Origin of the sequence: Streptomyces sp. cg40 (assembly GCF_050320165.1) — a bacterium.
GTDB lineage: Bacteria > Actinomycetota > Actinomycetes > Streptomycetales > Streptomycetaceae > Streptomyces > Streptomyces hokutonensis.
Window position 1 is genome coordinate 3267480 of record NZ_CP190128.1, and the last position, 227965, is coordinate 3495444.

General features: G+C 70.2%; 205 protein-coding genes, 5 tRNA genes and 1 pseudogene (2 of these 211 only partly in view). 69 read left to right on the top strand and 142 right to left on the bottom strand.

The window, feature by feature from the left end; translation table 11 throughout:
- From ACQHII_RS14140 to ACQHII_RS14160, 5 genes are all read left to right on the top strand, one after another.
- Positions 1 to 109, top strand: the 3' portion of a protein-coding gene (locus ACQHII_RS14140) for a hypothetical protein (RefSeq protein WP_427919645.1). It extends 101 nt beyond the left edge of the window; the window shows 109 of its 210 coding nt (coding positions 102-210); its start codon lies off the left edge, out of view; the stop codon is at positions 107 to 109.
- 118 nt (positions 110 to 227) lie between these two features.
- Positions 228 to 1088 (top strand): hypothetical protein, encoded by an 861-nt coding sequence (locus ACQHII_RS14145; protein WP_427919646.1) that lies wholly within the window; start codon positions 228 to 230, stop codon positions 1086 to 1088.
- Positions 1089 to 1171: 83 nt separating this feature from the next.
- A complete protein-coding gene (locus ACQHII_RS14150; RefSeq protein ID WP_427919647.1) occupies positions 1172 to 1645 on the top strand; it encodes a hypothetical protein in 474 nt (157 codons plus the stop codon).
- A gap of 11 nt (positions 1646 to 1656) precedes the next feature.
- The gene (locus ACQHII_RS14155; protein WP_427919648.1) at positions 1657 to 3957 is read left to right on the top strand and encodes a hypothetical protein; all 2301 of its coding nucleotides are present in this window, start codon (positions 1657 to 1659) and stop codon (positions 3955 to 3957) included.
- 110 nt (positions 3958 to 4067) lie between these two features.
- On the top strand, positions 4068 to 4484 hold the full coding sequence (locus ACQHII_RS14160) for a hypothetical protein (RefSeq protein WP_427919649.1): 417 nt from the start codon (positions 4068 to 4070) through the stop codon (positions 4482 to 4484).
- Between the two features lie 206 nt (positions 4485 to 4690).
- Here the strand turns inward: ACQHII_RS14160 and mycP are convergent, their stop codons facing one another.
- Together mycP and eccB are read right to left on the bottom strand one after the other, a co-directional pair.
- On the bottom strand, positions 4691 to 5941 hold the full coding sequence (mycP, locus tag ACQHII_RS14165; protein WP_427919650.1) for a type VII secretion-associated serine protease mycosin: 1251 nt from the start codon (positions 5939 to 5941) through the stop codon (positions 4691 to 4693).
- Positions 5942 to 5975: 34 nt separating this feature from the next.
- Positions 5976 to 7505 carry a type VII secretion protein EccB gene (gene eccB / locus ACQHII_RS14170; RefSeq protein ID WP_427919651.1) on the bottom strand — a complete coding sequence of 510 codons (1530 nt, stop codon included), beginning with the start codon at positions 7503 to 7505 and terminating at the stop codon, positions 5976 to 5978.
- Between the two features lie 205 nt (positions 7506 to 7710).
- On the opposite strand from eccB, the gene eccE reads away from it, so the two are divergent.
- The 3 genes from eccE (at position 7711) to ACQHII_RS14185 (ending at position 13232) form a co-directional block, all read left to right on the top strand.
- The gene (gene eccE / locus ACQHII_RS14175) at positions 7711 to 9024 is read left to right on the top strand and encodes a type VII secretion protein EccE (RefSeq protein ID WP_427919652.1); all 1314 of its coding nucleotides are present in this window, start codon (positions 7711 to 7713) and stop codon (positions 9022 to 9024) included.
- 5 nt (positions 9025 to 9029) lie between these two features.
- The gene (locus ACQHII_RS14180) at positions 9030 to 9779 is read left to right on the top strand and encodes a hypothetical protein (protein WP_427925306.1); all 750 of its coding nucleotides are present in this window, start codon (positions 9030 to 9032) and stop codon (positions 9777 to 9779) included.
- 333 nt (positions 9780 to 10112) lie between these two features.
- Positions 10113 to 13232, top strand: coding sequence for an SCO5717 family growth-regulating ATPase (locus ACQHII_RS14185; protein WP_427919653.1), 3120 nt, complete (start codon positions 10113 to 10115; stop codon positions 13230 to 13232).
- Positions 13233 to 13307: 75 nt separating this feature from the next.
- On the opposite strand, the gene ACQHII_RS14190 is transcribed toward ACQHII_RS14185, so the two are convergent.
- The 9 genes from ACQHII_RS14190 to rimP form a co-directional block, all read right to left on the bottom strand.
- Positions 13308 to 14291 (bottom strand): bifunctional riboflavin kinase/FAD synthetase, encoded by a 984-nt coding sequence (locus ACQHII_RS14190; RefSeq protein ID WP_427919654.1) that lies wholly within the window; start codon positions 14289 to 14291, stop codon positions 13308 to 13310.
- Positions 14292 to 14441: 150 nt separating this feature from the next.
- Positions 14442 to 17855: a trypsin-like peptidase domain-containing protein gene (locus ACQHII_RS14195; RefSeq protein ID WP_427919655.1), complete on the bottom strand. Its 3414-nt coding sequence runs from the start codon at positions 17853 to 17855 to the stop codon at positions 14442 to 14444.
- A 404-nt stretch (positions 17856 to 18259) separates the two neighbouring features.
- Positions 18260 to 19165, bottom strand: a complete 906-nt coding sequence (gene truB, locus ACQHII_RS14200; protein WP_427919656.1) for a tRNA pseudouridine(55) synthase TruB — start codon at positions 19163 to 19165, stop codon at positions 18260 to 18262.
- Positions 19162 to 19605: a 30S ribosome-binding factor RbfA gene (gene rbfA / locus ACQHII_RS14205; protein WP_019074818.1), complete on the bottom strand. Its 444-nt coding sequence runs from the start codon at positions 19603 to 19605 to the stop codon at positions 19162 to 19164. Before rbfA ends, truB begins: the two co-directional genes overlap by 4 nt.
- A 38-nt stretch (positions 19606 to 19643) precedes the next feature.
- Positions 19644 to 19937, bottom strand: coding sequence for a DUF503 domain-containing protein (locus tag ACQHII_RS14210; protein WP_019074817.1), 294 nt, complete (start codon positions 19935 to 19937; stop codon positions 19644 to 19646).
- A gap of 137 nt (positions 19938 to 20074) precedes the next feature.
- Positions 20075 to 23257 carry a translation initiation factor IF-2 gene (gene infB / locus ACQHII_RS14215; protein WP_427919657.1) on the bottom strand — a complete coding sequence of 1061 codons (3183 nt, stop codon included), beginning with the start codon at positions 23255 to 23257 and terminating at the stop codon, positions 20075 to 20077.
- A 146-nt stretch (positions 23258 to 23403) separates the two neighbouring features.
- The gene (locus ACQHII_RS14220; protein WP_200714795.1) at positions 23404 to 23682 is read right to left on the bottom strand and encodes a YlxR family protein; all 279 of its coding nucleotides are present in this window, start codon (positions 23680 to 23682) and stop codon (positions 23404 to 23406) included.
- Positions 23683 to 23772: 90 nt separating this feature from the next.
- Positions 23773 to 24771, bottom strand: coding sequence for a transcription termination factor NusA (gene nusA, locus ACQHII_RS14225; protein ID WP_019074814.1), 999 nt, complete (start codon positions 24769 to 24771; stop codon positions 23773 to 23775).
- Between the two features lie 2 nt (positions 24772 to 24773).
- Positions 24774 to 25298 carry a ribosome maturation factor RimP gene (gene rimP, locus ACQHII_RS14230; protein ID WP_427919658.1) on the bottom strand — a complete coding sequence of 175 codons (525 nt, stop codon included), beginning with the start codon at positions 25296 to 25298 and terminating at the stop codon, positions 24774 to 24776.
- A gap of 205 nt (positions 25299 to 25503) precedes the next feature.
- Between rimP and ACQHII_RS14235 the strand changes: the two genes are divergently transcribed.
- From ACQHII_RS14235 to ACQHII_RS14245, 3 genes are read left to right on the top strand one after another with little or no spacing between them, the layout of a single operon-like run.
- A complete protein-coding gene (locus ACQHII_RS14235; protein WP_427919659.1) occupies positions 25504 to 26028 on the top strand; it encodes a hypothetical protein in 525 nt (174 codons plus the stop codon).
- A complete protein-coding gene (locus tag ACQHII_RS14240) occupies positions 26025 to 26489 on the top strand; it encodes a ferritin-like domain-containing protein (protein WP_427919660.1) in 465 nt (154 codons plus the stop codon). Before ACQHII_RS14235 ends, ACQHII_RS14240 begins: the two co-directional genes overlap by 4 nt.
- Before the next feature lie 44 nt (positions 26490 to 26533).
- A complete protein-coding gene (locus tag ACQHII_RS14245; protein ID WP_427919661.1) occupies positions 26534 to 27433 on the top strand; it encodes an aminoglycoside phosphotransferase family protein in 900 nt (299 codons plus the stop codon).
- A 53-nt stretch (positions 27434 to 27486) separates the two neighbouring features.
- On the opposite strand, the gene ACQHII_RS14250 is transcribed toward ACQHII_RS14245, so the two are convergent.
- Genes ACQHII_RS14250 through ACQHII_RS14265 form a run of 4 tightly spaced genes read right to left on the bottom strand, consistent with a single transcriptional unit; the run spans position 27487 to position 30449 of the window.
- On the bottom strand, positions 27487 to 27693 hold the full coding sequence (locus ACQHII_RS14250; RefSeq protein ID WP_427919662.1) for a ferredoxin: 207 nt from the start codon (positions 27691 to 27693) through the stop codon (positions 27487 to 27489).
- Between the two features lies 1 nt (position 27694).
- Positions 27695 to 28915, bottom strand: coding sequence for an NADH-ubiquinone oxidoreductase-F iron-sulfur binding region domain-containing protein (locus tag ACQHII_RS14255; protein ID WP_427919663.1), 1221 nt, complete (start codon positions 28913 to 28915; stop codon positions 27695 to 27697).
- The gene (locus tag ACQHII_RS14260) at positions 28912 to 29493 is read right to left on the bottom strand and encodes a ferric reductase-like transmembrane domain-containing protein (protein WP_427919664.1); all 582 of its coding nucleotides are present in this window, start codon (positions 29491 to 29493) and stop codon (positions 28912 to 28914) included. The genes ACQHII_RS14255 and ACQHII_RS14260 overlap by 4 nt, the downstream gene beginning before the upstream one ends.
- On the bottom strand, positions 29490 to 30449 hold the full coding sequence (locus tag ACQHII_RS14265) for an FAD:protein FMN transferase (protein ID WP_427919665.1): 960 nt from the start codon (positions 30447 to 30449) through the stop codon (positions 29490 to 29492). Before ACQHII_RS14265 ends, ACQHII_RS14260 begins: the two co-directional genes overlap by 4 nt.
- Positions 30450 to 30464: 15 nt before the next feature.
- Here ACQHII_RS14265 and ACQHII_RS14270 point away from each other — a divergent pair, with 15 nt between their 5' ends.
- Positions 30465 to 30851, top strand: coding sequence for a hypothetical protein (locus ACQHII_RS14270; RefSeq protein WP_427919666.1), 387 nt, complete (start codon positions 30465 to 30467; stop codon positions 30849 to 30851).
- A gap of 39 nt (positions 30852 to 30890) precedes the next feature.
- Here the strand turns inward: ACQHII_RS14270 and ACQHII_RS14275 are convergent, their stop codons facing one another.
- The 6 genes from ACQHII_RS14275 to dxr all read right to left on the bottom strand — a co-directional run bounded on the left by ACQHII_RS14275 (position 30891) and on the right by dxr (position 38314).
- Positions 30891 to 32606, bottom strand: coding sequence for a proline--tRNA ligase (locus tag ACQHII_RS14275; RefSeq protein ID WP_427919667.1), 1716 nt, complete (start codon positions 32604 to 32606; stop codon positions 30891 to 30893).
- Between the two features lie 73 nt (positions 32607 to 32679).
- A complete protein-coding gene (locus ACQHII_RS14280; protein WP_427919668.1) occupies positions 32680 to 33243 on the bottom strand; it encodes a GNAT family N-acetyltransferase in 564 nt (187 codons plus the stop codon).
- A gap of 121 nt (positions 33244 to 33364) precedes the next feature.
- Complete coding sequence (locus tag ACQHII_RS14285) at positions 33365 to 34213, bottom strand: GNAT family N-acetyltransferase (RefSeq protein ID WP_427919669.1); 849 nt, start codon at positions 34211 to 34213, stop codon at positions 33365 to 33367.
- 205 nt (positions 34214 to 34418) lie between these two features.
- Complete coding sequence (gene ispG / locus ACQHII_RS14290) at positions 34419 to 35576, bottom strand: flavodoxin-dependent (E)-4-hydroxy-3-methylbut-2-enyl-diphosphate synthase (RefSeq protein WP_019074797.1); 1158 nt, start codon at positions 35574 to 35576, stop codon at positions 34419 to 34421.
- Between the two features lie 168 nt (positions 35577 to 35744).
- Positions 35745 to 37037 carry a M50 family metallopeptidase gene (locus ACQHII_RS14295; RefSeq protein ID WP_427925307.1) on the bottom strand — a complete coding sequence of 431 codons (1293 nt, stop codon included), beginning with the start codon at positions 37035 to 37037 and terminating at the stop codon, positions 35745 to 35747.
- 8 nt (positions 37038 to 37045) lie between these two features.
- The gene (gene dxr, locus ACQHII_RS14300) at positions 37046 to 38314 is read right to left on the bottom strand and encodes a 1-deoxy-D-xylulose-5-phosphate reductoisomerase (RefSeq protein ID WP_427919670.1); all 1269 of its coding nucleotides are present in this window, start codon (positions 38312 to 38314) and stop codon (positions 37046 to 37048) included.
- A gap of 188 nt (positions 38315 to 38502) precedes the next feature.
- On the opposite strand from dxr, the gene ACQHII_RS14305 reads away from it, so the two are divergent.
- Entirely contained in the window at positions 38503 to 38952 is a 450-nt protein-coding gene (locus ACQHII_RS14305; RefSeq protein WP_329258734.1) for a lamin tail domain-containing protein, read from the top strand.
- 7 nt (positions 38953 to 38959) lie between these two features.
- On the opposite strand, the gene ACQHII_RS14310 is transcribed toward ACQHII_RS14305, so the two are convergent.
- The gene (locus tag ACQHII_RS14310; protein ID WP_427919671.1) at positions 38960 to 40891 is read right to left on the bottom strand and encodes an acyl-CoA dehydrogenase family protein; all 1932 of its coding nucleotides are present in this window, start codon (positions 40889 to 40891) and stop codon (positions 38960 to 38962) included.
- A 111-nt stretch (positions 40892 to 41002) separates the two neighbouring features.
- Positions 41003 to 41812, bottom strand: coding sequence for a GH12 family glycosyl hydrolase domain-containing protein (locus ACQHII_RS14315; RefSeq protein WP_427919672.1), 810 nt, complete (start codon positions 41810 to 41812; stop codon positions 41003 to 41005).
- A 253-nt stretch (positions 41813 to 42065) separates the two neighbouring features.
- On the opposite strand from ACQHII_RS14315, the gene ACQHII_RS14320 reads away from it, so the two are divergent.
- From ACQHII_RS14320 to ACQHII_RS14330, 3 genes are all read left to right on the top strand, one after another.
- The gene (locus ACQHII_RS14320) at positions 42066 to 43079 is read left to right on the top strand and encodes a LacI family DNA-binding transcriptional regulator (protein ID WP_427919673.1); all 1014 of its coding nucleotides are present in this window, start codon (positions 42066 to 42068) and stop codon (positions 43077 to 43079) included.
- A gap of 62 nt (positions 43080 to 43141) precedes the next feature.
- Positions 43142 to 45184, top strand: coding sequence for a glycoside hydrolase family 31 protein (locus ACQHII_RS14325; RefSeq protein WP_427919674.1), 2043 nt, complete (start codon positions 43142 to 43144; stop codon positions 45182 to 45184).
- Positions 45185 to 45301: 117 nt separating this feature from the next.
- Positions 45302 to 45679: a hypothetical protein gene (locus tag ACQHII_RS14330; RefSeq protein ID WP_427919675.1), complete on the top strand. Its 378-nt coding sequence runs from the start codon at positions 45302 to 45304 to the stop codon at positions 45677 to 45679.
- An 18-nt stretch (positions 45680 to 45697) separates the two neighbouring features.
- Here ACQHII_RS14330 and ACQHII_RS14335 read toward each other — a convergent pair whose 3' ends face one another.
- The 7 genes from ACQHII_RS14335 to ACQHII_RS14365 all read right to left on the bottom strand — a co-directional run bounded on the left by ACQHII_RS14335 (position 45698) and on the right by ACQHII_RS14365 (position 56680).
- Entirely contained in the window at positions 45698 to 46411 is a 714-nt protein-coding gene (locus ACQHII_RS14335) for a glycoside hydrolase family 12 protein (protein WP_019074788.1), read from the bottom strand.
- A gap of 36 nt (positions 46412 to 46447) precedes the next feature.
- On the bottom strand, positions 46448 to 48688 hold the full coding sequence (locus ACQHII_RS14340) for a glycosyl hydrolase family 95 catalytic domain-containing protein (RefSeq protein ID WP_427919676.1): 2241 nt from the start codon (positions 48686 to 48688) through the stop codon (positions 46448 to 46450).
- Positions 48685 to 50655, bottom strand: coding sequence for a beta-galactosidase (locus ACQHII_RS14345; RefSeq protein WP_427919677.1), 1971 nt, complete (start codon positions 50653 to 50655; stop codon positions 48685 to 48687). Before ACQHII_RS14345 ends, ACQHII_RS14340 begins: the two co-directional genes overlap by 4 nt.
- Positions 50655 to 52847: a 1,4-beta-glucanase gene (locus tag ACQHII_RS14350; protein ID WP_427919678.1), complete on the bottom strand. Its 2193-nt coding sequence runs from the start codon at positions 52845 to 52847 to the stop codon at positions 50655 to 50657. The genes ACQHII_RS14345 and ACQHII_RS14350 overlap by 1 nt, the downstream gene beginning before the upstream one ends.
- Before the next feature lie 129 nt (positions 52848 to 52976).
- The gene (locus ACQHII_RS14355) at positions 52977 to 53930 is read right to left on the bottom strand and encodes a carbohydrate ABC transporter permease (protein ID WP_427919679.1); all 954 of its coding nucleotides are present in this window, start codon (positions 53928 to 53930) and stop codon (positions 52977 to 52979) included.
- Positions 53927 to 54961, bottom strand: a complete 1035-nt coding sequence (locus ACQHII_RS14360; protein WP_427919680.1) for an ABC transporter permease — start codon at positions 54959 to 54961, stop codon at positions 53927 to 53929. The genes ACQHII_RS14355 and ACQHII_RS14360 overlap by 4 nt, the downstream gene beginning before the upstream one ends.
- A gap of 27 nt (positions 54962 to 54988) precedes the next feature.
- On the bottom strand, positions 54989 to 56680 hold the full coding sequence (locus tag ACQHII_RS14365) for an extracellular solute-binding protein (RefSeq protein ID WP_427919681.1): 1692 nt from the start codon (positions 56678 to 56680) through the stop codon (positions 54989 to 54991).
- Positions 56681 to 56971: 291 nt separating this feature from the next.
- Here ACQHII_RS14365 and ACQHII_RS14370 point away from each other — a divergent pair, with 291 nt between their 5' ends.
- Positions 56972 to 59827 carry a glycoside hydrolase family 3 C-terminal domain-containing protein gene (locus ACQHII_RS14370; RefSeq protein ID WP_427919682.1) on the top strand — a complete coding sequence of 952 codons (2856 nt, stop codon included), beginning with the start codon at positions 56972 to 56974 and terminating at the stop codon, positions 59825 to 59827.
- Positions 59828 to 59951: 124 nt separating this feature from the next.
- Here the strand turns inward: ACQHII_RS14370 and ACQHII_RS14375 are convergent, their stop codons facing one another.
- The 3 genes from ACQHII_RS14375 to ACQHII_RS14385 all read right to left on the bottom strand — a co-directional run bounded on the left by ACQHII_RS14375 (position 59952) and on the right by ACQHII_RS14385 (position 65615).
- On the bottom strand, positions 59952 to 61397 hold the full coding sequence (locus ACQHII_RS14375; RefSeq protein WP_427919683.1) for an aldehyde dehydrogenase family protein: 1446 nt from the start codon (positions 61395 to 61397) through the stop codon (positions 59952 to 59954).
- A gap of 128 nt (positions 61398 to 61525) precedes the next feature.
- Positions 61526 to 63118, bottom strand: coding sequence for a PucR family transcriptional regulator (locus ACQHII_RS14380; RefSeq protein WP_427919684.1), 1593 nt, complete (start codon positions 63116 to 63118; stop codon positions 61526 to 61528).
- A 121-nt stretch (positions 63119 to 63239) separates the two neighbouring features.
- Positions 63240 to 65615: an ATP/GTP-binding protein gene (locus ACQHII_RS14385; protein ID WP_427919685.1), complete on the bottom strand. Its 2376-nt coding sequence runs from the start codon at positions 65613 to 65615 to the stop codon at positions 63240 to 63242.
- 270 nt (positions 65616 to 65885) lie between these two features.
- Here ACQHII_RS14385 and gabT point away from each other — a divergent pair, with 270 nt between their 5' ends.
- Both gabT and ACQHII_RS14395 read left to right on the top strand, forming a co-directional pair.
- Positions 65886 to 67220 carry a 4-aminobutyrate--2-oxoglutarate transaminase gene (gene gabT, locus ACQHII_RS14390; RefSeq protein ID WP_427919686.1) on the top strand — a complete coding sequence of 445 codons (1335 nt, stop codon included), beginning with the start codon at positions 65886 to 65888 and terminating at the stop codon, positions 67218 to 67220.
- A gap of 478 nt (positions 67221 to 67698) precedes the next feature.
- Complete coding sequence (locus tag ACQHII_RS14395) at positions 67699 to 68274, top strand: phosphatase PAP2 family protein (protein WP_427919687.1); 576 nt, start codon at positions 67699 to 67701, stop codon at positions 68272 to 68274.
- Here the strand turns inward: ACQHII_RS14395 and ACQHII_RS14400 are convergent.
- The 8 genes from ACQHII_RS14400 to ACQHII_RS14435 all read right to left on the bottom strand — a co-directional run bounded on the left by ACQHII_RS14400 (position 68262) and on the right by ACQHII_RS14435 (position 77911).
- Positions 68262 to 70034 carry a chitinase gene (locus ACQHII_RS14400; RefSeq protein WP_427925308.1) on the bottom strand — a complete coding sequence of 591 codons (1773 nt, stop codon included), beginning with the start codon at positions 70032 to 70034 and terminating at the stop codon, positions 68262 to 68264. The two genes, ACQHII_RS14395 and ACQHII_RS14400, sit on opposite strands and share 13 nt — an antisense overlap.
- Positions 70035 to 70146: 112 nt before the next feature.
- Positions 70147 to 70602: a hypothetical protein gene (locus tag ACQHII_RS14405; RefSeq protein WP_427919688.1), complete on the bottom strand. Its 456-nt coding sequence runs from the start codon at positions 70600 to 70602 to the stop codon at positions 70147 to 70149.
- Positions 70603 to 70727: 125 nt separating this feature from the next.
- Complete coding sequence (locus tag ACQHII_RS14410; RefSeq protein ID WP_427919689.1) at positions 70728 to 72155, bottom strand: NAD(P)/FAD-dependent oxidoreductase; 1428 nt, start codon at positions 72153 to 72155, stop codon at positions 70728 to 70730.
- A 29-nt stretch (positions 72156 to 72184) separates the two neighbouring features.
- On the bottom strand, positions 72185 to 72985 hold the full coding sequence (locus ACQHII_RS14415; RefSeq protein WP_200714890.1) for an ABC transporter permease: 801 nt from the start codon (positions 72983 to 72985) through the stop codon (positions 72185 to 72187).
- Positions 72986 to 73912 carry an ABC transporter permease gene (locus tag ACQHII_RS14420; RefSeq protein ID WP_427919690.1) on the bottom strand — a complete coding sequence of 309 codons (927 nt, stop codon included), beginning with the start codon at positions 73910 to 73912 and terminating at the stop codon, positions 72986 to 72988.
- Positions 73912 to 75066, bottom strand: coding sequence for an ABC transporter ATP-binding protein (locus tag ACQHII_RS14425; RefSeq protein WP_427919691.1), 1155 nt, complete (start codon positions 75064 to 75066; stop codon positions 73912 to 73914). The genes ACQHII_RS14420 and ACQHII_RS14425 overlap by 1 nt, the downstream gene beginning before the upstream one ends.
- 5 nt (positions 75067 to 75071) lie before the next feature.
- Positions 75072 to 76319: an ABC transporter substrate-binding protein gene (locus tag ACQHII_RS14430; RefSeq protein WP_427919692.1), complete on the bottom strand. Its 1248-nt coding sequence runs from the start codon at positions 76317 to 76319 to the stop codon at positions 75072 to 75074.
- Positions 76320 to 76375: 56 nt separating this feature from the next.
- A complete protein-coding gene (locus ACQHII_RS14435) occupies positions 76376 to 77911 on the bottom strand; it encodes a gamma-aminobutyraldehyde dehydrogenase (protein ID WP_427919693.1) in 1536 nt (511 codons plus the stop codon).
- A 211-nt stretch (positions 77912 to 78122) separates the two neighbouring features.
- On the opposite strand from ACQHII_RS14435, the gene ACQHII_RS14440 reads away from it, so the two are divergent.
- A complete protein-coding gene (locus ACQHII_RS14440) occupies positions 78123 to 78710 on the top strand; it encodes an NADAR family protein (RefSeq protein ID WP_427919694.1) in 588 nt (195 codons plus the stop codon).
- Between the two features lie 509 nt (positions 78711 to 79219).
- Here ACQHII_RS14440 and ACQHII_RS14445 read toward each other — a convergent pair.
- A complete protein-coding gene (locus ACQHII_RS14445; protein ID WP_427919695.1) occupies positions 79220 to 79993 on the bottom strand; it encodes a DUF4190 domain-containing protein in 774 nt (257 codons plus the stop codon).
- Between the two features lie 194 nt (positions 79994 to 80187).
- Between ACQHII_RS14445 and ACQHII_RS14450 the strand changes: the two are divergent.
- Both ACQHII_RS14450 and ACQHII_RS14455 read left to right on the top strand, forming a co-directional pair.
- A pseudogene (locus ACQHII_RS14450) lies at positions 80188 to 81342 on the top strand (adenosine deaminase); the annotation flags it as partial.
- A gap of 37 nt (positions 81343 to 81379) precedes the next feature.
- Positions 81380 to 82066, top strand: coding sequence for a glycerophosphodiester phosphodiesterase (locus tag ACQHII_RS14455; RefSeq protein WP_427919696.1), 687 nt, complete (start codon positions 81380 to 81382; stop codon positions 82064 to 82066).
- Here the strand turns inward: ACQHII_RS14455 and ACQHII_RS14460 are convergent.
- The gene (locus ACQHII_RS14460) at positions 82050 to 82724 is read right to left on the bottom strand and encodes an NADPH-dependent F420 reductase (RefSeq protein WP_427919697.1); all 675 of its coding nucleotides are present in this window, start codon (positions 82722 to 82724) and stop codon (positions 82050 to 82052) included. The genes ACQHII_RS14455 and ACQHII_RS14460 overlap by 17 nt on opposite strands.
- A 30-nt stretch (positions 82725 to 82754) precedes the next feature.
- Between ACQHII_RS14460 and ACQHII_RS14465 the strand changes: the two genes are divergently transcribed.
- Positions 82755 to 83138: a winged helix-turn-helix transcriptional regulator gene (locus ACQHII_RS14465; RefSeq protein WP_427919698.1), complete on the top strand. Its 384-nt coding sequence runs from the start codon at positions 82755 to 82757 to the stop codon at positions 83136 to 83138.
- Here ACQHII_RS14465 and ACQHII_RS14470 read toward each other — a convergent pair.
- The gene (locus ACQHII_RS14470; protein WP_427919699.1) at positions 83120 to 85561 is read right to left on the bottom strand and encodes an RNA polymerase sigma factor; all 2442 of its coding nucleotides are present in this window, start codon (positions 85559 to 85561) and stop codon (positions 83120 to 83122) included. The two genes, ACQHII_RS14465 and ACQHII_RS14470, sit on opposite strands and share 19 nt — an antisense overlap.
- A 16-nt stretch (positions 85562 to 85577) precedes the next feature.
- Positions 85578 to 86897 (bottom strand): alginate lyase family protein, encoded by a 1320-nt coding sequence (locus ACQHII_RS14475; protein ID WP_427919700.1) that lies wholly within the window; start codon positions 86895 to 86897, stop codon positions 85578 to 85580.
- A 246-nt stretch (positions 86898 to 87143) separates the two neighbouring features.
- Between ACQHII_RS14475 and ACQHII_RS14480 the strand changes: the two genes are divergently transcribed.
- The gene (locus ACQHII_RS14480) at positions 87144 to 88301 is read left to right on the top strand and encodes a serine hydrolase domain-containing protein (protein ID WP_427919701.1); all 1158 of its coding nucleotides are present in this window, start codon (positions 87144 to 87146) and stop codon (positions 88299 to 88301) included.
- Here the strand turns inward: ACQHII_RS14480 and ACQHII_RS14485 are convergent.
- The 8 genes from ACQHII_RS14485 to ACQHII_RS14520 all read right to left on the bottom strand — a co-directional run bounded on the left by ACQHII_RS14485 (position 88294) and on the right by ACQHII_RS14520 (position 94343).
- On the bottom strand, positions 88294 to 88818 hold the full coding sequence (locus ACQHII_RS14485) for a hypothetical protein (RefSeq protein WP_427919702.1): 525 nt from the start codon (positions 88816 to 88818) through the stop codon (positions 88294 to 88296). The two genes, ACQHII_RS14480 and ACQHII_RS14485, sit on opposite strands and share 8 nt — an antisense overlap.
- A 42-nt stretch (positions 88819 to 88860) precedes the next feature.
- Positions 88861 to 90534 (bottom strand): carboxylesterase/lipase family protein, encoded by a 1674-nt coding sequence (locus ACQHII_RS14490; RefSeq protein WP_427919703.1) that lies wholly within the window; start codon positions 90532 to 90534, stop codon positions 88861 to 88863.
- Positions 90535 to 90617: 83 nt separating this feature from the next.
- The gene (locus ACQHII_RS14495; protein WP_427919704.1) at positions 90618 to 91091 is read right to left on the bottom strand and encodes a hypothetical protein; all 474 of its coding nucleotides are present in this window, start codon (positions 91089 to 91091) and stop codon (positions 90618 to 90620) included.
- Positions 91075 to 91566, bottom strand: a complete 492-nt coding sequence (locus ACQHII_RS14500; RefSeq protein WP_427925309.1) for an RNA polymerase sigma factor — start codon at positions 91564 to 91566, stop codon at positions 91075 to 91077. Before ACQHII_RS14500 ends, ACQHII_RS14495 begins: the two co-directional genes overlap by 17 nt.
- A gap of 85 nt (positions 91567 to 91651) precedes the next feature.
- Complete coding sequence (locus tag ACQHII_RS14505) at positions 91652 to 92290, bottom strand: class F sortase (RefSeq protein WP_427919705.1); 639 nt, start codon at positions 92288 to 92290, stop codon at positions 91652 to 91654.
- Positions 92287 to 92661: a sortase-dependent protein gene (locus ACQHII_RS14510; RefSeq protein WP_427919706.1), complete on the bottom strand. Its 375-nt coding sequence runs from the start codon at positions 92659 to 92661 to the stop codon at positions 92287 to 92289. Before ACQHII_RS14510 ends, ACQHII_RS14505 begins: the two co-directional genes overlap by 4 nt.
- A gap of 163 nt (positions 92662 to 92824) precedes the next feature.
- Entirely contained in the window at positions 92825 to 93184 is a 360-nt protein-coding gene (locus tag ACQHII_RS14515; RefSeq protein WP_427919707.1) for a nuclear transport factor 2 family protein, read from the bottom strand.
- A gap of 118 nt (positions 93185 to 93302) precedes the next feature.
- Positions 93303 to 94343 (bottom strand): ABC transporter permease, encoded by a 1041-nt coding sequence (locus ACQHII_RS14520; RefSeq protein ID WP_427919708.1) that lies wholly within the window; start codon positions 94341 to 94343, stop codon positions 93303 to 93305.
- 78 nt (positions 94344 to 94421) lie between these two features.
- On the opposite strand from ACQHII_RS14520, the gene ACQHII_RS14525 reads away from it, so the two are divergent.
- Complete coding sequence (locus ACQHII_RS14525) at positions 94422 to 94874, top strand: MarR family winged helix-turn-helix transcriptional regulator (protein WP_427919709.1); 453 nt, start codon at positions 94422 to 94424, stop codon at positions 94872 to 94874.
- A gap of 80 nt (positions 94875 to 94954) precedes the next feature.
- Here ACQHII_RS14525 and ACQHII_RS14530 read toward each other — a convergent pair whose 3' ends face one another.
- The 8 genes from ACQHII_RS14530 to ACQHII_RS14565 form a co-directional block, all read right to left on the bottom strand.
- Positions 94955 to 95785: an LLM class F420-dependent oxidoreductase gene (locus ACQHII_RS14530; RefSeq protein ID WP_427919710.1), complete on the bottom strand. Its 831-nt coding sequence runs from the start codon at positions 95783 to 95785 to the stop codon at positions 94955 to 94957.
- Positions 95782 to 96795 (bottom strand): zinc-dependent alcohol dehydrogenase family protein, encoded by a 1014-nt coding sequence (locus tag ACQHII_RS14535; RefSeq protein ID WP_427919711.1) that lies wholly within the window; start codon positions 96793 to 96795, stop codon positions 95782 to 95784. Before ACQHII_RS14535 ends, ACQHII_RS14530 begins: the two co-directional genes overlap by 4 nt.
- A gap of 212 nt (positions 96796 to 97007) precedes the next feature.
- On the bottom strand, positions 97008 to 97262 hold the full coding sequence (locus tag ACQHII_RS14540) for a hypothetical protein (protein WP_427919712.1): 255 nt from the start codon (positions 97260 to 97262) through the stop codon (positions 97008 to 97010).
- Positions 97259 to 98266, bottom strand: coding sequence for a zinc-dependent alcohol dehydrogenase family protein (locus ACQHII_RS14545; protein WP_427919713.1), 1008 nt, complete (start codon positions 98264 to 98266; stop codon positions 97259 to 97261). Before ACQHII_RS14545 ends, ACQHII_RS14540 begins: the two co-directional genes overlap by 4 nt.
- Before the next feature lie 125 nt (positions 98267 to 98391).
- Entirely contained in the window at positions 98392 to 98751 is a 360-nt protein-coding gene (locus ACQHII_RS14550) for an ArsR/SmtB family transcription factor (RefSeq protein WP_427919714.1), read from the bottom strand.
- A 541-nt stretch (positions 98752 to 99292) separates the two neighbouring features.
- Entirely contained in the window at positions 99293 to 99505 is a 213-nt protein-coding gene (locus tag ACQHII_RS14555) for a hypothetical protein (RefSeq protein WP_427919715.1), read from the bottom strand.
- On the bottom strand, positions 99505 to 103818 hold the full coding sequence (locus ACQHII_RS14560) for a DUF6531 domain-containing protein (protein ID WP_427919716.1): 4314 nt from the start codon (positions 103816 to 103818) through the stop codon (positions 99505 to 99507). Before ACQHII_RS14560 ends, ACQHII_RS14555 begins: the two co-directional genes overlap by 1 nt.
- The gene (locus tag ACQHII_RS14565) at positions 103808 to 104170 is read right to left on the bottom strand and encodes a hypothetical protein (protein WP_427919717.1); all 363 of its coding nucleotides are present in this window, start codon (positions 104168 to 104170) and stop codon (positions 103808 to 103810) included. Before ACQHII_RS14565 ends, ACQHII_RS14560 begins: the two co-directional genes overlap by 11 nt.
- Before the next feature lie 426 nt (positions 104171 to 104596).
- Here ACQHII_RS14565 and ACQHII_RS14570 point away from each other — a divergent pair, with 426 nt between their 5' ends.
- Complete coding sequence (locus ACQHII_RS14570; RefSeq protein WP_427919718.1) at positions 104597 to 104824, top strand: hypothetical protein; 228 nt, start codon at positions 104597 to 104599, stop codon at positions 104822 to 104824.
- A gap of 77 nt (positions 104825 to 104901) precedes the next feature.
- On the opposite strand, the gene ACQHII_RS14575 is transcribed toward ACQHII_RS14570, so the two are convergent.
- From ACQHII_RS14575 to ACQHII_RS14585, 3 genes are all read right to left on the bottom strand, one after another.
- Positions 104902 to 106092: a polyamine ABC transporter substrate-binding protein gene (locus tag ACQHII_RS14575; protein WP_427919719.1), complete on the bottom strand. Its 1191-nt coding sequence runs from the start codon at positions 106090 to 106092 to the stop codon at positions 104902 to 104904.
- A gap of 109 nt (positions 106093 to 106201) precedes the next feature.
- Positions 106202 to 107434 (bottom strand): sensor histidine kinase, encoded by a 1233-nt coding sequence (locus ACQHII_RS14580; protein WP_427919720.1) that lies wholly within the window; start codon positions 107432 to 107434, stop codon positions 106202 to 106204.
- Complete coding sequence (locus ACQHII_RS14585; RefSeq protein WP_427919721.1) at positions 107431 to 108087, bottom strand: response regulator transcription factor; 657 nt, start codon at positions 108085 to 108087, stop codon at positions 107431 to 107433. Before ACQHII_RS14585 ends, ACQHII_RS14580 begins: the two co-directional genes overlap by 4 nt.
- 121 nt (positions 108088 to 108208) lie before the next feature.
- Here ACQHII_RS14585 and ACQHII_RS14590 point away from each other — a divergent pair, with 121 nt between their 5' ends.
- A complete protein-coding gene (locus ACQHII_RS14590; protein ID WP_427919722.1) occupies positions 108209 to 108829 on the top strand; it encodes a hypothetical protein in 621 nt (206 codons plus the stop codon).
- Positions 108830 to 108904: 75 nt separating this feature from the next.
- Here ACQHII_RS14590 and ACQHII_RS14595 read toward each other — a convergent pair whose 3' ends face one another.
- Complete coding sequence (locus ACQHII_RS14595) at positions 108905 to 110344, bottom strand: gamma-aminobutyraldehyde dehydrogenase (protein WP_427919723.1); 1440 nt, start codon at positions 110342 to 110344, stop codon at positions 108905 to 108907.
- A 165-nt stretch (positions 110345 to 110509) separates the two neighbouring features.
- Here ACQHII_RS14595 and ACQHII_RS14600 point away from each other — a divergent pair, with 165 nt between their 5' ends.
- From ACQHII_RS14600 to ACQHII_RS14630, 7 genes are all read left to right on the top strand, one after another.
- Positions 110510 to 111025: an Lrp/AsnC family transcriptional regulator gene (locus tag ACQHII_RS14600; protein WP_026178557.1), complete on the top strand. Its 516-nt coding sequence runs from the start codon at positions 110510 to 110512 to the stop codon at positions 111023 to 111025.
- Positions 111010 to 112389 carry an aspartate aminotransferase family protein gene (locus ACQHII_RS14605; RefSeq protein WP_366434037.1) on the top strand — a complete coding sequence of 460 codons (1380 nt, stop codon included), beginning with the start codon at positions 111010 to 111012 and terminating at the stop codon, positions 112387 to 112389. Before ACQHII_RS14600 ends, ACQHII_RS14605 begins: the two co-directional genes overlap by 16 nt.
- Positions 112390 to 112591: 202 nt before the next feature.
- Positions 112592 to 113332, top strand: coding sequence for an ABC transporter ATP-binding protein (locus ACQHII_RS14610; RefSeq protein ID WP_427919724.1), 741 nt, complete (start codon positions 112592 to 112594; stop codon positions 113330 to 113332).
- Positions 113314 to 114666, top strand: a complete 1353-nt coding sequence (locus ACQHII_RS14615) for a hypothetical protein (protein WP_427919725.1) — start codon at positions 113314 to 113316, stop codon at positions 114664 to 114666. Before ACQHII_RS14610 ends, ACQHII_RS14615 begins: the two co-directional genes overlap by 19 nt.
- A gap of 61 nt (positions 114667 to 114727) precedes the next feature.
- Positions 114728 to 115135 (top strand): VOC family protein, encoded by a 408-nt coding sequence (locus ACQHII_RS14620; protein WP_201054612.1) that lies wholly within the window; start codon positions 114728 to 114730, stop codon positions 115133 to 115135.
- 25 nt (positions 115136 to 115160) lie between these two features.
- Positions 115161 to 116282, top strand: coding sequence for an LOG family protein (locus ACQHII_RS14625; RefSeq protein ID WP_427919726.1), 1122 nt, complete (start codon positions 115161 to 115163; stop codon positions 116280 to 116282).
- 161 nt (positions 116283 to 116443) lie between these two features.
- Positions 116444 to 117127: an LAETG motif-containing sortase-dependent surface protein gene (locus ACQHII_RS14630; RefSeq protein ID WP_427919727.1), complete on the top strand. Its 684-nt coding sequence runs from the start codon at positions 116444 to 116446 to the stop codon at positions 117125 to 117127.
- Between the two features lie 52 nt (positions 117128 to 117179).
- On the opposite strand, the gene ACQHII_RS14635 is transcribed toward ACQHII_RS14630, so the two are convergent.
- The 9 genes from ACQHII_RS14635 to rpsB form a co-directional block, all read right to left on the bottom strand.
- The gene (locus ACQHII_RS14635; protein ID WP_427919728.1) at positions 117180 to 118205 is read right to left on the bottom strand and encodes an ABC transporter ATP-binding protein; all 1026 of its coding nucleotides are present in this window, start codon (positions 118203 to 118205) and stop codon (positions 117180 to 117182) included.
- The gene (locus tag ACQHII_RS14640) at positions 118205 to 119806 is read right to left on the bottom strand and encodes an ABC transporter permease (protein WP_427919729.1); all 1602 of its coding nucleotides are present in this window, start codon (positions 119804 to 119806) and stop codon (positions 118205 to 118207) included. Before ACQHII_RS14640 ends, ACQHII_RS14635 begins: the two co-directional genes overlap by 1 nt.
- A gap of 47 nt (positions 119807 to 119853) precedes the next feature.
- Positions 119854 to 120933, bottom strand: a complete 1080-nt coding sequence (locus tag ACQHII_RS14645) for a thiamine ABC transporter substrate-binding protein (RefSeq protein ID WP_427919730.1) — start codon at positions 120931 to 120933, stop codon at positions 119854 to 119856.
- 134 nt (positions 120934 to 121067) lie between these two features.
- Positions 121068 to 122174, bottom strand: coding sequence for a 23S rRNA (adenine(2503)-C(2))-methyltransferase RlmN (gene rlmN, locus ACQHII_RS14650; RefSeq protein WP_427919731.1), 1107 nt, complete (start codon positions 122172 to 122174; stop codon positions 121068 to 121070).
- 108 nt (positions 122175 to 122282) lie between these two features.
- Positions 122283 to 123488 (bottom strand): phosphatidate cytidylyltransferase, encoded by a 1206-nt coding sequence (locus tag ACQHII_RS14655; protein WP_427919732.1) that lies wholly within the window; start codon positions 123486 to 123488, stop codon positions 122283 to 122285.
- Complete coding sequence (gene frr / locus ACQHII_RS14660; RefSeq protein WP_200716139.1) at positions 123488 to 124045, bottom strand: ribosome recycling factor; 558 nt, start codon at positions 124043 to 124045, stop codon at positions 123488 to 123490. The genes ACQHII_RS14655 and frr overlap by 1 nt, the downstream gene beginning before the upstream one ends.
- Before the next feature lie 130 nt (positions 124046 to 124175).
- Entirely contained in the window at positions 124176 to 124934 is a 759-nt protein-coding gene (gene pyrH / locus ACQHII_RS14665; RefSeq protein ID WP_427919733.1) for a UMP kinase, read from the bottom strand.
- Between the two features lie 204 nt (positions 124935 to 125138).
- On the bottom strand, positions 125139 to 125975 hold the full coding sequence (gene tsf, locus ACQHII_RS14670; protein WP_427919734.1) for a translation elongation factor Ts: 837 nt from the start codon (positions 125973 to 125975) through the stop codon (positions 125139 to 125141).
- A gap of 195 nt (positions 125976 to 126170) precedes the next feature.
- Positions 126171 to 127097, bottom strand: coding sequence for a 30S ribosomal protein S2 (gene rpsB / locus ACQHII_RS14675; protein WP_427919735.1), 927 nt, complete (start codon positions 127095 to 127097; stop codon positions 126171 to 126173).
- Positions 127098 to 127377: 280 nt separating this feature from the next.
- On the opposite strand from rpsB, the gene ACQHII_RS14680 reads away from it, so the two are divergent.
- Positions 127378 to 127956 (top strand): murein hydrolase activator EnvC family protein, encoded by a 579-nt coding sequence (locus ACQHII_RS14680; RefSeq protein ID WP_427919736.1) that lies wholly within the window; start codon positions 127378 to 127380, stop codon positions 127954 to 127956.
- Positions 127957 to 128085: 129 nt separating this feature from the next.
- On the opposite strand, the gene ACQHII_RS14685 is transcribed toward ACQHII_RS14680, so the two are convergent.
- The 18 genes from ACQHII_RS14685 to proS form a co-directional block, all read right to left on the bottom strand.
- A complete protein-coding gene (locus ACQHII_RS14685; RefSeq protein ID WP_427925310.1) occupies positions 128086 to 128643 on the bottom strand; it encodes a TetR/AcrR family transcriptional regulator in 558 nt (185 codons plus the stop codon).
- 118 nt (positions 128644 to 128761) lie between these two features.
- Positions 128762 to 129604: an RNA polymerase sigma factor WhiG gene (gene whiG / locus ACQHII_RS14690; protein ID WP_019068776.1), complete on the bottom strand. Its 843-nt coding sequence runs from the start codon at positions 129602 to 129604 to the stop codon at positions 128762 to 128764.
- 283 nt (positions 129605 to 129887) lie between these two features.
- Entirely contained in the window at positions 129888 to 131051 is a 1164-nt protein-coding gene (gene dprA / locus ACQHII_RS14695) for a DNA-processing protein DprA (protein WP_427919737.1), read from the bottom strand.
- On the bottom strand, positions 131048 to 132676 hold the full coding sequence (locus ACQHII_RS14700; protein ID WP_427919738.1) for a YifB family Mg chelatase-like AAA ATPase: 1629 nt from the start codon (positions 132674 to 132676) through the stop codon (positions 131048 to 131050). The genes dprA and ACQHII_RS14700 overlap by 4 nt, the downstream gene beginning before the upstream one ends.
- A 1-nt stretch (position 132677) precedes the next feature.
- Positions 132678 to 133040 (bottom strand): YraN family protein, encoded by a 363-nt coding sequence (locus tag ACQHII_RS14705; protein ID WP_427919739.1) that lies wholly within the window; start codon positions 133038 to 133040, stop codon positions 132678 to 132680.
- 128 nt (positions 133041 to 133168) lie between these two features.
- Entirely contained in the window at positions 133169 to 133477 is a 309-nt protein-coding gene (locus ACQHII_RS14710) for a DUF2469 domain-containing protein (RefSeq protein ID WP_003965949.1), read from the bottom strand.
- A 56-nt stretch (positions 133478 to 133533) separates the two neighbouring features.
- A complete protein-coding gene (locus ACQHII_RS14715; RefSeq protein WP_427919740.1) occupies positions 133534 to 134073 on the bottom strand; it encodes an NUDIX hydrolase in 540 nt (179 codons plus the stop codon).
- Complete coding sequence (lepB, locus tag ACQHII_RS14720; RefSeq protein WP_427919741.1) at positions 134063 to 134842, bottom strand: signal peptidase I; 780 nt, start codon at positions 134840 to 134842, stop codon at positions 134063 to 134065. The genes ACQHII_RS14715 and lepB (ACQHII_RS14720) overlap by 11 nt, the downstream gene beginning before the upstream one ends.
- Positions 134843 to 134920: 78 nt before the next feature.
- On the bottom strand, positions 134921 to 135901 hold the full coding sequence (gene lepB / locus ACQHII_RS14725; protein ID WP_427919742.1) for a signal peptidase I: 981 nt from the start codon (positions 135899 to 135901) through the stop codon (positions 134921 to 134923).
- A complete protein-coding gene (gene lepB / locus ACQHII_RS14730) occupies positions 135789 to 136901 on the bottom strand; it encodes a signal peptidase I (protein WP_427919743.1) in 1113 nt (370 codons plus the stop codon). The genes lepB (ACQHII_RS14725) and lepB (ACQHII_RS14730) overlap by 113 nt, the downstream gene beginning before the upstream one ends.
- Entirely contained in the window at positions 136894 to 137610 is a 717-nt protein-coding gene (gene lepB, locus ACQHII_RS14735) for a signal peptidase I (protein ID WP_427919744.1), read from the bottom strand. The genes lepB (ACQHII_RS14730) and lepB (ACQHII_RS14735) overlap by 8 nt, the downstream gene beginning before the upstream one ends.
- A gap of 45 nt (positions 137611 to 137655) precedes the next feature.
- Positions 137656 to 138006, bottom strand: coding sequence for a 50S ribosomal protein L19 (gene rplS, locus ACQHII_RS14740; protein ID WP_019068767.1), 351 nt, complete (start codon positions 138004 to 138006; stop codon positions 137656 to 137658).
- 133 nt (positions 138007 to 138139) lie between these two features.
- Positions 138140 to 138973 carry a tRNA (guanosine(37)-N1)-methyltransferase TrmD gene (gene trmD / locus ACQHII_RS14745; protein WP_427919745.1) on the bottom strand — a complete coding sequence of 278 codons (834 nt, stop codon included), beginning with the start codon at positions 138971 to 138973 and terminating at the stop codon, positions 138140 to 138142.
- A complete protein-coding gene (gene rimM, locus ACQHII_RS14750; protein ID WP_427919746.1) occupies positions 138973 to 139530 on the bottom strand; it encodes a ribosome maturation factor RimM in 558 nt (185 codons plus the stop codon). The genes trmD and rimM overlap by 1 nt, the downstream gene beginning before the upstream one ends.
- A 128-nt stretch (positions 139531 to 139658) precedes the next feature.
- Positions 139659 to 139898 carry an RNA-binding protein gene (locus tag ACQHII_RS14755; RefSeq protein ID WP_005479813.1) on the bottom strand — a complete coding sequence of 80 codons (240 nt, stop codon included), beginning with the start codon at positions 139896 to 139898 and terminating at the stop codon, positions 139659 to 139661.
- A 2-nt stretch (positions 139899 to 139900) separates the two neighbouring features.
- The gene (gene rpsP, locus ACQHII_RS14760) at positions 139901 to 140320 is read right to left on the bottom strand and encodes a 30S ribosomal protein S16 (protein WP_200709732.1); all 420 of its coding nucleotides are present in this window, start codon (positions 140318 to 140320) and stop codon (positions 139901 to 139903) included.
- Positions 140321 to 140607: 287 nt separating this feature from the next.
- A complete protein-coding gene (locus tag ACQHII_RS14765) occupies positions 140608 to 141204 on the bottom strand; it encodes a hypothetical protein (RefSeq protein WP_019068763.1) in 597 nt (198 codons plus the stop codon).
- 260 nt (positions 141205 to 141464) lie between these two features.
- The gene (proS, locus tag ACQHII_RS14770; protein WP_427919747.1) at positions 141465 to 142880 is read right to left on the bottom strand and encodes a proline--tRNA ligase; all 1416 of its coding nucleotides are present in this window, start codon (positions 142878 to 142880) and stop codon (positions 141465 to 141467) included.
- 198 nt (positions 142881 to 143078) lie between these two features.
- Here proS and ACQHII_RS14775 point away from each other — a divergent pair, with 198 nt between their 5' ends.
- Positions 143079 to 143936 (top strand): SAM-dependent methyltransferase, encoded by an 858-nt coding sequence (locus tag ACQHII_RS14775; protein WP_427919748.1) that lies wholly within the window; start codon positions 143079 to 143081, stop codon positions 143934 to 143936.
- A gap of 6 nt (positions 143937 to 143942) precedes the next feature.
- Here the strand turns inward: ACQHII_RS14775 and ftsH are convergent, their stop codons facing one another.
- The 6 genes from ftsH to ACQHII_RS14805 form a co-directional block, all read right to left on the bottom strand.
- Entirely contained in the window at positions 143943 to 145880 is a 1938-nt protein-coding gene (gene ftsH / locus ACQHII_RS14780) for an ATP-dependent zinc metalloprotease FtsH (RefSeq protein WP_427919749.1), read from the bottom strand.
- A 74-nt stretch (positions 145881 to 145954) separates the two neighbouring features.
- The gene (ffh, locus tag ACQHII_RS14785; RefSeq protein WP_427919750.1) at positions 145955 to 147508 is read right to left on the bottom strand and encodes a signal recognition particle protein; all 1554 of its coding nucleotides are present in this window, start codon (positions 147506 to 147508) and stop codon (positions 145955 to 145957) included.
- Positions 147509 to 147589: 81 nt separating this feature from the next.
- Complete coding sequence (locus ACQHII_RS14790; protein ID WP_427919751.1) at positions 147590 to 150040, bottom strand: [protein-PII] uridylyltransferase; 2451 nt, start codon at positions 150038 to 150040, stop codon at positions 147590 to 147592.
- 24 nt (positions 150041 to 150064) lie between these two features.
- On the bottom strand, positions 150065 to 150403 hold the full coding sequence (locus ACQHII_RS14795) for a P-II family nitrogen regulator (protein WP_003997576.1): 339 nt from the start codon (positions 150401 to 150403) through the stop codon (positions 150065 to 150067).
- On the bottom strand, positions 150400 to 151734 hold the full coding sequence (locus ACQHII_RS14800; RefSeq protein ID WP_427919752.1) for an ammonium transporter: 1335 nt from the start codon (positions 151732 to 151734) through the stop codon (positions 150400 to 150402). The genes ACQHII_RS14795 and ACQHII_RS14800 overlap by 4 nt, the downstream gene beginning before the upstream one ends.
- 572 nt (positions 151735 to 152306) lie before the next feature.
- Positions 152307 to 153791 carry a hypothetical protein gene (locus ACQHII_RS14805; protein ID WP_427919753.1) on the bottom strand — a complete coding sequence of 495 codons (1485 nt, stop codon included), beginning with the start codon at positions 153789 to 153791 and terminating at the stop codon, positions 152307 to 152309.
- A gap of 446 nt (positions 153792 to 154237) precedes the next feature.
- On the opposite strand from ACQHII_RS14805, the gene ACQHII_RS14810 reads away from it, so the two are divergent.
- On the top strand, positions 154238 to 154903 hold the full coding sequence (locus ACQHII_RS14810) for a bifunctional DNA primase/polymerase (RefSeq protein WP_427919754.1): 666 nt from the start codon (positions 154238 to 154240) through the stop codon (positions 154901 to 154903).
- Positions 154904 to 155046: 143 nt separating this feature from the next.
- Here the strand turns inward: ACQHII_RS14810 and ftsY are convergent, their stop codons facing one another.
- Entirely contained in the window at positions 155047 to 156234 is a 1188-nt protein-coding gene (ftsY, locus tag ACQHII_RS14815) for a signal recognition particle-docking protein FtsY (RefSeq protein ID WP_427919755.1), read from the bottom strand.
- 176 nt (positions 156235 to 156410) lie between these two features.
- On the opposite strand from ftsY, the gene ACQHII_RS14820 reads away from it, so the two are divergent.
- Both ACQHII_RS14820 and ACQHII_RS14825 read left to right on the top strand, forming a co-directional pair.
- The gene (locus ACQHII_RS14820) at positions 156411 to 157382 is read left to right on the top strand and encodes an LLM class flavin-dependent oxidoreductase (protein ID WP_427919756.1); all 972 of its coding nucleotides are present in this window, start codon (positions 156411 to 156413) and stop codon (positions 157380 to 157382) included.
- Between the two features lie 63 nt (positions 157383 to 157445).
- Positions 157446 to 157805 carry a hypothetical protein gene (locus ACQHII_RS14825; RefSeq protein ID WP_427919757.1) on the top strand — a complete coding sequence of 120 codons (360 nt, stop codon included), beginning with the start codon at positions 157446 to 157448 and terminating at the stop codon, positions 157803 to 157805.
- A gap of 89 nt (positions 157806 to 157894) precedes the next feature.
- Here ACQHII_RS14825 and ACQHII_RS14830 read toward each other — a convergent pair whose 3' ends face one another.
- From ACQHII_RS14830 to ACQHII_RS14845, 4 genes are all read right to left on the bottom strand, one after another.
- Positions 157895 to 159316, bottom strand: coding sequence for a sugar porter family MFS transporter (locus tag ACQHII_RS14830; RefSeq protein WP_427919758.1), 1422 nt, complete (start codon positions 159314 to 159316; stop codon positions 157895 to 157897).
- 176 nt (positions 159317 to 159492) lie between these two features.
- The gene (smc, locus tag ACQHII_RS14835) at positions 159493 to 163089 is read right to left on the bottom strand and encodes a chromosome segregation protein SMC (RefSeq protein WP_427919759.1); all 3597 of its coding nucleotides are present in this window, start codon (positions 163087 to 163089) and stop codon (positions 159493 to 159495) included.
- Between the two features lie 216 nt (positions 163090 to 163305).
- Entirely contained in the window at positions 163306 to 163506 is a 201-nt protein-coding gene (locus ACQHII_RS14840) for a hypothetical protein (RefSeq protein WP_019068749.1), read from the bottom strand.
- Between the two features lie 392 nt (positions 163507 to 163898).
- Positions 163899 to 164180: an acylphosphatase gene (locus ACQHII_RS14845; RefSeq protein ID WP_381244567.1), complete on the bottom strand. Its 282-nt coding sequence runs from the start codon at positions 164178 to 164180 to the stop codon at positions 163899 to 163901.
- A gap of 155 nt (positions 164181 to 164335) precedes the next feature.
- Between ACQHII_RS14845 and ACQHII_RS14850 the strand changes: the two genes are divergently transcribed.
- Both ACQHII_RS14850 and ACQHII_RS14855 read left to right on the top strand, forming a co-directional pair.
- A complete protein-coding gene (locus ACQHII_RS14850) occupies positions 164336 to 165580 on the top strand; it encodes a CAP domain-containing protein (RefSeq protein ID WP_427919760.1) in 1245 nt (414 codons plus the stop codon).
- Positions 165581 to 165687: 107 nt separating this feature from the next.
- Positions 165688 to 166089: a winged helix-turn-helix transcriptional regulator gene (locus ACQHII_RS14855; RefSeq protein WP_427919761.1), complete on the top strand. Its 402-nt coding sequence runs from the start codon at positions 165688 to 165690 to the stop codon at positions 166087 to 166089.
- Here the strand turns inward: ACQHII_RS14855 and mutM are convergent.
- The 8 genes from mutM to recG form a co-directional block, all read right to left on the bottom strand.
- Positions 166086 to 166940, bottom strand: coding sequence for a bifunctional DNA-formamidopyrimidine glycosylase/DNA-(apurinic or apyrimidinic site) lyase (gene mutM, locus ACQHII_RS14860; protein ID WP_427919762.1), 855 nt, complete (start codon positions 166938 to 166940; stop codon positions 166086 to 166088). The genes ACQHII_RS14855 and mutM overlap by 4 nt on opposite strands.
- Before the next feature lie 79 nt (positions 166941 to 167019).
- Positions 167020 to 167862 (bottom strand): ribonuclease III, encoded by an 843-nt coding sequence (rnc, locus tag ACQHII_RS14865; RefSeq protein WP_427919763.1) that lies wholly within the window; start codon positions 167860 to 167862, stop codon positions 167020 to 167022.
- Between the two features lie 19 nt (positions 167863 to 167881).
- The gene (gene rpmF / locus ACQHII_RS14870) at positions 167882 to 168055 is read right to left on the bottom strand and encodes a 50S ribosomal protein L32 (protein ID WP_015657589.1); all 174 of its coding nucleotides are present in this window, start codon (positions 168053 to 168055) and stop codon (positions 167882 to 167884) included.
- Positions 168056 to 168057: 2 nt separating this feature from the next.
- Positions 168058 to 168711, bottom strand: coding sequence for a YceD family protein (locus tag ACQHII_RS14875; protein WP_427919764.1), 654 nt, complete (start codon positions 168709 to 168711; stop codon positions 168058 to 168060).
- A 133-nt stretch (positions 168712 to 168844) separates the two neighbouring features.
- Entirely contained in the window at positions 168845 to 169918 is a 1074-nt protein-coding gene (locus ACQHII_RS14880) for an ATP synthase F0 subunit B (protein ID WP_427919765.1), read from the bottom strand.
- Positions 169919 to 170017: 99 nt separating this feature from the next.
- Positions 170018 to 170497, bottom strand: coding sequence for a pantetheine-phosphate adenylyltransferase (coaD, locus tag ACQHII_RS14885; RefSeq protein ID WP_427919766.1), 480 nt, complete (start codon positions 170495 to 170497; stop codon positions 170018 to 170020).
- Positions 170498 to 170523: 26 nt separating this feature from the next.
- Positions 170524 to 171111, bottom strand: coding sequence for a 16S rRNA (guanine(966)-N(2))-methyltransferase RsmD (rsmD, locus tag ACQHII_RS14890; RefSeq protein ID WP_427919767.1), 588 nt, complete (start codon positions 171109 to 171111; stop codon positions 170524 to 170526).
- 79 nt (positions 171112 to 171190) lie between these two features.
- On the bottom strand, positions 171191 to 173398 hold the full coding sequence (gene recG / locus ACQHII_RS14895) for an ATP-dependent DNA helicase RecG (protein WP_427919768.1): 2208 nt from the start codon (positions 173396 to 173398) through the stop codon (positions 171191 to 171193).
- A 168-nt stretch (positions 173399 to 173566) separates the two neighbouring features.
- Between recG and ACQHII_RS14900 the strand changes: the two genes are divergently transcribed.
- Together ACQHII_RS14900 and ACQHII_RS14905 are read left to right on the top strand one after the other, a co-directional pair.
- Positions 173567 to 175393: an HSP90 family protein gene (locus tag ACQHII_RS14900; protein ID WP_427919769.1), complete on the top strand. Its 1827-nt coding sequence runs from the start codon at positions 173567 to 173569 to the stop codon at positions 175391 to 175393.
- Entirely contained in the window at positions 175393 to 178323 is a 2931-nt protein-coding gene (locus ACQHII_RS14905; RefSeq protein ID WP_427919770.1) for a tetratricopeptide repeat protein, read from the top strand. The genes ACQHII_RS14900 and ACQHII_RS14905 overlap by 1 nt, the downstream gene beginning before the upstream one ends.
- Positions 178324 to 178349: 26 nt before the next feature.
- Here the strand turns inward: ACQHII_RS14905 and ACQHII_RS14910 are convergent, their stop codons facing one another.
- Positions 178350 to 180029, bottom strand: coding sequence for a DAK2 domain-containing protein (locus tag ACQHII_RS14910; protein ID WP_427925311.1), 1680 nt, complete (start codon positions 180027 to 180029; stop codon positions 178350 to 178352).
- A 257-nt stretch (positions 180030 to 180286) separates the two neighbouring features.
- Here ACQHII_RS14910 and rpmB point away from each other — a divergent pair, with 257 nt between their 5' ends.
- Positions 180287 to 180472: a 50S ribosomal protein L28 gene (gene rpmB, locus ACQHII_RS14915; protein WP_004924906.1), complete on the top strand. Its 186-nt coding sequence runs from the start codon at positions 180287 to 180289 to the stop codon at positions 180470 to 180472.
- An 83-nt stretch (positions 180473 to 180555) separates the two neighbouring features.
- On the opposite strand, the gene thiD is transcribed toward rpmB, so the two are convergent.
- Together thiD and ACQHII_RS14925 are read right to left on the bottom strand one after the other, a co-directional pair.
- Positions 180556 to 181350 (bottom strand): bifunctional hydroxymethylpyrimidine kinase/phosphomethylpyrimidine kinase, encoded by a 795-nt coding sequence (gene thiD, locus ACQHII_RS14920; RefSeq protein ID WP_427919771.1) that lies wholly within the window; start codon positions 181348 to 181350, stop codon positions 180556 to 180558.
- Positions 181347 to 182312 carry a thiamine-phosphate kinase gene (locus ACQHII_RS14925; protein ID WP_019068733.1) on the bottom strand — a complete coding sequence of 322 codons (966 nt, stop codon included), beginning with the start codon at positions 182310 to 182312 and terminating at the stop codon, positions 181347 to 181349. Before ACQHII_RS14925 ends, thiD begins: the two co-directional genes overlap by 4 nt.
- Before the next feature lie 203 nt (positions 182313 to 182515).
- Between ACQHII_RS14925 and ACQHII_RS14930 the strand changes: the two genes are divergently transcribed.
- Both ACQHII_RS14930 and ACQHII_RS14935 read left to right on the top strand, forming a co-directional pair.
- A complete protein-coding gene (locus ACQHII_RS14930; RefSeq protein ID WP_019068732.1) occupies positions 182516 to 182749 on the top strand; it encodes an Lrp/AsnC family transcriptional regulator in 234 nt (77 codons plus the stop codon).
- A gap of 20 nt (positions 182750 to 182769) precedes the next feature.
- A complete protein-coding gene (locus ACQHII_RS14935) occupies positions 182770 to 183261 on the top strand; it encodes a DUF3515 domain-containing protein (RefSeq protein WP_427919772.1) in 492 nt (163 codons plus the stop codon).
- Between the two features lie 19 nt (positions 183262 to 183280).
- Here the strand turns inward: ACQHII_RS14935 and ACQHII_RS14940 are convergent, their stop codons facing one another.
- Genes ACQHII_RS14940 through ACQHII_RS14950 form a run of 3 tightly spaced genes read right to left on the bottom strand, consistent with a single transcriptional unit; the run spans position 183281 to position 186314 of the window.
- Positions 183281 to 184438 (bottom strand): D-alanine--D-alanine ligase family protein, encoded by a 1158-nt coding sequence (locus tag ACQHII_RS14940; RefSeq protein ID WP_427919773.1) that lies wholly within the window; start codon positions 184436 to 184438, stop codon positions 183281 to 183283.
- 59 nt (positions 184439 to 184497) lie between these two features.
- Positions 184498 to 185508, bottom strand: a complete 1011-nt coding sequence (locus ACQHII_RS14945) for an NAD(P)H-dependent glycerol-3-phosphate dehydrogenase (RefSeq protein WP_427919774.1) — start codon at positions 185506 to 185508, stop codon at positions 184498 to 184500.
- Positions 185505 to 186314, bottom strand: coding sequence for a lysophospholipid acyltransferase family protein (locus tag ACQHII_RS14950; RefSeq protein WP_427919775.1), 810 nt, complete (start codon positions 186312 to 186314; stop codon positions 185505 to 185507). Before ACQHII_RS14950 ends, ACQHII_RS14945 begins: the two co-directional genes overlap by 4 nt.
- A 144-nt stretch (positions 186315 to 186458) precedes the next feature.
- Between ACQHII_RS14950 and cofC the strand changes: the two genes are divergently transcribed.
- Positions 186459 to 187097 (top strand): 2-phospho-L-lactate guanylyltransferase, encoded by a 639-nt coding sequence (gene cofC / locus ACQHII_RS14955; RefSeq protein WP_427919776.1) that lies wholly within the window; start codon positions 186459 to 186461, stop codon positions 187095 to 187097.
- A gap of 19 nt (positions 187098 to 187116) precedes the next feature.
- Positions 187117 to 187320, top strand: coding sequence for a hypothetical protein (locus ACQHII_RS14960; RefSeq protein ID WP_427919777.1), 204 nt, complete (start codon positions 187117 to 187119; stop codon positions 187318 to 187320).
- Positions 187321 to 187407: 87 nt separating this feature from the next.
- Here the strand turns inward: ACQHII_RS14960 and ACQHII_RS14965 are convergent, their stop codons facing one another.
- The 4 genes from ACQHII_RS14965 to leuC form a co-directional block, all read right to left on the bottom strand.
- Positions 187408 to 188043 (bottom strand): HU family DNA-binding protein, encoded by a 636-nt coding sequence (locus ACQHII_RS14965; RefSeq protein WP_019068725.1) that lies wholly within the window; start codon positions 188041 to 188043, stop codon positions 187408 to 187410.
- 138 nt (positions 188044 to 188181) lie between these two features.
- On the bottom strand, positions 188182 to 188412 hold the full coding sequence (locus ACQHII_RS14970) for a hypothetical protein (RefSeq protein ID WP_019068724.1): 231 nt from the start codon (positions 188410 to 188412) through the stop codon (positions 188182 to 188184).
- A gap of 263 nt (positions 188413 to 188675) precedes the next feature.
- On the bottom strand, positions 188676 to 189269 hold the full coding sequence (gene leuD, locus ACQHII_RS14975; protein WP_019068723.1) for a 3-isopropylmalate dehydratase small subunit: 594 nt from the start codon (positions 189267 to 189269) through the stop codon (positions 188676 to 188678).
- A gap of 5 nt (positions 189270 to 189274) precedes the next feature.
- The gene (leuC, locus tag ACQHII_RS14980) at positions 189275 to 190699 is read right to left on the bottom strand and encodes a 3-isopropylmalate dehydratase large subunit (protein WP_427919778.1); all 1425 of its coding nucleotides are present in this window, start codon (positions 190697 to 190699) and stop codon (positions 189275 to 189277) included.
- A gap of 190 nt (positions 190700 to 190889) precedes the next feature.
- Here leuC and ndgR point away from each other — a divergent pair, with 190 nt between their 5' ends.
- Complete coding sequence (gene ndgR, locus ACQHII_RS14985) at positions 190890 to 191606, top strand: IclR family transcriptional regulator NdgR (protein ID WP_019068721.1); 717 nt, start codon at positions 190890 to 190892, stop codon at positions 191604 to 191606.
- A gap of 151 nt (positions 191607 to 191757) precedes the next feature.
- Here ndgR and ACQHII_RS14990 read toward each other — a convergent pair whose 3' ends face one another.
- Positions 191758 to 192270 (bottom strand): DUF4188 domain-containing protein, encoded by a 513-nt coding sequence (locus ACQHII_RS14990; RefSeq protein WP_427919779.1) that lies wholly within the window; start codon positions 192268 to 192270, stop codon positions 191758 to 191760.
- Between the two features lie 79 nt (positions 192271 to 192349).
- Here ACQHII_RS14990 and ACQHII_RS14995 point away from each other — a divergent pair, with 79 nt between their 5' ends.
- Positions 192350 to 192994, top strand: a complete 645-nt coding sequence (locus ACQHII_RS14995) for a MerR family transcriptional regulator (RefSeq protein WP_427919780.1) — start codon at positions 192350 to 192352, stop codon at positions 192992 to 192994.
- Between the two features lie 50 nt (positions 192995 to 193044).
- Here the strand turns inward: ACQHII_RS14995 and ACQHII_RS15000 are convergent.
- From ACQHII_RS15000 to ACQHII_RS15025, 6 genes are all read right to left on the bottom strand, one after another.
- Positions 193045 to 193117 (bottom strand) — tRNA-Glu (locus ACQHII_RS15000).
- Between the two features lie 44 nt (positions 193118 to 193161).
- Positions 193162 to 193233, bottom strand: a tRNA-Gln gene (locus tag ACQHII_RS15005).
- Between the two features lie 20 nt (positions 193234 to 193253).
- A tRNA-Glu gene (locus ACQHII_RS15010) sits at positions 193254 to 193326 on the bottom strand.
- Positions 193327 to 193388: 62 nt separating this feature from the next.
- Positions 193389 to 193461 (bottom strand) — tRNA-Glu (locus tag ACQHII_RS15015).
- 26 nt (positions 193462 to 193487) lie between these two features.
- Positions 193488 to 193559: transfer RNA gene (locus ACQHII_RS15020), tRNA-Gln, on the bottom strand.
- A 92-nt stretch (positions 193560 to 193651) separates the two neighbouring features.
- Positions 193652 to 194383, bottom strand: a complete 732-nt coding sequence (locus tag ACQHII_RS15025) for an HAD family hydrolase (RefSeq protein WP_427919781.1) — start codon at positions 194381 to 194383, stop codon at positions 193652 to 193654.
- Between the two features lie 154 nt (positions 194384 to 194537).
- Here ACQHII_RS15025 and ACQHII_RS15030 point away from each other — a divergent pair, with 154 nt between their 5' ends.
- Complete coding sequence (locus ACQHII_RS15030; protein WP_427919782.1) at positions 194538 to 194822, top strand: hypothetical protein; 285 nt, start codon at positions 194538 to 194540, stop codon at positions 194820 to 194822.
- A gap of 104 nt (positions 194823 to 194926) precedes the next feature.
- On the opposite strand, the gene gltX is transcribed toward ACQHII_RS15030, so the two are convergent.
- From gltX to ACQHII_RS15045, 3 genes are all read right to left on the bottom strand, one after another.
- Positions 194927 to 196411: a glutamate--tRNA ligase gene (gene gltX / locus ACQHII_RS15035; RefSeq protein ID WP_427919783.1), complete on the bottom strand. Its 1485-nt coding sequence runs from the start codon at positions 196409 to 196411 to the stop codon at positions 194927 to 194929.
- Positions 196404 to 197180 (bottom strand): fumarylacetoacetate hydrolase family protein, encoded by a 777-nt coding sequence (locus tag ACQHII_RS15040; RefSeq protein ID WP_427919784.1) that lies wholly within the window; start codon positions 197178 to 197180, stop codon positions 196404 to 196406. Before ACQHII_RS15040 ends, gltX begins: the two co-directional genes overlap by 8 nt.
- Positions 197181 to 197486: 306 nt before the next feature.
- Positions 197487 to 197672, bottom strand: a complete 186-nt coding sequence (locus ACQHII_RS15045) for a hypothetical protein (protein WP_427919785.1) — start codon at positions 197670 to 197672, stop codon at positions 197487 to 197489.
- Between the two features lie 570 nt (positions 197673 to 198242).
- On the opposite strand from ACQHII_RS15045, the gene ACQHII_RS15050 reads away from it, so the two are divergent.
- From ACQHII_RS15050 to ACQHII_RS15095, 10 genes are all read left to right on the top strand, one after another.
- A complete protein-coding gene (locus tag ACQHII_RS15050; RefSeq protein WP_427919786.1) occupies positions 198243 to 202160 on the top strand; it encodes a nitrate- and nitrite sensing domain-containing protein in 3918 nt (1305 codons plus the stop codon).
- A 9-nt stretch (positions 202161 to 202169) separates the two neighbouring features.
- On the top strand, positions 202170 to 202583 hold the full coding sequence (locus tag ACQHII_RS15055) for a roadblock/LC7 domain-containing protein (RefSeq protein WP_005479910.1): 414 nt from the start codon (positions 202170 to 202172) through the stop codon (positions 202581 to 202583).
- 112 nt (positions 202584 to 202695) lie between these two features.
- On the top strand, positions 202696 to 203094 hold the full coding sequence (locus tag ACQHII_RS15060) for a DUF742 domain-containing protein (protein WP_019058642.1): 399 nt from the start codon (positions 202696 to 202698) through the stop codon (positions 203092 to 203094).
- Positions 203075 to 203650, top strand: coding sequence for a GTP-binding protein (locus ACQHII_RS15065; protein ID WP_006375318.1), 576 nt, complete (start codon positions 203075 to 203077; stop codon positions 203648 to 203650). Before ACQHII_RS15060 ends, ACQHII_RS15065 begins: the two co-directional genes overlap by 20 nt.
- Positions 203651 to 204024: 374 nt before the next feature.
- Positions 204025 to 207339, top strand: coding sequence for a nitrate- and nitrite sensing domain-containing protein (locus ACQHII_RS15070; RefSeq protein ID WP_427919787.1), 3315 nt, complete (start codon positions 204025 to 204027; stop codon positions 207337 to 207339).
- 10 nt (positions 207340 to 207349) lie between these two features.
- Positions 207350 to 207763: a roadblock/LC7 domain-containing protein gene (locus ACQHII_RS15075; protein ID WP_005479603.1), complete on the top strand. Its 414-nt coding sequence runs from the start codon at positions 207350 to 207352 to the stop codon at positions 207761 to 207763.
- Positions 207764 to 207857: 94 nt separating this feature from the next.
- Positions 207858 to 208430 carry a DUF742 domain-containing protein gene (locus ACQHII_RS15080; RefSeq protein WP_427919788.1) on the top strand — a complete coding sequence of 191 codons (573 nt, stop codon included), beginning with the start codon at positions 207858 to 207860 and terminating at the stop codon, positions 208428 to 208430.
- Positions 208411 to 208992: a GTP-binding protein gene (locus tag ACQHII_RS15085; RefSeq protein WP_009314218.1), complete on the top strand. Its 582-nt coding sequence runs from the start codon at positions 208411 to 208413 to the stop codon at positions 208990 to 208992. The genes ACQHII_RS15080 and ACQHII_RS15085 overlap by 20 nt, the downstream gene beginning before the upstream one ends.
- 250 nt (positions 208993 to 209242) lie before the next feature.
- The gene (locus ACQHII_RS15090; protein WP_427919789.1) at positions 209243 to 209689 is read left to right on the top strand and encodes a hypothetical protein; all 447 of its coding nucleotides are present in this window, start codon (positions 209243 to 209245) and stop codon (positions 209687 to 209689) included.
- Complete coding sequence (locus ACQHII_RS15095) at positions 209686 to 210711, top strand: septum formation family protein (RefSeq protein ID WP_427919790.1); 1026 nt, start codon at positions 209686 to 209688, stop codon at positions 210709 to 210711. The genes ACQHII_RS15090 and ACQHII_RS15095 overlap by 4 nt, the downstream gene beginning before the upstream one ends.
- Positions 210712 to 210785: 74 nt before the next feature.
- On the opposite strand, the gene ACQHII_RS15100 is transcribed toward ACQHII_RS15095, so the two are convergent.
- On the bottom strand, positions 210786 to 210974 hold the full coding sequence (locus ACQHII_RS15100) for an acyl-CoA carboxylase subunit epsilon (RefSeq protein ID WP_427919791.1): 189 nt from the start codon (positions 210972 to 210974) through the stop codon (positions 210786 to 210788).
- A 57-nt stretch (positions 210975 to 211031) separates the two neighbouring features.
- Positions 211032 to 212615 (bottom strand): acyl-CoA carboxylase subunit beta, encoded by a 1584-nt coding sequence (locus tag ACQHII_RS15105; RefSeq protein WP_427919792.1) that lies wholly within the window; start codon positions 212613 to 212615, stop codon positions 211032 to 211034.
- Positions 212616 to 212992: 377 nt separating this feature from the next.
- On the opposite strand from ACQHII_RS15105, the gene ACQHII_RS15110 reads away from it, so the two are divergent.
- Positions 212993 to 213601: a YceI family protein gene (locus ACQHII_RS15110; RefSeq protein ID WP_427919793.1), complete on the top strand. Its 609-nt coding sequence runs from the start codon at positions 212993 to 212995 to the stop codon at positions 213599 to 213601.
- A 174-nt stretch (positions 213602 to 213775) separates the two neighbouring features.
- Here the strand turns inward: ACQHII_RS15110 and ACQHII_RS15115 are convergent, their stop codons facing one another.
- Together ACQHII_RS15115 and ACQHII_RS15120 are read right to left on the bottom strand one after the other, a co-directional pair.
- Positions 213776 to 214954 (bottom strand): hypothetical protein, encoded by a 1179-nt coding sequence (locus tag ACQHII_RS15115; RefSeq protein ID WP_427919794.1) that lies wholly within the window; start codon positions 214952 to 214954, stop codon positions 213776 to 213778.
- A 131-nt stretch (positions 214955 to 215085) separates the two neighbouring features.
- Entirely contained in the window at positions 215086 to 215664 is a 579-nt protein-coding gene (locus tag ACQHII_RS15120) for a TetR/AcrR family transcriptional regulator (RefSeq protein ID WP_427919795.1), read from the bottom strand.
- Positions 215665 to 215755: 91 nt separating this feature from the next.
- On the opposite strand from ACQHII_RS15120, the gene ACQHII_RS15125 reads away from it, so the two are divergent.
- The gene (locus tag ACQHII_RS15125) at positions 215756 to 216202 is read left to right on the top strand and encodes an anthrone oxygenase family protein (RefSeq protein ID WP_427919796.1); all 447 of its coding nucleotides are present in this window, start codon (positions 215756 to 215758) and stop codon (positions 216200 to 216202) included.
- Here the strand turns inward: ACQHII_RS15125 and ACQHII_RS15130 are convergent.
- On the bottom strand, positions 216195 to 216608 hold the full coding sequence (locus ACQHII_RS15130; protein ID WP_427919797.1) for an ATP-binding protein: 414 nt from the start codon (positions 216606 to 216608) through the stop codon (positions 216195 to 216197). The genes ACQHII_RS15125 and ACQHII_RS15130 overlap by 8 nt on opposite strands.
- A gap of 112 nt (positions 216609 to 216720) precedes the next feature.
- Between ACQHII_RS15130 and ACQHII_RS15135 the strand changes: the two genes are divergently transcribed.
- Genes ACQHII_RS15135 through ACQHII_RS15145 form a run of 3 tightly spaced genes read left to right on the top strand, consistent with a single transcriptional unit; the run spans position 216721 to position 217933 of the window.
- Entirely contained in the window at positions 216721 to 217539 is an 819-nt protein-coding gene (locus tag ACQHII_RS15135) for a helix-turn-helix domain-containing protein (protein ID WP_427919798.1), read from the top strand.
- A complete protein-coding gene (locus tag ACQHII_RS15140; RefSeq protein WP_427919799.1) occupies positions 217539 to 217745 on the top strand; it encodes a DUF397 domain-containing protein in 207 nt (68 codons plus the stop codon). The genes ACQHII_RS15135 and ACQHII_RS15140 overlap by 1 nt, the downstream gene beginning before the upstream one ends.
- On the top strand, positions 217742 to 217933 hold the full coding sequence (locus ACQHII_RS15145) for a DUF397 domain-containing protein (protein WP_427919800.1): 192 nt from the start codon (positions 217742 to 217744) through the stop codon (positions 217931 to 217933). The genes ACQHII_RS15140 and ACQHII_RS15145 overlap by 4 nt, the downstream gene beginning before the upstream one ends.
- Here ACQHII_RS15145 and ACQHII_RS15150 read toward each other — a convergent pair.
- The 3 genes from ACQHII_RS15150 to ACQHII_RS15160 are packed head-to-tail and all read right to left on the bottom strand — an operon-like array spanning position 217914 to position 221139.
- A complete protein-coding gene (locus ACQHII_RS15150; protein WP_427919801.1) occupies positions 217914 to 218663 on the bottom strand; it encodes an ABC transporter permease subunit in 750 nt (249 codons plus the stop codon). The genes ACQHII_RS15145 and ACQHII_RS15150 overlap by 20 nt on opposite strands.
- The gene (locus tag ACQHII_RS15155; protein ID WP_427919802.1) at positions 218660 to 220198 is read right to left on the bottom strand and encodes a hypothetical protein; all 1539 of its coding nucleotides are present in this window, start codon (positions 220196 to 220198) and stop codon (positions 218660 to 218662) included. The genes ACQHII_RS15150 and ACQHII_RS15155 overlap by 4 nt, the downstream gene beginning before the upstream one ends.
- Positions 220195 to 221139, bottom strand: coding sequence for an ABC transporter ATP-binding protein (locus ACQHII_RS15160; RefSeq protein WP_427919803.1), 945 nt, complete (start codon positions 221137 to 221139; stop codon positions 220195 to 220197). The genes ACQHII_RS15155 and ACQHII_RS15160 overlap by 4 nt, the downstream gene beginning before the upstream one ends.
- Positions 221140 to 221372: 233 nt before the next feature.
- Here ACQHII_RS15160 and ACQHII_RS15165 point away from each other — a divergent pair, with 233 nt between their 5' ends.
- Complete coding sequence (locus ACQHII_RS15165) at positions 221373 to 222530, top strand: sensor histidine kinase (protein WP_427925312.1); 1158 nt, start codon at positions 221373 to 221375, stop codon at positions 222528 to 222530.
- Entirely contained in the window at positions 222527 to 223189 is a 663-nt protein-coding gene (locus tag ACQHII_RS15170; RefSeq protein WP_427919804.1) for a response regulator, read from the top strand. The genes ACQHII_RS15165 and ACQHII_RS15170 overlap by 4 nt, the downstream gene beginning before the upstream one ends.
- On the opposite strand, the gene ACQHII_RS15175 is transcribed toward ACQHII_RS15170, so the two are convergent.
- On the bottom strand, positions 223153 to 224175 hold the full coding sequence (locus ACQHII_RS15175; protein ID WP_427925313.1) for an FUSC family protein: 1023 nt from the start codon (positions 224173 to 224175) through the stop codon (positions 223153 to 223155). The genes ACQHII_RS15170 and ACQHII_RS15175 overlap by 37 nt on opposite strands.
- 107 nt (positions 224176 to 224282) lie before the next feature.
- Between ACQHII_RS15175 and ACQHII_RS15180 the strand changes: the two genes are divergently transcribed.
- Entirely contained in the window at positions 224283 to 224702 is a 420-nt protein-coding gene (locus ACQHII_RS15180; protein WP_427919805.1) for a MarR family winged helix-turn-helix transcriptional regulator, read from the top strand.
- Positions 224703 to 224822: 120 nt separating this feature from the next.
- Here the strand turns inward: ACQHII_RS15180 and ACQHII_RS15185 are convergent, their stop codons facing one another.
- Both ACQHII_RS15185 and ACQHII_RS15190 read right to left on the bottom strand, forming a co-directional pair.
- The gene (locus tag ACQHII_RS15185; RefSeq protein WP_427919806.1) at positions 224823 to 226172 is read right to left on the bottom strand and encodes a hypothetical protein; all 1350 of its coding nucleotides are present in this window, start codon (positions 226170 to 226172) and stop codon (positions 224823 to 224825) included.
- Between the two features lie 104 nt (positions 226173 to 226276).
- A protein-coding gene (locus ACQHII_RS15190) for a glycoside hydrolase family 3 protein (RefSeq protein WP_427919807.1) crosses the window boundary here: on the bottom strand, positions 226277 to 227965 show its 3' portion. Its footprint extends 1323 nt past the window's final position; 1689 of the gene's 3012 nt are visible here — the last part of the coding sequence; the start codon falls outside the window, past its right edge; it ends in the stop codon at positions 226277 to 226279.

Below are 227965 nucleotides of genomic sequence, written 5' to 3' on the forward strand. Positions count from 1 at the left end.
CCAGTTCCTCAACGACTACGGCGACAAGCTCCTCGCCTACGACAAACAGGTCAACGGCGAGGGCATCAGCCTCTGGGTCAACAACGCCAACCAGGGAGACCTCAACTAGCTGGGGCTACAAGAACGATCGCGGCCGAGACCCGGTGACAGGCTTCCTGGAGGCTCTGCGACACAATCCGGGAGCGTCGGAGCAGTTCCTCGCGCGGCCCGATGTACCGGAGGGAGCCGTGGACAGGGACACCGTCGACGCGAACTCCGAGGTCAACGAGCACCTCAAGTACCTGACCCAGGAACGTGTCAGGGTGTCCGACGCCACCGTGGAAGGCGACCACGACTTCATCGCCGGGCGGGACTCCCTCGGCCATACTCTCGAAGCCGCCACGACCGGATACTCGTACGACGCGACCGCGGACGCGGTGAAGGCCGGGGGTAACCATCGCACGGCCTCCACCGCGGCCGTGATGGAGCAGGTGGCCTATCTCTACGGAGGCGAGGACGGCCCGAAGTTGCTGCACGACCAGCCCGATCTCGCCGACAGCCTGGGCAAGATGGGCGGCGCGTACATCGATGACATCGACTACGAGCTGTCCGGCATCGGCGACCACGGCAAGGACGCGAGCGACTTCCCCGCCCAGTACGCCGGACGCGCCCGGTTCGGGAACCAGGGAGCCATCGACTTCCTGAGCGTCCTCGGGCAGAACGAGGACTCGCACAAGGGCGTGACGGCCGCTCAGCACCTCTATACGTTGAGCATGCTGGACGCGAACCCGGCCACCAGCGAGGCCCGCATGAACCACGCCCGTGACGTCATGGCGGTCGGTGCCGAAACGCGAGGCATCCTCGACAACTCCCGTGTGCAGCAGGCGGAGACGACGTACGGCCAGGACTCGGAAGAGGCCGAGAGCGCCGTACCACTGATCAAGCGCCGTGGGGCCGGAAAACCGGCCGACAGTTCGCGGGCGCGGCCCACCGCCCGCTTGACGCCAGGTCCCGACGGAGCCGACCAGGGCATCTCCTTCGAAACTTCACGCGGGGACAATCGGGCCAATACGGATATGACCCGGACTTTGCCCGGGCCGGGTTGCTAACTTGACCGCGCGACAGTGCGGAGGCGGCCACGCTCGTCGAGCGGAGGCGCCTGCGGCAGAGCACACGGGGAAGGGGTCCACGCATGGCGTGGGAGGAGTGGGAGCAGCTCAAGTCCCGGGCGGCTGAGCGGCAGTCGACCCACATGCGTCTCAACCAGTTGGCGCCGGACGGCGGAGGCGGAGGTTCCGGGGACCTCGTCGCGCACCAGGACGACCTCGGTGCCGTAGGACATGAGGCGCGCATCCTCTACGACGACATCCGCTCCGGAGCGGACATCGCCGCCGCGGGGGCCGGCAAGGACGGCACCGGCTCGACCGCGCAGGCCGCCGGGGCGCTGAAGTCCCGCGGCTTCGAGACAGGCAGCGCCCTGGAGACGACCGTCGAGGTGTGGACCTCCCAGGTCAAGTCCGTGCTTCAGGCCTGTGCGCACATCTCGGACCACCTCGACTACAGCAAGAAGCGTCACGCCGAGGACGACGCGGAAATCGGAACCGTCCTTCGTGCCAGCGACGGCTCGGCCGTATCGGTGTCGAAACTCAACGAGTACTTCAAGTAGGGGAACCGGCTGTGGCTCTCACCTTCACGGACCTCGTCGAGGTCGATCTCGACAAGCTCGGTACGGCTGTGGCGGACTGGAAGAAGACCGTCGACAGTCTCAAGACGGCGGCGGAGAACGCCCGCACGGGCATGCAGGCGAAGTCGGACTCCGCGCAGTGGGCCGGTGTCAACGCGACTGTGACCCGTGGCTTCATCGCGAAGACCGCGAAGGAGGTCTCGGATCTCCACGCCGAGGCCAACAGCATCTACCAGGTGCTCGCCGACGGGCATCCGGAACTCGTCCAGCTCCAGAAGCAGGTCAAGGACGCCTCGGGGAAGGACGCGAGCGCTCTCGGCGTACGCGTCAACGACATCGGGGACGGAAAGGTCGTCTGCATCTTCCCCCACGTCCGCGGCGACACCGACGAGCGCACCCAGGAACAGCTCGACGCCAAACGGGAGTTGGAGAACCGGATCAACGGAATCCTCTCCCATGCCGCGGAGGTCGACGCCTCGGTCGCCCGGGCCCTTCGCAAGAGCCACGGCGGCGACGCCCACAACGCGGGCCACAGCACATACGAGTCCCTGAACGACGCCCAGGCCGAACGCGCCCTTGAACTCGCCCGCAAGGGCGACAAGATGAGCGACGCGGAACTTCAGGAGTTCAACCGGCTGATGCGCTTCAACGGCCGTGAGAAGGACGGGGAGTTCGCGACCGAGTTCTACCAGGGGCTGGGTGGGCCGGAGAAGACACTCGAGTTCTACGCCGAGATGTCCATCGACGGGACGAGCCCCGACGCGAGCAAGCTCCGGCTGAACGCGATGAAGGACCTTCAGCAGAACATGGGGTTCGCGCTGGCCAACGCCACGGACCCGGACACGCGGAACCATCTGCCCGCAAGCTGGGGAGCCGATTTCCGTCGCCTGGGCACCCAGCAGATCGGCTGGGAGCAAGGGCAGTGGAACAAGCCGTACGGCTATCAGGTCCTCGGCGGCCTGCTGCGCTACGGCAACTACGACCCCCGGTTCCTCGACCCGATCGCCGAGCACGTCACCCAACTCCACAAGAAGGACCCGTACTTCTTCCTCAACAACAAGGCCCCGGGCCAGGAGGACGTCTACGGCTTCAATCCCTCGGGCAAGCTGGGGTCGGGCAACGACCCGCTGAACAGCGTGCTGGAGGCGCTCGGGCACAGTCCGGAGGCCTCGGAGAAGTTCTTCACCGAATCGCCGACCGCGTACAACGAGGACGGCACGGTGAAGGGCGGCAGCCCGGGGTTCACTTCGTACCTCGATCTGTTCACCGACGAGAACTTCGACTGGACGGTCGACACCAACGACACGAACATCCTCGCCGACGAGGACAAGACGAAGAACGCACTGACCTTCGGCCCCGAAGCCCTCGGGCACGCACTGGAGTCGGCGACGACCGGGCGGCCGTACGACGACGATGCCGGTGACGCGATCAAGCACACTCAGGCGCGTGCCGACCTGGTTCGGGAGATCGTCGACAAATTCGGCGAGCACCCGGAACTCATCCGGCACAACGAGAACGGCGACATCGACGAGGAATCCGGGGCTCTCTACGGCATGCGGGCCAGTCTTGGAGACATCACCGCCGAGTACATGGGGGATTTCCAACGGGCCATGTACGAGGAAAACTCGTCCAGCGACATGTTCCCCACGTTCGGCCAGGCGGCCGGTCTCAACCCGGGGCACGCACAGCAGTTCCTGAGCGAGGTGGGGCAGGACCCCGACGCTTATGCGGCCATCACGACCGCGCAACAGGCTTATACGACAGACGTGGTGGACCATGTCATCAACGGAGACGGCAGGTCGGCCGCATCGTTGGACGGACAGATCCGAGACGCGGTCGCGCCCGGCTCGGCAATGGCCGGCATCATGAGCGACTCACGCGCCGACTCGATCTACAAGTACCACACGGCCTCGGACACTGAATTCAATGAGTCCGCGGCGGAGAAACAGAAGTGGGTGGACCGGATCCTCGGAATGGGCGTCGACACGGTCGGAGAGCGCGTGCCCATTGCAGGTACCGTTCTCGGTTGGGCTTCCGAGGATATCCAGGAATCCGTCATGAAGAGCATCGAACAGGACACGACGACCGAGGCCGACGCGGAAGCAGGCGCCGAGTACTCCGACGGACGGTCGGGGGCCATTCGGTCGGCGGACGAGGCGGTGTCACGCGCGCTCGTCGACAACAACGACATCGACTGGAAAACGGCGGAGGCCATCAAGCGGGCCGCTCGCACGGCAGCAGGCATCAGCCACTCGGACGGTGCGCAGTGGAATTCGGAGAGTGACGCAAATTGAGACCCAAGTTTTCTGGACTCCTCGTCTGCGCCGCAGTGGTCATGGCTACAGTTGTCGGCTGCTCCGAAGAACAGAAACGGGAATACACTCTCCCGACCTCTTTGTGCGGAGTGTCCGTTCCCGCTCCCGCGCTCTCACAACTGCTGCCGGTCGGCAAACGCCTGACAGTGGACGAGGCCACTCCGGTTCCCGATGCTCTCACCACCTGCAAGGCGAGCGTGGACGGTGACATGGTGCTCTCACTGGAGCAGGAGCACCGGGATGTCGGCGCCTCAGCCTATGACATCGCACGGGACCGGTTCGGCGTCAATCAACCGAAGTCCGCAGAGCAGCGCAGTGTCGCCTATTCGGACCGGGTCGGGATATCGGTGGTGAAGTGCCGCGGCGGAGAGAGCGGTGACGAAGACATCACCATTGTGGTCAGGGTCCTCAAGCCTGCGCATCAGAAAGAATCCGCCATGAAGGATCTGATATTGGGCTACACATCCGCGTTCAAGAAACAGCAGCCCTGCGGCAAGAGCTCGTGAGCCAACAATGACGCACCTTTTTATGGTCAGTAAGCCTTTTCAGCGTGGCCACTGATCCTGTGATTGCCCTGCCCCACTCGAACTGCCTCAGGCCCTGGTCGAGTGGGGCATCATGCTCATCGTCACCCGCGAGGGTGACCGCCATGGCAAGGCTGATGATGGTCGCGTCCGTCAGTCGGACCGGCTGACAAACGGACGCGCGCCCGTCAGTCGTCCACCGCGCCCGTAACCCGCCCCCGCCGCCGACGCGCATCCCGCACCGCCACCGCGGACCCCCCCAGCCCCGCCACCGCCAGCAACCCGCCCACGACCACATACGTCCCCAGCCGCGTGTTCCGTTCGTCCGCCGTTTCGCCGAAGTGGAGGGGGGTCACCGACGGGGCCTCGGCCTTGGAGACTCCGCCCTCGGGGGCGGGGGATTCGACGGGGTGTTCGGGGTCCACGTCTGTGAGGGCCTTGACCGGGTCGACGACGCCCCAGCCTACGAGGCGGTCGTGGCCGGGGATCGAGCGTTCCGCGGTCTGTTCGATCTGGGCGACGATCTGGCGGGCCGTCCAGTGCGGGTACTTGGCCTTCAACAGGGCGGCCACGCCCGCGACATAGGGCGCCGAGAAGCTCGTACCGTTGTCGGAGCAGTGGCCACCGCCCGGGACCGTGGAGATCATGTCGACGCCGGGTGCGGCCACGCCGACGAACTCGCCGGACTGGGAGAAGGAGGCGCGTTCGTTGTTGCGGTCGGAGGCCGCTACGGCGAGGACGCCGTCGTAGGAGGCCGGGTAGGTGATCTGGACGTTGCCGCCGAGGCCGTCGTTGCCGGCCGAGGCGACGACCACGACGCGCTGCGCGAGGGCGTAGTCGACGGCCTGGCGGAGGCGGTCGTCGGGGGCCACGGCGTTCGCCGTGTCCTGGGAGATGTTGATGACGCCGGCGCCCTTGGCCACCGCGTCGCGGATCGCCGTCGCGAGGGTGGCGGCCGTACCGTCGCCCTCCGCGTCGTTCTGCTTGATCGGGATGATCGTCGCGTCGGGGGCCAGGCCCACGAAGCCGGTGCCCTTGGCGGGGCGGGCCGCGATGATGCCTGCCACCCGGGTGCCGTGGCCGACCGTGTCGGTGGTGCCCTGGCTGTTGCCGCGGTCGATCGTCTCGCCCTTGGAGTTCTTGGAGGGCAGCAGGTTCTCGCCCTTGGACGCGTCGACCGCCGACTTGAGTTGCTTGTTCTTCACGTCGACGCCCGTGTCGATCACGGCCACCTTGACGCCCTTGCCGGTGGACTCCGCCCACAACTCGTCGAGATTGACGCGCTGGAGGGCCCACGGGCGGCCCGTGTAGTCCTTCGACGGGAACGTGCACTGGCCGTCGTCCGCCCACACCGGAGTCACCAGCAGAGGTGACATCGACAGGGGTACGGCCATCATCGAGGCCGTCACCGTCACCCTCAACATCCGCGCGATCAGCATGAGTTGAACCCCTCCCCGTCTCGCCTGCGAACCCTTACGAACCCTGCGGCTGCCGTGCCGCCGCCTCCGACAGGCGGGGGCCCGTCGGCAGGAACGTCGACCACTCCGCGGGGACGGGGGTGGGGGTGACCTTCTCGTAGCCGAGGCGGGTCTGGGCGATCCTGGCCTCGCTCAGTTCCTCCTTGCGCTGCTTGGCCGTCGTACCGATGCCGCTGTCGTCGGTGGCGCTGTCGCTGTTGGACTGCAGCGCGTACCGCAGGCCCGTGTCGGTGACCAGGAAGACCGGGCCCGCGTCGGCCTCGGTGCCCATGACCTGGCGGTAGAGCTGGCCGGAGCCGGCGGTGACGTAGGCGCTGGAGGAGCCGGTGGGGAGGGGGGCGGGGAAGTCCGTGCCCACCCAGGTGGAGAGGGTCGTGCGGTTGTTCTTGCCGACCGAACGCAGCACATTGCAGACCGTGTTGCGGCCGTTCGCGGCGCTGGTGCCGTCGTTGACCGTCGTCGGTGCGTACGTCGGCCAGTTCTTGTCGGCCTCGAAGGTCGCGCTGTCGGTCACCGCGCCAGGGCTGACCGGCTGTGCCTCGCCCGTCTGCCCGGCGTTGAGGAGGGCCGGGCTGTTGAGCAGCAGCGTGGCGACGAACTCCGAGATGCCGGCCACCTTGCCGGGCAGCACCACGTAGTACTTGCGCGCCTGGCCGTCGTTGGCGCTGATGACCATGCCGACCCTGTCGTACTTCTTCACCTCCGGCGCGGCGAGGGCGTTCGCCTGCGCGCCCGGGACGCCGTTGATCTTCGGGATCTCGATCGGGTCGCCCTTGTGGAGGGTGTCGAGCCACTCCTGGGAGACGCGCTGCGGCGCGCGGCTCTGGGTGTCGAGGGCCTTGAGAACCTGTTTGTCGGAGGGGTCGGCGATCGGGTAGGCGGTGCCCTTGGCGTCGACGACGTACTGGTGCTTGCCGTCCGGGCCCACGACGTACATCAGGTCGCCGCCGGAGAGCCTGCCGCTGCCGTCGGTCCTGGACCAGTCCTTCTTCGCGAGGACGAACGCCGCCTTCTGGATGGACCGGCCGCCGGCCGACGGGCTCTCGCAGACCGCCCAGCGCTTCGCCGCCTCGGCCTCGTCGGGGTCGGGCAGACGGTCGGGGGCGTACGGGATGCCCACCGTGGCACCGTGCGGGAGTTTCCCGTTGTCGAGGATGTCCTCCTTGACGGTGATGACGCTGTCCTTGCCGGGATCCAGGAGGAGTTTGGCGGAGGCCATGTTGAGAACGGGGTGGAGCTGGGCCTCCTTGCCCGTCTTCAGCACCACGTACCGGGTGGTCGACTTGCTCGCGACGATGACGTGCGACTCGACGTCGGCCCACCCCTGGGGCGCCGTCGGCTTGAACATGCCGATGCCGCCGAACACCGCGAGGATCACCACGCCGACGACGACGCCGGGCACCACTGCGCCCAGCGGTTTCGGCGCTCCCTCTTCCGAGCCCGTCGGGGACGGCTGCAGGAAGGACGCGAGCGTGCGGCGCTTCGCGAAGGTGTAGGCGTTGAGTTCGTCGCGCCGTGATGCCATCTGTGTCCGCTCTCTCCCCGTGCGGAGCCGTGGAGGACCTGTGGAGATACGTCCCCCGCCCCCGGTTGCCTCTGATACCTCTGGTGTCAGACCCGCCCCCTACTATGCCTGTTGCGTGGGTGTGCTTGTGTCACGGGTAGGGTGCTCTGGCCCTGAGGGGGCCGGCGCGCAGGGAATTTCGGGAGAGTTCGGGGGTTTTGGAGTGATGGCATCCGCAACGCGGAACCGGTCGCGATCGCAATCGGCGGCCGGCTCGGATCACCTGAGCGTTTCGGGTCCGCACCGCGGCTCCTTCACGCCTCATCTGAAGTCGCGTTCGGGGCGCGGGGGTTCGTTCACGACCCAGCGGCTGGTGCTGCTGGAGGTCGCGGCGGCGCTCGTGGTCTGCGGCTGGCTCATCGGCCCGGTCGCGCTCGTGCCCTCGGTCGTCGTCGCCGCGCTCCTGGTGGTCCTCGCTGTCGTACGACGCCGGGGGCGCTCCCTGCCGGAGTGGCTCGGCACCCTGCTGGCACTGCGGTCCCGGGTGCGGCGAGCCGCGAACACCCCGGTGCCGCAGGGGACGGACGCCGGTCTCGCGCCCGCCGTGGAGTGCGACCCGAGCCTGCGGACGTACAGCTACCACCGCGGTGACGACCGCGACCAGCGGCCGGTCGGGATGATCGGCGACGGCGACTTCCTCACCGCGGTGCTCCAAGTCGAGTCCGACGCGGGCGCGTTGCGTGCCGAGCGCGGACGCAGACCGCTGCCCGTGGGGCTGGTCCGCGACGCCCTCGAAGTCGACGGGATCCACCTCGAGTCGGCGCAGATCGTGGTGCACACCCAGCCCGCGCCCGCGCTGCATCTGCCGCAGCAGTCGGTCGTGGTGAGCAACTACGCGCCGCTGCAGGCCCAGACGGGCTCCCCCGCCGTCCGTATCACCTGGATCGCGCTGAAGCTCGACCCCGAGCTGTGCCCCGAGGCGGTCGCCGCGCGCGGGGGCGGACTGGTCGGGGCGCAGAAGTGCCTGGTGCGGTCGGCGGAGCATCTGTCGAGCCGCCTGTCCGGTGCGGGCCTGCGGGCCAACGTGCTCACGGAGGAGGAGCTGACGGCCGCGATCGCCACCTCCGCGTGCGCCAACCCGATGGTGACCGCGCAGGCCGGGCGGAGCGAGGCACCGCAGCGGCGGACCGAGGAATCCAGCCGCAGCTGGCGCTGCGACAACCGCCGGCACACCACCTACTGGGTGCGCCGCTGGCCCCAACTGGGCGAGTCCGGCACCTCGTTGGCACAACTCGTGGCCCAGCTCACGGCGGTGCCCGCGCTGGCGACGACCTTCAGTCTGACCCTGGCCCGCGGCGAGCGGCAGGACGTGGCCCTCACCGGACATCTGCGGATCACCGGCCGCAGCAACCAGGAACTGACCGACGCCCGGCGCGAGTTGGAGCAGGCGGCCCGGCAGACGCGCACCGGCCTGGCCCGCCTCGACCGCGAACAACTCCCCGGCGTCCTCGCCACGTTGCCCCTCGGAGGTGCCCGCTGATGACCATGACGTCCATGACGACCACGGAGCCCGGCACCACCGGTATCGCCTCGCGGCTGCGCACCGGCTTCGGCCTGCTCGGCCCCCGCCACCCCCGCCACGCCCTGCCCGTCGACCAGGTAGAGGCGCTGTCGCTGCCCATCGGCGACGACGGCGTGGTGGTCGGCATCGACCCCGACGGCCGGCCCGCCGTGCTCGGGGTCAACCGCCCGACGCCGTACGACATCCTGCTCATCAGCGGCCTGTGGACGGCCCAGGTGCTGGCGCTGCGCGCGGCGGCCACGGGCGCCCGCGTCGCCGTCGAGACGGGACGGCCGCAGGCCTGGATGCAGATGGTGCACGCGATGGGCGGCGGACAGAACGGCCTCGCGGTGTACGACGTCGGCCGCGTCCCCCCGCAGGGCGCCTCCGCCGGTACGCCCGTGCTGGTGGTGCGGGACTGCGGGATGCGGCCCCCGCGCGGGCGGGTGACGTCGGCGCCCTGGCAGTCGGTGCTGACCCTGCTGCCGTATCTCAGCCCGGTCGCACCGCGGTTGATGCGGCAGGCGCGGCTGGTGGGTGTGCAGCGGGTGTCGCCGGACGAGGCGGCCGAGATCGGGCGCGTGATCGGTCTGCCGCGCCCCGACCTGGAGTCACTGCCGACGCTGCCCGAAGGCGTCACCCTGTGGTGCACGGAGCGGGACCGGCAGTACGTGATGACCCAGCCGACGGACGCCGAGGTCGGGCTGCTGGGCGTCGCGCGCCGCATGGACTGACGGCGGGACGACGGCGGAGCGACGGACCGCCAGTGGGGTGGATCCGGTGGATTGAAGTGCCCGAGCTGTCGCGATTGGTCGAATTCCAGGGGGATTTGATCCGCTATCGCCGGTCTCGGTCGTGTGGGTGTGCACGAAGGGGTGGGCGGGCCTGCCGAGTCCACGGTTTTGGTGATTAGGCTGGGACAGGGCACGTCACGAGTATCCGCGCGCGGGTGGTGCGTCGCCCAGGGCCACGGGCTCAGGGGGACGACCCGGCGCATCGGACGTTCGGATGTCAAGAACGGTCGCCCCAGCACGGCATGAGGGTGCTCGACCACACCAGGAGGAATTGTGAGCAGCGATCGGGACGGGATCCGCGGGGGCTGGGCCACGCCCGGCGATGACCAGCCCGATGACGAGTCCGCCATCGAGATGACGGGCGAGTTCACGATCGACTACGCCCCGCCGGCCTGGTACACGCAGAACTCGTCGGGCACGCCCGCACAGGCCCCGCCGACGCCCGCACCGCCCACGGCACCTGCCGCGCCTACGGCACCTACGCCGCCTTCGGCGCCGACTCCGGCGAACGGTACGGCCACGCCGCCTCCGCCATCGCCGGTCGGCCTCCCGTTCTCGACACCGGCGTTGCCGAACAACCCCGGCTTCCCGTCCGCCTGGACGGCCTCGGCCCTGGTTTCCGACGAGGACGAGGAGGACGGCGAGCACGGCGACCTCGTGAGCGGCGCGACCATGCGGATCTCGGCCGCCGCGCTGAAGCGGGAGATCACGGAACGGGGTGGGGTGACCGGCCCCACGCCGGAACAGGCCGACGCGGAGGCTCCGGTTGCTCCGGCTCCGGCTCCGGCTCCGGCTCCGGCTCCGGCTCCGGTCGAGGGTTCTGCGGGGAATGCCGGTAGTGCCGAATCGGGCTCCGGGGAAGGGCAGTTCGAGGGTTCCGAGGACGAGCTGACGGAGACCCCGGAGCACGGCGACGACGCCGAGGCGAGCACTCAGGACGAGGACGGCACGGTCGCCGACCCGGAGAGCGCGGAGTCGGCCGAGGCCGAGGTTCAGACTCAGGCCGATGACGAGAGCGCCGACGACGACTCCGCGACCGCTGTGCCCGCCGCCGCAACCCCCGCCACGAGCGCCGATACGAACACCGATACGTCTCCCGCCACCGACCCGGCGGACGAACCGAGCGACACCGACGCCCCGACCTCCGCACCAGTAGCCGACGCCTCGCAGCCCGCTGCCGCCCCGGCCACCGATGCCACCGAGGCCACCGGCGACGTACCGCCCCTCCCGCCCGCCTGGACCCGCCCGCCAGCCCCGCAGAGCGACGTCCCGCCCCTGCCGCCCTCCTACCAGCCCGCCGCCCCGGCCCCGGCCGACCACTGGCCCGCACAGCCGCAACACCAGGCCCAGGCCCAGCCCCAGGTTCAGGCCCAGCAGCCTCCGGCCGCGGCTCCCGCGACGCCCCAACCGGCCGTACCGCAACAGCCCTTCGCGGCGCCGCCCCAGCCGTCGTCACCGCCCCAGCAGCAGCCCGCGTTCCAGCAGCCGCAGGCACCTCAGACCCCGCAGCCTGCCCAGGCCGCGTGGAACGCCCCCGCTCCACAAGCCCCGGCACCCATGCCCCCGGCCCCGCCGCAGAGCGGTTACGGCTTCCCCCAGCCCCCCGTTCCACCCGCGCAGCCGACCCCGAACGAGCAAGGCGGCTACGGCTTCCCGCAGCCCCCGGCCCAGCAGAACCACCCGGGTACCCCACCGAACCAACAGGGCAGCTACGGCTTCCCTCCCCCCGCACCGCAGGACCACCAGGGCGCCCCGCACACCGGGCCCGCCCCCACCCCGCCGGACCAACAGGGCGGCTACGGCTTCCCGCCGCCTCTCGCTCAGCACGACGGCTACGGCTTCCCCCACACCCCGGCCGCGCCCCCCGCCCCCGCCCAAGACGCCCCCCGCACCGGCTTCGCCCCGGAGTCCTGGTCCGACGCGCCGCCGCCCCCGCACGCGCCCCAGATCCCGCAGCAGGGCGGCGACCCACGGCACCCCGGTCAGCCCCCGCAGGCGCAGCCGCAACCGCTGCCGCCGCAGTCCCACCCCCAGGCTCCCTCCGCACCTCCGGTCGACCCCCGTACCGGTGCCGCCTGGCCGCAGCCCATGCAGCACGACCACCGGCAGCCGGTGAACCCCGGTGCCGCGCCGCTGGGTTACACCGCGGCCGTGGAGCTGTCGTCGGACCGGCTGCTCAACAACAAGAAGCAGAAGGCGAAGAGCGGCCGTCCGGGTGCCTCACCCTCGCGGTTCAAGCTGGGCGGCAAGAAGGAAGAGGCCGAGCGGCAGCGGAAGTTGGACCTGATCCGCACGCCCGTGCTGTCCTGCTACCGGATCGCGGTCATCAGCCTCAAGGGCGGTGTCGGCAAGACCACGACCACCACCGCGCTCGGCTCCACCCTCGCCACGGAGCGCCAGGACAAGATCCTCGCGATCGACGCCAACCCGGATGCCGGCACGCTCGGCCGCCGGGTGCGCCGCGAGACCGGGGCCACCATCCGCGACCTGGTCCAGGCGATCCCGTACCTCAACTCGTACATGGACATCCGCCGGTTCACGTCCCAGGCGCCCTCCGGTCTGGAGATCATCGCCAACGACGTCGACCCGGCCGTCTCGACGACCTTCAACGACGAGGACTACCGGCGCGCGATCGACGTGCTGGGCAAGCAGTACCCGATCATCCTCACCGACTCCGGTACGGGTCTCCTCTACAGCGCCATGCGCGGTGTGCTGGACCTCGCCGACCAGCTCATCATCATCTCGACGCCGTCCGTGGACGGTGCGAGCAGCGCGAGTACGACGCTGGACTGGCTGTCGGCGCACGGGTACGCGGACCTCGTCTCGCGCTCGCTCACCGTCATCTCGGGGGTGCGCGAGACCGGCAAGACCATCAAGGTGGAGGACATCGTCAGCCACTTCGAGACGCGCTGCCGGGGTGTCGTGGTGGTGCCGTTCGACGAGCATCTCGCCGCCGGTGCGGAGGTCGACCTCGACATGATGCGGCCGAAGGTCCGGGAGGCGTACTTCCACCTCGCGGCCCTGGTCGCCGAGGACTTCGTCCGCCACCAGCAGATGCACGGCCTGTGGACGAGCGACGGCAACCCCCCGCCGGTGCTGGCCCCGCCGATGCCGGGCCAGCAGGGATACCCGGGAGCGCAGGGCTACCCCGGTCAGCAGGGTTATCCGGCGCAACAGCAGCCGTACCCGGGCCCGCCCGCTCCCGGCCAGCAGGCTCCGTACCCCCCGCAGCAACCCCAACAGCAGCCGGGCCAGCAGCAGTTGTACGGCCAGCAGCCCTACCCCCAGCACCCGGGACAGCAGGCCCAGCCCTACCCGCAGCACCCCGGTTACGCCCAGCCTGAAGGTGGCCAGGCTCCGCCTCCCCCGCCGTCCGCACCCCCGCAGCAGTAACCCACCGCCGAACGCGAAGGGCGGCCGGTGCCCACAAGCACCGGCCGCCCTTCGGCGTCGTAGAAACGAAAACAGCTACTCGGCGTCGCCGGATTCGGAGTCGGAGTCCGCGTCCGCGTCCGCCGAGATCAGCTCCCGGCACCGCTTCACGTCCTGCGCGATCTGCTCCAGCAGGCCCTCCAGCGATTCGAACTTCGCCTGGCCGCGCACGAAGGCGAGGAAGTCGACGGCGACGTGCAGGCCGTAGAGGTCGAGGCCGACGCGGTCGATGGCGTAGGCCTCGACCGTGCGCTCGGTGCCGTCGAACTGCGGGTTCGTGCCGACGGAGATCGCGGCCGGCATGGCCTCTCCCTCGACGTGGAGGTAACCGGCGTAGACGCCGTCGGCCGGGATCGCCGTGTGGGGCAGGGTCTCGACGTTGGCCGTCGGGAAGCCCATTTCGCGACCGCGCTGGGCGCCGCGCACCACGACACCCTCGACGCGGTGCGGGCGGCCGAGAATCTCGCGGGCGCCCTCGACATCGCCCTCGGCGACCAGCCGCCTGGTCAGTGTGGAGGAGAAGGGCTCACCACCGCCCGCCGCACCGCTCACGTAAAGATCCACCACCTCTACCTCGAAGTCGTATGTCCTGCCCTGCTCGATCAGGAAGGCCACATTGCCCGCGGCCTTGTGGCCGAAGCGGAAGTTGGGGCCCTCGACGACCGCCTTCGCGTGCAGTTTGTCCACCAGGACCTTGACCACGAAGTCGGCCGGGGACAGCTTGGAGAACTCTTTGGTGAACGGGAGGATCAGCACCGCGTCGACACCCAGCTCGGCCATCAGTTCGGCACGGCGGTGGTGCGGGGCGAGCAGCGGGGGGTGGCTGCCGGGGCGCACGACCTCGCTGGGGTGCGGGTCGAAGGTGACGACGACGGAGGGAACGCCCAGCTCACGGGCGCGTTGCACGGCATGCCGGATGATCAGCTGGTGCCCGCGGTGGACCCCGTCATAGGAACCGATGGTGACGACGCTGCGCCCCCAGTCCTCGGGGATGTCCTCCAAGCCACGCCAGCGCTGCACTGTGACCGCTCCTCATCGAACCCGTGTCCGTATGTAGACCTGATGTAGACCTGTGTCGTTGACCTCTTACGCAGGTCTAAGGGTGCCATGCCGGGGGCTTTCGGCCCGCATCGGCATGGTGGCTGTGACCGGGCGCACGTACGAATCCCGCTAGGCGGGAACGCCCACTCCGGCCAGGTTCTCGATCATGCGACGGGCGCTGGGTCCGACCACCGCGGCCCAGTCCGCCGGGGTGTCCGCCAGCCAGCGGGCCATCAGGGCGGCGAAGCCCGGCACCTGGCGGCCGAGGTCGACGAGCCCGCGGTCGAAACGGGTCGCGCCGGCGGGGGTGCGGACGAGCAGCCGTCCGGTCCGGTGGACGAGGTCGCGGAGCTCGTCGTCGTCGCGCCGGGCCGCCGCGTGCAGGAGTGCGTCCAGGACGGCGGGGTCGTGCTCGTGCGCGAGCAGGAACTCCAGGAGTTCGCGGCGCAGCGGCCGGGAGGCGGGGGTGCCGGGCGCGGCGAGCACGGCGGCGAGGGCCGTCCGCACCGGTTCCGGGCCGCCGTCGAGGAGGCCGGTGACCAGGGGGAGGAGGTCGGCCCGCGCGGCGGGGCCGTGGTCGAGGCACCGGTCGACGTAGACCCCGAGGTGGGCGGCCGTCTCCGGCCACCGTACGACGGTCTCGCGCACCAGGGCGGCGGCCCGGCGGGCGAGGGCGGGGGTCGTGACGTCGGCGAGGGTGCGGACCGCCTCGCCCGCGTCCGGTCCGTGCAGCCGGGCCCGGAAGGCTTCGAGGACGGGGTCGGAGTGGGTGGTGAGGGCGGCGGCCAGCGCGCTCGGCGGGAACTGCGGGTCGCCGGACGCGAAGTGCCGCAGCGCCTGCGGGAGATGGCGGGCGCGGGTGTGCGGATCGCGGACGAGGAGGGCGAGCGCGCCACCGTGCAGGGAGCGGTCGGCGGGGCGGGCGAGCAGGAACTGGGCCGCGTAGCGCAGGAGTTCACGGTCGGCCTCGGTCCGTACGTGCGGCGCGGCCCGCAGTCCGTACGCCACCGCCGCCACCCGCCGCCCCGGCCGCTCGTCGTGCGCCCACCGGTCCACGGCCCGGCACACGGCGGACGGCTCCTCCTCGGCCAGTACGGCGAGGAGTTCGTCGGCCCGCCCGTGCGCACAGCCGACCAGCACCTCGGTCAGATCGTCCAGCGCCCGCCGCCGATGCGTGTGCAGCAGCGCCTGCGCGGCCGTCGCCACGGTCGCGTGCGGGGTCGCGGGCAACGGCCGCTCGTCGTCGAACCACCGGGTCAGCAGCGGCTGTACGGCGGCGGGGTCGGCGGCGAGCAACTCGGCGGCGGCGTCCAGGAATCGGGGCCCGCCGCCGTCCTGCGGGGCACCGTCGGCGAGCACCAGCCGCCGCAGCAACTCGAACCGCTCGGCCTCCGGCAGCGCCAGCGCGGTCCAGAACTCCGGCCCGAACTCCGCCGGTACGTCGTCCTGTTGCTGTCGTCGCGCCACCAACTGGTCGGCGAGCAGCCGCAGTACACCGCTGTACGGCGACGCGTCGGGCACCCTCACCAGCACCCCGGCGAGCAGCCGCGCGGCCCACCAGGAGTGCGGGTCGGCGTCGATGGCCTGCGCCAACTCCTTCAGCCGTAGCGCGAGTTGACCGGTGCCGTGCTCGCGGGCGAGGAGCAGCAGGGCCTGTACGACGGGGCCGATGCGGTGGTGCGGGACGGGGAGGAGATGCGCGGCCCGCTGGGTGCGCGGGCGGTGCACCAGGGCGTGCAGCGCCTCGTCGAGGTCGAGATGCGTGCCCTGGATCCAGTCGGCCAACTCCTCGTGGGCGAAGCGGTATCCACTGCCGGCCGGCACGAGCAGCCCCTCGGTGAGAACGGCGGACGCCCACCCGGTACCTCCGCCGAGCCGCGCCGGCGCGGGGCCCCACGGGAACACCGCCTCGAACGCCTCCCGGTCCAACTCCCCCTGCCCCGGCCCGAGACTGCGCCGTGCCGCTTCGTGCACCTGCCCGGACACCTTGGCGGCGAGCCGTCGTACGGCGGTGCCCCGCAGGCCGTTCTCGGCGGCGAGCCGGACGGCGATGCGAAGGCACATGAGGTCGAGGTAGGCCGAGAACACCTCGTCACGCTGGAGCCGGGCGGCGGGGGTCCCGGGCAGCGCGGCGAGCACCTCGGAGAGGAGACGAAGGGTGAGGGGGTGACGGGCGTCGGCGTCGGCGAGAAGGTCCTCCGGGACGCCGTAGGCCGCGCGGGCCCGGCGGGCTTCATCTGGACGCAGGTCGCCCAGGTGGACGCAGGCCGGAAGCGCCGTCCCGGGGGCTGAGAAATACGGACCGGCGTCATCAGGCCCAGGCACCTTGGAGGGAAGCCCTCCGTACAGCAACTCCCTTGGAAACCCCGCCCCTTCCCAGTACTCCGCCCTGCACCCCACCACCAGCCGCGCCCCGCTCCCCCGCAGCCACTCCCCCGTCCCCCGGGTCCACTCGGCCAGCCGGTGCGCCAGCACGGGCGGCATCTCCTCGGGGCCGTCGAGCAGGAGCAGCAAGGGCCTTCCGGCGTCGCCCGCGACCCGGGCCAGCCGCTCGGGGCCTACGTCGCCGAGGCCGCCGGGCAGGGCGACGGAGGCGGCCAGGATGCGGGACGCCCGCTCCACGGTCCGCCGTACCGCGTCCGCCACCGACGCGTCGCCGTCCCGCAGATCGGCGCCGCGCAGCCACAGCGTGGGCGCCGGTTCCGCACCGCCGCCGCGCCGGGCGGCGAACGCCGCGAGCTCCGTCGTACGGCCGCTGCCCGGAGGCCCGACGAGGCCGAGTACGGCGGCCGGGCTCGCGGTGAAGCGGGCGAACTCCCTTGCCACCGAAGGGCGTTCGACCGGCTCCGGCAGGCCTGCGCGACCGGCGCCGACGAAGCCCGCGAGCGTGCCGGGCGGGCCGTCCGAGCCCACCGAGGTGGCCGTCAGTTCCAGCACGCCTGCCAGGTTGAGGTCGGGGCCGTAGGCGGGCACGGTCGCCGCGTTGCGGGCGAGGAGGTCGGCGAGTGGGCCGTCGGGTGCGCGCAGGGGGACCGCGAAGCCCGTGTCCCGCTGCGCGGACTGGAGTGCTGTGCCGAGGACGGCGACCACCGCGCCGGTCACCGTGTCGAGGACGGGTCCGCCGGCCGCTCCGCCGCCCGGCCGCAGCGCGTCCCGGCCGGCGGTGCCGATCGCCAACTCCAGTGCGTCGTCGAGGAGATGGAAGCGGTCGGTGGCCGTGTACGTCACGGAGGTGGCGCCCAGGACGCGGGCCTCGCGCCAGCAGCCCGCGGCGATGCGTACGTAGGTGCCGGTCCCGATCCGGTCCCGGACGGTGACGGGGAGCGGGTCGACGCCGAGTCCCTCGGTGCGGACGAGGGCCAGGTCGAGGCCGGGCAGTGGGGTCACCGCGTCGGCGGTCACCAGGCAGCTGCGGTCGCCGGCTGCGTGCAGGACGAGCCGGGGCAGTCCGTCGACGGCCTCGTGGCTGGTGATCACCGTGCCGTGGTGGTCGGCGACGAAGCCGGTGCCGCGGGGGCGTCCGGCCAGATCGCGGATCCGCACGAGGCGCTCCGCCGGGGCCGCGATGTGCCGTCGTTCATCTGCGACGCCGTCGTGGCTGGTCGCGCAGTTCCCCGCGCCCCTTTGGGGCGCTGTCGCATCGCCCCCGGTGGATCGCCGCGGGCCCCGTCCCACCATGGTCGAACCTCCCCGCTGTACCGCTGCCCTGTGTTCGACGGTAAGCGTGGCGTGATCGGCGGGACAGATCGCGTGGTGAACGCGCCCCCTTCCGCTCCCTCGGTTCACTCCGAGCGCCTGCCCAGGTGGGTGAATAGACGAGGAGCGTTGGATACACCCTAGGGGTGGGGGAACCGAGGGGGGACCGTGGAGCGGCGGGAACGTGGACCCCGTGACCGCCGCTCCACGGGCGGGAGTTGAACCCCCGGAGAGGTCTCCGGGGGTGTCACTCAGGCGAAGACGGCGAGGCTCTTGGCCTTGCCCTTCTGTTCCTCGACGAGCGCCAGGAAGCGGCCCTCGGGGTCGAAGACGCCGACCGCGCCGACGCCCGCGTACTCCTCGGGGATGTCCAGGCGGACTCCGTTGAGCAGCAGCTTGGCCCGCCGCTCGTCCACCGACCAGCGCGGGAACGCGGCCTCGGCGGCCTCGGCGATCGGCATCACGGTCAGCTCCTGCTGGAGTTGGTCCAGGGTCCTGGCCGAGTCCAGCTTGTACGGGCCGACGCGGGTACGGCGGAGAGCGGTGAGGTGACCGCCCACGCCGAGGTCCGCGCCCAGGTCGCGGGCGAGCGCCCGGATGTAGGTGCCGGACGAGCAGACCACGGAGACCACCAGGTCCAGGACGGGGGTGCCGTCCTCGGCGACGGCGTCCCGGACGTCGTAGACCGCGAAGGAGGAGATGGTGACGGGGCGGGCGGGGATCTCGAAGTCCTCGCCGTCGCGGGCCCGTTTGTAGGAGCGCACGCCGTTGATCTTGATGGCGCTGACCTTGGACGGGACCTGCATGATCTCGCCGCTGAGCTTGGCGATCCCGGCGTCGACGGCCTCCCGGGTGACCTTCGAGGCGTCGACCGACCCCGTGATCTCGCCCTCGGCGTCGTCGGTCAGGGTGTTCTGGCCCAGGCGGATGGTGCCCAGGTACTCCTTCTCCGTCAGCGCGAGATGGCCGAGGAGCTTTGTCGCCTTCTCGACACCGAGGACGAGCACGCCCGTCGCCATGGGGTCGAGGGTGCCGGCGTGCCCGACGCGGCGGGTGCGGGCGATGCCGCGCATCTTGGCGACCACGTCGTGCGAGGTGAAGCCCGACGGCTTGTCCACGATGACAAGGCCGTCGGGCGTCTGGGTCTTCTGCGTCATTCGGCGGCGTCGTCCTCGTCGTCCGGCTTCTTGTACGGGTCGGCGTCGCCCGCGTAGGCGGCGCCCGCCGAGACCTCGCGCACCTTCTGGTCGGACTGCCGGGCCTTGTCGAGGAGGTCCTCGATGGTCTTGGCGGTGTCCGGCAGGGCGTCCGCGACGAAGGTGAGGGTCGGCGTGAACTTCACACCGGCCGCGGCACCCACGGCCGAGCGGAGCACGCCCTTGGCGCTCTCCAGACCGGCGGCGGCCGCCGCGCGCTCCTCGTCGTCCCCGTACACGGTGTAGAAGACGGTCGCCTCCCTCAGGTCCCCGGTGACCCGGGTGTCCGTGATGGTGACGTGAGTGCCGAGCCGCGGGTCCTTGATCCCGCGCTGCAGCTTCTGGGCCACCACCTCTCGGATGAGGTCCGCCAGCCTCTTGGCACGCGCGTTGTCGGCCACTGGTCCGTCTCCTTAGTAACTACGTCTTGCTGCTTGCTTCAGTCTTCGTCGCTGTGGAGCCTGCGTCGAACCGAGAGCAGTTCCACCTCGGGCCGCCCGGCGACCAGCCGTTCACAGCGGTCCAGTACGTCGGTGAGGTGTCCCGTGTCCCCGGAAACCACCGCGAGCCCGATCTCGGCCCTGCGGTGCAGGTCCTGACTGCCCGTCTCGGCCGCGCTCACCGCGTACTTGCGCTGGAGTTCGGCCACGATCGGACGGACGAGAGAGCGTTTCTCCTTCAGCGAGTGGACGTCGCCGAGGAGCAGATCGAAGGACAGAGTCCCCACATACATGTGTGTCCGGATGTCCCGCCGGTTCGGGGTATGGGCGCCGGTCTCGGACGCCGATACAGGAACCGTACACGCAACGGCCGGGGCCGATCGACGGAATTCTCTCCCCGCCGACCGGCCCCGATCGCGTGCTGTGACGATCAGCCGCGAGGCTTCTCGCGCATCTCGTACGTCGCGATGACGTCGTCGACCTTGATGTCGTTGAAGTTGCCGAGGTTGATACCGCCCTCGAACCCTTCGCGGATCTCGGTGACGTCGTCCTTGAAGCGACGCAGACCGGAGATGGTGAGGCTCTCCGCGATGACCTTGCCGTCGCGGACGAGGCGCGCCTTGGTGTTGCGCTTGACCTCTCCGGAGCGGACCAGGACACCGGCGATGTTGCCCAGCTTGGACGACTTGAAGACCTCGCGGATCTCCGCCGTACCGAGCTCGACCTCCTCGTACTCCGGCTTGAGCATGCCCTTCAGGGCCGCCTCGATCTCCTCGATGGCCTGGTAGATCACCGAGTAGTACCGGACGTCGACGCCCTCGCGCTCCGCCATCTGCGCCGCGCGGCCCGCTGCGCGGACGTTGAAGCCGATGACGATCGCGTCGGAGCCGGTCGCCAGGTCGATGTCCGACTCGGTGACCGCACCCACGCCGCGGTGCAGGACGCGGATGTCGACCTCGTCGCCGACGTCGAGCTGGAGCAGCGAGGACTCGAGGGCCTCCACCGAACCGGACGCGTCGCCCTTGATGATGAGGTTGAGTTCCTGCACCAGACCGGCCTTGAGGGCCTCGTCCAGGTTCTCCAGGGAGAACCGGACTCCGCGCCGGGCGAAGTTGGCGTTGCGCTCGCGCGCCGCGCGCTTCTCGGCGATCTGACGTGCCGTGCGGTCCTCGTCGACGACGAGGAAGTTGTCGCCGGCGCCCGGGACGTTGGTGAGTCCGAGGACGAGGACCGGGGTCGAGGGACCCGCCTCTTCCACGTTGTCGCCCTTGTCGTCGAGCATCGCGCGGACACGGCCGTAGGCGTCGCCGACCACCATGGTGTCGCCGACCCGCAGGGTGCCGCGCTGGACCAGGACGGTCGCGACGGCGCCGCGGCCACGGTCCAGGTGGGACTCGATCGCGATGCCCTGCGCGTCCTGCTCCGGGTTGGCCCGCAGGTCGAGCGAGGCGTCCGCGGTGAGGACCACGGCCTCCAGCAGCTGGTCGATGTTCAGACCCTGCTTGGCGGAGATGTCGACGAACATGGTGTCGCCGCCGTACTCCTCGGCCACCAGACCGAACTCGGTGAGCTGACCGCGCACCTTGGTCGGGTCGGCGCCCTCGACGTCGATCTTGTTGACCGCGACCACGATCGGCACGTCGGCCGCCTTGGCGTGGTTCAACGCCTCGATCGTCTGGGGCATCACACCGTCGTTGGCCGCCACCACGAGGATCGCGATGTCGGTCGACTTGGCACCACGGGCACGCATGGCGGTGAACGCCTCGTGACCCGGGGTGTCGATGAAGGTGATCTTGCGCTCTTCGTCGTTGACCTCGGTCGTGACCTGGTACGCGCCGATGTGCTGCGTGATACCGCCGGCCTCGCCCGCGACGACGTTCGTCTTGCGGATGGTGTCGAGGAGTCGGGTCTTGCCGTGGTCGACGTGACCCATGACGGTCACGACCGGCGGACGCGCGACGAGGAACTCCTCGCCGCCCTCGTCCTCGCCGAACTCGATGTCGAAGGACTCGAGCAGCTCGCGGTCCTCCTCCTCGGGGCTGACGATCTCGAGGACGAAGTTCATCTCGTCCGCGAGGAGCTTCAGCGTCTCGTCGGAGACGGACTGCGTGGCAGTGACCATCTCGCCGAGGTTCATCATCACGCCGACGAGCGACGCCGGGTTGGCGTTGATCTTCTCGGCGAAGTCGGTGAGCGAGGCACCGCGCGACAGACGGACGGACTGTCCGTTGCCACGAGGCAGCATCACACCGCCGACCGACGGGGCCTGCATGGCCTCGTACTCCTGGCGCCTCTGCCGCTTCGACTTGCGACCGCGACGCGCGGGACCACCGGGACGACCGAAGGCGCCCTGTGTGCCACCGCGGCCACCCGGACCACCGGGACGACCGCCGAAGCCGGGACGGCCACCGCCGCCACCCGCCGGAGCACCCGGACGGCCGGCGAAACCGCCGCCACCGCCACCGGGACCCGCGGGACGACCGGCGAAACCGCCACCGCCGCCACCGGGACGACCGGCGAAGCCGCCGCCGCCACCGGGACGACCGCCGCCGCCGGGACCGCCGGGACGACCGCCGCCGGCACCGGGACCACGGCCACCGGGGCCGCCACCGGGACGGGGGCTGCTACCCGCGGCGGGACGCTGCGGCATCATGCCGGGGTTCGGACGGTTGCCACCGGGGCCACCGCCCGGACGCGGAGCGCCGCCCTGCGGGCGGGGCATGCCGCCCGGGGTCGGACGCGCGCCACCCGGAGCACCGGGACGGGGACCGCCCGAAGCGCCCTGGGGACGGGGACCGCCCTGACCGGCACCCTGCGGACGCGGGGCGCCGCCGGGAGCACCGCCCGGGCGGTCCTGGCCGCCGGGGCGCGGGGCACCGCCGGGACGGGGCGCCGAGGGGCGCGCCATGCCGGTGGAGCCGCCGGAGGTGAACGGGTTGTTGCCCGGACGGGGACCGGCCGGACGGGCACCGGGGCGTGCGCCCTGGCCGCCGGCCGGACGCGGAGCGCCGGGACGGTCGCCGCCACGCTCGGGGCGGTCGCCACGACCCTGGCCGCCCTGGCCGGGACCGGCCGGACGGGCAGCGCCCGGACGGGGTGCCTGGCTCGCCGGACGCGGGGCGCCCGGACGGGGTGCGGAAACGCCGGTGGAGGCCGGGGCGGCGGGAGCCGCCGGGGCCGCCGGAGGCGCGGTGAACTCGGGCGCGGTGGGCGCCGGCGAGACCGGGGCGGGCCGCGGCGCGGGCCGCGGGCCCGGACGGGGGCCGCCGGTGGAGGCCGGGGCGGCGGGCGCGGCCGGAGCGGCGGCAGCCGCGGCGGGGCGCTCGGCGACGGCCGGCTTCGGGGCCGGCGGACGCGGCGCGGCGGGGCCCGGGCGGGCACCCTGCGCCGGAGAGGGGGCTCCCGGACGGGCCGGGGCAGCCTTGCGTGCGGGGGCGGGCTTGCCGCCTCCGCTGCCCTGCTGGAGGGCGTCTGTCAGCTTGCGTACAACGGGCGCCTCGATCGTCGAGGACGCCGAACGGACAAATTCACCGAGTTCTTGGAGCTTGGCCATGACGACCTTGCTCTCCACCCCGAACTCCTTGGCGAGTTCGTATACCCGGACCTTAGCCACTTCGCTCCTTTTAGGTCCGGGTGCGTCCGGACCGTCGCTACTTCATGGGCGTACTCATCGCGTGCTCATCGAGTGCTCATCGCAATCTCGACCTACTTCCAACTCGCGGAATACCGGGCCGCACGGAGGTTCCGTACGACTCGCTCTTACGGTGTTGCCTGCTCGACGGAGAGACGCAACGCCTTTGTGTCGAGCGTCCCCTGGGCACGCAGCGCCCGTGGGAACGCCCGGCGGCGTACCGCCAGGTCGAGACAGACCAGGGCGGGGTGCAGATATGCGCCCCGGCCGGGCAGCGTACCGCGATGATCGGGGACGCATTCGCCCTCGACCGCCACGATCCGCAGCAGTTCCTTCTTGGCCGCTCGCTCCCGACACCCCACACAGGTGCGTTCAGGGCATGCGCGGGCTCGCGTCCGGCCAGACACGTCTAAGTCTACCTCCCCGCACCGACCTCACCCCTTCGGGGCAAGAATCGAACGGCTGTTGTCGTGATCTAAGCCACTGGCGGCCGAGAACTATTCCCCTGGCTGGTCGGACGGCTGTTCGGTGTCCGGACGGATGTCGATCCGCCACCCCGTGAGGCGGGCCGCGAGCCGGGCATTCTGCCCTTCCTTGCCGATGGCGAGGGACAGCTGGTAGTCCGGCACGGTCACGCGCGCGGAGCGGGTCGCGAGGTCGACCACCTCGACCTTGGAGACCCGCGCCGGGGACAGCGCGTTGGCCACCATCTCGGCCGGGTCGTCCGACCAGTCGACGATGTCGATCTTCTCGCCGTGCAGCTCGCCCATCACCGCGCGCACCCGGCCGCCCATGGGGCCGATGCAGGCGCCCTTGGCGTTCAGACCGCTGCGGGTGGAGCGGACGGCGATCTTCGTGCGGTGGCCGGCCTCGCGCGCGATGGCGGCGATCTCCACCGACCCGTCGGCGACCTCCGGCACCTCCATGGCGAACAGCGCCTTCACCAGGTTGGGGTGCGTACGGGAGAGGGTCACGGACGGACCGCGCATGCCCTTCGCCACCCGGACGACGTACGACCGCAGGCGCAGCCCGTGCGGGTACTCCTCGCCCGGCACCTGCTCCTGCACCGGCAGGATGGCCTCCAGCTTGCCGATGTCGACGAGCACGTTCTTCGGGTCACGGCCCTGCTGGACCACACCGGCGACGATGTCGCCCTCACGGCCGGCGAACTCGCCGAACGTCACCTCGTCCTCGGCGTCCCGCAGCCGCTGGAGGATGACCTGCTTGGCGGTGGTGGCGGCGATCCGGCCGAAGTCGGACGGGGTGTCGTCGAACTCGCGCGGCTCCTCCCCCTCCTCCAGGTCCTCGGGGTCCTCTTTCGCCCACACCGTCACATGGCCGTTCTCACGGTCGAGCACCACGCGCGCGTGGCGGCGGCTTCCCTCGGTGCGGTGGTAGGCGATGAGGAGGGCCGACTCGATCGCTCCGACCAGCAGGTCGAAGGAGATCTCCTTCTCCCGTACCAGGCCCCGCAGGGCACTCATGTCGATGTCCACGGCTACGCCTCCTCTGCGTTCTCTGTGTTTTCTTCGTGCTCTTCGTTCTTGCTCTTACGGTTGAACTCGACCTGCACGCGGGCCTTGAGGACCTCCGCGAAGGCAAGCCGCTTGGCGGTGGGCCTACGCCCCTTCACACCGGGCACCTCCACATCGATCCCGTCGTCGTCCACGTCGAGGATCCGGGCGACCAGCTCACCGCTCTCGGCCAGCTGGAACTTCACCAGCCGGTCGGTGGCACGCACGTAGTGACGGTGCTCGGTGAGCTCGCGCTCGGCGCCGGGCGTCCCGACTTCCAGGGTGTATTCACCCGCGCCCATCGCGTCGGTCTCGTCGAGCTTCGCGGAGAGCGCGCGGCTCACATCCGCGATCTGGTCCAGATCGGCACCCGTGTCGGAATCGACGACCACGCGCAGCACCCGCTTGCGTCCGACCGAGTCCACTTCGACCTCTTCGAGATCGAGTCCCTGGGAGCTGACGAGCGGTTCCAGCAGTACTCGCAGCCTCTCGCTCTGGGTCGTGCTCATCCGGGTGACTCCTCGGCCGCGTGTGCTGTTGTGGGTAGGGCGCGTGTCTGCTCAAAGGGTATCCGGTCCCGGGGTGTGTTGCCGTCCACCTGCGGACAGACCGGTGCCGGTGACTGGCAGCCATCCGGTGCGCGGGTACCGTGATCACGGGCGCGCAGCCCTTCCCGTGTTTTCGTTCGTACGAGCCCCCCGAGGACGATTCGCCGTGCCGTTCCCCCCACCTCCGCGCACCCTCACGGGACCGCGCAGAAGGAGCCTGCTCGCCTCGGCCGCCGGAGCCGCGCTCCTGGTGGGCTGCTCCACCGACGGCGACGACACCGAGAACACCGCGGGCAGCCCCTCGGCCGCGGAACGCGCACGCGCGCGTGCGGCCGCCGACAGCGAGACCCTGGTCCAGCACTACGACTCGGTACTCGCCGCCCACCCGACGCTCGCGGAGCGGTTGGAGCCCCTGCGGGCCGAGGTCGTCCGGCACGCGACGGCCTTCGGGGGCAGCGGTTCCACGCCGTCTTCCACGGCCACTGCCGCGCCGTCGGCATCGGCGTCGGCGTCCGCCGTGCCCGCGACCGCGAGCGACGCCCTCGCCGGGCTGGCCGCCGCCGAGCGGACCCTCGCCGACCAGCGGGCGAAGGCCCTGCTCGACGTGCCGGGCGAGCTGGCCCGGCTGCTGGCCTCGGTCGCGGCGGCCGGGGCCGGGCACGCGTACCTGCTGACGGAGGATGCCAAGTGAGCGAGGAGAAGGTCGCGGAACTGACCGCACTGCAGGCGGCCCTGGCCGCCGAGCACGCGGCGGTCTACGGCTACGGAGTGGTCGGGGGCCGTATCCGCGAGGGCCGGCGCACCGAGGCCAAGGCGGCCTACGACGGACACCGGGCCCGGCGGGACGCCCTGGTCCGGGAGGTACGGGGCCTGGGCGGCAAGCCGGTCGCCGCGTCGGCCGCGTACGCGCTGCCGTTCCCGGTGCCCGACTCGGCCGCCGCCGTACGGCTCGCCGCCGAGCTGGAGGAACGGGTCGCCGGGGTCTACTCCGACCTGGTGCGGGCGTCGACCGGCGGAGTGCGCGGCATCGCCGCGGAGGCGCTGCGGGAAGCGGCGGTCCGGGCGGTGCGCTGGCGCGGCGGGAGCGTACCCTTCCCTGGTCTCGCCGAGCGGGCCGCGACCCCCACGGCCTCGGCGACACCCACGGCGTAACACCGCACCGGGCCGCAGGACCAGCTGAAGGGAACGACTCGCGCATGGCTTTCGAACCGCCGCAGCGTCTGGTGAGGGCGCTCGGTGAGACGGCACCGAGCGGTGACGACTGGTTGGAGAAGCTGCCCGAGGTGGCCCAACAGGCCGTTGATCTACGCGAGTTGACCGCGGAACGGGTGCAGGTGCCCGGTGGGCGCAGCAGCCTGGTCGTACTGGTCCGGCGGGCCGACGGGACCCCTGCGGTCCTGAAGCTGGCCCCGCGCCGGGCCCGGCCGGAGAGCGAGCGGGCCGCGCTGTCCCACTGGGGTGGGCGGGGGGCCGTTCAGCTGGTCGAGTCGGCTGCCGGTGAGGGTGTGCTTCTGCTGGAGCGGTTGCATCCGGATGTGTCGGTGCGGTCGCTGCCGGAGGCGAAGGCGTTGCTGGAGGCGGCGGGGGCGTTGCGGCGGCTGTGGGTGGAGCCGCCCGCGGATCATGTTTTCGAGACCGTGGGCGAGCGGACCGGTCGGCAGGCGGCGGCGATGCGGGCGACTGCGTCCGGCTTGGCGGAGGTTTCGGCGCTGGTGGACGCCGCGTTGGCCATGCGGGACGAGTTGGTGGCCGCGCCGCCGGAGCAGCGGTTGCTGCACGGGACGTTTCGGCAGAGCAAGGTGCTGGCCGGGGATCGGGTGCCGTGGCTGGCCGTGGGGCCGGATCCGGTGGTGGGTGAGTGTGCGTTCGATCTGGCTCGGCTGGTGCGGGACCGGGTGGAGGATCTGATCGCCACGCCTTCGGGGGCGTCTACAACTCGGCGGCGGGTCAAGCGACTTGCCGAGTCGTTGGATGTGGATCAGGAGCGGTTGCGGGGGTGGACGTTGTTCCGGGCCGTGGAGTCGGGGGTGCGGGCGCTTCGGGTGGGGCGGCCTCGGGATGCGGAGTTGTTGCTGGAATTCGCTGGGTGGCTTTAGGTCGTATTTTGGGTGCGGGTGCGTGGGGGCTGGTCGCGCAGTTCCCCGCGCCCCTAGATGGCTGGCGTGAGTTTCAAGGCCAGGGCCGGACAGTCCGCAGCTGCCTTGCGGGCCCTCTTCACCGTGCGGGCCGGGACTGGGGAGCCGTCCACCAAGGGGTAGCCCCACTCGTCCAGCGTGATGTGGTCGGGTAGCAGCTCCGCGCACAGGCCGTGGCCCTGGCACGCCGTCCAGTCGACATCGATCTGTTGGTGCTCCATGTCAGCGGGCCTCGTTCGGGATCGGGAGCAGGGGGGTGGGGTCGGTCGCCGTGCACAAGCCCCTTGCGTGGGCGTCGAGTTCGGTCGCGAACGTGGTCAGCGCGCTGCGGACCAGGCGGACCGTGCCGTCGGGGTGGTGGCAGGCGCCTCGGCCCTCGACCAGGCCGGACCAACGGGCCACGTCCTGGCGGGTGTTGGACTGCGGGCCGGGGGTGGCCAGCGTGCGGAACGCGGAGGCGATGCGCGGGAGGCCGTTGAGGCAGGGGCCGCACTGGCCGGCCGACTGGAGGGCCAAGTAGCGCAGGACGCGGGCGGTTTCGGCCACTCCGCAGCGGGTGGTGGGGAGGGCTGCCAGGACGCCCGCCCCCAAGTCCCCGGCGTCCAGCGTGCGTTGGGCTGCCTGGGTGGCCGACATCCACGTGCCGTGGTAGCCGCCGACGAGGACCGCCGACATGCCCTGGAGCGGGAGCAGGCGGTCCAGCGGGAGGCCGAACGGGGCCTCCACGACCCGGACTTCGCGGCCCGGCACATGCAGGGTGCACAGCGTGCTGCCGGGCTGGGCGGGGGTGCCCGCGCTGCGGAACCAGTCGGCGCCGTAGCGGGCGACCAGGGCGAGGTGGGCCAGGGTCTCGACGTTCTGGACGAGTGTGGGGGCCTTGCGCACCCCGCGTTCGCGGACCGGCGGGTGCTGGTGGCGGGGCAGCGGGGCGTTCCCGGAGACGTACTGCGCGAGGGCCGAGGCCTGGCCGGAGAGGAAGCGTTTGGGGAGGCGGATCACCTTCACGTTCAGCGGGTCGTTTCGCTGGGACAGGGCCGACTCCAGGTAGGACGCGCCGTCCTCCACCGCCAGGTGGGCCTCCCCGGCGCCGACCGCCCTGGCCGCCAACTGAAGCCCGTCCAGGACCAGATGGGGTGACAGGCGCAGCAGGGTCTTGTCCTTGCGGCTGGCCGGTTCGCCCTCCGCGCCGTTCGCCACGACCACGGGAGCGCGGCCCGTACGGCGGCTCGCGTCGGCGACCGCGACCAGCTTGCGGTAGGTCGGGAACGCGGCGCCTCCGCGTCCGGTGAGGCCGGATTCGGCGACCGTTCTCAGGACGGCGTCCGGATCGCCGTACGACAGTGGGCCGTAGCGCTGTTCGTGGGTGGCGAGGTCGGCCGCCGTGCCGCCGGGGGCGAGGAGGCGGGGGGACATGTAGACGTCGGTGAAGGTCGTGGTGGTCATGAGCGGGCTCCTTCGGCTGTGCGGAGCAGGGCCGCCGGGGTGCGGCGGGCGGCTCGGGCGGAGTGGGCCGTACGGATGGCGAAGGCGGCGACCACCGCGGCCACGCAGGAGACGGTCAGCCAGGTCATCCAGTCGGTGCCGGTGTCCGTGCCGATGCCGATGCCGTGGATCAGGGCGACGGGCCAGGAGGCGTAGGCCAGCCAGTGGACCGCTCGCCAGGTGCGGTGGCCGATGCGTTCGCGGAGGAGGCTGGTGATCAGGACCGCGAGGAGGAGGTCGAGGGCTACCGTGCCGAGGCCCAGCCAGAGCGGCTGGTAGTCGGAGACGAAGGGGATCACCGCGTCGAGGACGGTGATGTTCACGTAGCCGTCGATCACCGCCACCGCGATGTGCAGGGCCAGGAAGGCGGTCGCGGAGAGGGAGAGGCTGCGGTGGAGGGTGACCGTGCCGAAGCGGGGCAGGCCGGGGAGCCGGGTGCGCAGGCGGACCGCGATGCCGAGCAGGACGACGACCGTGAACAGGACCAGGCAGACGGCTCCGGTGGCGCGGTTGGCGTACCAGAGGGTTTCGGAGCTCATGCGGCGGCCGCCAGAGAGGTGGGCCAGCCCGGAGTCGTGACGACCGTGCCGTCCTGGGCGACCAGGCGGGCCGGCAGGCCGAGGCGCGTCAGCCAGCGTTCGGCGCCCGCGCCCTTCACCATGGCCGCCGTGCTCGCCGCGTTGGCGTCGGCGCTCGTCGCCGCGGCGACCGAGACCGTGCACCAGGGGCTGCGGACGGGGAGGCCGGTGCGCGGGTCGACGATGTGGTGCAGTTCGTGGCCGCCGCGGCGCCAGTTGCGGGCGGCGGTGCCCGAGGTGGCGAGGCCGCCGGAGCGCAGGCCGATCGTGGCGTACGTGCCGTCCGTGGGCGTCTCGTCGACGGAACCGGTGACGTCCTGGACGCGGATGTTCCAGCCGCCGGCCGGGGGCTCCCCCGCGACGGCAGTGTCGCCGCCGAGGCTCACCAGGACTCCGCAGCCCGCCACTTCGGCGAGCATCGCGGCGGCCTTGTCGGCGGCCCAGGCCTTCGCCGTGGCGCCGAGGTCGAGGCGGACGCCGGCCGGGACGGTGACCGTGCCCGTCGTACGGTCGAGGTCGATCAGGCGCCAGCCCGGGGCGCGCTTGACGGTGAGCCGGACCGGGCGGTCGTCCTCGCGGACGAGGGTGAAGTCGCGGTCGTAGCCGATGGCGTTCATCGCCGAGCCGACGGTCGGGTCGACCGCGCCGTCCGTCGCCTCGGCGGCGCGCAGGGCGACCGCGAGGGCTTCGGCGAGGAGCGGGCTGACGGTGACCGGGCGGCCGAACGAGGCGTCCAGGGCGGCCAGTTCGGAGTCGGGGCGGAAGCGGCTGCAGGCCGCGTCGACCTCGGCGAGGTGCCGGGCGAGGAGCAGGTTGCAGGAGTCCAGGAGGGCCGGGTCGGTGACGACCAGCCGCACTGTGGTCCCCAGGGCGCGCCAGTCCGCGGCGGCCGTCCTGCGCAGGGTCGTTGTGGTCATCACGACGCTCCCGACGTGGAGTCGGTGGAGCCGCCGGAGGACGACGTCACGCCGGACGACGACTGGAGGTCCGACGAGGAGGATGAAGACGATGAGGACGAGCTGTCCGACGTGGACGAGCTGGAGGAGGAGGCGGACGGCGAGGGCGACGACGAACTGGTCGTCGTGCCGGTGTTGCTCGCCGTCGTGTCCGCTTCCGTGTCCGACTGCAATGTGCCGACCAGGGCGAACACCCCGGCGGCCGCCGCCAGCGTGACCGCTGCCGTGGCCGCCGCGATGCGCCGCTTGCCTCTGCGGACCGCCGCAGCGGCCCCACGCTCCTTGACTGTCATGACCGTTCCCCTCCGCAGTGACGCTCTGTCACGTACTACGGTCGGGGACCAGCCTGAGAGAAGTCTGTGAGGCGGCCATACGCCTCCGCAGAACTCCCTGAGAGATCTCTTACAGGGCGGGCTGCGCGGTCAGACGGGCGATCGCCTCGTCGACGGTCAGTTCCTCGCGCTCGCCGGTCCGGCGGTCCTTGAGCTCCAGGACGCCCTCGGCGGAGCGGCGGCCCGCGACGAGGATCTTCGGTACGCCGATCAGCTCGGAGTCGGTGAACTTCACGCCCGGGGAGACCCCGGCGCGGTCGTCGACCAGGACGCGCAGGCCGGCCGCGCGCAGCTTCTCCGAGACGTCCAGGGCGAGTTCGGTCTGGAGGGCCTTGCCGGCGGCGACCACGTGCACGTCGGCCGGGGCGACCTCGGCGGGCCAGCACAGGCCCTTGTCGTCGGCGGTCTGCTCGGCGAGGGCGGCGACCGCGCGGGAGACACCGATGCCGTAGGAGCCCATGGTCACGCGGACCGGCTTGCCGTGCTGGCCGAGGACGTCGAGCTTGAGGGCGTCGGCGTACTTGCGGCCGAGCTGGAAGATGTGGCCGATCTCGATGGCGCGGTCGAGCTTGAGGCCGGTGCCGCACTTGGGGCAGGGGTCGCCCTCCTGCACGACCACGACGTCGACGTACTCGCCGACCTCGAAGTCACGGCCCGCGACGACGTTCTTCGCGTGCGTGCCCTCCTTGTTGGCGCCCGTGATCCAGCTCGTGCCGGGGGCCACGCGCGGGTCGGCGATGTACGTGACCTTGTCGCCGAGGCCCTGCGGGCCGACGTAGCCGCGCACCAGGTCGGGGCGGCCGGTGAAGTCCTCCGCCGTCACCAACTCCACGGCGGCGGGGGCGAAATGGGCCTCGACCTTGTCCAGGTCGACCTCGCGGTCACCGGGCACTCCTACGGCCACGATCTCGCCGTCGACCTTCACGAGAAGGTTCTTGAGGGTCGCGGAGGCCTCGACGCCGAGGTGGGCGGCGAGGGTCTCGATGGTGGGGGTGTCGGGGGTGGGGATCTCTTCGAGCGCGGGCACGCCGGTGGCGTCCACGGACGTCAACTCGTACGTGATCGCCTCGGTGTTGGCGGCGAAGTCGCAGTTCGGGCAGTCGGCGAAGGTGTCCTCGCCGGCCTCGGCCGGGGCGAGGAACTCCTCCGACTTGGAGCCGCCCATCGCGCCCGCGGTGGCGGCGCAGATGCGGTAGTCGAGGCCCAGGCGCGCGAAGACCTTCTGGTACGCCTGGCGGTGCAGGGCGTAGGAGTGGGCCAGGCCCTCGTCCTCGGTGTCGAAGGAGTACGAGTCCTTCATCAGGAACTCGCGGCCACGGAGGATGCCGGCCCGGGGGCGGGCCTCGTCACGGTACTTGTGCTGGATCTGGTAGAGGATGACCGGCAGGTCCTTGTAGGAGGACGCCTGGTCCTTCACGATCAGCGTGAAGATCTCCTCGTGGGTCGGGCCGAGGAGGTAGTCGCCGCCCTTGCGGTCCTGGAGACGGAACAGCTCGGGGCCGTACTCGTCCCAGCGACCGGTCGCCTCGTACGGCTCGCGGGGCAGGATCGCGGGGAGCAGCACCTCCTGGGCGCCGATCGCGTCCATCTCCTCACGCACGATCCGCTCGACGTTGGACAGCACCTTCTTGCCCAGCGGCAGCCAGGACCAGATGCCGGCGGCGGTACGCCGGACGTAACCGGCCCGCACGAGCAGCTTGTGACTGAGGACCTCGGCGTCCGCCGGGTCGTCGCGCAGCGTCTTCGCCATCAACTGGGACATGCGCTGGACCGGTGCGTTCGCCATGGTTCCTGTACTCCTGCCGGGAAAGGGTGATGGCTAGGAGGTTAGCCGGGCTCGCTGTGCCGGTGGAAATCGGTTAGCGGCGGCGGAGGGGCAGCGGGGCGCCCATGACCGCGTACGGCTTCGGGGCGCTCGGGAACAGGACCTGGCGGGCGAGGTCCTCGTAGCCGAGGGAGCGGTAGAGGCCGCGGGCCGGGCTGTCGGTGTCGATCGCGGAGAGGATCGAGCGGGGTTCGGCGGCGGTGTCCGTGATCGTGGTGATCAGGGAACGGCCGACGCCCCGGTTCTGGAAGTGCGGGTGGACGTGCAGCTCGGTGATCACGAAGGAGTCGTCGAGCCAGGCGTCGTGGCCGCCGGTGCGGAGGTACGGCTCCACGACCGTGGACCACCAGTGGGTGCGGTTGTTGGGCATGCCGTAGACGAAACCGACCAGTCGGCCCTGGGTGGTGGCGCCAAAGGCGTTGGCGCCCGGGTAGGTCATGTGGCGCAGGACGATCTGCCTGCGTACGGCCACCTCGTCCGCGCCCAGGCCGAAGGCGATGGCTTGTACGGCGAGGGCTTCGTCGACGTGGGCCGAGAGGTTCAGGGGGGCGATCACGACGTCTTCGGGGTGGCGGTGGCCGTGACCGGGAAATCGCATGTGGGGAGAGTACAGGGGAGTTTCGGTTGTGGATGGGGTGCGGGTGTGTCGTGGTTGCTCGCGCCCACGCGGCGGAGCCTCATATCGATACGGCCCCGCGCCCCTAAAGACCTGAAGACCTCTAGAACAGGACGCTCATGAAGGCACCGATCTCCTGGAAGCCCACCCTCAAGTACGCCCTTCTCGCTGGGGTGTTGAAGTCGTTGACGTAGAGGCTGACGATCGGGGCCACGTCCGCGAGGGCGTAGCGCAGTACCGATGCCATCGCCGGGGCCGCCACGCCCGTCCCCCGGCACTCGGGGGCCACCCACACGCCCTGGATCTGGCAGGCCTGCGGGGTCGCCGCGCCGATCTCGGCCTTGAAGACGACCTTGCCGTACTCGTCGAGGCGGGCGAACGAGCGGCCGGAGCCGACGAGTTCGGCCACTCGGGCCTGGTAGAGGAGGCCGCCGTCGCCTGCCAGCGGGGAGACGCCCACCTCCTCGGTGAACATCGCCACGCACGCCGGCATGATCGTCTCCATCTCGTCCTTGCGGATGCGACGGACGTAGGGATCGGGAGCGATGTCGGTGGGCATGCGGTCGGCGACCATCAGGGGCTGGTGGGCGCGGACCTCCCGGGCCGGGCCCCAGCTCGGTTCGAGAAGGCGCCACAGCTGGGCCGTCGCCTCCGCGGGGCCGACGATCGAGGAGCAGCGGCGGCCGGCCCTGCGCGCCCGGTCGGCGAACGCGCGGATCGCCCGGGGTGTGGCGCAGATCGGGACGAGGTTGGCGCCCGCGTAGCAGAGGGACGTCAGCATGCCGTCCTCGTACCAGCCCCACATCTCGCCGCCGAGCCGCCACGGGTCGAGGCCGGCGACCTGGACCCGCGAGGTCACGAAGGCGTTCGTGACCGGCTCGCGGTCGAGTACGGCGAGCGCGGCTTCCAGGTCGCTCGGTTCGAGCACCCGAGAGGTGGTCTGGGTCAACACGTACGGGGCCTCACCCTGAGGGTCTGCTGATCTCCGCACTGTACCTGCGGAAGCTGAGCGGTGCCGCCTTGTGTTGGGGCTCGCTTCTCAGTTGGGGTGGGGTAGGTGGGCGTCTCTGGGGGCTGCCGCCCCCAGACCCCCGCTTCGGCCTGGACGGCCTTGTCCTCAAACGCCGGACGGGCTGGCAATCACGCAGCCACGCCTGTCAGCCGGCTACCGCCACCGTCGGCTCCCCCGAAGCCACCCCGTCCGCCTCCATCTGCTCGGCGATCTTCATGGCTTCCTCGATGAGCGTCTCGACGATCTTCGACTCGGGCACGGTCTTGATGACCTCGCCCTTGACGAAGATCTGGCCCTTTCCGTTGCCGGAGGCGACGCCGAGGTCGGCCTCGCGGGCTTCGCCGGGGCCGTTGACGACACAGCCCATGACGGCCACGCGGAGCGGGACCTCCATGCCCTCAAGGCCCGCCGTGACCTCCTCGGCCAGCTTGTAGACGTCGACCTGGGCGCGACCGCAGGAGGGGCAGGAGACGATCTCCAGGCGGCGGGGCTTGAGGTTCAGGGACTCCAGGATCTGGAGGCCGACCTTGATCTCCTCCACCGGCGGGGCGGAGAGCGAGACGCGGATCGTGTCGCCGATGCCCTGGCTGAGCAGCGCGCCGAAGGCGACCGCCGACTTGATCGTGCCCTGGAACGCCGGGCCCGCCTCCGTCACGCCGAGGTGCAGCGGGTAGTCGCACTGAGCCGCGAGCTGGCGGTACGCCTCGACCATCACGACCGGGTCGTTGTGCTTCACCGAGATCTTGATGTCCTGGAAGCCGTGCTCCTCGAAGAGGGACGCCTCCCAGAGGGCGGACTCGGCCAGCGCCTCCGGGGTCGCCTTGCCGTACTTCTTCAGCAGTCGGGCGTCCAGCGAGCCCGCGTTCACGCCGATGCGGATCGGGGTGCCGTGGTCCTTCGCGGCCCGCGCGATCTCCTTGACCTTGTCGTCGAACTGCTTGATGTTGCCCGGGTTCACCCGGACCGCCGCGCAGCCGGCCTCGATCGCGGCGAAGACGTACTTCGGCTGGAAATGGATGTCCGCGATCACCGGGATCTGCGACTTGCGCGCGATGGTCGCCAGCGCGTCCGCGTCGTCCTGCGTGGGGCAGGCGACCCGGACGATCTGGCAGCCGGACGCGGTCAGCTCGGCGATCTGCTGGAGCGTGGCTCCGATGTCCGACGTACGGGTGGTCGTCATGGACTGCACGGACACCGGCGCGTCGCCGCCGACCGCCACGGATCCGACCTGGATCTGCCGGCTCTTGCGACGCTCGGCGAGCCGGGTCGGAACGGACGGAATGCCGAGAGAAATCGCAGTCATCTGCTGTGCAACCCCAAGTCGTGGATCAAGGCCCCGGTCCCGGAACAGCGGGCTCCAGGCTTCGAGATTACGTCAACCGTGCGGGCCCGAGCACATCCCGGCCGTAAACCCACTCAATGGAGGGCGGCCCCACACCAAGGATGTGAGGCCGCCACAAACTACGAATGACTAGGAGATTTTCACCGGGTTAACCACGTCCGCCACGAGGACGAGCAAGGTGAAGCAGACGAAGATCCCTGCCACCACGTACGCGACCGGCATCAGCTTCGCCACGTCGAACGGGCCCGGGTCCGGGCGCTTGAGCACCTTGGCCAGGTTGCGGCGCAGGGCCTCCCACAGGGCGCCCGCGACATGCCCGCCGTCGAGCGGGAGCAGCGGGAGCATGTTGAAGAGGAACAGGGAGAGGTTGAAGCCGGCGACCAGCATCAGGGCCATGGCCAGCTGCTGGGTGGGCGGGATGTCCAGGGTGAAGATCTCGCCGCCGACGCGGGCCGCGCCGACCACGCCCATCGGGGAGTCGGCCTGGCGGGGGGCGCCGTCGAAGGCCGCGTTCCACAGGGCCGGGATCTTGCCGGGCAGGGCGGCGATGGAGTCGACGGCCTCACCGAGGCGGTCGGTCATCCAGGTGACCGAGTCGCCGAAGTCCTGGCGGACGATGCCGGTGGCCGCGCTGAAGCCGAGGAAGCCGGCGGTGACGTACTGGCCCTGGACGATCTGGCCGCTGGAGTCCTTCTTGGCGACCTGGTTGCTCGCGATCTTCGCGTGCAGGGTGACGTCCTGGCCCTTGCGCTCGACGACGATCGCGACCGTCTTGCCCGGGTCGGCGCGGATCAGGTCGGACAGCTTGTTCCAGTCGGTGGTCTTCACGCCGTCGAAGCTGACGATCTTGTCGCCGGCCTTGAGGCCCGCTGCCGCCGCCGGGGAGGCAGGGTCGGTCTTCTTGCACGTGTCGCGGTTCTGGCTCTGCGCGATGACGCACTGGGAGACCGAGCTGACCGTGTTGGTCTGCTGCGAGATGCCGAAGCCCATCAGGACGGTGAGGAAGAGCGCCACCGCCAGGATCAGGTTCATGAAGGGGCCCGCGAACATCACGATGACCCGCTTCCAGGGCTTGCGGGTGTAGAAGAGGCGGGTCTCGTCGCCGGGCTGGAGTTCCTCGAAGGCCGCCGAGCGGGCGTCCTCGATCATGCTGCGCCAGGGCGAGGTGGAGCGGGCGGTGATCCGGCCGTCGTCGCCGGGCGGGAACATGCCGATCATGCGGATGTAGCCGCCGAACGGGATGGCCTTGAACCCGTACTCGGTGTCGCCCTTCTTCCGGGACCAGATGGTCGGGCCGAAGCCGACCATGTACTGGGGCACCCGGATGCCGAAGAGCTTCGCCGTCGAGAGATGCCCCAGCTCGTGCCAGGCGATCGAGACCAGCAGGCCGACCGCGAAGACGACTATGCCGAGGATCATCATCAGGGCTGTCATGCACGCGCCTCCGCGTTCGCCGTGGTCGTCTGCGCTGTCAGTTCACGGGCCCGGGCACGCGCCCAGGTCTCCGCTTCGAGGACGTCCGGCACGGTGAGCGAGGTTCCCGTGGCCGGTGTCCCGTGTTCCTCGACCACCCGTGTCACCGTCTCCATGATTCCGTTGAACGGCAGCGCGCCCGCGCGGAACGCCTCCACGCACTCCTCGTTCGCCGCATTGAACACCGCCGGGGCCGTGCCCGCGAGCTGTCCCACGTGCCGGGCGAGGCCCACGGAGGGGAACGCCTCGGTGTCGAGCGGGAAGAACTCCCACGTCGAGGCCTTGCTCCAGTCGAACGCGGGCGCCGCGTCCGGGACCCGCTCGGGCCAGCCGAGCCCGATGGCGATCGGCCCCCGCATGTCGGGGGGCGTCGCCTGGGCGATCGTCGATCCGTCCGTGAATTCCACCATCGAGTGGACATACGACTGCGGGTGCACGACCACCTCAATGCGATCGAAGGGAATGTCGTACAGCAGGTGCGCCTCGATCACTTCGAGCCCCTTGTTCACCAGGGTCGCCGAGTTGATCGTGATCACCGGGCCCATCGCCCAGGTGGGGTGCGCGAGGGCGTCGGCGACGGTCACGTTCGCCAGTTCCGCCTTCGTACGGCCGCGGAAGGGGCCGCCGGAGGCGGTGACGACGAGCTTGCGGACATCGGCGCGGGTGCCGGACGCGAGGGCCTGGAAGAGGGCCGCGTGCTCGGAGTCCACCGGGATGATCTGGCCCGGCTTGGCGAGGGCCTTCACCAGCGGGCCGCCGACGATGAGCGACTCCTTGTTGGCGAGCGCGAGGACACGGCCCGCCTCCAGGGCGGCGAGGGTGGGCGCGAGACCGATGGAGCCGGTGATGCCGTTCAGCACGGTGTGGCAGTCGGAGGCGGCGACCTGCGTGGCCGCGTCCGGTCCGGCGAGGATCTCGGGGAGCGGCTCCCCGGTGCCGTACTGCGCGGTGAGCGCTTCGCGCAGTGCCGGTACGGCGTCCTCGCGGGCGACCGCGACCGTCCGCACCCCGAGCCGGTACGCCTGCTCGGCGAGGAGCCCGACCCGGCCGCCGTTGGCGGAGAGTGCCGTGACCCGGAAGCGGTCCGGGTTGCGCAGCACGAGGTCGATGGCCTGGGTGCCGATGGACCCGGTGGAGCCGAGGATCACCAGGGCCTTGGGACCGTCGCCCACGACGGGGTCGTAGACGAGATGTGGGTCGGCGAGGGGTGCTGGACTGTCGCTCATCCCTCCATTGTTGCCGCAACGGGTGGCCAGGTGGACAGCGGTTCCCTCGGGCGGGTGGCTTATCGGCTCTCGTCGGTGATTGAAGGGAAATCCCCCTTTGTGAATACGGCGTGAAGGTCTTGTGATAACACTTCTTTCCTGCGCCGGTGGACGACCGGCCAGTGGACGACATCCTGGGGGGATTCTCCATGCGGATACGCGCTGCCCTGCCCGCGCTCGCGGGCGCCGCGATACTCACCGGCACACTGCTGAGCACCCCGGCCGAGGCCGCCGGCGGGGTCACGATCTACCACGTCTGGTTCGACAGCCCGGGCTCGGACAACCGGTCCAACACGAGCCTGAACGGCGAGTGGGTGCAGATCAAGAACACCAGCCGGTCGGCGATCTCGCTCAAGGGGTGGGTCCTCAAGGACGTCTCGAACCACCGGTACGTCTTCAAGAACATCAAGATCGGCGCCGGCAAGTACATCAAGGTGCACACCGGCAAGGGCACGGACACCGCGTCGAACACGTACCAGGGGCGGGCCGCGTACGTCTGGAACAACACCAGCGACACGGCGACGCTGACCAGAGCGACCGGCAGCAAGGTCGACACCTGCTCCTGGACGACGCGGGATCCGAGCGACAAGTACTGCTGATCCGCGGTCAGTTGACGGGTCGGTGCACATTGTCCGCCTTGGACGGGCCCGGGGTCGTGTCGGCGATCCAGGGTCCGTCGCCCGACGGGTCGACGATGCCCTCCTCCAGCCACGTGTACGCGCCGCCCATGACTCCCTTGACCACCTTGCGGTCGAGGTCGTCGGTGTTGGTCCACAGCCGGCCGAAGAGTTCCTCGATCCGGATGCGGGACTGCCGGCAGAAGGCGTCGGCGAGTTGGTAGGCCTCGCGGCCGTGTTCGCCCTGGGTGCGCAGGAGTTCGGCCCGTACGCAGACCGCGCTCATCGCGAAGAGCTCAGCGCCGATGTCGACGATCCGGCCCAGGAAGCCCTGCTTGGTCTCCATCCGGCCCTGCCAGCGGGACATGGCGTAGAAGGTGGAGCGGGCGAGCTTGCGGGCGCCCCGCTCGACGTAGCGCAGGTGCTTGGAGAGGTCGATGCCGTGGCGGAACTCGCCGTAGGTGCGCGGGAGTTGGCCGCTTCCAGCGACCAGTTTCGGGAGCCACTTGGCGTAGAAGACACCCGCGTTGGCGCCCGCTTTCGCCTTGTCGGAAAGGGACTTGTCCGGGTCGATGAGGTCGCCGGCGACCGTGAGGTGGGCGTCGACGGCCTCGCGGGCGATGAGGAGGTGCATGATCTCCGTCGAGCCCTCGAAGATGCGGTTGATGCGCAGGTCGCGCAGGACCTGTTCGGCGGGGACCGCCTTCTCGCCGCGGGCCGCGAGGGATTCGGCTGTCTCGAAGCCCCGGCCGCCGCGGATCTGGACCAGTTCGTCGGCCATCAGCCAGCCCATCTCGGAGGCGAAGAGCTTGGCGAGCGCGCCCTCGATGCGGATGTCGTTGCGGTCCTCGTCGGCCATCTGGGAGGAGAGGTCGAGTACGGCCTCCAGGGCGAAGGTGGTCGCCGCGATGAAGGAGATCTTCTTGCCCACGGCCTCGTGCTCGGCGATCGGCCTGCCCCACTGCTCACGGGCCGCCGACCACTCGCGGGCGATCTTCAGACTCCACTTGCCGGCCGCGACGCAGGACGCGGGCAGCGAGAGGCGGCCGGTGTTGAGGGTGGTGAGGGCGATCTTGAGGCCCGCGCCCTCGGGGCCGATGCGGTTGGCCGCGGGGACCCGGACCTGGTGGAAGCGGGTGACGCCGTTCTCGATGCCGCGCAGGCCCATGAAGGCGTTGCGGTTCTCGACGGTGATGCCGGGCGAGTCGGCCTCCACGACGAACGCCGTGATGCCGCCCTTGTTGTCCTCGGTCTTCGGCACCCGGGCCATCACGACCAGCAGATCGGCGATCACGCCGTTGGTGGTCCAGAGCTTCACGCCGTCGAGGACGTACGCGTCCCCGTCCCGCACCGCACTCGTCGCCAGGCGTGCCGGGTCGGAGCCGACGTCCGGTTCGGTGAGCAGGAAGGCGCTGATGTCGGTGCGGGCGCAGCGGGGCAGGAACTCGGCCTTCTGCTCGTCGGTGCCGAACAGCTTCAGCGGCTGCGGTACGCCGATCGACTGGTGCGCCGAGAGCAGCACGCCGACCGCCGGGCAGGCCGAGCCCGCCAGGGCCAGCGCCTTGTTGTAGTACACCTGGGTGAGGCCGAGGCCGCCGTACTTGGTGTCGATCTTCATGCCGAGGGCGCCGAGTTCCTTGAGGCCGGCGATGACCTCGTCGGGGATGCGGGCCTCGCGCTCGATGCGGGCGGCGTCGATCCCCGTCTCGCAGAAGACGCGCAGCTTGTCGAGGAACTCCTCGCCGCGCCGCACGTCCTCGTCGGGCGGCAGCGGGTGGGGGTGGATGAGGTCGAGCCGGAAGCGGCCGAGGAACAGTTCCTTGGCGAAGCTGGGCTTGCGCCAGTCCTGTTCCCGGGCGGCCTCCGCCACCTGGCGGGCTTCTCGCTCGGTGACGGTGGGTTTGCTGGGTGGAGCGGACATGAGGCTCACCTCGCCGCGAATCGGACCCTCGGCGCTCTGTGGTTACCGATGGGTGCTACCCGTTCGTATCTACCCGATCCGCCGCGAAGCAGCCACCCTTCGCGCGTCCGTTCAGCCGATGTCGACGGAGTACGCCTTTGTGTCAAGGCGCCCCGAGCCCTTGAAGACCTCGGTGCCGGACTCGATGCCGGAGAGGTACTTGTCGTTGCTCAGCAGCTTGCGCCGGACCAGGGCCTGGGTGAAGTCGTCGATGTTCAGGGTGGCCTTGGTGGTGTTGGTCCGACGCACGAAGGAGTAGACGTTCCAGCCGATGTCGCCCTGGTAGATGTCCCACATGGCGCCGTCGAGGCTGACGCTGCCGTACTTGGTGCCGAGCGGGCCCGCGCCGCCCTGCCGGTTGAGCCAGATCATGATCTCGTCGGTGGGCTGGTCGGCCCAGTCGGCGGTGTTCCTGGCGTGCAGCCACAGGTCGTAGGCGACGTCGAGCGTGCCGGGGTTGCTGCTGAGCGAGAAGTCCCAGCTCGTCTTCACCGGCTTGCGGTCGCCGACGCGGATCGGCAGTCCGGTGGTCGCCTTGTCGACCTTCCAGCCCCAGTGCCAGCCGAGGACGGTACTGGCGTACGACTTCACGTCCGCGTCCGTGCCCTTGCTGTTGTTGGCCCAGCTGAAGGACGTACCCCACGAAATGGTGGACCCCGACTGGGAGTTGTCCCACACGCACTGGCTGCCGGTGGCCTTGTCCTGGCCCCAGAGGTTGTTGTTCACGTAGTACTTGCCGAGCGTGACGGTGTCGAAGGCCCCGCACTTCTTGCTCGTCTCGCCCGCCTGGGCGACGGTCACACCGGCGAGCGCGGTGAGCGCGACCGAGGCGGCGGCCAGCACCTTCGCCTTCTTCGAGAGGCGGGGTCTGCGGTGTTGCATCGGGGGTCCTTCCGGGGGACGGTTCGTCTACGGCCCGTCAGCGGCCGTTACGACCTTCCAGTGGCCGCCGAGCCGCCCGGAGGTTGCCTTCCCTCGCGGAGAATCTCGCTGGACCGCCCCGAACGAGAAAGTGTCGAAGCGCTTCGACAACCTATGGACACCCACACCGCCTGAAGCTAATGTCGAACCACCCTCACTCGCCCTTGTCAGCAACGCGCACTGTCGAAGCGCTTCACAAAGCTTGGAGAGCTGGATGGTCACCCTCGCCGAGGTCGCCCAGCACGCCGGAGTCTCGGCGAGCACGGTGAGCTATGTCCTCAGCGGCAAGCGGTCCATCTCCGGAGCCACCCGGCAGCGGGTCGAGCAGAGCATCCGCGAGCTGGGCTACCACCCGAACGCGGGCGCCCGCGCCCTGGCCAGCAGCCGGTCGAACATCATCGCGCTGATGGTGCCGCTGCGCACGGACATGTACGTCCCGGTGATGATGGAGATCGCCATCGCCGTGGCGACCACCGCCCGGCTGCACGGCTACGACGTGCTGCTGCTCACCGGCGAGGAGGGCCCCGACGCGGTCCGCCGGGTCACCGGCAGCGGGCTGGCCGACGCGATGATCCTGATGGACGTCGAACTCGCCGACGAGCGCCTGCCGTTGCTGCGCGGCACCGACCAGCCGTCCGTGCTCATCGGCCTCCCCGCCGACACCACCGGACTGACCTGTGTCGACCTCGACTTCGGGGCGACCGGCGCGCTGTGCGTCGAGCACCTCGCGAAGCTCGGTCACCACGACATCGCTGTCATCGGCGAGGCGCCCGCGGTCTACGAGCGGCACACCGGTTTCGCCGAGCGCACCCTCGACGGACTGCGGTCCCGGGCACGGGAGTTGGACCTGCGGGTACTGCACCGGCCGTGCGAGGGCGGGTACGACGCGATGACGGTGACGCTGGCCCGGATCTTCGACGAGCGCCCCGGCACCACGGGCTTCGTCGTGCAGAACGAGTCGGCGGTCGAGCCGCTGCTCGCGCTGCTGCGCCAGCAGGGCCGGGCCGTGCCGGAGGACGTGTCGGTGGTCGCGGTCTGCCCCGACCAGGTCGCCACCCAGGCCTCGGTACGGCTGACGTCGGTCGCCATCCCCGCGCAGGAGATGGGGCGTTACGCCGTGGAGCATCTGGTGGCCAAGCTGGACGGTCGGGGCAGTGACGAAGTCGTGCTGATCGCACCGGAGTTGACGGTGCGGGCGAGTACGGGGCCGGCGCCGTCGGCTTCTTGACCGGCCACGCTCCACGTGTTTGTGCGGTTCCCCCTGTCTGCTTTCCTCCAGGAGCACTCCTCGTGAATCTGCCTGCCGCAATCCAGTCCGAGGTCAGTCTCGCGCAGTCCTCCCCCACCATCGGCACGTTCCGTGAGCGGGACGGCGCGCTGGAGTGGAGCGGCCGTCAGGAGACCGTACGGATCGAACCCTGGGGTCCGGACGCGGTCCGGGTCAGGGCCCGGCTCGGCGGTCCGCTGCTCGACGGGCTCCCCGGTGCCCTTCTCGACGAACCTCCCGCCGCGGACGGCTCGATCAAGATCGGCGACGGTGAAGCACAGCTGACCGTGGGCGAGTTGGCCGTTCATGTCGACGCCGAGGGCCTGATCCGCTTCCTGCGCACCGAGGACTCCGCCGAGCTCCTCGCGGAGGCCCGCGCCCACTTCTGGTGGCCCGGCTCACGGCTCTACACGGCGGTCGGCAACGGCCACCACCGCCTGGAGCAGCGCTTCGCCGCCTACGAGGACGAGAAGCTGTACGGCCTCGGGCAGCACCAGCACGGGCGGTTGGACCAGAAGGGGCTGGTCCTCGACCTGGTCCAGCGCAACGCCGAGGTCGGCATCCCGGTGCTGGTCTCCAGCCGCGGCTACACCCTGCTGTGGAACAACCCGGCGATCGGCCGGGTGGAGCTGGCCGGCAACGGCACGCGCTGGGTGGCCGATTCGGCCCGGCAGATCGACTACTGGATCACCGCGGGCACCCCGGCCGACGGCCAGCGCCGCTACAGCGCGGTGACGGGCCGTACGCCGATGCTGCCGAAGTGGGCGGCGGGCTTCTGGCAGTGCAAGCTGCGCTACCGCACCCAGAACGAACTCCTCGCCGTGGCAAGGGAGTACAAGCGCCGAGAGCTGCCGTTGTCGGCAATCGTCTGCGACTTCTTCCACTGGACGCACCTGGGCGACTGGAAGTTCGACCCGGCGGAGTGGCCCGACCCGGCGGCGATGGTCCGCGAACTCGACGAGCTGGGCGTGAAGTTGGTGGTGAGCGTCTGGCCGTCGGTGTCGCCGCTGAGCGAGAACCACTCGGTGCTGGAGCAGCGCGGGTTCCTGATCGGCACGCAGTACGGCCCGATGGCCCACGCCGACTGGCCGGACAAGGGGGTCGCGTCGACCGTCCAGGTCGCCTTCTACGACGCGACCAATCCCGGGGCCCGCGAGTTCCTGTGGTCGAAGATCCGCGACAACTACCTTGTGCCGTACGGCATCACGGCCTTCTGGCTGGACGCCTGTGAGCCCGAGCTGAAGCCGGGTTTCCAGGAGAACCTGCGCTACTGGGCGGGCCCGGGCCTGGAGGTCGGCAACATCTATCCGGCCGAGAACTCCCGCACGTTCCACGAAGGACTCCTGTCCGAGGGCGAGTCGGAGATCATCACCCTCAACCGCTCGGCGTGGGCGGGCAGTCAGCGCTACGGCGCCGCGCTGTGGTCGGGTGACATCGGCACCGACTTCCCGACCCTGCGCCGCCAGATAGCCGCAGGGCTCAACACCGCGCTGTCCGGCATCCCTTGGTGGAACACGGACATCGGCGGCTTCCACGGCGGCGACCCGGACGACCCGGCGTACCAGGAAGTCATGGTCCGCTGGTTCCAGTTCGGCGCGCTGTCGCCGCTGATGCGCCTGCACGGCTTCCGCGACCCGGGCATGCCGCTGGGCCCCGACATGACGGGCGGCCCCAACGAGGTCTGGTCGTACGGCGATCAAGCCCTGCCGATCCTGGAGAAGTACCTGCGGCTGCGCGAGCGCCTGAAGCCCTACGTCCTCGATGTGATGCGGGCCGCGCACGAGGAGGGGCTGCCGGTGATGCGGCCGCTGTTCCTGGAGTTCCCCGGGGACCCGGCGAGTTGGTCGGTCGACGACGCGTATCTCTTCGGCCCCGACCTGCTGGTGGCCCCGGTGCTGACGGCGGGCGCCACGGTCCGTACGGCCCATCTCCCGGCGGGCGCCTGGTGGACGGACGCGTGGACGGGCGAGACGTACGAGGGCGGCACGGCCGTCACGGTCGACGCCCCGCTGGACCGGATTCCGCTGTTCCTGCGGGACGGGGCGACGCTGCCGATCGCGGAGTAGCGAAGTGGCCTCGTACGGAGGGGAGTTGGACCTCCCCTCCGGGCCGTGACGCTTCCGTTGCGCGGAACTGTGGGCTCCGTCACAGCCGTGCCGATCTTGTTCTGGTGGACTCCTGCGATGGTCTTACGCAAGCTCGCCGGCGCGGCGGGCCTGGCCGCGTTCGCCCTGTATCTCTGGGGTCTGCTCCACATCATGGGCGCGCTGCTGGAGGTCGGGGACGGCGGCACCGGCTCGGCGCCGCTGCCACCCTGCCGCACGGTCAACGGGCAGTACGACGAGCGGACTTCGAACGTCATCAGCTACTCGGTGGACTACGTACCGCTGCGCTTCGTCTGCGAGACGAAGGACGGCGGCGGCTTCACGTCCGACACCGTTCCCGGCTACGTCAACCCGGTGGTCGGCGCCCTCGTGCTCGCCGCGCTCGGCTGCTGGGTCGCGGGGCTCGTCGTCGCGGAGCCGCCCGGCCCCCGCGGAATGCGGGGACCGGGCGGCTGAGCGCGGTGCCGAAGTGGGTCAACTGCTGGTGACGCTCTCGCTGTTGGTGGTGAAGGCGAGCCCGCCGGACGAGGACGTGATCTCGAAGCCGAACTGCAGGTCCCCGATGGTCACGTTGCCGAACCAGCCCTTGGTGTCCTTGATCCACTTGAGGATCGGCAGGATGTCGATCGTGCCGGACGAGGAGTTGGAGCTGCGCACGAACGAGAACACGTCGTTGCTGCCGTTGTTGCCCTTGTAGACGGTCCAGGTGGAGCCGCCCAGCGTCAGGCTGCCCTGCGAGGTGCCGAGCGGGCCGACCGCGCCGGTCTTGTTGACCCAGAGCATGATCTCGTACGCGTAGTTGGTGTCCCAGATGTCGTACGACGTGTTGTACGCGCCGGACGACGGCACCGTGACGTTGTAGCTGCTCTTGAGCGAACCGAGCGAGGTGATCGACTTGCCGATCACCTTCTTGGCGTTGGGGTAGGCCTTGATCCCGCCGGTGTTGGGGTGGTTGGCGGTAACTCCCCAGTTGGTACCGGAGTTGGCCCAGATGCACTGGGTGCCGGCGCCGGAGCCCCAGATGTCGTTGTAGAGCGTGTAGCCGTTCAGGGTCGTGCTGCCCCACTGGTCGCAGGAGCTCCAGACGGCGGCGGAGGCGGGGGCCGAGGCGAGGCCGACGGTGGCGCCGAGCGCGAGTGCGGGGGCCAGCAGGGCCATGACGAGCCTGCTGCGGGTGCGTGTTGCCATGGTGTCCCTTCCATGGGTGGGGGGAGTTGCGTGTGGCTACCGCGCCCCCAGGGTGAGGACGCGGTCTTCTCCGGCGACGAGTTCGAGCGGCCGAGTGCCGGAGGAAGTCCGCAGTTCGACGCGGTGGGTGCGGGAGGGGCGCAGGACCGCGACGGCCGTGTCCGGCGTCCAGCTCAGATCGAGCTCCGCCCCGAACCTCGTGCGCACGCCAGTGAGTTGGCCCATCGGGTACGCCGCCGGCAGCGCGGGCAGCAGGACCAGCCGGTCCGGCGTCGACTGCACCAGCGTCTCGATCAGCACACCAGGCAGGGTGTGCGCGGCGTCCGCGTTGTAGACGTCGCGGTTCGGGTAGTGCGCGCTCATCAGCGAGTCGTGGAAGAAGTCGCCGCCGAGGACCTGGCCGAGAGCGTGCGCGACCCGTTCGCCGTCGCGGAGGCGGGCGGCGACGAGCGCGTGGTGGAGGTGTCCGTGCGCCGAGTCGTTCTCGGCGCCCCGGAGTTGGAGCGCGCGATGGGCGGCTCTCGCGAGTTCCGGGGTGTCGTAGGGGTTGATCTCGTCGAGGGGCCAGACACCGTAGAGGTGGCTGAGGTGGCGGTGGTCGTAGCTGTCGTCGAGGCCCGGCCAGGCCCATTCGGCCAGCGCGCCTTTGGAGTTGACCCGGTGCGGCGGCAGCCGGTCGGCGAGGGCGCGCCAGCGGTCGGCCTCCGGGGTGCCCGGGTGGTAGTCGGCTGCGGTGCGCAGCGCGTGCCGGGCGGCGGAGAGGTCCATCGCCGCGTTGATCGCGCCCCAACTGCCGTTCGAGGGACGGTTCTCGGGCGAGTAGGAGGGGAGGACGACCAGGTGCCCGTCCGGGTCGGTACGGGTCAGGAAGTCCTCGTAGAACAGGGCGACTTCGGCGAGTGCGGCGGCGGTGCGGGAGTCGCGTGCGCCGCGGGTCTCGTCGTGGTCGACGAGCGGCTTGAGCAGCCAGTCGGCGCCGGCGGTCCACAGATGCAGCGGGTACTCCCGGCTGAAGTGGTACGACAGCCCCGACTCGCCGTCGGTGTGCGCGGGCGCGACGACGCCTCGGGCGCCGAAGACGGCTCGGGCGTTCTCCCGCCAGTCGTCGAGCTGACGATGGATCAGGGAGGCGAGGGCGTACGTGACTTCGGGGAGGGCGGCGCTCACGGCGGAGGCGGTCTGGAGGTTGAGGTTCGCGTCGTTGGTGAACGCCCCGGACCACGCCGTGTCCCAGTCGCCGGTCCACAGGCCGGTGAGGCGGGGCGGGAGCAGACCGCTGGCGGAGAGGAGGTGGTACCGCCCCGCGGCGAAGAGCCGCTCCAGGAGCGCGGGGCTGGTGGGCCGCTTGAGCAACTCGGAGCCGGGAAGGGCCCGTTCGGTCGCTTCGCCCCGGAGATCGAGGGTGACGCGGTGGTAGGCCGTGCGGTGGAGGGCGAGGTGGCGGTCGAGGAGCGTGTCGTAGGACTGCCCTTCGCCGGTCTGCCGCTCGTCGGGCAGCAGGGCACGCAGGGCGCGGGTCTCCGCCGGGACGTCCAGTTCGCCGGTGTGGCGTCGTACCCGGGTGAGGAGCAGGACCTCGGTGGCGCCGACGATGCGAACTCCGGTTGGCGCGAGTCGAGTTGTGCCACCGGTGACCACGGCCAGGGTCACCCCGGTGTAGGCGCGGTCGCTGTCGGGGTAGCGGACGCGGAGGTTGAGCAGCGCGCCGTCGGAGGTGAGGAGCGTGCCGTGGCCGACGGTCAACCTGGGCGGTGTCCCAGGGAGTTGGTGCTCCTGGGTGAGATCGAGGGTGAGGTCGGCGGCCGTGACGTGCTGGACGACCACGTCGTCGGCGCGGGAGACGAAGACGCGGCTGCGCCATGCACCGCGATGGGCCGTGACCTCACCGGTGGCGAAGTCGACGGAGCGGCGGTAGTCGCGTTCCGCGCCGGCGGCCGACCGGCTGCGCAGCCGTGTCTGAAAGGCGGGATGGAAGGGCTGAACCCACTGGAGCGGACGCCCGTCCGTGAAGTCCTCGGCGGCGGTGAGGTCACCGGCGAGCAACCGCTCCTGGAGCGCGAAGAGTTCGGCGGCGAGGCGCGGCGGCCGGGCGTGCTCGGCACCGTTCGGGCGGACGAGGGTGTGGTGAGTGACGATGACACGGTCGTCGTCCGGATCACCGAATATGAGGGCTCCGTGATGGCCGTTGCCACTGAGGTAGGCGTCCTCCCAGCGGGCGGCGGGGAGGGGTTCCCACGTCCCGTGGACGGGACTCTCAAGTGCGGGCCCACCAGTCATGGCCGTAGCACCGCCACGCCGTAGCGGCTGAGGGTGAGTTCGCCCTCGACGGTCGCGCCTGTGAGCAAGTCGTCGTAGCTGCCCGGGACTTCGACGGTCACCGGTTCGCGTCCGTGGTTGAGGAGGAACAGGAGTTCGCCGCGTCGTACGGCCTCGACGCCCGCCGGAAGTCCTTCGAGTACTGGGCGGACGCCCGCCTCGGCGGCGGCACGGGCGAGCAGGGCGCGGAGCGCGTACGGCTCGGGGAGGGTGGAGACGTACCAGGCCCGGCCCTTGCGCAGTACGGCCGGCAGGCCGTCCAACTCCCCGCCCTTGTAGGGGATCGCCTCGTCGGCGGCGCCGTCCTCGGGCTCGATCTCCTCCGACCAGAGCGTCCCTCGGAAGCCCTCGCACTCGACGGTCTCCCCCGGGTCCAGCGGCCACCACTCGTGCAGGGTGCGGATGCCGAAGAGGTCGCGGAGGCGGGCGTCCATGCCGCCGGGGCGGACGCGGTCGTCCTCGTCGGCGATCCCCGTCAGGAAGCCGCAGACGAGGGTGCCGCCGCCGCGGACGTGGGCGAGGAGGTTGTCGATCGCGGTGCCGGTGAGGAGGTAGAGCTGCGGGACGACGACCAGCTCGTAGGTGGACAGGTCGTGTTCGGGGTGGGCGAAGTCGGTGGTGAGGTGGGATTCCCAGAGGGCACGGTGCCAGGCGCGGACGATCTCGGGGTGGTCGACCTCGGTGGAGAGGCGGCCGTCCTGGGCGCCGGCCCACCAGGCGTGCCAGTCGTGCAGGATCGCGATGCGGGAGGTGATGTGACGGTCCGTCACTCCCTCGCCTATGCGGGCGAGTTCGGCGCCGAGCTGCTTGACCTCCTGGAAGGTGCGGCCCCGCTCTCCCGCGTGGCCGAGCATCCCGGAGTGGAACTTCTCGGCGCCCTGCCGGGATTGGCGCCACTGGAAGTAGCAGACGGCGTCGGCGCCTCGGGCCACGGCCTGGAGAGACCAGAGGCGGTTGAGGCCGCGCGGCTTCGGGTGGTTCACCCCACGCCAGTTGACCGGTCCCGCCGCCTGCTCCATGAGCATCCACGGGCCGCGCGCCTGCGAGCGGGTCAAGTCCTGCACGAGGGCGGCACTTTGGGCGCCGAGCGGATCGCGCGGGTCGGGATAGAGGTCGACCGAGACGACGTCCTCCTCCTCGGCCCAGCGCCAGGCGTCCTGGCCGACCCACAGCGGCATGAAGTTGGTGGTGACCGGGAGGTGCGGGGTGTGCCGGCGGACGATGTCCCGCTCGGCGGTGTAGCACTCCAGGAGCATGTCGGAGGTGAAGCGCCGGAAGTCGAGCACGTGCGTGGGGTTGTTGAGGTAGTGGGCGTGGCGCGGGGGCAGGACGCCGTCCCAGGTGTCGTAGCCCTGGCTCCAGAAGGCCGTGCCCCAGGCGGAGTTGAGGGCGTCGAGCGTGCCGTATCGGGCGCGCAGCCAGCGGCGGAAGGCGGCGGCGGCCTCGTCGCCGTAGTCGAAGGTGCAGTACTCGTTGTTGATGTGCCACATCGTGAGGGCGGGGTGGCCGGCGTAACGGGCGGCCAGGGCCTCGGTGATGGCGGCGGCGTGGTGGCGGTAGACCGCGCTGGAGTGCGAGAAGTGCTGCCGTCCGCCCCACCACTCGATCCGGCCGTCGGCGTCGCGGGGCAGGGTCTCCGGGTGGAGGCGGCCGAGCCACGGCGGCGGGGAGGAGGTGGGCGTGGCGAGTACGACCCCGATTCCGTTGTCGTGCATCAGGTCCATCAGCCGGTCGAGCCAGCCGAACTTCCGTGCGCCGGGCTCGGGTTCGAGCTTGGCCCAGGAGAAGACGCCGAGGGTGACGGAGTTGACTCCGGCGTCCTTCATCAGCCGGACGTCCTCGGTCCAGGTCTCCTCGGGCCACTGTTCGGGGTTGTAGTCGCCGCCGAAGAGGACACGGCCACGGGTGGCGTCACCGAGCTGGGGCATCAGATCCGCTCCCCGTACTGGATGCCGCGCCCGTTGGTGGCGAGGTAGACCCGGCCGTACACACGCGGGTCACCGGTGATGCACTGCCCGGTCCAACCCCACTGGTGCCGGTCGTCGTTGATCCGCGCCCAGGTCTTCGCCTCGTCGTCGGAGCGGTAGACGGCGGTGATGGTCTCGGTGGAGCCGACCTGGTAGATCGCCGGGTAGTCGGCGCCGGGGGCGGGTCTGCCGAAGCCGAGGGTGTAGGAGGCCCAGCAGCTGGCGACTTTGCCGAAGCTCGCGCCGCCGTCCTCCGACCGGTAGAGCCCGTTCCACTTCACGCTCAGCCACAGGTCACCGGACCTGCCCGGCGCCGCGACCAGCTGGAACTGGCTGTCCCCGGCGGGCAGCCCGCCCGCACGCGCAGTGAACGAAAGGCCACTGTCAGTGCTGGCGTATAGCGTTCCTGTGTCGGTGTCGTATGCGTAGAAGAGCGTCGGGTCGGCCGGGTCGGCGACCGGCGTGGCGCCCTTCGGGAAGGAGGAGATCTCGGTCCAGGTCGCGCCGTTGTCCGCCGAGCGGTGAGCCGGGTACTTCGTGCCGTCCCAGTGCACGAAGGACCACAGCAGCGTGCCGCCGTCGGCGCCGGTGGCGATCGGCCCCGGTGCGTCGTGGGCGATGGAGGGCTGGGCAGCGAAGGGCGCCCAGGTCCGGCCGCCGTCGTCCGAGTAGGCACCGTTGCCGTTGTCGCCCCAGCCCGTGCGGACGACATACGCCGGCCTGCCCGCGGCCTGCGCGATTCCCGTCGCCGACCCGAACACGGGGTTCGTCGCCATGCCGCGCGACGGAGACGCCGTGAGCCGCTCGTGGTACATCACGCCGATGTCCCTCGATGCGCTGATCAGGTGCGCCTCCCCGACCGGGGGCGAGATCAGCTGGATCACGGACGTCTCCTCCAGGCCACGGATCCGCGGCGCCCAGTGCGTGAGGTCACGGGTGCCGTAGAGAGTGGCGCCGGTGCCGTAGACGACGTGCTTCGAGTCGTACGGGTCGACGGCGACGGCCTGGATCCACCAGCCGAACTTCGGCTCATCCGCACCCCACTTGAGGAAAGGAGTCTCGGACACGTCGAGGACAGCGGAGTCCTTGAGGGACGTCCAGGTGAGGCCACCGTCGGTGGTCCGGTACAGGGTGTCGACGGCCGCCCAGCGGTTGTTGGTGGAGACGACGACGGTCCCCGCACGACGGGCGTCGACGGCGACCCCGCCATAGCCGAAGGTGTCGCTGCCACCGGGCTGGACGGGGGTGACGTCCGTCCAGCGCCCGGTGGCAGGCGCGAGCCTGTGCACACTGCCGGCGGCCTGCCCGTTGGGCCCGGGTGCGTCGGCGTACGTCACGTACAGCTCGCGGGCGTGGCGGTCGTAGGCGGCGCGGATCGGGACCTTGGCGGAGGTGCCGGTGGGCTGCCCGGGGACGGTCTCCCAGGTGGAACCGTCGGTGGTGCGGTAGAGGTTGACGGCGGTCGCGCTCCCGTCGCCGTCACCCCACCCGGCGTAGACGGCACGACCGACGGCGACGAGGAAGGTGACGCCCTGGCCGGACGCGCTCGCGACAGCGGGGAAGTCGCTGACGGCTGCCCAAGTGGCCCCCCGATCGGCCGATTTGAGCAGCCCGTCGTGCCGGGTGCCGAGCCACAGGGTGTCACTGTCACGCGGGTCGACGAGCAGCCGCTCCCCGGCACCGCGCCCGTCCTCGTTGCCACCGAGCTTCACGGCGAGGTCGGTACGGGTCCAGGTGGCGCCCCGGTCCTCGGAGCGCAGGATCGCTCCGTTGCTCGCCCAGGACTGGGCGTAGGTGCCGACGGCGAGGTAGAGCCGGTTCGGGTGTGCCGGATCGACGGCGAGGGCCTCCACCCCGAGGAGATTCCAGTCGTCCCAGCCGAGTTGATCGGTGAGCGGGGTCCAGCGCGCGGTCCGGTCGTCCCAGCGGTAGGCACCACCGATGTCGGTACGGGCGTAGGCGAGACCGCGGACGGAAGGGTGGAAGAGGACGCCGGTGACGAATCCGGTGCCTCCGATGGTGGCGTTGCGCCAGCGGTAGGAGGGCGCTTCGGCTGCATGTGCCTTCGCGGTGATACCAGGCACGGCGGTGAGCGCGGCGGCAGCCGCGGTCCCGGCAAGAACGGCCCGGCGGCTCAGTCGGGACGCAAGCATGCGCATACCTCGCTGTATGAGATGGGGTGAGGAGACTTGCTTTTAAGGGGCGCGGGGCTGTATCGATTTGCGGCTCCGCCGCGTGGGCGCGACCAGCCCCAACGCGCCCGCAGCCAAAACACAACCGATTCAGCCCTTAACGGCGCCTGTCAGCATCCCCTTCTTGAAATGCCGCTGCACGAACGGCGAAAGCACAGCCACCGGCAGCAAAGCCATCACCATGACCGCCATCTGCACGGCCAGCCCCGACAACTCCCCCGTCTTGATCGCCTGCCCCAGCCCCACCGGAGCCTCCTGCTTCTGCACCAGCTGGATCATGACGTTCTGCAACGGCATCATGTCCTGGTCATTGAGATACAGAGACGCGTTGAACCAGGCGCTCCAATACCCCACGGCGTAGAACAGCGTGATAACGGCCAGCACCGCACGCGACAAGGGCATCACGATCTGCCACAGAATCCGGAAATCACCGGCACCATCAATCCGCGCGCTGTCGATGAGTTCCTGCGAGATGCCCATGAAGAACCCGCGCAGCACAAGGATGTTGAACACGCTGAGCGCACTCGGCAGGATCAGCGCGAGATAGCTGTCGGTGAGACCGAGCGACTGCACCAGCAGGTAGGTCGGAATGAGCCCGGCGCTGAAGAACATCGTGGCGAGCAGCAGCATCAGGATCCACCGGTGCCCGAGCGAGCCGATACGGGAGAGGCCGTAGGCGCACAGGACGGACACCGTCATGGAGAACGCCGTGCCGACGACGGTGATGAGGACGCTGATGACCGCCGCGCGGGTGACCTGGCCGCCGCTGAGGAGTTCCTGGTAGGCGACGAAGGTGATGCCCTTGGGCACCATGACCAGACCGCCCGCCTGGTCGATGGTCTTGCGCGAGGAGAGGCTGGTGACGAGGACGATCCAGAGCGGGAAGAGGATGCCGAGGCAGGCGAGGGTGAGGACGAGGCCTTTGCCGGCCAGCCCGGCCCTGCTGGGTTCCTCCTCCCAGGTCGGGCGAGGCGGCGCGGCCCAACGACCGGGCTGTCGTACGGACTTGACGGGATCGACGGGCTTGTCGATGACGGCGGTCACTTCTTGTACACCCCCTGCTCGCCCATGAGGTGGGCCACTTTGTTCGCGGCGAGGACCAGGCCGAGGCTGATCACGCCCTTGACGAGTCCGGCGGCGGCCGCGTAGCCGAAGTCCTGGTTGCGGACGCCGTTCCACCAGACGAAGGTGTCGAGGACCTCCGCCGCTCCGGGTCCCACGGCGTCGCGTTGGAGCAGGATCTGTTCGAAGCCGACGGTCAGCGCATCGCCCACGCGGAGGACCAGAAGCAGTGCGATCACCGGTCGGAGTGCGGGCAGCGTGACGTGCCACATGCGGCGCCAGCGGCCGGCGCCGTCCATCGCGGCGGCCTCGTAGAGGTCGGGGCTGACGGAGGACAGCGCGGCGAGGAAGACGATGATCCCCCAGCCCGCGTCCTTCCACACGCTCTGCGCGGTGACCAGGAACTTGAACGTGTTGGGGTCGGTCATCACGTCGAGGCCGTCGAAGCCGTGTTGCCGCAGGAGCTGCGAGAACAGCCCTGCCCCGCCCAGGAGTTGCTGGAAGACGGCGATGACCAGCACCCAGGAGAAGAAGTGCGGGAGGTAGAGGATGGCCTGGGAGAGCGCCCGGACCCGGGGCCTGACCACGCTGTTGATGAGCAGCGCGAGCAGGATCGGGATCGGGAAGAACAGGATCAGCTGGAGGAAGAACAGGACGAGCGTGTTCTGTACGGCGCTCCAGAACGCGGAGTCCGCGAAGATCTGCTGGAAGTTCTCCAGGCCGACCCAGGGGCTGTGCAGCATCGAGACGATGCCGTTGTCGCTGACGTAGGGGTCGTAGTCCTCGAAGGCGACGATGTTGCCCAGGATCGGCAGGTAGTTGAAGACCAGGATGAGCAGGACGGCCGGCAGGGTCATCAGGAGCAGGACGCGGTCGCGTCTGAACCTGAGGCGCCAACTCAGCTTTCCCTTGGGGCGGTTGGGCCGGGTGCCGGTGGCACCGCCGGACGCCACCGGGGACTTGCCCGTCGTGTCGGCCTCGGTCCTGCTCCGAGGCACCGTGCTGTGGGACACGGCCGTTCTCCTTGCCTCGGTACCCGGTCAGCTCGTCGCGGTGCCGTTGTCGTCGAGCAACTTCTGGTACCAGGCGCGGAGTTGGTCGCCGCCCTTGCTCTTCCAGTCCGACACGGCCTGCTGCATGTCGCTGATCTTCTTGCGGCCCCGGGTGATGTCGTCCTCCAACTGCTCGAAGTCGTTGGAAAGGTTGGTGTAGCGGCTCGGCTCGGTGATCTGCTGACCGTAGAAGCTCGACTTCTTCGTGAAGGCGCCCATCCGCTGCTGCCACTCGACCTGTGCCTTGGCGACCTCGGGGAAGTCGGGGTGAGCGATGGTCGAGGCGGGGCTGGCGACCATGACGTAGGCGTTGATGACCTCGTTGTTGCCCTGGTCGGTCTTGGTCGGCACACCGTTCTTGACGGTGTAATGGGTGCCCTCCACGCCGTAGTTGGTGAGCATGTACTCCTTGGTGCCGTACGGCGCGGCGGTGACGTTGGCGACGGCCAGCGCGTCATGGATGACGGACTCGGAGGCCTTCTTGCTGATGAAGGCGAAGATGCCGGCCGGTTCGCCGGCCCAGAAGGTCGGGTCGCCGCCGTCGTGGGCGAAGATGTCCATGCCCCAGATCTTGTAGTCCGGGTTCTGGGTGGCCTGTTCGGCGGTGCGGCTCCACCACTGCGAGATGTCCTGGTTGTAGATGAGGAACTCGCCGGCGGCGAACTTGGGCCCGGGGTCGGTGGCCTGGCTCTTGCCGAGCTTGGCGTCGGGGTGGACGACTCCGGCGGCGAACAGCTTGCGGGTCCACTCCAGCGCTTCGAGGTACTCCGGGGTCTCGATGCGGTTGACCAGCTTGCCGTCGACGAGGTTCCAGCCGAGCGACTTCTCGCTGCCGGAGAGCACGCCCCAGGCGTTGAAGGCCGTCCACTTCATGTCCATGCAGGCCCAGCGCTTGGCCTTGGCGTTGGTGATCTCCTTGGCCAGCGCCATGAACTCGTCGGCGGAGGTGGGGACTTGGTACCCCTCCTTGTCGAAGATGTCCTTGCGGTAGAGCGGCACGATGTTGGGCACGTACGAGGACGGCATCGGCAGTCCGCGCAACTTGCCGCCGAAGATGCAGCGCTGCCAGGCGTCGGACGGGATCGCCGCGAGGTTCGGGTAGTCCTTGACCTTGTCCCCGGAGAGGTAGGGGCCGAGGTCGGCGAACTTGCCGATGATGGCGCTGGGTATCTTGCCGCCCATGTTCCAGCCGGGGACGACCACGACGTCCGGGATGTCGCTGGAGGCGAGGACCGCGCCGAGCTTCTGGTCGTAGGTGTTGCCGTCCTGGTTCTGCCAGGCCACGTCGACGCCGATCAGCGCGTTCATCGCCTTGTAGTAGGCGTTGTCGCTCTTCGGCGGGGAGCCCCAGAACGGCGACATGATGGAGACCTTGCCGCCCTTGCCGAGCTTCTTCGGCACCGACGTCTTCAGCGTGGCGAGGTCGAGCTTGCTGGTGAAGCCGACCGAGGAGCCGTTCTTGGAGGCGATGTCCGGGGTCACCACATTGCCGGCGACGAACGCCGGCAGCAGCTTCTTGACGCCCTTGCCCTGCGAACTCCCCCCGCCCGAGCCGCTGTCCGAGGCGCCGCAGGCGGAGAGCAGCGGTACCCCTCCCGCCACCGCTGCGGCGACGACCGCCGTGGAGGCGAGGAAGCTTCTCCGGCTGGGAGCGGAGGCGGCGGAGGCGTTCGGCGTCATTGCGTCAACCCTTCATGGCGCACCAGGACACCCGGCGGTGGAGCCGTCGGCTGCGGTGTCTTGAGTGGAACAGAGCACTTAGTCGAAGCGCTTCGATGTTGCTGCGAGGTTAAGTGAACGCCCGAGGGTGCACAAGGGTCGCTTCCAAGATTCCTCCGAGGTGTAGGGGGTGACCTGTCCGTATGCGCTGCTTGAAATAACGGTGAAGGTCTCTTGACACCCGCTCCTCGTCGAATCAGCATCGAAGCGCTTCGAAAGAGCCGCGCCGCTCCATCGCAAGGGGAACCCCACGTGACCGCACAAACGCCGCCTACGCCGCCTTTCCGCGACCCGCAGCTGCCGTTCGCGAAGCGCATCGACGATCTGCTGGCACGGCTCACCCCCGACGAGAAGATCGGATTTCTGCACCAGTACGCGCCCGCCGTGGAGCGTCTGGGCGTCGCCGCGTTCCGCACCGGCCAGGAGGCCCTGCACGGGGTGGCGTGGATGGGCCCGGCGACGGTCTTCCCGCAGGCGGTGGGCCTGGGCGCGACCTGGAACGAGGAGCTCGTACGCCGGGTCGGCGACGCGGTGTCCAAGGAGGTCCGCGCGATGCGCGCCCGCGACGACCGCGTGGGCCTCAACGTCTGGGCCCCCACGGTGAACCTGCTGCGCCACCCGCTGTGGGGCCGTAACGAGGAGGGCTACTCGGAGGACCCGAGGCTGACCTCGGCGATCGCCACCGCGTACACGCGCGGCCTGCGCGGCGACCACCCGACGTACTGGCGCACCGCCCCCGTCCTCAAGCACTGGCTGGCGCACAACAACGAGACGGGCCGCGACATCACCTCGTCCTCCGTCCGCCCGCGCGTGCTGCACGAGTACGACCTGCGCGCGTTCCGCGAGACGGTCGAGGCGGGCGCGGTGGCCGGGGTGATGCCCGCGTACAACCTGGTCAACGGCCGCCCCAACCACGTCTCGCCGTACCTGCGCGAGCAACTGCGCACCTGGACCGACGAGGACCTGCTGGTCTGCTCGGACGCGGGAGCGCCCTCCAACCTGGTGGACTCCGAGCACTACTTCGACACCCACGAGGAGGCGACTGCGGCCTCGCTGCTCGCCGGCGTGGACAGCTTCACCGACCACGGCACGGACGGCTCGACGATCGTGGCGCGGGTCCAAGGGGCCGTGGAACAGGGCCTGTTGACGGAGGCGGACATCGACGTGGCGGTCCGCCGCCAGCTGTCGGTCCGGTTCCGGCTCGGCGAGTTCGACCCGGCGCACGACCCGCACGCGGGCATCGAGGACTTCGACACCCCGGCGCACCGGGCCCTCGCCCAAGAGGCCGCCGAGCAGGCGGTCGTCCTCCTCAAGAACACCGGCGACCTGCTGCCCCTCGCCCACGACACCCGTCTCGCCGTGGTCGGGCTGCTCGCGGACGAGTGCAAACTCGACTGGTACAGCGGCACGTTGATGCACCGCTCCACCCCGCTGGAGGGCGTGTACGAGCGATTCGGCGCCGAGCGCGTCGAGTTCGCGGAGGGCGTGGACCGGGTCCGGCTGAAGACCTCCCAAGGCGCCTACCTGCACGTTCCGTTGGCGGACGTGCCCGACGAAGTGCGCGGCGCCGAGGGCGCGTTGGACCCCGCCCTCCTCGCGGGCCGTACCGACCTCCCGCCGCTCACCACCGACACCACCGGCACCGAATTCGCGCTCGTCGACTGGGGCGAGGGCGTCCTCACCCTCCGCGCCCCCGACGGCCGTTACCTCTCGGTCGCCGAGGACGGATACGTGCGCGCCTCCGCCGACCAGCCCGGCGGCTGGGTCGTCCAGGAGACATTCCGCCTGGAACCCCACGAGAACGGTCACCTCCTGCTGCACATCGGTACGGGTCGCCACGTCTCTGTCGCCGCCGACGGCGTGAAGGTTGCCGACGACGGCGGAGAAGTCTTCGAACCGGTGGTCGCCGAGCGCGGCGAGGAGGCGGTGGCCCGGGTAGCCGAGGCGGCCGACGTGGTGCTCGTCGTCGCGGGCAACGACCCGCACATCAACGGCCGCGAGACCGAGGACCGTACGACGCTCCAACTCCCGCCCCAGCAGCGGCGTTTGCTGCGCGCGGCCCGCACCGCGAACCCGAACACGGTGCTGGCCCTGGTCTCCGCGTATCCGTACACGGTCGACCCCTCCGAACTCCCCGGCCTCCCCGGCCTCCCCGCGATGCTGTGGACCGCCCACGGCGGCCAGGCGGCGGGCACCGCCCTGGCCCGCGTCCTCGCCGGCGACGTCTCCCCCGCCGGCCGCCTCCCCCAGACCTGGTACGCGGCCGACACCGACCTGCCCGGCCTCCTCGACTACGACGTGATCGGCAGCGGTCAGACGTACCTCTACTTCGAGGGCACGCCCCTGTTCCCGTTCGGCCACGGCCTGTCGTACGCGTCCTTCTCGTACGGCGACCTGAGCACCCGGGCCGAACTCGGCGCGGTGCACGTGGAGTTCACGGTCACCAACACCGGGGACGTGACGGCCGACGAGGTCGCGCAGGTGTACAGCAGCGCGGTGGACCCGTCGGCCACCCGCCCTCTCAGTGAACTGGTCGCGCACCGCCGCGTGCGTCTCACTCCGGGCGAGACGGCGCGGCTCTCCTTCGAAGTCCCCTTGTCCGCCTTCGAGTTCTGGGACGTGAAGCGCGGCGGCCGACGTCTCGAATCCGGTCTGTACGACCTCTTCGTCGGCGCCTCCAGCGAGGACGTCCGGTTGCGGACGACGGTGACGCTCACCGGTGAGCCCGCCGCACCCCGCGATCTCCTCCAACGGGGCCTGCCCGCGGCCGACTTCGACGAGCAGTCGGGCGGCGAGCTCGTCGACCGGACAAAGGCGGCGGGCGACGCGGTGACCGCGGTGGGCGGCGGTACGGCCGAACTGACGTACCGGCACTGCGACTTCGGCACCGGGGTCACGGAGGTGACCGTGGAGGTGGCGGGCGAAGGGGCCGTAGAACTGTCCTTCGACGGCGGCCCGACACTGGCCCGACTCGCCCTGCCCGCCCCGACGTCGGGCCCGTACGACTACACCACTCTCGGCGCCGGGATCGTCGCCGAGGGCGTGCACGACGTGCACATCAGGCTGCGCGGCCCGTTGCGGCTCGCGCACGTCGGCTTCTCCGGCTGAGGGTCCGGAAGCAGGCCGGCGGAAAGCAGGGGCCCGGCACCGGAAGGCATCGGTGCCGGGCCCGCTGCGGCGAGACTATATGAAAATGGTTCCCATTAGCTAGGGCTGTCGGGTGAGAGAACGGTCAGAGCGCGAGGCCCGTCAGCACCAGCACCCGCTCGTAGGTGTAGTCGTCCATCGCGAACTTCACGCCCTCGCGGCCGACACCGGACTGCTTGGCGCCGCCGTAGGGCATCTGGTCCGCGCGGTAGGACGGGACGTCGCCGATCACGACACCGCCGACCTCAAGCGCGCGGTGGGCGCGGAAGGCGACCTGCACGTCGTGGGTGAACACCCCTGCCTGGAGGCCGTACTTGGAGTCGTTGGCGGCGGCGAAGGCGGCGGCCTCGCCGTCCACCTTCGTCACGGTGAGCACCGGTCCGAAGACCTCCTCGCAGGAGATCGTCACATCGGCGGGTACGTCCGTCAGCACGGTCGGCGCGTACGAGGCGCCGTCGCGCTTGCCGCCGGTGAGGAGGGTGGCGCCGGCGTCGACGGCCTCCTGGACCCACGACTCGACGCGCTGCGCGGCGGCCTCGCTGACCAGCGGTCCGACGTCCGTCTTGGCATCGCCCGGGTCACCGGTGACCTGGGCCTCGACGGCTGCGACGATGCGCGGGAGGAGACGGTCGTAGACGGCCGTGTCCGCGATGACCCGCTGCACGGAGATGCAGGACTGGCCGCCCTGGTAGTTGGAGAAGGTGGCGATACGGGTCGCGGCCCAGTCGAGGTCGGCGTCGGAGGAGTAGTCCCCGAGGACCACGGCCGCGCCGTTGCCGCCCAGTTCCAGGGTGCAGTGCTTGCGCGGCACCGAGTCCATGATCGCGTAGCCGACCTTCTCCGAACCGGTGAAGGAGATCACCGGGAGCCGCTCGTCCTGGACGAGGGCGGGCATGTGGTCGTTGGCGACCGGCAGGATGCTCCACGCGCCGGCGGGCAGTTCGGACTCGGCGAGCAGGTCGCCGATGATCAGGCCGGAGAGCGGGGTGGCCGGGGCCGGCTTGAGGATGATCGGCACGCCGGCCGCGATCGCGGGGGCGATCTTGTGGGCGCACAGGTTCAGCGGGAAGTTGAAGGGCGCGATGCCGAGGACGACGCCCTTCGGGAAGCGGCGGGTCAGGGCGAGACGGCCCTGGCCGCCGGCGTCGGTGTCGAGGCGCTGGGCCTCGCCGCCGTTGAAACGCCGGGCCTCCTCGGCGGCGAACCGGAACACGGACACGGCCCGGCCGACCTCGCCGCGCGCCCACTTGATGGGCTTGCCGTTCTCGGCGGAGATGAGCTGCGCGATCTCCTCGGTGCGCTCGGCCAGCCGCCGGCTGACGTGGTCGAGGGCGGCGGCGCGGACGTGGGCGGGGGTCGCGGCGAACTCGTCCCGTACGGCGTACGCGGCGGCCACCGCCTCCTCGACCTGGGCGTCGGTCGGCACGCTGACCTTGCCGACGAGGCGTCCGTCCCACGGGGAGGTGACGTCGAAGGTGTCCTCGCCGTTGGCCTGACGGCCGGCGAGCCAGAAGGCGTGGGTGGAAGTCATGTCCCGGCCCTTCCGCGTTGGGGGTGGTCTTGGGGCTTCTCGGTCAACCGTAGGTGCGGGGAGGCCGCGGTGCGTTTAGCCGAGTCGTAGTGGTGCCGGACGGGAACAGTACAGTTCGGCAGGGCCCGTCACTCCGTGGCGGCTGTCGCCTTCAAGGCAAGCCACAGCTCCATCCGTACGTCCGGATCGTCGAGGGACCGGCCGAGGATCTCCTCCACCCGCCGCATCCGGTACCGCAGGGTGTGCCGGTGCACCCCGAGGTCGGCCGCCGCCGCGTCCCACTGGCCGTGCCGGGACAGCCATGCCCGCAGCGAGGCGACCAGGTCCCCGCGCCCGGTCGCGTCGTGCTCGGAGAGCGGCCGTAGCAACCCGTCCGCGAAGGCCCGTACCGCGTCGTCGGCGAGCAGCGGCAGCACCGACCCGGCGGCCAGTTCCTCGTGCTCGACGAAGACCCGCCCGCGCCGCCGGGCCACCGACAGCGCCTGCTCGGCCTGCTTGTAGGCGGCAGCGGCGGCGATGGGGCCGGCCGGTGCGGAGAGTCCCACGACCGGGCCGTCGTCCTCGGCCTGCTCCCGCACCTCCGAGGAGGCGCGCTCGGCCTCCAGCGCCGCCGTGTACTCGCGGCAGGCCTCGACGGCCGCGCCGCCGTCGACGGCGAGCACGACCAGCCGCTCCGATTCGTGCGGCCCTTCCGGTACGACGAGCACGGCCTCCCCGGCACGTGCCGCCGCCGACTCCACGACCTCGGCGAGCCCGCCCAGCGGGTCGCGGTCCGTACCGGTGCCCTCCCCCACGATCACCCGGAACGGCGCGTCGAGGAGCGGTCCGAACAGGTCCCCGGCGACCGCCCGGGCATGGTCCGGCTGTCCGGCGAGCAGCATCCGCAGCACCGCCGCGCCGATCCGCTGCTCGGCGGCCTGGAGGGACCGTGAGCGTTCGGTGGTGAGGGTCAGGAGCGCGATCGCCGAGTGGACGGCGTACCGTTCCGCCGTCCCGAGCGCGGCGGCCGTGCCCACCGCGAGGGCGGCTTTCGGCCGGCGTCCGGTGCCCAGGGAGTGCAGTTCGACGCGGTCCTCGTTGTCCGGGAGGCCCACCACGGAGGAGGCCGGCGCGGGGCGCTCCCGCAGCCGTTCCACGTCCGCCGTGAGCCGGGCGGCCCGGCGGCCGGCCCACTCCGGTGCGGTGGCGACGACGGCGCCGGACGTGTCGTAGAGCGCGGCCCACCCGTCGACCTGCGCGGCGAGCACGGTGAGCAGCCCCTGCGGACCGTCCGCGAGAGCCTGCCTGGTCAGCTCGCGCTGAGCGGCGAATCCGGCGGTCACGGCCCGGTACTGGTCGGCGGCGATGGCGGCGGAGACGGCCTTGCTGATCGCGATGAACGGGGTCCGCCGGGGCACTTCGAGCAGCGGCAGCCCCTCTTCCTCCGCCGTGTCGACCAACGCCTTCGGGATCTCGTCGTAGTTGACCCCAACGGCGAACCCGAGCCCCACGACCCCCGCCCCCACCAGCCGCCTCACATACCGCCGCATGGCCTTGGGGTCCTCCGCGTCCAGCTTCAACGCGGTGATCAGCAGCAGTTCCCCGCCCTCCATGTACGGCACCGGGTCGGCCAGTTCACTGACATGCGCCCAGCGCACGGGCACGTCCAGGCGGTCCTCGCCGGCGCGCACGGTGAGCTTGAGCGCGGAGTGGTGGACGAGGGAGGCGAGGGTGGGGGGCATGGGGCCTTCAGTCGAGGAAGATCAGGCGTGGGCGATCAGTGCGATCTTTTGGCCGTCGCGTACGAACGGCCTGCCGCAATTCTGCCTCACCGTACGGTCGTGACGCCCCCGTATGTCCGGTTCAGTGCCCCTGCCCGCGCAGATCCACCAGCAGCGGAGGCGCGTGTTCCCCCTTCACGCTGGTCAGCGACAGCACCGCGTGCCCGGCCGGCACACCGTGCGCCAGTTCGGACGCGGACCAGCGTTCCCGCTCGACCTGGCGGACGGTGACGGCCTCCGTGGTCACGGCCTTGCCGGTGATCAGTTTGCGGAGGGCGTGGATGGCGCGGGTCATGGGCTGGTCGGCGAAGACGGTGTGCTTGGCGACGTCCGTGGTCTCCACCCACTCGGTGCCCCAGGCCTGCGCGAAGCGGCTGCCGTCCCAGGTGGTGACGCCGGCCAGTGCCATCCGGCAGCCGACCGCGCCGTACAGCGGGCCGTGCAGGGCCTCGGGCACGTCGCCGACGGTGCGCAGGGCGAGGACGACACCCGCGTCCTCGGAGCGCAGCCGCTGGATCCGGCGCAGTGACTCGGTGGTCACGGTGCCGGTGGCGTCGTCGAGCACGAGGCAGGCGAAGTGCCCGCGCTCACGGCCGCGCACCAGCGCGGTGAACTGCGCGAGGACCAGCCGGGTGAGTACCTTGGCCGCCTCGTCGTGCCCGTGCTCGGGCAGGTCGATACGGACCCGCAGCGGATGGTGGGCGACGGCCCGCAGCGAGAACGGCCGCGCGGTCCCGCCACCCGCTCCGAAGAACTCGGCGAACACCGGGCGGTCGAGCAGCGCGAGCCGGTCGGCGAGGTCTTGGCCGGGGTCGTTGCCACCGCCGGAATGGCGCATGCGGGAGTCGAGTTCGCGCCGCATCATGGCGTGTCCGTCGTCGGTGAGCGCCCCGCTCAGTTCCGCCAGGGCCCTCGGCTCGCCCTCCAGGAGTTCGCGCAGCACGGGCAGTGCGGGGAACCTTCCGTACGCGGCCCGGTAGGGCCCGAGGAGCTGGGCCAGGGCGCCGGCGGCACGCTGTGTGTCCACGGTGTCGAGGTCTCCGACCAGGGCCTCCGCGAGCAGGGCGGCGGCCTCGTCGGGGTCGCCCGACTCGGCGTACGGGTCGAGGTCGTGGACGGACGCCGGGTCCCCGACGCGGACGATCACGTCGAAGGCGTCGTCCGGGCCGAGCGGCGCACCGGCCGCGCACACCGCGACGACGGCGCACCGGCCGGTGAGGGCCTGAAGGGTGAGGTTCTCGACCAACGGCCGCACCACGTGCCGTGTCTTGCCGGAGCCCGAGGGTCCGACGACGAGCAGCGAGGTGCCCAGCGTGTCCGGGCCGAGCGCGGTGCCGACGCCGCGGTAGGCGAGCGCGGTGCGCTCACCGGCCGCCCAGGTCCCGATCCGCACCTGTCCGGCGAGCAGGTCGTGCCGGGCGATACGGCCGGGCAGGTCACGGGAGCCGGAGGGGTGGGTCCAGGCACCGCCGGCGGCCCGCAGCACGGTGCGGGTGAAGGAGGAGAGGTCGCCGGTCCGCCGGGCCCGCTTCCAGGCGTGGTCGACGCGCGCGCAGTCCACGTCGTTCATCCGGCCCGCCAGCACCTCGTGGGTGAGGACGTCCGCGGCCTCGAACTGCCCCGCCTCCCGCAGCTCGGGCCAGTGGGCTCGTGACCCGTCGGTCGGTGCCGGCTCGGCGGCCGGCTCGCTCGGTGCGTGCCGCTCCCGGAGAAGTGGCAGCCAGCCGCCGATCCGGGCGAACGGCCACAGGAGCAGTACGCCGATGACGACGTAGAGCAGGTTGCCCGTCAGCGGTGTGGAGATGAAGTCGTAGCCGCCCGGGAAGAGGTTGATGAGGTGGTAGACGGGACCGGCCACCGGAAGCGCGTTCCAGCCGACGTCGTAGACGCTCGGGATCACGACCAGGTTCTCCGCGACCACGGCGCCCAGCAGCGCGAGCAGTGCCCGGGCCGGCTGCGGGCGGCGCGTGACGAGGTGCCGGACGATCTCCGGCCAGCTCCCCAGGCGCCCCATGCCGTAGACCAGGATGCCGAAGAACACGCCGTCGGCCACGGCCACGGCGTCGAAGCCCTTGCCCTTGGGTGCCGTGGTGCCGGCCCACCACCAGTCGCCCGGGGTGAACACCTTCAGCAGCGCCCATTGGTACGGGATGCTGCCGTGCTTCCACAGCGACCACAGCACCATGCCGACGACGAGCGGGACGAGGACGCCGACGATGGTGATCGGGGACAGCCGCTCGGTGTTCTTCTCCGGCTTGGGCACGCGGTACCCGAACCGCCAGATTCCGGGGCCGGCGGCGGGCCGGGGCTCGTTGAGCCAGTCGGCCACGGCGGTGCCGGCCGCGCCCGGGGCGTGTGTCGGCCTCGGCGGGACTCCGGGCGCCTCCGTGGGCCGTGCCGGACGCGGCACAGGATTCGCATGCGTACCCCGCGCGTCCCGCGCCCCGTCGCTGTCCATCGTCCTCGCCCTCGCCCTCGCCCCTTGACCAGCCGTTCCGTACACCGTCAGCGAGTCAATCTAACGCGCCCAGAAGGGGAGTTCACCGTTTACGCGCCCGGGCCCACCGCAAGCTCCGCGAACCCGGCACTGTCCACCACGGACAACCCGCGGCGCCGACACCGCCCACATGGAGCATGCCCACCCCTCGCCCCCGGTCCTAGCCTGCGAGAAAGGAAGAAAACGAAACAGGACAGCGCGTAAGCGTCCGCACCACCCCAGGAGCCCCTCATGACCGCACTTCCGCAGGAGCGCCGCGTCGTCACCGCGATCCCCGGCCCGAAGTCCCAGGAGCTGCAGGCCCGCCGTATCGCGGCGGTCGCGGCCGGTGTGGGTTCCGTGCTGCCCGTGTTCACCGCGCGCGCGGGCGGCGGGATCATCGAGGACGTCGACGGGAACCGCCTCATCGACTTCGGTTCCGGTATCGCGGTGACGAGCGTCGGCGCCTCCGCCGAGGCCGTCGTACGCCGTGCCACCGCGCAGCTCGCCGACTTCACCCACACCTGTTTCATGGTCACGCCCTACGAGGGGTACGTCGAGGTCGCCGAGGCACTCGCCGAGCTGACGCCCGGCGACCACGCCAAGAAGTCCGCGCTGTTCAACTCCGGCGCCGAGGCCGTCGAGAACGCGGTCAAGATCGCGCGGGCCTACACCAAGCGGCAGGCCGTCGTCGTGTTCGACCACGGGTACCACGGGCGCACCAACCTCACCATGGCGCTGACCTCGAAGAACATGCCGTACAAGAACGGGTTCGGCCCGTTCGCACCCGAGGTGTACCGCGTTCCCGTCGCCTACGGCTACCGCTGGCCGACCGGTCCCGACAACGCCGGTGCCGAGGCCTCCGCGCAGGCCATCGACATGATCAACAAGCAGATCGGGGCCGACAACGTCGCCGCGATCATCATCGAGCCGGTCCTCGGCGAGGGCGGCTTCATCGAGCCGGCGAAGGGCTTCCTGCCCGCGCTGAGCGCATTCGCCAAGGCCAACGGGATCGTCTTCGTCGCCGACGAGATCCAGTCCGGGTTCTGCCGTACGGGTCAGTGGTTCGCGTGCGAGGACGAGGGTGTCGTCCCGGATCTCATCACGACCGCGAAGGGGATCGCGGGCGGGCTGCCGCTCGCCGCCGTCACCGGTCGCTCCGAGATCATGGACGCCGCGCACGCCGGTGGGCTCGGCGGTACGTACGGCGGCAACCCGGTCGCCTGCGCCGGCGCGCTCGGCGCGATCGAGACCATGAAGGAGCTCGACCTCAACGCCAAGGCCAAGAACATCGAGGCCGTGATGAAGGCCCGGCTCGGCGCCATGGCCGAGAAGTTCGACATCATCGGCGATGTGCGCGGACGCGGCGCGATGATCGCCATCGAGCTGGTCAAGGACCGCACGACCAAGGAGCCGAACCCGGAGGCGACGGCCGCGCTCGCCAAGGCCTGCCACCAGGAGGGGCTGCTGGTCCTGACCTGTGGCACCTACGGCAACGTCCTCCGCTTCCTGCCCCCGCTGGTCATCGGGGACGACCTGCTGTCCGAGGGCCTCGACATCATCGAGCAGGCGTTCGCACGCATCTGAGCCACCCCCTCCCGTACTTCCCGGCCACACGGAACTCTCGGCTCCCGCACAGGAGCCGCGCCCCATGCGTCCCACCCGCCCCAGCCCTTTCATCGTTGATGATTCACAGGCTGGGGCGGCGGGCGTCAGGCCGTGTGAAGAAGGTGTGCGGGGTACATGACGGGACGCGAATCCGCCTGACTTCCCTCCAGTCACTGCCGTAGGTTCTACCCAGATGAGAGATACACCCCGCCCACAGGGGACTGTGGGCGACTTCAGGACGAGGCCTCCCCAGCTTCGCCCTGGTCGTGCCCTCGCGCACACAACAGGAGCCTCCGGCTCCGAATCTCCTCACCGATCGGACAGTCGCCCGCCCCAAACCCCCCGGGGCGGCCGACGATCCGATCCGGACGGCCGGCTCGGAACTACCCCCCCTGTTCCGGGCCGGCCGACCTCCTTTTTCTGGCTTCTTCTCGCCCTTCCCGCGCTGCTCTTCGCGGTGATCACCTGGCAGGTGGCCTCCGACGGCCCGCTCCTCCGCCTGGACGAGCGCCTGAGCCGCGCACTCGTCCACCCGGACCGCTTCTCCGAACTCCTCGCCGACCTCGGCAACGTCCAGGTCGCGGTTCCCGTTCTCGTCGTGGTCCTCGCCTACGTCGCATGGCGCGGCCGTGCCAGTGGTACGGACCGCTGGTGGCCGGCACCCCTCGCGGCGGCCGTCCTGATGGCCCTGGTCCCGGCACTGATCGTCCCCGTCAAGGAACTGATCGCCCGCGGCGGAACCCCTGCGGTCCCACCCGGCACCGGCTACTACCCCTCAGGCCACACCGCCACCGCGATGATCGCGTACGGCGCCTCGACGCTCGTCCTCCTTCCCTGGCTCCGGACGTCGTACGCCCGTCGCGGAGCCGTCGCGATCTGCGTCCTCCTCGTCGCCGCCGTCAGTTTCGGGCTGGTCCGGCGGGGCTACCACTGGCCACTGGACGTGGTGGCCAGTTGGTGCCTCGGGACCGTGCTGCTCGCCTCGCTGCGGCTGTTCCTCGGCCGCATTTCGAGCGGGCCTCAGCCGAAGTAGCCGTCGAACGTCCTCTGGAACTCCCAGTTCGAGTAGCGGTCCCAGTTGATCGACCAGGTCATCAGGCCGCGCAGCGTCGGCCAGGTGCCGTGGGTCGTGTACGAGCCGCAACTCACCTTCTTCGTCAGGCAGTCCAGGGTTTTCGTGACCTCGGCGGGAGCCACGTAACCGTTGCCCGCGTTGACCGACGCGGGCATGCCGATGGCGATCTGGTCGGGGCGCAGGGCCGGGAACATGTTGTTCGTGTCGCCCGCGACCGGGAAGCCGGTGAGCAGCATGTCGGTCATCGCGATGTGGAAATCGGCGCCGCCCATGGTGTGGTACTGGTTGTCGAGACCCATGATCGGGCCCGAGTTGTAGTCCTGGACGTGCAGCAGGGTGAGGTCGTCGCGCAGAGCGTAGATGACGGGCAGATACGCCCCGCACCTCGGGTCCTGGCCGCCGAACTTGCCGGTGCCGTAGAACTGGTAGCCCATCTGCACGAAGAACGTCTCGGGCGCCATACTCAGCACGAACTTCGAGCCGTACTTGGCCTTCAGGGTCTTCAGGGCCGAGATCAGGTTGACCACCACGGGAGTTGTGGGGCTCTTGAAGTTGGTGTCGCTCGCGTCGAGGGAGAGCGAGTGGCCCTCGAAGTCGATGTCCAGGCCGTCCAGGCCGTAGGTGTCGATGATGTTCGAGACCGAGGAGACGAAGGTGTCGCGGGCTGCGGTCGTGGTGAGTTGGACCTGGCCGTTGGCGCCGCCTATCGAGATCAACACCTTCTTCCCCGCCGCCTGTTTGGCCTTGATGGCCGCCTTGAAGTCGGCGTCGCTCTCGACGTTCGCGCACTCGCTGACTTGGCAGCGAGTGAAGCGGATGTCGCCCGAGGTGGCGGAGGTGGGTTCGCCGAAGGCCAGGTCGATGACGTCCCAGCTGTCGGGGACGTCGGCCAGGCGGGTGTAGCCGGATCCGTTGGCGAAGCTCGCGTGGAGGTAGCCGACGAGGGCGTGGGTGGGGAGGCCGGTGGTGGGGCCCGAGCCGGTGGACGTGGTCGCGGTGACCGCCGTCGACTTCGGTGACTCGCCCGCGTCGTTGACCGCGGTGACCTGGAAGCTGTACACCGTCGCGGCCGTCAGACCGCTCACGGTGGCCGAAGTCCCGCTCGCCGTCTGGACTTTCACCCCGTCGCGGTAGATCGCGTAGCTCGTCGCGCCGGTGACGGCGGACCAGGATAGGGCGACGGAGGAAGAGGTGACTGAGCCGACGGTGAGGCCTGTGGGGGTGGTTGGCGGCTGGCCCGGGTCGACCGCGGGGCCGGTGAGGGAGATGTCGTCGGCGTAGTAGGCGCCGGTGGCGTACCAGCCGTGGGTGTAGATCGTGACCTTGGTGGTGGACGCGCCGGTGGTGAAGGTCGTCGTCAACCGCTGCCAGTCCGGGGCCGATTGGGTCCAGGTGGAGACGTCGGTGGTGCCGGTGCCGCTCGCGCCGAGGTAGACGTAGCTGCCGCGGACGTAACCGGCAAGCGAGTACTGCGAGTTGGGTTTCACGGTCACCGTCTGCGCGCACTGGGCGTAGTCGTTGCCGGCCGGGGTCGCCTGCAACGCCGAACTGCCGCCGTGCACGGGCGACTTGACGGTCGTACCGCTGCTCGCGGAACAGGACCAGTTGTCGAGGCCGGACTCGAAGCCTCCGTTCTTCGCCATGTCCGCGTCGGCCGCACGGGCGGCCGACGAGAGTGCGGTGATGCCGGGTACGGCCAGCAGGGCGGCCGTGAGCATGGCGAGGACGGGTCTGGGGCGATCCACAAGTGCCTCCGGGCATGGGGGATTTGGAGGGGTGGAGCGCGCCCAATTTGGTCCAGACCAATTAGCTTGTCAAGACCTCAGTCGATTACCCGCCCTCCCCTTCCGTCGCCAGCCCCGCCGCCGCCTCGTGCATGGCGAGTTCGAGGAGTGCGGGATCGGTGAGGGTGCCGGAGCCGTCCGGCGGTACCAGCCAGCGGACTCCGCCGGTCGACCGGCCGGGGTACGGCACGACGATCCAGGTGCCGGGTCCCGCCGTACGGATCCCGGTGCCGAGCCAGCGGGCCGCGGTGCCGGGCGGTACCAGGAAACCCATGCGTGCGTCGCCGAAGTCGACGAGTACCGGGCCCAGTTGATCGATGACCCGGGTGAGCACATCGAGCGTGGGATAACCGAGCTCACCCGGCAGGATGAGTACGTCCCAGGCCTTGCCGGCGGGCAGCAGCGCGATCCCCTGGGGATTGCGCTCCCATTCCCAGCGGCAGGCCTCCGGATCCGGAGCCACGGATGCCAGCCACTCGACGGCCGTCTTCGCCCCAGTCATGAGAAGACCTCCCTTTCTCGTGTCGACGCTGGTCGCGTCACAGGAGAGAGGGAGGTCGGCCGTCGGCATTACGCGGGTTCCGGCACCTCGAAGGAGTGAACCGGGTCACACCCTGCGAGCCGGGCTCAACTGTCGAAGCCCAGGCCCAGCTTGTCCATCGTCTTCAGCCACAGGTTGCGCCGGCCGCCGTGGTCGTCGGCGCGGGCCAGCGACCACTTGGTGAGCGCGATGCCCGTCCAGGCGAAGGGCTCGGGCGGGAAGGGCAGCGGCTTCTTGCGGACCATCTCGAGTTCCGTGCGCTCGGTGCGCTCCCCCGCGAGCAGGTCCAGCATCACGTCCGCGCCGAAGCGGGTGGCGCCGACGCCGAGTCCGGTGAAGCCCGCCGCGTACGCCACCTTGCCCTGGTGGGCGGTGCCGAAGAACGCCGAGAAGCGCGAGCAGGTGTCGATCGCGCCGCCCCATGCGTGGCTGAAGCCCAGCCCCTCCAGCTGCGGGAAGCAGGTGAAGAAGTGCTCGGCGAGCTTGGCGTAGGTCTCCGGCCGGTCGTCGTACTCGGCGCGCACCCGGCCGCCGTACGGATAGATCGCGTCGTAACCGCCCCACAGGATGCGGTTGTCGGCGGAGAGGCGGAAGTAGTGGAACTGGTTCGCCGAATCGCCCAGCCCCTGGCGGTTCTTCCAGCCGATCGACGCCAACTGGTCGGCGGAGAGCGGCTCGGTCATCAGGGCGTAGTCGTAGACCGGGACGGTGTACGAGCGGACGCGCTTGATCAGGTTCGGGAAGATGTTGGTGCCGAGCGCTACCCGGCGGGCGCGGACCGAGCCGTAGGGGGTGCGTACGGCCATGCCCGCGCCGTACGGCTTGAGTGCCAGGGCGGGCGTGTGTTCGTAGATCCGGACGCCGAGCCCGAGGCAGGCGCGCTTCAACCCCCAGGCCAGTTTGGCCGGGTTGAGCATCGCGACGCCCCGGCTGTCGTACAGGCCGGCCAGGAAGGTCGGGGAGTCGACCTGTTCGCGGACCGCTTTCGCGTCGAGGAACTCGGTGCCGTCGGCGAGGCCCTTGCTCTTCAACTCGGCGTGCCAGTCGTGGAGTTCCTCGGCCTGGTGGGGTTCGGTGGCGACGTCGATCTCGCCGGTGCGCTCGAACTCGCAGTCCAGGGAGTAGCGGGCGACCGCGTTCTCGATCTCGTCGAGGTTGCGGGCGCCCAGTTCCTCCAGCTTGTGGATCTCGTCGGGCCAGCGGGCGAGGCCGTTGGACAGGCCGTGGGTGAGGGAGGCGGCGCAGAAGCCGCCGTTGCGGCCCGAGGCGGCCCAGCCCGCCTCGCGGCCTTCCAGCAGGACGACATCCCGCTGCGGGTCGCGCTCTTTCGCGATGAGCGCGGTCCACAGTCCGCTGTAGCCGCCGCCGACGACCAGCAGGTCGCAGGTCTCGGCGCCGGTGAGCGCGGGCTCGGGGTGGGGCTTGCCGGGGTCGTCCAGCCAGTACGGGACCGGCCGGGCTTCGGAGAGAGACTTCGTCCAATTGGTGTTACGGCTCATGGCGCTTGGGGCCATGATTTCAACTCCCTACAGGGCGCTAGCGGTTATGCCTTTACCTTGTTGCGGCGGTTGGTGATCGCCATCGAGACGAGCACCAACAATACGGCGACGAGGAACATGGCCGTACCGATGACATTGATCTGAACGGGTGTCCCGCGCTGTGCCGAACCCCAGACGAACATGGGGAAGGTGACGGTCGAACCCGCGTTGAAATTGGTGATGATGAAATCGTCGAAGGAGAGCGCGAAGGAGAGCAGCGCGCCCGCCGCGATTCCGGGGGCCGCGATGGGCAGGGTGACACGCAGGAAGGTCTGCGCCGGGCCGGCGTAGAGGTCCTGGGCGGCCTGTTCCAGGCGCGGGTCCATCGACATCACGCGGGCCTTGACGGCGGTGACGACGAAGCTGAGGCAGAACATGATGTGGGCGATCAGGATGGTGTAGAAGCCCAGTTGGGCACCCATGTTGAGGAACAGGGTGAGCAGCGAGGCCGCCATGACGACCTCGGGCATCGCCATCGGCAGGAAGATCAGCGAGTTGACGGCGCCGCGGGCGCGGAAGCGGTAGCGGACCAGCGCGAAGGCGATCATCGTGCCGAGGACGGTGGCGCCGATGGTCGCCCAGACGGCGATCTGGAGGCTGATGCTCAGCGAGCCGCACATGTCGGCGACACCGCACGGCTGCTTCCAGGCGTCCAGCGAGAACTGCTGCCACTCGTAATTGAAGCGCCCCTTCGGCTTGTTGAAGGAGAACACCGTGACGATGACGTTCGGGAGCAGGAGATAGCCGAGGGTCAACAGGCCCGCGATGACCACGAAATGGCGCTTGAACCAGCGTACGACTGCCATTTAGACCAGATCCTCCGTCCCGGACTTGCGAATGTAGATGGTCACCATGGCGAGAATGGCGGCCATGAGGACGAAGGAGAGAGCCGCCGCCGTCGGGTAGTCCAGGATGCGCAGGAACTGCGTCTGGATGACGTTGCCGATCATGCGGGTGTCGGTGGAGCCGAGGAGTTCGGCGTTGACGTAGTCACCGGCCGCCGGGATGAAGGTCAGCAGGGTGCCGGAGACGACGCCGGGCATCGACAGCGGGAAGGTCACCTTGCGGAAGGTGGTGAACGGCTTGGCGTACAGGTCGCCGGCCGCCTCGTGCAACCGTCCGTCGATGCGCTCCAACGAGGTGTAGAGCGGCAGCACCATGAACGGCAGGAAGTTGTACGTCAGTCCGCAGACGACCGCGAGCGGCGTGGCGAGGACGCGGTCGCCGGAGGTCCAGCCGAGCCAGTTGGTGACGTCCAGGACGTGCAGCGTGTTGAGGGCGCCGACGACCGGGCCGCTGTCCGCGAGGATCGTCTTCCAGGCCAGCGTGCGGATCAGGAAGCTGGTGAAGAACGGCGCGATCACCAGGATCATGATCAGGTTCCGCCAGCGTCCCGCGCGGAAGGCGATGAGGTACGCGAGCGGGTAGCCGAGCAGCAGACAGAGGATGGTCGCGGCGGCGGCGTAGAGGCCCGAGCGCACGAACTGCGGCCAGTACTCGGACACCGCGTCCCAGTAGGTCGAGAAGTGCCAGGTGACCTTGTAGCCGTCCTCCAGGGAGCCCGTCTGGATCGACGTGGAGCCCTGGTAGATCATCGGCAGCGCGAAGAAGACGATCAGCCAGAGAATGCCGGGCAGCAGCAGCCAGTACGGCGTCCAGCGGCCCCGCCTCTTGCGCGGCGCCTTCTCCTCCGGCGCCGGCGCCAGGGGCGGCGCCTCGGTGACAGCGGCCATCAGGCGGCCTCCTCCTCGGTGTCGACGCCCGCGTCGATGTCCTGCGCCGCGTCGAGGCCGAAGGTGTGCGCCGGGTTCCAGTGCAGGACGACGTCGGCACCGGGCCGCAGCCGGCCGTCGCGGTCGATGTTCTGGGCGTAGACCTCGAACTCGGGGCAGACCGGGCTGTCGATGACGTACTGGGTGGAGACGCCGATGAAGCTGGAGTCGACGATCTTGCCGGTGATGCGGTTGCGGCCGGCCGGGATCTCGCCCGCGTCGTCGGCGTGCGTGAGGGTGATCTTCTCCGGACGTACGCCGACCAGGACCTTGCCGCCGGTCGTCGTGGGCGCGGAACATCGCGCCTCGGGCAGGACGAGCTTGCCGCCGCCCGCCCTGAGGACGATGTCGTCGCCGGACTTGGAGTCGACCTCGGCCTCGATGAGGTTGGAGGTGCCGAGGAAGTTGGCGACGAAGGTGGTGTTCGGGTTCTCGTAGAGGTCGCTGGGCGAGCCGAGCTGCTCGACGCGGCCCGCGTTCATCACGGCGACCGTGTCGGCCATGGTCATGGCCTCCTCCTGGTCGTGCGTGACGTGGACGAAGGTGATGCCGACCTCGGTCTGGATACGCTTGAGCTCCAGCTGCATCTGGCGGCGCAGCTTGAGGTCGAGGGCGCCGAGGGGCTCGTCGAGGAGGAGCACCTTGGGGTGGTTGATCAGCGCGCGGGCCACGGCGACACGCTGCTGCTGGCCGCCGGAGAGCTGGTGCGGCTTCTTGCGGGCCTGCTCGCCGAGCTGGACGAGGTCGAGCATGTCGACGACCTGCTGCTTCACCGACTTGATGCCGCGCCGGCGCAGACCGAAGGCGACGTTCTCGAAGATGTCGAGGTGCGGGAAGAGGGCGTACGACTGGAAGACGGTGTTCACCGGCCGCTTGTACGGCGGGAGGTTGGTGACCTCCTGGTCGCCGAGGTGGACGGTGCCGGAGGAAGGTTCCTCCAGGCCGGCGATCATGCGCAGGGTGGTGGTCTTGCCGCAGCCGGACGCGCCGAGCAGGGCGAAGAACGAGCCCTGGGGCACGGTCAGGTCCAGCGGTTGCACGGCGGTGAAGCCGTTGTCGTAGGTCTTGCTGATACCGGAGAGGCGGACGTCGCCGCTGTTGTCCTTGGTGTTCATCCTCGTCACGCCCCTGTGAGCTTTGCGAACTTCTGCTGGTAGGCCGTCTCTTCCTTCGAGCTCAGGGAGCGGAAGGCGTGGGACTTGGCCGCCATGGCCTTGTCGGGAAGGATCAGCGGGTTGTCGGCCGCCGTCTTGTCGATCTTGGCGAGATACGGCTTCACGTCCCCGACCGGGCTGACGTAGTTGACGTAGGCGGCGAGTTCGGCGGCCGGTTCGGGCTCGTAGTAGTAGTCGATCAGCCGCTCGGCGTTCGTCTTGTGGCGCGCCTTGTTGGGGATCAGCAGGTTGTCGGTCGACGTCATGTAGCCGGCCTCGGGGATGACATAGCCGACGTCCGGGTTGTCCGACTGGAGCTGGACGATGTCGCCGCCCCAGGCGACACAGGCCGCGAAGTCGCCCTTGGTGAGGTCCGACGTGTAGTCGTTGCCCGTGAAGCGGCGGATCTGGCCCTTGTCGACGGCCTTCTGGAGGCGGGCGATGACCGCGTCGTAGTCGTCGGTGGTGAACTTCGCCGGGTCCTTGCCCATGTCGAGCATGGTCATGCCGACACTGTCGCGCATCTCGGTGAGGAAGCCGACGCGGCCCTTGAGCTTGGGGTTGTCGAGCAGGTCCGAGATCGACTTCACCTCGACGCCGTCGAGCGCCTTCTTGTTGTAGGCGATGACGGTCGAGATGCCCTGCCACACGTACGAGTAGGCCCGGCCGGGGTCCCAGTCGGGGCTGCGGAACTGGTCCGACAGGTTGGCGTAGGCGTGCGGCAGGTTGGACGCGTCCAGCTTCTGGACGTAGCCCAGGCGGATCATGCGGGCGGCCAGCCAGTCGGTGAGGACGATCAGGTCACGGCCGGTGGCCTGGCCCGCGGCGAGCTGCGGCTGGATCTTGCCGAAGAACTCGTCGTTGTCGTTGATGTCCTCGGTGTACTTGACCTTGATGCCGGTCCGCTTGGTGAACGCGTCCAGGGTGGGCCGGTGCTTGCCGCTGTCGTCCGTGTCGATGTACTCGGGCCAGTTCGAGAAGTCGATCTCCTTCTCGGCGGCCGAGTGGTCGTCGGCGGACACACCGCCCTGCGTCTTGCCTGCCGCGGGGATCCCGCAGCCGCTCAGGGCGCCGAGACCGCCGACCGCGAGCGCGCCGCCGGCGGAGGCGCGCAGCACCGAACGGCGGGTCCACGCGGACCTGCTCTTGGTGAAGCTGCGCCGGACGGCGGCCACTTCGGCCGGGGTCAGGCGGTCGGGCTCGTACTGCTTCATGCGCGTGCTGCCCTTTCGGGAGGAGACGGCGGCGCCTTGGGCGGCCGTCAGTTCTGCTATCGGTCCCCGAAGATCGTGCGGTGCCAGTCCTTCCTGACGACCGCGGTGTTGTCGAACATGACGTGCTTGATCTGGGTGTACTCCTCGAAGGAGTAGGCGGACATGTCCTTGCCGAAGCCGGACGCCTTGTAGCCGCCGTGGGGCATCTCGCTGATGATCGGGATGTGGTCGTTGATCCACACGCAGCCGGCCTTGATCTCGCGGGTCGCGCGGCCTGCCCGGTAGACGCCCTGGGTCCACGCGGAGGCGGCGAGCCCGTACGGGGTGTCGTTGGCGAGCGCGATGCCCTCGTCGTCGCTGTCGAAGGGCAGCACCACGAGCACCGGGCCGAACAGCTCCGACTGCACGATCTCGCTGTCCTGGGCGGCGTCCGCGACCAGGGTGGGGCGATAGTACGCGCCGTTCTTGAGATCTCCCTGAGGAGCCTCACCGCCGGTCACCACGCGCGCGTAGCCACGCGCCCGGTCGACGAAAGCGGCGACGCGGTCGCGCTGGACGTGCGAGATCAGCGGCCCGAGGTCGGTGCCCGGGGCGAAGGGATCGCCGACCCGGACGCCCGCCATGAGGGCGGCGGTCTTCTGGACGAACGCTTCGTAGAGGGGCCTTTGCACGTACGCGCGCGTGGCGGCCGTGCAGTCCTGCCCGGTGTTGATGAGCGAACCGGCGACGGCTCCGTTGACGGCGGCTTCGAGGTCGGCGTCGTCGAAGACCACGAAGGGCGCCTTGCCCCCGAGCTCCAGGTGGATGCGCTTGACGGTGGCGGTCGCGATCTCGGCGACACGCTTGCCGACGGCGGTGGACCCGGTGAAGGAGGTCATGGCCACGTCCGGGTGACCGACGAGATGCTCACCGGCGACCTTCCCCGTGCCGGTGACGATGTTGATGACCCCGTCCGGGATGCCGGCCTCGGTGGCGGCCTGCGCGAACATCAACGAGGTGAGCGGGGTCAGCTCGGCGGGCTTCAGCACGATCGTGTTGCCGGCCGCGATCGCCGGGAGGATCTTCCAGGCGGCCATCTGGAGGGGGTAGTTCCAGGGCGCGATGGAGCCGACGACACCGATGGGTTCACGGCGTACGTACGACGTGTGGTCGCCCGAGTACTCACCGGCGGACTGCCCCTGGAGGTGCCGTGCGGCACCGGCGAAGAAGGCCGTGTTGTCGATGGTCCCGGGGATGTCGAACTCGCGGGTCAGCTTGAGCGGCTTGCCGCACTGGAGGGACTCGGCGCGGGCGAAGTCGTCGGCGCGCTCGGCGAGCACGGCGGCGAAGCGGTGCAGCGCGTCGGAGCGCTCGCCCGGGGTGGCGCCCGACCAGCCCGGGAAGGCCGCGCGGGCGGCGGCCACGGCCGCGTCCACGTCGGCCGTGCCGGCCAGCTCGTACGTGTACACGTCCTCACCGGTCGCCGGGTCGACGACCGCGTGGGTGTGGCCCGAGGTGCCCTTGGTCAGGCGGCCCGCGATGAACTGCGCGCCGTCCGCGAAGTACTCCTGAGCGGGGAATCGTTCCGGGGTGGCGTTACCCGGGTTGTGCATGTCGCTCTCCTCCGCCTTCGCCCCGCTTCGTCCGCTGGCGGGTGGCGTAGCTCCAGCTCGATTTGAATGCCGATCCTGACAGAGCAAAGGGACTCCAACAAGTGATTCCGTTGTTGCCTTTTGGTTACGCGACGGAATCCTTCGACCAGGTGTCGAGTCCATGTGGAAAAGGGGGGACGGAGTGTCAGTGGTGCCTGCAAGACTCGCGTGTATGGACGGGATCACGGGGAAGCTCGCGGCGGGCGCCGCGCAAAGGATCGATTCACAGGAAGCCCTGATCAGGGAAGTGCGCGCCGGGGCCAAGGTCAAGTACCTGCGCTTCTGGGGCCACCGGCCACGCCCGGACGGCCGCGTGAGCGCGAGCTGCCTGAGCCAGTGGTGGCCGTCGCCGTTCACAGTGGACGGGACGACGTACGCGACCGCCGAGCACTGGATGATGGCGGGCAAGGCGCGCCTCTTCGGCGACACCGAGGCGCTCGCGCGTGTGCTTTCCGCCGGTCACCCGTCCGAGGCGAAGAAGGCGGGGCGCCTGGTGCGCGGCTTCGACGAGGAGACCTGGGCGCGGGAGCGGTTCGGGATCGTCGTGGAGGGGAGCGTCCACAAGTTCTCGGCGGACGAGGAACTGCGGGCGTTTCTGCTGGGCACGGGGGATCGCGTGCTGGTGGAGGCGAGCCCCGTGGACCGGGTGTGGGGAATCGGGCTGGCCGCGGATGATCCGGGGGCGGAGGATCCGGAGCGGTGGCGGGGGCCGAACCTGCTGGGGTTCGCGTTGATGGAGGCTCGGGGGCGGGTGGGGTAGGGGGTGGGGCCTCTGCGGGGGGGGGTGGCGCGGCTGGGAGGGGGGGTCGGTCGGGGTTGGGGCTGGCGGTGACGGGGGTCCGGGGGTGTCCGTGGGGCGGGGGGCTTCGGCCGCTGTTGTGTGTTGGCCGATGGGAGTCCCCGGGGCGGCTGAGGTGAGAAGTGGGCAAGCCCGGGGGCGTATGGGCGAAGGCACTTCGCCACGGCCGGGTTCACGCTGATGGAGACTCTGGGGGCTTCTGCGGGCGCGTCTCGGGGGTCTGTCGGGGAAGGCGCTTCGACCACAGCTGGACTCACGCTGACGGCAGTCCGGGGGCAGCTGCGGTCGGAGGTCGAGGCGCGCCCGGGGTTCGCGTTGGCCGAGGGCGCCGGGCGCAGCTTCGGCGGGCGCGGCTCAGGGGCCCGTCGGGGGAAGGCGCTGCGGCCGTCGCGGGGCTCACGGTCGTGGAGGGCCGGGAGCCGGATCGGTGGCGCGAGCCGCGGGGGCGGGTCGGGAAGCGGCTGTAGTGGTCAGTCCTGGGGCGGGATCTGGGTCGGCAGGGCGGGTGCGGAGTTGTACGACGAGGTCGAGTCGGAGTCCTGGCGGTCCTGCTCGTGCTCGTAGGTCGCGAAGGCGATGCCCAGTAGGGCGATCACCGCGAGGCCGAGGAGGATGCCGACGATGCCCGTGATCATGCCTGCCTGGGCCTGGCCCCGGTTCGTGGCCTGGCCTCGGTCGGCCCGCTTCTTGCCCTTGACGCCCAGGACGACGGCGATGATGCCGAGGACCAGGGAGACGATGCCGTAGATGCAGAAGAGGCAGCAGGACAGGATGCCCAGCACCAGGGCAACCGTGCCCAGGTTGTTCTGCGGGGCCATCGGCATACCGGGCCAGCCGTAGCCCTGCGGGTAGCCGGGGTAGCTGTAACCGCCGGGCATTCCTGGGGCGCCTGGTGCGCCCGGGGCGTTGGGCGGGCCGTAGCCGGGGGCGCCGTAGGTGGGGAGGCCGGAGGGACCGACCGGTGTGCCGGGCCGGCCGTAGCCGGGGGCGCCGGAAGCGGGTGGGGTTCCGGGGGTGCCAGAGGCAGGTGGGGCGAAGCCGTCGGACGGGAGGGCGGTCATCGTGGGCTGGTAGTGCAGGGACGGCGACTGCGGCGGAGGCTGCTGGGGCTGGTCCTGTGGGGGCGGCCGCCGGCCGGGGGTCGGCGGCTGGGCGCGCTTGTCCAGTGATGGCTTGCTCTCCGGAGGTGCCCACGGGTCATTGTTCGCCCCCGCGCCGCCGTCCGGCTGTGTCTGGTCCCCCATGTCCCGTCCCCGTCCCCGTCGGTCGACCGTCAGGCGGACCATGCTAGAGCGTTCACGTGACAGTTCGGCCATACGAGTGGCGCCACGGGTCCCGCCCGGGCTCGGCGCGATCAGCCGCACACCGCGAACGGCGCCACCGGTCCCGACCGGCGCCATCACGCCCGTCGGCCACCCACCTCCGCCCCTCCCGGTCCCCGGCCTACGATGATCCCGAGTCATCGATCAGCCGATCACCCGCGTCCCGTACGGCACTGCCCGGGGCGCCGTTCCGGGGAGGAACCTTGTCCGACCACAGCGCCGTACCCGCCGCCGGTCAGGCCCGCGAGCTGCATGCCTTCATCGCCGGGCTGCCCAAGGCCGAACTGCATGTCCATCACGTCGGCTCCGCCTCCCCGCGGATCGTCTCGGAGCTGGCTGCCCGGCACTCCGACTCCACCGTGCCCACCGACCCCGAGGCCCTGGTCGACTACTTCAGCTTCACGGACTTCGCGCACTTCATCGACGTGTATCTGTCCGTGGTCGACCTTGTTCGGACGCCCGAGGACGTGCGGCTGCTGACGTACGAAGTGGCGCGGGACATGGCCCGGCAGCAGGTGCGGTACGCCGAGCTGACCATCACGCCGTTCTCCTCGACGCGGCGCGGTATCGACGAGCGGGCGTTCATGGACGCGATCGAGGACGCCCGCAAGGCGGCCGAGGCCGAGTTCGGGACCGTACTGCGGTGGTGCTTCGACATTCCCGGTGAGGCAGGGTTGGAGGCGGCCGAAGAGACCGTGCGGCTCGCGACCGACGACCGGCTGCGGCCGGAGGGGCTCGTGTCGTTCGGGCTCGGCGGGCCGGAGATCGGCGTGCCCCGGCCGCAGTTCAAGCCGTACTTCGACCGGGCCGTCGCGGCCGGCCTGCACTCCGTGCCGCACGCCGGTGAGACCACCGGACCCGAGACGGTGTGGGACGCGCTGGGCGACCTGCGCGCCGAGCGCATCGGACACGGCACCAGTTCCGCGCAGGACCCCAAGCTGCTCGCGCATCTCGCCGAGCACGGCATCGCGCTGGAGGTCTGCCCGACCTCCAACATCGCCACCCGCGCGGTCCGCACGCTCGACGAACACCCGATCAAGGAGTTCGTCCGGGCGGGAGTCCTCGTCACGATCAACTCCGACGACCCGCCGATGTTCGGCACCGACCTCAACAACGAGTACGCGGTCGCCGCCCGCCTCCTCGACCTCGACGAGCGCGGTGTCGCCGACCTCGCGAAGAACGCCGTGGCGGCCTCCTTCCTGGACGCGGCCGGCAAGGCCCGTATCAACGACGAGATCGACACCTACACCTCGGCGTGGCTCGCGCCCTGACGGTCGGCGCTCCCGCGCCAACCAGCACAATGAGCCCATGGAGAACGTGACCGCCGTGGGCCATCGCGGCGACCCCTACCGTGCCCGTGAGAACACCGTCGACTCACTGCGTTCCGCGCTCGAACAGGGCGCGGACGCCGTCGAGTTCGACGTACGAGTGACCCGCGACGGCGTGCCCGTGCTGCTGCACGACGAGACGCTGCAACGGCTCTGGGAGGTGGACCGGCCGCTGAAGTCGCTGTCCGTGGACGAGGTGCGCGGGCTCACGGACGGCGGGGTGCCGACGCTGGTGGAGGCGCTGGCCGCGACCGAGGGCAGCCGGGTGATGGTCGACCTGCCCGGCGCGGCCGACCCGCGGGCCACGCGCCGGATCGTGGAGGTGATCCGCGAGTACGGTGCGGACGACCGGGCCTACTACTGCGCGGGCGCCGACTCGATGCTCGCCGTGCGCGCGGCCGACCCGTCCGCCGAGATCGCCCTCACCTGGACCTCGCTCGCCCCGCCGCGCCCCGCCGTGCTGGAGGCGGTACGGCCGCGCTGGCTCAACTACCGCTTCACACTGGTCGATCGGGACCTCGTCGCCCGCGTCCACCGCGACGGCTACCTCCTCTCCGTCTGGACCCCCGACACCCGCCGCTCGATGCGCCGACTCCTCGATCTGGGCGTCGACTCGATCACCACCAACCGCGTCGGCGTCCTGTGCGGGCTCAGGAAGAAGGGGTGAGGGTGGAGGCGGCCGGGGCTCGCGGTCCCGCCGACTCCACCGGCGGGGCGATGGACTGAGCGTCAACCCCCTCCCCCACCCACAACCGGATGAGCAGCGCGGCCGTCGCCTCCAGCAGCGCCGCGCCCCGGTCCAACTCCCCCGCCGCGAAGGGTTCGCAGCCCACGTCGCGCACCAACTGCCGTACGACCGCGAGGGCTTGCTCGTTGTCGCCGCTCAGGGGGACGCCCAGGGGGCGGCTGTCGAACACCGGGGGTGTCAGGCGCCAGACGTCCTCGTGGCAGAGGTTGAAGGCCTTGACGACATGGGTCTCGGGGCCCGCCGCGGAGGCGAGTCGCTCGGCGGCGGAGGGGGCGCCCGCGGTGAGCAGGCGGAAGCCCTCGCCGACCGGGTTCGTGCAGTCGATCACCACACGTCCGGTGAGCGGGAGTTGGGGGGCGACCTCGATCGCCGCACGCCACGGGAGTGCCAGCAGTACGGCGTCGGTGCCGAAGTCGGCGGCCTGGTGGAGGGTGCCGTGGTCGCCGCCCCAGCGGCGCGCGAGGGCTTCCGCCCGCCCCAAGTCCCGTCCGCCGAACAGCACTTCGTGTCCCGACCGGAGCCATTGCGCGCCGAGCGCGTCCGCCATTCCGCCGGTTCCGAGGATTCCGATTCGCATGGCACGACAGTAGGAAGGGGCTCGGGCACCATGTGGTGCGTGACCTCCGAACCCGTGTTTCTCGCCGACTGCCGGGCCCGGCTCGCCTTCGATCTGCTGGGCAACACCTGGAACTGTGTGGTGCTCTGGGCCCTGCGGCACGGTCCGGAGCGGCCGGGCGAGTTGCGCGGGCGGATCGGTGGGATCAGTCAGAAGGTGCTGACCGAGACCTTGCGGCGGCTGGAGTTCAACGGGCTGGTGGCACGGCGGTCCTACGGTGGCTCGCCGCCACGGGTGGAGTACGAACTCACCGCGCTGGGGCGGACGTTGCTCGAACCGATCGACGCGTTCGGGGTTTGGGCGTTCGAGCACGGGGACGAAGTCATGGCCGCGCAGGACGACTTCACGCGCGGCGGTCAGACCCGGGAGACCTGAGCGACCGTCGCCGGGTCGGCCGGGGTGGTGCGGGTGACGTACTGGGGTACCGGGGCGTCGTCCTTTCCGGTGTCGCGAGTCAGGCCGTAGCGGGTCGCGCCCTGGGCGGGGCCGGTGGTGATGTCCTGCTCCACGGCGTCCCAGGTGGTGGGGAAGACGTTCAGGCCGTAGTCGGCGCCGCGTTCGTTGACGGTGAGGGTGACGCTGCCGTCGACGTAGAAGTACTCGTTCTGCCACATCTGTTGGGTGCCGGTGGGCAGGACGTCGTAGCCGGTGGTCTTGCTGCCCATGCCGGTGGCGGTGGGGTCGGTGGTGCTGACCGGGTCGTCCATACGACGGCCGCCGCCGGAGGCCACGTGGAAGAGCTTGCCCTTGAGTGCCGTCCAACTCGGCATGACCAGCGCGCCGGAGCGGTACTGCGGTGAGACCTGCCAGCGGACGAGGACGTAACCCTGGCCGCTGAGCGTCACGTTGTCCCCGCGGTGGTTCATGGTGGCGTGCGCGCCGCCGGTGCTGGTGAGGCCGGAGGCCGGACGGTGCGGGAGGGCCGCGGGCGGGGTGTCGGGGTTCGGGGCGCGGTCCACGGCGTCGACGACCGAGCCGTACGGTCCGCCGGTCGTCCTGGAGGAGGGGGACGGGGAGAGGGACGGGGAGGGGGGTGCGGTGGTCGCGGTCGCCGTGGCGGACGAGGGGTGGAGGGTACCGGCCGACGCGGTGGGGGTCAGGGCCCTCGGGGGTGGGCTGTCCGGGGTGTGGGTGGCGACGTAGACGCCGCCCGCCGCGATCGTCGCACCCGCCGTCACGGCGACAGCGGGCTTGGTCAGCAGCCCGAGCACCTTGGCCGGCCACCCGACGGCCCCACCGGCCAAGCCGACGGTCCCCGCCGCACCGGCAGCGCTTCCGGCGGAGCCCGCGGCACCGGCCGCACCGGCGGCACTTCCGGCTGAACCCGCGGCACCGGCCACGCCCGCCGAGCCCACGGCGCCTGCCCCGTGAACAGCACCCGCGGAGCCCGCGACACCGGCGGAACCCGAAACGCCCGCGCCCCCGGCCGAACCCGCGGCACCCGCGACTCCGGACAATCCCGTCGAGCCCGCGACACCCGAAGCTCCCGCAGCGCCTACGGTCCCGGCAGCATGCGCCGCACCTGAAGCCCCCGCGAGACCTGCCGAACCCGAAGCCCCGGCAGACCCCGCAACACCCGAAGCTCCGGCGCCCCCGGCCGAACCCGCGCCTCCGGCAAATCCGGTGGTTCCCGCAACACCCGAAGCTCCCGCGGCGCCTACGGTCCCGACGGCATGCGCCGCACCTGAAGCCCCCGCCGTCCCTGCCGCACCCACTGCCCCGACAGCGTGCGCCGAAGCCGCGGCACCGGCCGCGCCCGCCGCTCCTGCCGTCCCGCCCGCGCCCGCGACGCCCGAGGCCCCTGCCGAGCCGGCGAAACCGGCTGTACCCGCCGCCCCGGCCGGTCCCGCGAAACCGGCTGCCCCCACAGAGCCGCCCGCCCCGACCGCACCAGCAGCCCCCGCTGCACCAGCCGAACCAGTCACGCCGACCGCACCACTGACCCCGCCCAGCCCACTCGCCCCGGCCGCGAAAGCCGCCCCCGCCGCAGCCGCCGCCGTCTTCGCGCCGAAGGCCAGGGACAGGGTGAAGCCGATGGGGAGGGGGACCAGGGCGATGCCGACGAGGAGGCGTTCCGCGGGGACTACGGACTCTCGGGGGTCGCCGCAGTAGGAGCAGCCGCGCAGGTGGCGGGCCACGCGTTTGCGCCAGACCGAGTCCTGGCGGCCGTCCCGGCGGGCGGTGACCTCGCGGAGTTCGGGGCAGGCGCCGTCGAGGGCGCGGACGATGGCCCGGGCGGTCTCCAGGCGTTCCTTCATGCGCTGGACGCGGACCGCCGCGTGCTGGCGGCTGATGCCGACGGCCGCCGCGAGTTCGCGGCGGGTGAGTTCGCCGCCGACCTCCAGCCACCACAGGGAGAGGAGTTGGCGGTCCTCGTCGTCGAGCCAGCGGACCGCCTCCGCGACCTCGCGCCGCTGGCCCTCCAACTGGAGCCGCAGGACGGTCAGTTCGGCGAAGTCGGCGGCGTCGCCCGGTAGTCCGTCCGGGAGTTGGTCGGGGGACTTGCGGCGGCGGGCCCGGTCCCGGATCTGGCGCATGGCGATCGCGACCAGCCAGGACCGGAAGCTGTCGGGGTCGCGGAGCGAGCCGAGGTGGTCGACGGCGCGGAGCATCGTCTCCTGGACCACGTCGTCCACGTCCGCGTGGCCGTTGAGGGCACGGCCGACCACGTTGTAGACCAACGGCAGCCAGCCCGCGACCAGTTCGTCCAGCGCCCGCCGGTCACCGGCCTGCGCCGCCTCGATGGTGGAGTGCCACTGCCGCCCGTCCACGTCGTTCTCCGCCCTTCCCGACCTCACCCGGTCTCCCCCGACGTCACTTGCTGTACAGCAGCGTCCCGAAGCCGAGTTGGTCGTAGCCGCCGCTGTTGGGCCCGTAGTCGCCGCCACCGCCCTCCGCACGCACCTTCTCAGCCATGAGGGTGATGAACGGGGTGTTCAGGCGCCGCCGGCGGGCGTAGTGGTTGTGCAGAATCTCCCAAACCGGGCGAACGGCTCCCCGGGCTATGTCCGAGATCACAGACTGCTCCAGGTAGCGTCCGGCGCCCTGTCCGCTGCGCCAGGCGTACGTCGTGAAGGGCACGGCCGCGCCGAGGTTGTACTTGGCGACGTACTCGGCGGCCTTCATGAACCGGTTGTCGAGGTAGCCGTAGAGGTCGACGCCCTGGTTCCAGGCCATCTCGCAGATCGCGCCCATGAGGCCCATGCCCATCATGGTGTGGCCCTGGTCGCGGCCGCTCTCCTGCCACTGGGCGAGGTTCTGGCCGTCGTAGACGAAGGGGATGGCGTGCGTGAACGAGCCGTTGCCCGCACCGGACTTCATATAGGTCACCGCGCGTTCGAAGGTGGCGCGGTCGTCGCACAGGATGCCCGTCGCCATCAGGGAGGCGACGTTGCACAGGTCCCAATTCGCCCAGTAGTTGGTGATGTTGGCGGTGTTGTGGTTGGTGAGGAAGTCGGTGTTCATCGACACGAAGACGGTGTGCAGCATCTTCTTGAAGCGGGCGAACTCGAAGTCCGGGTGGTCGCGGACGAGTTCGGCGGCGTTGGCGAACTGGTAGCCGTAGATGCCGGAGGCCAGGAAGCGGTCGGCGTTGCCGTTGACCGAAGTCAGTTTGGCCGACCAGGCGTTGAGGATGGCGACGGCCGTGTCGCCGTTGGCCTTGGTGCCGCCGATCCGCCAGCGCAGGGCGTTCTGGTAGGCGGCGTGGATGTCGTTGTAGAGGGTGACGTAGTTCTGGCCGGCGCCGCCGCGCACGACGACGGCCTGCGGGCGGGGCTGCCAAGTGCTCGCGGAGTGCCGGTTGTCGGTGAGCCGGGTCCAGCCCTTCAGCCAGGGGTCCTTGTGGGCGGCGATCCGGACCTTGGCGCGGTGCAGGTCACCGGCGTTGTGCAGCATGCCCGGGTGGACGAGGGCCTGCGGCCGGGCGGTGGCGGTGCCGATGGCCGTGCCGGGCTGCGCGGCGTCCGCACCGCCTCCGGAGAACGCGGCGATCCCGCCGCCCACGACTCCCGCCGCCGCGACGCCGCCGCCGAGCGTGAACAGGCCCCGGCGGGTCAGGCGGTGCTTGTTGGCGGCCTTTCGGGCACCGGCCGGCTCGGGGGCGCCGGTCGGTTCGGGTGCGTTCGTTGCCATGTGGGTGGCTCCGGTGCGTGAGGAAGCGGAGGACGCAGAGGGAGACGGGGTGAAGGCTTCGGCGATAACAGTTTTTTCGGCGCCGGGTTGGATCCCGTAGGGGGCGACCCCGGTAAACCCCTTGTTCCGCACGGGAGTTGGTCCGGGTGATGCCAGGGGTGGGTGCCCTCCTCGCCGACGATCCGCGGACGGCCGTAGCCGATGAGGCTGATCACCGACAGCCACCGCGGAACTCAGGAGCAGCCGATGCGCACCCGCCGTCGCACCACCGTCGTCACCGCCTCGCTCGTCCTCGCCCTCGCGGCCGGCCCGCTGGCCGCACCCGCGTTCGCCGCGCCCCCGGCCCCCTCAACTGCCGTACGGGGAACGGCCGGTCCGGACGCCGAGGCGCTGCGGGCCGCGCTCGCCGGGCTGCCGGACGCGGATGCCACCGCGGCTCTCGTACGGGTGGGCGGAACGGACGGGAGCTGGCGCGGAAGTGCCGGGGTGCACGATCTCGAGAGCGGTACCGCCGCGGATCCGGACGCGCGCTTCAGAGCCGGCTCGACGACGAAGGTCGTGACGGCGGCGACGGTGCTCCGGCTCGCGGCACAGGGGAAGGTCGACCTGGACACACCGGTCCAGCACTACCTCCCGGGGCTGCTCACGAAGGCCTTCGAGCCCGTCTCCGTACGGCAGTTGCTCAACCACACCAGTGGCATCCAGGCCGGCGACGGCTTCGGGGACGCCTTCGAGGACCAGTACGCGCACCGCTTCGACACGCTCACGCCCCAACAGGTCGTCGCGTCGGCGGTGGCGAAGGGGCCGGAGTTCCGGCCGGGCACGCGGCAGGACTACCTCAACATCAACTACACGATCCTCGGCCTGCTGATCGAGAGGGTGACGGGACACTCGTACGCCACGGAGGCCACCCGGCTCGTGCTGCGCCCGGCGGGCATGCGGGACACGTACTTCCCCGGCACCGACCCGCGCATCCGCGGCCCGCACAACCACGGCTACCAGGTGGTCCAACAGGCCGACGGCACAACGAAGTTCGTCGACGTCACCGACTGGAACCAGGCGGACCGGTGGGCGGCCGGCGACATGATCTCGACGACCGCCGACCTGGAACGGCTGATCACCGCGCTGTTCCGGGGCCGGATCGTACCGGGGCCGGAGCTGAAGGAGATGTTCACGGTGCCGTCCGGTATCGAGGGCGCCAGTTACAGCGCCGGGCTCCAGCGTTTCGAGTACGGCGGGAAGGTCTACTGGCTCAAGTCCGGTGCCCGGTACGGCTACAGCGCGGTCGTCCTCGCCACCCGCGACCTGTCCCGCACCCTCGTCTACTCGGTCGATTCGACGGACGCCAAGGGCGAGTCGATGAACGCGGTCGCGATGCGGATCGCGCTGGCGGCGCTCAAGTAGCCATACCCGGCACGGTAGTTGGCGCAAGCACCGCTTCCAGCCGCTTGATCTTCTTCCGGACGACGTACAGCGGGACGATCCCGATGACCCCGAAGGACATGTCGATCACCGTCCACCAGAGGGGAATTCCGCGGATCGGTCCGCAGATCAGGGCGAGCGGGATGATCCCGGCGCAGGCGATCATCCCGAACTCGACGACCCAGATGTTGCGGACCGGGTCGCGGTAGGGGCCGTAGAAGGCGACCGCGATGACGAGGTGGGCGAAGGCCAGCCAGTCCGTGCCGTAGAGGAGGAAGGGGTAGTCGGTGTCGGCGGTGTCGAGTCCCTGGCGTACGCGCTCGATCCAGTCCGCGAGGGCGGGCAGGTAGTGCGGTACGGACAGGGACCTCAACACTGCCTCGGCCCAGCGGAGTTCGTGGACCAGCGGGAAGGCGGTGGCGCCGCTGAGCACCAGACAGACGACGAACAGGGCAAGCCAGGCGCGGATGCCCTTCAGGAGGGCGGCTCTGTCGTTCATGACGGCAGCCTACGCCGTTATTTGAACGCGTTCAAAACAACGTCACGACGCCCCGAGACTCCCCCAGAAGTCCAGGTCGTGTTCCTGGGCGAAGTCACGGGTGGACTGGGAGCAGGCGGCCGGAGGCGCGTCGCTCGACGGGGCCGTGTCGCAGGCCTTCAGGGACATCAACTCCCCTGTCCCCGTACGGTACTTCGGCCAGTTCGGGAGGCCGGAGCCGTTCGGGTCGCCGGTCGCGGTGAAGTGGTCCCAGAAGGTGATCATCTGGTGGGACAGCTCCAACTGGTCGTCGTCGTACGGCAGCGTCTGGCCCAGGTAGTCCCAGAGGTAGCCGAGGTCGTCGACGTGGATGGCGCCGCCGAAGGGGAAGTCGTGGGCGGTGGCGCTCTGTTGCTGGAGGCGGTAGATCGAGGTGAAGTGCGGGGTGTCGCTCTCGGCGAACTCGTAGGCGTACGTCGGCACCCAGCGCGACAGCCGTGCCATCAGCTGTTGGCGGTCGTAGGAGGTCGAGCCGTTCTGGACGGCGGTCCAGGCCTGGCCCGGGGTGAGGTAGGCGGTGAGCGGGTATTCGGCGAGGACCTTGGCCGCGTTCGTGCCGTACGTCGACCTCACCGACTGGGTGTACTGGTCGGCGGTCATCGGTGTGCCGAGGTAGTCGTAGTTCTGGAAGGTGAACAGGCCTCGCTCGCTGTTGGTCTGGCCGAGCATCACCGGGACTCTGGTGAAGTTCCCTGTCTGTACGGCTGTTGCCGGGTCGAGTGGGAAGGCCGTGCCGCCGAGGGACGGACGGACCGGGGCCTTGAGCTGTGCGGCGACGATCGCGGCGGCGGGCTTGGCGCGCAGGCAGGCGAGGACGTCGGACGCGGTGGCGCAGCCGATCTCCTGGACGAAGGCCCGGCTCTGTGTCTCACCGGCCGCCGCCGACTGGAGGGCGCAGCTGCCGCTCATGATCACCGCGCGGGCGAACAGACCCTTGGCGGTGGGCGAGGCGAGCTGGTCGCAGACCGAACTGCCGCCCGCGGACTGGCCGGCGATGGTGACGTTGCCCGCGTCGCCGCCGAAGTGCCCGATGTTGGACCGCACCCAGCGCAGCGCGGCCTGCTGGTCCAACAGGCCGTAGTTTCCGGCGCCGTTGGCGTTCTCGGCGCGGAGTTCGGGGAGGTTGAGGTAACCGAGCGGTCCCAGGCGGTAGTTGACGGTGACGACGACCGCACCCGTCTGCTGGACGAACTTGCGCGGGTCGGTGTCCTGGCCCGCGCCGCCGAGGAAGCCGCCGCCGTGGATCCAGACCACGACCGGGGCGTCGGCGCTGCTCCCTTGCGGGGCATAGACGTTGAGGGCGAGGCAGTCCTCGGTGGTGATCGCCTTCTCGTAGCCGGGGTCCCAGCCGGAGGGCTGGGCGCATCGGTCGGCGAAGCGGGTGGCGTCGCGGACGCCCGTCCAGGAGGCGACCGGGCGGGGGGCCGTCCAGCGGTCGGCGGCGGTGGGGGTGGCGGCGTACGGGATGCCGAGCCAGGCGTCGTATCCGGTCGCTGCCTGGCCCTTCACCTTGCCCGAGGCGGTGGGGACCACCAGCGAGGTGCGGTGCGAACTCCCTTGTGCGGGAGGGGATTTCAGCGCGTGTACGGCGATCGGGGACAGGAGCCCAAGGCCGAGCACGCTCACGGTGGCCAGGGTGGTGCGGACTCTGCTGCGGAGTGTCGTCGTCCTTCCCATGACTCACTTGTGTAACCGCTTGGCAATATTGTCGGCAAGATGTGCGACACGATTGGCCGCAAATACCCCTGTGGGCGCGGGAGTTATCGCGTACGGGTCGGTACGGCCGAGGGGGCGACGGTCCGGGCCGTGGGTGAGGCCGATGCCGATGCCGATGCCGTGGGGATCCTGGACGGTTCCGTGGTGGGGGCGCTCGTGCGGCTCGGGTCCGGGGTGGGGGTGGGAGTGGGTGCCTTGGTTGCGGGCAAGGGGGACGGAGTCGTAGGACTGCTGCTCGCGGGGGGCGGGGCGAGCGGGACCGTGGGGGTCACGGGGGTGTCGTGGTGGGCCAGGCGGAACGGGAGGGCGGCGAGGACGAGGACCGCGCAGGTCGCGCCGGCGCCGGCCGCAGCGCGGAGCAGGCGGCGGCGGTGCGCGCCGCGGCGGATCGACTCGTAGCGGCCGGGGGGCGGGCCCAGGTACTCGGCGGAGGAGGGCCGCAGGATGACCGTGAGGGGGTCGTCGAGGGCGAGATCGGGCTCCCGCCCCTCGTCCTCCTCGTCAAAGTGTGTGGTCAAGGCTTCTCCTCAGATGGGCTCGGAGCAGTTCGCGGGCCGCGTGGAGGTCGGCCTTGATGGTTCCTTCCTTGCGCCCGGTCAGCACGGACACCTCCCGGATCGGCATGTCAGCGTAGTAGTGCAGGAGGATCGGGACGCGCAGTCGTTCCGGCAGCGACTGGACGAGCAGCCGTACGGACGGGTCGGTCTGTTCGGTGGGCGGGCGTACCGCTTCCTCGGTGGTGGCGCGGCGCACGGCCCGGCGTTCGCGCTCCAGTTTGCGCCAGTGGTCCCGGACCAGGTTGGCGGCGGTGACGTAGAGGAAGCCGCGCGGTTCCGCGACCTTCGTCCAGCGGGCCCAGAGCCGGGTGAAGGCCTCGGAGGCGATCTCGTGGGCCGTCTCGTCGTCGTCGACGAGCCGGCGGCACCAGCCGGCGAGGCGCGGGTAGACGGCGGCGAACAGTTCGGACGCTGCCGTCTCGCGGGACCGTTTCAACATGCTCCGTAGGGGGTGGTGAGGTTCACGGAGGAAGACCCCGGACCGCCGGCGGGGGTTCCGGCGGTCCGGGATCCGGACCGGATCAGGGGCTCGGGGCGGTCAGGGCCGCAAAGACGATCACGTTGTCGAGGTAGCCCGTACCGGTACGGGTTCCGCCGCAGGTGATGAGCCGCAGTTCGGGGCGGTCCACGTTCCCGTACACCTCGTCCGAGGGGAAGTCGGCCTTGGCGACCGTCCGCACCTCGGTGACCGCGAACACGGCCGTCGTGCCGTTCTCCAGGCCCACGTCGATCCGGTTCCCCGCGCGCAGCCGCGCCAGGTGGCGGAAGACCCCGTCCCCGTACGCGCCGACCGTCACATGCCCGAGGATCACCGACGGCCCGGTCGCGCCGGGCGTCGGCGAGTAGCGGTACCAGCCCGCCCGGTCGTGCGCCGTGATCGGCGGCACCTGCACGGTGCCGTCCGCGGCCAGCCCCAGCCGCATGACCGGGGTGTCGACCCCGATGGCCGGGACGCGCAGGGTGACCGGGACGGACCTTGCGAGGGCGTGGACCGGCTTCGCGGTGGCGGTCGGCGAGGAGGGCGTCGGGCTTCCCTGCTCCGAACTCCTCTGTTTCGCGGCAGAGTTCGTGGCCGGGGCCGTCCCGTTTCCGCCGCCGCAGCCGGTGAGCAGGGCCGCCGCCGACGCCGTGACGAAGGCGCGCCTGGAGAGCGAGGTCATGCCCCGGTCGCCCTCCGGCGCCGTACGACGACGAAGGCGCCGCCACCGACGACGGCCGCGGCGGCTCCCCCGCCGATCAGCGTGGTCGACAGGTCGGACGACTTCGACACCGGCGCGACACCGGTGTCCGGGGCGCCGCGCGGGACGGTGGCGACCTGGCTCGGCGCCACGGTCGGTACGGCGGAGGGCTCGGCGCTCGGCCTCCGCGTGGGGGCGGCGGTGGCGCTGGGGACCGGGCTCGGCGCCGTGGTCGGTACGGCGGACGCGGCGGGGGTGGGCGCCGCGGACGCCGCGTGGGCGAAGGCGGGCACGGTGCTCGCCAGTACGGCGCCGCACGCGAGTGCCATGGCGCTGAGGACAGTTCGGCGCATGAATCGCTCTCTCTCGTCTGTCGGCCCGCCGGATCCGCCGGTGGTGCACCGGCGGGGCGGGTTACGGATCGAGCGGAGAGACGAGGCGGCGGGAGGGCGGGTTGCAAAGAGCGGGCAAAGTCCTGGAGGCGTACGGAACTTCGCGGCTGTCCCGCGTCGCGGCTCAGGCGTGGAGCGGGGCCAGGTCGATGTAGACGCGGAAGTCGTCGATGAGGCCGGTCTCGTCGACGTGCCACATGGTGACGGCGGGGACGGTGACCGTGTCGCCGGTCAGCCGGACGTAGTCGACCGTCTCCTCGACGATGGCGTCGGCGCCGGTGTACCACTCACGGACGACGTTGTGGCGCAGCCCCTTGATGGTGGCGAAGAAGGCGCCGGTGCCGGCCGCTATCTCCTCGGGTCCGGTCATCGGCGCCGCGTTCCCGAAGCGCATCCGGCCCTGTAACGCGAACAGGCGGCTGAAGCCGACGGCGTCGGTCCCGTCGACCAGGGCGAAGACCCTGGCGGCGAATTCTGTGGGCATGGCGGGCTCCCTCGGGTCGAGACTCCGGCGACGGCACCGGCGCCCCGGTCCCTTTGTGCGGCTCTACGGCTGTACGGTGTCGAGCCTAGTCCGCGCCGGGACAGGGGAGTTGGCGCCTTCAGGCGGGTGTGGCCGCCGCGGTGGCCGGAGTGCCCCGCCGGTACACGTCCTTGAGGTAGAGGACGAGGGCGGCGCCGAGGATCCACACCGGGAGGATCACCAGGGCGCGGGTGAGGCCGTCGTTCTGGAAGCGGGAGAGGCCCTGCATCGCGCGGACACCGACACCGACCGGCAGGATCTCGGAAAGTGGGCGCAGCCAGCCGGGGAGGTAGGCCGCCGGCATGATGCCGCCGCTGCTGCTGTTGCCGAGGATCAGCATGAGGATCGAGGCGAGGCTGACGCCGGCGGAGCCGCACAGCCGCAGCAGCACCATGGTCGTGCCGCCGACCGCCGCGCCCATCAGCGCGATGACCGTGACGAGCGGCACGAAGGAGCCGGGCAGCGCCCCGAAGCCGGTGCTCCCCGCGATGGTCGCGATCAGCAGTCCCCCGACGATGCCGAACAGGGCCAGGCTGGCCATCCGCCAGCGGTACTGGAGGCGGGGCGCGAGCTGGTAGGTGGTCATACCGAAGAGGTAGCCCGCGAGGACCAGGCCGAAGGCCGCGTAGAAGACGGAGAGGCCGCGGGTGTCCCCCGCTGCCGCCGGGGCCACGTCCTCCACGGCGAGTTCGTGGTGCTCGGCGTGCGCGACGGCGCCGAAGGCGGTGGTCACGGTCGCGGTGACGGCGGCGCCGTTCGCGCTGCCGTAGAGGAGTTCGCCGTCGCCGAGGTAGGCGGCGTAGACCTTCCTGTCCTGTACGGCGTTCCGGGCGGCGGTCTCGTCCGGGTAGGTCTCCACGCTGAAGCCGCCCGGAGCGACGCGCTCCAGATCCTGGCTCAGGTGAGTCTGTGCGGTGCCTATCTCCGTTGTGCCGACGCGGAGTTGGTGCGGGCTCGGGGCGTGGAAGGCGGCGAGGTAGACGCTGACGAACACGGTGCCGATGAGCAGCACGACCGCGACGGGGAGCAGGACGGCGCGCGCGTTTCCGGGGCCGGGGGGCGGGTGGGCCACGTCGAGGGCGTGCTTGTGGGGCGGGCGGGTGGCGACTTGCTGGGACATCGGCGGCGTCCTAGATTAGAAGGCAACTGATAATATTTGTACATCACAATCAGCTGCCTTACAAAAGAGGTCCACTCCGTGAACCACCCCGAAACGCGCACCGGCTATGTGGCGTGGCAGATCGGCCAGATCCTGGCGGCCCGGATCGAGCGCGCCCTGCGCCCGTTCCGGCTGACCCTCGCCCAGAACAGCGCCCTGACCCAGGCCATCCGCGAACCCGGCGTCTCCAGCGCGGCCGCTGCCCGCAGGGCGGCGATCACCCCGCAGTCCATGGGCAGCGCGGTGAACGGGCTGGTCGAGCGGGGCTTTCTGGAGCGGCGCACCACGCCCGGCGACCGGCGCACCCAGCGTCTGCACGCCACCGAGGCCGGCGTGCGACTCGCGGCCGAGGCCTCGGAGGCACTGGACTCCGCTCACGCCCAGGCGCTCCAGGTGCTGACACCGACGGAACAGGAACAGGCGCACGCGCTGCTGCTCAAGCTGCTGGCCTCGCTGAATCCGTCGGCGTTGGAGGGCGGCGGGACGGAGTAGGGAGGAAGGGAAGAATCCGGTCCCGAGGCGCCCTCCGGCTGGAGTCGCGCTCCCCGTTGCGCCCTTCGGCCCGGCCGTGGTCAGCGCAGGCGGTCGCCGAGTCGGAGCGCGATCCGGTCGACGGTGCGGATCATGTGCGCGGTGTCCTGGGGGCGCACCCAGAAGAGGACGCGGTCGACCCCGACCGCGGCATAGGCGTCCACGTCGTCGAGTTCGCCGCCGAAGAGGGTGACGGGGACGGGCCGGTCGCTGCCGGGTTTGCGGGCGGTCTTCTTGAACTCGGCGATGTGGTCGAGGATTCCGGGCCGCAGCATGGGGATCCATTCGTCGCCGTAGGCGATGACGCGTCGTGCGACGCCCGGGCCGTTGCCGGCCACGAGGATCGGCGGGTGCGGCTTCCGCACGGGTTTGGGCCAGGAGGTGATGCGGTCGAAGTCGACGAAGTCGCCGTGGTAGGAGGCGATGTCGTGGGTCCAGATCCGCCGCATCGCCTCGACGCGTTCGCGCATGACGCGCCAGCGGTCGTCGGGGGCGGTGCCGTGGTTGCGCATCTCCTGGTTGATCCAGCCGGGTCCGACGCCGAAGTTCATCCGGCCACCGGACAGCACGTCGACGGAGGCGACCTCCTTGGCGGTGACGATCGGGTCCCGCTCGGTCACCAGCAGTACGGCGGTGCCGATCTGGAGGGTGGTGGTGGCCTGGGCGATCGCGCCGAGGGCGACGAAGGCGTCCATGCCGTTCTTGAACTCCGGCGCCAGGTTCATCACGTCGTGGCGTTCGGGTGTGACGGCCGGGATGTGGGTGTGGTCGGGCATGAACAGCGACTCGAAGCCGCGGTCCTCCAGCAGCACGCCGAACTCGCCGGGCGGGACGGCGTCCTGGGTGGGGAACATGATGAAGCCGAACTTCACGACGCCGCTCCGTCCTCGGCCGCGACGGTGACGACGATCTTGCCGACCTGTCCCCCGGCCTCCAGATGACGGTGGGCTCCCGCGATGTCCTCCAGCGGGAACGTCCGGTCGATGACAGGAGTCAGTTCACCCTTGGCGAGGCCGTCCCGGACGAACTCCACGGCGGCGGCCCGCCGTTGGTCGTCGGTGGTGATCTCGAACAACTCGAAGCCGCGGATCGTGAGGTGTTTGAAGAGCACCGCGCCCACGTCGAGGGACGCGGGGGCGCGGTCCAGGAGGCCGTAGACGACGATGACGGCCTCGTGGGCGGCGGAGGCGACCAGGTCGGCCAGGGCCGGGCCGCCGACCGGGTCGAAGATCACCCGGGCACCCTCGCCCCCGGTCAGCTCGTGCACGCGGGCGACGACGTCCTCCTCGGCGGTGGCTACGACCGCGTCGGCGCCGGCGTCCAGGAGCTGCCGCCGCTTGGCGCCGGTGCGGGTCAGCGCGATGGCGCGGGCGCCCGCCTTGTGGGCGACCTGGATCGCGGCCAGGCCCACGCTGCTGGAGGCGGCGGGGATCAGCACGGTGTCCCCGGCGCGCACGCCCGCGAGGTCGACCAGGCCGCCGTAGGCGGTGACGAACTTCATCCACACCGAGGCCGCTTCCTCGAAGGACAGGTGCTCGGGGTGGGCGACGACCGCGTGGGCGGGAGCGAGAACGGCCTCGCCGTGCACGGGATAGTCCGTCATGGCGAAGGACGGCACGACGCTGACGGCGTCGCCCGCACGGAAGCCGGTGACCCCGGCTCCGAGGGCCCCGATCACCCCGGCGGCCTCGTAGCCGATGCCGGAGGGGAAGACCGGGTCGATGCCGTACTCGCCCCGCCGGAACATCGACTCGGCCCGGTTCAGCCCCAACGCCCGGGTGCGGATGAGGACTTCACCCGGACCGGGTGCCGGGTCGGGCACCTCCTCCAGGCTCAGGACTTCGGGTCCTCCGGTCTCGTGGAAACGGACGGTTCGGCTCATGGTGTGACGACTCCTTGAAGCTGTGAGAAAGGGTGGGCTCAGGCCGAAGCGGCGCCGGATCGGCCGACCGGGACCGCGCGGGCGGTGGAGGCGGCGCGGCCCACGTCGTCGAGAAGGCCGTCGTGCGTGTTGAACGCACGGGTCGCGCCGACCGGGCGGGCGCAGTCGGAGATCTGCCTGGACGGACGGCGGCCCGGGGTGGATGGGGGGTGCTACTCGCCGTGCACCTCGACGACGTCGAGGCCCGCCGCGGTGAAGGCGTCGCCGTGGGTGACGGCGTGTACGCGCCACCTGCCGAGCCCCCCCAGCCGCCCGGCCACATCCGGGTGGGTCCAGATACACGGCGCCGGGTTCTTCTCGGCGGCGGCACGCAGTCGTTCCTCACGGACGGCGGCGTGGCCGAACTTCGTCAGGCGCGTGGCCGTCCTGCCGGCAGTCGCGCCGACGGTCGGGCCGCGCCCGGTCACGACGCCGTGTCCTGGTGCGAGACGGTGACGACGATCTTGCCGACCTGGCCGTTCGCCGCCATGTAGCGGTGGGCCTCGGCGATGTCACGGAGGTCGAAGGTGCGGTCCACGACCGGGACGAAGGAGCCCGAGGCGAGGCCCGCGTTGACGAACGCGACCGCGCGGCGCAGTCGTTCGGGGTTCGTGGTGATCTCGAAGAGGGTGTACGTGCTGCTGGTCAGCGCCGGGTAGGACCGCGCGCCAGGCAGCGGGGTGGGGCGCGGGTCGAGGGCGCCGTAGACCACGAGGAAGCCGCCGGGGGCGATGCCCTGGGCGATGGTCTCCACACCGGGGCCGGCGATCGGGTCGAAGGCCAGGCGGACGCCCTCGCCGCCGGTGATCTCCTTGACGCGGGCGGGGAGGTCCTCCTCGTCGGTGACCACGACATGGGCCGCGCCGGCGTCCAGAAGGCGCTGCTTCTTGTCGGCGCCGCGGGTGGTCGCGATCGGGATCGCGCCGATGTGGCGGGCGATCTGGATGGCGGCCAGTCCGACGCTGCTCGAGGCCGCCGTGATCAGGACGTGGTCGCCGGGCCGGACGTTGCCGCTCTCGGCGAGGGGACCGTAGGCGGTGACGTAGGCCATCCACACGGCCGCCGCCCGCACAGGGTCGACGTTCGCGGGGCGCGGTACGACGGCCGAGGCCGGGAGGACGACGTGATCGCCGTAGGTGCCGTACTCGGTCTGCAGGAACGACGGCACGACCGCGACCGGGTCGCCCTCGGCGAGGCTCTCGACACCGGCACCGACCGCCTCGACGACGCCCGCGGCCTCGTAGCCGAGGGTGGAGGGGAAGACGGGCTCGTAGAAGTAGCCGCCCTCGCGGTACATGATCTCGGCCCGGTTCAGACCGATCGCGTCGACCCGGATCCGCACCTCGCCCGCACCCGGGGTGCCGGTCTCCACCTCGTGGAGAGTCAACACCTCGGGCCCGCCGAGCCGGTCGAACCGAACGATTCTTGCCATGGCGCATCCGTCCTGGGAGCAGGGGTGGGGAAGCACGTCGGGTCAGCCCGGCGCGCGTCATCACCCTGCCCCAAACTTCGATGACCGTCAAATTTCGACAGCCATCGAAGTATGCGCGGATGGCCTCAGGCGGCACCCGCCTCGCCCGTCCCGGCCTCCGTCCCGGAGGCAGCCACCACCGACGACAGCAGACCGGGGAAGCGCTCCTCCATCTCGTCCGAGCGCAGCGTGTTCAGCTTCGTCGTCCCCCGGTAGTACTGCCGGATCACGCCGGCCTCGCGCAGCACGTTGAAGTGGTGGGTGAGCGTCGACAGCGACACCGGCGCCTCGAAGGTGCCGCAGCCCTTGTCCTCGTCCGCCTCGGCCAGCTGGGACACCACCATCCGCCGCACGGGATCCACCAGCGCCTCCAGGACCTGCTGCAGCGAGACATCCGACAACTCGGGATGCGCCACGGTCCGGGCAGCGGTACGGGGGCGGGCCACGGTGACTCCTTGAGACGACATCGATGTGGTCCGGCCATGGTACGACCGTCATCGAAGTCCGGCCGGACCCTCAAGATCCCTCGGCAGCGGAAAGACGATGGGCGCTTTGGTACAGCGCAGGTCGGGAGGGGCGTCGCCGCGGCAACAGGCTGGACGAGTCGCAGGCGGTCCAGGTGCGCGCCGACAGCAGAGCGCCTGGCGACAGCCGCCCGAGCAGCCCGCGTCGAGGTGATGCGCCGTCACCTCTGAGAGCCGGCAGCGGTCTTGATGCCGACCATCCCTCTTTTGTGCCAGCCAGAAATCCTCGTCACACACGTGTGACCAGGATCGTTAGTTGGCACTGAGCAATGTTCGTGACCTGCGTTGATGCCAAGTAGTTTCAGCAACCGCAGGGACGGCAGCGGAAAGATGGTTGGCACTTTGGTACAGCGCAGGTCAGGAAGGGTGTCGCCGCGGCAACAGGCTGGACAAATCGCAGGCGGTTCAGGTGCGCGCCGGCAGCAGACGGTCGTCGGCGAATGCCGGCCGCGTCACCACTCGCTCAGGCACACGGAGTGATGATCTCCCAGTCCTTCGCGGGGTCTCCGGTGAGCAGGTACTCGCTCAAGTACATGTCCGTGTCCTCTTGGAGGTCGTCCTCCAGTTCCCATACTGACTCGCATTCCGGGCACAGGAAGAATTTCTTGCCCGTGTCCTTGCGCTCGTAGCAGCGCACCCAGTCCTGGCCACAGTGGGCGCAGGCAACCTTTTCCATCAGTTCCAACTCCTTGGAAACGCCGTGATCACTTCGTTGCCGTGTTCGACGGTGATCGAAATATATTCTTCTCCGGGGTTGTAACCCACTTGCCGGGCCATCGGGATGATGTAGGTGGTACGAGCGCCCTGCTGATTGACCGATACCGCTGCGGCCCGCCGGTTCCATGCCTCGTCGACTGTCTCCAACACCCCCTGGTTGCCCGTGTCGAACACTCCGTGAGCGGGCTTCACGGGGTTGTCCCGTGTGTGCTGCATGACATGGGTGATGCGGTGCCCCTCAGCCGATCCCGGACCGTAGTCCAGCCCTTCGGGCGATCGGTACCAGCCGCCTCCGAGGTCGTCCAGTTCACAGCCGTACAGACCCAGCGGGTCCGACCAGGTGCCGGGATGGCGGACATACGCCGACGGGTTGGGGCCTGCCGTCAGTCCCAGGGGGTCCTGGCTCAGGTAGCAGGCTGTCTCGGGGTCGTAATAGCGGAAGTAGTTGTAATGCAGGCCCGTTTCGGCATCCGCGTACTGCCCCGGGAACCGCAGCGGGCAGTCGGTGGTGGCGGACTCCGGGTCTCGCAGCACCGTGCCCCAGAGTGACGTCCGGCCCTGCCATGTCCTCGTGCCCTCATCGGTCACGAGTTCGGTCGGAGTGCCGACGGCATCCGTGATGACCGCCTGGAAGAGGATCGCGTGGTCGGGTGCCGACTCCGCGGCCAACCGGGCGAGGAACGAGTCGTCGTGACCTAGAGCCGATCGCCGGTGATCGGTCTGGGCGACCGGCCGATAGGTACCGGGCTCATAGTCCCAGGTGGTCACCTGGCCGTCCGATCGTCTCTGTTCGGACAGCCTGGTGTCGTCCCAGGAGAAGTCGGTGCGATCGGCCTGCGTTCCGTCATCCGTCAGTCGGTATTTGGAGAGGCGGCGCCCGAGCGGGTCGTACACGTATCGCCAGCGTTCGCCGCCCGGTGTGCAGACTTCGGCCAGGCGGTCCTCTGCCGTCCAGGAGTAGGTCCACCTACGAGCCTGCCCGTTGAGGAGCTTGCGGGTCCTGCCGATCAGACGCCCCTGGGCATCGTGTTGGTAGGTGGTGCGGCCTGCACGGCGGACGAGGGTGCCGTCGAAGTCACGCTCCCCGGCGGAACCGTGATCGGGTGCTGTGGCGCCCACCAGATTGCCGGCCTGGTCATAGGCGTATGTCTCGGTCCAGCCGTGGGCACGCACGGCGGTGACACGCCCCGTCCCGTCCAGGTCGAAGTGGCGGGTACCCGTGGTGAGTTCCCGGATCTCCGTCAGGTGGTCGTCGGCGCGGTAGGCATAGGTGCGGTGCTGCAGCAGGTTCTGCGCATCGGCGGAGCCTGCGGTGAGGGACTGGACCGTGAGGCGGCCGGTCACGTCCCACTTCTGGGTCAGCAGAACATCGACGCCGAGACGGCGCTCCGTCTCGCGCCCGGCGGCGTCGTGGGCGAAGGACAGGGCACCTGCCTCCGAGCGAAGCTCGGTTGGACGACCTGCCATGTCGTACGTCCACAGCGAGACCAGCCCGGACGGAGTTTCGCGGCGGACGCAACGACCCATGAGGTCGTAGGCGTAGGCCGTGGCGTGGTCGTCGACCGTCTCGCTGAGGACCCGTCCGAGGGCATCCCGGGCGAGGACCAGCGCGGCGTCCCCGTTGACCGCTCGGGCGAGCAGTCCGTCCGCTCCGTACTCGAAGGTCGTCGTCTCACCGGTGCCGGTGCGCTGTTCCACAACGCGGCCCGCCCCGTCCCGCACGAAGGTCAGCGTCTCACCGGCCCCGTTGGTCCGTGAGACCAGCCGGCCTGCTGCGTCGTGGGTGTACGTCAGCGCGCGCCCGTTGAAGTCGGTTTCGGCCACGAGACGGCCGGCCTCGTCGTAGCTGTACGACCAGGTTCGGCCTTGCGGATTGACGACCTTCGCCAAGCGCAGTTCCGTGTCGTACAAGAACTGGTAGAGCGCGCCGTCCGGGTCGGTCAGCGTCGCGGGGACGTCGAAGTGCGCTGCCGTGTGATGCGTCGTGTTGCCCGCCGCATCCGTGTGGCTGAGCAGGTTGCCCTCGGCGTCCCAGGTCCATGACTCCCGGCTGCCATCGGGCTGTTCGCGCCAGGCCGGCTTGCCTTCCGCGGTCCAGCCCAGGCGTGTGATGTGGCCCAGAGGGTCGGTCACCCTGACCACCCGGCCGAAGACGTTTCGGCGAATCGTGGTGGTGTGGCCCAACTCGTCCGTCAGGGCGACGGGCAGACCGGCCGCGTCGTACGTCACCGTGCGGGTGTGGCCGAGCGCGTTCGTGATCGCGGTTGGACGGCCCGCCTCATCGTTCGTGTACCGCGTCTCGGCACCGGTCGGGTCCACGGTCCTCAGTAGATTGCCGCGCTCGTCGTACGTGTGCCGCCAGACCGCCCCGCCCGGCTCAACCACTTCGGCCGGCAATCCGAGCGCGTTGTATGCGGCCCGGGCTACGGAGCCGTCGGCCAGGGTGAGTTCGGTGAGGAGTCCGTCCTCGTCGTAGGTGTACCGAGTCTTGTGCCCCAGCGGGTCTGTCACCTCGACCGGCTGTGTCCCGTACTCGTCCCACTCTGTGCGGGTGACATGGCCGAGCGGGTCCGTCTCCTCCACCAGCAGACCTTCGGCGTTGAACCGATGGACCGAGATGTGCCCCTGGGAGTCGCTGTACGTGGTCGCGCGGGCTGTTTCGTCGTAAGCAAGCGTGCCCGAGAGAATTCCGTCGACCCCCTCCGTGCGGACCACGCGGCCGCGCTCGTCGTAGACGTAACGGAACCAAGTGCCGTTGCGGTCGGTCCACTTGGTGACCCGGCCCTCGGCGTCGTACGTGAACGACAGGGGTTCGCCGCCGGAGTTGATGACCCCGGCGAGATTCCCGGACTCGTCGTAGCTGTAGCGCATCACGACCGTGCCGTCGTCGGCCGCGATGCTGGGCCGATAGCGAGAAGGCGGCTCGTCCAGCAGACGCAGGGCCGTGATGCGTGGGCCCTCGGTATCGACGGCGACGTAGTAGCCGCCGGAGTGGCGGAGGCCGAACGGCACGCCCTCGTCGCCGCGTTCGACGTCGATACGGTTGCCGTTGCGGTCACTCCAGGAGTCCAGCGCCAGGTGAAAGACGCCGAAAGAGGGGGACGGGACCGGGGCGGCGAAGGTGCGGACGACTCCCGTCGCCGGGTCGGTGACCGTCATGGCGCCGTCCGGCTTGCCGTCCCATTCCAGGGGCCAGCGCATGCCCTTCACCGGCATCGTAGGGACACCCGGTTCGGGCACCGGGTAGACCAGGCGCATGCCGTCCGCCGCCGCGAACACCACGCCCTCACCATCGATCTGGAGGCATTCGTCGAGGGTGGAGATCCAGGTCGGGCCGAAGCAGACGCCGCCGCGGTAGGAGGAGAGGTGGGTGCGGGTGAACTTGAGCGGCAGACTCCCCGGCAGCGTCAGATCTGTCTGCGTCATCAGCATCGCGCCGGTCGCCACGTCGATCGGCTCGCCCACGCACGGGATGCGGTCGGCGGTGCGGGCCGCCGGGCCCAACTCGACCAAGTCGGGCCGCAGCGACGGCGGGCGCAGCAGAAGGGGCGTGGTGTCGCTGAGCCCGCCTTCCATGGTCGCTTTCAGGACTCCGCCGCCGGCGCCCAGCGCACCGCCGAAGATCATGCCGTCCTTGGCCGCCTGGTTGACCTCGTCGAGGCTGAAGCCCTGCTGGAGTCCGGTCGCGATCTTCAGCGGCTGGGCCACGGCCAGGTCGACGGTGACCGACTCGATCCCGCCGAACGCGGCGGCGACCAGCGTGCCGCCGGCGATCTCGGCGATCGTCGTGGAGACCGCGACCCCGAGCCCAGCGCCGAACTCGATGACCAGGTCGGCCGCCGCGACAGCCGCGCCCGAGGCCAACCCGGCGGTGAAGAAGGCCAGCGCCACCCCGCCCGCGATCACCGCCGCGTCGATACCGATCTGCGTCCAGAGCCTGTTGATGGCGTCGTCGATGGCGTCGGCGAACTTCTCCAGCGCGGTGGCCATGTCCCGCCCCGAGCCGGCCAGGTCCTTCAGCCAGCCGCTGTCGTTCCCCTCGGCGTTCTTCGAGTACCGGCCCCAGAACTTGTCGAACGCCTCGATCGACTCACCCGTGTTGTTGTGGATGATCGAGGACGCGCTCTGCTGGACAGGGCCCCGCAGATCGTCCACGGCGTCCGCGAAGGTGCGCCAGGCCGTCGCCGCCGACCGCAGCTTCCCCGAGTCGGCCTCCGGCCACCACAGGCCCAGATCGAGCAGGATCTTCCGGGCCTCGTCCTCAACGCTCACCGGCACCGTCCGCCTTGGTGACCTTCACTTCGGTGAACATCCCGGCGATCAACTCGTCGTTGTCCACATGCCCGTCCGCCAGGTCGGCCATCGCCTCGTGAATGCTCGTCAGACCGAGCACCAGCGTGCCCGCCGCGCTCTCGATCTTCTTCTGCAACGGCTTGTAGGAGTCCCCGAACTCCTTGCCCTGCTTGTCGTTTCCCCACGGCTCGCCCAGCCCGTCGAGGGACTTCACCAGCGCGGTCAGCGCCTTGCCGAGGTCGACTGCCGCCGTCTGGAAGTCCGGTGCCACCCGTTTGATGTCGGCGGTCTTGATGTCGAGGACCTTGGTCGGATCCTTGCCGTCACCCATCGCGCGTTCCCCCGTTCGCAGTCGCGTCCACGACCCTAGAAGGGGAAGACCAAGGAATGCCCATACGTTGGCAATGCAAAGGCAACACTCCTGGCGCAAGCCGACTGCGATCGCCCTGGAAGGGCCCGCTACGCCCGTGGTGTCCGAGTACGTGTCGGACCGACGGCCTCGCCTCGGCGACTGTGCGATCCGAGGAGGGTGACGTCCCGCCGGGTGGGTTGGCTGATCGGCGGGCTTGCCCCAAGGCCCGTCCTCGCCCTGTACGAGGCCCTGAAACAGATTCCGTGCCTGCGCTGCTACTACCCACAGCCCGTCTCCTCCACCGGACCCAGCGCGGAATGACGACCGTACCGGACAAGGCGCCGCCCGAGTCGTCGCCAGCCGTACGGCAGCCCGCCCGCCGAAGTCAGCGGTCTGCTGGCGCGCATGACCTTCCACCATGCGTGGCTCCAGATCGAAGCGTCGTCAGTCGCAGGGCCGTACGCGATCCTCGTCGCCACGGCCCGCGCGGAAGCTGGCGCACAGATGAGTCTCGCCTGGCAGCAGCCGCCCATCAGGACCGACGAAGGGATGAACCTCGGCGCGGCCTACCCCCGCGACCGATCAACAGCTGCCCGAGCAGCCTGCATTGAGGTGATGCGCCGTCACCTCTGAGAGGCAGCAGCGGTCTCGGTGCCAACCATCCCTCTTTTGTGCCAACCAGAAATCCTCGTCACACGGCAGAACGCCCCCTACAACCCCACGATCTTGTTCCACTCCTTCGCGAACTCCACCCGTTCCGTGGACGTGATGTCCCGCGCGATGGCGAGGTGCTTGCGCATCGTGGTGTCCGGGAAGATCAGGGGGTTTTCGGCGAGGGCCGCGGTGTCCTTGTCCTTGGAGGAGGCGAGGACGTCCTGGGCGGCGGGGACGGGGCAGACGTAGTTGACCCAGGCGGCGAGTTCGGCGGCGACCTCGGGGTCGTAGTAGTAGTCGATGAGCTTTTCGGCGTTGGTCTTGTGGCGGGCCAGGTCGGGGATCATCAGGGAGTCCGCCCAGAGCTCGGCGCCCTCCTCGGGGACGACGAAGCGGATGTCCGGGTTGTCGGCCTGGAGCTGGATGACGTCGCCGGAGTACGCCTGACAGGCCAGGACGTCGCCGCTGACCAGGTCCTTGGTGTAGTCGTTGCCGGTGAAGCGGCGGATCTGGTTCCTGCTGATCTGAGTCTGGACCTGGTCGCACACCTTGTGGAAGTCCGCGGCGGTCCACTTGGTGATGTCGACGCCGTTGCCCTGCATCAGCAGCGCGAACGCCTCGTCGAGGCCGGAGAGCAGGGTGACCCGGCCCTTGAGGTCGCTCGCCCACAGGTCGGAGACGTGCCGGATCTCGCGGCCGAGCTTGCGGTGGTTGTAGGCGATGCCGGTGATGCCCGACTGCCACGGCACCGTGTAGCGGCGGCCCGGGTCGAAGGCCGGCGAGCTGAGCTGCGGGTCGAGGTACTTCGCCACGTTGGGCTGCGCCGCCCGGTCCATCCGCTGGACCCAGCCGAGGCGGACGAACCGCGCGCACATCCAGTCGCTCATGACGATCAGGTCGCGGCCGGTCTGCTGGTGGTTCATGAGCGCCGGGCTGATCTTGCCGAAGAACTCGTCGTTGTCGTTGATCTCCTCGATGTAGTCGACGGAGATCCCGGTGCGCTTCTCAAAGGCGTCGAGGGTGGGCCGCCTGGTCGCGTCGTTGTCATCGGTGTCGATGTACAGCGGCCAGTTCGCCCAGGTCAGCCGCTTGTCCTTGGCGGACAGATCGGCACCGGCACGGTCGCCCGCCTTCACATAGGCGGCGGGCACACCGCATCCGGCGAGGGCACCGAGCGCGGCGGTGGAGCCGACCGCGCGCAGCAGGGAGCGGCGGGAGGGCGAGTACGGCTTCGGAGTCTTGGGCACCCGCGCAGCATGACGCGCCGACCGGGGTCCGATCAATGGACGCTGCGTCCAGCGGCCACCCGCGGAACCGACACCTTGTCGATCGGTTGTCTGTGAAGTAACCGCCAGTTCACACGGGAGGCGCGGAGCGCGGGATCCCGGCCGCCGCGGGGGCGGAGGCCGGGGCCGGACTCCGGTGCTCCGCCGGGGCGTACGGCTGGGCGTACGGCGGCAGGCTCACCTCCACCACCAGCCCGCCCTGCGGCCGGGTCCGTGCCCGCACCCGTCCGCCGTGCGCGGCGACGACCGCCGCCACGATGGACATCCCGAGACCGAGGCCGTCCCGCTTCCCGACCCGTTCCGCGCCCAGCCGCCGGAACGGCTGGAACAGTCCGGCTGCCTCGTCGGCCGGGATCACCGGCCCGCTGTTCTCGATCCGCAGCCCGGGCCGGCCCAGCGGATCGAGCCCCGTCCAGACACTCACCCAACTCCCCTCCCCCGCCGGGAGGTTGTGCCGTACGGCGTTGTCGGTCAGGTTGACGACCAGCCGCTCGACGAGCTGCGGATCGCCGAGCACGGGCGCGGATTCGAGCCGGGCCCGCACGGGAAGCTCCACACCTCGCAGCCGTTCCTCCACGACCGTCGCGAGATCCACGAACTCCCTTGTCTCCAGGCCGCGTTGGCTGCACGCCAGCGTCAACAGCGCCTCGATCAGCCGCTCCTGCTCCTGCCCGGCCGCCCGCACCCGGGCCAGCGCCGCGCGCAGCACCTGTGCCGGTGCGTCCGGGTCGGCGAGGGTGACGTCCACGATGGCCTGCTGGAGCGTGAGCGGGGTGCGCAGTTCGTGCGAGGCGTTGGCGACGAACTGCTTCTGCGCCTCGAACGCGCCCTCCAGCCGCGCCAGTACGGCGTCGAAGGTGTCCGCCATCGCCTTCAGTTCGTCGTCGGGACCGGGCACCGCGAGCCGTGCGTGCAGGTTGTCGGCGGAGATCCGGCGGGCCGAGGCGGTCATGGTGCGCAGCGGCGACAGCACCCGGCCGGCCATCAGCCAGCCCAGCGCGAGCGAGGCCAGGGTCATCACGGCGAGCGCGATGACGGCGTAGACGACCAGCTGGTGCAACTGGTCGCTGCGGGCGGCCTCGGCGACGGCGGTGAGCGTCGGCGCGCTCACGGCGGGCACGCCGCCGATCACCTGGGTGCTCGCCCCCGACGTGGCGGACACACCCCCGGTGGTCTGCGCGAGCAGGTACACGAAGGTCAGCAGGAGCGCGCCGGCACCCACGAACAGCGCGCCGTAGAGGAGGGTGAGGCGCCAGCGGACGGTGCGCGGCCCGTGCAGCCGTCGCAGGAACCGCGCCGTCATCGGATGCGGTACCCGGCCCTGTCCACCGTCTCGACCAACGGCGGTTCCCCCAGCTTCCGGCGCAGTCTGCTGACGGTCACCTTGACGGTCTGGCTGAAGGGATCGGCTGCCTCGTCCCATGCCCGCTCCAGGAGTTCCTCGGTGGACACGACCGTCCCCTGCGCGCCGAGCAGGAGTTCCAGTACGGCGAACTCCTTGGGGCTGAGCGGCAGTTGGCACCCGGCCCGAGTGGCTTCCCGGCGCGCCGGGTCGAGCCGGAGTTCGCCGCGCACCAGGACCGGCGGCAGCGCGGGCTGCGCACGGCGCGCCAACGCCCTTATGCGGGCGACGAGTTCGGTGAACGCGAACGGCTTGGGCAAGTAGTCGTCGGCCCCGAGTCCGAGCCCCGCGACCCGGTCGGCGACCGTCCCGGACGCCGTGAGCATCAGCACCCGCGCCCTGCTGTTCCCCGCCGCGAGCGTCCGGCACACCTGGTCACCGTGGACGCCGGGCAGATCGCGGTCGAGCACGACGACGTCGTAGCCGTTGATCTCCGCGCGCTCCAGGGCCGTAGGACCGTCGAACGCGAGGTCGACCGCCATGCCCTCGCGGCGCAGTCCCGCCGCCACCGTCTCGGCGAGTTCTTCGTGGTCCTCGACCACCAGCACACGCATGGCCGCCAGTGTGACGGGCGGGCGGTTACACGGGTATAAGGGCGGCCGTTCCGTCGCTGTAACCGTCCGGGCTGTTGTGTGGATCCCGTCCAGCGACACCCGTACACAGCAGGAGGAACACATGCGTCCACTGGCGACCAGGCCCAGGCGGCTCGCCCTCGGGATCGCCGTACTGTCGGCCGCGGCGCTCGGCACCGTCACCGCCGCGGCGGCGCCCGCGTCTCACGCGACCAGCTCCGGTTCCCACGGGACGGTCGTCTCCGGCAGGACCGTCGTCAAGCAGAAAGGCCAGGGCGGCAAGGAGTTCGGGTCCGGCAAAGGCGTCCCCTTCGCGGTCGAGTACACGCCGACCTCCCATGCCCCCGGCGACCTCAACGCGGCGAACACGCGCTTCGCCGCATGCATGCGTGCGCGGGGGCAGTCGGTCTTCCCCGACTTCCACGCGTCCAAGGGCTCGGACGGCGGCGTCATGCTGCGCGTGCACATCAACGGCAAGGGCGGGCCCGGGTTCGACCCGAGCGCGTCCGGCTACAAGAAGGCCCTCAGCGCCTGCGGACCCATCCTGAAGAAGACCGGCATCACCTTCCCGAACCCGGGCGACCTGCCGGCGCCGCCGTCACAGCCGGCCCCGGGCAAGGGAGAGGGCGGCATCACCCGGCACACCGAGGGCGGGAAGTCCGGCAAGCCCGGGAACGTCACCTCCGAACTGCCCTCCCTCACCCGCGCCTTCGAGAACTCCTGACCATCACGAGGGGGAACAGCGCGGCCCCGGACGGATCAACTCCCGTCCGGGGCCGCGCACTTGAGCTCGTGACCACTACTCGCCCAGCGACGTCATGACGTGCTTGATGCGTGTGTAGTCCTCGAAGCCGTAGGCCGAAAGGTCCTTGCCGTAGCCGGACTTCTTGAAGCCGCCGTGCGGCATCTCCGCGACCAGCGGAATGTGGGTGTTGATCCACACGCAGCCGAAGTCCAGGGCCTTCGACAGGCGCATCGCGCGGGCGTGGTCCTTCGTCCACACGGAGGACGCCAGCGCGTAGTCGACGCCGTTGGCCCACTCGACGGCCTGGGCCTCGTCCGTGAACGACTGGACGGTGATGACCGGTCCGAAGACCTCGTTCTGGATGATCTCGTCGTCCTGCTTGAGGCCGGAGACGACGGTCGGGGCGTAGAAGTAGCCGACGTCACCGACCCGGTGACCGCCCGCCTCCACCTTCGCGTGCGCGGGCAGCCGCTCGATGAAACCGGTGACCTGCTTCAGCTGGTTGGGGTTGTTCAGGGGGCCGTAGAGCACGTCCTCGTCGTCCGGCTGCCCGGTCTTCGTCTCGGCCGCCGCCTTGGCGAGCGCGGCCACGAACTCGTCGTGGATGCCCTCCTGGACGAGGACGCGCGTCGCCGCCGTACAGTCCTGGCCGGCGTTGAAGAAGCCCGCGACCGAGATGTCCTCGACGGCCTTGGCGATGTCGGTGTCCTCGAAGACGACGACCGGGGCCTTGCCGCCCAGCTCCAGGTGGACCCGCTTGAGGTCCTTGGACGCGGACTCGGCGACGGACATGCCGGCGCGCACGGAACCGGTGATGGAGGCCATAGCCGGGGTGTGGTGCTCGACCATCAGACGGCCGGTGTCGCGGTCGCCGGTGACGACGTTGAAGACGCCCTTGGGGAGGATCGAGCCGATGATCTCGGCGATCAGGACGGTGGAGGCGGGGGTGGTGTCCGAGGGCTTCAACACCACCGTGTTGCCGGCGGCCAGCGCCGGGGCGAACTTCCACACCGCCATCATCATCGGGTAGTTCCAGGGCGCGACCTGCGCGCAGACGCCGATCGGCTCGCGCCGGATGATGGAGGTCATGCCCTCCATGTACTCGCCGGCCGAGCGGCCTTCGAGCATCCGGGCCGCGCCCGCGAAGAAGCGGATCTGGTCGACCATCGGCGGGATTTCCTCGGAGCGGGTCAGCCCGATCGGCTTGCCGGTGTTCTCCACCTCGGCGGCGATCAGTTCCTCGGCCCGCTCCTCGAACGCGTCCGCGATCTTGAGCAGGGCCCGCTGGCGCGCCGCGGGGGTCTCGTCCCGCCAGGCCGGGAACGCGGCGGCGGCCGCCGCCATCGCGGCGTCCACGTCCGCCGGCCCGGACAGCGGCGCGGTCGCGTACGCCTCCCCCGTCGCGGGATTGACCACCTCGGTGGTCCGTCCGTCGGCGGCGTCCCGGAACTCACCGTCGATGTAATTGCGCAGACGACGCAGCTCGGTGCTCACTGCCGGCCCTCCAAGTTCAGGTGTCCAATCACTGAGACACCCACCCTAATCGCCCGGCCCACGTTTTCAACACCCCTGATCGCGCCAAGACTACGAAATCCGCAAGTCTCGACCACGTAAACAACGAATTTCATCGAAGCGGCCTTGCGGAACGGTCGAGACGTCGTGCACAGTGAAGCCGTGGCCAGTCGTAGCGCAGAACACAGGGACTCCCGCGAGTCCAGGAACGGGACTCCGCATCTGGATTCCGTCTCCCTCGCCATCATCGAGCAGCTCCAGGAGGACGGCCGCCGGCCGTACGCCGCGATCGGCAAGGCCGTCGGCCTCTCCGAGGCGGCCGTGCGCCAGCGCGTCCAGAAGCTGCTCGACCAGGGCGTCATGCAGATCGTGGCCGTCACGGACCCGCTCACCGTGGGCTTCCGCAGACAGGCGATGGTCGGGGTGAACGTCGAGGGCGATGTCGAGAACGTGGCGGACGCGCTGACGGCCATGCCGGAAGTGGAGTACGTGGTGATGACCGCGGGCTCGTACGACCTCCTCGCCGAGATCGTCTGCGAGGACGACGACCACCTGCTGGACGTCATCAACAAACGCATTCGGGCGCTGCCCGGCGTGCGCTCCACCGAGAGCTTCGTTTATCTGAAGCTCAAGAAGCAGACCTACATGTGGGGAACCCGATAACCGTGAGCAAGGACCTCAGCCGCACCGCGTACGACCACCTGTGGATGCACTTCACCCGCATGTCCTCGTACGAGAACGCGCCCGTTCCCACGATCGTCCGTGGTGAGGGCACCTACATCTACGACGACAAGGGCAAGCGCTACCTCGACGGTCTCGCGGGTCTGTTCGTGGTCCAGGCCGGTCACGGCCGCGCCGAGCTGGCCGAGACCGCCGCCAAGCAGGCGCAGGAACTGGCGTTCTTCCCCATCTGGTCGTACGCCCACCCGAAGGCCGTAGAGCTTGCGGAGCGTCTGGCCCACTACGCGCCCGGCGACCTGAACAAGGTCTTCTTCACCACCGGCGGCGGCGAGGCGGTCGAGACCGCCTGGAAGCTGGCGAAGCAGTACTTCAAGCTCCAGGGCAAGCCCACCAAGTACAAGGTCATCTCCCGCGCGGTCGCCTACCACGGCACCCCGCAGGGCGCCCTGTCCATCACCGGACTCCCGGCCCTCAAGGCGCCCTTCGAGCCGCTCGTCCCGGGCGCGCACAAGGTCCCGAACACCAACATCTACCGCGCCCCGCTGTTCGGCGACGACCCGGAGGCCTTCGGCCGCTGGGCCGCCGACCAGATCGAGCAGCAGATCCTGTTCGAGGGCCCGGAGACGGTCGCCGCGGTCTTCCTTGAGCCGGTGCAGAACGCCGGCGGCTGCTTCCCGCCCCCGCCCGGCTACTTCCAGCGGGTGCGCGAGATCTGCGACCAGTACGACGTCCTCCTGGTCTCCGACGAGGTCATCTGCGCCTTCGGCCGCCTCGGCACGATGTTCGCCTGCGACAAGTTCGACTACGTACCGGACATGATCACCTGCGCCAAGGGCATGACCTCGGGCTACTCCCCGATCGGCGCCTGCATCATCTCCGACCGCCTGGCCGAGCCGTTCTACAAGGGCGACAACACCTTCCTGCACGGCTACACCTTCGGCGGCCACCCGGTCTCCGCCGCGGTCGGCCTCGCCAACCTCGACATCTTCGAGCGCGAGGGCCTCAACCAGCACGTCCTCGACAACGAGGCCAACTTCCTCCAGACCCTCCAGAAGCTGCACGACCTCCCGATCGTCGGCGACGTCCGCGGCAACGGCTTCTTCTACGGCATCGAGCTCGTCAAGGACAAGGCCACCAAGGAGACCTTCACGGACGAGGAGTCGGAGCGCGTGCTCTACGGCTTCGTCTCCAAGAAGCTCTTCGAGTACGGCCTCTACTGCCGCGCCGACGACCGCGGTGACCCGGTCATCCAGCTGTCGCCGCCGCTGATCTCCGACCAGTCGACCTTCGACGAGATCGAGGGCATCGTCCGCCAGGTCCTCACGGAGGCCTGGACGAAGCTCTGACCGTAGCTTCCGATCTTCCTTCTGGATGATCAACACCGGCCCCGGCGCCGCCGTTCGAGTGAGAAACGGCGGCCCGGGGCCGTGTGCTGTCCGGGCTCCCGCCGACCGCTCCTTAGCGTGCCAGTGACCGATCGGCCCCCTCTTCGTTCCCCCGGACGGGGGATGCGATACGGGAAAACGGATCTGAACGAGGTGTACGCGCATGGTGGCCCCGCCGGACAACGACGTGCTCTGGGCACGTGCCCTGCACTTCCAGCACCACGACGGAACGCCCGCCCTCGGCGGTGTCTCGCTCGGCGTCCGGGAGGGCGAGATCCTCGCCGTCAACGGCCCGCGCGGCAGCGGCAAGACGACCCTGCTGAGATGCCTCTCGGGTCTGGAGCGCCCCAACCGCGGCGAGGTCTGGTTCAACAGCGTGCCCGTGCACACCATGGGCCCGATGACCCGCGAGCGACTGCGCCGCGACCGCTTCGGCTGGATCGACCCGGCGCCCGTGCTGGTCCCGGAGCTGAACGTCTGGGAGAACGCGGCCCTCCCCCTGATGCTGCGCGGCACCAGCCGCCGCCGGGCCAAGACCGCCGCCCTGGAGTGGCTGGACCGCCTCGACATCGGCGAGCACGCCCGCAAACGCCCCCACGAACTGCGCCAGGCCGAGCGCCAGCGCGTGTCGATCGCCCGCGCGCTGGCCCCGGCGCCCACGGTCCTGTTCGCCGACGAGCCGACCGCCCCGCTGCACCGCGCGGACCGCGCCCACGTCCTGCGCACGCTCACCACCGCCGCCCGCTCGCACGGCATCACCGTCGTCCTCGCGACCCACGAAGCGGAGACGGCGGCCCTCGCCGACCGCACGGTGTCCCTCCTCGACGGACGCCGCGTGAACACGGTCCACCTCCCCCCGGTCACCGAAGCGGAAGGCCGGGCCGAGTGCTCGCTCTCCGTCTGACCCGCGGCTCGCACCCCGCCGTCCAACTCCGCCGCCTGCTGGTCGCGGTGGCCTCGGCGGGCACGGGCTTCCTCCTCCTGTGCACCCTCGGCTACGCGATGGGCCACCCCGACTCCCCCGCCGCCGCGGCCCTCCGCCTCGGCTGGTGCGCGACCCCGCTGGCCGCCACCGTCTACTTCGCGGTCGCCGTCGCCCGCACCGACCCGGCGACCAGACCCCGCCCCGGCCTCTCCGCGATCGGCCTCGGCCCCGGCCGCCTGATGGCCATCTCCGCGACCACGACCGCGCTGGCCTGCACCCTCGGCTCCATGCTGGCCCTCCTCTTCTTCCTCCACCTGCGCGGCGACCTCACCGGCATGCCCTTCGACGGCGCGGCGGCGGAGTTCCTGGCCTCGGACCAGCCCCTGCCGCTCCCGGCGGCGCTGACCCTCCTCGCCCTCGTACCGCTGACCGCCTCCGTCGCGGTGGCCCTCGCCCTGCGCCCCCGCGACCTCCGCCCCGCCTCCGAGAAGGGCCCGGCAAGGTCGTACGGCCGCTTCGGCGTGCAGGGCCGCCCGGACCGCCGCGAGACCTTCGGGGCGTACGGCCGTTTCGGCGCGCATCTGCGTGCGGGGACGCGCGGCGGCGGGCCGGAGGCCGAACCGGCCGAACAGCCCGCGCAGACGGAGCAGTCGGAAGGCGCGCACCCCACTGCCCACGACCCCTCGCGCCCCCCGGCTCCCCGGGAAGCCCCCCGAGGTCTGCCCTGGGGCATCGCCGTACTGGCCGCCGGGCTCGCCGTGGAGGCGTACGCGAACCGGACGCGGGACGGCGGCGGGCTGTCGCTGCCCGGCGGGCTCGCGGACGGGCCCGCGAGCGTGCTGGCCGGCTGGGTCCTGACCGCGATCGGACTCGCGCTGGCCGGACCCGGACTCACCCATCTCTGCGGCAGGCTGCTGCAGTCCGTCGGCCCCGGCGCGCTGCGGCTGCTGGCCGGGCGCGTCCTGATGGAGGAGGCGACCCGGATCGGACGCCCGCTGGGCGTGGTGTGCGCGGTGGCGTCCGGCGGCTTCGCGATGACGGCGCTCTACGACGCGGACGCCCCGGCCTTCGGCCCGCTGACCACCCTGGGTCTGCTGCTGGTCACCGGCTGCACGGTGGCGACCCTGCTCACCGCCGCGCTGGAGGCCAAGCACGCCCGCGCCGACACCACGGCCGCGCTGCTGCGCCTCGGTGCCCCCGCCACCATGCTGCGCAGCGCGGCGGCCCTGCGCGCGGGCGCGCTGCTGGCCCTGTTCCTCCCGCTGACCCTGTTCGTGGCCGAGCTGGCGGCGCTGCCGCTGGCCGGCCGATGAGTTTCGCGCGGACGGCCGGTCTACCCACCGAACAGCACGTACGCCCGATGGGAGACCGCGCATGTACCAGCAGATGATCTTCGTGAACCTGGCCGTGAACGACGTCGACGCGTCGAGGAAGTTCTTCACGGAGCTCGGCTACTCGATCAATCCCCAGTTCAGCACCGACGAATGCGCGTGCGTCGTGATCAGCGACACGATCATCGCGATGCTCCTCGGCAAGCAGCGGTACAGCGACTTCACCAAGAAGGAGATCGCCGACTCGACGAAGACCAGCGAGGTACTGCTGTGCCTGAGCGCCGAGAGCCGCGAGAAGGTCGACGAGCTGGTCGACAAGGCCATCGCGTCCGGCGGCACGGGCAGCGGTGACGCCATCGACCAGGGCTTCATGTACGGCCGTTCCTTCGACGACCCCGACGGCCACACCTGGGAGGTCATGTGGATGGACCCGGCGGCGGTCCAGGGCTGACCGGCTCACTGCCTAGCATGGGCGCGTGCAGACGAGCCCGGCCCATGCGGCCCCTCACGACGAACGCGAGATCGAGACGGTCGAGGACTTCGACGCGACCGTCTCGGCCCGCGGCACCCTCGCCGGGTACCGCGTCCAGGCCGTCGATCTGACGGACCGTACAAAGGAGTTGCTCACCACCGACACCGCGGGCGCCGTCTTCCTCGGGTGTCCGATGCGTGACGAGGCCGCGGCGAAGATCCGCGCCGAGGGTGCCCTGGTCTTCCCGCCGGTGCCGCATCTCCCCTTCGACCCCTACCGCGGTCATCTCTACACGCCCGCCGAGCTGTTCGCCTCGCTCGGCAAGGGGTACGAGCAGACGCCGGACGCGCTGGCGTACGCCTGGTTCCAGCAGACCAAGGCGGACGGCGACATATACGCCTCGATGCTGCGCGCCGTGCACGACGACTCGATCTCCGACGCCCTCGACGAACTCCTGCGCGGGGCGCGGGTGGTGGGCGTGATGGGCGGCCACGCGATGGCACGCGGGACGGAGGCCTACGGCGGTGCCGCGCGCCTGGGCCGGGAGTTGAGCCGCGCCGGCTTCACGGTGGCGACCGGCGGCGGACCCGGCGCGATGGAGGCGGCGAACCTCGGCGCGTACGCGGCGCCGTACGAGGACGCGATGCTGGAGGAGGCGTGCGAACTCCTCGCCGGATCACCCTCGTTCAGCCCTTCCGTCACCGACTGGGCCCGGCGCGCCTTCGAGGTCCGCGACCGCTGGCCCAAGGGCAACCACTCGATCGGCATCCCGACCTGGTTCTACGGCCACGAGCCGCCGAACGCCTTCGCCTCGCACATCGCCAAGTACTTCGCCAACGCCACCCGCGAGGACGGCCTGTTGGCCCGCTCGAACGCGGGTGTGGTGTTCCTGCCGGGCGCGGCCGGGACCGTACAGGAGATCTTCGACAACGCGACGCCGAACTACTACGAGTCGCGCGGCGAGCCCACGCCGATGGTTCTGGTGGACCGGGAGCACTGGACGGAGCGGCTGCCGACCTGGCCGTTGCTGCGTGCACTTGCCCGGGAACGGTCGATGGAGGGCCGTATCGCCCTCGTTGACCGGATCGAGGAGGCTCCGGAGGCGCTGAAACGTCTCGCTCATTAAAGTGCAGGTAAAGGCAACTGCCGCACACCGCATATGCATTGACACTGCTTACGCAGCACTTATAGACCAGTGAGACTCCTGGGGGTGGTGGTGCCTCACCTCGAACGCTGCCTCATCTCCCCCTAAACCCCCCGCAGTTGCACATCCCGTGAAGGGCAAACGTGTCCATATCTCGACGTTCCGTACGCATCCTCGGTGTCGCGTCCGCCTCGGCCGCGCTCGCGCTCGGATTCGCGGGCAACGCGCTCGCCTGCAACATCAGCGAGTTCTCCGCGGAAGCGACTTGTGACGGCGCCAACGGTGTCATCAAGGTCACTGACAAGGACGCCTCCGGTACCGAGGCGACCGTCACGGTGTTCCTGGAGAACAACAACGCCGACGTCAGGCAGGTCGGCAAAGCGCAGACCGTCAAGGGCTCGCGCGAAGGTGTCACCATCTCTTTCGCCGAGGCCTGGCAGCCTGACGCCAAGTACCGCGTCCACGTCACAGCCACCAACGGCCTCGACAAGGACCTTGGGGAACTCCTGACCACCCCGTCCAAGGCCTGCGCCACGGAGTCGCCCACCCCGACTCCGACCGAGGCTTCCCCGACCCCGTCGGAGACCGCCTCGACCCCGGCCGAGTCCGACACCCCGACCCCGTCGGCCTCGGAGAGCAGCAGCACCGCCCCCGCCACGACGACGGACAACGCGCCGTCTCCGGCGGCCGGCAGCTCGAACCTCGCCGAGACCGGTGCCAACTCCAACACCGGCATGATCGCCGGTATCGCGGGCGCGTTCGTCGTCGCGGGCGGCGGAGCCGTCTACTACGGCATGCGCCGCCGCGGTGCGACCAACGGCCGCTGATCGACCCCCTGTTGTGGCCCGCCCGGTTCGTGGGGGCGGGCCACACGCATGTCTAACGGCCGTCGAGTACGACGACCTCGGCCGCGTCGAACTCCACCCCGACCGTGTCCCCGACCTCCGGCGCCTCCCGCAGCGCACACGCCGCCTCAAGGCGCGGCGCGCCCTCCGGCTGAAGTTGTACGGCGACATGGGTGCCCCTGAAGGTACGGGCGGCGACCGTGCAGCGCAGGCCCTCCTCGGCGGGCAACAGGCGTACGCCCGCGGGACGTACGAGGAGCGTGCGGGTGCCCTGGAGGGCGTCCTCGGGGACCGGCACCTTGCCCCAGGGCGTGTCGGCGGCCTCTCCGGCGACCGTGGCCCCGACCACGTTGTCGAAGCCCAGGAAGCGGGCCACGAACTCGTCGGCGGGGCGCTGCCAGACCTCAAGTGGCGTACCGGACTGGGCGATCCGCCCGTCCCGCATCACCACGACCCGGTCGGCCAGCGCGAACGCCTCGCCCTGGTCGTGCGTGACCGCGAGCACGGTCGTGCCCAACGCCCCGAAGAGTTCCCGGAGTTCGACGACCAGCCGCTCCCGCAGTGACCGGTCGAGCTGGCCGAGCGGTTCATCGAGCATGAGCAGCCGGGGGCTGGGCGCGAGGGCACGGGCCAGCGCCACGCGTTGCTGCTCACCTCCGGACAGCCCCGCCACCGCACGGCGGGCGGCACCCGGCAGTCCGACGAGGTCGAGCAACTCACCGACCCGGGCGGCCTGTTGTTCCTTCTTCGCGCCGTGCATCCGCAGCCCGAAAGCCACGTTGCCGGCCACGTCCCGCTGCGGGAACAGCTGATGGTCCTGGAACATCAGCCCCACGCCCCGCCTGTGCGCGGGCACCCCGGCCTGGTCGCGTCCGTCGAGCAACACCCGCCCGGAGTCCAGGGGTTGCAGCCCGGCGACGACTCGTAGCAGCGTCGACTTGCCGCTGCCGCTGGGCCCGAGCACACACACGATCTCGTGCTCGGCGACCCCGAGATCGACGGCGTCCAGCACCGGGCGCCCGCCGAACCGTACGGTCGCACCCGTGAGGCTGAGCAGCATCAGAACTCCCCGGTCCGGTCGGTGCGCAGCCGCTCGAGCACCAGCAGGGCCACCGCGCACACCACCATCAGAATCGTCGAAAGGGCCATCGCCTGGCCGTAGTTGAGATCACCGGGCCGGGACAGCAGCCGGGCCACCGCGACCGGCAGCGTCGGGTTGTCGGGCCGCGCGATGAACACGGTCGCGCCGAACTCCCCCAGCGACACCGCGAACGCGAACCCGGCGGCGATCAGCAACGCCCGCCGCACCAGCGGCAGATCGACCTCCCGCCACACCCGCCAGGGCGAGGCCCCGAGCACGGCCGCCGCCTCCCGCAGCCGCCCGTCCACGGCCCGCAGCACGGGCAGCATCGTCCGTACGACGAAGGGGACGCCGACCAGCGCCTGCGCGAGAGGCACCAGGATCCATGAACTCCGCAGATCCACCGGGGGTTTGTCGAGCGAGATGAGGAAGCCGAAGCCGACGGTCACCGCCGACACCCCGAGCGGCAGCATCAGCAGCGCGTCGAAGCCCCGCACCAGCCGCCCCGCGTCCCGCCGGGTCAGGGCCGCGGCGGCGAGACCGCCGATCACCACGGCGATGGCGGTGGCGGCGACGGCGTACTCCAGCGAGTTGCCGATCGCGGCGATCGGCGGGACCAGGAAGGTGCCGCCGTCGTCGTGGGTCAGCGCCCGGTAGTAGCCGAAGTCCGATGTGTCGAGCGACCGTTGGACCAGCACGGCGAGCGGCAGCACGAGCAGGAGCAGGACGGAGAGCAGGACCCCGGCCAGCAGCGCCCACTGGCCTGCCCCGCGCGGGCGCCGTGCGGTCACCGCCGGGTCCACGAGCCGCAGGGCCGTCTCCCGGCGCCGTACCGTCCAGGCGTGGACGGCGAGGATCGCGCCCACCGCGACGAACTGGACGATGGTGAGCACGGCGGCCGTGGAGAGGTCGAAGACTTCCGAGGTCTGGCGGTAGATCTCCACTTCGAGGGTCGAGAAGGTCGGGCCGCCGAGAATCTGCACCACACCGAAGGAGGTGAAGGTGAAGAGGAAGACCATGAGCGCGGCGGCGGCCACGGCGGGCGCGAGCGCGGGCAGCGTCACCTTCCGCCAGGCCCGCAGCCGGGAGGCGCCGAGCATCCGCGCGGCCTCCTCCTGACGCGGGTCGAGCTGCGCCCAGAGGCCGCCCACCGTCCGGACGACGACCGCGTAGTTGAAGAAGACGTGCGCGAGCAGGATGGCCCACACGGTGGTGTCCAGCCGTACGCCCCACAGGTCGTCGAGGAGTCCGCCCCGGCCGACGAGCGCGAGGAAGGCCGTACCGACGACGACCGTGGGCAGCACGAACGGGACCGTCACGACGGCCCGCAGCACCTGCCGTCCCGGGAAGTCGAAGCGCGCGAAGACGTACGCGCCAGGGAGCGCGATCAGCAGCGTGAGCGCGGTGGAGGCGAGCGCCTGCCACGTGGTGAACCACAGCACGTGCCGGATGTCGGACTGCGCCAGCACGTCCCCGATCCGGCCCAACTGCCAGGCGCCGTCCACCTTCAGCCCGCGCCCGACGATCGCGGCGACGGGGTAGGCGAAGAACACCGCGAAGAACGCGACGGGCAGGGCCATGAGGCCGAGCCGTGTCGCGTTCCCTCTGCGGGAGGACTTCCGCGGGACTACTTCAGTACGAGCGAGGTCCACGACTTGACCCACTGGTCCCGGTCGGCGGCGATCTTCGTGGGGGCCATGGTCTCGGGGTCCTTGGCCTGCGGACCGTACTTCGTGAACTCGGCGGGCACGGTCGCGCCCTCGATCACCGGGTAGACGAACATGTTGAGCGGCATGTCCTGCTGGAACTCCTTGGTCAGCAGGAAGTCGATGAAGGCCTTGCCGCCCTTGGTGTTCCTGGCGTTGCTGAGCAGCCCCGCGTACTCGGTCTGCCTGAAGCAGGTGCCGTACGACACCCCGGTAGGCGAGGTGGTCGGCTTCGGGTCGCCGTAGATGACCTCGGCGGGCGGCGAGGAGGCGTACGAGACGACGAGGGGCCTGTCGCCGCCCGCCTTCTTGCCACCGGCCGAGCCGGAGAACTCCTGGTCGTAGGCCTGCTCCCAGCCGTCGACGACCTTGACGCCGTTGGCCTTGAGCTTCTTCCAGTACGACTGCCATCCGTCGTCCCCGAACTGGGCCGCGCTGCCGAGCAGGAAGCCGAGGCCGGGCGAGGAGGTGGCCGCGTTCTCGGTGACGAGGAGGTTCTTGTACTCGGGCTTGACCAGGTCCGCGAACGAGGTCGGCGGGGTCAGCTTGTGCTTGCTGAAGTACGCCTTGTCGTAGTTGACGCAGATGTCGCCGGTGTCGATGGGCGTGACCCGGTGCTTGGTCTCGTCGACGCGGTACGCGGGCTTGACGGTGGCGGAGCCCTTCGCGTCGTAGGACTGGAAGAGGCCGTTGTCGAGCGCGCGGGAGAGCAGGGTGTTGTCGACGCCGAAGAAGACGTCGCCCTGGGGGTTGTCCTTGGTCAGGATCGCCTTGTTGACGGCCTGGCCCGCGTCGCCGTCCTTGAGGACCTTGACGGTGTAGCCGGACTGCTTCTCGAAGTCCTTGAGGACGCTCTTCGAGACGGCCCAGGAGTCGTGGCTGACGAGGGTGACGGTCTTGTCGGATCCGGAGCCGCCGCTTCCGTCCGACCCCGACCCGCACGCGGAGAGCGTGACCAGGCCGAGGCCCACGAGGACAGCACAGTACTTCTTGGTGTTCACGGTGATGACCGAACTTCCTACCCAGAATGACCTGGGCGAGGTTCAGAGGGTCTGCGGCCCGATTGCCGCACTCTCAGCGCTGCGCGCTCCCCTGTCGGATATGAAGATGTACGTACAGGTCGTACGGGTGAAGATTACCTCTCGGTGGCCGCGAGCTGACCGCACGCTCCGTCGATCTCCTGGCCACGGGTGTCCCGGACGGTGACCGGCACCCCATGGGCCGCGATGGCCTCGACGAACGCCTTCTCGTCCTCGGGGCGGGAAGCCGTCCACTTGGAGCCCGGGGTCGGGTTCAGCGGGATCAGGTTGACGTGCACCGGCTTGCCCTTGAGGAGCCGGCCGAGCCGGTCGCCGCGCCACGCCTGGTCGTTGATGTCCCGGATCAGCGCGTACTCGATGGACAGCCGGCGCCCCGACTTCGCCGCGTACTCCCAGCCGGCGTCGAGGACCTCGCGCACCTTCCACCGCGTGTTCACGGGGACCAGGGTGTCGCGCAGCTCGTCGTCGGGGGCGTGCAGCGAGATCGCGAGTCGGCACTTGAAGCCCTCGTCCGCGAAGCGGTGGATCGCCGGGACGAGTCCGACCGTCGAGACGGTGATCCCGCGCTGCGAGAGACCGAGGCCGTCCGGCTCGGGGTCGGTGAGGGCGCGGATCGACTGGACGACCCGCTTGTAGTTGGCGAGGGGCTCGCCCATGCCCATGAAGACGATGTTGGAGAGGCGGGCCGGACCGCCGGGAATCTCGCCGTCGCGCAGCGCGCGCATCCCGTCGACGATCTGGTGGACGATCTCACCGGTGGAGAGATTTCGGTCCAGTCCGGCCTGACCGGTCGCGCAGAACGGGCAGTTCATGCCACACCCCGCCTGCGAGCTGATGCACATGGTGACCCGGTCCGGGTACCGCATCAGCACGGACTCGACGAGCGTCCCGTCGAACAGCCGCCACAGCGTCTTGCGCGTGGTCTCCTGGTCGGTCGACAGATGCCGTACGACCGTCATCAGCTCGGGAAGCAGCGCCTCCTGCAGCTTGGCGCGCGAACCGGCGGGGATGTCGGTCCACTCCGCCGGGTCGTGCGCGAGCCGCGCGAAGTAGTGCTGCGAGAGCTGTTTGGCGCGAAACGGCTTCTCGCCGATCGCGGCGACGGCTTCCTTGCGCTCGGCGGGCGTGAGGTCGGCAAGGTGCCGCGGCGGCTTCTGGGCTCCGCGGGGGGCGACGAATGTGAGTTCTCCGGGCTTAGGCATGGCCCTACCAGTGTCGCAGACATACGAAGAGGGACTCGCCGCCCTGTGGACAACGAGCCCCTCGTACGCAAAACAGCAGGTCAGCCGGTCAGCCGGTTCTCAGGTCTTTCAGCCGGATCCGACGAACAGCACGAACATCAGCCACACCACCGGGGCGGTCGGCAACAACGAGTCCAAGCGGTCCATGATGCCGCCGTGCCCCGGCAGCAGCGTGCCCATGTCCTTGATGCCGAGGTCGCGCTTGATCATGGACTCGCCGAGGTCGCCCAGCGTGGCGCTGGCCGCGACCGCGAGGCCCAGGACGAGGCCCTGCCACCAGCTGCCGTCGTCGATCAGGAACTGCATGCACAGCGCGCCCGCCACCATCGCGAAGGACACCGCCCCGAACAGGCCCTCGCGGGTCTTTCCGGGGCTGATGCGCGGGGCGAGCTTGTGCGTGCCGAAGCGCCAGCCGACGGCGTAGGCGCCCGTGTCGCTGACGACGGTCAGCAGCAGGAACGTCATGACCCGCCAGGCGCCGTCGTCGGCGGTGAGCATCAGGGCGACGAACGTGGCCAGGAACGGCACGTAGAACGCCGCGAAGACACCCGCCGTGACGTCCTTGAGGTAGCCCTCGGGCGGTTCCGTCATCCGCCATACGAGGACGGCGAGCGCGGTGAGCGCCATGGCGACCCAGGCGCCCTCGGGACCCCGGACGTAGCCGGCGACGACCATCGCGGCCCCGCCGACCGCGAGGGGCACGAGGGGCGCCTTGATGCCCTTGCGCTCCTGAAGCCGCGAGGTCAGCTCCCACAGGCCGACGACCACGGCGACCGCTATCACGCCGACGAACACGGCCTTGACGACGAACAGGGACGCGATGATCACCGCGCCGAGTCCGACCCCGACCCCTATGGCCGCACCCAGGTCCCGGCCCGCGCTCTTCTTCTGCGGGGCGGGCGCCGGTGGCGGGACGTCGGGCATGGGCTCCGGATTCTGCGGCACCGCCCCGTAGGGCTGCGCCTGCGGCGTGTCAGAGGGCTGCGTCCGCGGGTCGTACGACGGCGACTGCCGTACGTCGTACGGCGGTTGCTGCGTCTCGTCGCGGAACGTCTCGTCGCGGAACAAGGGGCCGCTCAGCCGAGCGGCCCCCCGGTCGTCATCCTGGTGTCCGCCGTATGCGGGCTCGTCGGGCACGATGGGCATGGGGCGAGTCTGCTGCGCCTTGGGCGCATCGTACGTGGGACCCGCCGGGGCAGCCCCCTGGACAGGCCCCTGGTCGGACGGCCCCCAGTACCCGGCTTGTGGCGGTGCCCCCCAGGAAGAGTCGTTCATCAGACCTCGAGCAGCTCCGCTTCCTTGTGCTTGAGGAGTTCGTCCACCTGGGCGACGTACTTCGCCGTGGTGTCGTCGAGCTCCTTCTCCGCGCGACGGCCCTCGTCCTCGCCGATGTCGCCGTCCTTGATCGCCTTGTCGATCGCTTCCTTGGCCTTGCGGCGGATGGAACGGATCGAGATCTTGGAGTCCTCGGCCTTGGTCTTGGCGACCTTGATGTACTCCTTGCGGCGCTCCCCGGTCAGCTCGGGGAAGGTCACCCGGATGATGTTGCCGTCGTTGCTCGGGTTGACGCCGAGGTCCGAGTCACGGATCGCCTGTTCGATGTTGCGCAGCGCGCTCTTGTCGAACGGGGTCACCACGGCCATGCGCGGCTCCGGCACGGAGAACGAGGCCAACTGGTTGATCGGCGTCAGCGCCCCGTAATAGTCCGCCACGATCTTGTTGAACATCGCCGGGTGCGCACGGCCGGTGCGAATCGCGGCGAAGTCCTCCTTGGCGACCACGACGGCCTTCTCCATCTTCTCCTCGGCCTCGAGGAGGGTCTCTTCGATCACCACTTGCTCCTGCGTGTCTTGAGTAGGCCCGGCTGCTGTGCTGTGTCGGCGTCGGCGGCCGGCTGCGTCGCGTCTTGTTCCTGAACGGTTCCCGACCGGCAGGACATTGTCCATCCCCCGGTCAGGGTCATCAGCCCTGGCTGCCTTGGTCACCCACAAGCGTGCCGATCTTCTCACCCTTGACGGCGCGGGCGATATTGCCCTCGGCGATCAGCTCGAAGACCAGGATCGGAAGCTTGTTGTCGCGGCACAGGGTGATGGCGGTCATGTCGGCGACCTTGAGGTCCTGGGTGATGACCTCGCCGTAGCTCAGCGAGTCGAACTTGACGGCCGCGGGGTTGGTCTTCGGGTCGGAGTCGTAGACCCCGTCCACGCCGTTCTTGCCCATCAGCAGCGCCTCGGCGTTGATCTCCAGGGCGCGCTGGGCGGCGGTGGTGTCGGTGGAGAAGTACGGCATGCCCATACCGGCGCCGAAGATGACCACACGGCCCTTCTCCAGGTGCCGTACGGCGCGCAGCGGGATGTACGGCTCGGCGACCTGGCCCATGGTGATGGCGGTCTGGACGCGGCTGTCGATGCCCTCCTTCTCCAGGAAGTCCTGGAGGGCGAGGCAGTTCATCACCGTGCCGAGCATGCCCATGTAGTCGGAGCGGGCCCGGTCCATGCCGCGCTGCTGGAGTTCGGCGCCGCGGAAGAAGTTGCCGCCGCCGATGACGACGGCGACCTCCGCGCCGTCCCGTACGACGGCCGCGATCTCGCGGGCGATCTTGTGCACCACGTCGGGGTCGACGCCCAGGCCACCGCCTCCGGAGAAGGCCTCTCCGGACAGCTTCAGCAGAAACCGGCCGCGTACTTTGCCGTCGTCGTTCTTCTGGGGCTTGGTGGTCATGACGTTCTCGCCTCTTTTACGTGGTCGCACATACGAAGAAGGCCACTGCCGGTGGGGTGTCTGTCGCATCCCATGCTCGGCAATGGCCTCCTCGTCAGATCTGCTGTCGTCCGCCACGCGCGCGTGCGCGACGGCGTACCGGCTCGACTGCTGACGACCCTAGCGGGATTCCGCGGGGCGCCGCGCGTCGATCGCGGTACGGACTCAGATGCCGACCTTGATGCGCGTGAAGCGCTTCAGGGTGACACCCGCCTCGTCCAGAACCTTCTGGACGGACTTCTTGGGGTCGAGCGCGTACGGCTGACCGAGCAGCGTCGCGTCCTTGAAGAAGCCGTTGACGCGACCCTCGACGATCTTCGCGATCGCGGCCTCGGGCTTGCCCTCGGCGCGGGTGGTCTCCTCGGCGATACGGCGCTCGGACTCGACGACCTCGGCCGGCACGTCGTCCTTGGCCAGGTACTTCGGCGCGAAGGCGGCGATGTGCTGGGCGACACCGCGGGCGACCTCGGCGTTCGGCTTGTCCAGCTCGACGAGGACACCGATCTGCGGGGGCAGGTCGGGCATCGTGCGGTGCATGTACGCGGAGACGTAGCCGTCGGCGTACTGGGCGAAGCGGTCCAGGACGATCTTCTCGCCCAGGTTCGCGTTGGCCTCGTCGACGAACGCCTGGACCGTCTTGCCGGGCTCGATCTCGGACGCGAGGAGCGCCTCGATGTCGGCCGGGGCGGTGGCGGCGACGTGCTGGGCGATCTGGTTGGCGACGGCCTGGAACTTCTCGCCCTTGGCGACGAAGTCCGTCTCGCACTTCAGCTCGACCAGGACACCGGAGGTGTTGTCGTCGGCGATGACGGAGACCACGGCGCCGTTCTCGGCGGAGCGGCCCTCGCGCTTGGCAACGCCCTTCTGGCCCTTGATGCGGAGCGCCTCGACGGCCTTCTCGACGTTGCCGTCGGCCTCGTCCAGCGCCTTCTTGCAGTCCATCATGCCGGCGCCGGTGAGCTCACGGAGCTTCTTGACGTCGGCGGCGGTGTAGTTCGCCATGATCTGGAAATCTCTTCTCGGAGTTCGAAGTCTCGAAGTCGGCGGCGGCCGCGTGGTGAGCGGGCTTCCGCCAAAGATCTACGGGCTACGAAGATCTAGGGGCTGTGAGTGAACGGCGGGTGGCGCGGTCGGCACCACCCGCCGTCACTTCAGCTCAGCCCTTTGGCCCGGAAGGTCAGGCCGTTGGCCGGAGGGTCAGGCCTGCTCGGCGTCGGCGGCGGGCGCCTCGACCTCGGCGGCGGCCTCCTCGACGGCGACCGGAGCCTCGGCCTGCTCGGCGTCGGCGACCTTCTCCGTCTCGGCGGAGGTCTGGACCTCGGCGTCGGCGGCGGGGGCCTCGTCGGCCTTCTTCTCGCCCTCGAGCAGGTCGCGCTCCCACGCGGCGAGCGGCTCGCCGGCGGCCTTGTCACCCTTGGCCTCGGCGGCGACACCGGAGCGGCTGATGAGGCCCTCGGCGACGGCGTCGGCGATCACGCGGGTGAGCAGGGTGACGGAGCGGATCGCGTCGTCGTTGCCCGGGATCTTGTAGTCGACCTCGTCGGGGTCGCAGTTCGTGTCGAGGATGGCGACGACCGGAATGTTGAGCTTCCGGGCCTCACCGACCGCGATGTGCTCCTTCTTGGTGTCCACGATCCAGACGGCGCTGGGAACCTTGGACATCTCGCGGATACCACCGAGGGTCTTCTCCAGCTTGGCCTTCTCGCGCGAGAGCACGAGAAGCTCCTTCTTGGTGAGACCGGACGCGGCGACGTCCTCGAAGTCGATCTGCTCCAGCTCCTTGAGGCGCTGCAGACGCTTGTAGACGGTGGAGAAGTTGGTGAGCATGCCGCCCAGCCAGCGCTGGTTGACGTAGGGCATGCCGACGCGGGTGGCCTGCTCGGCGATGGCCTCCTGCGCCTGCTTCTTCGTGCCGACGAACATGACCGTGCCGCCGTGGGCGACGGTCTCCTTGACGAACTCGTAGGCGCGGTCGATGTACGACAGCGACTGGAGCAGGTCGATGATGTAGATGCCGTTGCGCTCGGTGAAGATGAAGCGCTTCATCTTCGGGTTCCAGCGACGGGTCTGGTGACCGAAGTGGACGCCGCTTTCCAGCAGCTCCCGCATCGTGACGACGGCCATGGCCGTTCTCCTTGATTTTCTCGGTTGTGCCGCGGGTGCCGGGACGGCACTCGCGCCTGACGCCCACGTGCGCGTGCCCAGAGGACCGAGGAGCGCTGACACCGGATTCGTCTCTCGACGGAGGACCAGATGTCGGGGCGTGCGAAGTCGACCCGGTGACCCGGATCGCCAAAGGAAGTGTACGGGACCCGCGAGGTACCGGGTGACGCCGTTGTCCACAGGCCCCCGGCGGTCCACAGGTCCCGGCCATGATCGCCATGGGTACGGCACGGTTTGTGCCATGCGAACACGACGAAACCGGCACACAGTGCTGGACTTGGTGCCGGGCCTGGTACTGGCCCTCTTCCTGACCCTGCTGACCTGCGCGGCCCGTGCGGCCGACGCCCCTCCGGCCCCCGGACTCCCACCCCCTCCCGTACCGGCCGTGGCCCGCACCTGGCCGGTCGGTTCCCACCCCTTGGTCCTGCGCGGCTGGGAGCCCCCGGCGACGCTCTACGCCCGGGGCCACCGGGGCGTGGACCTGGCGACCCCGGCCGGCGCTCCGGTACGGGCGGTGGCGGCGGGCCGGGTGTCGTTCGCGGGGCGGGTGGCGGGGAGAGGAGTGGTGTCGGTGGAACTGACGGGGACGGATCTCCGCACGACGTACGAACCGGTGACTGCCTCGGTGAAGAAGGGGGACGAGGTGGAGGCGGGCGGGGTGGTCGGGACGGTGGAACTCACGGGCTCGCACTGCGGCACGACTCCGTGCGTGCACTGGGGCTTGCTGAGAGGGGAGGTGTACTTGGATCCGCTGGGGCTGTTGCCACCGTGGCTGCTGAACAGGGGGCCGTCACGCCTGCTGCCGGTGCTCGGCGTTTAGGGACCTGTCTCACTTGCTGCCGGTACGTGGAGCTTTTTTAGTGGCCTCTCCCGCTTGCCGCCGACGCTTGGAGTCATTTAGGGGCGCGGGGAACTGCGCGCCCAGCCCCCACCGGCCCGCAGCCGACACTCAACCCTGAACGCCCCGCAAAGCCATACTCACCGCAGCCTCAGTAATCACCGAGGGATCCTCCGCAGCCCCCAGCTCGATTCGCCGCACAGCCGCATCGACAACCCCTTGCAGCAACATCGCCGCCAACCGAGGCTCCCCATGCCCCATCTCGGCCAACGCCTCAACGATCATCGCAACCAGCCCACCGTGCGCGGCCCGGATCTTCTCCCGCGCCCCGGCGTCCAGTTCACTCGCGGAGATGGCGACCACAGCCCGATGCCGCCGGTCCCCGACCAACGCGAGCTGCTGCCGCACATACGCCTCGACCTTGCCCTCGGCGGAGCCCGCCCGCTCCATCGCCGCCGACACGTCCGCCGCCCAGACGGGGAAGTCGACCTCGCACAGCTCCTCGACGACGGCGGCCCGCGAGCGGAAGTACTCGTACACGGAGGACCGCGCGAGACCCGTCCGCTCGGCCAGGGCCGGGAAGGTCAGCGCCTCCGTCCCGCCCTCGGACAGCAGTGAACGAGCCGCGTCCAGCAGGGCGGCTCGCTGCATCGACCGGTGCTCGGCCACGGAGGCCGCTCGAATCCTTGGCACGTCAACCACTCTACGGACGCTCCACCCCCGGCGGGAGTGACCGGGGCCATGCAGGCACGATTCTGCGAGGTCGAGGAGGCGGTACGGCTTTCGCTCAACGGCCGAAACTGGCCAGCTTGGCGCGCAGCTGGAGCACGGACTTGGTGTGGATCTGGCTGACCCGGCTCTCGGTCACCCCGAGCACGTTGCCGATCTCGGCGAGGGTCAGCCCCTCGTAGTAGTAGAGCGTGACGACGGTCTTCTCCCGCTCGGGCAGGGTGTTGATCGCCCGCGCCAGGAACCGCCGCAGCTCCCGCCCCTCGGCCACCTCGACCGGGTTGTCGGCGGCGGTGTCCTCCAGGGTGTCCATGAGGCTGAGCCGGTCGCCGCCCTCGCCGCCGGCGTGCAGCAGCTCCTCCAGCGCCACCACGTTGGCCAGCGACAACTGGCTGAAGACGGCGTGGAGTTCGTCCACCGCGATGCCCATCTCGGCAGCCACCTCGCCCTCGCTGGGGGTACGCCTGAGCCGCGCCTCCAGCGTGGCGTACGCCCGCTCCACGTTCCGCGCCTTCTGCCGCACCGAGCGCGGGATCCAGTCGAGCGCGCGCAACTCGTCGATCATCGCGCCCCGGATGCGGGTGATCGCGTACGTCTCGAACTTGATCTCCCGCTCGATGTCGAACTTCTCGATGGCGTCGATCAGTCCGAACACCCCGGACGACACGAAGTCCGCCTGCTCGACATTGGGCGGCAGCCCGACGCTCACCCGTCCCGCGACGTATTTCACGAGCGGCGAGTAGTGCAGGATCAGCTGCTCGCGCAGCCGCTCGTCGCCCGTCGTCTTGTACGACCGCCACAGCTCGTCGAGCGTCGAGGGAGCGGGCGGCCGGACGCTGCCACCGTCACGGGCGGCTGGGGGGATCGCCGCCCGGTCGGACCCGGAGGTGTGCTGGGGCATTCGTCGCCTTGTGCCGTTCTGCCGTGAAGTGCGGTTGCCTGGGTGAGCTGTCGGAGTGATGTGGAGTTACCAGCCTGTTGGCCGGTCTGTGCCGGAATCCCCGTGAGCGTAGCGTGACTGGAGTGTCGCGGTGTGCGAAGGACAGGGCTCGGACCGGCCACGGACGCGTTCGACAGGGTGCCGGAACGGGTCACTCCAGTCGCTCTGCGTGATCATCGGAATGCGCCAACTGCGGGAATTCCCAAGGGTGTCGGGGTTCCCCCGGACGGCCGAACACACTCGGTCAGCGGCGCCCCCGATCCGGCCGGACCGAGATCATCGCCTGGCGTGTCAACTTCCAGCCGTCGCCGTGTCGTTCGACGTAACCAAGTGCTCGGAGTTCGTACAGTCTCGCGACCGCGTCGTCCTCCGTGCTCTGCGCGCCCCGGGCGATCTCCCGCGCCGCTGCCGCCCTGTTGCCGGGGAGGGCGGCGAGGACGCGGCGGGCGGCCGGTTCCAACAGGTCGCGCGGGAGCACCGGTCCGCGTCGGTCGGGGGCCAGTTCGCCCATGTCACCGACCAGTTCGACGACTTCGGCGGCGTCGGTGACCAGCACCGCGTCCCCGCGCAGGAGTTCGTGCACGCCGGCGGAGAGTCCGCTGGTGGCCGGGCCGGGGACACCCATGGTGTGGCGCCCCAGCCGCTGCGCCGCCCGGGCCGTGACGAGCGATCCGCTGCGGTACGCGGCCTCGACCACCACGGTGCCCCTGGTGAGCGCGGCGATCACTCTGTTCCGGAGGATGAACCTGCTCGGTGTCGGATGCTCGCCGGGCGGCAACTCGCCCACCACGAGCCCCTGTTCGGCAATCCTGCCGATCAACTCGGTGTGGCCGCGCGGGTAGGGCCGGTCGACTCCGCAGGCGAGCACGGCGACGGTGGCGCCGCCCGCGCCGAGGGCGCCGCGATGTGCGGCACCGTCGACGCCGTAGGCACCGCCGGACACGACGATCCAGCCGTCCTGGGCGAGGTCGGCGGCGAGGGTGGCCGCCATGTGTGCGCCGTACTCGGTGCAGGCGCGGGCGCCGACGACGGCGACGGACTTGAGCGCCCACACCCGCAGGCTGGGCCGCCCGCGCACCCACAGTCCGACGGGCCGCGCGTCCCCGAGGTCGTCGAGCTGTGCGGGCCACTCGGTGTCGCCGGGGCACACGAATCGCACCCCGGCCTTCTCCGCGACCTCCAGATCCCGCCCCGGCTCGACCGACTCGGCCCGCGTGCACAGCCCGGCCCACCGCTTGTCGGTGACCCCGACGAGCTGCGGCCCCCCGTCCCGCAGCCGCCGGGCCACTTCCACGGCCCCCAGCTCCCGAATCCAGCGCCCGGCCACTTCGTCACCGGGTTCGATCACCCGGGCGAGGAAGACACGGGCATGGGACTCGTCGTCGCCCGGGTCCTCGTGCGCGGTCATGCCAGTGCCCCGAGGGACATCGTCGCGCCGCGGGAAACACCTGTGCGCAGTTGCAGGGCGAGGAGGACGTCCGTGTCGTCGGGCCGGTCGTGCCCCTTGAGGTCCGCGACCGTCCAGGCCACGCGCAGGACCCGGTCGATCCCGCGCGCGGTCAGCGCACCCCGCTCCAGGCTGCGTTCGGCCTCGTCCATCGCCCCGCGCACCGCGTGCCAGCGGCTGCGCAGTTCACGGCCGGGCACCTCGCTGTTGGTGCGCCACGGAGTGTCCGCGAGGCGTGCCAGGGTCCGCTCCCTGGCCGCCCGTACCCGGTCCGCGACCGTCGCGGTGGTCTCCCCTCGCGCGCCGAACGCGCCGAGCTCTTCCCGGGTGACACGGTCCACGGTGACCCGCAGGTCCACCCGGTCGAGCAGTGGGCCGGAGATCCGGGCCTGATAGCGGCGGATCGACATGGGCGGGCATTCGCAGAGGTCGTCCTTCAGGGAGTAGCGGCCGCAGGGACAGGGATTGGCCGCGAGCACCATCTGGAACCTCGCCGGGAACCGCACCACACCCGCGCTGCGGGCGATCACCACGTACCCCGACTCCAGCGGCTGCCGCAGCGCGTCGAGGGCCTGGCCGCTGAACTCGGGAGTCTCGTCGAGAAAGAGAATTCCCCGGTGCGACAGGGAGACAGCCCCCGGCCTCGCCATGTGGGATCCGCCGCCGACGAGGGCCTGCATCGTGGCCGAGTGGTGCGGGGCGCAGTATGGGGCGACGTCGATCAGGGGCTTCCCCGGCGGTAGCAGACCCGCCACCGAGTGGACCGCCGTGACCTCCAGTGAGTCCTGTCGGCTGAGCCGGGGCAGGATCGCGGGCAGCCGCTCCGCCAGCATGGTCTTGCCCGCACCGGGCGGACCTTCGAGGAAGAGGTGGTGTCCGCCGGCCGCGGAGATCTCCACCGCCGTGCGCGCCGCGTCCTGTCCGACGACATCGGCGAGGTCATGACCGGGGTCGTAATGCGCCGCTCCCGCGCTGTGCATCCCCGTGGCCGCACCGGTACCCGGCACGCGCAGTCCGGCGAGGAGCGGATCGGGCCGGCCCACCAGGTCGTCGGGTTCCTCGTCGGGGACGGGCTCGTCCGCGAGTACGGCGATCAGCTGCCGCAGGCTGCGGACGCCGAGCACGGACACCCCGGGCACGAGGGACGCCTCGGCGGCGGCACACTCCGGCACCACCACCTGCTCATACCCCGCGTCCGCCGCCGCCAGCACCGCCGGGAGGATCCCCCGGACAGGGCGGACCCTCCCGTCGAGGCCCAGTTCGCCGATCATCACGATGTCGGCGAGGACCCGGGGATCGATCCGTTCGGCCGCGCCGAGTACCGCCGCGGCGACGGCCAGGTCGAAGCCGCTGCCGCTCTTGGGTACGGAGGCCGGGCTCAGGCCCACCGTGAGTTTCTTCTGCGGCCACGCGGCGCCCGAGTTGACGACCGCGGCGCGGACCCGGTCCCTGCTCTCCGTCAGGCTCTTGTCGGGCAGTCCCACCAGCGTGAACGCGGCGACGCCGGGTTCGAGGTCGGCCTGGACCTCGACGACGACGCCCTCGACGCCCACCAGCGCCACCGAGCACGTACGAGCGAAGGCCATCTCAGACCACCCCCCGCGCGTGCTCGACGACTGCTGCGCCGAGGCGGGGCAGGAGCACGCCGACCAGGTCGATGCGGACACCGCCCGGTGGCGCCCCTCCGTGGGCGTGGATCCAGCATTCGGCGAGGTCGCGCAGGCGCTCCGCCTTCTTGGGGGTCACCGCGGCCATCGGGTGCTCGTAGGCACCGGCCCGCCGTGTCTTGACCTCGCAGACCACCAGGACGTCGCCGTCCCGCGCCACGATGTCGATCTCGCCGGTCCTGCCACAGCGCCAGTTGCGCTCCAGGACCGTCATACCGGCCGCGACCAGCCGTCGTGCGGCCACGGTCTCACCGTACTTGCCGATTGCACTGCGTGCGTTCATGTCGGCACCACCTCCGGCGCCAACCGTCACGCAGAACGGCCCACCGAGTGGATCTTGGTGGACCGTTCAGTGCTTGTGGAGAACTCGGTCACCCACACGAGCGACGAGTCCTCCGCGAAGAGCCGCCGTCAGCCGCCCGGCAGCTCCAGATCGCTCTTGTTCAGCTCTTCGATGTTCACGTCCTTGAATGTGAGGACTCTGACCTGCTTGACGAAGCGAGCCGGTCGATACATGTCCCACACCCAGGCATCCGCCATGGACACCTCGAAGAACACCTCGCCCTGGACCGAGTGCACCTGCATCTCGTAGTCGTTGGTGAGGTAGAAGCGCCGTTCGGTCTCGATCACGTATTTGAACAGACCGACGACATCGCGGTACTCCCGGTAGAGCTTCAGCTCCATCTCGGTCTCGTACTTTTCGAGGTCCTCGGCGCTCATGGCATGTTCCCCTTCAGCCGTGCGATCCCACCATTGTGCGCCAGTCCCGTGCGTCCCTAGACGATTTCCGTGTCAAGGGTCACCGGCCCGGCCGGGGGCCCTTCGTCGATCAGCCTGCGGAGCAGCTCGGCGAGTCTGGTCGGATACACCGTCTCATGCGCCCGCTCCAGTTCCCGGCACGTCCACCAACGTGCTCCGGAGACGCTGCGGCGCTCCAGCTCGGTGAGGGCCGTGGCGCCGGGCACCCCGTCGGCCGTGGCGGACGTCCTGGCCAGGTAGTACCACTCGTCCTGGTCCCAGCGGCGGCCCGCGAACGGGAAGGAGCACGTCCGGGTCCACAGCACCGGGCCGAGTTCCACCCGGGTGATCCCGGTCTCCTCCGCGAGCTCCCGCAGCGCGGCCTCCTCGTGGGTCTCGTCGCCCTCCAGGCCGCCGCCCGGCGTGAACCACCAGTCGTCGGCCGGATCCTCCGGCTCGTGGCCGTGCAGCAGCAGGATGCGGTCCTGCGGGTCCAGGAGAATCACCCGGGCGACCTTGCGCAGCCCGCCCTCGTACGAGTCGCCGTGGGCGCCCTCCTCGGTGGCCTCAGCGGGCACCGGCGGGCTCCGTACGCGTCCGGGAGCGGCGGCCGGCCAGCCGCTTGGCGACCGGGCCGTAGGCGCCGCCGCCGAGGACGAGCACCGCGCCCGCGACGATCAGGGCGACGACCGTGCGCAGCGGGCCGGGCTCGGAGAGGGAGCCGAGTTCCTCGAAGCCGTTGGGGCGGTCCAGCATGCCCTTCATGGGCCAGACGACGGCGTCCACGCGGGCGTTCACGGCACTGCTCGCGACGGTGCCGCCGGCGACGTCCGTGAGGTGGGCGCTGGAGTCCAGGGAGCCCTGGCGCTCGTCGCCGAGCAGGAACAGACGGCCCTTGGGGACCTTCACCGTCGGGATCGTCTTGTCCTCGACCGCGCCGCCCTTGAGGTAGCCCTCGTCGATCTGCTTGCCGTTGACAACCAGCTTGCCGTTCGTGCAGCAGGAGACGGTGTCCCCGCCGACCGCGACGACACGCTTGACCACGGGCGCGTTCGTCACCCAGGTCTTGTCGGTGAAGACGACGACGTCACCCCGGCGCACCTCGCTGCCGTCGATGCGCTGCGCCAGCACCCGGTCGCCCATGTCGATGGTCGGCGTCATGGAGCTGGTGGGCACCGTGTACGGCCGGTAGACCACCGCTCCCCAGCCGAATCCGCCGAGGAACAGCACAAGGCCCAGTGCGACGGCCAGTCCGGACAACCGCTGTCCGGTCCGGCTGCCCACCGGGCCCTTGCCAGTGCCACCGCCGGTACGCGGGGCCGTACGTGTTGCGCTCTCGCCACCCATGGGTCCGCACCCTACCCGGCGGTACCGAGGGTGGTCAGCCCTTCCTCCGGGACCAAGGTCACAAGCTCTACAAGGCCTTTACCCGACCTTGGCGGACCGGGACCGCCTGCGGCGCCACAGGGCCAGCGGCAGTACGCCGACGAGGGCGAGGCCCTCCGGTGCGGCCGTCAGCAGGCGGGAGGCCGAGGCCTGGGTGTTGATGCCGGTCTGGTCGAAGGTGTCCGGGATCGGCAGCGTGCCCCAGCGGTTGATGGGCCAGGCCTTGACGATCGCGCGGCCTACGACCTCCTTCACCGGGACCATGCCGTGGTGCTTGTCGGACTGGTTGTAGCGCGAGTCCCGCGAGTTCTGCCGGTGGTCGCCCATCACCCAGATGTCGCCCTTGGGGACCTTGACGGTGAACTGACCGCCCTGGTCGTCGTTGGTGCACGGGGTGTTGCCCGGGTAGACGTACGGCTCGTTCAGCGCCTTGCCGTTGACCATCAACGGGCCGGTGCCGCTGCACGAGACCGTGTCGCCGCCGACGCCGATGACCCGCTTGATCAGGTCCTTCTCCTGGGCGGACGGCATCAGGCCGATCCAGCTGAGCACCGTCTGAAGGGCGTTGGGGTTGGCCGTCGGCTCGCCCGCCAGCCAGTCGTCCGGGTCGTGGAAGACGACGACCTCACCGCGCTCGGGCTCAGAGCCGAACCACGGGGTGAGCTTGTCGACCAGGACCCGGTCACCCTGCTGGAGGGTGTTCTGCATCGAGTCGGAGGGGATCGAGAACGCCTGCACCAGGAACGTCTTGATCAGCAGCGCCAGGACGAGCGCGATGACGATGAGGATCGGCAGCTCCTTCCAGAAGGAGCGCTGCTTCTTCGCCTGGGGGGGCGAGTCGCCCGACCCCAGTACCTCGGTCCGGGCCGTGTCGCCCGGCGCCGTACCGTCCTCGTCCGCTCCGGCGTCACTCCCGGAGGTCACGGCGCTGTCCGCGGCCGGGACGGGTGCTTCCACGGGATGTCCCTGGTGCTCCTCGCCGTCGTGTCCGGACCGTGCGCCAACCGCCACATCCCCCACGCCAACTCCTCACTCTGTGCCGCCGCCTGCCCCATCCTCGGCGCAGGCCCACCACTCCCATAACGAGCGGGAGTTCCGCAGGGCTCGGGAGTTGGACCGATCCGTTCGGATCGACCGGGGCAACCCTATGCGACAGTTCGGGACCGGCGGTCGTCCCCGACACGGAGTTGGAAACCGATGCGAAGGTTTTAGGTTCGTTCAGGCTGGTCCAGTGGCCCATCGGCCAGGCGATCACCTTGGCCCGCCCCACCACCGAGGAGAGCGCGACCGTGCCGCCGTAACTGGTGTTCTGGTGTGCCCGGGAGTCGGCCGAGTTGCCGCGGTGGTCGCCCATCACCCACAGCCGGCCCTTGGGGACGGTGATGTCGAACGGCGTCTCGGACGGCGCGTTCCCGGGGTACAGGTAGTCGGCCTCCGTCAGGGGAACGCCGTTGACGGTCACCCGCCCTTGCGAGTCGCAGCACTTGACCTTGTCGCCGCCGACGCCGATGACCCGCTTGATGAGGTCCTTCTCGTTGTCGGACGGCAGCAGGCCGATGAACTGGAGCCCTTCCTTGACCTGCTTGATCACCACGGGGTCGTTCTTCTTGGTGGTCTGCTCGTCCGCGAGCCAGCCGCCCGGGTCGTGGAAGACGACGACGTCACCGCGCTTGGGCTCGGAGCCGAACCACGGGGTGAACTTGTCGACCAGGACCCGGTCCCCGATGCGGATCGTCTGCTCCATGGAGCCCGACGGGATCACGAACGCCTGGACGAGGAAGGTCTTCAGTACGAGGGCTATGAGGACCGCGACGCCCACCAGGAGGGGTATCTCCCGGACCGCGCCGCGCCTGCGCCGCCGCTTGACCTTGCGCTGGAGCTTGCGGCGCTCGGCCCGACTGCGGCCTGCGCCGCCCGCCGGGGCCAGCGCGCCCGCGCGCCGGAAGCCGGTGGGCAGCAGGTTCTCGTTCCCGAAGTTGCCGCCCGGCGCCGCGCCGCGCGGTTTGCCGCGGTTACCCATGGGCGCCGTCCGCGGCGGGTACGCGCGCGTAGGCGCCGGGTCGGACGAGGTGGGTCCAGTGCCCGGCGGGCCAGATGACCCAATCGGCTCGTCCGATGACGTCACCAACGGGAATCATGCCTCCGCCCGGGTCGCCCAGGTGATCCCGGGAGTCGCTTGAGTCGCTGCGGTGGTCGCCGAGGACGAAGAGGGTCCCGGAGGGCACCACGACGTCGAACGGCACGCTGGACGGGGTGTCACCGGGGTACAGGAACGCCGTCTCGTCGACCGACCGCCCGTTCACCTGGAGCCTCCCCTTCTTGTCGCAGCAGACCACACGGTCTCCCCCCACACCCACAACGCGCTTGATGTAGTCGGCGTCCCCGAAATAACCGGTGCCGTCGAACACAACGATGTCGCCGCGCCTCGGATGGGCACCAAAACGGTACGCCAACTTATTTACGAGAACGCGGTCGCCGATCCTCAATCCGGATTCCATGGATCCGCTGGGAATCTGGAAAGGCTGGACCAAGAACGTGTTGAGCAGCAGCAGAAACACCAGACAGACCAGGGCAGTCAGGGTGATCCGGCCGCCGGGCAGCCACTCGACGGCACGCGACAGCAACGCGAAACGCGACCGTCCCTCCGGTCCTCCTGTGTCCGAGCTGTCCTCGGAGTCGGAAGGGCGGGAGGAGCGGTCGCGCTCCGTCTGCTGTGCTTCGGTGTCCATCGGAGCCAGATGTTATCCGGCCCCCATAAGAACCCCGTAGGGCGACTAGTTGTCGCGCTTCTCCTTGATCTTCGCGGCCTTGCCGCGCAGATCACGGAGGTAGTACAGCTTCGCGCGACGGACGTCACCGCGGGTCACGAGCTCGATCTTCTCGACGATCGGGGTGTGCACCGGGAAGGTGCGCTCCACGCCGACGGAGAACGAGACCTTGCGGACCGTGAAGGTCTCGCGGACACCAGAACCCTGGCGACGGATGACTACGCCCTTGAACTGCTGCACACGGGAGCGGTTGCCCTCGATGACGCGGACGTGGACGTTGACGGTGTCACCCGGGCGGAAGGCCGGGATGTCGGTGCGCAGCGAGGCGCCGTCGACGATGTCGAGCAGGTGGGACATTTCGTCTGCTTTCTTCGCCGATGCCACAGGTCATCAGCGGGAGCTGGGTTTTCGGAAGGATGCTGTCCGTGCCGGGGCGGGCGTCGTGTCCCCCTGTGGCAGGGGCGCACGCCGGACGACGCACAACAGCGACCTATTCTTCCACGCCGTCCGGCCTGCGCCAAAATCGGCCGTACGGCTCCCCCGCCGGGTCCGGGGCCCAGCCCAGGATCGAGAGCATCTCGCGGTCCTTCTTGTCGAAGGCCTTGGGCTCGCAGCGCTCGATCAGGTCGGGCCGGTGGGCGGCCGTGCGCTTCAGCGCCTCGTCGCGCCGCCAGCGGGCGATCCTGCCGTGGTGGCCGCTGAGCAGCACGTCCGGGATCTCCCGGCCGCGCCAGGCGGGCGGCTTGGTGTAGATCGGCCCCTCCAGGAGGTTGGCCATGGCCCCGGGCGCGAAGGAGTCGTCGCGGTGCGACTCGGCGTTGCCCAGGACGCCCGGCAGCAGCCGCGCCACGGCCTCCGTGACGACCAGGACGGCCGCCTCGCCGCCGGCGAGCACGTAGTCGCCGATGGACACCTCGTAGACGGGCATCCGGGTCGCGTACTCGTCGATCACCCGTCGGTCGATGCCCTCGTAGCGGGCGGGCGTGAAGACCAGCCAGGGGCGCTCGGAGAGCTCCACGGCGAGCTCCTGGGTGAAGGGCCGGCCGCTCGGCGTCGGCACGATGAGCGCGGGCGCACCCGAGCCGGTCTCGTAGCCGTCGGCCAGGACGGAGTCCAGGGCGTCGCCCCAGGGCTCGGTCTTCATGACCATGCCGGGGCCGCCGCCGTAGGGGGTGTCGTCGACGGTGTTGTGGCGGTCGTACGTCCAGGAGCGCAGATCATGCACGTGCACATTCAGCTGTCCACGCGCGCGTGCCTTGCCGACGAGGGAGACGTTCAGCGGTTCGAGGTACTCGGGGAAGATCGTGACGACGTCGAGCCGCATTACGCCTCCTCCTCGGAAGAGGCTTCCTTGGCGGACACGATTTCCGCCCGGTCGTCGATCAGCCCGGGCGGCGGGTCGATGACCGCGCGCTGCTCCTCCAGGTCGATCTCGATGACGATCGACTCCACGAAGGGGATCATCACCTCGCTGCCGTCGGGACGCTCGACGATGAAGAGGTCCTGGGAGGGCAGGTGCGAGATCTCGGTGATCCGGCCGACCTCGGTGCCGTCCTTGGTGACGACGTCCAGGTCCATCAGCTGGTGGTCGTAGTACTCGTCCTCTTCCTCCGGCAGCTCCTCCGGGTCGACCTCGGCGATCAGGAGGGTGTTGCGCAGGGCCTCGGCGCCGGTGCGGTCGCTCACGCCCTCGAAACGCAGGAGGAGCCGGCCGCTGTGGACCCGGCCGGTCTCGATGGTCAGGGGACCGGTGGAGGCCGGTTCGGTGGCCAGGACGGCTCCGGGGGCGAGCCTGAGTTCCGGCTCATCGGTGCGTACCTCGACGGTGACCTCGCCCTTGATGCCGTGGGCGCGGCCGATGCGAGCGACTACCAGCTGCACTGTGCTTGCTCTCCTGTATTGCGACGAGTACGGCGACGACTAGGACGACCAGTACGAGGACTGGTTACGACAACGGGCCGGGGACGGCCCGCAGGCCCTCCCCGGCCCGAGCCGGTATGCGATGAACGTCAGCGGACGTGGTCCACGTCGACGAGGTCGACACGGACGCCTCGGCCGCCGATTGCGCCCACGACGGTGCGCAGCGCGCGAGCGGTACGGCCGTTGCGGCCGATCACCTTGCCGAGGTCGTCGGGGTGCACCCGGACCTCCAGCACGCGCCCACGACGCAGGTCGCGCGAGGCGACCTGCACATCGTCAGGGTTGTCGACGATGCCCTTCACGAGGTGCTCGAGAGCCTCCTCGAGCATGCTCAGGCCTCGGTCGACTCGGACTCGGCCGCGGCCTCGTCCTTCTTGTCGGCCTTCTTCTTCTGGGTGATGGCCTCACCCTTGCTCGCGTCGTCGCCACCGAGGGCGTCGAACACGGGACGGGCGGCCTTCGGCGCGGCCACGAGCAGCGGAGCCGGGGCCGGCAGGCCCTTGAACTTCTGCCAGTCGCCGGTGAGCTTCAGGATGGCGAGCACGGGCTCGGTCGGCTGCGCGCCGACACCCAGCCAGTACTGCGCGCGGTCCGTGTCGACCTCGATGCGCGAGGGGTTCTGCACCGGGTGGTACAGACCGATCTCCTCGATGGCCCGGCCGTCACGGCGGGTACGGGAGTCGGCGACGACGATGCGGTAGTGAGGCGAACGGATCTTGCCCAGACGCTTCAGCTTGATCTTGACTGCCACGGGAGTGGGTTCTCCTGGTTTTGACGTGGTTGGGCACGGCGAGATGGCCGCGTGGGGTTGCGGTACCCGAGTGCCCGATGGACGCGTCAGCCGGAGGCGAGAGGGTTCCTGTGCGGCTGTCGAGTACAGCTAGTCATTGTGCCACACCCTGGCGGTTCGCCCGACCGGGGAGCATGCCCCCGCATGCTCCCGGCCATGCGGAAGCGACACCCGGCGCCGGGAGGTGACCGGCGCGGGTGTACGCAACCCGGCCCTGCGGGGTGCGGCTGCCACGAGCAGCCGCACCCTCAGGCCGCGCCCACGACCTCCGGGATGCGGAAGGGCTTGCCGCAGCCCCCGCACACGATCGGCGCCTGGGCCAGCACCGACGGGACGACCCGTACGTTACGACCGCAGTCGCACACCGCCTTGACGCGGACCCCGCCACCGGAGGAGCCGTGCCGGGCGGCCGGGCCGCGGAAGGTACGGGAGGTGTCCGCGGAGGTGGCGACGGTGTGCGCCTTCAGCGCGCGCTGGAGTCGCTCCATCGTCGGCCGGTAGCGCCGCTTGGCCTCGGGGTTGAGCTGGACCAGCGAGAAACCGCTGCTGGGATGCGGTTCGTCGGGGTGGTCCAGGCCCAGCTCCTCGGCGATCGCGAGGAATCTGCGGTTGTGGTAGCGGCCGGCACGGGACGTGTCGCGCACGCCGCGCGCGGCGGCGATGCCATGGACTGCCTCATGGAGCAGTCGCTCGAAGGAGAGCTCGTGTCCGCAGGCGGACGACGACTCTCCGATCAGGGACTCGGGCGCGGCCAGATCGGGCAGTTCGGGGTGGTACCGCTGAATGTCGGCCCACGCCTCTGCCAGCTCTGCGGCGAGAACAGGTGGTGTCTGTGTCGTGCTCACGTAATGACAACGAGCCGGAGTGCCCCTGTGTTCCGATTCCGGGGCATCCCAAATAATTTGCACGTACCCGTCAGTTGCCGCTGATGCGTCCTGACGAGGGCGGGTGCGCTGATCTGCGGAGAAGCCTCACAGCTCATACCAAGCTGGTGCGTAGTCCTCCGTACGACCCGGCGCGTAGACGGTGTCCGCGCGCCGGGGGAGCTGTCGTCCGCCGTTGCGCAAGAGGCCTTTCGGTCGCTCTGCCGCCGGAGGCCGCTGCTTCAGTAAGCGCGCGCGACGACCGCGACGTTACCGGGTGCCTTGTCGGCGTCCGGTACCGACCCGTCCTCGGCGACCAGACACCGTACGGTGACCGCGTGTTCGGCCAGCTCGGCCTCGCCCTCCTCGCCCAGTGCCGCCCACGGGATGCGCGCCCAGCCGCCGGCGGTGGCGGCCTCGACGGCCTCCCCGATCGTGGACACCTCGGAGGTACGGGACTCGCGCCGTTCCCGGGACTGCTTCAGCAGCAGCGCCTGGTCCTCCTCAAGGATGACGGGAAGCCGCTCCACTAGGGAGTCGATCGCCACCGGCTCCTTGCCTCCCGGGATCCGGCGGGCCAGCATCGCGGTGCCGTTCTCCAGGTCACGGGGCCCGATCTCGATCCGTACGGGCACGCCCTTGAGCTCCCAGTCGACGGCCCGGCGCCCGAAGGGGACGTCCGTACGGTCGTCGACCCGGACGCGGACGCCCGCCGCCTTCAGCCGGGCCCCGAGCTCGCGGACCTTGGCCAGAACCGCCTCGTCGCCCTTGATCGCGAGTACGACGGCCTGGATGTGCGCCAGCCGCGGCGGGACCCTCAGGCCGTCGTCGTCGCCATGCATCATCACCAGGGCGCCGATCATGCGCGTGGTGGAGCCCCAGGAGGTCTGCCAGACCAGTTCCTGCCGGCCCTCCTTGGACAGGTACTGGGTGTTGAAGGCCTTGGCGAAGTTCTGGCCCAGCTCGTGACTGGTCGCCATCTGCAGCGCCTTGCCGTCGCCCATCATCCCTTCCAGGGTGAGGGTGTTGATCGCGCCCGCGAACCGCTCCTTGACCGTCTTGCGTCCCGGTACGACGTCCATCGCGAGGACGTTGACCATGAAGTCCTCGTAGACATCGCGGTGGATGTGCGCGGCGAAGTCACGCGCCTCCTCGTAGGTCGCGTGCGCCGTGTGGCCCTCCTGCCAGAGGAACTCGCTCGTGCGGAGGAAGAGCCGGGGGCGCAGCTCCCAACGGACCACGTTCGCCCACTGGTTGATCAGCAGGGGCAGGTCGCGGTAGCTCTGCACCCACTTCGAGAAGTACTCGTTGATGATCATCTCGGAGGTGGGCCGGACGACCGCGGGCTCCTCCAGCTCCTTGCCGCCGCCGTGCGTGACCACGGCCAGCTCGGGCGCGAAGCCCTCGACGTGGTCGGCCTCGCGGGCGAGGTAGGACTGCGGGATCAGCAGCGGGAAGTACGCGTTCTCGGTGCCCGTCTCCTTGATCCGGGCGTCCATCTCGGCCTGCATCCGCTCCCAGATGCCGTACCCGTACGGTCGGATGACCATGGAGCCGCGCACCGGTCCGTTGTCGGCCAGCTCGGCCTTGCTGATCAGATCCTGGTACCAGCGGGGGAAATCTTCCGCCCGCGGTGTGAGTACGGGTGCCTTCGCCATGGCGCGATGGTACGGGCCCACGTTGCCGTCATGTGAATTCTCGCCACTCCCACAGAGAAGCCACAAGCCGGGCCCCACAAACCCTGGACGCCGTAGCGAGCGCGGAGTTTGCTGGCATACGGGGGAAGTGCGAGCGCACATCACGGGGGCCTCGGAAACGGGCACGGCCACAACTCTCGGCGGATTGGGGCGCTTTCGATGACACCTACGCTCGTGCGGCACTACCTGCCTCATGCGGGGCCCGCGCCCCGTGTGGACCTGGGTGCACGCGCGCGTGACTGGTCCGAGATCCAGGAGCGGATGCTGGTACCGCTCTACGAAGCCGTCTACGAGCGACTCGAAGTGGGGCCCGGCACCCGGCTGCTCGGCCTCGGCTGCGGCTCCGGGCTCGCCCTGCTGATGGCTGCCTCCAGAGGCGCGTCGGTCACCGGTGTCGAGCGCTCCTCCCCCGAACGCCTGGCCCTCGCCCGCGAGCGCCTGCTGCCGGACCCGTGGTCCCCACGCGCGCGTGCGCACACCCGGCTCGTCTACGGCTCCCCCAGGGACGCGGCCGACGCGGAGACGCCCGCGTACACCCTGGTGACCGCCTTCGAGCCCATCGGGTGTCTCGCGGGCGACGCGGAGGGACTCGGCGAACTGCTCGCGTCCGCCACTCCGTTGACCGGGCACGGAGCACCCGTGGTGCTGGCCGGCTGGGGTCCGCCGGAGCGCTGCGCCACGTCGTCCGTGCTCCGGGTGGCCGCCAGGATGGCCGATCCGCTGCGCAGCGCGGGCAGTTGGCGCCCGGCCCTGCGCGACGACCTGGAGGAGGTCGCCCAGCGCGCCGGTCTGCGGCCGGACGGCTCCGGGCGGGTGTCGTGCCCCTTCGGGTACGCCGACGTGGAGAGTGCCGTACGAGGACTGCTGTCCACGGGGCTCTTCGACGCGGCGATCACCGCGACGGACCAGGTGCAGGTGGAGAAGGAGTTGGCGGAGGCGTTGCATCCGTATCGGCGGCAGGACGGCACGGTGTGGATGCCGAACGTCTTCCGGTATGTGGTCGCGCGTACGACCTGAGGATGACTACGGCTCTTCCTTGAAGAGGCGCGTGACGCCCGCGATGCGGTACGCGTCCGCCTCCTCCAGCGTCTCGTTCTCCAGGAGTGCCTCGGCGAGCGAGTCCAACTGGCCGCGGTGGTCGCGGAGTTTGCGGCAGGCCTCGTCGTAGCACTCGTCCACGATGCGGCGCATCTCGTCGTCGATCACGTCCAGGGTCTGCGGTGCGGCGGCGAGGCCGTAGGCCTGCTGGGCGTCGTTCGGGAGGGCGGAGAGGCGGCCGACGCGCTCGCTCATGCCCCAGCGGGCGACCATCCCGCGCGCGATGTTGGTGACCTGTTCGAGGTCGCTCTCCGCGCCGGTGGTGATCACCCCGTAGACGACCTGTTCCGCCGCCATGCCGCCGAGGGCGCCGATGATCCGGCCGCGCAGGTACTCCTCGGTGTACGCGTACTTGTCCGAATCCGGCGTCGACAGCGTGACGCCGAGTGCCCTCCCGCGCGGGACGATGGTGATCTTGCGGACCGGGTCGGCGCCGGGCTGGAGCATGCCGAGGAGGGCGTGGCCGCTCTCGTGGTAGGCGGTGCGCCGGCGCTCCTCCTCGGGCATCACCAGCGGGCGTTCGGCGCCCAGTTGGACCTTCTCCAGGGCTTCCGAGAGGTCGGACTGGGTGACTTCGCTCTGCTTGCGCTTGACGGCGAGGAGGGCGGCCTCGTTGGCGAGGTTGGCGAGTTCGGCGCCGGTCATGCCCGGGGTCGTACGGGCGACCTGGGCGAGGTTCACGTCCTTCGCGAGCGGGATCTCGCGGGTGTGGATCTCCAGGATCGCCTCGCGTCCGCCCCGGTCGGGCGGCGAGACCACGACGACCCGGTCGAAGCGGCCGGGGCGGGTGAGGGCCGGGTCGAGGACGTCGGCGCGGTTGGTGGCCGCGATGACGATGACGCCCTCGGAGCCGGAGAAGCCGTCCATCTCGGTGAGGATCTGGTTCAGGGTCTGCTCGCGCTCGTCGTGACCGCCCATACCCGAACCGCCGCCCCGCGCGCGGCCGATGGTGTCGATCTCGTCGATGAAGATGATCGACGGGGCCACCTTGCGGGCCTCCGCGAAGAGTTCACGCACGCGCGAGGCACCGACACCGACGATCATCTCGATGAACTCGGAGGCCGAGGCCGAGAAGAACGGCACCCCCGCCTCCCCCGCGACCGCCCGCGCGAGCAGCGTCTTGCCGGTGCCGGGCGGGCCCGCGAGCAGCACGCCCCGCGGCATCTTGGCGCCCATCTTCCGGTAGGCGTCGGGGTTCTTGAGGAAGTCGACGACGTCGTTCAGCTCGCCCTCGACCTCGTCGATGCCGGCCACGTCCTCGAAGGTCGTGCGCTGCTTGCCCGGCTCCAGCTCGACCGGCTTCGGCGGGGCCTTGCGGCCGAGCATGCCGCCCGCGCCGCCGAGCCCCGAGCTCATCCGCCGCGCGATGAAGATCCACAGGAAGACCAGGAGCAGCATCGGGGCCAGCGAGATCAGGAGATTGGCCAGAAAACTACGGTGTTGTACGACCGGTTCCGCCGTGACCGTGACGTTGTGCTTGGTCAGGTCCTCCCAGAGCTGGTCGTCCGCGAAGGTCGGCCGCTCGGTGTCGAACTTGGTGTACTTGCCGCCGCCGTCCGGGTTGTCCTGGCCCTTCTTGAGCTGGCCCTGGATCGCGTTGCCCTTGGCGTAGATCTTGGTGACGTTGCCCGCGTCGACCTGCTTGCTGAACTCCGTGTACGAGATCGTCGGCTCGTCGCCCTCGTTGAAGAACGACAGGATCAGGTTGGCGATCAGGTACACGACCAGCGCGGTGAGGATCAGGCTCCACCAGCCGCCGCGCATCTTCTTCCCGCCCGGCGACGGCTTCGGAGGCTCGTCCGGGGTGCCCTCCGTACGCCAGGGCTGATCGGGTGACTTGCGCGGCGGCGCGGGGTTGGTCATATCGGGACGTTACGACACGGGCCAACCCTTGGCATGCGCAGGGGGTGAACTCAGGGCATGGACCCTGTGAAGGCTCAGCCCATGAACTTCTTGAACTCGTCCGGGAGCTCGAAGTCCTGGCCGCCCTGCTCGGGCAGTCCGAACGCGTTGCCGCCCTGGGCCGCGCCGGCCTCACGGCGGCGGGCTTCCTCCAGCTCCTGCTGCTTGCGCTTCATCGGGTTGCCGGAACGCTGCTTGCCCTTGGCCTGCTTGGGCTGCTTCTTGGTGCGGCCGGGGCCGCCGCCCATGCCCGGCATCCCCGGCATGCCGGGCATCCCGCCGCCCTGCGCCATGCGGGACATCATCTTGCGGGCCTCGAAGAACCGCTCGACCAGGCCCTTCACGGCACTGACCTCGACGCCGGAGCCCTTGGCGATACGGGCGCGGCGCGAGCCGTTGATGATGGTCGGCTCGGCGCGCTCGGCCGGGGTCATCGACTTGATGATCGCGGCCGTACGGTCGACGTCCCGCTCGTCCAGGTTGTTGATCTGGTCCTTGATCTGGCCCATGCCGGGAAGCATGCCGAGCAGCTTGCTGATGCTGCCCATCTTCCTGACCTGTTCCATCTGGGACAGGAAGTCGTCGAGGGTGAAGTCCTGGCCCTTCTTGGACGCCAGCTTCGAGGCCATCTTCTCGGCCTCTTCTTGGCTGAACGTCTTCTCCGCCTGCTCGATCAGGGTGAGCAGGTCACCCATGTCGAGGATGCGGGAGGCCATCCGGTCCGGGTGGAAGGCGTCGAAGTCGTCGAGCTTCTCGCCGTTCGACGCGAACATGATCGGCTTGCCGGTGACCGAGGCGATCGACAGGGCCGCACCACCGCGGGCGTCGCCGTCGAGCTTGGAGAGCACCACGCCGTCGAAGCCGACGCCGTCGCGGAAGGACTCGGCGGTGTTGACCGCGTCCTGACCGATCATCGCGTCGACGACGAACAGGATCTCGTCCGGGCCGACCGCGTCGCGGATGTCCGCGGCCTGCTGCATCAGTTCCTGGTCGATGCCCAGGCGGCCGGCGGTGTCCACGATCACGATGTCGTGGACCTTGGACTTGGCGAACTCGATGGAGTCCTTGGCGACCTTGACCGGGTCACCGACGCCGTTGCCCGGCTCGGGCGCGTAGACCGCGACACCGGCGCGCTCGGCGACGACGCTCAGCTGGTTCACCGCGTTCGGGCGCTGGAGGTCGGCGGCGACGAGCAGCGGCGAGTGCCCCTGGTCCTTCAGCCACTTGCCGAGCTTGCCCGCGAGGGTCGTCTTACCGGCACCCTGGAGACCGGCCAGCATGATCACGGTCGGCGGGTTCTTGGCGAACCGCAGCCGCCGGGTCTCGCCGCCGAGGATCGTCACGAGTTCCTCGTTGACGATCTTCAGCACCTGCTGGGCCGGGTTCAGCGCCTTGTTGACATCGGCGCCGAGGGCACGCTCCTTGACGTTCTTGATGAACGTACGGACGACGGGCAGCGCAACGTCCGCTTCGAGCAGCGCGATCCGGATCTCACGCGCGGTGGCGTCGATGTCCGCCTCGGAGAGCCGTCCCTTGCCGCGCAGGTTCTTGAAAGTGGCTGAGAGGCGATCAGAGAGAGTATCGAACACGGCGCTCGCGGTCCTCGGGGTCGGTGGCTATTGGGGAATCGCCCTCCAGGGTATCCCGGTCGCACAAGACCGGGTCACGGGTCAGCCGCGCAGCGTCTCCTCCAGTTTGCGCGCGACCGCTGTCGCCTCCGCCGCCGGCAGGGGCGTGCCCTCCGCGCCGGTGACGTAGAACGCGTCCACCGCGTTCGAGCCCAGCGTGCTGACGTGCATGCTCCGGACCCGGACCTTCGCCTCGTCCAGTGCCCGGCCGATCCGGTGCAGCAGCCCGGGTGCGTCGTGTGCGCGCACCTCGATGACGGTGGCGTGCCGGGAGGCCGCCGGGGCGACCGTCACGCGGGCGGCCGGTGCCACGACGCCCCGGCGGCGCGGGTAGGCCGCGTCCCGTTCCGCCAAGCGGCCCGCGATGTCCAGCGACCCGTCCAGGGCCCGTACGAGATCCGCGCGCAGCCGGGCCGCCTGGGGCAGGGAGCCGTACTCGGCGGCGACCCGCCAGTTCAGCAGCAGCACCGAGCCCTCCACGCCGTCCGGCAGGTCCAGGGCGCGCAACTCCGCCGTGCGAACCGTCAGGCGGTGCATCGCGAGGACACCCGCCACCGCGGGGAGTACCCCCGGCTGGTCCGGTACGGCGATCAGGAGCTCCACGCCGAGCGGTTCGGGGTCGCCCGAGGGCTCGTCCTCGGACGGGGGTTCGGTCTGCGCGCGGAGTGCGAGGACCGGGCCGCCCGTCGCCACCGCCTCGATCGCCAGGCGTTCCTGTTCCGCCGTGGCCGCGCCCGCCTCGGGCTCCTCGGGGGCGTCCCCGGAGAGGACCGCGGCGACCCGCTTCACCAGGTCGGTGACGAGGGAGGAGCGCCAGGACGACCAGGCGGCCGGGCCGGTGGCCAGCGCGTCCGCTTCCGTCAGCGCGTGCAGCAGCTCCAGCGTGCCCGTCGTACCGACCGCCTCGGCGACCGAGCGGACCGTCGCCGGGTCCTCCAGGTCGCGCCGGGTGGCCGTGTCGATGAGGAGCAGGTGATGGCGTACGAGCGTGGCGAGTACGGCGACGTCCGCGCGGTCGAAGCCGATGCGGGCGGCCACGTCCTTGGCGATGATCTCGCCGGCCACGGAGTGGTCGCCGGGCCAGCCCTTGCCGATGTCGTGCAGCAGCGCGGCGACCAGCAGGAGGTCGGGGCGGCTGACGCGGCGGGCGAACTCCGAGGCGCGGACGGCGGTTTCGATGAGGTGCCGGTCGACGGTCCAGATGTGCACGGCGTTGCGCTGCGGCCGGCAGCGCACCCGCTCCCAGTCCGGGAGGAGCCGCGTGATCAGGCCCTCCGCCTCCAGCGCCTCCCACACGTCCACCGTCGGCTGACCGGAACCGAGCAGCGTCACGAGCTGTTCGCGCGCCTCGGCGGGCCAGGGCGTGGGCAGCGGGCGCGCGGTGGTCGCCATGCGCCGTACGGCGTGCAGCGAGAGCGGGAGTCCGGCCTGCGCGGCGGCAGCGGCGGCGCGCAGCGGGAGGACGGGGTCGCGTTCGGGGCGGGCGGCGCGGGCGAGCACCACCTCGCCGTCCTGCTCGACCACGCCTTCCGCCAACGGCGAGCGCTCGGCGGTCGGCTTGGCGCCCCCGCCGAGCATGGCGCGCAGCCTCGGCCGCACAGCCCGCGACCGCAGCACGCGCCCCACTTCGCGCCAGGTGACGTCACTGGCGTACGACACGACGCGCGCCGCCTCGTAGACCTGGCGCAGCAGGGTGTCCGCGTCGAGGAGGCCCAGCTCGGCGGCGACCTGGTCCTGCTCCTGGAGTGCGAGCCGGTCGGTGGCGCGGCCGGTGGTGAGGTGCAGGGCGTCGCGTACGTCGAGGAGGCGGCGGCGGGCGTCGGCGAGGCCCTCGCGCGGGGCGTCGGCGAGCCAGGAGGCCGCTACGGCGCGCAGCGCGGTGGCGTCGCGGAGGCCGCCGCGGGCCTCCTTGAGGTCGGGTTCGAGGAGGTACTGCAACTCGCCCTGGCGCTCGGCGCGTTCGGCGCAGAGTTCCTGGAGTTCGGGGAGGCGTTTGGGCGCCTGGTTGCGCCAGTCGGCGAGGACGGCCGTGCGCAGGGAGGCGGTCAGGCCGAGGTCGCCGGCGATGTGGCGGGCGTCGAGGAGGCCGAGCTGGACCTTGAGGTCCTCGCCCGCGGTCTTGCGGGCCTCGGCCGGAGTGCGGACCGAGTGGTCCAGGGCGAGGCCGAGGTCCCAGACGGGGTACCAGATGCGGTCGGCGAGCGCGGCCACCGCGCCGGAGTCCGAGCCGTCGTGCAGGAGGAGCAGGTCGAGGTCGCTGCGCGGGGAGAGTTCACCGCGGCCGTAGCCGCCGACGGCGACCAGGGAGACGCCCTTGAGTGCTTCGTTGCCGGCGGCGAAGAGGCCGGTCAGCCAGTCGTCGGTCAGTTCGGCGAGGGCGGCACGGCGCGGCGGCCCGGACCGCGCCCCCTCAGTGAGGAGGCGCAGCCGGGCCGCCGCGTAGCCGCTGGGTCCGGAGTCCTCTGCATCCTTGCGCACGTCCGTACTCGTCACCCAGCGACTCCTGTTCGTTTCTTTTTAGAGCGCGTCCGGTCCGCGCTCGCCGGTCCTGACCCGGACGGCCGTCTCGACCGGGAGGGACCAGACCTTGCCGTCACCGATCTTGCCGGTGCGGGCGGCCTTGACGATGACGTCGATCAGCTGCTCGGCGTCGTCGTCCTCGGCCAGCACCTCGATGCGGATCTTGGGGACCAGGTCGACCGTGTACTCGGCGCCCCGGTAGACCTCGGTGTGTCCCCGCTGACGACCGTAGCCGCTCGCCTCGGTGACCGTCAGACCGTGGACCCCGAAGGCCTGGAGGGCTTCCTTGATCTCGTCGAGCCGGTGGGGCTTCACGACGGCGGTGATGAGCTTCATGCGTCCACCTTCTTCGTCTCCGTGGCAGCGGTGAGGGTGCCGCCGCTGAGGCCGCCGCCGGCGCCGCTGAAGTCGTATGCGGTCTCGGCGTGCTCGGCCTGGTCGATGCCGGAGATCTCCTCGTCCTCGGTGACCCGCATGCCGATGGTCTTGTCGAGGAGGAAGGCGAGGACCGCGGAGGCCACCAGGGAGTAGCCCAGGACCGCGCCGACACCGGCGAACTGCTTCCACAGCTGGGTGAAGGAGTGGTCGCCGTAGAAGACGCCGGTCGCGGCGGACTGGCCCTTGCCGGTGGCGAAGAAGCCGATCAGCAGGGAGCCGAGGATACCGCCGACCATGTGGACGCCGACGACGTCGAGGGAGTCGTCGAAGCCGAACTTGTACTTGAGGCCGACGGCCGCGGCACAGCCGACACCGGCGATGGCACCGACCGCGATCGCGCCGAGCGGGGAGATCGCACCGCCCGAGGGGGTGATGGCGACCAGACCGGCGACGGCACCCGAGGCCGCGCCCAGCGTGGTGAACGCGCCGTGGCGGATCTTCTCGTAGGCGAGCCAGGCGAGCATGGCGGCGGCGGTGGCGACCTGGGTGTTGACGAACATCAGCGCGCCGACGCCGTCGTCGTTGCCGAGCCACGAACCGGCGTTGAAGCCGAACCAGCCGAACCACAGGAGACCGGCGCCGAGCATGACCAGCGGAAGGCTGTGCGGACGCATGGGGTCACGCTTGAAGCCGACGCGCTTGCCGATGACCAGGATGACGCCGAGGGCGCCGGCACCGGCGTTGATGTGGACCGCGGTACCACCGGCGAAGTCGATCACGCCGAGCTTGAAGGCCCAGCCGTCGGCGCCCCACACCCAGTGGGCGACCGGGACGTAGACGACGGTCAGCCAAAGGGCGACGAAGAGGCACCAGGCCGAGAACTTCACGCGGTCGGCGATGGCACCGCTTATCAGGGCCGGGGTGATGACCGCGAACATCATCTGGAAGACCATGAAGACGAAGATCGGGATGGTGTAGCCGGGCCAGAGGTCCGTCAGTCCGACGTCGCTCATGCCGAGCCAGTGCGAGTCGTAGCCGATGAAGCCGTTACTCGAACCGAAGGCGAGCGAGAAGCCGTAGAGGACCCACAGGATGGTGACGATCCCGATGCTGATGAAGCTCATCATCAGCATGTTCAGGGTGCTCTTGACGCGGACCATGCCGCCGTAGAAGAAGGCGAGTCCCGGTGTCATGAGCAACACCAGGGCGGAACAGATGAGCATGAAGCCTGTGTTCGCGGAGGACAGTTTGGGTGCCTCCGCGGCAAGCGTGATGGCGGCTGATGCCATCGGCGTCTCCTCGTCGGTTGTACGGCCCCGTGCGGGCGAAGCCTGGATGCGGTCCGGTCAAGGCGGGGGGTCCGGTTATGCGCCATGAGATTGGCGCAGCGCGGTTTCGGTCGAAGCCCCACGTTGTTTCGCCGGGGTGACGAAGGCGCCGCGCGTGTTACGCGTCGATGAACTGCCGGATCTCCGGTCGGGCGATCGTTATCGTCGCGCAACCTTCCCCGGCGGCGGGAAACCGGCCGCGGCCGGAGTTGTGGCGGCCCGGCGCGGGGGCGCCGGGGCATGGGGTCCGGGCCCCTTCGGCCCTCTCCCGCGGCCCGGTCGGGTGCCTCCCGGCGGGGTCGGCGATTCCGGTCGGAGTCCGGGCACCGCGCACCGCCGCGCGGACGGTCTTTCGAATACGAGTCAGGAAGGGCCGGACGGTCCTGTGACCACCGGCCCGCACCGCCGTACCGGCCGCCGCCCGATCCGCGGACGCACATGAAACCGGCCGCGGTCGGCCTTCCGATGACCTGGCATGGGGGAGCCGAGTCGGGCGGTTCGGGAAGGCCGGCCGCGGCCGGGGCCTGGGGGGCTCAGACCGCCTCGGCGGTCTCGGGGAGCTCTATGGCGAGCCGGTCGGTGAGGTCGATGACCTCGGCCAGTTCGCCGAAGTCGCGGACCGCCGTGTCGATGGTCTTTCGGATACGAGTGTTCACGCGCTCGGAGCGCACCTTCTTGGCGACGGTCATCGCCTCGGCCGCGAGCACCGCGCCCTGCTCCGGCTCCCGCTGCAACAGGTGCACGGTGGCCATGCCGATGAGATTGAGCGCGTACGACCGCTTGTGGTCGTCGTCCTTGGCGAAGAGGTCCACCGCCCGCTGCATGACCGGCTCGGCCAGCGAGGCGTAGGCGGGGCTGCGGCCGGCGACGTAGGCGAGGTCGCGATAGGAGTGCGAGTTCTCGCCGTACAGCTCTGCCTCGGAGAAGAAACGGATCCAGTCCGGGTCCGGGTCGTCCCACTCGTGCACGTCGGCGAAGGTGTCCTCGGCCATCCGGACGGCCCGCTTGCACTTCCCGGGCTGCCCCATGTTCGCGTAGGCGCGGGCCTCCATCGCATACAGCATCGACTGGGTCCGCGGGCTCGCGCAGTCCCGGCTGCCGTACTGCGCGAGGTGGATCAGCTCCAGCGCGTCGTCGGGCCGGCCGAGGTGGATCATCTGACGGCTCATGCTGGACAGCACGTACGACCCGAGCGGCTTGTCGCCCGCCTCCTTCGCCGCGTGCAGGGCGAGGACGAAGTACTTCTGCGCGGTGGGCTGGAGCCCCACGTCGTACGACATCCACCCGGCCAGCTCGGCGAGTTCGGCGGCGACCTTGAACAACTTGCGGTTGGTGGCGTCGGGTTGGGGCTCCTGGAGGAGGTCTGTCACCTCGTGCAGCTGTCCCACGACCGCCTTGCGGCGCAGGCCGCCGCCGCACTGGGCGTCCCACTTGCGGAACATCGCCGTGGTGGACTCAAGGAGCTCCAACTCCGGCCTGGAGAGCCGCCCGACGTGCCGGGAGGACCCGGCGGGCTCGGGCTCCGGCGGGAGGGCCGAGGGGCCGGGGACCAGCCAGCGCTGCATGGGCTCGATGAGGGACGGCCCCGCGGACAGGGCCAGCGAGGTTCCGAGGAAGCCGCGCCGCGCCAGCATCAGGTCGCTGCGCGAGAACTCGCTGAGCAGGGCCACCGTCTGCGGGGCCGTCCAGGGCAGGTCGACGCCGGACACGGACGGTGCCTGGCGGGCGGCGCGCAGACCCAGGTCCTCGACCGAGACGACACAGCCGAAGCGCTCGGAGAACAGCTCCGAGAGGATCCTCGGGATCGGCTCGCGCGGGTTCTCGCCGTCCAGCCAGCGGCGCACGCGGGAGGTGTCCGTGGAGATGTGGTTGGCGCCCAACTGGCGCGCCCGGCGGTTCACTTGGCGTGCCAGCTCGCCCTTGGACCAGCCACTGCGCACGAACCACGAGCCGAGCAGCTCATTGGGGCGCTTGTCCGTACTGGCCGCGGTCGTCCCGCTTCCGCCGTTGCCGCCCACTGGAACGCCCCCATCCCTGGAACCACTTGTCGCCGCTGTGCGCCAAGCCCTATCAGAATGCCGGTAAATACGGCTTCCCGTCCCGCACTTGTCACCCTTCGAACGAGATGACGAGTTGCCTCCGGCATACCCACGAGTGCATGTGCCCCGAGGGCTTGTGCACACAAAGTAATCCTACGATCACCCGTCCAGCCACGGCGATCCCGGAAACGCCACCATTCGCCACCCCTTCGAATGAACCTACGGTTGCCCGCGCACGATTCACTTGACATAGGACGGCCGGAGGTGGGCGCAGCGGTGCACGCAGGGGCGCGTGCCGCCAAGCACACCACCCGGGATGCTCCTGGGCGCCGCCTGGACCCAGCGGCACCGGGTAGGCGTGGACGCAGAGTGACGATCCGCATCCGTCTCGTAACCACCGGTGCGTTGGACCCGTTGGAGGGGGCATGGGCTTCACGATCGGCAGCAGCCGGGGTATCCGCGACATCCGGTCCGGCACGCGCCGCCGCGGCCGCACCTCGGAGTGCACGGCCGTGGCCGAGTTCACCGGGCTGTGGGGCTGGGACGTGGTCGCGGGCGCACGGGCCGCGGGCGGCGCGTGCTCCTGCGGCGACACCAAGTGCCCCGCGCCGGGCGCGCATCCGCTGGCCTTCGCCCCCGAGGTACGGGCCGGCGCGACCCTCGACGAAGTCACCGAGACCTGGGCCGAGTTGCCGGGCGCGTCGGTGATGCTGCCGGTGGGCCGCGCCTTCGACGTCATCGAGGTGGCCGAGCCCGCGGGCCGCCGCGCCCTGGCCCGCCTGGAGCGCATGGGCCTCCCCCTGGGCCCGGTGGCGGCGACCCCGGACCACCGCGCCCACTTCTTCGTCGCCCCCGGCGCAGCAGCCGAACTCCCCTCCCTCCTCTACCGCATGGGCTGGGACGACCCCACCTCCCTCGACCTGCGCGGCCTAGGCCCCGGCACCCACATCACGGCTCCCCCTTCCGACCGAGGCGGCCTGGGCCCGGTCCGCTGGCTGCGCTCCCCCGCGTTGGACTCCGCTACGAGGCCCCCGGCGGCACGCTTGCTGCTGGGCACGCTGGCGTACGTGGCACACAGATCGCGCGCATAGGTCGTAGAACGACGAAGTGCCCGTCCCTAACGGTGAGTTGAGGGACGGGCACTTCTCGGAACGGGCTCACTGCAACGCGCCCGATAGGGGCGCGGGGAACTGCGCGACCAGCCCCCACCGACCCGCAGCAAACAAACAGCCGATCAGTCCCCGATAAGGGCATCGACAAACGCCTCCGGCTCAAAGGGCGCCAGATCATCCGCCCCCTCACCCAGCCCGATCAGCTTGACCGGCACCCCCAGCTCCCGCTGCACGGCGACAACGATCCCGCCCTTCGCCGTACCGTCCAGCTTCGTCAGCACAATGCCCGTGATGTCCACGACCTCGGCAAAGACCCGCGCCTGCACCAGCCCGTTCTGCCCAGTGGTCGCATCAAGAACGAGCAGCACCTCGTCGAGCGGCGCATGCTTCTCCACGACCCGCTTGACCTTGCCGAGCTCGTCCATGAGCCCGGTCTTCGTGTGCAACCGCCCGGCCGTGTCGATGAGGACGACGTCGACCCCCATCTCCTTGCCCTCCTTCACCGCGTCGAACGCGACGGAGGCGGGGTCACCGGCCTCGGGCCCGCGCACGGTGTGGGCCCCGACCCGCTCACCCCAGGTCTGGAGCTGATCCGCGGCGGCGGCCCGGAACGTGTCGGCGGCACCGAGCACGACGGTACGGCCGTCGGCCACGAGCACCCGGGCGAGCTTGCCCGTGGTCGTGGTCTTGCCGGTGCCGTTGACCCCGACGACCATCACGATCCCGGGCTTGCGGTCCTCGGGCTCGGTCTTCACGGTCCGGTCGACATCGGTGCCGACCAGCTTGAGCAGTTCCTCGCGGAGCAGCGCGCGCAGCTCCTGCGGGGTCCGGGTGCCGAGCACCTTCACCCGCTCGCGCAGCGCGTCGACGAGTTCCTGGGTGGGCGCGACGCCGACGTCGGCGGTGAGGAGGGTGTCCTCGATCTCCTCCCACGTGTCCTCGTCGAGGTGCTCGCGGGACAGCAGCGTGAGCAGCCCCTGGCCGAGCGCGCTCTGCGAGCGGGAGAGCCGGGCGCGCAGCCGGACGAGGCGTCCGGCGGTCGGCTCGGGGACCTCCAGTACGGGGGGTTCCTCGACGGCGACCGGGGCCGAGCCGTCGGGGAGGTCCACCTCCTCTATGGTCCGGCGCGCTTCGTCGCGCGGCGTCTCGGCCTCGTCGCCGATGTGCGGCTCGGCCGGCGGGGCGGTGATGTCGGGCACGGAGGTGGGCGGCGGGGGCAGCGGCTTCTTGCGCCGGCTGCCGACGACGAGCCCGCCGAGCGCACCGAGCACGACCACGGCGATGACTACAGCAAGGATGACGGTTTCCATAACCCACCCAGTATCAGCCATGGGCCTGGCCGGGGCCCAGCGCGGGCGCGCGGCCGGGTGGTCGCCGTCGGTGTCGCCGTCATCCGCGCCGGCCCCGAACCGCCGCAGTCATGCCCATGGCTATCTGACATACCGTCAGCTAACGTCCCCCACCACACACGGAAGGGGGACCTCCCATGCCCGTCTCGGTCGTCCGCTTCAACCTCGTCGAACCCGGCGCCACCCCCGCCTCGCTGAGCGCCCGCTACCGGGCCGCCCTGGAGATGACTGCGTACGCCGACGAGCACGGGATCACCACCGTGCAGACGGAGGAGCACCACGGTGTCGCCAACAACTGGATGCCGTCGCCGTTCGCCTTCGCGGGCGCGGTCTTCGGCGCGACCCGGCACATCGCGGTGACCGTCTCCGCGGTCATCGGCCCGCTGCACGACCCGCTCCGGCTGGCCGAAGACATCGCTGTACTGGACCTGTTGAGCGGCGGCCGGCTGGTGACCGTGGCCGGGATCGGCTACCGCCCGGAGGAATACGCCCAGTTCGACGTGGAGTGGAAGCAACGCGGCAGGCTCCAGGACGAGTTGCTGGAGACGGTCCTGAAGGCGTGGTCCGGCGAGGAGTTCGAGTACCGGGGCCGTACGGTACGGGTCACCCCGCGCCCCTTCTCCGATCCGCACCCCCTGCTGCTGGTCGGCGGCTCCTCCAAGGCCGCCGCGCGCCGGGCCGCCCGGCTGGGGCTGCCCTTCTTCCCGAGCGCGCATCTGCCCGACCTGGAGGCGTACTACAAGGACCGGCTCGTGGAGTACGGCACCGAGGGCTGGACGATGATGCCGGGCGCGGAGACCCCGCTGCTGCACATCGCCGAGGACCCGGACCGGGCCTGGGCCGAGTACGGCGCGCACTTCCTGCACGAGGCGCGGACCTACGCCTCCTGGCAGTCCGGGGAGATCCGCTCGGCGGTGAAGTCGGGGGCCACGAATGTGGCCGAGCTGCGGGCGGAGGGCGTGTACCGGATCCTCACGCCGGACCAGTGCGTGGCGCTGGGCCTCGACAATCTCGTACTGCATCCGCTGGCGGGCGGGATGCCGGTCGAGGAGGGATGGCGCAGCCTGCGGCTGTTCGCGGAGCGGGTGCTGCCGGTGCTCGGGGAGTGAGCGGGGAGTGACTCTTACCCGTAACCGGTGGACCGGCCGGTCCACCGGTGGTCCACTGCGGTCATGACCTTGGCAGTGGATGTGTTCCTGCGTGACGCGGACGGCCGGTGGAACGTGCTCGACGTTCCGGAGGGGTGCAACGACTCGGCCGGCTTCGAGAACTGGCGGGAGACCGTGTGGGGTTCGCCGGCCGTACGGTCGCTCGGTGCCACGTATCTGCCCGTGCTGGCCTCCAGCGACCTGTACGTCGAGGCCGCGGACGTACCGGAGTTCCTGCGCGAGGTCACGCTGCTGCGGGAGCATCTCGAAGCCGTCGCCGCGGCCGTGGGAGAGGCTCCCGACCTGGTCGGAAGCCGGCTGGACAACATCGAGTCGGCCGCCCTGCGCGCGCGGGAGATCGGCGGCGGCGTCCTCATCTGGTGAGCTCACCGACGTAGGACGGAAGGGGTTTCGGGGAGACGGGCGGCGGGGGATGGAGCCCGTCTCCCCGAGTTCAGGGGGAGGGCCTGGGGTCAGCCCATGTCCTCCAGCTTCTTGCCCTTCGTCTCCTTCACGAACTTCAGGACGAACGGGATGGAGAGCGCGGCGAAGACCGTGTAGATCACATAGGTCGCGGAGAGGTTCCAGTCGGCCAGCGACGGGAAGCTCGCGGTGATGGCCCAGTTGGCGATCCACTGCGCGGAGGCGGCGACACCGAGGGCGGCGGCGCGGATCTTGTTCGGGAACATCTCGCCGAGGAAGACCCAGACCACGACACCCCAGGACAGGGCGAAGAAGAGGACGAAGACGTGGGCGGCGATCAGCGCGGTCCAGCCCTGCGCGGAGGGCAGCTTGCCGTCGACGAGGTCGTAGGAGAAGGCCCAGGCCTCCAGCGCGAGACCGACGACCATGCCGACCGAGCCGATGAGGGCCAGCGGCTTGCGGCCGATGCGGTCCACGAAGATCATGGCGATCACGGTGCCGATGATGTTCACGATCGACGTCGTGAAGGAGTAGAAGAACGACTCCGTGGGGTCGACGCCGACCGACTGCCACAGCGTCGAGGAGTAGTAGAACGCGACGTTGATGCCGACGAGCTGCTGGAAGGCCGAGAGGCCGATGCCGACCCAGACGATCGGCTTGAAGTAGAAGCCGCCACCGCCGAGCAGGTCCTTGAACGTCGACTTGTGCTCGCTCTTCATCGCGTGCTCGATCTCGGCGACGCGGGCGTCCAGGTCGATGTCGTCGCCCTCGACCTCACGCAGCACCGCGTGGGCGCGGTCCAGCTTGCCCGCGGAGATCAGGAAGCGCGGGGACTCGGGGATCGCGAAGGAGAGCAGGCCGTAGAGGACGGCCGGGACCACCATGACGCCGAGCATGACCTGCCAGGCCTCCAGGCCCATGAGCTGGCCGCGCTGGTCGCCGTCGGCCGCGTTCAGCAGACCCCAGTTGACCAGCTGCGAGATCGCGATGCCGATGACGATCGCGGCCTGCTGGAAGGAGCCGAGCCGGCCGCGGTAGGCGGGCGGGGAGACCTCGGCGATGTAGGCGGGGCCGATGACGGAGGCCATGCCGATGGCGAAGCCGCCGATGATCCGCCAGAAGGCGAGGTCCCAGAGCGCGAAGGGCAGCGCGGAGCCGACGGCGGAGATGGTGAACAGCACGGCGGAGATCTGCATGCAGCGGATACGGCCGATGCGGTCGGCGATCCGGCCGGCGGTCGCCGCGCCGATGGCACAGCCGATCAGGGCGATCGCGATGACCTGGGCGAGGGCCGCGGAGCCGATGTCGTAGCGGCTGCGGATCGCCTCGACCGCGCCGTTGATCACGGAGCTGTCGTAGCCGAAGAGGAAGCCGCCCATCGCGGCCGCCGCCGCGATGAAGATGACGTGCCCGAGATGCTCGGGATGAGCCGCCGGGGCTCCTGACTTGGACGCCTGCGTTGTGCCGGTCACGTGTACTCCTCGGGCCACCGGCAACGCTGCCGGGTGGGGGGCGACCCTTCCAGTGGCGCATAGCTCGTGGCCGATCACCACTCGAAGGTACTTGTAACGCACACGAGACTATGCCTTCAAGTTATGAATTCAAAATGATCCAGAAACCGGCTAAAGCTTGAAGAGTTGAAGCTTGGTTAGCGAAGCCGCTGCGAGATCACCTTGGACACCCCGTCGCCCTGCATGGAGACGCCGTACAGCGCGTCGGCGACCTCCATCGTGCGCTTCTGGTGGGTGATCACGATCAGCTGCGAGGCCTCCTGGAGCTCCTGCATGATCCGGATCAGCCGCTGGAGGTTGGTGTCGTCGAGCGCCGCCTCGACCTCGTCCATCACGTAGAACGGGCTGGGCCGCGCCTTGAAGATCGACACCAGCAGCGCCACGGCGGTCAGAGACCGCTCGCCGCCGGAGAGCAGGGAGAGCCGCTTGACCTTCTTGCCGGGCGGCCGGGCCTCCACGTCCACACCGGTGGTGAGCATGTTGTCGGGATCGGTCAGGATCAGCCGTCCCTCACCACCGGGGAACAGCCTGCTGAACACACCCTCGAACTGGATCGCCGTGTCCCGGTACGCCTCGGTGAAGACCTGCTCGACGCGCTCGTCGACCTCCTTCACCACTTGAAGGAGGTCGGCGCGGGTCTTCTTCAGATCCTCCAGCTGCTCACTGAGGAACTTGTGCCGCTCCTCCAGCGCCGCGAACTCCTCCAGCGCCAGGGGGTTGACCTTCCCCAGCTGCTGGTACGCCCGCTCGGCCGACTTCAGCCGCTTCTCCTGCTCCGCACGGTGGAACGTACGGGGCTGGTTGCGCGGGTCCTCGGGATCCTCCGGCAGCACCTCTCCCTCGGCGGCGAGCGAGGGCGGCACGAGCTGATGCGGCCCGTACTCCTCGATCAGCCCCGCCGGCTCCACCCCCAGCTCCTCCAGCGCCTTGGTCTCCAGCTGCTCGATCCGCATCCGCTTCTCGGCACCGAGCACCTCACCGCGGTGCACCGAGTCGGTCAGCTTGTCGAGCTCGCCCTTGAGGTCACGTCCCTGGTTGCGGGCGGCGGTCAACTCCTGCTCCCGCCGGGCCTTGGCGGCATCGGCGGCGGTCCGCTCCTCGTCTGCGCGGCGCAATGACACCTCGACGTGCGCGAGCAGTTGCCGCGCCCCGAAGGCAACGGCCTCCGCGACGGCGGCCTCGTGCCGCAACCGCGCGAGCCGCTGCTCCGCCCGCGCGCGTGCGTCGCGCTCCGCTCGGGCGGCACGGTCCAGGGAGTCGGCGCGGCCGGCGAGGCCTTTGACCCGCTCTTCGTGCGTACGGACCTGGAGGCGGGCCTCCATCTCGGTCTGGCGAGCATTGGCGCCATCGGCGGCGAGGCGGTCCCGGATGGAGGTGTCGGGCTCCTCCTCTACCGGCATCTCCTCGGCGACGGCCAGTCGTTCGGCGAGTACTTCTGCCTCTTCTACGGCCCTGTCGAGCGCGTCCTGCGCCCGTGCGGCGGCAGCGGCGGAACGTTCAGCCTCGCCTGCGGCCCCACGCGCCTGCCCGGCCAGCCGTCCCAACTGCTGTGCCACGGCCGACTTCTCGCGTTCTGCCGCCCGGCGGCGGTCCGCCAACTCCTCGACCAGCGCGGCGCATTCCTTGCGGCGCTCGGTCGCGGACTGCTGGGCAGCGGTCAACTCCTCGCAGCGGACGGCGAGTTCTTCGAGTTCGGCGGCGGCTTCGTCTACGGAAGCCTGTACTTCGAGGAGGCTGGGGGCGCCGGCGGAGCCGCCGTGGGCGAAGTGGGCGCCGAGGAGGTCGCCTTCGGCCGTCACCGCGGTCAACTCGGGGTGCGTGTATACGAGTTGTTCGGCGGCTTCGAGGGTGTCCACTACGACGATGTCGTGGAGGAGGCGGCGGATCGCGGGCATGAGGTCGTTAGGGGCGCGTACCAGGTCTGCCGCGAATTGTCGTTGGGCGTCTGCGGGTTCGTCGTGGCTGGTCGCGCCGTTCCCCGCGCCCCTTTGGGGCGCCTCAGTGGGCGGAGTTGAATCTGCGGCCAGTAGCAGGGCCGCCCTGCCCCCGTCCTGCTTGCGCAGCAGGCGGATTGCGTCCGCCGCTGACGCCGGTGTCGTCACCGCGATCGCGTCCGCCGCCGCCCCGAAGGCCGCTGCCAGGGCTACCTCGTGGCCCGGTGTGACCGTCAGCAGTTCCGCCGCCGGGCCCAGCACGCCCGTGAGTCTGTCCCGCGCGCCGAGCAGTATCCCCGTGCCGTCCTTGCGGCGCAGGCCCAGTGCCAGGGCGTCGCGGCGGGCCTGGGTGGCGGCGCGCTGGCGTTCTGCCGCGGTGGCTGCCTCGCGGGCGGCGGACTGGGCTGCTTCAGCCTCCGAGAGTGCGGCCCGGGCCGCCTTGTGCTGCTCGGAGAGTTCCTCGTCGCCCGCGTCGAGGCCGTCGACCTCGGCCTGGAGGGTCTCGTACTCCTCCTGTGCGGCCGATGCCCGTTCCTCGGCCTCGTCGCGGGCGGAGGCGAGGCGGTCGATCTCGGCCTGGGCGGAGGCGGCGCGTGAACGGGCCGCGTTGACCTGGCCGTTGAGCCGGGCGAGGCCTTCGCGGCGGTCGGCGATGGAACGGGCGACGTCCTTCAACCGCCTTTCCTCGGCGGTGAGTTCACGCTCCAGTTCGGAGCGGTGGGCGACCGTGTCCTCCAGGGCGTGTTCGGCCGCCTCCAGGGCCGCTTCGAGCTCGGCCTCCTGCTCGCGGATGCGGGCGGCCTCGCGCTCCATGTCCTCGGGGTCACGGCCGCGCCGTTCCTCGGGGGGCGCCGAAGTCGCGCTCTTCACTCGGGCGTCGGCCAGCGAGATCGTGCCGCGCACCCGCTCGGCCAGCTGGGACAGCTCGTACCAGGTCTGCTGGGCGCGCTGGAGGCGCGGGGTGAGCTGCCGTACCTCGTCCTCCAGGAGGCCTTCGCGCTGGAGGGCCTTGCGCAGCTCCAGTTCGGCGGCTTCCTTGCGTTCCTTGAGCGCGGCCTCGTCGGCGATCTCGGTGTTCAGCGCCTGGCGAAGTCGTACGAGATCGTCGGCGAGCAGGCGCAGGCGTGCGTCCCGGAGGTCCGCCTGGATGACGGCGGCGCGGCGGGCGACCGCGGCCTGGCGGCCCAAGGGCTTGAGCTGGCGGCGGAGTTCGTCCGTGAGGTCCTGCACGCGGGCGAGGTTGGCCTGCATCGCGTCCAGCTTGCGGAGCGCCTTCTCCTTGCGCTTGCGGTGCTTGAGGACGCCGGCCGCCTCCTCGATGAAGGCGCGGCGGCCCATGGGGTCGGCGTGCAGGACGGAGTCGAGCTGGCCCTGGCCGACGATGACGTGCATCTCGCGGCCGATGCCGGAGTCGGAGAGGAGTTCCTGGATATCGAGGAGGCGGCAGGTGTCGCCGTTGATCTGGTACTCGCTGCCACCGTTGCGGAACATGATCCGCGTGATGGTGACCTCGGCGTACTCGATGGGCAGCGCCCCGTCGGAGTTGTCGATGGTCAGGGACACCTCGGCGCGGCCCAGCGGGGGGCGGCCGGTGGTGCCGGCGAAGATGACGTCCTCCATCTTGCCGCCGCGCAGCGACTTGGCGCCCTGTTCGCCCATGACCCAGCTGAGCGCGTCCACCACATTGGACTTGCCCGAGCCGTTCGGACCGACGACGCACGTGATCCCCGGCTCGAACCGGAGCGTGGTCGCCGAGGCGAACGACTTGAACCCCCGCAGGGTCAGGGCCTTGAGGTGCACGCCGCTGGACTCTACCTTCCGCTGCTCGCTCTCTCCATGAACGTCCGGTTCCCCGCGGTTTCGCCCTTGAACGTGCAGGGCACACCAAACGTTAAAGAGGGTGGAGGCTTGCGGGGGAAAGAAAGAAGGGACGCCGAAGCGTCCCTTGCAAACTCTGACAACTTAGCGGTTGATACGGGCCGCCCAACCACTGCTTGTCATGATGCGGTGCAGTGATCAGGTGAGCGCGGGCTCCGCCTGGCGTGCGTCGAGCTCGAGAAGCGAATCGTGAGTTGCGGCAGCCGTCAGCGCGTCGTTCTCTTCCTGGATCCGTACGAGCTCGGATTCCAGGTCCTGGACGCGCTGCTGGAGCCGTCGCATCTCGGCGAGGAGTCGCGGGTCGGAGCCGCCGACGTAACCGAGAAGCGCCTTTGCCATGATGGATGGTCCTCCACACTGAGTGACCGACCGAAGCGGTGTGGGTCGTGAGGGAATCGCACCCGCGATGCTTGACACACTCGAGGGTTGCTCTGCTGTTCTTCCATGCCAAACAGCTAAGGTGCGCGGGGTTTTCAGCGTCTCACCAAAATGTTTGACGGTCAACACGATCACGCCCCGTATTGGCGGGCAACCCGGGGCTGCGCGGCCCTGACCGGGCGGCGCTGCGGCTCCTGCGGGGCCTGACGGGACTGGCGATCATCCTTAGGTGCGGAGCCTGCCAGAGCGAGCCGTTCTTGGCAACCACCAGGCCATTTCTGCTGAGGGCAGGTGCTGGTGGCATGTCCCTCCGCCTCCACCGGGGCCGCTTTACACCTTTCCGGAGAATGTGCTCAGCGGATCGCGAAGCCGTCGTAACCGCCCCGAGGTGTGTCCCAGATCTCGGTCACGCCGTCCACGCGCCCGGGCGTGTCGTGCCCCCGGAGCCAGTCGAGGAGTCCTTCGCAGCCCGCGCGCGATCCCTCCGCGACCACTTGCACGCGCCCGTCGCCCAAATTGAGAGCAAAACCACTCAGGCCCCCGATCTCCAGGGCCTTGGCACGGGTAAACCACCGAAAACCCACACCTTGCACACGCCCTCGCACCCAGGCGACCAACCGCACATCCTCGCTCATGGCTGCAACCTAACCGGCCAATGTCTCTCGGGACACTTGCTCCCCACCCGCCATGCGGTACCGTCCGCCCCAATGAATCTCATATGAAACTCACTCGATCGAGTGAGCTGGGTCACCGCACGGACGAGTTGACCGCAAGGACGAAAGGCAAGGACATGGGACGCCACCGACGCTCCGCCGCCGGCCGCGCCGCCACGAGCCGCGCCACGGGGGTCACAGAGACGCACGGCTCATACACGAGCGGCTACGACCCGCACGACTCGTACGACTGGAACGACCGCTCCGACCGGAACGACCGCTTCGACTGGAACCCGGCGGACGGCTCCACGATCGGCATGGCGCCCTATCTGCACCCGGAGGGCCCCGCCGAGCTCCACCCGAACCACCAGGCTCACTCGAGTCACCAGCCTCAGGCGCACCACGAGGCACCTCCGAAGTCCGAGGCCCGACTGCGGGCCGAGTCCCGCCTGAAGGCCGACACCCGGCTGAAGAGCGAGGCCTATCTCTTCGCCACCGAGGAGGACTACGCCGTGGTCTTCCCGGAGGCGGCCGCCTCCCGTGGCGACGGCTCACGCCCGGGCAACGGCCGTGGACGCCGTCGTAAGCGCAAGGCCGTGACGCCCGTCAAGACGGGTCTGATCGGGGTCTCCGCCGCCGTCGCCATCGGCACGGTCGCGGTCGCCGCGGGTGCCATGCCCGGGCTGGACAACTACAAGCTCGGCGGCGGCAACAACAGCGACAAGGTGCAGGCCGCCGGCTCGCCGTCCAACTCGGCGACCGAGCAGGGCGGTACCTCCGGCAGCGCCGAGTCCCGCGACTCCGGCTCGGCCACGAGCCGTGACGCCAACCGCGCGGCCTCTCCGTCGGCGGCTCCGACCAAGTCCGCCACCGCTCCCGCCACCAAGGCCCCGGCAAAGAAGCCGGCGGCCACCCCGACCGAGGAGCCGACGACCTCGACTCCCTCGGCGAAGCCCACCCCGACGCCGACGCAGACCGCCGACACACCCGTGACGGTCTCCGCGGAGGCCGCCGCCGAGGCCGAGGTGCTCAAGCTCGTCAACGAGCAGCGGGCGATCGCCGGCTGCACCCCCGTGGCCGCCAACAGTTCGCTGACCACGCTGGCCGAGAACTTCAGCAAGCAGATGGCCGACGAGGACTTCTTCGACCACACCGACCCCAGCGGGGCCACCCCGTGGGACCGGGCCGAGACGCTCGGCATCACCAACCTCGGCGGCGAGAACATCGCCCGAGGCCAGGCCGACGCGGCCGCGGTCATGGACGCCTGGATGAACAGCCCCGGCCACAAGGCCAACATCCTGAACTGCGACTTCAAGACCCTGGGTGTCGGTGTGCACTTCGGCACCGGCGGCCCGTGGTGGACGCAGGACTTCGGGTACTAGTCCGACGCAGACAGGCACCGGCAGGCACCGGCAGGCACCGGCAGGGAGCGCTAACCGACGGTTAGTGCTCCCTTCTGGTTAGCGCTGCGTTCGCGTACGCTGTGGAAATGGACACCACCGAGGAGCGTACGGAGGAGCAGAACCTCCCGTACAGCGTGTTCGCCAAGGCCTGCCCCTCCCGGGCCACCCTGGAGCACGTCACGGGCCGCTGGGGCGGACTCACCCTGTGCGCGCTGCACGAGGGCTCGCTGCGCTTCAACGAGCTGCGGCGGCGCGTGGACGGCGTGAGCGAGAAGATGCTCTCGCAGACCCTGCACGCGCTGGAGCGCGACGGCCTGGTGCTCCGCGAGGCCCAGCCGACGAACCCGCCCCGCGTGGACTACGAACTGACCCCGCTCGGACGCGACGTCGCCGAACACCTGAAGGTGCTCGTCGACTTCATGGAGAGCCGCATGGACGACGTCCTCGCGGCCCGCACGCGCTACGACGAGACGCGGGACGGCCGCTAACTCCTCGGCACCCGCTGGCACTTCGGACAGAAGTAGCTCGACCGGTTCATCCACGCCTGCCGCTTCATCGGCGTACCGCAGCGCCTGCATGGCAGACCCTCACGGCCGTACGCGTCGAGCGAGCGGTCGAAGTAGCCCGACTCGCCGTTCACGTTGACGTACAGGCTGTCGAAGCTGGTGCCGCCCACGTCGAGGGCCGCGGTCATCACATCCCGTGCGTGGCCCAGGAGTTCGGCGGTGCGCGGACGGGTGAAGGTCGCGGTCGGGCGTTCGTAGTGGACGCGGGCCCGCCAAAGGGCCTCGTCCGCGTAGATGTTGCCGACTCCACTGATCAACGACTGGTCCAGCAGGGCCCGTTTGATGGTCGTGCGCTTGCGGCGCAGCGCCTGGTGGAACAACTCGTCGTCGAACAAGGGGTCCAGGGGGTCGCGCGCGATGTGCGCGATGACGTCCGGCAGTCCGTCCGGGGTGGTGTCGTGCAACGACAGCCCGCCGAAGGTGCGTTGGTCGACGAAGCGGAGTTCGGTACCGAGCGTGTCGGCGAACCGGACCCGGATGCGCAGGTGCTTCTCGTCGGGGAACTCGTGCTGCTGGACGAGGAGTTGGCCGCTCATCCCGAGGTGGGCCAGCACCGCCTGGTGAGTGTCCTCCAGCGGCAGCCACAGGTACTTCCCGCGCCGACTGGGCGTGCCGATGCGATGCCCCTTGAGGCGGTGCGCGAAGTCGTCGGCGCCGGCGACATGGCGTCGTACCGCACGCGGATGCAGCACCTCGGTGTCGGTGACGGTGCGTTGGGCGACCCACCGCTCCAGACCCCGCCGGACGACCTCGACCTCGGGCAACTCGGGCATGGCATCCCCTGCTGGTCACGGGTGAACGATCCGAGCGCCCGCCCCACTCGGGGACGGGCGCTCGGGTCGTACGGTTCGGTCAGGCGGACGCCGACGACGGGTCGGCGCTCTCCTCGGCAGGCTGCTCGGCGGCCTCGGTGGCGAGCTCGACGGCCTGCTCGGCCGCCTCCTTCGCCTTCTTGGCGCGCTCGTCCGCGTCGGCCCGGATGGACCGCCAGGCGGACTCGGCGGCCTGCTGCTCCGCCTCCTTCTTGCTGCGGCCGGTGCCGGTGCCGTACGAGACGCCTCCGACGCGGGCGGCAGCAGTGAAGGTCTTCTCGTGATCGGGGCCGGTCTCCGTGACCAGGTACTCGGGGACACCGAGTCCTTCGGTCGCGGTGAGCTCCTGGAGACTGGTCTTCCAGTCCAGGCCGGCACCGAGGTTCGAGGACTTCTCGATGAGCGGGTCGAACAGGCGGTGCACCAGTTCGGAGGCCGCGTCGAGGCCCTGGTCGAGATAGACCGCGCCGATCACCGCTTCCAGGGTGTCGGCGAGGATGGACGCCTTGTCCCGGCCACCCGTGCCCTCTTCACCGCGGCCGAGCCGGATGAAGGAGCCGAGTTCCAGACCGCGACCGACCTCCGCCAGCGCACGAGAATTGACCACCGCGGCCCGCAGCTTGGCCAGTTGGCCTTCGGGCAGGTCGGGGTGGGTCGTGTACAGCGTGTCCGTGACGACGAGGCCGAGCACGGAGTCCCCGAGGAACTCCAGCCGCTCGTTCGTCGGCAGACCGCCGTTCTCGTACGCGTACGAACGGTGGGTCAGCGCACGCACCAGAAGGGCGGACTCGAGGTGATACCCGAGCCGCCCTTCCAACAGCGTGTGGGACGAGGCCGTGTCCGCCTGCTTCTTGGGGACTGAGTCCGCCTTGACGTCAGACATGGAGCCTCTCACCAGCCGCTCAGACCTCGAGGACCTGGCGCTTGTTGTACGTGCCGCAAGACGGGCACGCGATGTGCTGCTGCTTGGGCTCGTGGCAGCGCTCGCACGCAACCAGAGGGGTGACCGCAGCCTTCCACTGCGACCGGCGGTGGCGCGTGTTGCTGCGCGACATCTTCCGCTTCGGAACAGCCACGGCTACTTCTCCTGCTTCTCGTTGGCGCGCGCCGGTCGGGGCGCCTCGCCACTGATCTCGTCCTTCTCGCCGTCTTCGAGTGAACCGGCGAGTCCCTGCAGTGCCGCCCAACGGATGTCGACGGCGTCATGGTGGTGGTCCGGGTCGTCCGCGAGCCGCGCTCCGCACTCGGAGCACAGGCCCGGACAGTCGTCCTGGCACACCGGCTGCATCGGCAGTGCGAGCACCACCGCATCGCGCAGCACGGGTTCGAGGTCGAACAGGCCGTCCTCGATGAAGAGCCTGTCCTCGTCTTCCTCGGCGTCGTCGACCGGCTCCGCTGTGGGGCGGCCCCGGTCGTCGGCGTCAGGGTACGAGAACATCTCCTGGAAGTCCGCTTCGAGCGACAGCTCAAGCGGCTCCAGACACCTTACGCACTCCCCCTTGGCCTGTGCACGGGCGGTGCCTGTGACAAGCACCCCTTCCATGACCGACTCAAGGCGGAGGTCGAGCTTCACCGGGGCGCCTTCCGGCACTCCGATGACTCCCTGGATCCCGAGATCATTGGGAGCGTCGATCGAACGGGTCAGGCGCTGCAGCGCACCAGGACGCCGCCCCAGCTCGTGAGTGTCGAACACGAGAGGGTTGCGGTGGTCGAGGCGGGCGTTCAGAGCCATTCCTGTCTTTCGGTCTGCTGAGCTCAAGGAGCGCTGCCCTTCGGTGCTTCCGGGCAGCGGTGATCGCGGACGTACACGCGACCGAAGAGCCAGGATACTGGACCTTTCGCTCACGGCCCAATCCGGTGGTCCCTTACAGGCCTCGGCCCTGCTCGTACGCGCGCAGCTGCTCGGCGCTGATCATGCCGGTGTCGAAGAGGCTGGTCTCGTCGAGGGCGTACCCCTGCTGTCCCTGCGGGTCCAGCTGCTGCGCCTGCTGCATCTGGTTCGGGTCGTACACGGGCTGCTGGCCGGTGTCGTAGCCCTGGTACGCGTACGGGTCGGCCTGCTGATACCCGTACGGGTCCTGCTGCTGGGGCTGGGCGTACTGCTGCTGATAGCCGTACTGGTCCTGCTGCTGGCCCTGCTGCTGGTAGTCGTAGGCCGCCTGCGGGGCGTAGTCCTGCTGCTCGGGCTGGAGCGGGGTGTTCGAGACGGGGGTGTCCGTGACGGTCGCGAGGTCGGCGAGGTAGTCGGCGTCGCTGGTGTGCTGGACCTGGTTGCCGTCGTCGTCGAAGGCGAGGGCGCCGAGGTCGTCGCTGGCGATCCGGCCGTGCAGCTTCTGCCGGCCCTTGCCGACGGCCTCCAGGGTCTTGGCGAGGACCGCCTCGAAGGCGCCGAGCTTGACGTCCACGTACGCGTCGGCGTCGCGACGCAGGGTCTCCGGGTCGTGGCTGCGCTCGGGGGCGTCCTCGTCCTCGTAACCCTGGTCGTCGATGCCGGGCCCGGTGCCGAGCAGCTTCTCGCGGCCCCGCCCGACCGAGCCGAGGGTCTTGGTGAGGACGACCTCGAAGTTGGCGAGCTTGGAGTCGACGTAGTCGTCGGCCTCCGCGCGGACCTCCTCGGCCTCCTGGCGGGCCTCGGCGAGGATGCGGTCCGCCTCGTTCTGCGAGCGGCGGGCGACCTCGGTGTCGGAGATCAGCGAGCCGCGCTCGGCGTGCGCGGTCTGGATGATCCGCTCGGCCTCCTGACGGGCCTGCTCGACCATCTCGTGCCGGCCGCCGATCAGCTCCTGCGCCTCGGCCAGCGAGTCGGGCAGCGCCGCGCGCACCTCTTCGAGCATGGCGAGCAGCTCGGCGCGGTTGACCACGCAGGAGGCCGACATGGGCATGGACCGGGCGCTGGAGACCGAGGCGACGATCTCGTCGAGCTTCTTCTGCACGTCCACCGTGTGCTCGCCACTCTCTACCGACGTGTTGGAGACGGACGGGTCGACTGTACGACCACTCCCGTCCCGCCCGACACCGGGTGACGCACAGTCAGTCCCTCAGGCCTTGCCGATACGGCCCTTGAGCGCGTCCAGGACCACCGTCGGCACCAGGTGGGAGATGTCGCCGCCCCAGGTCGCGACCTCCTTGACCAGCGAGGACGACAGGAAGCTGTAGGTGGGGCTGGTCGGGATGAACAGGGTTTCGACGCCCGAGAGTCCGTTGTTCATCTGGGCCATCTGCAACTCGTAGTCGAAGTCGCTGACCGCGCGCAGGCCCTTGACGATGGCCGGGATGTCGCGCTGCTTGCAGTAGTCGACGAGAAGGCCGTGGTAGGCCTCGACCTGCACATTGCCGAACTCGGCGGTGACCTCACGGATCAGCTCGATCCGCTCGTCGACGGTGAACAGGCCCTTCTTCGACTGGTTGATCATCACGACGACGTGCACGACGTCGTACAGCCGGGAGGCACGGGCGATGATGTCGAGGTGGCCATTGGTGATGGGGTCGAAGGACCCCGGACAAACAGCGCGGCGCACTTGATTTCCCTCGCTCTCCGGTCCGGTCATCGTGCGTCTTCGCACGTAGAGGCGGCGCGACCGTACCAAAAGGTCCCCTCGCCGTAGCGACGGGCCCGGATCCCCTCGAAACCGTCCGGCCACCCGAATTCGCCGCCTCTGGTGCTGCGCTCCACGGTGACGAGAGCGTCGGGCGCGAGCCAGCCCCCCGACCGGAGTGTGAGGAGAATCTCCCGAAGATCGTGATCTGCGACAACATACGGCGGATCGAGAAAGACGATGTCGTACGGCTCTGCCGGCGCCGCCGTCTGGACGACCTGCTCGGCCTTGCCCGCCCTGACCTCGGCACCGGGGAGGCCGACGGCCTTGACGTTCTCCCTGATGACCCGGGCGGCCTTGGCGTCGGCCTCGACGAGGAGGGTGTGGCCGGCCCCTCGGGACAGCGCTTCCAGGCCTACGGCTCCTGAGCCCGCGTACAGGTCCAGGACCCGTTCGCCGTTCAAGGGGGCGCCCAGGAGGGACTGCCAGGTGGAGAAGAGGCCCTCGCGTGCGCGGTCGGAGGTGGGGCGGGTTCCGGTGCCGGGCGGCACGGCGAGTCGACGTCCGCCGGCTTCGCCGGCGATCACGCGGGTCATGTGGGGTCCTTGATCGTGGGTGAGTGCAGGTCCATTGTGGCTGGTCGCGCAGTTCCCCGCGCCCCTGGGTAAGACAGCCTCAGCCCTTTTCCAGGTACTGCTCTCTCTCCTCATCCAGTAGGGCGTCCAGCGCTGTACGCAGCCCGGGGAGGTGCTCCAGCTCCGGATCGACCTCCACCACCTTCGTCGCCTCCTCCCTCGCCTCCGCGATGACCTCCTCGTCCTCGATGACCGACAGCACCCGCAGAGACGTACGGGCGCCGGACTGCGCCTGCCCCAACACATCGCCCTCCCTCCTCTGCTCCAGGTCGATGCGGGAGAGCTCGAAACCGTCGAGGGTCGAGGCGACGGAGTTGAGGCGCTGGCGAGCCGGGCTGGCCTCGGGCATCTCGGAGACCAGGAGACAGAGGCCGGCCGCGGAACCGCGGCCGACTCGGCCGCGGAGCTGGTGGAGTTGGGAGACGCCGAAGCGGTCCGCGTCCATGATCACCATGGCTGTGGCGTTGGGCACGTTGACGCCGACCTCGATGACCGTGGTGGCGACCAGGACGTCGGTGTCACCGGCGGCGAAGCGGCGCATCACGGCGTCCTTGTCGTCGGGGTGCATCCGGCCGTGCAGCACCTCGATCCTGAGGCCCTGGAGGGGGCCCTTGGCGAGCTGGGCGGCGACGTCGAGGACGGCGAGCGGCGGGCGCTTCTCGGCCTCGTCCTCGGCGGACTTCTTCTTGGCGGCCTTCTTGGGGTCGTCCTCCTCGTCGCCGATGCGGGGGCAGACGACGTACGCCTGATGGCCGTTGCCCACCTCCTCGCGCACCCGCTCCCAGGCACGGGCGAGGAAGTGGGGCTTGTCGGCGGCGGGGACGACATGGCTGGCGATGGGTGAGCGGCCGGCCGGGAGCTGGTCGAGGACCGAGGTCTCCAGGTCGCCGAAGACCGTCATGGCGACCGTGCGCGGAATGGGGGTGGCGGTCATGACGAGGAGGTGCGGGGGCTGTTTGCCCTTGCCGCGCAGGGCGTCTCGCTGTTCGACACCGAAGCGGTGCTGTTCGTCGACCACGACCAGGCCCAGGTCGTGGAACTGCACCTTGTCCTCGATCAGCGCGTGCGTGCCGATCACGATCCCGGCCTCGCCGGTGACGAGGTCGAGGAGTGCCTGGCGGCGGGCGGCCGTCCCCATGGATCCGGTGAGCAGCGTGACCTTCGTGGCCCGCTCGGCCCCGCCCAGCATCCCGCCCTCGGCCAGCTCCCCCATCATCTCGGTGATGGAACGGTGATGCTGCTGGGCGAGGACTTCGGTGGGCGCGAGCATCGCGGCCTGACCGCCGGCGTCGACCACGGCGAGCATGGCTCGGAGGGCCACCATGGTCTTCCCCGATCCCACCTCCCCCTGCAACAACCGATGCATCGGATGCTCCGTCGCCAGGTCGTCGAAGATCTCCTTGGACACCTTCACCTGCCCGTCCGTGAGGGTGAACGGGAGGCGGTCGTCGAAGGCCGCGAGGAGGCCGTCGGGGGCGGGTTTGCGGGCTACCGCCGGGAGTTGGGCGTCGGTGTGGCGGCGGCGGGCGAGGGCTACCTGGAGGACGAAGGCCTCGTCCCACCTGAGGCGGTCGCGGGCGGCGGCGATGTCCGCCTTGGTGTGGGGGCGGTGGATCTTGAGGAGGGCTTCGGGGAGGGAGACCAGGCCGCGGCCCTCGCGGAGGGTGTCGGGGAGGGGGTCGACGGCCTCCTGGGCGCTGGGCAGGGCCGTCTGGAGGGCCTTGCCGATCTTCCAGGACTCCAGTTTGGCGGTGGCGGGGTAGATGGGGATCAGGGTGCCCGCCCAGGTCTCGACCGTCTCCTCGGCGTCGCCCTTCAGCAACTCGTATGCCGGGTGGGCCAGTTGCAGTCGGCGGTTGAAGACGGAGACCTTGCCGGCGAACATCGCGCGGGTGCCCGGCAGGAGTTCCTTGTGGGGTTTGTGGACTCCCGAGCCGAAGAAGACGAGTTGGAGCCGGCCGCTGCCGTCCGTGATCGTGACTTCGAGTCGCTGGCCCTTGCCCCGGGGGGCCTTGCTGGACGCGAAGGTGTGGAGGCGGGCGTCGGCGACCTGGGCGACCACGGTGACGTGCTCGTCCATCGGCAGCTCGGCGAGGTGCGTGAGCTGGCCGCGCTCCTCGTATCTGCGCGGGTAGTGGTGCAGGAGGTCGCCCACTGTGTGCAGGCCGAGATGCTCGGCCATCACCTTCGCGGTGGCGGGGCCGAGCACCTTTTTGAGTGGTTCTTCCAGTGCGGGCACGAGATCCATTGCACACCACGTCACTGACAATGCCGTATACGTCTCCCGAAACCCCTGGTCAGACGGGTCGTTCGGGCCTAGGATGACGCGCTCCGGCCATCCCCCGCGGTCACCGCCTCACAGGGACCGCCCGACCCTCGCGCCGTTCGCACCTCCCCCCACCTCGGCGCTGCGACGATGGACTCCCAGACCTCACAGTCATCACAGGCATCCCAGTCACCTCACACGTTCCAGGTCGACCTGCGCGGTCTGGTGGACCTGCTCTCCCATCACCTCTACTCAAGCCCCAAGGTCTATCTGCGCGAACTGCTGCAGAACGCCGTGGACGCGATCACCGCCCGCCGGGCCGAGCAGCCCGACTCCCCCGCTCTGGTGCGGCTGTACGCCGACGGGGGCACCCTGCGCGTCGAGGACTCCGGTGTCGGGCTCACCGAGGCGGACGTGCACAACCTCCTTGCGACCATTGGCCGTAGCTCCAAGCGCGCCGACGGGCTTCAGGAGGCCCGCTCCGATTTTCTCGGGCAGTTCGGCATCGGGCTGCTGGCCTGTTTCGTGGTCGCCGAGCGGATCCGGGTCGTCAGCCGCAGTGCCCGTACGCCCGACGCGCCGCCCGTGGAGTGGACGGCGACGGACGACGGGTCGTACACGGTGCGGACCCTGCCCGCCGCCGAGCACCCCGAACCGGGCACCACCGTGCACCTGGTGGCGCGCGCGGGGGCCGGTGAGTGGCTCACCAAGGAACGGGTGCTCGCGCTGGCGCGGGACTTCGGGGCGCTGCTGCCGTACGACGTGCGGGTGGACGGTGAGGCGATCACCGATCTGCCGGCGCCCTGGGACCGGCCGTATCCGAGTCCCGGTGCGCGCAGGGTGTCGCTGGCCCGGCACTGTCACGAGCTGTTCGGGTTCACGCCGTTGGACTCGATCGAGCTGTCCGTGCCGCTCGCCGGGATCCGCGGGGTGGCCTATGTGCTGCCGTCGGCGGTGAGCCCGGCGCAGCGTGCCACGCACCGGGTGCATCTCAAGGGCATGCTGCTGACCGAGCGGGCCGAACAACTGCTGCCCGACTGGGCGTTCTTCGTGCGCTGTGTGCTGGACACGGACAGTCTGCGGCCCACGGCCTCGCGCGAGTCGCTGTACGAGGACGAGACGCTGGCGGCCGTACGGGAGGCGCTGGGGGAAAGGATTCGCTCCTGGCTGACCGGGCTCGCGGCGGGCGATCCGGAGCGGCTGGCCGCGTTCCTGTCGGTGCATCACCTGGGGGTGAAGTCGCTGGCGCGGCACGACCCGGAGATGCTGCGCACGATGCTGCCGTGGCTGCCGTTCGAGACGACGGACGGCCGGGTGTCCCTGGAGGAGTTCGCGCAGCGGCACGCGGTGGTGCACTTCACGCGGACGGTCGAGGAGTACCGGCAGGTCGCCCCGATCGCGTCCGCGCAGGGCATCGGGGTCGTCAACGGCGGTTACACCTACGACGGCGAGCTGGTCGAGGCGCTGCCGTCGGTGCGCCCGGGGACGGTGGTCGCCGAGCTGGACTCGGACACCGTGACGGCGCACCTGGACTCGGTCGATCCGGCCGAGGAGCTGGCGCTGGCGGACTTCCTGGCCGCCGCGCGGGCCAAGCTGGACCCCCTGGGCTGCGATGTGGTCCTCCGGGCGTTCCATCCGCTGTCGGTGCCCGCGCTGCACCTGGACGACCGCTCGGCCCGGCACGAGCAGGCCCGCGCGGAGGCCGAGGAGCAGGCCGACGACCTGTGGGCGGGCATCCTGGGCTCGCTGCGGGGCAGCGCGCCCCGCGCGCGGCTGGTGCTCAACCATCTCAACCCGCTGATCCGTCGCATCAGTTCACTCAGGGACCGGGACCTGATCGGGACGGCCACGGAGTCCCTCTACGGGCAGGCGCTCCTGATGGCGCAGCGACCACTGCGCCCCGCCGACTCGGCACTGCTGAACCGGGCGTTCATCGGCCTCCTGGAGTGGGCCACACACGGGGAGGGCGACCACTGATGACAGGGATCACGGACTTCGACGCGCTGCGCCGGGCGATGGCCGAGAACTCCGAGGAGCCGGAGGGACCGGCCCGCAACGCGCGCGCGGAGCAGCTGCTCGCCGAGGCCGAGAAGCTGGACATCCCGCTCGCGGTGATCGAGGCACTGGGGCACCAGCTGAAGGTCTACAACTACAGCTCCGAGAAGGACAAGATGTTCGTCCCCTTCGCGCGCCTGCTGCGCATGTGGGACGAGCGGCCCGAGGACTTCGACGAGTACGAGATCCACTCGCTGCACTGGGTCTTCAAGTGGATGTCGTCCGGGATGCTCGGCCAGCCGCACATCCCGCTCGCGTCGATCGAGAAGTGGCTCGCCGAGATGGAGCACCGCTACCGGCTGGCCGGGCACTCCGAACGGGCCGTCCGCAGCGCCGAGTTCAGTGTCGCCTCGCACGTCGGGGACCTGGCGCGGGCCGAGCGGGCGTACACGGCATGGCTGGCCGCCGACCGGGACACCATGGCCGACTGCCACGCGTGCGAGCTGCACAGCCAGGGCGAGTGGCAGGCCGAGCGGGGGCGCTATGCCGAGGCCCTCGACCTGTGGGGCCCGGTCCTGGAGGGCGAGTTCACCTGCGCCCACGAACCGCACACCGTCCTCGCGTCCTCCCTGGCCCCGCTGCTGCGCCTCGGACGGGCCGACGAGGCACGCGCCCACCATCTGCGGGGTTTCCGGCTCGTACGGCCCATGGAGAGCATGCGGGGCGCGTACGCGGACCATGTGGAGTTCTGCGCGCTGAGCGGCAACGAGGCGCGCGGTCTGGAACTGCTGGCGGAGCGGCCGGCGTACTTCACGGACTCCGGGAACCCGCGCAGCGGGCTGGAGTTCCTGTCCGTGGTGACGCTGCTGATGGACCGGCTGACCGAGCTGGGGCTCGGCGACCAGCTGGTGCCGGGACCGACCGGCCGGCCCTGGACGGCCCGTGAACTCGCCGCCCACGCGCGCGTGGAGACCCTCGCGCTGGCCGCCCGCTTCGACGAGCGCAACGGCACGACCCATGTCGGCGACCGGGCACGTGCGCGCATGGATCAGCGTCCCCTGGTGGAACGACTGCCCCTGGGAGTGCGTTCGGCGGGCCGGACGACCGCGGCACCGGTGACCGTGCCCGCCCCCGATGCGGCCCCGGAGAAGGACCTCTCCGCGCTGCTCGCGGAGGCGCGGCGGCTGTCGGACACGCTGCAACCGCACGCCGTGGAGGCCTGGTTGGCCGTCGCGCGGGCCGCCGAGGGCGTCGAGCTTGCCGCCCTCGACCGCGCGGAGATCGCCGACCACCAGGCGATGGACCGTGGCCCCGAGGGCGTCGCCCTCTTCGAGCGGGCAGCCGAGCTGTACGCCGAGGCGGGCGACCCCGGGGAGGCGTGGGCGGCACGCGCGCGTGGGGCGTACGTACGCGCTCTCACGGGCGAGCTCGACGAGGCCCTCGCGGCGATCGCCGAGCCGTACGACGGGGTGCTCGCCCTGTACGCCGAGGGCACCACGGGCGTGCGGCAGGCGGCGGGTGTGCTGATGAGCCGGGCGCGCGTCCTGATGCGGGGCGTGCACGAGGACCCCTCGGGCGACTCCCCCGACGGCGAGGTCCTGGCCGCCGCCGAGGCCGCCGTCCGGGAGGTGCTCGCCTTGGTCGACGGGCACACTGGGGACGACGTCCGGCTGGCCGCGCGGGGCGCCGAGGGGCAGGCGATGCTGGCCGAACTCGCGGTGCGGACCGGGGACTTGGAAACGGCGGTACGGCTGTTCGCGAAGGCCTCGGCGGCTTTCGTGGCGGCCGGTCTGCCGTGGTTCGCGGTGGAGTACGAGGCCCGGTCGGCCGGGCTCGCCCATCACCTCGGGGACATCGCGGAGGCGGAGCGGGCGCTGCGGGCCGCCCTGGAGCACGGCGGGCCGTACCTGGAGGCACCGGGGCGGGCGCAGCTGCATCTCCAGCTCGCCGAGGTGCTCGGCGGCCGGGGCCGGTCCCAGGAGGCGGCGGAGCACGCCCTGGAAGCCGCGCACTGGTCCGACGAGGCGGGCGAGGGCCCGACGCTGGGCGCCTGGGCGCGGCACCAGCTGGGCGGCTTCCTGCTGCGTCAGGGCCGGTGGGCCGAGGCCGCGGAGGTGCTGGAGTCGGCGCTGCCCGACCTGAGCGCCGAGACGCACGGCGACGGCGCGGTCGTCCAGACGAAGTGGTGGCTCGGGGACTGTCTGAGCGAGCTGGGCGAGCACCGCGCGGCGGCCGAACGGCGGTTGCAGGCGGCCGAGATCGCCCGGCACTGGCCCGAGCAGCACGACCACGCGACGCTCGCCCATCTCGCCGCCGAGTCCCTGGGGCACGCGGGGATGCACACCGAGGCGGACCAGGCGTACACGCGCGCGGGCGACCTGTGGCGGTCCTTGGGGAATGTGCACGGGCTGGTGCGTTCGCTGCGCGCCCGGGCCTGGCTGGCGTTGCGCGCCGACCAAGGGCTCGACAGCGCGCGGGAGTTGATGTCGGCCGCGATCGAGGAGTGCGAGGCGGCCCTGCTGGTGACGGACGACGAGGAGGCGCGGCAGCGGCTCACCGGTGAACTCGGCCACACGCACCGGCAGTTCGGCGAGCTGCTGGCCCGTTCGGTCGCCGAGGAGGCCGAGGACACCGCGATCCAGGGCGCGTTCGAGGACGCCCTGGCGCAGACCGCGGAGGCCGTCGCCGTCTTCGCCGCCCTCGGGGACGGCGCCGTGCACACCCGCACCGCCGCCGAACTCGCCGCGGGCTGGCTGGAGGCGGACCTCAGCCGTCCGGCCGACGCGGCGGCACGCGCGCGTGGCGTGCTGAAGGCCTACGAGGGTGCCGACGACGGCGACGAGACGGTACAGGCCCGTCGCGCCGAGGCCGAGCAGCTGCTCCAGCTGATGGAGGAGCAGAACGACAAGTAGTCCCTACCTGTAGTCCCCACCCGGCCCTATTCGACGCCGATGAGCAGCAGGGCGCCCTGCCGGCCGCCCCGGTACACCACCGTGTCGACGGCGAGGTACGACTCGCGGACGTGGACCTCCAGGACGTCGGCGACGCTCTCGGGGGCCTCGTCGCCCAGGACGAGGGTGACGAGTTCGCCGCCGGCCGCGAGCATGCGGTCCAGGACGGCCCGTGCGGTGGCCGTGACATCGGCGCCGATCACCGCCACGTCGCCGTCGACGAGGCCCAGGACGTCCCCGGCCTGGCAGATGCCGGCCATGGTCCAGGACTGGCGTTCGGCGACGGCGACCTCGGCGTAGCGGGTCGCGCCGGCCGCCGAGGTCATGGAGACGACGTCCTCGTCGAAGCGGCGCTCGGGCTCGTGCACGGCGAGCGCGGCGATCCCCTGGACCGCGGAGCGCGTCGGGATCAGCGCGACCCGGATGCCCTCCGCGCGGGCCTGCTCGGCCGCTGCCGCCGCCGTGTGCCGCAGGTCCGCGTCGTTGGGCAGCAGCACGACCTCACGCGCGTGTGCCCGCCGCACGGCCGCGACCAGCTCCCCGCTGGCAGGCGGCTCCCCCGGGCGCGCGAGCACAGTGGTCGCGCCTGCCTCGCCGTAGAGCCCCGCCAGGCCCTCCCCCGGGACGACGGCGACGACGGCCCTCTGCGCGCGCTCCCTGGGCGGCCGTTCGGCACCGGTGGTGTGGACGTCGCCGAGCCCGAAGTGGGTGATCCGGATGCGGTACGGCCGTCCGGCCTCGACGCCCGCCTCCACGGCGGCGCCGGCGTCGTCGACGTGCACATGGACGTTCCACAGGCCGTCGCCGCCGACCACGACGAGCGAGTCGCCGAGGGCGTCGAGCCGGTCCCGCAGCCGGGTCACGGCGCTGTCGTCGGCCTCCAGGAGGTAGATCACCTCGTAGGCGGGCCCGCCCTCCTGGAGCGCCTCCGGACCGTCCTCGCAAACAGCCGCGTCAGGAGCACCGGCAGCCAGAACAGCCTCCACGCGCGCGTGCCCCCCGAAGGCCGGCGCCTCCCGTGTGAACGTCTCCACCAGCGCGGCCAGCACCGCCACCAGCCCCCGGCCGCCCGCGTCGACCACTCCCGCGCGCTCCAGGACGGCCAGCTGCCCCGGGGTCGCGGCCAGCGCCGCGCACGCTCCGTCGTAGGCGGCCCGTGCCACCGTCCCGCAGTCGCCCTGGGTGTCGTCTGCCGCGTCGGCCGCCGCCGAGGCGACCGAGAGGACCGTGCCCTCGACCGGGTGGGCCACGGCCTGCCGGGCGGAGTCGGCCGCGTGCCGCAGCGCGAGCCGCAGCCCCTCCCCGTCCGTGTGAGCCGTCTCACCGTCTGCGGCCAGCACCTGGGCCATACCGCGCAGCAGCTGCGCGAGGATCGTCCCGGAGTTGCCGCGCGCCCCTATGAGGGCCCCGTGGGCCATCGCCCCGGCCGCGTCGGCCAGCAACGGCTTCTGCTCGGTCACGGTGCCATGTCCGGCGAACACCGCCTCTACGGCCGTGACGGCGGACTCCATGGTCAGGTAGAGGTTGGTGCCGGTGTCCCCGTCGGCCACGGGATACACGTTGATGGCGTCGATCTCCTCGCGCGCACGCCCCAGCGCGCGCAGCGCGAGACCGCACCAGGTACGCACCGCGAGAGCATCGAAGAATGTCTGCGGCACCTGCGGCACCTGCGCCTCCTTGAGCTGCTGGACTGGCACGCAGCGTAGACCCCGGAGGGGGCCGGGCCCGAGGAGGGCCGGAGCAGGCCCTCGACCAGGCATGGTAGTTTCGTTGAACCGGCGCAGTCGTTGTATGCTGCTCCGGTTGCCCGATCCCGATCGGGCCATCCCCCCTGGCAGTGCCACTTCAGATCCTAGATCCTGATCCCGGCATGCCGGGATCATCCGTAAGTGCATCTGTGCATCTGAAGTCTTTGGAGTGACCCGTGGCTGCCAACTGCGACGTCTGCGGCAAGGGGCCGGGCTTCGGCAACAACATCTCGCACTCGCACCGCCGTACGCCGCGTCGCTGGAACCCGAACATCCAGCGCGTTCGTACCGTGGTCGGCGGGACGCCGAAGCGCGTGAACGCTTGCACCTCGTGCATCAAGGCCGGCAAGGTCTCGCGCTGACGCACCGCTAAGCGCGCGGCCACTGCTGGTTCGCTGCATCGAGCCGGTCCACCTCGTGTGGGCCGGCTTTTTGCCGTGCCCGCTCAGCAGTCCTCGCGCCGGAGCGCCCACCCGTGATCCACGGGCCCGATGCCCCCGCCGAGCGCGAACCCCGCCGCGATCGCCCCGCTGACGTACTCCTTCGCCGCCGCCACCGCCTCCGGCACCGGCCGCCCCATCGCGAGCTGCGCGGCGATCGCCGAGGCGAGCGTGCAGCCCGTGCCGTGGGTGTGCCGGTTGTCGTACCGGGGCGCGCGCAGCCAGTGCTCCTCGGTGCCGTCGGAGAGCAGGTCCACGGCGTCGCCGGACAGATGCCCGCCCTTGACGAGCACCCACCGCGGCCCGTACGCCAGCACGGCCGCCGCGGCCTCCCGCAACTGCTCCTCCGTCTCGACCCGCACACCGGTGAGCTGCGCCACCTCGTCGAGGTTCGGCGTCGCCACGGTCGCCACAGGAAGCAGTTTCGTGCGTACGGCGTCCAGCGCGGAGTCCGCCAGCAGCGAGTCCCCGTGCTTCGAGATGCCGACCGGGTCGACGACGGCCGGTGCGTCCGTCCCCGCGAGCAACTCCGCGACCGTCTCGACGAGTTCGGCCGAGGCCAGCATCCCGGTCTTCACGGCCTGTACGCCGATGTCGTCGACGACACTGCGGTACTGCGCGCGCACCGCCTCCGCCGGAAGCTCCCAAGCGCCTTGCACACCAAGGGAGTTCTGCGCGGTGACGGCGGTGACGACGCTCATGCCGTGCACGCCGAGCGCGAGCATCGTCTTCAAGTCGGCCTGGATTCCGGCCCCTCCACCGGAGTCGGAACCGGCGACCGTGAGGACGTTGGGCTTCACGACTCGATGTCCCCGAAGTGGTCCCAGCCGCCCTTGCTGGTCCACGGCGCTCCGTCGACCGTCACCTGGGGCAGCGCCGAGGGGTTGAGCACCTCGCCGATCACCTTCCAGCGGGCCGGCAGCTTCACGTCCGGGGCGAAGGTGGCCACGATCGCGTGGTCCTCGCCCCCGGTGAGCACCCACTGGATGGGGTCGACGCCGACGGCCTGCCCGATGTCGTGCATCTGGGTCGGGATGTCGATCGCGCCCGAGCGGATGTCGATCCGGACCTTGCTCGACTCGGCGATGTGCCCGAGGTCGGCGATCAGCCCGTCGCTGACGTCGCACATCGAGGTCGCGCCGAGCCCAGCCGCCGCCGGACCCGCGTGGTACGGCGGCTCGGGGCGCCGGTGCGCCTCCACGAACGCGCGCGGCGAGCGGAAGCCCCGCGACAGCACCGCGTACCCGGCCGCGGACCAGCCGAGCCAGCCGGTCACCGCGACCACGTCACCGGGCTGGGCGCCGGCCCGGGTGACCGGCTCCCGGCCGCGCAGATCGCCGAGCGCGGTGATCGACACCATGATCGTGTCGCCTCGTACGACATCGCCGCCGACCACCGAGGCGCCCGCGACCTGGCACTCGTCGCGCAGGCCGTCCATCAGCTCCATGGGCCAGGTGACCGGGAGTTCGGCCGGCACGACGAGGCCGAGGAGCAGCGCGGTCGGTACGGCGCCCATCGCGGCGATGTCCGCGAGGTTCTGCGCGGCGGCCTTGCGCCCTACGTCGTAGGCGGTGGACCAGTCGCGGCGGAAGTGCCGCCCCTCCAGCAGGATGTCGGTGCTCGCCACAACCCTGCGGTCGGGCGCGGCGACGACCGCGGCGTCGTCGCCGGGGCCGACCCGGACCGAGGGAGTGGTGGTGAGCCGGGAAGTGAGCTCCCTGATGAGCCCGAACTCCCCCAACTCACCGACGGTGCCCTTCATCGTTCGTCCTCTTCTCGTGACGGCAGCGCCCGGTCGCGAGCCGTCGGTGTGCTCGGTACGGTCGAGGTGACCGTCAACTTCAGTCGTGCCCACGTCACGGCACGAGGGGAAGGGCTTCCGCGGGTCTCCCCGTGGTGAGCGGCGACGCGATACCGTGGCGTTCCTTTTCCCCACATGATCCTCGTGGCCGCCCTGGAGGTTCCGTGGTACAGGCGTACATCCTGATCCAGACGGAGGTCGGCAAGGCGTCGACCGTCGCCGACACGATCAGCAAGATTCCCGGAGTGATCCAGGCCGAGGACGTGACGGGACCGTACGACGTGATCGTGCGCGCCCAGGCCGACACGGTCGACGATCTCGGCCGCATGGTGGTCGCCAAGGTCCAGCAAGTGGACGGCATCACCCGCACCCTGACCTGCCCGGTGGTGCATCTGTAGCCCCCGTCTACCCTTGGCCGGTGAACTCTCTCCGTCACCGGCGCCGTTCTGTCATCGGGCTGTCCGTGCTCGCCCCGCTGATCGCCCTCGCGGGCTGCTCCTCGGCAGACGACAGCGCGTCGGCGGCGGTTCCCTCACCGGGCGCGAAGGTCACCGGGCTGTGCCGGAATCTGGACAAGGTGCTGCCGTCGAAGGTCGACGGCCAGGGCCGCCGGGATCCCGAGCCCGCGTCCGCGCTGACCGCGGGCTGGGGGAACCCGGCGATCATACTGCGCTGCGGTGTCGTGAGACCCGCGAAGATGAACGACCCGGAGGCCGACGGCGTCGAGGTGAACGGCGTGGGCTGGCTGCTGCAGAAGCAGGACGACGGGTCCTTCCGGTTCACCACGACGCTGCGCAAGGCGTATGTCGAGGTGACCATCCCGAAGGACCGCACCGGGGACGGTCTCGCGCCCCTGGTCGACCTGGCGAAGTCCGTGAAGAAGGCGATCCCCGCGGGGATCGCCGACTAGCTCGACCGGAGCGGCCCGTTCAGCGCAGTCCGGTGGACCGGCGCAGCGCCGCCTGCACCAGGCGGTCCACCAGCTCGCCGTAGGAGACCCCGGTGGCCTGCCACATCTGCGGGTACATCGAGATCGGCGTGAATCCGGGCATCGTGTTGATCTCGTTGATGACGAACTCGCCGTCCTCGGTGAGGAAGAAGTCCGCCCGCACCAGCCCCTCGCAGGAGGCCGCGTCGAAGGCGTCCACCGCGAGCTTCTGCACCTCGGCCGTCTCTTCGGGCGTCAGCGGGGCGGGCACGATGCCGGGGGTCGAGTCGATGTACTTCGCCTCGAAGTCGTAGTACGCGTGCTCCTGGGGCGGCGGGATCTCGGCCGGCACGCTGGCCCGCGGTCCGTCCTCGAACTCCAGCACCCCGCACTCGATCTCGCGTCCGCGCAGCGCGGCCTCCACGAGGATCTTCGGGTCGTGCCGCTGCGCCTCCTCGATCGCCTCGTCGAGTCCGGCCAGGTCGTCCACCTTGGTGATGCCGATCGACGAACCCGCGCGCGCGGGCTTCACGAACAGCGGCCAGCCGTGCTCACCGGCGAAGTCGACGATCTTCTTGCGGGCGGCGGACTCGTCCCGCTCCCACTCGCGCGGCCGGATCACCACGTAGGGGCCGACCTTGAGGCCGAACGAGGTGAACACCCGCTTCATGTACTCCTTGTCCTGGCCGACGGCCGAGGCGAGCACACCCGCGCCCACGTACGGCACACCGGACAGCTCCAGGAGTCCCTGGAGGGTGCCGTCCTCGCCGTAGGGGCCGTGCAGGACGGGGAAGACGACGTCGACCTCGCCGAGGGCCTTGGGCACGGATCCCGGCTCGCTGATGACGACTTCGCGGTTTCCGGGGTCGAGCGGGAGCACCACTCCGCCCTCGCTCGACTCGGCGAGCTCGTCGACGTCCGGGGTGCGGCGGTCGGTGATCGCCATGCGTTCCGGCGCGTCGGCGGTGAGGGCCCAGCGGCCTTCGCGGGTGATGCCGATCGGCAGGACGTCGTACTTGGTCCGGTCGATGGCCGCGAGGACGGCGCCGGCGGTGACCACGGAGATCCCGTGTTCGGAGCTGCGACCGCCGAACACGACGGCCACACGCGGCTTGCGAGGCGGCTGCTCAGGGCTCTGGGAGAGGTTCTCGGTGCTCATATCGCGATGAGCGTACCCGGTGGTACTGCCCTGAGTCAGCGTCCGTTGACCCGCGTTGCTCAGCGTCGCTCCGGCTTCGCGCTCCGCGACATCAGCTCCTTGACCGCGACCACCGGAGACTTCCCCTCGTGCACGATCTCGAACACCGTCTCCGTGATCGGCATGTCGACGTCATGTCTGCGGGCCAAGTCCAGTACGGACTCACAGGACTTGACGCCCTCCGCGGTCTGCTTGGTGACCGCGATGGTCTCCTGGAGGGTCATGCCCTTGCCGAGGTTGGTGCCGAAGGTGTGGTTGCGCGACAGCGGCGAGGAGCAGGTCGCCACCAGGTCGCCGAGGCCGGCGAGCCCGGAGAAGGTCAGCGGGTCGGCGCCCATCGCGATGCCGAGCCGGGTCGTCTCGACGAGCCCGCGCGTGATGAGCGAGCCCTTCGCGTTGTCCCCGAGTCCCATGCCGTCCGCGATGCCGACGGCGAGCCCGATCACGTTCTTCACCGCGCCGCCGAGCTCGCAGCCCACGACGTCGGTGATGGTGTACGGCCTGAAGTACGGGGTGTGGCAGGCGGCTTGGAGCCGGCGGGCCACCGCCTCGTCGGTGCAGGCGACCACCGCGGCGGCCGGCATCCGGGAGGCGATCTCGCGCGCGAGGTTGGGTCCGGATACCACGGCGATCCGGTCCCGGCCCACCTTGGCGACGTCCTCGATGACCTCACTCATCCGCATGACGGAGCCGAGCTCGACGCCCTTCATGAGCGAGACGAGGACCGTGTCGGGCGCCAACAGGGGTGCCCAGTCCGCCAAGTTGGCGCGCAGCGTCTGCGAAGGGACCGACAGGACGGTGAAGTCGGCGTCGGCTGCGGCCTCGGCGGGGTCGATGGTGGCCCGCAGGTTCTCCGGGAGTTCGACACCGGGGAAGTAATCGGGGTTCGTACGCGTGGAGTTGATGGCCTCGACGACCTCCGCGCGACGCCCCCACAGCGTGACCTCGCACCCCGCGTCGGCGAGCACCATGCCGAAGGCCGTGCCCCATGAACCGGCGCTGAAAACGGCCGCCTTGACCGGCTTGCTCACGTGCCCTGCCCCTCTTCCTGCTCGGCCTTCGGCTCGGTCGCCGACTCGGCCCCGGACTCCAACTGCTCGGTCTCCGCGGCCGTCCGGCGCCGCTGCTCGATCCGCTCGCGGCGCGGATCGTAGGGCGTCTCGGGTGCCTCGGCGCCGCGGATCTGCTCCAACAGGCGTGTGATGTCGGCCATGATGACCTCGGTCGCCTCCTTGAGGAGGTCCGGGCTCATGTCCTTGCCGTAGAAGCGCGTGAGGTCCACCGGCGGGCCCGCGAGCACATGGCTGGTCTTGCGCGGGAAGACGTGCAGCTTCTTGGCGTACGGCGGCAGCAGCTCGTTGGCGCCCCACTGGGCGACGGGAATCACCGGGCACTTGGTCTGCAGGGCCACGCGCGCGGCACCGGTCTTGCCGGTCATGGGCCACTGGTCGGGGTCACGGGTGATGGTGCCCTCGGGATAGAACGCGACGCATTCACCGCGCTCCACGGCGTCGATCGCGGCGCGGAAGGCGCTCAACGCGTCCGTGGTCTCGCGATAGACGGGGATCTGTCCGGTGCCGCGCATCACGGCGCCGACGAATCCCTTCTTGAAAAGGCCGCTCTTCGCGAGGAATCGCGGAACGCGCCCGGTGTTGTACTGGAAGTGAGCATACGCAAAGGGATCTACGTGCGAATTGTGGTTCACCGCGGTGATAAATCCACCCTCGGCCGGAATGTGTTCCGTTCCGCGCCAGTCCCGCTTGATCAGAACCACCAGCGGCGGTTTGGCGATCACCGCTGCCAAGCGGTACCAGAAGCCGATTCTGCGGCGGGGCACACGAGCACCTTCCTCTAGGGCCTGGGGGGCCGCACAAGTGTCGCCCCAGGCCGTCGGTCTGTCGAGAACACCGTACGCCCCGCCACCGACAACGCCAGGGGCGCCGGGTGACAATGACCGTGACAAGAGAGGGACGGAACCCGCGTGCAGTGGACCTTGGTGCTACCCCTGAAGTCTCTGGCGCGAGCCAAGACCAGGCTCTCGGACACGGCCGGCGACGGGCTGCGGCCGGGGCTCGCCCTCGCCTTCGCACAGGACACCGTGGCGGCCGTGCTGGCCTGCCCGGCGGTCTGTGATGTGGCGGTCGTCACGGGCGACGCCCTGGCCGGCCGCGAACTGGCCGCGCTGGGCGCCCGGATCGTCGCGGACGAGCCGGGAGGCGGTCTGAACGCCGCGCTGCGGCACGCGGCGACGGTCGTGCGGGTTTCCCGCCCCGAAAGCGCGGTGGCGGCCCTGAACGCCGATCTGCCGGCTCTGCGTCCCGTGGAATTGGCCCGGGTCCTGGACGCGGCGGCGGAATTCCCGCGTGCATTTCTCCCGGACGCCGCCGCAATCGGCACCACCTTGCTCACCGCGCGCGCGGGCCGTGAATTGCACCCGGCATTCGGCACCGATTCCCGCGCCCGCCATCGCGCCTCCGGAGCGGCCGAACTCGCCCTGGACGCGGTGGATTCCGTACGGCAGGACGTGGACACCGGCGAGGACCTGCGCGCGGCGCTGGCCCTGGGCGTGGGGCCGCGCACGGCGGCGGCGGCCGCGGGGCTGCTGATCCCCGGGCAGTAGACGGCAGTAGGCTGCGGCCATGCAGGCGACCGCTTACACCTACGACGCCGGGACCCGTACCGGGAGTGTGCTGCTCGACGACGGCACCCCGGTGCCCTTCGACGCCGACGCGTTCGACGCGGGCGGGCTGCGGCTGCTGCGGCCGGGACAGCGGGTGCGGATCGAGACCGAGGGGCCGAAGGACGGCCTCCGGGTCACATTGGTGACGCTGCAAACCTTCTGAACGCCCGCGCACGGGCCGTGTACACGCCGCGGGCCGGACTCCCAGCGGGAGTCCGGCCCGGCGCGTGAGTGCCCTGCGTTCCGCTGACTAGCGGGTGGCGGTGGCCTTCTTGGCGGTGGTCTTGCGCGTCGCCGACTTCTTGGCCGGGGCCTTCTTGGCCGCAGCCTTCTTGGCGGTGCCGGTGGCCTTCTTGGCCGCCGTCTTCTTGGCCGTCGCCGTGGTCTTCTTGGCGGTCGCCTTCTTGGCCGTGGTCTTCTTGGCGGTGGCCGTCTTGGCCGCCGTCTTCTTCGCCACGGTCTTCTTGGCGACGGTCTTCTTCGCGGTGGCCGTCGCCCTCTTGGCGGTGGTCTTCTTGGCCGCGGCCTTCTTGACCGTCGCCGAAGCGGTGCCGCTCAGGCTGCCCTTGGGCGCCTTCTTGACGGCGACCTCGCCACCGCGCGGGAGCTTCTTCGAGCCGCTCACCAGGTCCTTGAAGCCCTGGCCCGCGCGGAAGCGCGGCACGGAGGTCTTCTTGACCCGAACCCGCTCGCCCGTCTGGGGGTTGCGGGCGTAACGGGCCGGACGGTCGACCTTCTCGAACGAACCGAAACCGGTGACCGAGACCCGGTCCCCACTGACGACGGCACGGACGATGGCGTCCAGTACCGCGTCGACCGCCTCGGCGGCCTGCTGACGGCCACCGACCTTGTCGGCAATCGCTTCTACGAGCTGCGCCTTGTTCACGTCTTCCCCTTCGGAGACATTGGCCGGAACGAAAGTGTTCAGGCTTTTCCGCACGTTAGGCAGATATATACCGCAAATCAAACACGAAACGGGCTAATCACCCGTGCGCCGCAACGAACTCGACTGTCCTGGACTTGTTCAGCGTTCCTCTTCGGGGAATCGACCCGCGTCGAGGTCGGCCGTGAACCGGTCCAGTCGCCTTGTCGCATCGGCGAGATCGTGCTTGGCCGCGGCCGTAATGACCAGCAGCTTCCGGGCCAGCGCCATCCGTACGCCCTCCGGGACTTGCAGTGCGCGCACCCTTGTGTGCGCTTCCTTGAGTTGGTCCGCGACTGCCGCATAGAGCTTGAGTTGGCCGTCGTGTTCCATGCACAGATTGTGCCATCTGGGGCGAGTTGTCGCCTGCGGGGGTCGCAACTGGTGCCTCGAACGGCCTGACGGAGCCCGGCGGCAGCCTTGGCTCAAAGCTGCGCCTACCCAGTCAACACCCTGTCTAACATGGGAAGTTGAGAGAAGCGTTGGAGGCGCGCGGGGCCGTTCGAGTGCAGACATGGCTGTACCCCCAATCGTGGCGATCGGGGGTACAGAGGGTGTCGCGGTGGCCGGATCTCGACCTGGTGCGGGGGCCTGGGTCAGACCTGGACCGTCCGCGGCTTGTACGAGGGGCGCTTGGCCTCGTACGCGGAGATGTCGCCCTCGTTCTGGAGGGTGATGGAGATGTCGTCCAGTCCGTTCAGCAGCCGCCAGCGGGCGTTCTCGTCGAGTTCGAAGGCGGCGGTGATGCCCTCGGCGCGCACCTCACGGGCCTCCAGGTCGACCGTGATCTCGGCCTGCGGGTCCTTCTCGGTGAGTTCCTGCAGCGCGTCCACGATCTTCTGCTCCAGAACGACCGTGAGCAGGCCGTTCTTCAGCGAGTTGCCGCGGAAGATGTCGGCGAACCGGGAGGAGATGACGGCCTTGAAGCCGTAGTTCTGCAGCGCCCACACGGCGTGCTCACGGGAGGAGCCGGTGCCGAAGTCGGGGCCGGCCACCAGAACCGTCGCGCCCTTGCGCTCCGGGCGGTTGAGGACGAAGTTCTCGTCCTTGCGCCAGGCCTCGAAGAGCCCGTCCTCGAAGCCGTCCCTGGTCACCTTCTTGAGCCAGTGGGCGGGGATGATCTGGTCGGTGTCCACGTTGCTGCGGCGCAGCGGGACGGCCCGGCCGGTGTGCGTGGTGAATGCTTCCATGACTCTCAGACTCCAGCGGGCACAGGGGCGTCGGACAGATCGGCGGGCGAGGCCAGATGGCCCAGCACGGCGGTCGCGGCGGCGACCTGCGGCGAGACCAGGTGCGTACGGCCGCCCTTGCCCTGCCTGCCTTCGAAGTTGCGGTTGGAGGTGGACGCGGAGCGCTCACCGGGCGCCAGTTGGTCGGGGTTCATGCCCAGACACATCGAGCAGCCCGCGTGCCGCCATTCGGCGCCGGCCTCCTTGAAGACGACGTCCAGGCCCTCGGAGACGGCCTGGAGACCGACCCGCGCGGAGCCCGGGACGACCAGCATCCGTACGCCGTCGGCGACTTTGCGGCCCTCGACGATCGCGGCGGCCGCACGCAGGTCCTCGATACGGCCGTTGGTGCACGAACCTACGAAGACGGTGTCGACCTTGATGTCGCGCAGCGGCTGGCCGGCCTCCAACCCCATGTATTCCAGGGCCTTTTCGGCGGCGAGGCGCTCCGAAGCGTCTTCGTACGAAGCCGGATCGGGGACGGACGCCGAAAGCGGCGCGCCCTGACCGGGGTTGGTGCCCCAGGTGACGAACGGCGCCAGCGAGGGACCGTCGATGACGACCTCGGCGTCGAATTCCGCGTCGTCGTCGGTCTTCAGGGTCTTCCAGTACGCGACGGCGGCGTCCCAGTCCTCGCCCTCGGGGGCGTGGGCGCGGCCCTTGATGTACTCGAAGGTGGTCTCGTCGGGGGCGATCATGCCCGCGCGGGCACCGGCCTCGATCGACATGTTGCAGATGGTCATGCGGGCCTCCATCGAGAGCTTCTCGATGGCGGAGCCGCGGTATTCGAGGATGTAGCCCTGGCCGCCGCCGGTGCCGATCTTCGCGATGATGGCGAGGATCAGGTCCTTGGCGGTGACACCGTCGGGCAGTTCGCCGTCCACCGTGATGGCCATGGTTTTCGGGCGGGCCAGCGGCAGCGTCTGCGTCGCCAGCACGTGCTCCACCTGGGAGGTGCCGATACCGAACGCCAGCGCGCCGAAGGCGCCGTGGGTGGAGGTGTGGGAGTCACCGCACACGACCGTCGTACCGGGCTGGGTCAGACCCAGCTGCGGTCCCACGACGTGGACGACACCCTGCTCGACGTCGCCCAGGGAGTGCAGGCGCACGCCGAAGTCGGCGCAGTTCTTGCGCAGCGTCTCCAGCTGGGCCCGGGAGACCGGGTCCGCGATGGGCTTGTCGATGTCGAGGGTCGGGGTGTTGTGATCCTCGGTGGCGATGGTGAGGTCGAGGCGCCGCACGGGACGCCCGGCCTGGCGGAGACCGTCGAAGGCCTGCGGGCTGGTCACCTCGTGCAGCAGGTGCAGATCGATGAAGAGGAGGTCGGGCTCGCCCTCGGCGCGCCGGACGACATGGTCGTCCCAGACCTTCTCCGCGAGTGTCCTACCCATCGCTTTCCCTCCGGCCGGCGAAACAGCGCCGGCCCAACTAGAGATCTTGAGGAGACGGCGCTCGCACCCCTGGTTCACGGGCAGCCGCCGCCTGGCCCGTTTGGAACGCGGGCCGCTGTGCCTACAAGAGTTGCGCGTCTCACGAAAAAAGGAACTTGCGTTTCACAGAGTGAGACGCGAGTATCGTTTCATGGACAACAGTAGCGGCGTCGGCGTCCTGGACAAGGCAGCCCTTGTCCTGGGCGCTCTGGAGTCCGGTCCGGCCACCCTCGCGGGTCTGGTCGCGGCGACCGGGCTGGCACGACCCACGGCACACCGGCTGGCCGTGGCCTTGGAACACCACCGCATGGTGGCGCGCGACATGCAGGGCCGTTTCATTCTCGGCCCCCGCCTCGCCGAGCTGGCCGCGGCCGCCGGCGAGGACCGGCTGCTCGCCACGGCGGGCCCGGTGCTCACGCATCTGCGGGACATCACCGGCGAGAGCGCGCAGCTCTACCGCCGCCAGGGCGACATGCGCATCTGCGTGGCCGCGGCGGAACGCCTGTCCGGACTCCGGGACACGGTCCCGGTCGGCTCGACCCTCACGATGAAAGCCGGCTCCTCGGCCCAGATCCTGATGGCCTGGGAGGAGCCCGAGCGCCTGCACCGCGGCCTCCAGGGCGCCCGCTTCACGGCCACGGCCCTCTCGGGCGTACGGCGCCGTGGCTGGGCCCAGTCCATCGGCGAGCGCGAGCCGGGCGTCGCGTCCGTCTCCGCGCCCGTACGCGGCCCCTCGAACCGCGTGGTGGCCGCGGTGTCCGTCTCCGGCCCCATCGAGCGCCTGACGCGCCACCCGGGCCGTATGCACGCCCAGGCGGTCATCGACGCCGCCGCCCGCCTCTCCGAGGCCCTGCGCCGCACCGGCTGATCCCCAGGAACACCACAGAAGGGCCTGCCTCAACGCCGCGGCAGGCCCTTCGTCACGCCCGGGGTCAAGCGCGCACATCGGCCGTCGTTCGGCTGCCGCGCCGTCGTGGCTGGTCGCGCAGTTCCCCGCGCCCCTATGGGGCGCTGCCCACCTAGTCGGACGTCACGCTCCCCGACCGATACGCGAACCGATCCTTGGCCCGCCTCCCCCGCTGCTCCACCGGCACCTGTCCGTGCGCAGCCGCGAGTCCGAAGGCCGGCATGTCGGCGTAGATCGCCTCGTACGACCCCTCCGGCACCACATAGCTCTCGTGCCACAGGCCGACGTGTCCGCGCACCTTCCCCGCCTTCTCCTTGCGGTTGATGATCGCCCACGCCCTGTGATGGAACATGTCGGGCGAACTCGCGTACTTGTAGAGCTTCTCCTTGGACTCCCAGTACTGGACGACGTAGTACGTCCGCGGTGACGCCGTCAGCAGTACGTGTCCGAGCAGTCCGCGGCTCTTGTCCTTCCCCAACTCCCGCAGCATGCGCGGCATCGCGAGGAACACCGGCACCCAGTGGTGCACGGCCCAGAAGCGGTTGATGCGCATGCCGATGAGCAGCACCACCACCTCCCCCTCGGCGGCGGCGGTGGTACGGCCGTTGACAGCCTTCGCGAACATGACTCCCCCTTATTGGGTACCAGCGCTATCCGATGACCCGTGTTTGGATAGTGCCGGTATCCGAGAAAGGGCGCAAGACATGCGGCTGTCCGAGTTGAGCGAGCGCAGCGGTGTGTCCATCGCGACGATCAAGTACTACCTGCGCGAAGGCCTGTTGAGCCCCGGCCGGCAGGTCAACACGACCACCGCCGAGTACGACGAAGAGCACCTGCGCCGACTGCGGCTGGTCCGCGCGATGATCCAGGTCGGCCGGCTGCCGGTGGCCACGGTCCGCGAGGTGCTCGGCCATGTCGACGACGACTCCCTGGGTCGTACGATCCGGTTGGGCGCGGCACTCTGGGCGCTGCCGCAGGTTCCGGAGCCGGACGCGGAGGACGAGTACGTCCAGGCCTCGCACCGCGAGGTGGACGAGCTCCTGGAGACGCTGGGCTGGTCCAACTCCCAGGCGCTGGTGACCATTTCGCCGTCGTACCGCTCATTGGTGGTGGCGGTGGCGGCACTTCGCCGGCTCGGGTACGACTGGCCCCCCGAACTGGTCGTGAACTACGGCAAGTTGATGCGCGAGGCGGCCGTGCTCGACCTGGACTTCGTGGAGACGCATCCCTCGGAGGCCGAGAAGGTGGAGACGGCGGTCGCGGGCGCGATCTTCGTCGAGCCGGTGCTCCAGGCGCTGCACCGGCTGGCACAGGAGGAGGAGTCGGCCCGGCGGTACGGCTTCGAGTGAGCGGGGCACGCGAGAGGCCCCCCACCGAAGTGGGGGGCCTCTCGTCTACGTACCCCCGACCGGATTCGAACCGGCGCTACTGCCGTGAGAGGGCAGCGTGCTAGGCCGCTACACAACGGGGGCGCAGATCATGCGGGCGTTCAAAACTACACAGCCGCAGATCAGAGCTGGTCTACCAGGACTCGAACCTAGAATGACGGTACCAGAAACCGTAGTGTTGCCAATTACACCATAGACCAAGGTATTGCAAGGTAAAACGTACCCCCGACCGGATTCGAACCGGCGCTACTGCCGTGAGAGGGCAGCGTGCTAGGCCGCTACACAACGGGGGCCCTAGCGATCCTGCATGGAGGGTGATGGGTGCGACCCGGACCACCTTCCTGGGAAGGATCTGTACCCCCGACCGGATTCGAACCGGCGCTACTGCCGTGAGAGGGCAGCGTGCTAGGCCGCTACACAACGGGGGCGTTGCAGAATTCAAAGCATCTGCGAGCTGGCCTACCAGGACTCGAACCTAGAATGACGGTACCAGAAACCGTAGTGTTGCCAATTACACCATAGGCCACTAAAACGCAAGCCCTTGCGGGGATCTTGTTCTAGTTACCGCCTCCGGTTCCTGACCTTTCGGCCCGTCCCCCGGCGGCGACAGGAACAACATTACCCGAAGGTGGACGGGGCTCCAAAACGGGTATCGGCGCCGAGCAGAGCGGGGAGTTCGGCGAGAGAGCCGATCCGGTGGCGCCCCACCAGGGCCTCGACGGAGGTGTGCCCGCCGTGGCGGTCGATCCAGACGGAGAGCAGACCGGCGTCCGCGGCACCCCGTCCGTCGATCTCGGGGTGATCTCCGACATACGCCACCTCTCGCGGCGGCAGTTCCAGCGCTTCGCAGGCCGCGAGGAAGGCGCCGGCCTCGGGCTTGGAGACGCCCAGTTCGGCCGCGCACAGGATGACCTCGAAGCGGTCGTGCACGCCGAGGGCGCGCAGCTTGCGGTCCTGCACGGTGAGGCTGGAGTTGGAGAGGACGGCGTGCCGGTGGGTGGCCGCGAGGGCGTCCAGGACGGGCAGGACGTCCGGGAAGAGGGCCCAGGCCGTCTCGTAGTGGTCCTTGTAGCGCCGGAACCAGTCGTCGGCCTCGGCGTCGGTCAGCTCCCGGTCCAGGAAGTGCCGGACCCGGTCGAGCCGCTGCCCCTCGAACGAGACCTCGCCGGCCGAGAACCGCGCCCAGTGGAACTCGGTGGCCACCCGCCAGCGCTCCAGGGCCGCAGCCAGGCTCACGTGCCCGTCGAGCAGCCCCTCGGCCACCAAGTGCTCACGCATGGCGGCACGGTCCGCGCCGGTGTAGTCGAACAGGGTGTCGTCGACGTCCCAGACCACGGCCCGAATGCTCATGATCCGACGGTAACTCAGGGCCCCGGGGCGAGTCAGCGCACCAGGGCCCGGGAATCGACGGACCATGCGCAGGAGAGGGTCCTCGAGCTGGGCAGCACGGATGCGGGATGCCGTAGCGTGGTGGGACCGACGAGCGAAAGTCCGAGCCACAGCCATGACCGAGTACCGCGTCCAGTTCACCGTCGAAGCCCGCACGACGTATGACGCCCTGCCCGGAGAACGCAGGGCCCAGTTGGACAGGGCCGTGCGCATACTGGCCCGCGACCCGTTCCGTAAGACATCGACCGCGCAGCTCGGCCCCGAGGAGCACCTGCGCAAAGCCTACGTGGCTCCGGGCGTCATGGTGGAGTACATGGTGGCCGGCACGATCATGGTCGTCGTGGTGCTGGAGATCTTCGACGAGAGCCACTACCTGATCGACGAGAACGACGCCACCTGACAACGAGTGCGGGCGAATCGGTCCGTTGGACCGGTGGCCGCACGCCGGGACATGAGAGGGGCGGCACCCGGATCACCGGGTGCCGCCCCTCTCACGCGCGTCGTTCAGGCCGTCAGCTTCGTCAGCGCCGCGTCGATGCGCGCCAGCGTCTTCTCCCTGCCCAGGATCTCCAGGGACTCGAAGAGCGGCAGGCCGATCGTGCGGCCGGTGACGGCGACGCGGACCGGGGCCTGGGCCTTGCCGAGCTTGAGGCCGTGGGTCTCGCCGGCGGCCAGGACGGCCTCCTTGAGGGACTCGGCCGAGGTCCAGTCCGCGGCCTCCAGCTTCTCGCGGGCCGTACGGAGGAGCGCGTCGGAGCCCTCCTTCATCGCCTTCGTCCAGGACGCCTCGTCCTCGACCGGCTCGGCCAGGAAGAGGAAGTCGACGTTGTCCGTGATCTCCGACAACACCTTCAGGCGGGTCTGCGCGTGCGGGGCGACGGCCTGCCACTTGGCCTCGTCGAAGTCCTCCGGCGCCCAGGGGGCGAACGGGGCCCGAAGCCACGGGGCGCAGCGCTCCGTGAAGTCCTTCACGTCCAGGAGACGGATGTGGTCGGCGTTGATCGCCTCGCACTTCTTCAGGTCGAAGCGCGCCGGGTTGGGGTTGACGTCCGCGATGTCGAAGGCCGCGACCATCTCGTCCATCGAGAAGATGTCCTGGTCCGCGGAGAGCGACCAGCCCAGCAGGGAAAGGTAGTTGAGCAGTCCCTCGGGCAGGAAGCCGCGCTCCCGGTAGAGGTTGAGGGACGACTGCGGGTCGCGCTTGGAGAGCTTCTTGTTGCCCTCGCCCATCACGTACGGCAAGTGCCCGAAGGACGGCACCGACTTGGCGATGCCGAGGTCGATCAGCGCCTTGTACAGGGCGATCTGACGGGGCGTCGAGGAGAGCAGGTCCTCGCCGCGCAGGACGTGGGTGATCTCCATCAGGGCGTCGTCGACCGGGTTGACGAGCGTGTACAGCGGGGCGCCGTTGGCTCGTACGATCCCGTAGTCCGGGACGTTCTCCGGGGTGAACGTCAGCTCGCCGCGGACCAGGTCGGTGAAGGTGATCGTCTCGTCGGGCATCCGGAAGCGGACGATCGGCGTGCGGCCCTCGGCCTTGTACGCCTCGACCTGCTCGGCGCTCAGGTCGCGGCAGTGGCCGTCGTAGCCGGACGGCTTGCCGGCGGCGCGGGCGGCGTCGCGGCGGGCGTCCAGCTCCTCGGTGGAGCAGTAGCAGTCGTAGGCGTGGCCGGCGTCCTGGAGCTTCTTGGCGACGTCCTTGTAGATGTCCATGCGCTGCGACTGGCGGTAGGGCGCGTGCGGGCCGCCGATCTCGGGGCCCTCGTCCCAGTCGAAGCCCAACCAGCGCATCGCGTCGAGGAGTTGGCCGTAGGACTCCTCGGAGTCGCGGGCCGCGTCGGTGTCCTCGATGCGGAAGACCAGCGTGCCCTGGTTGTGCTTGGCGAAGGCCCAGTTGAACAGGGCGGTGCGGACCAGGCCCACGTGCGGGTTGCCGGTCGGCGAGGGGCAGAAACGGACACGGACAGCTGGGGCGGATGCGCTAGCCACGCTTGACAACCTTGTTGGTGAGAGTGCCGATGCCTTCGATGGTGACGGCGACCTCGTCGCCGACGGTGAGCGGTCCGACGCCTGCCGGGGTGCCCGTGAGGATCACGTCGCCGGGGAGCAGCGTCATGGCCTCGGTGATGTTGACGATCAGGTCCTCGATCGAGTGGATCATCTCGCTGGTCCGGCCGAGCTGTCGCTGCTGGCCGTTGACCGTGAGCTGGATGGTGAGGTCGCTCGGGTCGAGTTCCGTCTCCACCCAGGGGCCGAGCGGGCAGGAGGTGTCGAAGCCCTTGGCCCGGGCCCACTGCTTCTCGCGCTTCTGGACGTCCCGCGCGGTGATGTCGTTGGCGCAGGTGTAGCCGAGGATGACGTCCTTGACGCGCTCGCGCGGGACCTCGCGGCACATCCGGCCGATGACGACGGCCAGTTCGGCCTCGTGGTGGAGGTCCTCGGTGAAGGAGGGGTACTGGATGTCGTCGCCGGAGCCGATCACCGAGGTGGACGGCTTGAAGAAGGCGAAGGGGGCGTCCGGTACCTCGTTGCCCAGTTCCCGGGCGTGCTCGGCGTAGTTGCGGCCGTAGGCGACGACCTTGTTCGGGAGGACCGGGGGCAGCAGCCGGACCTTGCTCAGCGGGACCTTCGTACCGGAGAGTTCGAAGTCCGCGAACGGGATGCCCTTGATGATGTCGAGGACGAGTTCGTCCGGCCTGTCGCCCTCGACCGCGCCGAAGGCGACGTTCCCGTCGATGGAGAATCTGGCGATGCGCACGGGATCCCGGCACCCTTCACTGAGCTGGCTGGAGCTGGAGTCTGACGCTCCAGGCTAACCCGGTGCGGGGGCGCTGCTTCGCCGATTAAGTGCTCTCCGGCGGTTCAGGTCGCGGGAAAGCAGCGGCGTCGGCGGCGGGGCCGGTGCGCGCCGCCGCAAGGCGGAAGAGGGCGGCGACGCGATGGGTGCCCCCCGCGTGAGGTTGTTCGGGCGCGGGCGGCTGCGCGCCGCCCCCGTGGCGGCTCGGTGCGTGGTCCGGGGCCCGGCCGGCGGCTCGGGGAGTGCCGGGCGGAAGCGCTCGCGCGACTACTCCGCGGCGGCGCCGACCGGGATCTCCATGAGGACGGTGCGGCGCGGGTTGGCGGTCTGGGCCGGCAGGTCGAGCGAGTGTTCCTGCTGCTCCGGCGTCTGCAGCGCGTCGGCGTCCGACAGGTGCGCCAGCGTCGTGCGTCGCGGGTTGGCAATGTTGCGGAACATCATCGTCGTCTTCACTGTTGTACTCGACCCTCGTCTGTCCTGGGTGGGTGGTTGACAGATTGTGCCCTCATGTAAAGCGTCAGGCTAAACATCCAATTCCCGGCCGAACGCGTGAAGAGCCCATGATCCGCATGTGAGTTTGCTCACCACCCTGTGGGCAAAGCGACCAATTCGGACCGCCAACTCACCTCGACGAAACGGACATTGACCCCCTGAAGCTGCCATTCCGCTCCTGATCATGGCGACTGGGGCACATCCCGCACCCCCCGGGATCGTGACGATAAGTCCACTTTGGAGTGAATAGCTTTCTACGTCTCGTGACACTGTCCTCACGGGGTGTCACACAGGTCACAGCCTGGCCTACGGGCCTTGTTGGAGATCCGGCACTGTGCTGGAATTCCACGGACCGCCGCAGAATCAGCCCGGCGCGCAGGGGGCGCAACGCAGCGCCGAGGGCGGCGGAAGGGGGAGCAGCGCCGGTCACTCACGACCACACATGGGGTGCGCGTTCAGGGCGCTCCCCAAGACGCCGACACCGTCCTTCCGTTCGCGCGGGGGACGCCTGGTCCAGAGGTTGCGACGCTAGTGCAGGGACGTTTCAAGAGGGATGGCAGTGCTCCGGCGGAGCCGGAGCCGCATGGCGGGGCTGGCCCCAACACCGGCAGCTCCTCGCCCCAGCACGCCCAGAACCCGGGCCCGGCACCGTCAGGTGAAGGCGGGGCCCCCGGGCGCCCCGGTGTGTCCGCAGCCCCGACCCCCGCGCCCCCGGCCAAGCCGCCGAGCGGTGCTCCGGGACCCGGCTCGCGCGTCGCCCTGCGCAACTGGCGCATCTCCACGCGCCTGGTGTCGCTGCTCGCGCTCCCCGTGGTCGCGGCCACCTCGCTGGGTGCCCTGCGCATCAGCGACTCCATGACCGACATCCAGCAGCTCGACAACATGAAGCTGCTGACGGACATGACCAAGCAGGCCACCGAGCTGGCCACCGCGCTCCAGGAGGAGCGCGACCAGTCGGCCGGTCCCCTGTCGCACGGCACCAAGGCCACCGACTACCAGATCAAGGGCTACGAGGAGAAGACCGACCGGGCCCGCGACAACTTCATCAACTCCTCGGAAGAGGTGGACAGCGCCAGCAGGAACGGAAACCTGCAGGGCGTCCGCGAGACCGTGGTCGGCCTCGCCACCGAGTTGGACAACCTCGACAAGATCCGCAAGACGGCGTACCAGTCGAAGGGCAACTCGACGCAGACGGTCGACGCATACCACCGTCTGATCACCCAGCTGCTCGACCTCTCGCAGGACATGGCGGAGGCCACCAGCAACCCCGAGATGATCCAGCGCACGCGCGCCCTGGCCGCCTTCTCCTCGGCCAAGGAGTTCGCGTCCGTGCAGCGCGCCGTCATCGCGGCGGCCCTGCCCGACAACAACACGACCACCGGCAAGCTCTCCGACAACGACCGGCTCTACGCCGACTCGGCGCTGGAGAGCGAGAAGTCGGACCTGGCGATCTTCCGCAACATCTACGGCGACCAGGGTGCCGAGGAGCTCATCCAGCCGATCGAGGACGGCAACGCCACGATCGACGCCGCGGACAAGTACGCGGAGCGCGCCCTGGCCAACTCCAACGGCCTGGCCTCGCTGGACAAGCGGTCCTACAAGGACTGGGTGGACGACAGCTCGACCAAGATCGAGCAGATGAAGAAGATCGAGCACACGCTCCTGGAGGACATGGAGCAGAAGGCCCGCGAGCTGCGCTCCGCCTCCGAGCGCGAGGCGATCATCTCCGGTGCGCTGATCCTGCTCGTGCTCGGTGTCTCCCTCGTCGGCGCCTTCGTCATCGCCCGGTCCATGATCCGCTCGCTGCGCCGGCTCCAGGAGACCGCCAACAAGGTCGCCCAGGACCGGCTGCCCGAGCTGGTCAAGCAGCTCTCCGAGTCCGACCCGCAGGACGTCGACACGTCCGTGGAGTCGGTCGGTGTGCACTCCCGGGACGAGATCGGCCAGGTGGCCGCGGCCTTCGACGACGTGCACCGCGAGGCGGTCCGCCTCGCCGCCGAGCAGGCCCTCCTGCGGGGCAACGTCAACGCGATGTTCACCAACCTCTCGCGCCGCTCCCAGGGCCTCATCCAGCGTCAGCTCTCGCTCATCTCCGAGCTGGAGTCCCGCGAGGCCGACCCGGACCAGCTGTCCTCGCTGTTCAAGCTCGACCACCTCGCGACCCGCATGCGCCGTAACGGTGAGAACCTTCTCGTTCTCGCCGGTGAAGAGCCCGGCCGCCGCTGGACCCGCCCGGTCCCGCTGGTCGACGTGCTCCGCGCCGCCGCCTCCGAGGTGGAGCAGTACGAGCGCATCGAGCTCTCCTCCGTGCCGACCACCGAAGTGGCCGGCCGCGTGGTCAACGACCTCGTGCACCTGCTCGCCGAGCTGCTGGAGAACGCGACCTCGTTCTCCTCGCCGCAGACCAAGGTCAAGGTCACCGGTCACGCGCTGCCCGACGGCCGCGTCCTGATCGAGATCCACGACACCGGTATCGGCCTCTCCCCCGAGGACCTCGCGGCGATCAACGAGCGGCTCGCCTCGCCGCCCACCGTGGACGTCTCGGTCTCCCGCCGCATGGGCCTCTTCGTGGTCGGTCGTCTGTCCCAGCGTCACGGCATCCGCATCCAGCTGCGCCCCTCCGACTCCGGTGGTACGACCGCGCTGGTCATGCTCCCGGTCGACGTCGCCCAGGGCGGCAAGAAGCCCGCTCCGGGCAAGCCCGGCCAGGCCGCCGTCGGCGCGGGTGCCGCGGCTGCCGCCGCCGGTGCCGGTGCGGCCCGCCGGGGCAACGGCCAGGGCGGCTCCGCCCTCGGCGCGGGCGCTCCGGCGAACGGCGGACTGCTCGGCGCCGGTGCCGCTCCGCGCGGCCAGGTCGGTTCCGGTCAGGGCCCGCGGGCCGCGCTGCCCGGTGCGGGCGGTGGACGTCCGGGTGGTCCCGGTGCTCCTGGTGCTCCCGGCGGTGCGCGTGGACCGCAGGGTCCCTCGGCGCCGCAGGGCCGTCCGGCCGCCGGTTCCGGTGCCGGTCTCTTCGGCCAGGCGCCCGGTGCCCCACAGGGCCTCCAGGCGGCCGGTACGGGCGCTCCGCAGGGCTTCGGCGACGGACGCCAGGACGCCTTCGGCGGGACCCCTCCGCAGCAGCAGAACGGCGCGGTTCCCCCGCAGCGTGGGAACAACGAGCCCGAGCCGCCCCGTGGCGGTGGCCGGCGCCGCGGCCGTCAGCCGCAGCTCCCGCCGCGCGGTGGCGCGCGGGCCGAGCTGCCGGGCGGCAACAACAACCAGCGCCCGAGCTGGAGCGACGAGAACGCGCAGCCCCCGCTGGGCCGCGGCAACCTCGACGCCCCGCGCGGCCACGACGAGCGCGACGCCGAGCAGACCTCCCGGATGCCGCGCATCGACGACCGTCAGGGCCCCGGCACGCAGGAGATGCCGGCGATCCCGCGCCTGGACGCGCAGGACAGCAGGCAGTTCCCGCGCCCGGGCACCAGCGGACCGCAGGACACGGGCTCCTTCCCGCGTCCGGGTACGGGCGGACCGCAGGACACCGGCTCCTTCCCCCGGCCGAACCTCAACGGGTCCCAGAACACGGGCCAGTTGCCGCGCCAGGGTGCCAACGGATCGCAGGCGGGCGGCCAGTTCCCGCGGCAGGACTTCGAGCCTCCGCGGCCCGGCTCCAACTCGCAGCAGAACGGCGGCCAGTTCGTCCGCTCGGACGTCTTCGGCGCTCCGAACAGCCCGGCCAACAATCCGTCGAACCCGGCCAACACGGGACAGTTCGCCGTCCCGCAGGCCTACGACGCGAACTCCACCGGCCAGTTCGCGACACCCGGTTTTGACAACGGGTCCACCGGTCAGCACAATCTGCCGGGCCGTCAGAACCCCGGGAACACCGGGCAGTTCGACCGTCCGCAGGTCAACGGGAACCGCAACGGCGCCGACTTCGGCACCGCGCGGCCGCCCGCCCCGCAGCGTCCCACCCGCCAGGAGCCCGAGGCGTTGCCGCCTGCCACGGGTCCCGGTGACGGCAGGACGCCGCTGTACGACACGCTGGAGACCAACTGGTTCCACGGCCAGCAGGCGGAAGCGCAGAGCCAGAGCAACGGCTCCGCGCCCGCCCCGCAGCCGCAGGCACCGCAGGCTCCGGCGACACCCCCTCAGCGTCCCACGGGCGGTACCTGGCGCAGCTCGCCGAACGACGATCTCGTTCGGCAGGCGGAGCGCGTACGGCAACCGGCCGCGGGCGGCGTCACCACCTCCGGCCTGCCGCGCCGGGTGCCCAGGGCGAACCTCGTCCCGGGTACGGCTCAGCAGCAACAGCACCAAACCGGTCCGCAGGTCTCCCGTGCGCCTGATGACGTACGCGGCCGGCTGACCAATCTCCGTCGGGGCATCGCACAGGGCCGCCAGGCCGGTACGGGTACCGGCCAGACCGGCAGCTTCCCCAGCCCCACTCACCAGCAGGAGCGTTAGTTGAGCCAGATGAGCCAGGCGGCACAGAACCTCAACTGGTTGATAACCAACTTCGTGGACAACACCCCCGGTGTGTCCCACACCGTCGTCGTATCCGCCGACGGACTCCTTCTGGCCATGTCGGAAGGTTTCCCGCGCGACCGCGCCGACCAACTCGCGGCCGTGGCATCCGGGTTGACCTCGCTGACGGCCGGGGCCTCCCGGATCTTCGAGGGCGGAGACGTGGCACAGACGGTCGTCGAGATGGAGCGAGGGTTCCTCTTCCTCATGTCCGTCTCGGACGGCTCGTCCCTGGCGGTGCTCGCGCACCCCGAGTGCGACATCGGCCTCGTCGGCTACGAGATGGCACTGCTCGTCGACCGTGCGGGGGCGGTCCTCACGCCGGACCTGCGCGCCGAACTCCAGGGCAGTCTGCTTCACTGACCGGCCCCGGCACCACCCGTCTCACCAAATCACCGTCCGGCCGCCACAATCCCCCCACCGGCCCTGTCAGACGGCTAAGCCCGACCGACTTGCTGTCCCGCCCGGAGGATTCATGACCCCGCCCACCGCCTCTCATGATCCGTACGCCGAGCCGTACGGGGACGAGGGCGACCAGCCGCTGGTACGTCCTTACGCGATGACCGGCGGCCGGACCCGGCCGCGCTATCAGCTCGCCATCGAGGCACTGATCAGCACCACGGCCGACCCGGCAGCGCTGATGGGACTGCTCCCTGAGCACCAGCGCATCTGCCACCTGTGCCGTGAGGTCAAGTCGGTCGCGGAGGTGTCGGCACTCCTCGCCATGCCCCTCGGTGTGGCGCGGATCCTCGTCGCGGACCTCGCCGAGGCCGGACTGGTGGCCATCCACCAGCCGGGCGGCGACGAGAACAACGGCGGCGCTCCGGACGTGACGCTGCTCGAAAGGGTGCTCAGTGGACTTCGCAAGCTCTGACGGAGGGCGGGCGACCACCTCCGCGAAGATCGTGGTGGCGGGTGGCTTCGGCGTCGGCAAGACCACGTTCGTGGGTGCCGTCTCCGAGATCAACCCGCTGCGCACGGAGGCCGTCATGACGTCCGCCTCGGCGGGCATCGACGACCTCACCCACACCGGGGACAAGACCACCACCACGGTGGCCATGGACTTCGGCCGTATCACCCTGGACCAGGACCTGATCCTGTACCTCTTCGGTACGCCGGGTCAGGACCGTTTCTGGTTCATGTGGGACGACCTGGTGCGCGGCGCGATCGGCGCCGTCGTCCTGGTCGACACCCGCCGTCTCGCCGACTGCTTCCCCGCGGTCGACTACTTCGAGAACAGCGGGCTGCCCTTCGTCATAGCCCTCAACGGGTTCGACGGCCACCAGCCGTACAACCCGGAGGAGGTGCGCGAGGCCCTCCAGATCGGGCCGGACGCGCCGATCATCACGACGGACGCCCGGCACCGCTCGGACGCCAAGAGTGCGCTGATCACGCTGGTCGAGCATGCGCTCATGGCTCGACTGCGGTAGTCAAATCGGTGTTCCCATACGGCAGTTGTCGTAGACACCCCGGAGCCGGCTGTGGCCTTTGACACGGTCGGCCCCGGTGTTCATAACGTTTCGGCAGAGGAATCGGGTGGTACCGCAACGCGTCGCGGTCGTCCGGTGCCACTGCGCTAACAAAGCCCCGTCTTTTGGCGGGGCTCGCTCTTTATGACCGTTTTATCTGGGGCTTACATCACTCGGAATCCGCCGTTCCGACTGTTTGGAATCGCGCAGGCTGACGTGCTGGAATGCCTGAACTGCCCAATAGTCAACGACGTACTGATAGTCAGCGCTCGTTGACGGGCCTGAGACACTGCGGCACGAGGATAGGTGCCGACCGCCGGAAGGTTGTTGGTCGAGTGAGGCGAAGCAAGAACGGTCCCGAGCCGTCGGCCCGGGGCAACTTCACCCCGCCGCCGCGCGGAGCGGCGCCCGCCCCTGTGCCAGGCTCGGAGCCCTCGGCACCACCCCCTCCCAGCGGGGGCCGTTTCTCGCCCCGCAACTGGCGGGTGCCGACCCGGCTGAACGCGATCCTGCTCATACCCGTGGGCGTCGGCCTCATCATGGGCGGCTTCCAGGTCAGGAGCTCGATCGACACCTGGCAGAACGCCGAGGACGCGGAGAAGACCGCCCGCGTGGTGCAGGCCGCGCTGACCTACAGCAACGCGGTCACCAACGAGCGTGACGTGACCGCCGCTCCGCTGCTGGAGGGCAAGGGCCAGAAGAACGCGACCGTCGTGGCGGCCCGCAAGGCCACCGACGACGCGGCCGACGCCTTCGACAAGGCCGTGCAGAACATGCCGGACTCCCCGGGCCTGGAGCGCCGCCTCAGCCGCTTCCGCAAGGTGGAGCCGTCGCTCCAGACGGTCCGGGCCAACGCCTACACCTCCAAGATGAAGGGCGTCCAGACCGAGGAGAGCTACGTCAACCTGGAGCACCCGCTCCTGGAGTTCTCCAACGAACTGGGCCTCGGCACCGGCAACATCACCAGCTACGGCCGCTCGGTCTACGCCATCGCGCTGGCCAAGGGCGCGCTCTCCCTGGAGCGCTCCATCGGCACCCACCTGCTGATCAACCCCGGCCCCGACGCGAACAGCCTGGCCACCCAGCGCACCGCCCTCACCTCGTACGCCTACCTGGAGGGCATCGCCATCCAGGAGTACCAGGCCGGTGGTACGGACGCGGACATCGCGAAGCTGAACACCGCACTGGCGAAGGTGCAGACCGACGGCACGGCCCTGGTCAAGCAGGCAGCCGCGCAGGCGAAGGCCGCCGGCAAGACATACGTGCCGCCGCCGAGCGCGATCAAGACGGTCACGGCCATGTCGCAGCTGGACACCACCGACATCGCGGCGCGTGACGCCCTTGCCCAGCAGGGCATCACCGCGCAGAACTGGTGGGCGGGCACGACCCTCAAGTACGAGGCGTACCGCAAGATCGAGGAGGACAAGGCCGACACCGCGGTGAGCGAGGCCTCCGACATCGCGAACAACGCCAAGCGCGACGCCATCATCACCGGTGCCATCGTCATCGTCGCCCTGCTCCTCGCCTTCATCCTCGCCGGCGCGGTCGCCCGCCAGATGAGCCGCTCGATGCGCCAGCTGCGCAACGCGGCCTTCGGCATCGCCGAGCAGCGCCTGCCGATGCTGGTCGACCAGCTCTCGCGCACCGACCCCGGCCGCGTCGACACCCGGGTCCAGCCGATCCCCATCACCACGACGGACGAGATCGGCGAAGTCGCCAGAGCCTTCGACCAGGTCCACCGCGAGGCCGTACGACTGGCCGCCGAGCAGGCCCTCCTGCGCGGCAACATCAACGCGATCTTCACCAACCTCTCGCGCCGCAACCAGTCCCTGATCGAGGGCCAGCTGACCCTGATCACCGACCTGGAGAACAACGAGGCCGACCCGGACCAGCTGGAGAACCTCTTCCGCCTGGACCACCTCGCGACCCGTATGCGCCGCAACGGCGAGAACCTCCTGGTCCTCGCCGGCGAGGAGCCCGGCCGCCGCTGGGACCAGCCGGTCCCGCTGGTCGACGTGCTGCGCGCCGCCTCCTCCGAGGTGGAGCAGTACGAGCGCATCGAGCTCTCCGGTGTCCCGGAGGCCGAGATCCACGGCCGCGCGGTCACCGACCTCGTGCACCTGCTGGCCGAGCTGCTGGAGAACGCGACGACGTTCTCCTCCCCGCAGACCAAGGTCCGCGTGACCGCGACCCGTCTCCCCGACGGCCGCGTGATGATCGAGATCCACGACAAGGGCATCGGCCTCACCGCCGAGGACTTCGCGGACATCAACCACAAGCTGGCCAACCCGCCGACCGTGGACGTCGCGATCTCCCAGCGCATGGGCCTCTTCGTGGTCGGCCGCCTCTCCGACCGGCACGGCATCCGCGTCCAGCTCCGCCCCTCGGGCGAGCAGGCCGGCACCACCTCGCTGGTCATGCTGCCCGACGCGATCACCCACGGTGGCGGTGGCGAACAGCAGCTCCAGCGCGACGAGTTCACCGTCTCGCAGATCATGCCGGAGCAGCCGCAGTACCAGGGCGAGGACTTCAACCGCGCCCCGCTCACGGCCGCCGAACTCGGCTTCGACGACACCCGCTACCCCGAGGTGCCGGACGACATCCGCGAGCTCGACCCGGTCGGCCGCTCGCTGATGCGCGAGGAGCGCCGGGCGGCCCTGGAGTCCCAGAAGCCGGGCCAGGAGGCCCTGGAACCGGGCTCCTACCCGGAGTTCACCGAGTTCGAGGAACCCCAGCAGCAGCCGTACGCCGAGAACGGGCAGCAGGCGTACCAGGAGCAGCAGACGGCGTACAACGGCCAGCCGGCGTACGAGGAGCAGCAGCAGACGTCGTACGACGAGCCGCTTCAGCCCGCGTACGACGAGCAGTACTTCGCGCCGAACGGCAACGGTACGCAGAGCGACACCTTCGCCGACTCCTTCCCGTCCAACGGCGGTTACCCGGAGCCCGGGTATGCGGAGCCGGTGCGGGAGGAGCACGCGTCGGCGCACGCCGCGGCCCCGGAGACGTACACGGGCTTCGAAGAGCCGTCCTATCAGGACGACTGGCCGCAGCAGGACGGTTACCGCAACGGCTACCCGGACCAGTACGCTCCGGAACCGGAACCTTCGCAGGCCGCTGACGTGAGTGAGCGGGATCACGTAGGCTTCGACCGTCCGGGACCGGCCCCCTCGGCTGTCCACGCGCTGACCGACGCCGGGCTGCCGCGCCGCGGTTCGTCCGCGAAAGGCACCAACGGCTCGCAGCCCGCGCGCCAGGAGTCGGTGGCTTCCGCCCCGGAGAGCAACACCAACATCTTCGGTACGGCGAACGGCACCGCGAACGGAAACGGCAGCGCCAACGGCAGCACCGGGACCGTGGACTGGCGCTCGGCGAACGACGAGCGGTGGCAGCAGGCCTCGGCACTGAAGAAGCCGAAGGCCGGCGGGGTCACCTCCTCCGGCCTGCCGAGGCGGGTGCCCAAGGCCAACCTGGTCGAGGGCACCGCCGAGAGCACCCCTCAGGGCGGCCCCCAGGTCTCCCGCGCTCCCGAGGACATCCGGGGCAGGCTCAGCAACCTGCGCCGCGGGGTCCAGCGGGGTCGCAGTGCGGGAAGTGAAACGAACGGTCAGGGCTTCGGTTCTGACAGCACCTACAACCAGGAGCGTTAGTGTGAGCCCGATGAGCCAGGCGGCGCAGAACCTGAACTGGTTGATCACCAACTTCGTGGACAACACCCCCGGTGTGTCCCACACGGTGGTGGTCTCCGCCGACGGACTCCTTCTGGCGATGTCCGAAGGTTTCCCGCGTGACCGCGCCGACCAGCTGGCGGCCGTAGCGTCGGGTCTTACCTCCCTCACCGCCGGTGCCTCGCGCATCTTCGAGGGCGGCAGCGTGAACCAGACGGTTGTGGAGATGGAGCGGGGATTCCTCTTCATCATGTCCGTGTCCGACGGTTCCTCCCTCGCGGTTCTCGCACACCCCGAAGCGGACATCGGCCTCATTGGGTACGAGATGGCCCTTCTGGTGGACCGTGCCGGTACGGTCCTGACCCCGGACCTTCGTGCAGAGCTCCAAGGGAGCCTTCTCAACTAACCAACGGACGGTGCGTTTTGGCGTCCCGAGGCCATAAGGTTTCGGGACGCGGCTCCACATTGATGGGTGCCCGGCACAGTCGGAGGAGGAGAAAGTGGCAACACCCCCAGGCGGTTCGTCTTCGGGCAACTGGTCGTACGGCCCCGGCCAGGGGCAGGGCGACGGTTCCGGGAACCGGTACAACTTCCCCTCCACGCCCTCCCCGCGTCACCCTCAGTACCCGCAGGGCCCCGGTCCGTCACCGTACGACCAGCCGCCGGCGCCGCGCATCCAGCCCGTGCAGCCGCACCGGCGCTCCCCCGAGGCGGCGCCCGCGGGTTCGTCGAGCAATCCCCTGGTGCGTCCGTACGCCATGACCGGCGGCCGGACCCGCCCCCGCTACCAGCTCGCCATCGAGGCGCTGGTGCACACCACCGCGCAGCCGCACCAGATGCAGGGCCAGTTGCCCGAGCATCAGCGGATCTGCAACCTCTGCCGGGAGATCAAGTCGGTGGCCGAGATCTCGGCCCTCCTGACGATCCCTCTCGGTGTGGCCAGGATCCTCGTCGCCGACTTGGCGGAGGCGGGCCTGGTCGCCATTCATCAGCCCGGCGGCGACGAGAACGCCGGCGGCCAGCCAGACGTGACACTGCTCGAAAGGGTGCTCAGTGGACTTCGCAAGCTCTAGCGGCGGTCCTTCCCGCTCCACCACCTCGGCGAAGATCGTGGTGGCGGGTGGCTTCGGCGTGGGCAAGACCACGTTCGTCGGGGCCGTCTCGGAGATCAACCCGCTGCGTACCGAGGCCGTCATGACGTCCGCTTCCGCGGGCATCGACGACCTCACCCACACCGGAGACAAGACCACCACCACGGTCGCCATGGACTTCGGGCGCATCACCCTGGACCAGGACCTGATCCTGTACCTGTTCGGCACCCCCGGCCAGGACCGCTTCTGGTTCATGTGGGACGACCTGGTACGCGGCGCGATCGGCGCGATCGTCCTGGTCGACACCCGCCGTCTCGCCGACTGCTTCCCCGCGGTCGACTACTTCGAGAACTCGGGTCTCCCCTTCGTCATCGCCCTCAACGGCTTCGACGGCCAGCAGCCGTACAACCCCGACGAGGTCCGCGAGGCGCTCCAGATCGGCCCGGACACCCCGATCATCACGACGGACGCGCGGCACCGGGCTGACGCGAAGTCGGCGTTGATCACGCTGGTGGAGCATGCGTTGATGGCGCGCCTGCGGTAGATCCACGACATGGCTGAACGGCCCCTGCGCATCCCTCACTTGGGAAGTGCGGGGGCCGTTTCGCTCAACTCACTTCGTACACGCACCAGCTCTGCCTGTCGTGTCCGCCCTGATCACCACAAGGGAGTAGCCGGGTACCCGGCCGTACTACGCCTGCACAGCGCCCGTACTGCAATTGCCGCACCGTCCAACGTATTTGTTCTGCCTGGTACGGGCTCCACGCCCGTGTTCCTCGCCAAGGCGGGATGCTGTGGACGCTCTGTGGCTGGTGACGGGGGATGCGATGGGCTGGTGGCAGTTCGCTCTGTTGGGCGCCGGAGGGGGTCTGAGTGTCGAACTGCTGGCCGTCTTCCGGGGCTGCACGCAGTGGCAGGCGGCTCGCCGGACCGCCACGGGACGGCGCCGTACGAAGCCGCCCGCTCTGCGGCAGTACCTGGACACGTCCGCCCACGCGTGCCTGGCCGTGTTGCGCGCGGCCATCGGGGCCACCATGGCCGCGTTGTTCGGGGTGAGCGGACAGATCAGCGGCGCCTACGCGGCCGTGGCGCTCGGAGTCTGCGCTCCGGCGGTGCTGGCGACCCTGGGCGCCGTCCCGCAGATCGCTGGCTTCGTCAACGGCACTCCGTCGGCGGTCGTCGGCGGTAATGCACCAAGCGAGGCGTCCCTGGAGTCGACACGCCCCGGAGTCGCCCCGTGAGGGCCGTTCTGTGGCGGCGGGTACTGATGCTGCTCTTCGGGGTCACCGGCCCTCCTGTGTCCGTATCAGCAGACTTCGCTCGGTACCCCTTGGGCCGGCGGGTGGCGGCCGGCCTGCTCGGCGTCTCCCTGACGCCGGCGCCCGCGATGCCGTATGAGCCGCCTTTCGGCTCCGAACGATCGCAGGCACATCGGCTGTTGGGCGTACTGCTGGCCGGTGCGGTCAGCGCGACCGTGGTATTCGGCGGCGTCTGGGTGGGGACGGCGTACTTGGGGTCCGGGGACGCGAACGCTGCCGGGACGGGAGCGGTGGTTCCCGTTGACGCCCCCCTGGACATCGGTGACTGTGTCGTCGTCGATTGGCCGAGCGGCACTCGCTTCGAAGGTGAGCCGCATCTGACGGTGGATCCCACCTGCGGCGACGGGCCCCCCGATGGCCAGGTCATGGCCGTTGTCCCCGCCGACAGCGCCGAGGAGGCGCGGAAGGACGGTCCCGGACTGTGCGCCAGGGGAACCGCGGCGCTCCGGAAGAAGCTCGCCGATGTACGGAGCTTCGCCGTGGTACCGAGCCGGGATACCTTCGAGGCCGCCGGTCGGCGCTCTACCTGTCTGGTTCTGGGCGCGCACGGTCCGGTGTACGGGCCGATCGGTGTCCACCGGAAGCTTGGGAGCGGCTTCCGGGACACGGCCACCATGCAGAAGGGGGACTGCCTTCAGGTGCCCAGTAACCGGAATGCACGACTGGCTAGTTGCGCTCAACCCCACGACCAAGAGGTACTCGGATTCATCAAGCTGGGCTCCGACGTCACGCTCGCGCAGGCCCGGACACAGTCGGACGGCGCGTGCGCCCGCGACATGTCGCCGCGCGCGCACGGCTTCGACCCGTCGACGTACGAGGCCGGTTCATGGACGAGCTCGGGCCCCTGGACATCAGGCACGCACATCGTCGTGTGCACCGTGCGGAAGACGGACGGGAGCACCATGGACGGGGACACCGTGGACGCGACAACGAGCGCACCATAGCCGGACAAACCTGCGGCCCCGCTCTCCAGCCGAGGAGAGCGGGGCCGTTGGAGCCTCGCGGGAGTCGCGGGGGCTCAGTGCCAGCTGTGCGGCGCCCTGAACCCACCCTCGCGCTCCAGCCGGCGCCAGCCGGCCTTCGGCAGGGGACGGTGAGGCTCAGTCGTGGGGGCGGCCGCGGCGCGAGCCAGCAGGATCGCCGTGATCGCGGCGACTTCCTCGGGCTCGGCGTGGCCCTTCTCGACACGAATGTCAGGCGTGGTCATAGGTCTCAGTCTCCGTGAGAGAGGTTTCCGCTGGGGTGGCGCGGAGGGTCCGCTGGGTTACTGCGGGGGGTTGCCGTGCTTGCGCGAGGGCAGGTCCGCGTGCTTGGTGTGCAGCATCGCGAGCGACTGGATGAGTACCTCGCGGGTCTCGGCCGGGTCGATGACGTCGTCGACGAGTCCGCGCTCAGCCGCGTAGTACGGGTGCATCAGCTCGGACTTGTACTCCTTGACCATGCGCGTCCGCATGACCTCGGGGTCCTCGGCGTCGGCGATCTGGCGGCGGAAGATGACGTTGGCGGCACCTTCGGCGCCCATCACGGCGATCTCGTTGGTGGGCCAGGCATATGTGAGGTCCGCACCGATGGACTGGCTGTCCATGACGATGTAGGCGCCTCCGTACGCCTTGCGCAGGATGAGCGAAATCCTCGGCACGGTGGCGTTGCAGTACGCGTAGAGCAGCTTCGCTCCGTGCCTGATGATTCCGCCGTGTTCCTGGTCGACGCCGGGAAGGAATCCCGGGACGTCCAGAAACGTAACGATCGGAATGTTAAAAGCGTCACACATCTGGACAAAGCGCGCAGCTTTTTCGCTCGCCTCGATGTCCAGGACGCCCGCGAGGGTCTGCGGCTGGTTGGCGACAATGCCCACGACCTGGCCGTCGAGGCGGGCCAGCGCGCAGATGATGTTGCGGGCCCAGCGCTCGTGGATCTCCAGGTAGTCGCCGTCGTCGACGATCTCCTCGATGACCTTGGCCATGTCGTACGGCCGGTTGCCGTCGGCCGGGACCAGGTCGAGCAGGATGTCCGAGCGGCGGTCGGCGGTGTCGGAGGACTCGGCGCGGGGCGGGTTCTCGCGGTTGTTCTGCGGGAGCATCGACAGGAGGTAGCGCACCTCGGCGAGGCAGGTCTCCTCGTCGTCGTAGGCGAAGTGGCAGACACCGCTCGTCTCGGCGTGCACGTCGGCGCCGCCGAGGCCGTTCTGCGTGATCTCCTCGCCCGTCACCGCCTTCACCACATCCGGACCCGTGATGAACATCTGGGACGTCTCGCGGACCATGAAGACGAAGTCCGTGAGGGCGGGGCTGTACGCCGCGCCGCCCGCGCACGGGCCGAGCATCACGCTGATCTGCGGGATGACCCCGCTCGCCTTGGTGTTGCGCTGGAAGATGCCGCCGTAGCCGGCGAGGGCGCTGACACCCTCCTGGATGCGGGCGCCCGCGCCGTCGTTCAGCGAGACCAGCGGGGCACCGGCCGCGATGGCCATGTCCATGATCTTGTGGATCTTCGTGGCGTGGGCCTCGCCCAGCGCGCCGCCGAAGATCCGGAAGTCGTGCGCGTAGACGAAGACCGTGCGGCCCTCGACCGTGCCCCAGCCGGTGATGACACCGTCGGTGTACGGCTTCTTGGCCTCCAGGCCGAAGCCGACCGCGCGGTGCCGGCGCAGCTGCTCGACCTCACGGAAGGACCCGGGGTCGAGGAGCAGTTCGATGCGCTCCCGGCCGGTCAGCTTCCCCTTGGCGTGCTGCGCCTCGGTCGCCTTCTCGCTCGGGCCGGCCAGTGCCAGGGCACGGATCTCGTGCAGTTCGGCCACTCGCCCGCGCGCGTCCGTCGGCTCACCCGGCGCCTCATCCAAAACGGTCATGTACCGACCCTACGAAGCGCACCAGGGATTGTGCGCCGTCGACTCTGCACAGTCTCCGGCCCGTTTTCCTGGTACCACCGAACAGAACCTCACCGGCATGCAGCCGTTCCGACTGCTCAAGGGGCGCGCCCGTTGTAGGAGTCACACAAAGGCGACAGCTGAGAGCCACCTCACATTCACACGGGGAGGATGCCATCCCCGGAGTGATTCCCGCGTTGCCGCGCCCACCCGGAGGGCTTACTCGTAGTAGTTGGTGAAACACCCTGCGGATGATGTTGAAAATTGAATGGAATAGGTCTACGGTCCTTCGTGTTGGCATCGTTGAACATTCAACAGCTTCATCCCCGCACGACCCCCGTCCCCCTTAGGAGCACGTCATGGGCATCTTCGGCCGCAAGAGCGACGACACCGACACCACCTCGGCACCCGCCGCCGTCAACCCCGATCTGGCCGCGCTGACCGGCGAGTACACCATCGACCCGTCGCACACCACGCTCGGTTTCGTCGCCCGCCACGCCATGGTCACGAACGTCAAGGGCAAGTTCCTCGACTTCACCGGCACGCTGAACCTGGACGGCTCCGACCCCGCCAAGTCCACCGCCTCCCTGGACGTCACGATGGAGAGCATCGACACCGGCTCCCCGGACCGTGACGGTCACCTCAAGAGCGCGGACTTCTTCAAGACGGAGGAGTTCCCCACGATGACCTTCCGTTCCACCTCCGCGGAGGCCCTCGGCGGCGACGACTACCGCATCACCGGTGACCTGGAGATCCTCGGCACCACCCGGCCGCTCTCCATCGACCTGGAGTTCAACGGCGCCGCGAAGGACCCGTTCGGCAACGAGCGCGTGGGCTTCGAGGGCAAGGCCGAGATCCTGCGCTCCGAGTGGGGCCTCACCTGGAACGCCGCGCTGGAGACCGGTGGCGTCCTCGTCTCCGACAAGATCAAGCTGAACTTCGACATCTCGGCGATCAAGAGCGCCTGACGTCACGCCCCCTTCACCCCGTCGACGTCGTCCGTCGGCGGGGTTGATGTGTTCCGGGGGTGTGGGGCACACACGAGTATCAACTCCCCTGGCAGCGGCCCCACTTCGAGGACAATCAGCTGCTCGGGCCCCAGCGGGTCGTCGCTCGCGGGCAGGCCGGGCAGCCGTGGTTCGTCAGACCCGCTCCCGCGTCCGCGGCCGGCGCACCCGGCCGCCGGCGTCGGTACGGACCGTGCGCGCGTCCCGGCCGACGTGCCTGTTCATCGCCGACCGCAGCCGGTGCTGGAACGTGAACCCGGGGGCCGGTCCCGACTTCGCCGGCCGCTCCCGCACATCGGCCTTCGTGCACAGCAGGTCCCACACACGGTCCGGGCACTCCCCGTGCCGCCAGAGGAAGTCGCAGTACGGGATGTGCGCGATCTCCAGGTTCAGCCAGCCGTCCTTCTTCAGCACGCCCTCCCACTCGGACTGGCGGAGCTTCATATATCCGCGTTTCCGGTCGGACTTGTCGACGCTGGTGACGCCGAGCACGCGGACGAACTCCGGGGTGTGCTCCAGCACGAGCACCGGACGCTCCTTGAAGTTGTTGTCGTCGTGGGTGAGTTCGGCCGTCCACACATCGCCCACGGCCGGCGGCCAGGCCTTCACTCCGGGAGGCGCGGGGCCGGCCGGCGGCCCGGTCCTCAGCCAGGGCACCAGGCGTACGGCGGCCGCCACCGCGCACCCGGCAGATACGCCCACCGTCGACCACCACAGGACGGCGAGCAGCAGTGCCCCCGGCGTGGTGTGCTCCGGGTCCGGGACGAGGGTGCCGCCGGCGCGGTCGATCCAGTACCCGGTCACGACGGCCAGGAGCGCCTTCCGCAGTGCCGACCACAACAGGACCAGCGGGAAGTAGCCGTGGTCCACCGTTCGCAGCAGCCCCAGTACGGCGGCGGCCGTCGCGTAGACCACGGTCAGCCCGGCCATCGCCTGGTTCCCCATCCCCGTGGCCACGAGTTCCATGACGCCCGCTACTGCACCGCAGAGGCCCACCGCGCGCGCCGCGACCAGCAGGCGGCGTCCGTCGAGCCGCGCGGGCGCCACCATCCGGACCATCGGGCGGGCCACCAGCACGCACAGTCCGAGCATCCCCGCGCAGATCCACGTGTTCCTGGTGCCGGTGAAGCCGACCCGGCTCACCGTGAACATCAGGACCCACACCACCCACGAGCCGAACCCCACCACGAGCGGCGCCCCTCCAAAGAGCTCGGGTGCCAGCCGCTTGGACCTCAGCCGCGGCCGCTGCACCCCACCGATCAGCGGCGCGCTCAGACCCACCAGGAGTACGACCCCCGCCAGAAACGCCTGCACGTTTCCTCCCCCGTTCTAGACGCTGGGAGCAGCATGGGCAGGCGACCGGCGTGCTGAGCGTCGTTTCGCTCTTCCGCGCCCGCGTGCCCTCCGGTCTGGTAAAAGCACGCGCTACGAGCCTGCGGCGAGCGTCAGACCACGGCGAGCCGGTCCACCAGTAGCCGGGTCCTTCGTTCGGCGTCGGCCGGAGGCAGGCGGCCCGCTCGGGTCAGGGTGGCCAGGCCGTGCAGGGAGGCCCAGAACACCTCGGTGAACAGGCCCGGTTGGACGCCCTCCCCCGCGACCGCGTCGAGGTTCTCCAGCAGGGCGGCGAAGGCGTCCTTCATCGGGGCCGGGGTGTCCTCCTGGGCGAAGGCCAGGCCGCCGTCGAGCTGGAACATGGCGTCGTAAACCGCCGGGTTGCGGTCGGCGTAGTCGAGGTAGGCGCGGGCGATTGCGGTGGCCCGGGCGTGCGGGCCCTTCGCGGCGGAGGCCGCGGCTCGCAGTTCCGCAGCCATCTCCGTGGCGCCCTGGAGGGCTACGGCGCCGATGATCTCGCGCTTGCCGCGGAAGTGGCTGTAGAGGACGGGCTGGCTGTACTCGATGCGCTCGGCGAGGCGGCGGGTCGTGACCGCGTCCCAGCCCTGCTGCTCGGCGAGTTCGCGGGCCGTCGCCAAGATGAGGCGCTCGCGGCCCGCCCGTTCGCGCTCCTTGCGTTCCTGTACCGACATGATTCGATCCTAGCACCGCTAGACATTCGAGCGGCAGTAGGTCTAGCGTTGCCTCATCGGCTAGCAACGCTAGAAAAAAGGGAGAGTCGTGATGCTCACCGCACTTGAGGTCTTCACCACCGTGGCCGTCGGCGTGATGGTCGGGGTGGAGTTCTCCGTCGCCTTCGTCATGAACCGGATCTTCAACGCCCTTCCCGACGACAGCGGACAGCTCGCCCGCGCCCACGGGGGCCGGATGCTCGGCGCCGTGATGCCGTTCTGGTACATCGGCTCACTCGTCCTCAGCGCGGTCTGGGCCGTCGCCGAACGGCACCACTCCGGCGCCGGCCTCGTCGTCACCGCCGCCGCGCTGCTGATCGTGAGCGTGGTCATGTCGATCCTGCTGCTCGTCCCGATCAACAACCGGGGCAAGACCTGGACCCCCGAGAATCGGCCCGCCGACTGGAAGGAGCAGTTGAACCGCTGGGACCGGTACCACTACGTCCGCGTCGCGGTCATCATCGCCGCGTTCGCCCTGCTGGCCGCGGCCCTCACCTGAGCGCGAACTCGCACCACACGACCGTGCCAGGGGAGCGTTCCCCCACCCCCCACTTGTCCGACAGCACGGCGACCAGCATCAGGCCCCGCCCTTCCTCCGCGTCCAGTTGTCTGTACGGCGTACGGATCCTGCGGAGTTCGGTAGTGCCGCTGTCGTGGACCTCGACACGGAGGACTCCATCGGGGTGCAGGGACAGGTGTACGGCGAAGCCGCGGCCCGGCGGTACGCCGTGGAGGATCGCGTTGGTCGCCAACTCGCTTACGCAGAGCAGCACGTCGTCGCTCCGCTCGGTGGCGGACCAGGCGGTGAGCGTCTCCCGGGTGAAGTCGCGGGCCAGGGCGACCGATCTGCGGTCCCGCCGGTAGAACGCCTCGCGGGTGTGGCCTTGTTGGAGTTGTTCATTCACGGGGCCACTGTCACAGGGAGTCACTATCGTGGGTCAGTGAGTGAGGTCGTAGTTCCTTTTCCTACGACCCCACTACGACGTCTTCGGGTGTGCGCGGGGGAAAGGGACACGCATGCAATCGGCGAAGAGGCCTAAGAAGGTCGGCACTTGGGAAGCGGTGGGTGGGCTGGTCGCCCATTTCCGGAGGAAGGCGGGGTACACGCAGGAGCGGTTCGCCGAGATCGCGAACCTGCACGTCGATACGATCCGGTCGATCGAGCAGGGGCGGCTCGCGCTCCAGGACTATCGGGCGGTGGAGTTCGATGAACTGCTCGGTACGGGTGGGGCGTTGTTCGCGCTGGTGGACAAGTTGCCGGTGCGGGAGCGGATGCCCGCGTTCGCGCAGGGCCTCGTCGACATCGAGCAGGTGGCCGTCAGCATCCTCTCGTATCAGACACAGATGATTCCTGGTCTGCTCCAGACAGAGGACTACTGCCGAGCCTCTTTCGAGAGCCGCTTCCCGCGATTCGAGGACGAGACAGCGGAGCAGTGGGTGTCCTCTCGCATGGAACGGCAGAAGATCTGGCAGCGCAAGCAGCCGCCGTTCGGCCACTTCATCCTGGAGGAGTCGACCCTGCGGACGGCACTCGGCGGGCCGGAGGTCATGAGGGACCAGATCCGCAAGTTGCGTGCGGACTGCGATCTGGTTCACATGGGAATCCAGATCATGCCCATGGGACAGGTTCCACACGCGGGACTGGCGGGACCCATGCTGCTGTTGGAGACTCCCGCCCATGAGCACGTGGTCTACCTGGAAGTGCAGCGCGCGAGCTTCCTGATCGACGATCCGGATGAGGTCAGCGTCTATCAGCTGAAGTATGGAATGCTGCGGTCACAGGCCCTCTCTCCGCACGAGAGTGCGTGCCTCCTGGACAGACTGCTAGGAGAGTAATGAACACCGCAGCACGGCAGCCCCTCCTCCTGGACGACCTGGCGTGGTTCAAGTCCAGCTACAGCAGCAACGAAGGCGGCGACTGCGTTGAAGTCGCCGCTCGCCCCTCCGCCGTCCACGTGCGTGACTCCAAGATCACCGCCGGGCCTATCCTCACCGTCGCGCCCGGCACTTGGGGCACCTTCCTCGACGCGGTCACGCAATGAACACCGCAGCACTGCACTGGTTCAAGTCCAGCTACAGCAGCAGCGAAGGCGGCAACTGCATCGAAGTCGCCGCGCACCCCTCCGCCGTTCACGTCCGGGACTCCAAGGTCGCCGCCGGGCCCATCCTCACGGTCGCTCCTGCCACTTGGGCCGACTTCCTCTCCACCGTCACGCATCCCGCAGCCTGAACCACACTCCCCCGGCCCCCAACAAGCCCACCGCGTAGGCCGCCAGAACGGCCAGGCCCGGCCACGGAGCAATCGCCAGGGTGCCCAGGTTCTTGGTCGCCTGGATGGACAGGGCCGCCGGCATCGGGGCCCAGCGTTGCAGGCGGTGTTGCCAGGTTGGGGAGTTGAGCAGGTGGGACAGGATCGGGACGACGTAGAGGATGCCGAGTCCCAGGGTGATCGCGCCTGCCGTGTCGCGGAGCAGGGTGGCCAGGGACAGGCCCAGGAGTGTTACCAGGACCAGGATCAGGATCGAGCCCGTCGCCGGTCGGAGCAGGGCGCCGTCCGGCGGGGTCGGGAGGATCAGGCGGGCCAGGCCGAGGGAGGACAGCACCCCCAACGCCCCTGCTGCCGCCGCCAGTAGCGACAGCGTCGCCGCCTTCGACGTCAGTACCCGCCATCTGCCCGGCATCGCCGTCAGCGTCGTGCGGATCGTGCCCGTGCTGTACTCCGCGCCGATCGACAACGCACCCAGGACCAGGCATATCGCCTGGCTCAACTGGACGCCCGACAGAGTCAGTTTGACCGTGTCCGCGCGGCACGGCACCGGGCAGATCCTGGTCGTGACCGACGAGGCCGCCGCCGCTCCGATCGCCGCTGTCAGGACGGCCGTTGCCGTCAGGAGCCACCATGTGCTGGGCAGGGTGCGGAGTTTGGCCCACTCGGCGTGGAGGGAAGTCAGCCACCTCACGCGTCTCGCCTCCGTAGCGTCCAGGCCGCCAGCAGGAGTGCCGCCACGGTGTAGGCGACCAGGACCGCCAGGCCGTTGTACGGGGAGAGGGGGTAACAGCCGCTCTCCGGAAGGCAGTTGTGCTGGACCTGGGGGTAGTACGTCTTGCCCTGCTCGATCGCGAAGGCCGCTGCCGGGGTGACTCGTAGGAGCCATTGCGCCGCGGGGAGCGGGAAGGCGAAGGACAGGATCTGCGGGAGGATGACGAGGACGACGACCGTGGCTATCGTGCCCGCGCTGTTGCACAGCACCAACCCTACGGACAGGGCCAGGACCGCCACCAGGGACAGGAGTGCCGCGCTGCCCACCACCGCCCTGAGGGACGGGTTCTCCAGGAGGGACAGGTCGGGGAACTCGGGGGGCTTGAAGCCGTTGGAGCGCAGGGTCTGTTGGGCCCAGGTGTAGCCGACTGCCGTTGCCAGTAGGCCTGTTGTGAAGGTGGTCGTTGCGATGACTGTCGCCTTCGCCGCCAGTACCTTCAGGCGGGACGGGGTCGCCGTGAACGTCGTACGGATCAGGCCCCGTTTGTATTCGGTCGTCACGAAGAGCGTGCCCAGGGCGGTCATGAAGAGGAGGCCGACGAAGACTCCCTGGAAGCCCATCTGGACCAGGTCGGGGCTGTTCTCCTCGGGGGCGATGTCGCCCTGGCCGGTGAGGGTGTAGGTGCCGGTCGGGGACACCTGCGTGGTGTTCGGTGGCACGTTGCGGGCGTTCGGGTCGCCGAGGCCTGTCGGGCCGATGTCCGTGCTGGTCCAGCCCGCGCCGGTCGACGCGCCCTGGAGGGTGAGGTGGTCGAAGGTGCCGGTGACCGTGGTCCGGCCGGCCGTCGCGCTCGTGCCGCCGAAGGAACGCTGCACGGACTCGTGATCGGGCGTCCCCAGCAGCAGGCCCACCTGAACCGTCCGCCCCAGCCCCGCCACCCCCACCTCCCCAAGCCGTGTCCATTTCTCACCATCCACCGACGCATAACCGGTTAGTTTTCCCCCCAGCCTTTTCAACCTGAGCCACTGCGGAGCGGTCCCCAGATCGCTGCTCGGGCCCGCCGTGTCATGCGTGAAGTTCCACTGCATACGGACGCCATGGCCCGGGGTCGCCACCACCGCCGCGTACGCCGAGCCCTGCTTCAGGCTCGCCTTGACGATGATCCCGGCCTTGGCCCACGGCTCCAGCGCCTCGCCGTCGTTGCTCTTCAGCCCGGTGACCCGGACCGTGAGCGTGCCGTCACCGGTCAGCGCACGGTGGGTGAAACGGAACGAATCGTTGACCACCTCACCGTCCGGCCCGAGGACGGTCGGCGGACCGCCGCCCGTGATGGACCCGCTCGCGCCCATCTGACTGATCCCGACCACGACCACGGCCGCCATCCCCAGCACCAGCAGCCAGGCCCTGACCGTCCAGAACTTCGTCCACTCCGCCCGAAGCAGCCGCCCGAAGCCGGCCCGGGCCGGATGCAGCGCCGAACGGTACGGCGCGGGTGTCCGCGTTGGCGCCGTCATCGGGTCACCTCGCCGGACGACTCGGCGGGCGCCGACATGAACTCGACCGCGTCCCGGGTGAGTTCCATGTACGCCTCCTCCAACGAGGCCCGGTGCGCGCCCACTTCGGCGAAGGGGACGCGAGACGCGGCGAGCACCTCCACGATCCGTTCGGCGGGCAGGCCCGTCACGGTGAGGAGGTCACGGTCGACGACGGCCACCGTGCCGCCCTCCCGGGCGAGCAGTTCCATCGCTTCCGTACGACTGCTCGTACGCAGCCGTACCCGGTCGCCGGAGGCCGCCGCGAGGAGGTCGGCCACCGCCGTGTCGGCGATGAGACGGCCCCGGCCGATGACCACCAAGTGGTCGGCGGTGTCTTCGAGTTCGCTCATGAGGTGGCTGGAGACGAGGATCGCCCGGCCCTCGGCGGCGAGGTGGCGAAGTAGGGTGCGGATCCACTGGATGCCCTCGGGATCCAGACCGTTGACCGGTTCGTCGAGGAGCAGGACGGGCGGGTCGCCGAGCAACGCGGCTGCTATGCCGAGCCGTTGGCGCATGCCTAGCGAGTAGCCGCCCGCCCGCCTCCGGGCCGCCTGCTCCATGCCGACCTGTTCGAGGACCTCGTCCACGCGGCGCATCGGCAGCCCGTGCGAGTTGGCGAGCCAGCGGAGGTGGTCGCGGCCCCGGCGGGCCGGGTGCAGGGCGGCGGCGTCCAGGAGGGCGCCGACCTCCAACAGCGGTGTGCGCAGGGCGTGGTAGGGCAGCCCGCCGATCAGCGCCCGCCCCTCGTCGGGGGTGTCCAGGCCGAGCAGGGAGCGCATGGTGGTGGACTTGCCGGCACCGTTGGGACCGACGAATCCGGTCACCGTGCCGGGCTCGACCCTGAAGGAGAGGCCGTCGACCGCGAGGGTCCGGCCGAACCGCTTCCGTAAGTCACGGACTTCGATGCTTGCGTCGCTCATGGTGAGGGAGGCTAGGCGCGCGCCCCACGCGCTGTCGTCACGCCGGCGAGGTCCCTCACGAGGGGGACGCCGGGCGTGACCGGGGTCGGCACAATGACTGGGTGGGCGTGGAGGGATCGTCGGGTGCGGAGGGTTCGGCACCGCCGGAGAGCGACGTCCGGGTGAGCGCCTTCGCGGCGGAGGGAATTGGGCCGATGCCGATGGGGGAGCCGGGCCGGGAGCGGCTGCTCGGCATGGGGCGGGCGGGTCTCGGTGCCGCCTCGCGCCGCGCGGGGCTCGTCGTCCCCGGCGGCCTGGCCGTCCTCGCGGTCTCCGAAGTCCTCCTGCGCAGCCGCGACTTGGCCGGAGGCCTGGCCGCCCTCCTGTTGCTCGCCCTCGCCTCCACCCTGCCTCTCGCCCTCGTGCTGGGGTCCAAGGGTCCCGCGCGCAATGCCACCGCCGTCGCTGTCGGCGCGGCCTGCGTGCTGTCCCTCGTGCCGTTCGGAATGCTCACCGTCGGCGGGGTCGTGGCCCAGCTCGTCTGTGTGTACGTGCTGGGGCGGGCCGGGGCCACCGCGCTCGGCGGGCTGTTCGTCCTGCCGTACGTCGTGATCGCGCTCGCCGGCCACGAGGACCCGACGCGGATCGTCGCCGTCCTCGTGGCGACGCTCGCCTCCGCCGCCGCGGCCACCGGCATCGCCCACCATGTGCGCAGCACCGCGCTCGCCCACAGCGTCACCGAGCAGGCCTTCGCGGACACCCTCCTCGAACACGCCGCCCGGGGTGAACGGGCGCGTATCGCACGGGAGTTGCACGATGTCGTCGCACACCACATCTCGATGATCGCCGTCCAGGCGGAGACCGCCCGGCTCACCACCCCCGGGCTGCCGACGGAGGGCGCGACCCGCCTCCTCGCCATCGGCGACACCGCGCGCACCGCGCTGACCGAGATGCGGCGGCTGCTCGGCGTCCTGCGCGAAGACGCGCACACCGGGGTCCAGCGACGGCCGCAGCCCGGCCTGCGCCAACTCATGGAACTCGTCGACGAGTCACGGGACGCGGCCGGTTCCCGCACCCGGCTCATCATCAGCGGTCCGGTCACCACACTCGACCCCGGCATCGAGGTCACCGCGTACCGCATCGTGCAGGAGGCCCTCACCAACGCCCGCCGACACGCACCCGGCGCCGCCGTGGACGTGGAACTCAGGTACGGAAAAGCGGACTTGAAGGTCCGCGTCCGAGACAACGGCCCGGGGCAGCCCGCCGCCCACAACTCCGGACACGGCCTGCTCGGCATGCGCGAGCGGGCCGCCACCGTGGGCGGCACCCTCCGCACCGGCCCCTCCCCCGGCGGCGGATTCCTCGTGGAGGCCCGCCTGCCCGTCAACCCGGACGAGGGGGGACCGGCATGACAGCCATCCGCATCGTCGTCGCCGACGACCACGAACTCGTCCGGGTCGGCTACGCCGGACTCCTCGCCACCCAGGCCGACTTCACCGTCGTCGGCACGGCCCACGACGGCGCCGAGGCGGTACGCGTCTGCCGCGAACAGCTCCCCGACGTGGTCCTGATGGACGTACGCATGCCGGTCATGGACGGCATCGAGGCCACCGCCCGCCTTCAGGGCCCGGACGCCCCACGCGTGCTCGTCCTGACCACCTTCGACCTCGACGAACACGTCTACGACGCGCTGACGGCAGGGGCGAGCGGCTTCCTCCTCAAGGACGTGACGGCGGAGCGCCTCTTCGACGCGGTACGGGTCGTAGCCGCCGGCGAGGCCCTGCTCGCGCCCGCGATCACCCGACGCCTCATCTCCGAGTTCGCCCGCCAGCGCCCCCGAACCGCCCCTGTACGCACGGCACTCGACTCCCTCACCCCACGCGAGACCGACGTCCTGCGGCTCCTCGCGGAGGGCCTCTCCAACCCCGAACTCGCCCACCGCCTGCATGTCGGCGAGGAAACCGTGAAGACCCACGTCAGCCGCATCCTGTCCAAACTCGGACTGCGGGACCGTACGCAGGCCGTCGTGATGGCCTACGAGACGGGGCTCGTCGTGCCGAGAACCGGCTGACGGCGGGCGCGTGCCACCGGCAGCAACCACCACGCCGACGCCACCGACAGCACCGCGCCGACCGCGATCCCTTCGAGGCGGGTGGGCAGCAGGTGGAGGGCGTCCTGGCCGAAGTAGCCGAGGAGGAGGGACAGGGCGCAGGTCATTCCGGCGGCCCAGTAGGCGTAGTTGAGGGGGCGCAGCCACAACGCGACCGTGAGGACGGCGAACATCAGCGCCACGGAGGTGTCGCCGGTGAGGCCGACCGCCGCGACGCCCGCCGCCAGCAGGGTGCCGACCGTGGCTCCCGCCAGCCGCTCGATTCCCTTGCGCAGTACGTCCGTTCGGCCCCGGTTGCCGCTCGCGGCGACGTACGCGGTGAGGACCACCCACGGCCAGTGGTCGTCGAAGAACAGCCGCCCCACGACGAAGGCGGCGGCGATCCCGGCCGCCATCTGGAGGGCCATGCGGGTGCTGGGCCGGGGGTGGAGACGGGTGCGGCGCGGTGGTTGTCCGGGGTCGGGATCCGCGCGCCAGGCGCGGGGGCCGTACCGGTCCCCCAGCCCCTGCACCAGCCACACCACCGCGCACGCCAGCGCCCCGACCAGCGCCGACCACCCCCAAGTGACCAGCCCACTCTGCGCCTTGGCCGGCAGCGCGGGGCCGGGTACGACGAGGAGGGCAACCAGCGGGAGCGCCAGCAGTGTGCCGGCCTTCGTGGCGACGGGGCCGTAGCGGCGGATCCAGATGGCCAGCGCCATGCCCGCCGTGTAGACGGCGGCGCCGAGCGCGTAGTGGGACGCGATCAGCCGGCCCAGGAAGATCGAGGCACCGGCCGTGACCGGCAGCAGGACGAGCGCGGTGAGCCTGCGGCGGGTGTCGGCGGTGCGCTGGGTGGAGGACAGGGTGAGGGTCAGGGCGACCGCGAGGACCAGCACGTCGGTGTGCAGTCCTACGGCGCCCTCCAGCCAGAGGGCGACGCCCCAGCAGAGCAGCACAGCGGTCATCGTCAAAGCCGCTTCGTACGCATTGCGTATTAGTTTGGCGGTCACTATCACTACGGTAGCGGGCATTGCATGCGCTGAATAGTAAGTCAGTGCGTACGATGTCCGGCATGGATCATCTCTCCGAAGCCGCTCGGATCCGTCGTGGTGTCGTGCGGCTGAACCGGCGGTTGCGACAGGAGCGCGGGGACGGTGGGCTCACGCCCAACCAGTTGATCGTGCTCGGGCATCTGCATCGGAACGGTTCGGCGACGCCGGGTGAGGTTGCTGTGGCCGAGCGTCAGCGGCCTCAGTCGCTCACTCGGGCCTTCGGCGAGTTGGAGGCGGAGGGGTTGATCGCGCGCGAGCCCAGCGCGGTGGATCGGCGGCGGTCTGTGCTCACGCTGACGGCGGCGGGGCGGCAGGCGTTGGACCGGGACATGGCTGAGCGGGATGTGTGGTTGGCGGGGGCGTTGGGGTCCTTGAGCGAGACAGAGCGAGGAGTGTTGGAACTGGCGGGGGCGATTATGGAGCGGCTGGCAGGTCGTTGATCGGGTGCCGGGCGGTGGGGGCTGGTCGCGCAGTTCCCCGCGCCCCTTGGGAGTTGCCCTGGCCGGTGATACCAGCGCAACGCCCCTCGCAGCTGGTCGGCACGCACTGCCTGCGGTCTTTCAGAAACCGCCGCCGAAGTCCCCTCCGCCGCCCCCTCCGAAGTCCCCTCCCCCGCCGTCCCCGAAGCCGCCGCTGAAGTCGTCGGGGTCGAAGTTCGCGCCGGACACATCGCCGCCGTCGTAACCGCCGCTGCCGAAGTCGCCGTAACCGGTGCCGTAGTCGGAGGCGTAGGACGGCGTGGACATCATGCTGCCGAGCAGCGTGCCGACGAGCAGGCCGGGGAGCAGGCCACCGCCGAAGTAGCCGCCCGCCCAGGGGCCGTAGGCCGGGCCCGCGTCCCAGTAGGGGCGGCGGCCGTAGTCCGTGTCGACCTCGCGGATCATCGGGTCCCGGCCGTCGGCGAGCCGGGCCTGGTCGGCCGCGCAGACCGGGACCTCGCGGGGTGCGCCGCCGGCCGGGGTCCAGGTGGCGTCGGCGACCGAGGGTCCGTGGCGCGGGTCGAAGAAGCAGGGGGCGCGGCGCTCGGGCAGCGGGCGGCCCTCGCGGCGGGCGGCGAGCTGAGCGAGCGAGAAGCGGCCGTCCTCCAGGGCCTGGGTGACGGCCCGGACGTCCTCGGGTTTCGTGGCCGCCGCCATGTACGACTTCGCCTGCTCGTAGGCGTCGAGGGCGCGTTCGTAGTCGGCGCGCATCGCGTCGTCCGCGTGCGGTTCCGCCGGGTGGAAGTCGAGGCGGTCCAGCTCCTCGCCGAACGCGGTGATGTCCTCGTCGACCACCACCCGCAGCTTGTCGAGCGCGGCCCGCTGCTCCTCCAGCCTGCGGCGCCGGGAACGCCGTACGAGTGTGTACGCCCCCGCGCCACCGGCCACCAGCACCCCGCCCGCGACGATCAGCGCCGTACCGGAGACTCCCCCGCCACCGTCCGGAGAACCACCCCAGGACGCGGGTGCCGAGCCGCCCATGCTGGCGAGCGCGCGGTCCGTGAAGTCGATGAGCTGGGTCTTCGCGTCCTCGCCCTGCACGCTGCTGACCAGGTTCTTCACGGCCGCGTTCGACAGGACCCGAGAGTCCGCGCGGGCGTCGAAACGGTCGCCGAGGCGGATCGCGTAGAGGCCGGTGATGCCGGTGGCGGTGCGCAGATCGGAGAACAGGTTCGCCGTCGGGTAGTCGGCTGGGAGGACCGCAACGAACACCGGCTTGTCGGCCTTCTTGATGCGCTGCGCGAGCGCGTCGGCATCGGCGGACGACAGGGACGACGTCCCCGGGTCGACGTAGACGGGCCCCTCGCGCAGGGCCCGGCCGATCGCCGAAACGCCGGTGTCCGCGGCGGCCGGGGACGCCATGGTCAGCGCGACGAGCAGCAGGGCCACGAGCAGCCCCGGGAGGCTTCGGCCCCAAGCGACGACCTTCATGACTCGACGCTAGCGGACGCGCCCGATAGGGGCGCGGGGAACTGCGCGACCAGCCACAACGACGCCGCAGCCGACCGACAACCCTCGCGCCCCCATCGGCTCCCTCACGCCACCCGGTAAGCCTCCTCCAGCTTCTTCACGGCCGCCGCGTACTTCCCGGTCAACAACAGATGGTCCGCGTCGGCGAACGGCTTCGACACCGCCGCCGTGATGTTCTGCCCCACCTTCTGCTGGACGATCAACCGCGCCTGCGTGACGAGCGCCTTGCCCGCCTCCACCGACCGCACCTTCCCGGCGGCAGCCCCAAGCGCCTTCAGCGTGGACGCGCCACCCGTCGGCGCCTTCGACACGGTCGTCAGGCCCCAGCCGTACGGGAACTGCGGATCGTACGTCGTGTCGCCGACGTTGATCGGCAGCTGGGCCTCCGACTTCGGCCAGGTGACCGGGAGTTGACCGGTGAAGGAGCGCTTGCCGTAGAGGACGTCGGCCACGCCGTCGCCCTCGGTGCCCGGCAGCCAGGAGGCCACCAGCGCGTCGATCTTCGGCAGCCGGTCGCCGATCAGCTGCGGGCGCCCGGAGACGATCAGCACCGCGCACTTCATCGCCGCGCACACCTTGTCCACGGCTGCCTGGTCGGCGGGGGTGAGGGTGAGGTCGTTGCCGTTGCCGACATCGCCCACGCCCTCGGCGTACGGGGTCTCGCCGACCACGACCACACCCACGTCGTAGCCGCTGGTCGGGGCGGAGGCGTCCTTGGAGTACGTGACGTCACCGCCGGCGTTCCTCATGCCCTGGAGGATCGTCGTGCCGGTCGTGTTCGTGCCGGACGAGCCCTGCCAGGTGATGGTCCAGCCGCCGGTCTGGTTGCCGAGGTCGTCGGCGTTGGAACCGGCGACGTAGACCTTCTGCGACTTCTTCAGCGGAAGCACACCGCCCGCGTTCTTCAGCAGCACCTGCGACTCGGCCGCCGCCTGCCGCGCCACGGCCCGGTGTGAACTGGACCCGATCCGCGCCGCGTTGCTCGTGTCGGCGTACGGCTTCTCGAAGAGGCCGAGCTTGAACTTCTGGCTGAGGATGCGCGATACGGCGTCGTCGATCCGCTTCTCGGTGACGGCGCCGGCCTTCACCTGGGCGATCAGGGTCGTGGTGAAGTCCTTGTAGCTGTACGGGACCATCATCATGTCGACGCCCGCGTTGACCGAGGTGCTGACGTGGGACGCGTAGTCGCCGGGCAGTTGGTCGATGGCGTTCCAGTCGCTGATGACGAAGCCGTCGAAGCCCATCCGGTTCTTGAGGACGCCGTTGATCATGTCGGCGCGGGCGTGCATCTTCACCGGGCCGAGGCCGTCGCCGACGATGTCGAGCGAAGAGTAGGACGGCATGACCGTGCCGATGCCCCGGTCGACGGCCGTCCGGTACGGCGCGAGGTGGATGGCCTCCAGCTGCTGCCGGGTGACGGTGGTGACGCCCTGGTCGATGGTGTACGTGCCGGTGGTCGAGGAGCCGTAGGCCGTGCCGCCGTCGCCGACGAAGTGCTTGGCGGTGGCGAGGACCTTGTCGTCGTCCTTCAACTGCCTGCCGTTCGCCGCGCCTTGGAGGCCCTGGATCATCGTCTCCATGGACTGCACGAGCGCGGGGTCCTCGCCGAAGGACTCGTAGGAGCGGCCCCAGCGTTCGTCACGGGTGACGCAGAGGCAGGGCGCGAAGTCCCACGGGATGCCTGTGGCGCGGACCTCACTGGCCGTCACCGCGCCTGTTTTCTCGGCGAGTTGGGGGTCGCGGGTCGCGCCGAT

What these genes read in the sequence shown, in the direction of transcription:
- ACQHII_RS14855 (WP_427919761.1), top strand. Translation starts at nt 165,688, where the DNA reads ATGGACACCACCGAGGAGCGTACGGAGGAGCAGAACCTCCCGTACAGC.
- ACQHII_RS14440 (WP_427919694.1), top strand. Translation starts at nt 78,123, where the DNA reads ATGGACGGGATCACGGGGAAGCTCGCGGCGGGCGCCGCGCAAAGGATC.
- ACQHII_RS14845 (WP_381244567.1), bottom strand. Translation starts at nt 164,180, where the DNA reads ATGAGCGAGGATGTGCGGTTGGTCGCCTGGGTGCGAGGGCGTGTGCAA.
- ACQHII_RS14960 (WP_427919777.1), top strand. Translation starts at nt 187,117, where the DNA reads ATGCAGGCGACCGCTTACACCTACGACGCCGGGACCCGTACCGGGAGT.
- ACQHII_RS14150 (WP_427919647.1), top strand. Translation starts at nt 1,172, where the DNA reads ATGGCGTGGGAGGAGTGGGAGCAGCTCAAGTCCCGGGCGGCTGAGCGG.
- ACQHII_RS14795 (WP_003997576.1), bottom strand. Translation starts at nt 150,403, where the DNA reads ATGAAGCTCATCACCGCCGTCGTGAAGCCCCACCGGCTCGACGAGATC.
- ACQHII_RS14280 (WP_427919668.1), bottom strand. Translation starts at nt 33,243, where the DNA reads ATGCGATTTCCCGGTCACGGCCACCGCCACCCCGAAGACGTCGTGATC.
- ACQHII_RS14350 (WP_427919678.1), bottom strand. Translation starts at nt 52,847, where the DNA reads ATGCTTGCGTCCCGACTGAGCCGCCGGGCCGTTCTTGCCGGGACCGCG.
- recG (WP_427919768.1), bottom strand. Translation starts at nt 173,398, where the DNA reads ATGGATCTCGTGCCCGCACTGGAAGAACCACTCAAAAAGGTGCTCGGC.
- ACQHII_RS14455 (WP_427919696.1), top strand. Translation starts at nt 81,380, where the DNA reads ATGGAGAACGTGACCGCCGTGGGCCATCGCGGCGACCCCTACCGTGCC.
- trmD (WP_427919745.1), bottom strand. Translation starts at nt 138,973, where the DNA reads ATGCGGCTCGACGTCGTCACGATCTTCCCCGAGTACCTCGAACCGCTG.
- ACQHII_RS15030 (WP_427919782.1), top strand. Translation starts at nt 194,538, where the DNA reads ATGACCGAGTACCGCGTCCAGTTCACCGTCGAAGCCCGCACGACGTAT.
- ACQHII_RS14180 (WP_427925306.1), top strand. Translation starts at nt 9,030, where the DNA reads ATGACGTCCATGACGACCACGGAGCCCGGCACCACCGGTATCGCCTCG.
- ACQHII_RS15075 (WP_005479603.1), top strand. Translation starts at nt 207,350, where the DNA reads ATGAGCCAGGCGGCGCAGAACCTGAACTGGTTGATCACCAACTTCGTG.
- ACQHII_RS14705 (WP_427919739.1), bottom strand. Translation starts at nt 133,040, where the DNA reads ATGAACGCACGCAGTGCAATCGGCAAGTACGGTGAGACCGTGGCCGCA.
- ACQHII_RS14570 (WP_427919718.1), top strand. Translation starts at nt 104,597, where the DNA reads ATGACCTTCCACCATGCGTGGCTCCAGATCGAAGCGTCGTCAGTCGCA.
- ACQHII_RS14490 (WP_427919703.1), bottom strand. Translation starts at nt 90,534, where the DNA reads ATGGGAAGGACGACGACACTCCGCAGCAGAGTCCGCACCACCCTGGCC.
- ACQHII_RS14520 (WP_427919708.1), bottom strand. Translation starts at nt 94,343, where the DNA reads ATGTCCCAGCAAGTCGCCACCCGCCCGCCCCACAAGCACGCCCTCGAC.
- ACQHII_RS14820 (WP_427919756.1), top strand. Translation starts at nt 156,411, where the DNA reads ATGCCCGTCTCGGTCGTCCGCTTCAACCTCGTCGAACCCGGCGCCACC.
- ftsY (WP_427919755.1), bottom strand. Translation starts at nt 156,234, where the DNA reads ATGGAAACCGTCATCCTTGCTGTAGTCATCGCCGTGGTCGTGCTCGGT.
- ACQHII_RS14330 (WP_427919675.1), top strand. Translation starts at nt 45,302, where the DNA reads ATGGTCTTACGCAAGCTCGCCGGCGCGGCGGGCCTGGCCGCGTTCGCC.
- ACQHII_RS14475 (WP_427919700.1), bottom strand. Translation starts at nt 86,897, where the DNA reads ATGGCAACGAACGCACCCGAACCGACCGGCGCCCCCGAGCCGGCCGGT.
- ACQHII_RS14940 (WP_427919773.1), bottom strand. Translation starts at nt 184,438, where the DNA reads ATGAGCACCGAGAACCTCTCCCAGAGCCCTGAGCAGCCGCCTCGCAAG.
- ACQHII_RS14620 (WP_201054612.1), top strand. Translation starts at nt 114,728, where the DNA reads ATGTACCAGCAGATGATCTTCGTGAACCTGGCCGTGAACGACGTCGAC.
- ACQHII_RS14365 (WP_427919681.1), bottom strand. Translation starts at nt 56,680, where the DNA reads ATGACGCCGAACGCCTCCGCCGCCTCCGCTCCCAGCCGGAGAAGCTTC.
- proS (WP_427919747.1), bottom strand. Translation starts at nt 142,880, where the DNA reads ATGGCGAAGGCACCCGTACTCACACCGCGGGCGGAAGATTTCCCCCGC.
- ACQHII_RS14460 (WP_427919697.1), bottom strand. Translation starts at nt 82,724, where the DNA reads ATGCGAATCGGAATCCTCGGAACCGGCGGAATGGCGGACGCGCTCGGC.
- ACQHII_RS14800 (WP_427919752.1), bottom strand. Translation starts at nt 151,734, where the DNA reads ATGGCATCAGCCGCCATCACGCTTGCCGCGGAGGCACCCAAACTGTCC.
- ndgR (WP_019068721.1), top strand. Translation starts at nt 190,890, where the DNA reads ATGGACAACAGTAGCGGCGTCGGCGTCCTGGACAAGGCAGCCCTTGTC.
- ACQHII_RS14295 (WP_427925307.1), bottom strand. Translation starts at nt 37,037, where the DNA reads ATGATGATCCTCGGCATAGTCGTCTTCGCGGTCGGCCTGCTGGTCTCG.
- ACQHII_RS14850 (WP_427919760.1), top strand. Translation starts at nt 164,336, where the DNA reads ATGGGACGCCACCGACGCTCCGCCGCCGGCCGCGCCGCCACGAGCCGC.
- ACQHII_RS14580 (WP_427919720.1), bottom strand. Translation starts at nt 107,434, where the DNA reads ATGACGGCGCGGTTCCTGCGACGGCTGCACGGGCCGCGCACCGTCCGC.
- ACQHII_RS15100 (WP_427919791.1), bottom strand. Translation starts at nt 210,974, where the DNA reads ATGACCACGCCTGACATTCGTGTCGAGAAGGGCCACGCCGAGCCCGAG.
- ACQHII_RS15140 (WP_427919799.1), top strand. Translation starts at nt 217,539, where the DNA reads ATGAACACCGCAGCACGGCAGCCCCTCCTCCTGGACGACCTGGCGTGG.
- ACQHII_RS14515 (WP_427919707.1), bottom strand. Translation starts at nt 93,184, where the DNA reads ATGCCCACAGAATTCGCCGCCAGGGTCTTCGCCCTGGTCGACGGGACC.
- ACQHII_RS14400 (WP_427925308.1), bottom strand. Translation starts at nt 70,034, where the DNA reads ATGCTCACGGCCGCCCTGCTGGCCGTACCCGGCATCACCGCACTCTCG.
- pyrH (WP_427919733.1), bottom strand. Translation starts at nt 124,934, where the DNA reads ATGACCACCAAGCCCCAGAAGAACGACGACGGCAAAGTACGCGGCCGG.
- ACQHII_RS15170 (WP_427919804.1), top strand. Translation starts at nt 222,527, where the DNA reads ATGACAGCCATCCGCATCGTCGTCGCCGACGACCACGAACTCGTCCGG.
- eccB (WP_427919651.1), bottom strand. Translation starts at nt 7,505, where the DNA reads ATGGCATCACGGCGCGACGAACTCAACGCCTACACCTTCGCGAAGCGC.
- ACQHII_RS14260 (WP_427919664.1), bottom strand. Translation starts at nt 29,493, where the DNA reads ATGAGCTCCGAAACCCTCTGGTACGCCAACCGCGCCACCGGAGCCGTC.
- rpsB (WP_427919735.1), bottom strand. Translation starts at nt 127,097, where the DNA reads ATGGCCGTCGTCACGATGCGGGAGCTGCTGGAAAGCGGCGTCCACTTC.
- ACQHII_RS14775 (WP_427919748.1), top strand. Translation starts at nt 143,079, where the DNA reads ATGACACCTACGCTCGTGCGGCACTACCTGCCTCATGCGGGGCCCGCG.
- ACQHII_RS14505 (WP_427919705.1), bottom strand. Translation starts at nt 92,290, where the DNA reads ATGACCTCGCTCTCCAGGCGCGCCTTCGTCACGGCGTCGGCGGCGGCC.
- ACQHII_RS14680 (WP_427919736.1), top strand. Translation starts at nt 127,378, where the DNA reads ATGCGAACACGACGAAACCGGCACACAGTGCTGGACTTGGTGCCGGGC.
- ACQHII_RS14635 (WP_427919728.1), bottom strand. Translation starts at nt 118,205, where the DNA reads ATGCTGCTCAGCCTCACGGGTGCGACCGTACGGTTCGGCGGGCGCCCG.
- eccE (WP_427919652.1), top strand. Translation starts at nt 7,711, where the DNA reads ATGGCATCCGCAACGCGGAACCGGTCGCGATCGCAATCGGCGGCCGGC.
- ACQHII_RS14710 (WP_003965949.1), bottom strand. Translation starts at nt 133,477, where the DNA reads ATGAGCGCCGAGGACCTCGAAAAGTACGAGACCGAGATGGAGCTGAAG.
- ACQHII_RS14485 (WP_427919702.1), bottom strand. Translation starts at nt 88,818, where the DNA reads ATGAACGACAGAGCCGCCCTCCTGAAGGGCATCCGCGCCTGGCTTGCC.
- ACQHII_RS14585 (WP_427919721.1), bottom strand. Translation starts at nt 108,087, where the DNA reads ATGCGTGTGCTGGTGGTCGAGGACCACGAAGAACTCGCCGAGACGGTG.
- ACQHII_RS14315 (WP_427919672.1), bottom strand. Translation starts at nt 41,812, where the DNA reads ATGCAACACCGCAGACCCCGCCTCTCGAAGAAGGCGAAGGTGCTGGCC.
- ACQHII_RS15175 (WP_427925313.1), bottom strand. Translation starts at nt 224,175, where the DNA reads ATGACCGCTGTGCTGCTCTGCTGGGGCGTCGCCCTCTGGCTGGAGGGC.
- ACQHII_RS14905 (WP_427919770.1), top strand. Translation starts at nt 175,393, where the DNA reads ATGACAGGGATCACGGACTTCGACGCGCTGCGCCGGGCGATGGCCGAG.
- ACQHII_RS14610 (WP_427919724.1), top strand. Translation starts at nt 112,592, where the DNA reads ATGGTGGCCCCGCCGGACAACGACGTGCTCTGGGCACGTGCCCTGCAC.
- ACQHII_RS14700 (WP_427919738.1), bottom strand. Translation starts at nt 132,676, where the DNA reads ATGGCCTTCGCTCGTACGTGCTCGGTGGCGCTGGTGGGCGTCGAGGGC.
- ACQHII_RS14755 (WP_005479813.1), bottom strand. Translation starts at nt 139,898, where the DNA reads ATGCTCGAGGAGGCTCTCGAGCACCTCGTGAAGGGCATCGTCGACAAC.
- ACQHII_RS14210 (WP_019074817.1), bottom strand. Translation starts at nt 19,937, where the DNA reads ATGTATGTGGGGACTCTGTCCTTCGATCTGCTCCTCGGCGACGTCCAC.
- ACQHII_RS15125 (WP_427919796.1), top strand. Translation starts at nt 215,756, where the DNA reads ATGCTCACCGCACTTGAGGTCTTCACCACCGTGGCCGTCGGCGTGATG.
- ACQHII_RS14310 (WP_427919671.1), bottom strand. Translation starts at nt 40,891, where the DNA reads ATGTCCGCTCCACCCAGCAAACCCACCGTCACCGAGCGAGAAGCCCGC.
- ACQHII_RS14875 (WP_427919764.1), bottom strand. Translation starts at nt 168,711, where the DNA reads ATGGCTCTGAACGCCCGCCTCGACCACCGCAACCCTCTCGTGTTCGAC.
- ACQHII_RS14255 (WP_427919663.1), bottom strand. Translation starts at nt 28,915, where the DNA reads ATGACCACCACGACCTTCACCGACGTCTACATGTCCCCCCGCCTCCTC.
- ACQHII_RS15135 (WP_427919798.1), top strand. Translation starts at nt 216,721, where the DNA reads ATGCAATCGGCGAAGAGGCCTAAGAAGGTCGGCACTTGGGAAGCGGTG.
- ACQHII_RS14380 (WP_427919684.1), bottom strand. Translation starts at nt 63,118, where the DNA reads ATGCCCCCCACCCTCGCCTCCCTCGTCCACCACTCCGCGCTCAAGCTC.
- ftsH (WP_427919749.1), bottom strand. Translation starts at nt 145,880, where the DNA reads ATGACCAACCCCGCGCCGCCGCGCAAGTCACCCGATCAGCCCTGGCGT.
- ACQHII_RS14375 (WP_427919683.1), bottom strand. Translation starts at nt 61,397, where the DNA reads ATGACTTCCACCCACGCCTTCTGGCTCGCCGGCCGTCAGGCCAACGGC.
- ACQHII_RS15110 (WP_427919793.1), top strand. Translation starts at nt 212,993, where the DNA reads ATGGGCATCTTCGGCCGCAAGAGCGACGACACCGACACCACCTCGGCA.
- ACQHII_RS14545 (WP_427919713.1), bottom strand. Translation starts at nt 98,266, where the DNA reads ATGGCAAGAATCGTTCGGTTCGACCGGCTCGGCGGGCCCGAGGTGTTG.
- ACQHII_RS14415 (WP_200714890.1), bottom strand. Translation starts at nt 72,985, where the DNA reads ATGGCAGTCGTACGCTGGTTCAAGCGCCATTTCGTGGTCATCGCGGGC.
- ACQHII_RS14385 (WP_427919685.1), bottom strand. Translation starts at nt 65,615, where the DNA reads ATGGACAGCGACGGGGCGCGGGACGCGCGGGGTACGCATGCGAATCCT.
- ACQHII_RS14410 (WP_427919689.1), bottom strand. Translation starts at nt 72,155, where the DNA reads ATGGCCCCAAGCGCCATGAGCCGTAACACCAATTGGACGAAGTCTCTC.
- ACQHII_RS15160 (WP_427919803.1), bottom strand. Translation starts at nt 221,139, where the DNA reads ATGAGCGACGCAAGCATCGAAGTCCGTGACTTACGGAAGCGGTTCGGC.
- ACQHII_RS14305 (WP_329258734.1), top strand. Translation starts at nt 38,503, where the DNA reads ATGCGGATACGCGCTGCCCTGCCCGCGCTCGCGGGCGCCGCGATACTC.
- rplS (WP_019068767.1), bottom strand. Translation starts at nt 138,006, where the DNA reads ATGTCCCACCTGCTCGACATCGTCGACGGCGCCTCGCTGCGCACCGAC.
- ACQHII_RS14925 (WP_019068733.1), bottom strand. Translation starts at nt 182,312, where the DNA reads ATGAAGGGCACCGTCGGTGAGTTGGGGGAGTTCGGGCTCATCAGGGAG.
- ACQHII_RS15155 (WP_427919802.1), bottom strand. Translation starts at nt 220,198, where the DNA reads ATGACGGCGCCAACGCGGACACCCGCGCCGTACCGTTCGGCGCTGCAT.
- ACQHII_RS14435 (WP_427919693.1), bottom strand. Translation starts at nt 77,911, where the DNA reads ATGCACAACCCGGGTAACGCCACCCCGGAACGATTCCCCGCTCAGGAG.
- ACQHII_RS14840 (WP_019068749.1), bottom strand. Translation starts at nt 163,506, where the DNA reads ATGGCAAAGGCGCTTCTCGGTTACGTCGGCGGCTCCGACCCGCGACTC.
- rimP (WP_427919658.1), bottom strand. Translation starts at nt 25,298, where the DNA reads ATGAGCACGACCCAGAGCGAGAGGCTGCGAGTACTGCTGGAACCGCTC.
- ispG (WP_019074797.1), bottom strand. Translation starts at nt 35,576, where the DNA reads ATGACTGCGATTTCTCTCGGCATTCCGTCCGTTCCGACCCGGCTCGCC.
- ACQHII_RS14420 (WP_427919690.1), bottom strand. Translation starts at nt 73,912, where the DNA reads ATGGCCGCTGTCACCGAGGCGCCGCCCCTGGCGCCGGCGCCGGAGGAG.
- ACQHII_RS14340 (WP_427919676.1), bottom strand. Translation starts at nt 48,688, where the DNA reads ATGACTGGTGGGCCCGCACTTGAGAGTCCCGTCCACGGGACGTGGGAA.
- dprA (WP_427919737.1), bottom strand. Translation starts at nt 131,051, where the DNA reads ATGACCGCGCACGAGGACCCGGGCGACGACGAGTCCCATGCCCGTGTC.
- ACQHII_RS14995 (WP_427919780.1), top strand. Translation starts at nt 192,350, where the DNA reads ATGCGGCTGTCCGAGTTGAGCGAGCGCAGCGGTGTGTCCATCGCGACG.
- leuD (WP_019068723.1), bottom strand. Translation starts at nt 189,269, where the DNA reads ATGGAAGCATTCACCACGCACACCGGCCGGGCCGTCCCGCTGCGCCGC.
- ACQHII_RS15145 (WP_427919800.1), top strand. Translation starts at nt 217,742, where the DNA reads ATGAACACCGCAGCACTGCACTGGTTCAAGTCCAGCTACAGCAGCAGC.
- ACQHII_RS15105 (WP_427919792.1), bottom strand. Translation starts at nt 212,615, where the DNA reads ATGACCGTTTTGGATGAGGCGCCGGGTGAGCCGACGGACGCGCGCGGG.
- ACQHII_RS15180 (WP_427919805.1), top strand. Translation starts at nt 224,283, where the DNA reads ATGGATCATCTCTCCGAAGCCGCTCGGATCCGTCGTGGTGTCGTGCGG.
- dxr (WP_427919670.1), bottom strand. Translation starts at nt 38,314, where the DNA reads ATGAGCGACAGTCCAGCACCCCTCGCCGACCCACATCTCGTCTACGAC.
- ACQHII_RS14245 (WP_427919661.1), top strand. Translation starts at nt 26,534, where the DNA reads ATGGCTTTCGAACCGCCGCAGCGTCTGGTGAGGGCGCTCGGTGAGACG.
- ACQHII_RS14825 (WP_427919757.1), top strand. Translation starts at nt 157,446, where the DNA reads ATGACCTTGGCAGTGGATGTGTTCCTGCGTGACGCGGACGGCCGGTGG.
- ACQHII_RS14275 (WP_427919667.1), bottom strand. Translation starts at nt 32,606, where the DNA reads ATGGCGAACGCACCGGTCCAGCGCATGTCCCAGTTGATGGCGAAGACG.
- ACQHII_RS14480 (WP_427919701.1), top strand. Translation starts at nt 87,144, where the DNA reads ATGCGCACCCGCCGTCGCACCACCGTCGTCACCGCCTCGCTCGTCCTC.
- whiG (WP_019068776.1), bottom strand. Translation starts at nt 129,604, where the DNA reads ATGCCCCAGCACACCTCCGGGTCCGACCGGGCGGCGATCCCCCCAGCC.
- ACQHII_RS14535 (WP_427919711.1), bottom strand. Translation starts at nt 96,795, where the DNA reads ATGAGCCGAACCGTCCGTTTCCACGAGACCGGAGGACCCGAAGTCCTG.
- ACQHII_RS14320 (WP_427919673.1), top strand. Translation starts at nt 42,066, where the DNA reads ATGGTCACCCTCGCCGAGGTCGCCCAGCACGCCGGAGTCTCGGCGAGC.
- ACQHII_RS15165 (WP_427925312.1), top strand. Translation starts at nt 221,373, where the DNA reads ATGGGGCGGGCGGGTCTCGGTGCCGCCTCGCGCCGCGCGGGGCTCGTC.
- ACQHII_RS14590 (WP_427919722.1), top strand. Translation starts at nt 108,209, where the DNA reads ATGCGTCCACTGGCGACCAGGCCCAGGCGGCTCGCCCTCGGGATCGCC.
- ACQHII_RS14510 (WP_427919706.1), bottom strand. Translation starts at nt 92,661, where the DNA reads ATGCGCCGAACTGTCCTCAGCGCCATGGCACTCGCGTGCGGCGCCGTA.
- ACQHII_RS14335 (WP_019074788.1), bottom strand. Translation starts at nt 46,411, where the DNA reads ATGGCAACACGCACCCGCAGCAGGCTCGTCATGGCCCTGCTGGCCCCC.
- ACQHII_RS14430 (WP_427919692.1), bottom strand. Translation starts at nt 76,319, where the DNA reads ATGAAGCAGTACGAGCCCGACCGCCTGACCCCGGCCGAAGTGGCCGCC.
- ACQHII_RS14655 (WP_427919732.1), bottom strand. Translation starts at nt 123,488, where the DNA reads ATGAACGACTCTTCCTGGGGGGCACCGCCACAAGCCGGGTACTGGGGG.
- mutM (WP_427919762.1), bottom strand. Translation starts at nt 166,940, where the DNA reads ATGCCCGAGTTGCCCGAGGTCGAGGTCGTCCGGCGGGGTCTGGAGCGG.
- ACQHII_RS14555 (WP_427919715.1), bottom strand. Translation starts at nt 99,505, where the DNA reads ATGGAAAAGGTTGCCTGCGCCCACTGTGGCCAGGACTGGGTGCGCTGC.
- ACQHII_RS14465 (WP_427919698.1), top strand. Translation starts at nt 82,755, where the DNA reads ATGTGGTGCGTGACCTCCGAACCCGTGTTTCTCGCCGACTGCCGGGCC.
- ACQHII_RS14265 (WP_427919665.1), bottom strand. Translation starts at nt 30,449, where the DNA reads ATGACCACAACGACCCTGCGCAGGACGGCCGCCGCGGACTGGCGCGCC.
- ACQHII_RS14640 (WP_427919729.1), bottom strand. Translation starts at nt 119,806, where the DNA reads ATGGCCCTGCCCGTCGCGTTCTTCGCGGTGTTCTTCGCCTACCCCGTC.
- lepB (WP_427919744.1), bottom strand. Translation starts at nt 137,610, where the DNA reads ATGGACACCGAAGCACAGCAGACGGAGCGCGACCGCTCCTCCCGCCCT.
- ACQHII_RS15055 (WP_005479910.1), top strand. Translation starts at nt 202,170, where the DNA reads ATGAGCCAGGCGGCACAGAACCTCAACTGGTTGATAACCAACTTCGTG.
- truB (WP_427919656.1), bottom strand. Translation starts at nt 19,165, where the DNA reads ATGACGCAGAAGACCCAGACGCCCGACGGCCTTGTCATCGTGGACAAG.
- ACQHII_RS14445 (WP_427919695.1), bottom strand. Translation starts at nt 79,993, where the DNA reads ATGGGGGACCAGACACAGCCGGACGGCGGCGCGGGGGCGAACAATGAC.
- ACQHII_RS15025 (WP_427919781.1), bottom strand. Translation starts at nt 194,383, where the DNA reads ATGAGCATTCGGGCCGTGGTCTGGGACGTCGACGACACCCTGTTCGAC.
- lepB (WP_427919743.1), bottom strand. Translation starts at nt 136,901, where the DNA reads ATGGGTAACCGCGGCAAACCGCGCGGCGCGGCGCCGGGCGGCAACTTC.
- lepB (WP_427919741.1), bottom strand. Translation starts at nt 134,842, where the DNA reads ATGGGTGGCGAGAGCGCAACACGTACGGCCCCGCGTACCGGCGGTGGC.
- rsmD (WP_427919767.1), bottom strand. Translation starts at nt 171,111, where the DNA reads ATGACCCGCGTGATCGCCGGCGAAGCCGGCGGACGTCGACTCGCCGTG.
- rnc (WP_427919763.1), bottom strand. Translation starts at nt 167,862, where the DNA reads ATGTCTGACGTCAAGGCGGACTCAGTCCCCAAGAAGCAGGCGGACACG.
- ACQHII_RS14990 (WP_427919779.1), bottom strand. Translation starts at nt 192,270, where the DNA reads ATGTTCGCGAAGGCTGTCAACGGCCGTACCACCGCCGCCGCCGAGGGG.
- gabT (WP_427919686.1), top strand. Translation starts at nt 65,886, where the DNA reads ATGACCGCACTTCCGCAGGAGCGCCGCGTCGTCACCGCGATCCCCGGC.
- mycP (WP_427919650.1), bottom strand. Translation starts at nt 5,941, where the DNA reads ATGCTGATCGCGCGGATGTTGAGGGTGACGGTGACGGCCTCGATGATG.
- ACQHII_RS14250 (WP_427919662.1), bottom strand. Translation starts at nt 27,693, where the DNA reads ATGGAGCACCAACAGATCGATGTCGACTGGACGGCGTGCCAGGGCCAC.
- ACQHII_RS15060 (WP_019058642.1), top strand. Translation starts at nt 202,696, where the DNA reads ATGACCCCGCCCACCGCCTCTCATGATCCGTACGCCGAGCCGTACGGG.
- leuC (WP_427919778.1), bottom strand. Translation starts at nt 190,699, where the DNA reads ATGGGTAGGACACTCGCGGAGAAGGTCTGGGACGACCATGTCGTCCGG.
- ACQHII_RS14405 (WP_427919688.1), bottom strand. Translation starts at nt 70,602, where the DNA reads ATGACTGGGGCGAAGACGGCCGTCGAGTGGCTGGCATCCGTGGCTCCG.
- rlmN (WP_427919731.1), bottom strand. Translation starts at nt 122,174, where the DNA reads ATGCCTAAGCCCGGAGAACTCACATTCGTCGCCCCCCGCGGAGCCCAG.
- ACQHII_RS14810 (WP_427919754.1), top strand. Translation starts at nt 154,238, where the DNA reads ATGGGCTTCACGATCGGCAGCAGCCGGGGTATCCGCGACATCCGGTCC.
- ACQHII_RS14345 (WP_427919677.1), bottom strand. Translation starts at nt 50,655, where the DNA reads ATGCCCCAGCTCGGTGACGCCACCCGTGGCCGTGTCCTCTTCGGCGGC.
- ACQHII_RS14565 (WP_427919717.1), bottom strand. Translation starts at nt 104,170, where the DNA reads ATGGGTGACGGCAAGGATCCGACCAAGGTCCTCGACATCAAGACCGCC.
- tsf (WP_427919734.1), bottom strand. Translation starts at nt 125,975, where the DNA reads ATGGCGAACTACACCGCCGCCGACGTCAAGAAGCTCCGTGAGCTCACC.
- ACQHII_RS15185 (WP_427919806.1), bottom strand. Translation starts at nt 226,172, where the DNA reads ATGAAGGTCGTCGCTTGGGGCCGAAGCCTCCCGGGGCTGCTCGTGGCC.
- ACQHII_RS14425 (WP_427919691.1), bottom strand. Translation starts at nt 75,066, where the DNA reads ATGAACACCAAGGACAACAGCGGCGACGTCCGCCTCTCCGGTATCAGC.
- ACQHII_RS15120 (WP_427919795.1), bottom strand. Translation starts at nt 215,664, where the DNA reads ATGTCGGTACAGGAACGCAAGGAGCGCGAACGGGCGGGCCGCGAGCGC.
- ACQHII_RS14900 (WP_427919769.1), top strand. Translation starts at nt 173,567, where the DNA reads ATGGACTCCCAGACCTCACAGTCATCACAGGCATCCCAGTCACCTCAC.
- ACQHII_RS14970 (WP_019068724.1), bottom strand. Translation starts at nt 188,412, where the DNA reads ATGGAACACGACGGCCAACTCAAGCTCTATGCGGCAGTCGCGGACCAA.